Origin of the sequence: Paraburkholderia sp. CHISQ3, assembly GCF_030464945.1 — a bacterium.
GTDB lineage: Bacteria > Pseudomonadota > Gammaproteobacteria > Burkholderiales > Burkholderiaceae > Paraburkholderia > Paraburkholderia megapolitana.
In genome coordinates this window covers 227445-458130 of the sequence record NZ_JALPRG010000001.1, presented here as the reverse complement: position 1 = coordinate 458130, position 230686 = coordinate 227445, and the positions used below count along the sequence as shown (strand labels likewise).

The 230686-nt window shown below is 62.6% G+C and carries 184 protein-coding genes, 2 pseudogenes and 1 riboswitch (2 of these 187 only partly in view); of the genes and pseudogenes, 101 read left to right on the top strand and 85 right to left on the bottom strand.

Translation table 11 applies throughout. The features are described from left to right. Positions 1-1617, bottom strand: partial view of an AI-2E family transporter gene (locus M0D65_RS01985; RefSeq protein WP_266250766.1) — the 5' portion only. The gene continues 288 nt to the left of window position 1, outside the view; the window shows 1617 of its 1905 coding nt (coding positions 1-1617); the start codon lies at positions 1615-1617; its stop codon lies beyond the left edge, outside the window. Positions 1618-1909: 292 nt separating this feature from the next. On the opposite strand from M0D65_RS01985, the gene M0D65_RS01980 reads away from it, so the two are divergent. From M0D65_RS01980 to M0D65_RS01930, 11 genes are all read left to right on the top strand, one after another. Beyond that, positions 1910-2950: a methyl-accepting chemotaxis protein gene (locus M0D65_RS01980; RefSeq protein ID WP_170275784.1), complete on the top strand. Its 1041-nt coding sequence runs from the start codon at positions 1910-1912 to the stop codon at positions 2948-2950. A 258-nt stretch (positions 2951-3208) separates the two neighbouring features. After that, positions 3209-4606, top strand: a complete 1398-nt coding sequence (locus M0D65_RS01975) for a GH1 family beta-glucosidase (protein WP_266251177.1) — start codon at positions 3209-3211, stop codon at positions 4604-4606. Between the two features lie 62 nt (positions 4607-4668). Further along, on the top strand, positions 4669-5925 hold the full coding sequence (locus M0D65_RS01970) for an ABC transporter substrate-binding protein (RefSeq protein WP_266250765.1): 1257 nt from the start codon (positions 4669-4671) through the stop codon (positions 5923-5925). Between the two features lie 7 nt (positions 5926-5932). Continuing rightward, positions 5933-6847, top strand: coding sequence for a carbohydrate ABC transporter permease (locus tag M0D65_RS01965; RefSeq protein ID WP_091010217.1), 915 nt, complete (start codon positions 5933-5935; stop codon positions 6845-6847). Then, complete coding sequence (locus tag M0D65_RS01960) at positions 6847-7752, top strand: carbohydrate ABC transporter permease (RefSeq protein WP_266250764.1); 906 nt, start codon at positions 6847-6849, stop codon at positions 7750-7752. Before M0D65_RS01965 ends, M0D65_RS01960 begins: the two co-directional genes overlap by 1 nt. Before the next feature lie 3 nt (positions 7753-7755). Continuing rightward, complete coding sequence (locus M0D65_RS01955; protein ID WP_266250763.1) at positions 7756-8856, top strand: ABC transporter ATP-binding protein; 1101 nt, start codon at positions 7756-7758, stop codon at positions 8854-8856. A gap of 61 nt (positions 8857-8917) precedes the next feature. After that, positions 8918-9958 (top strand): substrate-binding domain-containing protein, encoded by a 1041-nt coding sequence (locus tag M0D65_RS01950; RefSeq protein WP_266250762.1) that lies wholly within the window; start codon positions 8918-8920, stop codon positions 9956-9958. A gap of 160 nt (positions 9959-10118) precedes the next feature. Beyond that, complete coding sequence (locus M0D65_RS01945) at positions 10119-11144, top strand: ABC transporter substrate-binding protein (protein WP_266250760.1); 1026 nt, start codon at positions 10119-10121, stop codon at positions 11142-11144. A 16-nt stretch (positions 11145-11160) separates the two neighbouring features. Continuing rightward, on the top strand, positions 11161-12237 hold the full coding sequence (locus M0D65_RS01940; RefSeq protein WP_266250758.1) for an ABC transporter permease: 1077 nt from the start codon (positions 11161-11163) through the stop codon (positions 12235-12237). After that, entirely contained in the window at positions 12231-13079 is an 849-nt protein-coding gene (locus tag M0D65_RS01935; protein WP_266250756.1) for an ABC transporter ATP-binding protein, read from the top strand. The genes M0D65_RS01940 and M0D65_RS01935 overlap by 7 nt, the downstream gene beginning before the upstream one ends. Before the next feature lie 52 nt (positions 13080-13131). Continuing rightward, on the top strand, positions 13132-14178 hold the full coding sequence (locus M0D65_RS01930; RefSeq protein WP_266250754.1) for an ABC transporter substrate-binding protein: 1047 nt from the start codon (positions 13132-13134) through the stop codon (positions 14176-14178). Positions 14179-14190: 12 nt separating this feature from the next. On the opposite strand, the gene M0D65_RS01925 is transcribed toward M0D65_RS01930, so the two are convergent. The 4 genes from M0D65_RS01925 to M0D65_RS01910 all read right to left on the bottom strand — a co-directional run bounded on the left by M0D65_RS01925 (position 14191) and on the right by M0D65_RS01910 (position 18752). Then, positions 14191-15267, bottom strand: coding sequence for a hybrid sensor histidine kinase/response regulator (locus M0D65_RS01925; RefSeq protein WP_266250752.1), 1077 nt, complete (start codon positions 15265-15267; stop codon positions 14191-14193). Between the two features lie 120 nt (positions 15268-15387). Next, positions 15388-16500, bottom strand: a complete 1113-nt coding sequence (locus tag M0D65_RS01920; RefSeq protein ID WP_266250750.1) for an LLM class flavin-dependent oxidoreductase — start codon at positions 16498-16500, stop codon at positions 15388-15390. Positions 16501-16543: 43 nt separating this feature from the next. After that, complete coding sequence (locus tag M0D65_RS01915; RefSeq protein ID WP_266250748.1) at positions 16544-17749, bottom strand: acyl-CoA dehydrogenase family protein; 1206 nt, start codon at positions 17747-17749, stop codon at positions 16544-16546. A 61-nt stretch (positions 17750-17810) separates the two neighbouring features. Then, the gene (locus M0D65_RS01910) at positions 17811-18752 is read right to left on the bottom strand and encodes an ABC transporter substrate-binding protein (protein ID WP_266250746.1); all 942 of its coding nucleotides are present in this window, start codon (positions 18750-18752) and stop codon (positions 17811-17813) included. A 212-nt stretch (positions 18753-18964) separates the two neighbouring features. On the opposite strand from M0D65_RS01910, the gene M0D65_RS01905 reads away from it, so the two are divergent. Further along, positions 18965-19876, top strand: coding sequence for a LysR family transcriptional regulator (locus M0D65_RS01905; RefSeq protein WP_266250744.1), 912 nt, complete (start codon positions 18965-18967; stop codon positions 19874-19876). A gap of 34 nt (positions 19877-19910) precedes the next feature. Here M0D65_RS01905 and M0D65_RS01900 read toward each other — a convergent pair whose 3' ends face one another. The 7 genes from M0D65_RS01900 to M0D65_RS01870 form a co-directional block, all read right to left on the bottom strand. Then, on the bottom strand, positions 19911-21518 hold the full coding sequence (locus M0D65_RS01900) for a rhodanese-related sulfurtransferase (RefSeq protein ID WP_266250742.1): 1608 nt from the start codon (positions 21516-21518) through the stop codon (positions 19911-19913). Beyond that, positions 21515-22114 (bottom strand): cysteine dioxygenase, encoded by a 600-nt coding sequence (locus tag M0D65_RS01895; RefSeq protein ID WP_266250740.1) that lies wholly within the window; start codon positions 22112-22114, stop codon positions 21515-21517. Before M0D65_RS01895 ends, M0D65_RS01900 begins: the two co-directional genes overlap by 4 nt. Beyond that, on the bottom strand, positions 22114-22938 hold the full coding sequence (locus M0D65_RS01890) for a class II aldolase/adducin family protein (RefSeq protein ID WP_266250738.1): 825 nt from the start codon (positions 22936-22938) through the stop codon (positions 22114-22116). Before M0D65_RS01890 ends, M0D65_RS01895 begins: the two co-directional genes overlap by 1 nt. Before the next feature lie 18 nt (positions 22939-22956). Next, the gene (locus M0D65_RS01885) at positions 22957-24033 is read right to left on the bottom strand and encodes an LLM class flavin-dependent oxidoreductase (protein WP_266250736.1); all 1077 of its coding nucleotides are present in this window, start codon (positions 24031-24033) and stop codon (positions 22957-22959) included. Between the two features lie 204 nt (positions 24034-24237). Next, complete coding sequence (locus M0D65_RS01880; protein WP_091010250.1) at positions 24238-25653, bottom strand: MFS transporter; 1416 nt, start codon at positions 25651-25653, stop codon at positions 24238-24240. 75 nt (positions 25654-25728) lie between these two features. Beyond that, positions 25729-27219 (bottom strand): FAD-dependent monooxygenase, encoded by a 1491-nt coding sequence (locus tag M0D65_RS01875; protein ID WP_266250734.1) that lies wholly within the window; start codon positions 27217-27219, stop codon positions 25729-25731. 135 nt (positions 27220-27354) lie between these two features. Continuing rightward, positions 27355-28305 (bottom strand): LysR family transcriptional regulator, encoded by a 951-nt coding sequence (locus M0D65_RS01870; RefSeq protein ID WP_266250732.1) that lies wholly within the window; start codon positions 28303-28305, stop codon positions 27355-27357. Between the two features lie 102 nt (positions 28306-28407). Between M0D65_RS01870 and M0D65_RS01865 the strand changes: the two genes are divergently transcribed. Then, positions 28408-29067 (top strand): NAD(P)-dependent oxidoreductase, encoded by a 660-nt coding sequence (locus tag M0D65_RS01865; protein ID WP_266250730.1) that lies wholly within the window; start codon positions 28408-28410, stop codon positions 29065-29067. A 496-nt stretch (positions 29068-29563) separates the two neighbouring features. On the opposite strand, the gene M0D65_RS01860 is transcribed toward M0D65_RS01865, so the two are convergent. Then, positions 29564-30727: a hypothetical protein gene (locus M0D65_RS01860; protein WP_266250728.1), complete on the bottom strand. Its 1164-nt coding sequence runs from the start codon at positions 30725-30727 to the stop codon at positions 29564-29566. Positions 30728-31102: 375 nt separating this feature from the next. Between M0D65_RS01860 and M0D65_RS01855 the strand changes: the two genes are divergently transcribed. Then, positions 31103-31831, top strand: coding sequence for a class II aldolase/adducin family protein (locus M0D65_RS01855; protein ID WP_266250726.1), 729 nt, complete (start codon positions 31103-31105; stop codon positions 31829-31831). A gap of 97 nt (positions 31832-31928) precedes the next feature. On the opposite strand, the gene M0D65_RS01850 is transcribed toward M0D65_RS01855, so the two are convergent. From M0D65_RS01850 to M0D65_RS01810, 9 genes are all read right to left on the bottom strand, one after another. Then, a complete protein-coding gene (locus tag M0D65_RS01850) occupies positions 31929-32387 on the bottom strand; it encodes a MarR family winged helix-turn-helix transcriptional regulator (RefSeq protein ID WP_266250724.1) in 459 nt (152 codons plus the stop codon). 128 nt (positions 32388-32515) lie between these two features. Further along, positions 32516-32962 carry an OsmC family protein gene (locus tag M0D65_RS01845; RefSeq protein ID WP_266250723.1) on the bottom strand — a complete coding sequence of 149 codons (447 nt, stop codon included), beginning with the start codon at positions 32960-32962 and terminating at the stop codon, positions 32516-32518. A gap of 119 nt (positions 32963-33081) precedes the next feature. Continuing rightward, on the bottom strand, positions 33082-33528 hold the full coding sequence (locus M0D65_RS01840; protein ID WP_266250721.1) for an Ohr family peroxiredoxin: 447 nt from the start codon (positions 33526-33528) through the stop codon (positions 33082-33084). 225 nt (positions 33529-33753) lie between these two features. Next, the gene (locus M0D65_RS01835; RefSeq protein ID WP_266250720.1) at positions 33754-35106 is read right to left on the bottom strand and encodes a cytosine permease; all 1353 of its coding nucleotides are present in this window, start codon (positions 35104-35106) and stop codon (positions 33754-33756) included. Between the two features lie 228 nt (positions 35107-35334). Beyond that, positions 35335-36330, bottom strand: coding sequence for a biotin-dependent carboxyltransferase family protein (locus tag M0D65_RS01830; protein ID WP_266250718.1), 996 nt, complete (start codon positions 36328-36330; stop codon positions 35335-35337). Continuing rightward, positions 36320-37198, bottom strand: coding sequence for an allophanate hydrolase subunit 1 (locus M0D65_RS01825; RefSeq protein ID WP_266250717.1), 879 nt, complete (start codon positions 37196-37198; stop codon positions 36320-36322). Before M0D65_RS01825 ends, M0D65_RS01830 begins: the two co-directional genes overlap by 11 nt. Continuing rightward, a complete protein-coding gene (locus tag M0D65_RS01820) occupies positions 37195-38634 on the bottom strand; it encodes an acetyl-CoA carboxylase biotin carboxylase subunit (protein ID WP_266250715.1) in 1440 nt (479 codons plus the stop codon). Before M0D65_RS01820 ends, M0D65_RS01825 begins: the two co-directional genes overlap by 4 nt. Positions 38635-38639: 5 nt before the next feature. Beyond that, a complete protein-coding gene (locus tag M0D65_RS01815; protein ID WP_091010274.1) occupies positions 38640-38882 on the bottom strand; it encodes an acetyl-CoA carboxylase in 243 nt (80 codons plus the stop codon). A 35-nt stretch (positions 38883-38917) separates the two neighbouring features. Continuing rightward, positions 38918-39697 carry a 5-oxoprolinase subunit PxpA gene (locus M0D65_RS01810; RefSeq protein ID WP_091010275.1) on the bottom strand — a complete coding sequence of 260 codons (780 nt, stop codon included), beginning with the start codon at positions 39695-39697 and terminating at the stop codon, positions 38918-38920. Positions 39698-39967: 270 nt separating this feature from the next. On the opposite strand from M0D65_RS01810, the gene M0D65_RS01805 reads away from it, so the two are divergent. Both M0D65_RS01805 and M0D65_RS01800 read left to right on the top strand, forming a co-directional pair. Then, positions 39968-40885 carry a LysR family transcriptional regulator gene (locus M0D65_RS01805; protein ID WP_266250713.1) on the top strand — a complete coding sequence of 306 codons (918 nt, stop codon included), beginning with the start codon at positions 39968-39970 and terminating at the stop codon, positions 40883-40885. A gap of 159 nt (positions 40886-41044) precedes the next feature. After that, on the top strand, positions 41045-41341 hold the full coding sequence (locus tag M0D65_RS01800) for a hypothetical protein (RefSeq protein ID WP_266250711.1): 297 nt from the start codon (positions 41045-41047) through the stop codon (positions 41339-41341). A gap of 40 nt (positions 41342-41381) precedes the next feature. Here the strand turns inward: M0D65_RS01800 and M0D65_RS01795 are convergent, their stop codons facing one another. After that, positions 41382-41987, bottom strand: a complete 606-nt coding sequence (locus tag M0D65_RS01795) for a TetR/AcrR family transcriptional regulator (RefSeq protein WP_266250710.1) — start codon at positions 41985-41987, stop codon at positions 41382-41384. 127 nt (positions 41988-42114) lie between these two features. Here M0D65_RS01795 and M0D65_RS01790 point away from each other — a divergent pair, with 127 nt between their 5' ends. Next, a complete protein-coding gene (locus tag M0D65_RS01790; RefSeq protein WP_266250708.1) occupies positions 42115-43038 on the top strand; it encodes an NAD-dependent epimerase/dehydratase family protein in 924 nt (307 codons plus the stop codon). 2 nt (positions 43039-43040) lie between these two features. Further along, positions 43041-43385, top strand: coding sequence for a DoxX family protein (locus tag M0D65_RS01785; RefSeq protein WP_266250706.1), 345 nt, complete (start codon positions 43041-43043; stop codon positions 43383-43385). A gap of 81 nt (positions 43386-43466) precedes the next feature. Here M0D65_RS01785 and M0D65_RS01780 read toward each other — a convergent pair whose 3' ends face one another. Further along, positions 43467-44162 carry a TetR/AcrR family transcriptional regulator gene (locus tag M0D65_RS01780; RefSeq protein ID WP_266250705.1) on the bottom strand — a complete coding sequence of 232 codons (696 nt, stop codon included), beginning with the start codon at positions 44160-44162 and terminating at the stop codon, positions 43467-43469. A gap of 116 nt (positions 44163-44278) precedes the next feature. On the opposite strand from M0D65_RS01780, the gene M0D65_RS01775 reads away from it, so the two are divergent. Beyond that, positions 44279-45277, top strand: a complete 999-nt coding sequence (locus tag M0D65_RS01775) for an NAD-dependent epimerase/dehydratase family protein (RefSeq protein WP_266250703.1) — start codon at positions 44279-44281, stop codon at positions 45275-45277. 43 nt (positions 45278-45320) lie between these two features. Here the strand turns inward: M0D65_RS01775 and M0D65_RS01770 are convergent, their stop codons facing one another. Continuing rightward, a complete protein-coding gene (locus M0D65_RS01770) occupies positions 45321-46433 on the bottom strand; it encodes a nucleoside hydrolase (protein ID WP_266250701.1) in 1113 nt (370 codons plus the stop codon). 174 nt (positions 46434-46607) lie between these two features. Between M0D65_RS01770 and M0D65_RS01765 the strand changes: the two genes are divergently transcribed. From M0D65_RS01765 to M0D65_RS01755, 3 genes are read left to right on the top strand one after another with little or no spacing between them, the layout of a single operon-like run. Then, the gene (locus M0D65_RS01765) at positions 46608-47174 is read left to right on the top strand and encodes a GNAT family N-acetyltransferase (protein WP_266250699.1); all 567 of its coding nucleotides are present in this window, start codon (positions 46608-46610) and stop codon (positions 47172-47174) included. A 20-nt stretch (positions 47175-47194) separates the two neighbouring features. Further along, a complete protein-coding gene (locus M0D65_RS01760; RefSeq protein WP_266250698.1) occupies positions 47195-48211 on the top strand; it encodes a D-alanine--D-alanine ligase in 1017 nt (338 codons plus the stop codon). Positions 48212-48266: 55 nt separating this feature from the next. Next, entirely contained in the window at positions 48267-48731 is a 465-nt protein-coding gene (locus tag M0D65_RS01755) for a hypothetical protein (RefSeq protein WP_266250696.1), read from the top strand. Between the two features lie 92 nt (positions 48732-48823). Here the strand turns inward: M0D65_RS01755 and M0D65_RS01750 are convergent, their stop codons facing one another. Next, entirely contained in the window at positions 48824-49627 is an 804-nt protein-coding gene (locus M0D65_RS01750; protein ID WP_266250694.1) for a hypothetical protein, read from the bottom strand. On the opposite strand from M0D65_RS01750, the gene M0D65_RS01745 reads away from it, so the two are divergent. After that, positions 49598-50362: an alpha/beta fold hydrolase gene (locus M0D65_RS01745; RefSeq protein WP_266250693.1), complete on the top strand. Its 765-nt coding sequence runs from the start codon at positions 49598-49600 to the stop codon at positions 50360-50362. The two genes, M0D65_RS01750 and M0D65_RS01745, sit on opposite strands and share 30 nt — an antisense overlap. 105 nt (positions 50363-50467) lie before the next feature. Here the strand turns inward: M0D65_RS01745 and M0D65_RS01740 are convergent, their stop codons facing one another. The 4 genes from M0D65_RS01740 to msrB all read right to left on the bottom strand — a co-directional run bounded on the left by M0D65_RS01740 (position 50468) and on the right by msrB (position 55009). Continuing rightward, positions 50468-51601, bottom strand: a complete 1134-nt coding sequence (locus tag M0D65_RS01740; RefSeq protein ID WP_266250691.1) for a porin — start codon at positions 51599-51601, stop codon at positions 50468-50470. Between the two features lie 193 nt (positions 51602-51794). After that, positions 51795-52430: a peptide-methionine (S)-S-oxide reductase MsrA gene (gene msrA, locus M0D65_RS01735; protein WP_266251175.1), complete on the bottom strand. Its 636-nt coding sequence runs from the start codon at positions 52428-52430 to the stop codon at positions 51795-51797. A gap of 144 nt (positions 52431-52574) precedes the next feature. Further along, positions 52575-54452, bottom strand: coding sequence for a cytochrome c biogenesis protein DipZ (locus M0D65_RS01730; protein WP_266250690.1), 1878 nt, complete (start codon positions 54450-54452; stop codon positions 52575-52577). 44 nt (positions 54453-54496) lie between these two features. Next, the gene (gene msrB / locus M0D65_RS01725; protein ID WP_266250688.1) at positions 54497-55009 is read right to left on the bottom strand and encodes a peptide-methionine (R)-S-oxide reductase MsrB; all 513 of its coding nucleotides are present in this window, start codon (positions 55007-55009) and stop codon (positions 54497-54499) included. A 176-nt stretch (positions 55010-55185) separates the two neighbouring features. Between msrB and M0D65_RS01720 the strand changes: the two genes are divergently transcribed. The 4 genes from M0D65_RS01720 to sfnG all read left to right on the top strand — a co-directional run bounded on the left by M0D65_RS01720 (position 55186) and on the right by sfnG (position 59356). Next, complete coding sequence (locus tag M0D65_RS01720) at positions 55186-55941, top strand: response regulator transcription factor (protein WP_266250686.1); 756 nt, start codon at positions 55186-55188, stop codon at positions 55939-55941. Continuing rightward, positions 55938-57440: a HAMP domain-containing sensor histidine kinase gene (locus M0D65_RS01715; protein ID WP_266250684.1), complete on the top strand. Its 1503-nt coding sequence runs from the start codon at positions 55938-55940 to the stop codon at positions 57438-57440. The genes M0D65_RS01720 and M0D65_RS01715 overlap by 4 nt, the downstream gene beginning before the upstream one ends. A 196-nt stretch (positions 57441-57636) precedes the next feature. Continuing rightward, the gene (locus M0D65_RS01710) at positions 57637-58131 is read left to right on the top strand and encodes a cupin domain-containing protein (RefSeq protein ID WP_266250682.1); all 495 of its coding nucleotides are present in this window, start codon (positions 57637-57639) and stop codon (positions 58129-58131) included. A 124-nt stretch (positions 58132-58255) separates the two neighbouring features. Next, the gene (gene sfnG / locus M0D65_RS01705; protein ID WP_266250680.1) at positions 58256-59356 is read left to right on the top strand and encodes a dimethylsulfone monooxygenase SfnG; all 1101 of its coding nucleotides are present in this window, start codon (positions 58256-58258) and stop codon (positions 59354-59356) included. A gap of 10 nt (positions 59357-59366) precedes the next feature. Here sfnG and M0D65_RS01700 read toward each other — a convergent pair whose 3' ends face one another. The 6 genes from M0D65_RS01700 to M0D65_RS01675 all read right to left on the bottom strand — a co-directional run bounded on the left by M0D65_RS01700 (position 59367) and on the right by M0D65_RS01675 (position 63761). Beyond that, positions 59367-60824: an ATP-binding protein gene (locus M0D65_RS01700; RefSeq protein WP_308076525.1), complete on the bottom strand. Its 1458-nt coding sequence runs from the start codon at positions 60822-60824 to the stop codon at positions 59367-59369. Then, entirely contained in the window at positions 60805-61488 is a 684-nt protein-coding gene (locus M0D65_RS01695) for a response regulator transcription factor (RefSeq protein WP_266250678.1), read from the bottom strand. The genes M0D65_RS01700 and M0D65_RS01695 overlap by 20 nt, the downstream gene beginning before the upstream one ends. 24 nt (positions 61489-61512) lie before the next feature. Continuing rightward, on the bottom strand, positions 61513-62343 hold the full coding sequence (locus M0D65_RS01690; protein ID WP_266250676.1) for a MipA/OmpV family protein: 831 nt from the start codon (positions 62341-62343) through the stop codon (positions 61513-61515). Positions 62344-62532: 189 nt separating this feature from the next. Beyond that, positions 62533-62727: a hypothetical protein gene (locus M0D65_RS01685; RefSeq protein ID WP_266250674.1), complete on the bottom strand. Its 195-nt coding sequence runs from the start codon at positions 62725-62727 to the stop codon at positions 62533-62535. Beyond that, complete coding sequence (locus M0D65_RS01680) at positions 62727-63002, bottom strand: hypothetical protein (RefSeq protein ID WP_266250672.1); 276 nt, start codon at positions 63000-63002, stop codon at positions 62727-62729. The genes M0D65_RS01685 and M0D65_RS01680 overlap by 1 nt, the downstream gene beginning before the upstream one ends. 102 nt (positions 63003-63104) lie before the next feature. After that, entirely contained in the window at positions 63105-63761 is a 657-nt protein-coding gene (locus M0D65_RS01675) for an HD domain-containing protein (RefSeq protein ID WP_266250670.1), read from the bottom strand. A 148-nt stretch (positions 63762-63909) separates the two neighbouring features. Here M0D65_RS01675 and M0D65_RS01670 point away from each other — a divergent pair, with 148 nt between their 5' ends. Beyond that, positions 63910-64428: a DUF3574 domain-containing protein gene (locus tag M0D65_RS01670; RefSeq protein WP_266250668.1), complete on the top strand. Its 519-nt coding sequence runs from the start codon at positions 63910-63912 to the stop codon at positions 64426-64428. Between the two features lie 33 nt (positions 64429-64461). Here M0D65_RS01670 and M0D65_RS01665 read toward each other — a convergent pair whose 3' ends face one another. The 5 genes from M0D65_RS01665 to M0D65_RS01645 form a co-directional block, all read right to left on the bottom strand. After that, positions 64462-64758, bottom strand: coding sequence for a 4Fe-4S dicluster domain-containing protein (locus tag M0D65_RS01665; protein ID WP_266250666.1), 297 nt, complete (start codon positions 64756-64758; stop codon positions 64462-64464). Then, the gene (locus M0D65_RS01660) at positions 64755-65069 is read right to left on the bottom strand and encodes a hypothetical protein (protein ID WP_266250664.1); all 315 of its coding nucleotides are present in this window, start codon (positions 65067-65069) and stop codon (positions 64755-64757) included. The genes M0D65_RS01665 and M0D65_RS01660 overlap by 4 nt, the downstream gene beginning before the upstream one ends. A gap of 12 nt (positions 65070-65081) precedes the next feature. Then, positions 65082-65669: an RNA polymerase sigma factor gene (locus M0D65_RS01655; protein WP_266250662.1), complete on the bottom strand. Its 588-nt coding sequence runs from the start codon at positions 65667-65669 to the stop codon at positions 65082-65084. A gap of 60 nt (positions 65670-65729) precedes the next feature. Then, positions 65730-66824 (bottom strand): adenosine deaminase, encoded by a 1095-nt coding sequence (add, locus tag M0D65_RS01650; RefSeq protein WP_266250660.1) that lies wholly within the window; start codon positions 66822-66824, stop codon positions 65730-65732. A gap of 74 nt (positions 66825-66898) precedes the next feature. After that, positions 66899-68248: an NCS2 family permease gene (locus M0D65_RS01645; protein ID WP_308076540.1), complete on the bottom strand. Its 1350-nt coding sequence runs from the start codon at positions 68246-68248 to the stop codon at positions 66899-66901. A gap of 94 nt (positions 68249-68342) precedes the next feature. Between M0D65_RS01645 and M0D65_RS01640 the strand changes: the two genes are divergently transcribed. Continuing rightward, on the top strand, positions 68343-69251 hold the full coding sequence (locus M0D65_RS01640; protein WP_266250656.1) for a LysR family transcriptional regulator: 909 nt from the start codon (positions 68343-68345) through the stop codon (positions 69249-69251). Between the two features lie 7 nt (positions 69252-69258). Here M0D65_RS01640 and M0D65_RS01635 read toward each other — a convergent pair whose 3' ends face one another. Both M0D65_RS01635 and M0D65_RS01630 read right to left on the bottom strand, forming a co-directional pair. After that, a complete protein-coding gene (locus tag M0D65_RS01635; RefSeq protein WP_266250654.1) occupies positions 69259-70314 on the bottom strand; it encodes a nucleoside hydrolase in 1056 nt (351 codons plus the stop codon). Positions 70315-70316: 2 nt separating this feature from the next. Continuing rightward, positions 70317-71438, bottom strand: coding sequence for a porin (locus tag M0D65_RS01630; RefSeq protein ID WP_266250652.1), 1122 nt, complete (start codon positions 71436-71438; stop codon positions 70317-70319). Positions 71439-71714: 276 nt separating this feature from the next. Between M0D65_RS01630 and M0D65_RS01625 the strand changes: the two genes are divergently transcribed. The 8 genes from M0D65_RS01625 (at position 71715) to M0D65_RS33075 (ending at position 80191) form a co-directional block, all read left to right on the top strand. Continuing rightward, on the top strand, positions 71715-73334 hold the full coding sequence (locus M0D65_RS01625; RefSeq protein WP_266250650.1) for an NAD(P)/FAD-dependent oxidoreductase: 1620 nt from the start codon (positions 71715-71717) through the stop codon (positions 73332-73334). 98 nt (positions 73335-73432) lie between these two features. Beyond that, entirely contained in the window at positions 73433-74140 is a 708-nt protein-coding gene (locus M0D65_RS01620; RefSeq protein ID WP_266250648.1) for a DJ-1/PfpI family protein, read from the top strand. A 464-nt stretch (positions 74141-74604) separates the two neighbouring features. Continuing rightward, positions 74605-75879: a NupC/NupG family nucleoside CNT transporter gene (locus M0D65_RS01615; RefSeq protein WP_266250646.1), complete on the top strand. Its 1275-nt coding sequence runs from the start codon at positions 74605-74607 to the stop codon at positions 75877-75879. 34 nt (positions 75880-75913) lie between these two features. Next, entirely contained in the window at positions 75914-77233 is a 1320-nt protein-coding gene (gene deoA, locus M0D65_RS01610) for a thymidine phosphorylase (protein ID WP_266250644.1), read from the top strand. 16 nt (positions 77234-77249) lie between these two features. After that, positions 77250-78500 (top strand): phosphopentomutase, encoded by a 1251-nt coding sequence (locus M0D65_RS01605; RefSeq protein WP_266250642.1) that lies wholly within the window; start codon positions 77250-77252, stop codon positions 78498-78500. Positions 78501-78519: 19 nt separating this feature from the next. Continuing rightward, a complete protein-coding gene (locus M0D65_RS01600; protein WP_266250640.1) occupies positions 78520-78915 on the top strand; it encodes a cytidine deaminase in 396 nt (131 codons plus the stop codon). A gap of 74 nt (positions 78916-78989) precedes the next feature. Beyond that, on the top strand, positions 78990-79688 hold the full coding sequence (locus tag M0D65_RS01595; protein WP_266250638.1) for an HAD family phosphatase: 699 nt from the start codon (positions 78990-78992) through the stop codon (positions 79686-79688). A 230-nt stretch (positions 79689-79918) separates the two neighbouring features. Continuing rightward, entirely contained in the window at positions 79919-80191 is a 273-nt protein-coding gene (locus M0D65_RS33075; RefSeq protein WP_091010342.1) for a YjhX family toxin, read from the top strand. On the opposite strand, the gene M0D65_RS01590 is transcribed toward M0D65_RS33075, so the two are convergent. Further along, complete coding sequence (locus tag M0D65_RS01590; RefSeq protein ID WP_266250636.1) at positions 80124-80270, bottom strand: hypothetical protein; 147 nt, start codon at positions 80268-80270, stop codon at positions 80124-80126. The two genes, M0D65_RS33075 and M0D65_RS01590, sit on opposite strands and share 68 nt — an antisense overlap. 93 nt (positions 80271-80363) lie before the next feature. Here M0D65_RS01590 and M0D65_RS01585 point away from each other — a divergent pair, with 93 nt between their 5' ends. The 3 genes from M0D65_RS01585 (at position 80364) to M0D65_RS01575 (ending at position 84518) form a co-directional block, all read left to right on the top strand. Then, the gene (locus M0D65_RS01585; protein WP_266250634.1) at positions 80364-81614 is read left to right on the top strand and encodes an amidohydrolase family protein; all 1251 of its coding nucleotides are present in this window, start codon (positions 80364-80366) and stop codon (positions 81612-81614) included. Positions 81615-81691: 77 nt separating this feature from the next. Further along, the gene (locus M0D65_RS01580; protein ID WP_266250632.1) at positions 81692-83068 is read left to right on the top strand and encodes an MFS transporter; all 1377 of its coding nucleotides are present in this window, start codon (positions 81692-81694) and stop codon (positions 83066-83068) included. Between the two features lie 181 nt (positions 83069-83249). After that, positions 83250-84518 (top strand): MFS transporter, encoded by a 1269-nt coding sequence (locus tag M0D65_RS01575; protein ID WP_266250630.1) that lies wholly within the window; start codon positions 83250-83252, stop codon positions 84516-84518. Positions 84519-84540: 22 nt separating this feature from the next. Here the strand turns inward: M0D65_RS01575 and M0D65_RS01570 are convergent, their stop codons facing one another. Next, complete coding sequence (locus M0D65_RS01570) at positions 84541-85065, bottom strand: Lrp/AsnC family transcriptional regulator (protein ID WP_091010349.1); 525 nt, start codon at positions 85063-85065, stop codon at positions 84541-84543. Positions 85066-85227: 162 nt separating this feature from the next. On the opposite strand from M0D65_RS01570, the gene mdeB reads away from it, so the two are divergent. Continuing rightward, a complete protein-coding gene (mdeB, locus tag M0D65_RS01565; RefSeq protein WP_266250627.1) occupies positions 85228-87933 on the top strand; it encodes an alpha-ketoglutarate dehydrogenase in 2706 nt (901 codons plus the stop codon). 20 nt (positions 87934-87953) lie between these two features. Here mdeB and valS read toward each other — a convergent pair whose 3' ends face one another. After that, positions 87954-90524 (bottom strand): valine--tRNA ligase, encoded by a 2571-nt coding sequence (valS, locus tag M0D65_RS01560; RefSeq protein ID WP_266250625.1) that lies wholly within the window; start codon positions 90522-90524, stop codon positions 87954-87956. A 327-nt stretch (positions 90525-90851) separates the two neighbouring features. On the opposite strand from valS, the gene M0D65_RS01555 reads away from it, so the two are divergent. Then, on the top strand, positions 90852-91364 hold the full coding sequence (locus M0D65_RS01555) for a tetratricopeptide repeat protein (protein WP_266250623.1): 513 nt from the start codon (positions 90852-90854) through the stop codon (positions 91362-91364). Here the strand turns inward: M0D65_RS01555 and M0D65_RS01550 are convergent, their stop codons facing one another. From M0D65_RS01550 to M0D65_RS01540, 3 genes are all read right to left on the bottom strand, one after another. Beyond that, on the bottom strand, positions 91365-91784 hold the full coding sequence (locus M0D65_RS01550) for a hypothetical protein (protein ID WP_266250622.1): 420 nt from the start codon (positions 91782-91784) through the stop codon (positions 91365-91367). Beyond that, positions 91781-92581 (bottom strand): aminoglycoside phosphotransferase family protein, encoded by an 801-nt coding sequence (locus M0D65_RS01545; RefSeq protein WP_266250621.1) that lies wholly within the window; start codon positions 92579-92581, stop codon positions 91781-91783. Before M0D65_RS01545 ends, M0D65_RS01550 begins: the two co-directional genes overlap by 4 nt. 70 nt (positions 92582-92651) lie before the next feature. Next, positions 92652-93536: a LysR substrate-binding domain-containing protein gene (locus M0D65_RS01540; RefSeq protein ID WP_266250619.1), complete on the bottom strand. Its 885-nt coding sequence runs from the start codon at positions 93534-93536 to the stop codon at positions 92652-92654. Positions 93537-93702: 166 nt separating this feature from the next. On the opposite strand from M0D65_RS01540, the gene M0D65_RS01535 reads away from it, so the two are divergent. From M0D65_RS01535 to M0D65_RS01525, 3 genes are read left to right on the top strand one after another with little or no spacing between them, the layout of a single operon-like run. Beyond that, positions 93703-94248, top strand: coding sequence for a sugar ABC transporter (locus M0D65_RS01535; RefSeq protein WP_266250617.1), 546 nt, complete (start codon positions 93703-93705; stop codon positions 94246-94248). A 7-nt stretch (positions 94249-94255) separates the two neighbouring features. Then, entirely contained in the window at positions 94256-94582 is a 327-nt protein-coding gene (locus tag M0D65_RS01530) for a hypothetical protein (protein ID WP_266250615.1), read from the top strand. A 21-nt stretch (positions 94583-94603) separates the two neighbouring features. Then, positions 94604-95449, top strand: coding sequence for an MBL fold metallo-hydrolase (locus tag M0D65_RS01525; RefSeq protein ID WP_266250613.1), 846 nt, complete (start codon positions 94604-94606; stop codon positions 95447-95449). Between the two features lie 45 nt (positions 95450-95494). Here the strand turns inward: M0D65_RS01525 and M0D65_RS01520 are convergent, their stop codons facing one another. From M0D65_RS01520 to M0D65_RS01485, 8 genes are all read right to left on the bottom strand, one after another. Then, complete coding sequence (locus M0D65_RS01520; RefSeq protein WP_266250611.1) at positions 95495-96922, bottom strand: methyl-accepting chemotaxis protein; 1428 nt, start codon at positions 96920-96922, stop codon at positions 95495-95497. Between the two features lie 139 nt (positions 96923-97061). After that, positions 97062-99008, bottom strand: coding sequence for an SMP-30/gluconolactonase/LRE family protein (locus tag M0D65_RS01515; protein WP_266250609.1), 1947 nt, complete (start codon positions 99006-99008; stop codon positions 97062-97064). A 165-nt stretch (positions 99009-99173) separates the two neighbouring features. Next, the gene (locus tag M0D65_RS01510; protein WP_266250607.1) at positions 99174-99809 is read right to left on the bottom strand and encodes a 2OG-Fe(II) oxygenase; all 636 of its coding nucleotides are present in this window, start codon (positions 99807-99809) and stop codon (positions 99174-99176) included. Between the two features lie 38 nt (positions 99810-99847). Continuing rightward, positions 99848-100615: an SDR family NAD(P)-dependent oxidoreductase gene (locus M0D65_RS01505; RefSeq protein ID WP_266250605.1), complete on the bottom strand. Its 768-nt coding sequence runs from the start codon at positions 100613-100615 to the stop codon at positions 99848-99850. A 20-nt stretch (positions 100616-100635) separates the two neighbouring features. Next, positions 100636-101379 carry an ATP-binding cassette domain-containing protein gene (locus M0D65_RS01500; protein WP_091010376.1) on the bottom strand — a complete coding sequence of 248 codons (744 nt, stop codon included), beginning with the start codon at positions 101377-101379 and terminating at the stop codon, positions 100636-100638. A 74-nt stretch (positions 101380-101453) separates the two neighbouring features. Continuing rightward, positions 101454-102476 carry an ABC transporter permease gene (locus M0D65_RS01495; protein ID WP_266250603.1) on the bottom strand — a complete coding sequence of 341 codons (1023 nt, stop codon included), beginning with the start codon at positions 102474-102476 and terminating at the stop codon, positions 101454-101456. A 1-nt stretch (position 102477) separates the two neighbouring features. After that, positions 102478-103488 carry a substrate-binding domain-containing protein gene (locus tag M0D65_RS01490; protein WP_266250601.1) on the bottom strand — a complete coding sequence of 337 codons (1011 nt, stop codon included), beginning with the start codon at positions 103486-103488 and terminating at the stop codon, positions 102478-102480. A 111-nt stretch (positions 103489-103599) separates the two neighbouring features. Continuing rightward, the gene (locus M0D65_RS01485; RefSeq protein ID WP_266250599.1) at positions 103600-105210 is read right to left on the bottom strand and encodes a ribulokinase; all 1611 of its coding nucleotides are present in this window, start codon (positions 105208-105210) and stop codon (positions 103600-103602) included. 196 nt (positions 105211-105406) lie between these two features. Between M0D65_RS01485 and M0D65_RS01480 the strand changes: the two genes are divergently transcribed. Continuing rightward, on the top strand, positions 105407-106624 hold the full coding sequence (locus tag M0D65_RS01480; RefSeq protein ID WP_266250598.1) for an ROK family protein: 1218 nt from the start codon (positions 105407-105409) through the stop codon (positions 106622-106624). Between the two features lie 69 nt (positions 106625-106693). On the opposite strand, the gene M0D65_RS01475 is transcribed toward M0D65_RS01480, so the two are convergent. From M0D65_RS01475 to M0D65_RS01460, 4 genes are all read right to left on the bottom strand, one after another. Then, positions 106694-107539 carry a LytTR family DNA-binding domain-containing protein gene (locus M0D65_RS01475; RefSeq protein WP_266250596.1) on the bottom strand — a complete coding sequence of 282 codons (846 nt, stop codon included), beginning with the start codon at positions 107537-107539 and terminating at the stop codon, positions 106694-106696. Positions 107540-107580: 41 nt separating this feature from the next. Beyond that, on the bottom strand, positions 107581-108708 hold the full coding sequence (locus M0D65_RS01470) for a sensor histidine kinase (RefSeq protein ID WP_266250595.1): 1128 nt from the start codon (positions 108706-108708) through the stop codon (positions 107581-107583). Continuing rightward, positions 108705-109082: a DUF2306 domain-containing protein gene (locus M0D65_RS01465; RefSeq protein ID WP_266250593.1), complete on the bottom strand. Its 378-nt coding sequence runs from the start codon at positions 109080-109082 to the stop codon at positions 108705-108707. Before M0D65_RS01465 ends, M0D65_RS01470 begins: the two co-directional genes overlap by 4 nt. 225 nt (positions 109083-109307) lie before the next feature. Beyond that, positions 109308-109688 carry a VOC family protein gene (locus M0D65_RS01460; protein ID WP_266250592.1) on the bottom strand — a complete coding sequence of 127 codons (381 nt, stop codon included), beginning with the start codon at positions 109686-109688 and terminating at the stop codon, positions 109308-109310. A gap of 289 nt (positions 109689-109977) precedes the next feature. On the opposite strand from M0D65_RS01460, the gene M0D65_RS01455 reads away from it, so the two are divergent. Next, positions 109978-110898: a LysR family transcriptional regulator gene (locus M0D65_RS01455; RefSeq protein ID WP_091010395.1), complete on the top strand. Its 921-nt coding sequence runs from the start codon at positions 109978-109980 to the stop codon at positions 110896-110898. A gap of 306 nt (positions 110899-111204) precedes the next feature. Here the strand turns inward: M0D65_RS01455 and M0D65_RS01450 are convergent, their stop codons facing one another. Further along, positions 111205-111423, bottom strand: a complete 219-nt coding sequence (locus M0D65_RS01450; RefSeq protein WP_266250590.1) for a zinc ribbon domain-containing protein — start codon at positions 111421-111423, stop codon at positions 111205-111207. A 110-nt stretch (positions 111424-111533) separates the two neighbouring features. Then, positions 111534-112484, bottom strand: a complete 951-nt coding sequence (locus tag M0D65_RS01445) for a GlxA family transcriptional regulator (RefSeq protein WP_266250589.1) — start codon at positions 112482-112484, stop codon at positions 111534-111536. 117 nt (positions 112485-112601) lie between these two features. Here M0D65_RS01445 and M0D65_RS01440 point away from each other — a divergent pair, with 117 nt between their 5' ends. The 4 genes from M0D65_RS01440 to M0D65_RS01425 all read left to right on the top strand — a co-directional run bounded on the left by M0D65_RS01440 (position 112602) and on the right by M0D65_RS01425 (position 117793). Continuing rightward, positions 112602-113414, top strand: coding sequence for an SDR family oxidoreductase (locus tag M0D65_RS01440; protein ID WP_091010400.1), 813 nt, complete (start codon positions 112602-112604; stop codon positions 113412-113414). A 103-nt stretch (positions 113415-113517) separates the two neighbouring features. Next, positions 113518-114435 carry a LysR family transcriptional regulator gene (locus M0D65_RS01435; RefSeq protein WP_266250587.1) on the top strand — a complete coding sequence of 306 codons (918 nt, stop codon included), beginning with the start codon at positions 113518-113520 and terminating at the stop codon, positions 114433-114435. A 291-nt stretch (positions 114436-114726) separates the two neighbouring features. Next, on the top strand, positions 114727-116166 hold the full coding sequence (locus M0D65_RS01430; protein ID WP_266250585.1) for a gamma-aminobutyraldehyde dehydrogenase: 1440 nt from the start codon (positions 114727-114729) through the stop codon (positions 116164-116166). A gap of 109 nt (positions 116167-116275) precedes the next feature. Then, positions 116276-117793 (top strand): amino acid permease, encoded by a 1518-nt coding sequence (locus M0D65_RS01425; protein WP_091010406.1) that lies wholly within the window; start codon positions 116276-116278, stop codon positions 117791-117793. 49 nt (positions 117794-117842) lie between these two features. Here M0D65_RS01425 and M0D65_RS01420 read toward each other — a convergent pair whose 3' ends face one another. The 3 genes from M0D65_RS01420 to M0D65_RS01410 all read right to left on the bottom strand — a co-directional run bounded on the left by M0D65_RS01420 (position 117843) and on the right by M0D65_RS01410 (position 119269). Further along, positions 117843-118076 (bottom strand): DUF6723 family protein, encoded by a 234-nt coding sequence (locus M0D65_RS01420; protein WP_091010408.1) that lies wholly within the window; start codon positions 118074-118076, stop codon positions 117843-117845. A gap of 51 nt (positions 118077-118127) precedes the next feature. After that, complete coding sequence (locus M0D65_RS01415; RefSeq protein WP_091010410.1) at positions 118128-118415, bottom strand: hypothetical protein; 288 nt, start codon at positions 118413-118415, stop codon at positions 118128-118130. Positions 118416-118744: 329 nt separating this feature from the next. Continuing rightward, positions 118745-119269 (bottom strand): NUDIX hydrolase, encoded by a 525-nt coding sequence (locus M0D65_RS01410; RefSeq protein ID WP_091010413.1) that lies wholly within the window; start codon positions 119267-119269, stop codon positions 118745-118747. 227 nt (positions 119270-119496) lie between these two features. Here M0D65_RS01410 and M0D65_RS01405 point away from each other — a divergent pair, with 227 nt between their 5' ends. Next, positions 119497-120087 carry a YSC84-related protein gene (locus tag M0D65_RS01405; RefSeq protein ID WP_091010414.1) on the top strand — a complete coding sequence of 197 codons (591 nt, stop codon included), beginning with the start codon at positions 119497-119499 and terminating at the stop codon, positions 120085-120087. Between the two features lie 139 nt (positions 120088-120226). On the opposite strand, the gene M0D65_RS01400 is transcribed toward M0D65_RS01405, so the two are convergent. Together M0D65_RS01400 and M0D65_RS01395 are read right to left on the bottom strand one after the other, a co-directional pair. Further along, positions 120227-120724 carry a lysozyme inhibitor LprI family protein gene (locus M0D65_RS01400; RefSeq protein ID WP_266250581.1) on the bottom strand — a complete coding sequence of 166 codons (498 nt, stop codon included), beginning with the start codon at positions 120722-120724 and terminating at the stop codon, positions 120227-120229. Positions 120725-121170: 446 nt separating this feature from the next. Further along, the gene (locus M0D65_RS01395) at positions 121171-122325 is read right to left on the bottom strand and encodes an acyltransferase (protein ID WP_266250580.1); all 1155 of its coding nucleotides are present in this window, start codon (positions 122323-122325) and stop codon (positions 121171-121173) included. Between the two features lie 400 nt (positions 122326-122725). Between M0D65_RS01395 and M0D65_RS01390 the strand changes: the two genes are divergently transcribed. From M0D65_RS01390 to fhuB, 14 genes and pseudogenes are all read left to right on the top strand, one after another. After that, the gene (locus tag M0D65_RS01390; RefSeq protein ID WP_266250578.1) at positions 122726-122971 is read left to right on the top strand and encodes an MbtH family NRPS accessory protein; all 246 of its coding nucleotides are present in this window, start codon (positions 122726-122728) and stop codon (positions 122969-122971) included. A gap of 3 nt (positions 122972-122974) precedes the next feature. After that, a complete protein-coding gene (locus M0D65_RS01385) occupies positions 122975-123787 on the top strand; it encodes a thioesterase II family protein (RefSeq protein ID WP_266250577.1) in 813 nt (270 codons plus the stop codon). Continuing rightward, positions 123775-124743, top strand: a complete 969-nt coding sequence (locus M0D65_RS01380) for a TauD/TfdA family dioxygenase (RefSeq protein ID WP_091010425.1) — start codon at positions 123775-123777, stop codon at positions 124741-124743. Before M0D65_RS01385 ends, M0D65_RS01380 begins: the two co-directional genes overlap by 13 nt. A gap of 78 nt (positions 124744-124821) precedes the next feature. After that, positions 124822-126258, top strand: coding sequence for a peptide synthetase (locus tag M0D65_RS01375; protein ID WP_266250574.1), 1437 nt, complete (start codon positions 124822-124824; stop codon positions 126256-126258). Positions 126259-126416: 158 nt separating this feature from the next. Beyond that, positions 126417-127196 (top strand): annotated as a pseudogene (locus tag M0D65_RS01370) (YqcI/YcgG family protein); the annotation flags it as partial. A gap of 512 nt (positions 127197-127708) precedes the next feature. Beyond that, a complete protein-coding gene (locus M0D65_RS01365; protein ID WP_266250572.1) occupies positions 127709-129406 on the top strand; it encodes a cyclic peptide export ABC transporter in 1698 nt (565 codons plus the stop codon). 24 nt (positions 129407-129430) lie between these two features. Next, entirely contained in the window at positions 129431-130270 is an 840-nt protein-coding gene (locus M0D65_RS01360) for an ATP-binding cassette domain-containing protein (RefSeq protein ID WP_266250571.1), read from the top strand. Between the two features lie 214 nt (positions 130271-130484). Continuing rightward, positions 130485-130610: a hypothetical protein gene (locus M0D65_RS01355; protein ID WP_266250569.1), complete on the top strand. Its 126-nt coding sequence runs from the start codon at positions 130485-130487 to the stop codon at positions 130608-130610. Next, a complete protein-coding gene (locus M0D65_RS01350) occupies positions 130607-135217 on the top strand; it encodes a non-ribosomal peptide synthetase (protein WP_266250568.1) in 4611 nt (1536 codons plus the stop codon). Before M0D65_RS01355 ends, M0D65_RS01350 begins: the two co-directional genes overlap by 4 nt. Positions 135218-135299: 82 nt before the next feature. Then, positions 135300-151400 (top strand): non-ribosomal peptide synthetase, encoded by a 16101-nt coding sequence (locus tag M0D65_RS01345; RefSeq protein WP_266250566.1) that lies wholly within the window; start codon positions 135300-135302, stop codon positions 151398-151400. Positions 151401-151579: 179 nt separating this feature from the next. Further along, entirely contained in the window at positions 151580-157024 is a 5445-nt protein-coding gene (locus M0D65_RS01340) for a non-ribosomal peptide synthetase (protein WP_266250564.1), read from the top strand. Positions 157025-157279: 255 nt separating this feature from the next. Further along, on the top strand, positions 157280-159496 hold the full coding sequence (locus M0D65_RS01335; RefSeq protein ID WP_266250562.1) for a TonB-dependent siderophore receptor: 2217 nt from the start codon (positions 157280-157282) through the stop codon (positions 159494-159496). Positions 159497-159544: 48 nt separating this feature from the next. After that, entirely contained in the window at positions 159545-160528 is a 984-nt protein-coding gene (locus tag M0D65_RS01330) for an ABC transporter substrate-binding protein (RefSeq protein ID WP_266250560.1), read from the top strand. Next, the gene (gene fhuB / locus M0D65_RS01325; RefSeq protein WP_266250558.1) at positions 160525-162531 is read left to right on the top strand and encodes a Fe(3+)-hydroxamate ABC transporter permease FhuB; all 2007 of its coding nucleotides are present in this window, start codon (positions 160525-160527) and stop codon (positions 162529-162531) included. The genes M0D65_RS01330 and fhuB overlap by 4 nt, the downstream gene beginning before the upstream one ends. A 98-nt stretch (positions 162532-162629) precedes the next feature. Here the strand turns inward: fhuB and M0D65_RS01320 are convergent, their stop codons facing one another. Then, positions 162630-163577: a choline ABC transporter substrate-binding protein gene (locus M0D65_RS01320; RefSeq protein WP_266250556.1), complete on the bottom strand. Its 948-nt coding sequence runs from the start codon at positions 163575-163577 to the stop codon at positions 162630-162632. 290 nt (positions 163578-163867) lie between these two features. Between M0D65_RS01320 and M0D65_RS01315 the strand changes: the two genes are divergently transcribed. Then, positions 163868-164212 (top strand): hypothetical protein, encoded by a 345-nt coding sequence (locus M0D65_RS01315; protein WP_091010442.1) that lies wholly within the window; start codon positions 163868-163870, stop codon positions 164210-164212. Between the two features lie 25 nt (positions 164213-164237). Next, positions 164238-164711, top strand: coding sequence for a hypothetical protein (locus tag M0D65_RS01310; protein ID WP_266250553.1), 474 nt, complete (start codon positions 164238-164240; stop codon positions 164709-164711). Positions 164712-164843: 132 nt separating this feature from the next. On the opposite strand, the gene M0D65_RS01305 is transcribed toward M0D65_RS01310, so the two are convergent. From M0D65_RS01305 to M0D65_RS01285, 5 genes are all read right to left on the bottom strand, one after another. Continuing rightward, positions 164844-165212 (bottom strand): RcnB family protein, encoded by a 369-nt coding sequence (locus M0D65_RS01305; protein WP_266250551.1) that lies wholly within the window; start codon positions 165210-165212, stop codon positions 164844-164846. A gap of 190 nt (positions 165213-165402) precedes the next feature. Next, a complete protein-coding gene (locus tag M0D65_RS01300) occupies positions 165403-167127 on the bottom strand; it encodes a dihydroxyacetone kinase family protein (RefSeq protein ID WP_266250549.1) in 1725 nt (574 codons plus the stop codon). A 116-nt stretch (positions 167128-167243) separates the two neighbouring features. After that, positions 167244-167567, bottom strand: a complete 324-nt coding sequence (locus M0D65_RS01295) for a low molecular weight protein tyrosine phosphatase family protein (RefSeq protein ID WP_266250547.1) — start codon at positions 167565-167567, stop codon at positions 167244-167246. Between the two features lie 37 nt (positions 167568-167604). Beyond that, positions 167605-169149, bottom strand: a complete 1545-nt coding sequence (locus M0D65_RS01290; RefSeq protein ID WP_266250545.1) for a rhomboid family intramembrane serine protease — start codon at positions 169147-169149, stop codon at positions 167605-167607. Next, positions 169146-170375 (bottom strand): FAD-dependent oxidoreductase, encoded by a 1230-nt coding sequence (locus M0D65_RS01285; protein ID WP_266250543.1) that lies wholly within the window; start codon positions 170373-170375, stop codon positions 169146-169148. The genes M0D65_RS01290 and M0D65_RS01285 overlap by 4 nt, the downstream gene beginning before the upstream one ends. A 268-nt stretch (positions 170376-170643) precedes the next feature. Here M0D65_RS01285 and M0D65_RS01280 point away from each other — a divergent pair, with 268 nt between their 5' ends. Continuing rightward, positions 170644-171402: a lipoprotein gene (locus tag M0D65_RS01280; protein ID WP_266250541.1), complete on the top strand. Its 759-nt coding sequence runs from the start codon at positions 170644-170646 to the stop codon at positions 171400-171402. A 59-nt stretch (positions 171403-171461) separates the two neighbouring features. Next, positions 171462-171665, top strand: a complete 204-nt coding sequence (locus tag M0D65_RS01275; RefSeq protein WP_266250539.1) for a hypothetical protein — start codon at positions 171462-171464, stop codon at positions 171663-171665. Here M0D65_RS01275 and M0D65_RS01270 read toward each other — a convergent pair. Beyond that, complete coding sequence (locus M0D65_RS01270) at positions 171662-172585, bottom strand: LysR family transcriptional regulator (protein WP_266250537.1); 924 nt, start codon at positions 172583-172585, stop codon at positions 171662-171664. The two genes, M0D65_RS01275 and M0D65_RS01270, sit on opposite strands and share 4 nt — an antisense overlap. A 98-nt stretch (positions 172586-172683) precedes the next feature. On the opposite strand from M0D65_RS01270, the gene M0D65_RS01265 reads away from it, so the two are divergent. Further along, positions 172684-173508: an SDR family oxidoreductase gene (locus M0D65_RS01265; protein WP_266250535.1), complete on the top strand. Its 825-nt coding sequence runs from the start codon at positions 172684-172686 to the stop codon at positions 173506-173508. 14 nt (positions 173509-173522) lie between these two features. Here the strand turns inward: M0D65_RS01265 and M0D65_RS01260 are convergent, their stop codons facing one another. Then, entirely contained in the window at positions 173523-175205 is a 1683-nt protein-coding gene (locus M0D65_RS01260) for a SulP family inorganic anion transporter (protein WP_091010470.1), read from the bottom strand. A gap of 432 nt (positions 175206-175637) precedes the next feature. Here M0D65_RS01260 and M0D65_RS01255 point away from each other — a divergent pair, with 432 nt between their 5' ends. From M0D65_RS01255 to M0D65_RS01245, 3 genes are all read left to right on the top strand, one after another. Beyond that, on the top strand, positions 175638-176648 hold the full coding sequence (locus M0D65_RS01255; RefSeq protein ID WP_266250532.1) for a YncE family protein: 1011 nt from the start codon (positions 175638-175640) through the stop codon (positions 176646-176648). Between the two features lie 72 nt (positions 176649-176720). Then, positions 176721-177728 carry a sterol desaturase family protein gene (locus M0D65_RS01250; RefSeq protein WP_266250530.1) on the top strand — a complete coding sequence of 336 codons (1008 nt, stop codon included), beginning with the start codon at positions 176721-176723 and terminating at the stop codon, positions 177726-177728. A 29-nt stretch (positions 177729-177757) separates the two neighbouring features. Continuing rightward, complete coding sequence (locus M0D65_RS01245; protein ID WP_091010478.1) at positions 177758-178216, top strand: GNAT family N-acetyltransferase; 459 nt, start codon at positions 177758-177760, stop codon at positions 178214-178216. A gap of 48 nt (positions 178217-178264) precedes the next feature. Here M0D65_RS01245 and M0D65_RS01240 read toward each other — a convergent pair whose 3' ends face one another. Then, a complete protein-coding gene (locus M0D65_RS01240; RefSeq protein ID WP_266250527.1) occupies positions 178265-178897 on the bottom strand; it encodes a uracil-DNA glycosylase family protein in 633 nt (210 codons plus the stop codon). Positions 178898-178999: 102 nt separating this feature from the next. Between M0D65_RS01240 and M0D65_RS01235 the strand changes: the two genes are divergently transcribed. The 4 genes and pseudogenes from M0D65_RS01235 to M0D65_RS01220 all read left to right on the top strand — a co-directional run bounded on the left by M0D65_RS01235 (position 179000) and on the right by M0D65_RS01220 (position 182769). After that, the gene (locus tag M0D65_RS01235) at positions 179000-179182 is read left to right on the top strand and encodes a type II toxin-antitoxin system HicA family toxin (RefSeq protein WP_266250525.1); all 183 of its coding nucleotides are present in this window, start codon (positions 179000-179002) and stop codon (positions 179180-179182) included. Positions 179183-179208: 26 nt separating this feature from the next. Beyond that, positions 179209-179598 (top strand): type II toxin-antitoxin system HicB family antitoxin, encoded by a 390-nt coding sequence (locus M0D65_RS01230; protein ID WP_266251170.1) that lies wholly within the window; start codon positions 179209-179211, stop codon positions 179596-179598. A 293-nt stretch (positions 179599-179891) separates the two neighbouring features. Then, positions 179892-179999: riboswitch (glycine riboswitch) on the top strand. A gap of 7 nt (positions 180000-180006) precedes the next feature. Next, a pseudogene (locus M0D65_RS01225) lies at positions 180007-181269 on the top strand (D-amino acid dehydrogenase); the annotation flags it as partial. Positions 181270-181314: 45 nt separating this feature from the next. After that, positions 181315-182769 (top strand): DEAD/DEAH box helicase, encoded by a 1455-nt coding sequence (locus M0D65_RS01220; protein ID WP_266250521.1) that lies wholly within the window; start codon positions 181315-181317, stop codon positions 182767-182769. A 54-nt stretch (positions 182770-182823) separates the two neighbouring features. Here M0D65_RS01220 and M0D65_RS01215 read toward each other — a convergent pair whose 3' ends face one another. The 4 genes from M0D65_RS01215 to M0D65_RS01200 all read right to left on the bottom strand — a co-directional run bounded on the left by M0D65_RS01215 (position 182824) and on the right by M0D65_RS01200 (position 187707). Beyond that, positions 182824-183315, bottom strand: coding sequence for a fasciclin domain-containing protein (locus tag M0D65_RS01215; protein ID WP_266251169.1), 492 nt, complete (start codon positions 183313-183315; stop codon positions 182824-182826). Positions 183316-183514: 199 nt separating this feature from the next. Then, entirely contained in the window at positions 183515-184246 is a 732-nt protein-coding gene (locus tag M0D65_RS01210; protein WP_266250519.1) for an anti-sigma factor, read from the bottom strand. Next, positions 184243-184836, bottom strand: coding sequence for a sigma-70 family RNA polymerase sigma factor (locus M0D65_RS01205; protein WP_266251167.1), 594 nt, complete (start codon positions 184834-184836; stop codon positions 184243-184245). The genes M0D65_RS01210 and M0D65_RS01205 overlap by 4 nt, the downstream gene beginning before the upstream one ends. A gap of 579 nt (positions 184837-185415) precedes the next feature. Next, entirely contained in the window at positions 185416-187707 is a 2292-nt protein-coding gene (locus M0D65_RS01200) for a PA14 domain-containing protein (protein ID WP_266250517.1), read from the bottom strand. A 462-nt stretch (positions 187708-188169) separates the two neighbouring features. Between M0D65_RS01200 and atzF the strand changes: the two genes are divergently transcribed. The 11 genes from atzF (at position 188170) to pstS (ending at position 200477) form a co-directional block, all read left to right on the top strand. Then, positions 188170-190017, top strand: a complete 1848-nt coding sequence (atzF, locus tag M0D65_RS01195) for an allophanate hydrolase (RefSeq protein WP_266250515.1) — start codon at positions 188170-188172, stop codon at positions 190015-190017. 35 nt (positions 190018-190052) lie between these two features. After that, complete coding sequence (locus M0D65_RS01190) at positions 190053-191150, top strand: BMP family ABC transporter substrate-binding protein (protein WP_266250513.1); 1098 nt, start codon at positions 190053-190055, stop codon at positions 191148-191150. 39 nt (positions 191151-191189) lie between these two features. Continuing rightward, on the top strand, positions 191190-192341 hold the full coding sequence (locus M0D65_RS01185; protein WP_266250511.1) for an ABC transporter permease: 1152 nt from the start codon (positions 191190-191192) through the stop codon (positions 192339-192341). Beyond that, entirely contained in the window at positions 192334-193260 is a 927-nt protein-coding gene (locus tag M0D65_RS01180) for an ABC transporter permease (RefSeq protein WP_266250509.1), read from the top strand. The genes M0D65_RS01185 and M0D65_RS01180 overlap by 8 nt, the downstream gene beginning before the upstream one ends. 24 nt (positions 193261-193284) lie before the next feature. Then, positions 193285-193977, top strand: a complete 693-nt coding sequence (locus tag M0D65_RS01175) for a cysteine hydrolase family protein (protein WP_266250507.1) — start codon at positions 193285-193287, stop codon at positions 193975-193977. Positions 193978-193979: 2 nt separating this feature from the next. Then, entirely contained in the window at positions 193980-195641 is a 1662-nt protein-coding gene (locus tag M0D65_RS01170; protein ID WP_266250505.1) for an ABC transporter ATP-binding protein, read from the top strand. After that, the gene (locus tag M0D65_RS01165; protein ID WP_266250503.1) at positions 195638-196300 is read left to right on the top strand and encodes a cysteine hydrolase family protein; all 663 of its coding nucleotides are present in this window, start codon (positions 195638-195640) and stop codon (positions 196298-196300) included. The genes M0D65_RS01170 and M0D65_RS01165 overlap by 4 nt, the downstream gene beginning before the upstream one ends. Before the next feature lie 2 nt (positions 196301-196302). Next, positions 196303-196704: an oxalurate catabolism protein HpxZ gene (gene hpxZ, locus M0D65_RS01160; RefSeq protein WP_266250501.1), complete on the top strand. Its 402-nt coding sequence runs from the start codon at positions 196303-196305 to the stop codon at positions 196702-196704. A 35-nt stretch (positions 196705-196739) separates the two neighbouring features. Then, positions 196740-197489 carry a GntR family transcriptional regulator gene (locus tag M0D65_RS01155; RefSeq protein WP_266250499.1) on the top strand — a complete coding sequence of 250 codons (750 nt, stop codon included), beginning with the start codon at positions 196740-196742 and terminating at the stop codon, positions 197487-197489. Between the two features lie 328 nt (positions 197490-197817). Beyond that, complete coding sequence (locus M0D65_RS01150) at positions 197818-199305, top strand: MFS transporter (protein WP_211367965.1); 1488 nt, start codon at positions 197818-197820, stop codon at positions 199303-199305. 68 nt (positions 199306-199373) lie between these two features. After that, positions 199374-200477 carry a phosphate ABC transporter substrate-binding protein PstS gene (gene pstS, locus M0D65_RS01145; protein WP_266250495.1) on the top strand — a complete coding sequence of 368 codons (1104 nt, stop codon included), beginning with the start codon at positions 199374-199376 and terminating at the stop codon, positions 200475-200477. Here the strand turns inward: pstS and M0D65_RS01140 are convergent. Next, a complete protein-coding gene (locus tag M0D65_RS01140) occupies positions 200470-200883 on the bottom strand; it encodes a DUF302 domain-containing protein (protein ID WP_266250493.1) in 414 nt (137 codons plus the stop codon). The genes pstS and M0D65_RS01140 overlap by 8 nt on opposite strands. A gap of 185 nt (positions 200884-201068) precedes the next feature. On the opposite strand from M0D65_RS01140, the gene M0D65_RS01135 reads away from it, so the two are divergent. The 3 genes from M0D65_RS01135 to M0D65_RS01125 all read left to right on the top strand — a co-directional run bounded on the left by M0D65_RS01135 (position 201069) and on the right by M0D65_RS01125 (position 204555). After that, entirely contained in the window at positions 201069-201761 is a 693-nt protein-coding gene (locus tag M0D65_RS01135; RefSeq protein WP_266250491.1) for a lytic transglycosylase domain-containing protein, read from the top strand. 86 nt (positions 201762-201847) lie between these two features. After that, complete coding sequence (locus M0D65_RS01130) at positions 201848-202723, top strand: extracellular solute-binding protein (protein WP_266250489.1); 876 nt, start codon at positions 201848-201850, stop codon at positions 202721-202723. After that, entirely contained in the window at positions 202720-204555 is a 1836-nt protein-coding gene (locus M0D65_RS01125; RefSeq protein WP_266250488.1) for an ATP-binding cassette domain-containing protein, read from the top strand. The genes M0D65_RS01130 and M0D65_RS01125 overlap by 4 nt, the downstream gene beginning before the upstream one ends. 5 nt (positions 204556-204560) lie before the next feature. On the opposite strand, the gene M0D65_RS01120 is transcribed toward M0D65_RS01125, so the two are convergent. Together M0D65_RS01120 and M0D65_RS01115 are read right to left on the bottom strand one after the other, a co-directional pair. After that, positions 204561-204998: a nuclear transport factor 2 family protein gene (locus M0D65_RS01120; RefSeq protein ID WP_266250486.1), complete on the bottom strand. Its 438-nt coding sequence runs from the start codon at positions 204996-204998 to the stop codon at positions 204561-204563. 56 nt (positions 204999-205054) lie between these two features. After that, entirely contained in the window at positions 205055-206101 is a 1047-nt protein-coding gene (locus M0D65_RS01115) for a cupin domain-containing protein (RefSeq protein WP_266250485.1), read from the bottom strand. A gap of 525 nt (positions 206102-206626) precedes the next feature. Here M0D65_RS01115 and M0D65_RS01110 point away from each other — a divergent pair. The 8 genes from M0D65_RS01110 (at position 206627) to M0D65_RS01075 (ending at position 226120) form a co-directional block, all read left to right on the top strand. Next, positions 206627-208771, top strand: a complete 2145-nt coding sequence (locus tag M0D65_RS01110) for a phosphocholine-specific phospholipase C (protein ID WP_266250483.1) — start codon at positions 206627-206629, stop codon at positions 208769-208771. A gap of 3 nt (positions 208772-208774) precedes the next feature. After that, positions 208775-209398, top strand: a complete 624-nt coding sequence (plcR, locus tag M0D65_RS01105) for a phospholipase C accessory protein PlcR (protein WP_266250481.1) — start codon at positions 208775-208777, stop codon at positions 209396-209398. A 368-nt stretch (positions 209399-209766) separates the two neighbouring features. Continuing rightward, complete coding sequence (plcR, locus tag M0D65_RS01100) at positions 209767-210441, top strand: phospholipase C accessory protein PlcR (RefSeq protein ID WP_266250480.1); 675 nt, start codon at positions 209767-209769, stop codon at positions 210439-210441. 74 nt (positions 210442-210515) lie between these two features. Beyond that, positions 210516-211871, top strand: a complete 1356-nt coding sequence (locus M0D65_RS01095; RefSeq protein ID WP_266250478.1) for a pectin acetylesterase-family hydrolase — start codon at positions 210516-210518, stop codon at positions 211869-211871. Positions 211872-211987: 116 nt separating this feature from the next. Then, positions 211988-213364: a pectin acetylesterase-family hydrolase gene (locus tag M0D65_RS01090; protein WP_266250477.1), complete on the top strand. Its 1377-nt coding sequence runs from the start codon at positions 211988-211990 to the stop codon at positions 213362-213364. Between the two features lie 737 nt (positions 213365-214101). Beyond that, on the top strand, positions 214102-215847 hold the full coding sequence (locus M0D65_RS01085) for a ShlB/FhaC/HecB family hemolysin secretion/activation protein (protein ID WP_266250475.1): 1746 nt from the start codon (positions 214102-214104) through the stop codon (positions 215845-215847). A gap of 80 nt (positions 215848-215927) precedes the next feature. After that, a complete protein-coding gene (locus M0D65_RS01080) occupies positions 215928-225230 on the top strand; it encodes an MBG domain-containing protein (RefSeq protein ID WP_266250474.1) in 9303 nt (3100 codons plus the stop codon). Positions 225231-225346: 116 nt separating this feature from the next. Then, positions 225347-226120, top strand: a complete 774-nt coding sequence (locus M0D65_RS01075) for a DeoR/GlpR family DNA-binding transcription regulator (protein WP_091010545.1) — start codon at positions 225347-225349, stop codon at positions 226118-226120. 26 nt (positions 226121-226146) lie between these two features. On the opposite strand, the gene M0D65_RS01070 is transcribed toward M0D65_RS01075, so the two are convergent. Next, on the bottom strand, positions 226147-228558 hold the full coding sequence (locus tag M0D65_RS01070) for a YadA-like family protein (RefSeq protein WP_266250472.1): 2412 nt from the start codon (positions 228556-228558) through the stop codon (positions 226147-226149). Between the two features lie 471 nt (positions 228559-229029). Between M0D65_RS01070 and M0D65_RS01065 the strand changes: the two genes are divergently transcribed. After that, positions 229030-230686 carry the 5' portion of an FAD-dependent oxidoreductase gene (locus tag M0D65_RS01065; protein ID WP_266250470.1) on the top strand. Its footprint extends 824 nt past the window's final position, so 1657 of the gene's 2481 nt are visible here — the first part of the coding sequence; it begins with the start codon at positions 229030-229032; its stop codon lies off the right edge, out of view.

Here is a 230686-nt window from a genome sequence, read left to right as displayed (position 1 = left end):
GGCGGCCGGTGCGAGTCCGAAGCGCGTGAGCAACTGCACGGCGATCGCCACAGCGGCATCGTCGAAGGCGCCGCGGCCCGCGATGCAGAGCACGTTCGCGCCACGCGCCGGTGCGATCAGTGCAGCGAGGTCGTGCTCGCGCTCTCGTGCACCGTCGGCATTGTCGTCTGCCGCTGGTCCAGCCGATTCGACCGCGCCCGCGATTTCGAGCTTCAAGCGTTCGTCCGGCGCCCCACCGATGTCCTCGAGGCTCTCGACGATGTCGAGCAGCGATTCGTTCATCCGCACGAGCTGCTCGGGCGAAAACACGCCACGCAGCGTGTCGGTGCGCGCGAGCCGCAGACCTTCGCGCGCGACGTTGTCGTAGTAGTCGATCAGCGGCAGGTCGCGTAGCAGCCGCATGGCCTGATCGATGGCTTCTTGAGGATCGTCGGCGAGCAACCGCTGATAGAACATCTGCGCAGGGGTGAGCGCCGGCTGGTCGCCAAGCAGCACCGCGATGAACTTGAGACGGTCCGCGTAGCGCCCGAGCGTGACGAGACAGAGCGTGAGCGGTGTCGACAGCACGAGGCCGATCGGCCCCCACAGCCAGCTCCAGAAAATTGCCGCGACGACCACCGCGAGCGGCGACAGCCCCGAGCTATGGCCGTACAGGAGCGGCTCGACGATCTGACCCGCGACGATGTCGACCACGACGAACAGCACGAGAGTCAGAACGCCCATGGTCCATTGCGGCTGGATCGCGGCCGCGAGAACGGTGGCAAGGATCGCCGCGATCCACGTGCCGATATACGGCACGAAGCGCAGCAGCGCGGTCAGCACGCCGAACAGCAATGCACCCGGCACGCCGATGATCGCGAGGCCGGTCGAGATTACCGCGCCGGTGCCGAGATTGACGCCGAGCTGCGCGACGAAGTAGCGGCTCAAGCGTTTGGCCGCGTCGTTGAGCGCGGTCGTCGTGCGGTGCAGGTCGCTCGAACCGAACAGGCGGATCAACCGGTCGCGCAGATCCTCGCGCTGAAACAGGATGAAGATGGTCACCACGATCACGATGAACATCGTCTCGAGCGGCCCGACCACCGGCGAGAACACGCGGCGCGTCAGTTCGAGCGGCGAGGGCATCGGTTCGTGCACTTCGACCGGCATCGGCGCGGCGGCGGTCGGGCGTTGCGCGCGGCCACCGTGTTGCGGACGGGCCTTCGGCATCACGCCTTGCAGCGCAGTGGACGCGCGGCTCAGCAGTGCGTCGGCGCGACCGATGGTCTTCTCCTGCACGGTTTCGATCTTGGCTTCGATGGCGACCTGGTACTGCGGCAGATCGGTCGCGAGTTGCGCGAACTGCGCGGCGATCAGTGTGCTGACGGCGAGCAGCGTGACGAGCGCGATGACCACGGCGACGACGATCGACGGAACCTGGCCGATGCGCAGCCGCCGCAACACACCGACGAGCGGCGCGAGCAGAAAGCTCAGCAGCACCGCGAGCGTGATCGGCACCAGCACCGCGCGGCCGAAGTACAGCCCGCACACGACCACGACGCTGATGATCACCGTCGTCAGGGTCTGGATGCCTGGGGCGCCGGTGGGAAAAACGCGGTTAGGCGGTCTGGGTTGCGACATGGGAACGACCTGAGCAATGGCAATGATTGACGAACGGTATCAAAAAACGGAGTGGTGGCGCAGATTCGGTCATCCAGGCGCGCCGCGCCACCGTCACCTTTATCGCGCAGACCTGCACATCGGTGGTGCTACAGCGTGCCGTCCATAGCGGCCCGGGCGGTTGAGCAAACCTGCGCAATGCACATACGAAACGTTTGCGCCGTAGCCGATGCCTGCCGCCATGCCAGCACGCGCTCGGCCTGATACTTGCTGCAACGTGGAAAACAACCAGTTATCCACTCGGGGCCGCGCCATGTCGAATCCGCAAGAAATCGTCGAACTCACTCATCAGGTCAAGAAGCTGGCCACCGGAAAAATCTCCGACATCAACGACATCAACCGCGAGACCACCTTCCTCGCACTGAACGCGCTGATCGAAGCGGCTCGCGCCGGCGATGCAGGCAAGGGCTTCGCGGTCGTCGCCAATCAGGTCAAGCATGTCTCGGCGCGCATCTCCGACATCACCACGGTGCTGAACAAGGAACTCGCCGGTTCGCTGTCGAAGCTGACCGACCTCGGCGACAGCATGATCGAGCGGCTGCGTTCGCACGAAGGGCAACGCTGTGCCGATCTCGCGCTGAACATGATCGACATCGTCGATCGCAACCTGTACGAGCGCTCGTGCGACGTGCGCTGGTGGGCCACCGATTCGGCCGTGGTCGACTGTCTCGCAACAGGCGGCGGGCAGGAGCGCGAGCATGCGTCGCGCCGGCTGTCGGTGATACTCGACAGCTACACCGTGTACCTGGACCTGTGGATCGTCGATGCATCGGGCACGGTCGTCGCCAACGGCCGGCCGCAGACTTACTCGGTGGCAGGCCGCAATATTGCCGATGCGCGCTGGTTCAAGGAGGCGATGAAAACGCCGTCGGGTGCGGACTTCGTCGCCGGTGACATCGAAGCGTTGCCGCTGCTGAAAAACGCCCATGTCGCCACCTACGCCACCGCGATCCGCGAACACGGTGCCGTCGACGGACAACCGCTCGGCGCGCTGGTGATCTTCTTCGACTGGGCCACGCAGGCATCCGCGGTCGTCAAGGGTGTGCGGCTTACCGACGAGGAGTGGCAGCGCACGCGCTGCATGATCGTCGATTCCGCGTTTCGCATCATCGCGAGTTCGGATCAGGCGGATGGACTCAACGAACAGTTCCGCCTCGTCACCGAGGGCCATCGCACCGGCTTCTATCGCGCGGCCGATGGGCGCACCACGGTCTCTTTCGCGGCGACGCCCGGTTACGAGAGCTATCGCGGGCTCGGCTGGTACGGCGTCGTCGTACAGAGGCCGCCCGCCTGAGCGGCGTTTCATGCGCCATCTGGCGGCGCTCCGACGCTCGTCTGACAGATCCTTTCAGTAAATGCAGCGCGTGCTTCCGCACGCGTCATCCCCTATCCAGACAAACCCCGATAGCAGCGGCGAATTCGCGACTGCTATCGTACGCTGTTCTTGTGGAAGCGCTTCCACAGCCATTTTTTTGTCATCCGTAACCGGTTCCGTGCGGTGACTCCCGTTCAACGATTTCGCGCAGGAGAGCCTGTGATACACGACGCAACCATCGCCCCCACCGATCCGCACGCAGGCAGCGCGGCAACGTCTCAACCCGACGCATTCACCCCGCCCGCCGATTCGTCGCTGTGGCGCAAGGACTTCCTGCTCGGCGCGGCAACGGCTTCGTATCAGATCGAAGGCGCGATTCACGAAGACGGCCGCTTGCCGTCGATCTGGGACACGTTCTCGGCGACACCGGGCAAGGTGGTCGGTGGCCAGACCGGCGAGTTCGCCTGCGATCACTATCATCGGTGGGAGAGCGATCTCGACCTGCTGACACAACTGAACTTCGAGGCGTACCGTCTCTCGACCGCGTGGCCGCGCGTGATGGACGAAGCAGGGCGGCCGAATGCGAAGGGAATCGACTTCTACAAGCGACTGCTCGGCCGGCTGAAGGAGAAGGGACTCAAGACCTTCGTCACGCTGTACCACTGGGATCTGCCGCAGCATCTCGAGGATCGTGGCGGCTGGCTCAATCGCGACACCGCGTACCGTCTCGCCGATTACGCCGACCTGATGAGCCGCGAACTGGCGGGCCAGGTCGATTCATGGGCCACGCTCAACGAGCCGTGGTGCTCCGCGTATCTCGGCTATGCCGAAGGGCGTCATGCGCCGGGCCGCACGAATGGCCGTTATGCGACGCAGGCGATGCATCATCTGTTGCTGGGTCACGGGCTGTCGGTGCAGGCACTGCGTGCAAACGATCCGCGCTCGCAGAAGGGTCTCGTCGCGAACTTCGGGCGAGGCACCGCGAACTCGGAGCACCCCGCCGATCAGCGTGCCGCGCATCTGTTCGAAGTGCAGCACAACGCGTGGGTTCTCGATCCGCTGCTCAAGGGCAGCTACCCCGAAGACCTGTTCGAGCTGTGGCCCGGCACCGAGCCTCTCGTGCTGGAAGGCGATATGGAGACGATCTCCGTGCCGATGGATTTTCTCGGCGCAAACTATTACTTCCGCTCGAACGTCAAGAGCGATGGTGCACACGGTTTCACGGAAGTGCCGCTCGAAGGCGTGGAGCGCACGCAGCTCGGTTGGGAAGTGAATCCGGACGGCTTGCGCGATCTGCTCATCGGCTTCAATCGTACGTATGCCAATCTGCCGCCGGTCTATATTACGGAGAACGGCATGGCGTCGGACGATGCGGTGGTCGGCGGGCGCGTCGACGACTCGCAGCGCATCGCGTTCCTGAAGCGCCACATGGCCGCGGTGGACGAAGCGATCAAGGCGGGCGTCGATATTCGCGGTTACTTCGTGTGGTCGCTGCTGGACAATTTCGAGTGGGCGTACGGTTACGCGCCGCGCTTCGGTGTCGTCCATGTCGACTACGATACGCAGCAACGCACAATCAAACATAGCGGCGAGCTGATCGCGAAGTTTCTTGCCGAGCGCCGTGCGCGCGGCTGAGTCTGTTGGAGCTGGTTGGCATCTCGACTGAACATTCGGGCACGAAGCCTGGAGGAGACGGAATGAACAGCAGAAGAAAATTCGCGGGCGCGGTGACGGCTGTCGTCGCTGCTCTGATGATGCACAGCGTCGTCGCACAGGCCGATGCACCGCTGAAGGCCAACGTGATTCACTGGTGGACCTCGGGTGGAGAGTCGGCGGCGATCCGTCAGTTCGCCGATGCCTACAACAAGGCCGGTGGCCAGTGGGTCGACAACGCGGTGGCCGGCGCCGATCAGGCACGTGCGACGGCGATCAACCGCATCGTCGGTGGCGATGCGCCGACCGCCGCCCAGTTCAACACATCGAAGCAGTTTCACGACCTGATCGACCAGGGTCTGCTGAACAACCTCGATTCGGTTGCAGCAAAGGAAAACTGGAACGCGATTTTCCCGCAATCGATACTCGACAGCATCAAGGCGAACGGCCATTTCTACGCGGCGCCGGTCGACATCCACATGCAGAGCTGGTTCTTCTACTCGAAGGCAGCGGTCCAGAAGGCCGGCATCGCGCGCGAACCGCAAACCTACGACGAGTTTCTCGCCGATCTCGACAAGCTAAAGGCGGCCGGTCTGATTCCGCTCGCGCTCGGCGGTCAGGCATGGCAGGAAAAAATCACGTTCGATGCGGTGTTTGCCGATGTCGGCGGTACCGATCTGTATCTGAAGGTCTATCGCGACCGCGATGTGAACGCGGTGAAGTCGGCGGCGTTCAAGAACGTGCTGACCGCCTTCAAGCGACTGCACGCGTACGTCGATCCGGGCTCACCTGGGCGCAACTGGAACGACGCAACCGCGCTCGTCATCTCGGGCAAGGCCGGCGTGCAGATCATGGGCGACTGGGCGAAGGGCGAGTTCTCGGCGGCGCACCAGGTGGCGGGCAAGGACTTCGGCTGCTTCCCGGGCTTCGGTCCGCATTCGCCGTACATGGTGGCGGGCGACGTGTTCGTGTTCCCGAAGTCCGACAACCCGAACACGATCAAGGCGCAGCAACTGCTCGCCACGGTGATGACGTCGCCGACCGCACAGGTCGCCTTTAGCGCGAAGAAAGGCTCGATCCCGATCCGCCCGGACGTCGACGCAAGCAGCCTCGATATCTGCGCGAAGGAAGGCATCGCGATCATGAAGGACAAGTCGCGTCAGTTGCCGAACCCGGAAATGCTGATTCCACCCGACCTGCAAGGCGCGTTGACGGACGTGATCACGAACTTCTGGAACAAGGACGAATCCGTCGACGACGCGCAGAAGGCATTCGCCAGCGCACTGAAGAGCGGAGGTTGAGCGCGCCATGAGCAGCGTGACGATCCAGCGGGGCCCAAAGCCGCTCGGCCGGCGCCTGCCGTGGGCCGCGTGGGTCGCACTGCTGCCGATGGCGTTGACCGTGCTGTTCGCGTATCTCGGCACGATGCTGTGGACGGCGCGCGTCTCGCTCAGTTTCTCGCGCACGTTTCCGTCGGGCGGTTTCGCGGGCGTGACGCAGTATGTGCGACTGTTCGAGAACGATCGATGGATCGTCTCGCTGCAGAACATCGTCGTGTATGGCGCGTGCTTTATCGTCGCGTGCATGGTGATCGGGTTGTTGCTCGCGATCTTCATCGACCAGCGTGTCGTCGCCGAAGGCGCGCTGCGTACTGTGTTCCTGTATCCGTACGCGATGTCGTTCGTCGCGACCGGGCTCGTCTGGCAATGGATCCTCAATCCCGAACTGGGCGTGCAGCAGGTGCTGCACCGGCTCGGCTTTGTGCACGCGAGCTTCGACTGGATCGTCGATCAGGACTTCGTGATCTATACGCTCGTCATCGCGACCGTATGGCAAGCGTCCGGTCTCGTGATGGCGCTGCTGCTCGCAGGGCTGCGCGGCATTGACGACGAGTTGTGGAAGGCCGCGCGCATCGACGGTATTCCGCGCTGGCGCGTCTATGCGAGCATCGTCATACCGATGCTCGGACCGTCGATGTCCACCGCCTTCGTGCTGCTGTTCGTGATGGTCGTCAAGCTGTACGACGCGGTCGTCGCGATGACGCAAGGCGGTCCCGGAACCGCGAGCGAAGTCCCCGCGAAATTCATCATGGACTATCTGTTCGGCCGCGCGAACATCGGGCTCGCGTCGGCGGCATCGATCGTGTTGCTCGCTACCGTGCTCGCGATACTCGCGCCGATCTTCTATGCGCGCAGCCGTGTCGCGCTGCGCAGGGACGTCTGATGAGCACCACGCTTTCCACTCGCAGCGTGCCGCGTACCGCGGCGCGGCGCCGTTCGCGTTTCACGCCGGCACGCGTCGGCGTGTACGCGTTTCTGCTTACCGCAGCGCTGTTCTTCCTGTTGCCGCTGTACGTGATGCTCGTGACGTCGGTAAAGCCGATGGAAGAAATCCGGCTCGGCAATCTGCTCGCGCTGCCGGCGCATTTCACGCTGCAGCCGTGGAGCGTCGCGTGGCAATCGGCCTGCACGGGGCTCGACTGCAACGGGATTCGCGTCGGCTTCTGGAACTCGGTGCGCATCGTCGTGCCGAGCACCATCGTGTCAATCTTCATCGGCGCGGTGAACGGTTATGCGCTGTCCTTCTGGCGACTGCGCGGCGCCGGTGTGCTGTTCGCGGTGCTGATGATGGGCGCGTTCATTCCCGTGCAGGTGATGATCTATCCGCTCGTGCGGGTTCTGGCGAGTGTGCATCTGTTCAGCTCGCTGCCGGGCATCATCGTGATCCATACGATCTTCGGCATGCCGGTGATGACGCTGCTGTTCCGCAACTACTACGCAGCGATTCCGCTTGAGCTGTTCAAGGCCGCGCGCATCGACGGTGGCGGTTTCTGGCGCATCTTCATCCAGCTCATGCTGCCGATGTCGACGCCGATCATCGTCGTCGCGCTGATCATGCAGGTGACGGGTATCTGGAACGACTTCATCCTCGGCCTCGTGTTTGCCGGTACGAAGAACCTGCCGATGACCGTGCAACTGAACAACATCATCAACACGACGACCGGCGAGCGCCTCTACAACGTCAACATGGCTGCGACGATACTGACGTCGATGGTGCCGCTCGCGATCTACTTTATTTCAGGCCGCTGGTTTGTCCGCGGCATTGCTTCAGGCGCAGTCAAGGGATAGGGCATGGCCAACGTAGCGAATGTGTCGATCCGCAACCTGAAAATCCAGCTCGGCGCGAACGCCGTGATCGATGCGCTCGATCTCGACGTGCGGGCCGGTGAGTTCGTCGTGCTGCTCGGGCCGTCGGGCTGCGGGAAGTCGACGTTGCTGCACAGTATTGCCGGGTTGATCGATGTGGCGGGCGGCAGCATCGAGATCGGCGGCGAGGATATGACGTGGGCCGATCCGAAGGACCGGCGCATCGCGCTCGTGTTCCAGTCGTACGCGCTTTATCCGACGATGAGCGTCGAGCGCAATCTCTCGTTTGCGTTGCGGATCAACGGTACGCCGAAGGCGGAGATCGCGCGACGCGTTAATCGTGCGTCCGAGATGCTGCAACTGGGACCGCTGCTGCGTCGCAAGCCTGCTCAGTTGTCGGGCGGCCAGCGGCAGCGCGTGGCGATTGGCCGCGCGATCGTGCGCGAAGCCGATGTGTTCCTGTTCGACGAACCGCTGTCGAATCTCGATGCGAAACTGCGTACCGAGTTGCGGCGCGAGCTGAAGCAGCTGCACCAACGGCTCGGTGCGACGATGATTTACGTCACGCACGACCAGGTGGAAGCGATGACGCTCGCCACGCGGATGGCCGTGATGCGCGGCGGCGTGATCCAGCAGATCGGCACGCCCGCTGAAGTCTATGCGCGGCCCGATAACCTGTTTGTCGCGACCTTTCTGGGCTCGCCGGCGATGAACCTGCTGAACGGCCGGTTGCAGCGGAATGGCGACAGCGTGTGCTTTCGTACGGCGCAGCTCGATCTCGACGTATCTGCGTATCGCTTCGAGCGTCCGCCTGCGGAAGATCTGCCTTGCGTGCTCGGTGTGCGTGCGGAAGACGTGCGGATCAACGCTGCGAACGGGCACGACACCAACGACACACAACGCGGCGCCGTGACCCTGGTCGAACCGATGGGCAACCATCGGGTTATCTGGCTCGACTATCATGGCGTACAGATCGCGTCGATCGATCAGGACAAGACACCCGTCGCTTCCGGCGACGCGTTCGGATTCTCGTTCGACGGCGCGCATATTTCGCTGTTCGACGAAGCCAGTGGCGCGCGCCTGTAGCGTAATCACTGCGCATCGATAGACGGCGCTTTCCGTTGCGTTCAGATCCGATGGAGTGTGCGTGGCAACCTTGAAAGACGTGGCAGAGCGCGCGGGCGTCGGCCTCTCGACCGCATCGCGCGCGCTTTCCGGCAAAGGACCGGTATCGGCCGATGCCGTTGCGCGCGTGCAGGCCGCAATCGCGGAGCTGAACTTCCGGCCTTCGTCGATCGGTCGCGCGATGGCGACGCGCTCGCTCGGCGTGATCGGCATCTTCGTGCCGACTTTTTTCGGGCCGTACTACGGCACGATCTTAAAGCAGACCGATACCGAACTACGCAACGTGCATCGTCACGTGGTGGTCGCGACCGGGTGCGGCGAGGTGTCGGCCCGCGAGCAGGCAATCGAGGCGGTGCGTTTTCTGATTGCGCGCGACTGCGACGGCGTCGTCGTCATCAGCCACGATCTGCATGACGAAGATCTGATCATGCTGCACGCGTTGCATCCGCGGATGGCGTTCCTCAACCGTGGCTTCGCACAGTTGCCCGATGCGTCGTTTTGCCCGGACCACCGGCGCGGCGGCGAACTGGCGGCGCGCACGCTGCTCGATTACGGGCATCGCGAGATTGCGGTGATCGCGGGGCCGTCGAGCGCATCGGACAACCTGATCCGGCTCGACGGCTTTTTTGCGGAACTGGCGCGCGCGGGTATCGGGCGCGAGGATGTCGTACTGATCGAATCGGACTTCTCGGCTGAAGGCGGTTATGCGGCCGCACAGACGCTGCTCGACACCGGGCGGTCGTTTACCGGGTTGTTCTGCGCGAACGACTCGATGGCGGTGAGCGCGCTGGCCCGTCTGCAGCAGGCGGGGCTGTCGATACCCGGTGACGTTTCGGTGATCGGTTACGACGATGATTATTCGGCGCCGTACTCGTCGCCGGCGCTGACTTCGGTGCACATGCCCACGGCGGAGCTCACGCAGAACGCGGTGCGCTGGCTGCTGAATCAATGCTACGGAACCACCAACGAGATCCTGCGCGAATTTCCGATTACGGTGACGATGCGCGCCTCGGTTGGGGCGGTGTCGGCACAGTCGAAGAAGGGGCGCGGGAAGAAACGGTGACGTGCTGCCGGCTGTGTCAACGACGATCCCGACGCTGATACAGCATTTCAAAATATGCAAAGCATAAATATTAAAGCGATATAAACATATCGGAATTGGATAATTCTCAACGGCGCGATGGCTCGCTACTCTGTGCGATGACATTGCCCCGCGAGGATTTATGGCCGCTTCCGCTCCAGCTTTTACGCCCGCTTCCGACCACGACTTTCTGTTGACCCGCCGACGCGCGCTACGCCTGCTCGGCGCGGCACCAGCAGCGGTTGCTCTCGGTGCATTCTCCAGCGCCGACGCACGCGCGGCAACCACCGATCTTTCCTCCGTCACGCTCATACTCGGCGATCAGGCCGGCGGCACACGTGCGCTCGCCGAAGCGGCAAAAGTACTGGACGGCACGCCTTACGCATTTCGCTGGGCCAACTTCCAGGGCGCGGCGCCGTTGTTCGAAGCGCAGCGCTCGGGTGCTGTCGATCTCGCGCCGGCCGGTGATCTGCCGGTGCTTGCAGCGGCAGTCGGCGATCCGACGCTGAAGATCGTCGCGGCACGCGTCGGTTCGGGCTCGCAGCTCGGCATCCTCGTGCCGGAAAATTCGAAGCTGCGCAGCGTTGCCGATCTGAAGGGGCGCACGGTGTTCGTGTCGTCGGCACGCGGCAGCATTTCGCAGTATCAGTTGTACGGCGCGCTTGCCGAAGCGGGGCTGTCGCGCAACGACGTGTCTGTGCGCTTCGTGCTGCCCGTCGATGCCTTCGCCGCGTTTGCATCTGGTGCGATCGACGTGTGGGCTACCTTCGATCCGTACTACGGCATCGCCGTGCAGCGCGGCGCGCGCATCCTGCGCGACGGCATCGGCATCAATAGCGGGCTTGGCTTTATCACGGCGTCCGGTAGCGCGGCCGCGGACCCGCACAAACGCGCCGCCATCACGGATGTTCTGCTGCGTTTTCAGCGTGCCGGCGACTGGGCGCTTGCGAACCCCGATGCGTATGCGCAGATCTACGCGTCGCTCACCCGCGCACCGCTGGCGGCCGCGAAGCAGATCACTGCGCGCGCATCGCTGAAGCAGCACTTCGTCAAAGACGCCGACATCGCGTCGCTGCAAAAGGTCGCCGACAGCGCATATCGCGACGCAATCCTGCCGCGCCGCATCGACGTGCGATCGATCTCCGATACTCAACTCGCCGCGGCGTAAAGCCGCTCCGACCGTCATGTCCACTCAATCCGAGTTTCTCGATTCTCCGGTTGCATCGCGCCGCTCGATCGTCTTGCCGCGCGAAACGACACGTCGTGTGCGGATCGCTGCGCTGGCCGCGTTTGCGTGGGCCGGTAGCGCTGCGCTCACGCGATGGTGGCCGAATCTCGACGACTGGCCGTATACGCAGGAACTGCTTGTTCTGAAGCTTGTGCTGGCGGTGCTTGCTGCATCGATTGGCATTGCGGGCTGGCGCGCGGCGGTGACAGCGGCAGAACGCGCTGTCGAAGTGGACAGCAAACACGATGCACAACGCAAACGCACGTACGTCGAAACCTGGCTCGTCGCGGCACCCTGGTTGCTCGCGCTTGCGCTCGGCATCGGTGCGTGGGAAGTGGCGACCGCGAAGCTCGAATGGTTGCCGCGCCCGTTCTTCGCACCGCCGCAAGCGTTGATCGCAGTGTTCTTCGACGACTTTCCGCGCCTTGCATCGAGTGTCGCGCATTCGCTCGGGCTGCTCGCGTATGGCTATGCGATCGGCGCGGCGACCGGGTTCGTGACCGGCGTGAGCATCGGCTGGTCGCGCGCAGTTGGCTACTGGCTGCATCCGGTGCTGCGGCTGATCGGGCCGTTGCCCGCCACCGCCTGGTTGCCACTCGCCTTCTTTTTCTTTCCATCGAGCTTTAGCGCAAGCGTGTTCCTGATCGCGCTGGCCACTGCGTTTCCGGTTGCCGTGCTGACGTGGTCGGGTGTGGCCGGCGTCAACCCGGCGTATTACGACGTTGCGCGCACGCTCGGTGCACGCCCAGGTTTTCTGATCCTGAAGGTGGCGATTCCGGCGGCGTTGCCGTCGGTGTTCGTCGGGTTGTTCATGGGACTGGGTGCATCGTTTTCGGTGCTGATCGTCGCTGAAATGATGGGCGTGAAAGCGGGGCTCGGCTGGTATCTGCAATGGGCACAAGGTTGGGCCGCTTACTCGAACATGTACGCCGCGCTGCTGGTGATGGCGCTGATGTGCTCGGGTCTGATCACACTGCTGTTCCGGTTGCGCGACCGCTTGCTCGCGTGGCAAAAGGGTTTGCTCAAATGGTGACTTCCTCTTCGGCTTCCGCTTCCGTTGTGGCCAACGAAGCTGTTGCGACACGACGCGCCGGCGCGCGCATCGACGTGCGCCACGTCAGCCACCGGTTTGCGTTGCGCGGTGCGGCGCTAGACGTGCTCGACGACATCGACCTGTCCGTCGAACCGGGTGAATTCGTTGCGCTACTCGGCGCGAGCGGCTGCGGCAAATCGACCTTGCTGCGACTGGTCGCAGGGCTCGACAAGCCGACGCGCGGCAGCTTGTTCGCCGACGGCGCGCCCATCGACGGGCCCGATCCTTCGCGTGTCGTGGTGTTTCAGGACCCGACGTTGTACCCGTGGCGCACGGTGCGCGGCAACGTCGGTATCGGCCCGGAGGCGCAACGGCGCGCGCGGCGTGGCGGCAAGCGCAGTGATAACAATGATTCACGCAACGTCGACGAACGGATCGACGCCGCGCTTGAACTGGTTGGCTTGTCTGAGTTTGCCGACGCGTTTCCGCATCAGTTGTCGGGTGGCATGGCGCAGCGTGCGGCGCTCGCCCGTGCGCTCGTCAACGACCCGGCGCTACTGGTACTCGACGAGCCATTCGGCAAGCTCGATTCGTTGACGCGCATCCGCATGCAGGGAGAACTCGTGCGCTTGTGGCAGGCCGCGCGCTTCTCGGTGCTGTTCGTCACGCACGACGTCGAAGAAGCGCTCGTCGTGGCCAACCGCGTGATCGTGCTCAGCGAGCGACCGGCACGCATCCTCACCGAAGTGCGCAACGACGCGCCGTATCCGCGGCATCGCGACGATCCGAAGCTGGTGGCGTTGCGCCGGCAGGTGCTGGCGCAGCTTGGGCTGGATGCATGAGCGGCCCAAGCGTCGACAACATAGAACGCTAGACAAAGGGGAATGCAGCACCATGAATACTTTCGACGATACGACACCGATCAACTCCGAGCGCCGCGCCTGGTTGCGTAAAACTGCGTGGGCCGCGGGCGCAACCGCACTGGGCGGTGTGTCGCTGGGTCTGTCGGGACCACTCGCGTACGCGGACAACACGGCCGACAACACACTCAAGCCGCTCAAGCTGTCATGGAACGCCGGCGCGATCTGTACCGCCCCGGTACCGGTCGCGGTGAAGCAGGGTTTCTTCAAACGCCACGGCTTGCAGGTCGAGCTGATCAACTTCGCCGGTTCCACCGATCAGCTGCTCGAAGCGATCGCCACCGGCAAATCGGATGCGGGCGTCGGCATGGCGCTGCGCTGGATCAAGCCGCTCGAACAGGGTTTCGACGTCAAGCTGACCGCGGGCATTCATGGCGGCTGCATGCGGTTGCTCGCTACGCGCACGTCGGGCATCGTCGATCTGGCCGGGCTTAAGGGACGCACGGTCGGCGTCAGCGACATGGCGAGTCCCGCAAAGAATTTCTTTGCGATCACGCTGAAGAAGATCGGCATCGATCCCGACAACGACGTGCAATGGCGCCAGTATCCGGCCAATCTGTTGGGCGTTGCGTTGAAGAAGGGCGAGGTGCACGCGATCGCCGATGGCGATCCGACCATCTGGACGCTGCGCGAATCCGATCACTTGTACGAGGTGTCGAACAACCTGTGCGGCGAATATCAGAACCGCGTGTGCTGCGTGCTCGGTGTGCGTGGCACGCTGGTGCGCAAGGACCGCGCGACCGCGCAGGCGCTGACTCAAGCGTTACTTGAGGCGACTGAGTGGACAGCAAACAACCCGGCGGATGCGGCGGCGATATTCTCCGCGTATGCGCCGTCGGCGGACGTCGGGCAGCTCACGGCGATGCTGAAGAGTCATACCGACAAACATCATCCGGTCGGCGATGCGTTCAGGAAAGAGATCGCGCTCTATGCGGACGATCTGAAGACGGTCGGCGTGCTGAACAGCGGGACGGATTCAAACCGGTTTTCGGCACGGGTGTTTTCGGACGTGCTCGCTTAGCAGCAGTATCGGCTATGCAGCAGCAGTTCGCGGCAGCAACAGCGTCACCGCAAACCCCGTGTCCGCCCGCCGCATTGCCACCGACCCATGATGTTTCATCGCCGCGACGTTGACGAAGGCGAGGCCGAGCCCATAACCGTCGACGTTGCTCGCCACATGCGAAGGCAATCTGCCGAAGCGCTGCAACGCTTTCTCGTGTGCGCTTTCCGGAATGCCGGGTCCTTCGTCTTCGACGCTGATCGACCAGGTACCCTCAGATCCAGCAAGCGTGCAACGTACCTCCGATCCGGCCGGCCCGTACTTGAGCGCATTGTCGATGAGATTCGATACGGCGCGCGTCAACATCAACCGGTCGCCGACAAAAGGATGCGCCTGCGCAGGTATGTTCACAGAGATCCGCGAGTGCCTCGCCTGCGCCTTCTCCCACAACTGATCGGCGGCTACTTCAACGAGATCGCCGAGATCGAATTCTTCGACGTGCAACCATTCGGACTGCGCTCTCGCCAGATGAGCGAAGCCATCCGCGAGCGCCAGCGCCGTGCTGGCATGCGATGCGATGCGTTCGAGCAGCGCCTGCTGCGGTTCCGGTTTGCCGCGATGCGTTTCGATCAATGCGAGGATCGAAGCAAGCGGCGAGCGCGTGTCGTGCGATAGAAAGTCGAGCGCTTCATTGCGTTGAAGCGCCGCGATATACGAATTCGAGTGGTAGCGGATCCGCGCGATCAGTTCGATCGCATCGGGAAGCTTGACGAGATAGTCGCTTGCGCCGGCAACGAAGGCCGCGCTTTTGATGATCGGTTGTTCGCGCGACGACAGCACGATGACCGGAATGTGCGCCGTAGCGGGATCGGCGCGATAGCTGCGCACGACATCGAGCCCTTCGACGCCAGGCATGACCAAATCCTGCAGGATCACCGTAGGCTTGAGTTCGCGCGCGACCGAGACGGCTTCGCGGCCGTCGTAGCAGAGATGAAGCTCGATATCGCTTTCGTTTGCCAGTGCTCGCGCGACCATCTCGCCGACGATCGGTTGATCGTCGACAAGCAGCACCGACGCGGATGACGACATCAAGGTTGCGGATGGATCCATCGGCTATATACGAAAACAGTGAACGGGGCGATGTAATTTCTGTAAGCACAAACCGTTCGCTATGTTAGCGCTATTGCCAATAGCGTGTCTTTTTACGACCCTGCCGCAGATTACTCCGGCTTACGCCGTTGCCACTTCACGCGATGAGACCTGCGCATCGGCTTGCGCCACGGCCGCACGCACGAGCGGCAGTAGATCGCGCCCATATGCAAGCGCATCTTCGAGCGGATCGAAACCGCGAATCAAAAACGTCGACACACCGAGCTTGCGATATTCGAGCAGCGCATCCGTGACTTGCTGCGGCGTGCCGACAAGCGCTGTCGAATTGCCCGCGGCACGCGTCAGTGCGGCGATGCCGGTCCATAGACGCGTATCGACGATCGTACCTTTCGCGGCCTCGGCGAGTAGCCGCTGCGAGCCGATGTTCTGCGGATCTTTCGGCCGCCGCGTGAAATTCGGCGAGCGTGTGACGACTTCCTTCGCGCGTTCGAGAATCGAATCTGCACGCGCCCATGCGTCCTCTTCGTTGGCCGCGATGATCGGACGCAGCGACAGGCTGAAGCGTATATGTTTGTCGCGCCCATAAACGGCGGCCGCCGCGCGCACGCGCGCGATCGTCTCGGCCACCTGCGCAAGCGATTCGCCCCACAACGCATACACGTCGGCGTGCTTGCCCGCGATCGCTATCGCTGCATCGGACGAACCGCCGAAGTACACCGGCAGATGCGGTTGTTGTAGAGGCCGTACCTGCGACCGATGACCGACTACATGGTAGTACGTGCCGGTGTGATCGAACGGTGTGTCGCTGGTCCATGCGCGCTTGACGACGTCGAGATACTCGTCGGTGCACTGATAGCGTTCGTCGTGCGTCAGAAAATCGCCGTCGCGTTGCTGCTCGACGTCGTCGCCGCCCGAGATGATGTGCACGGCCGCGCGGCCCGCGCTGAAGTGATCGAGCGTCGCGAGCTGGCGCGCGGCGAGCGTCGGTGCAACGAAACCGGGCCGATGCGCGAGCAGGATGCCGAGACGCTTCGTTTGCTGTGCGACAAACGATGCGATCTGAAAGCCGTCCGGCGATGCGCTCGAATGCGCGATCAGCACGCGATCGAAGCCACCGTATTCATGCGCCTGCGCAACGGCCGCGATATACGGCGGATTCACTGCCGGCCCGTGCGGCAAACGGATCTCGCTCGACTCCTGGTGGCTCACGTAGCCTATGAATTCGACGCTCATCGTCTCGACTCCTGTTTCGAATGCGCCGGATTCCGGCAGCGTGTTAGCGTGCCGCGAAACCCGCGCGGCCCAGATTGCCGAGCACGGTGTCGTTCTGCGGTGTGTGAATGCGTGCGCACAGCACGTCGCGATAGTGGCGCTCGAGCGGGTTGTTGCGACTGAGGCCAGGATTGCTGCTGGCTTCCAGCGCGAGTTCGACGGCCTCGATCGCCTGGCGGCTGACCAGATACTTGATAACCGGTGCATCCGCAGAGGCGATGTCGCCGCGCGCGCCCGCATCGAGCAGCACGCGGTTGTTGAAGAGCAACGCATCGATGCGTCCGAGCGTCTGCTGGAAACTGTCGAGGCTCGACAACGGTGCGGCGAGTCCGGACGGCACGCGTGTAGCGGCCCATTGTGCGAACCAGTCACGCCCGGCGCGTGCTGCGCCATCGTAGACAGCAGGCAGCAACACGTTCATCCACACCGCGGTGAGCGGATCGAGACTGCCGATGCCGGGTCCCGGTAACTGTAGATCGACGGCTTGATCGAATGGGACGCGTACGTTTTCAAAGATCACTTCGTGGCTGCCTGTGGCGCGCATGCCGAGGTGATTCCACGGTTCGCCGAAACGGATGCCCGGTGAATCGCGATGTACAAGCCACGTGCCGACGCGCGGTGTGGCTTCGTCAGTGCGCCCCCACACGGCAAACCAGGTGAGGCCGGGACTGCCGGTCGAATAAATCTTGCGGCCGTTGAATACCCAGTGATCCTCATTCAGCGCGCCAACAGTAGCAGGCAGACCGCCACGCGATGGCGAGCCCAGTTCCGGCTCGACGCGCAACGAGTTGATCAGTGAGCCGTGTTCGACGGCGTCGCGCGCCACGCGCTCTTTCAGCGTTACGGGCCAGTTCGGATTGGCTTGCAGACGCAGGTGATACAGGTACTGCATGACGAGTATCAACGCGGTAGACGGCTCGCCGCGTGCCACCGCACGGATCACCTTGAGCGTCTGCGCGAGCGTCGCCCCACGACCGCCGAGCGCACTCGGCACCGTCAACGCAAGAAGACCGGCGCCATGCAGACGCGCGAGATTGTCGTGCGGAAACAGGGCGCCGCGGTCGAGTTCTGCGGCGCCAGCGGCGAACGTGTCGCTGAGCGTGGAGAGCCATGCATCGGCGGCTGCGCTGTCGAGGTCCGCGAGTGCGGCGTGCGCGTCGGCGTCGGGTCGCACATCGGATAGCGCGGTATCGGGGTGGCGGATGGTCATCGGTGGTTCCAGGGGCGTGCGACCGGAAGCGTCAGCACGCATCAGGGCGCATTAGTGCTTGCTAGTGATCACTAAAACCGAACTGCCGGTCGAAGCTCGGCGTCACGTTCAACGGCGCCTTGATGACGTCAGCGCGGTGGTACAGGTCGGCAGTTTTTTGCTGTTCGGCGATCAGGCTGTCGTCGATGGCAACCGGATGCAACTGTGCGCGTTGATAGACGGTCTTCAGCACGTCGGTGGGCAGGCCCGTGACCTGCGACTGCATCGCCGCAACCTCATCGGGATGCGCGAGCGCCCAGCGCTGTCCGATCGCGACGCGGTGCAGGAAGTCTTCGATCTGCGCGTGCTTGGCCTTGATCGATTCGTCAGTCGCTGCCTGGAAGCTCAAGCCCGACGACACGCCCACGCCGTTCGCAATGCTGCGGTCGTGGTCGCGCAGTTCGGCGAGGGCCACGTACGGGTCCCACGTCGACCATGCATCGACGTTACCGGTGGCGAGCGCGGCCTTCGCGTCTGCGGGCTGCATGAAGCGCAGCGAGACATCGGAGAGCTTGATGCCCGCGCGTTCGAGCGTCGCGATGGCGAGGTAGTGGCCGATCGAGCCGCGCGTCGTGGCGATGCGCTTGCCCTTTAGATCGGTGGCGCTTTTGATGGGTGAATTCTCGGGCACGACGATTGCTAAATCGACCGGCTGCGAACGCGTCGCGGCCACCGCACGCACGCGCGCGCCTGCGGCATACGCGAAGATCAGCGGCGCGTCGCCAAGACCGCCGACGTCGATCGCGCCCGCGTTCAGTGCTTCGCCAAGCGGCTGCGCAGCGGGGAAGTTGTACCACTCGATCTTGTACGGCACGTCCTTCAACTGGCCGGACGCTTCGAGCACACCGCGAGTCTGCAGTTGCTGATCGCCGACTTTGAGCACGGTTTCGGTAGCGGCATGGCTTGCCACGGGAAGCACGGAAGGCAGCACGGCGAGCAACAGGGAGGCGAGCAGAACGCGCATAGAGAACCGGTGAAGAGACAGGAGCGGACAAACAGGCAGTCCACGATACGTACGCGCCCGTTATAAGGCAAACGCATTGTTCTGCTTTCTAAATATGCAAAGACGAAATGCCGCGGATGCGTGCGCTTCTCTGGACGAACGCGCCGCGCGTACGGTACGCTCATCCGCATTGCCGCGATCCGGCCGGCTTTTTTCAACAGAGAATCGATTCAATGAAGCTCGATGACATCGAGGCGTTTGTCGCCGTCGTGCGTTGCCAGTCGCTCAACCAGGCAGCCAGTTCGCTTGAATTGACACAGCCTGCCGTGACGCGGCGTTTGCAGAACTTCGAGGAAGCGCTCGGCGTCGAGCTGCTCGATCGCAATACCAAGCCGTTGAAGCCGACGCCGATGGGGCTCGTCGTCTACGAACAGTGTCGCGCGATCGTGCGCGAGATGGACGTGCTGCGCGAACTCGTCGCAGTCGATGCACCGCTTGCCGGTGTATTGCGGCTCGGCGTTGCGCAGACGGTTGCCGACGTCGCGTTGCTTGACGCATTGCGTGAACTGAAGCTCGCGCATCCGGAATTGCAGGCGCGCATATCCACAGGGTGGGGCGCGCAGTTGCTGCAAAAACTCGATGAAGGCACGCTCGATGCGGCCGTGATGTTACTGCCGGCAAACCGGAGTTTCCCGGACACGTTGCAGGCCGACGCGCTCGGTGCGTTGAAGCTTGCCGTGGTGGCGAAGAAGGGCAGCTTGAAGCGGCGCGTGTATTCGCTGGCGGAATGTCACGCCTTCGGGTGGGTGTTGAACCCGGACGGTTGCGGGTTTCGCGCGGGGCTGCAGCATGCGCTCGCGAGTCAGGGGTTGACGGTGAAATTGAACCTCGAAACGTTCGGCACCGAGTTGCAACTGGGGCTGGTGGCCGAAGGTGTGGGGCTCGGTCTCGTGCCGCTGCCGTTGCTGCACGCAAGCCCGCACGCGGCGCAACTCGACGTGATCCAGCTGAGCGACTTCAAGCCGGAAATTGCCGTGTGGATGGTGCGCTCGCGTGCGCTCGGCAAACTGCAGGCGGCGCTTGCGGTGCTGTCGGCGAGTATCGAGCAGCGCTTCAAGGCGGCGCGGGTAGCGCGCGCCGCCTGAGTGTGTCTGCGCGGCCCGCAATCAAGGCCCGCTGTCAGATCACGAAGAACCCATGCGTGCCGTCGCGTTCGAGTTGCGCGACGAGACCGTACTCCCACTCCAGATAGGCATTCATCGCTTCGTGCGCGCTGTCGGTGCCTTCATACGGCCGCCGATAGCGATCGATGCGCGGCGACGCGAGCCGCGCGTCACCTGCCTCGAGCGGCAGGCCGGCCTGAATCCACGCTGCCGTACCGCCTGCCAGCAGATGCACCGGCTTGCCCGTGAGTGCGGCGATCTCCGGCGCCGCGAACGGCGCGAGTGCGCTGGTCGCACAGGTCACCACATAGCGTTTCGCATCGGGCAGCGCGCGCAGGTCCGCAGCGTCGCCGGCGAGTCGTGAACGTAGCATCCACCATGCGCCTGGAATATGCGCTTTCACATGGTTCGCGCTCGACGTGAAGTCGAGTACGACGGTGCCGCTCGATGGATCAGCGAGCCACGTCGCCAGCACTTCAGGCGTGACGGTCTGCGTCGCGACTGGTTGCGGCTTAGGGCCTCGCCAGGGGCCATGTTCGGTCAACGCTTCACGGCTCGCCTCGTCGACGACGTACACATCGATGTTCATCTGCGCGAGCCACGACGCCGTCATGTTCGCGCGCACGCCATCGTCGTCGAACAGCACGACGCGTGCGCCGCGTACCGGCGCGAACATCTCCGTTTCCTGCACGAGCTGGCCACCCGGTGCGCCCTGAAAACCGGGTGCGTATGCGGTTTCATATTCGGTGGGCGTGCGGACGTCGAAGCGGTACGTGGTGCGCGACGTGTCAGTGCTCCATGCCGCCGCTTCGGCGAGTGTCGTCCGGCTTACGCCTGCGCGATCGGCGAGTGCGCGTGAGGCGCGCCGGGACTGCGCGAGATCGTCGGTGGCATGGCCGGCTTGTGGTTCGAACTGGCGCGCGCTGCCATGTTCGAGCGTCTGGCCCGCGAGCGTCCAGCCGATCGTGCCGTTACGCAGCGCCGCAACCGGATTCGGCAACCCGGCATTCACCAGCGACTGCGTACCGATGATGCTGCGCGTACGCCCCGCGCAATTGACGATCACGCGCGTTGCCGGGTTCGGCGCCAGCGCGCGGGCACGCAGCACGAGTTCGGCACCCGGCACGCTGATACTGCCGGGGATGTTCATCGTTTGATATTCGTCGTAGCGCCGCGCATCGAGCACGACGACGTCTTCGCCGCTTTTCAGCAGCGCGTCGACCGCCTGTGCGGATAGCGACGGCGTATGCCGCTGCGCTTCGACGAATTCGCCGAACGCCTTGCTCGGCACATTGACGTCGCGAAACGTTTCACCGCCCGCGCGAATCCAGCCGTCGAGACCTCCGTCGAGCAACGCGACGTCGGTATAGCCGAGTTCGCTCAGACGCTGTGCGGCGCGTTCTGCATGGCCTTCGCCCGCGTCGAGCAGCACGATCGGTACGGTCCTGCGCGGCAGACGCGTCCACGCTTCGAGTTCGAGCTTCGACAGCGACAGGTTGGCAGCGAACAACGGATGACTCTGCGCATGCGGATCTTCTTCACGCACGTCGAGCAGGGCGATCTCGCGTCGGGCGAGCAGGGCTTCGCGCACGTCATGAACGGTGCGCAGCGGAAATGAACTCATGTGGCGAGGGCTTCCTTGCTGAGATTCCAGAGATTGGGCAGGGTGTCGTTCGAATAGCCGGAGACGAAGGGCTTCGGCGGCGCTCCGCCGGGCGGATACACCGAACGTCGCACGGCGCCGATATTCGCGCCGTACACGTGAATGCTGATCGACACGCGGTCGTCGTAGGCGTTGCTGACGCGGTGGATGTCGCCGAGATCGGGCGAGACTGCGTCGACGGTACCGCGTTCGAGCAGTACGTCGTCGCCGGTGGTGTGCAATACACCATGCGCGTCGCGTCGATACGACGTTGCGCGCTCGGCGCCGCGCAACACGCCGATCAAGCCCCACACCGTGTGATCGTGAACCGGTGTGTGCTGGCCCGGCCCCCAGACAAAACTGACCACCGAAAAGCGCTGCCGCGCATCGGCGTAGAGCAGGAACTGCTGATAGCGATCCGGCGATGGTTGTGCGTACGCATCGGGCAGCCAGTCGTCGACGGCGACGAGCTGGCGCAGCGCGGCCGAACCTCGTTCGATCAGCTCGGCTTCGGCGCGTGCTGTGTCGACGATTGCCGCGATTTCACCGACGAAGTGCCGCAGTTTGCCGATCGTCATCAGTCGAGCAGGTCCGGTTCGGCCTCGACGAGTCCTTCGTACAGGCTCTCGAATGAAAAGTACGCGCCGCCTGGACGGCCGACGCGTTCATGCGTAAGTGCGGCGACGTCGTGCGGGATGAGCTGCGGTTTGCCGGCCGCTTCGGCAAGAAGCTGCGTATGGCACGCGTTGTCGAGCGCGATGTACCACCAGGCCGCGGCACCGACGCTCGGGCCCGCGGTGAGGATGCCGTGGTTCTTCAGGATCACGGCTTTATTCGAGCCCAGCGCTTCGGCGATGCGAGCGCCTTCGCTGGTGTCGAGCACGACGCCCTGGAAGTCGTCGAACAGCGCATGGTCTTCGTAGAACGAGCACGAGTCCTGCGTGAGCGGATCGATCGTGCGGCCGAGCGTCGACCATGCTTTGCCGTACAGCGAATGCGTGTGCGCGGCGGCGACGATGTCGGGGCGCGCTTCGTGAATTGCCGAGTGGATCGCGAAAGCCGCCTGATTGAGCGGCCCTTCGCCGACCACGATCTCACCGTGACTGTTCACGAGCAACAGATCGGATACGCGGATTCGCGCGAAGTGCCGGCCGAGCGGATTGACCCAGAAGTGATCGGGCCATTCCGGATCGCGCGCGGTGATATGACCGGCGAGCCCCTGATCGAAACCGTAACGCGCGAACAACCGGAACGCGCCGGCGAGTCGCTCCTGGCGGTGGCGGCGTTCTGCGGCGAGTGTCGGTGCGGTGGGCACTTCGTCGAACCAGAATTTGCGGATGGGTGTGTCGCGCAGTGCGACTGCCGGAGCGAAAGCGGGCGCAGCGGAAAGCGTGGTGCTCATCGTGGGATGTCCTTGAGTTCAGGCGGCGTGGCGCACGCGCGACGTGAGTTCGCGGGTCGCGGGAATCAGCTCGCGGCCATAGTCGACAGCGTCTTCGAGCGGATCGAAACCGCGGATCAGAAACGTCGTCACGCCGAGTTCGTGATACTCGGCGAGCGTTTGCGCGACCTGGGCCGGTGTACCGACCAGTGCCGTCGAATTCGAGCGTCCGCCGATTTCTTTCGCGACCGCAGTCCACAGCCGCTCATCCGCACGCACACCCGAGCCCGATGCGGCTAGCAACCGGCGCGCGCCTTCGCTTTCGAGCGGTGCCCCCGTACCGAGCCCCTGGACTTCGCGCAGGCGCCGCGTTTCGGCGAGGATGTGTTCGGCGCGTTCCCACGCGGCGGCCTCGGTGGCAGCGAGGATCGGCCGGAACGACACCGAGAAACGCACGCTGCGGCCATGCTTCGCGGCTTCGGCACGTACGCGCGTGACCTGCTCCAGCACCTGCTGCTTCGATTCGCCCCACAGCGCGTAGACGTCCGCGTGCTTGCCCGCTACTTCGAGCGCGGGCGCGGATGCACCGCCGAAATAGATCGGCACGTAAGGTGTCTGCTTCGGCTTGATCTCGGAGAACGCTTTCTCGAAGCGATAAAAACGGCCTTCGTGATCGAACGGTGCTGTTTCGGTCCACACGCGCCGCAGGATCTGCAGATACTCGTCGGTGCGCGCATAGCGCTCATCGTGCGCGAGGAAGTCGCCGTCGCGCCGCTGCTCGGTGTCGCTGCCACCGGAGATGAAGTGCACCGCGAGCCGGCCGCCAGATAGCTGGTCGAGCGTCGCGAGTTGCCGCGCGGCCAGCGTCGGCGCGACGAAGCCGGGCCGGTGCGCGAGCATGAAATGCACCCGCGAGGTGACGCTCGCCGCATACGCGACCGTGAGCATCGCGTCCGGGCTCGTCGAATGGTAGGGCACGAGAATGCGGTCGAATCCGGCCGCTTCGTGGGCCTGGGCGAACTCGCGCAGGTAATCGATGTCGAGGGCGGGGCCTTGCGCCAGATGGGTTTCCGAGACTTTTTGCGGCTGGATCATGCCGATGAATTCGACGCTCACGCTGGCTCCTTGTCTGCGCGCCGACGCCGTGTGGCGCCGTACGGATAGCAACAGGCAGCGTGCTGCGAGCGAAGCGCCGAGCACCTGCCGACTGCCTCGCAGGTTAACACCGGGCCATGCAAAGCTTAAATATTAAATGCCGATAAACATATCGGTTGCGCATGTTTGTGACAGGGCGTCGGGTGAGCCTGCACGCAGGTTCGGCTAGGTCTTTGCCGGGGCCGGGCCCCGGCTGCCGCGCGCAATTTCATCGCCCGCATCGTGCGCGAGCCGGCGCGTGACCGGGATCGAGGCGAACGAGCACAGCCCGACGACGAGGAACGCCGGCCAGAAGTCCGACCACGTGATGGCCGGATGCCCGTGCAGCGAGCGTGTGATCTGCAGCACGATCCCGCCGATCGTCACGCCGAGGCCGAGCGAAATCTGCTGCACGACGCTGCCGAGGCTGGTGGCGCGACCGACGTCGCGGCTCTCGATCTGCGCATAGGTCATCGAGTTCAGGCTGGTGAACTGCAACGCCGGGAAGAAACCACCCAGCAGCACGACGACCCAGATGATCCAGGTGGGCGTGCCCGGTACGAACGCGCCGCATGCGGCAATCGCGATACCGGAGAACGCCGCGTTGTACATCAGCACGGTGCGAAAGCCGAAGCGGCGCAGCGTGGTGGTGGCGAGCGTACGCATGAACATGCCGCCGAACGCCGATGCGCAGGTAATCAGCCCCGACTTGAACGCGCTCATGCCAAGCCCTTCCTGCAAGATGAGCGGCAGCAGGAACGGCACCGCACCGAGGCCGATACGAAACAGCGATCCGCCTAACACGCTTGCCTGAAAGGTCGGCACGCGGAAAAAACGCAGGTCGAGCAGCGGTAACGTCGCGCGGCGGGCGTGCAGAACGTACAGGCCGAGCATCACGGCGCCGAGCACCGTCATCTCCGTGGCGGTCGCGCCGGACGCGAGTTCGCTGCCCACCAGCGAAAGCCCCAGCAGGAACAGCGATGCGCCACCGGCCGACAAAACGAAGCCGGTCCAGTCGAGCGGCCCGGGGTGCGGCTCGCGCGTGTTCTTGATGTGCTTGTTGGTCAGGTAGATGCCGAGAATACCGATCGGGATGTTGATGAAGAAGATCAGGCGCCAGTGCAGGTAAGTCGTAATGAAACCGCCCAGCAGCGGACCGGCCGCGGGCCCGAGCATGGCGGGCAGGCTCAGGTAGTTCATCGCGCGGACGAACTCCGATCGATCGACGACGCGAAAGATGATGATCCGCCCGACCGGCACCATCATGGCGCCGCCCACGCCTTGTACGAAGCGCGCAAGCGTGAAGGTGAAGAGCGAAGTGGAGGCTGCGCACAGCAGCGAACCGGCAACGAAGATACCGATCGCCGTGCGGAACACCGTGCGGGCACCGAAGCGGTCCGCGAGCCAGCCGCACACGGGAATGAACACGCCGAGCCCCAGCACGTAACTGGTCACGGCGATTTTCAGCGTGACGGGATCGCGTCCGAATGCGCGCGCCATTTCGGGCAACGCGGTGACGATCACGTTGGCGTCCACGCTCTCCATGAACATTGCACACGCAACGATCATGGGGGCAATGAAAGCCTTCGGAACAAGCGACATGGACAGCGTGGGGTGGTGAGACAGGGGTGAGCGCGAGTCGTGATTATTGCATCGATGCGCGGGTTTGCGCAGATGTTATTCGCGCGGTTCGCCGAATAATCGCAATGCGATCTGTGCAGCTTCGTCATGATCGGGAGACACATCCCCATCGCACGCCCAGGCGACGAAGCCATCGGGTCGCACGAGCACCGCGCTCAAGCCGAGCCGATTCTTGACGTCACTTCCAACGTACGTGATCCGGTCGCGCCAGCGGTTTGCCAGTGCCTCAAGCGCTGGGCGAGCGTCGAAGTCGAGAAGCAGGCCTCTTCCATTTGCGAGCAGCTCGCCGAGCTTTGCTCCATCGAGCAACTCGAAATCGGGAGCGCTGCGGCCCACCAGCGCGTGGTTGCCGCCCAGATCGTAGCGAAGCGAAACGCCCCACACGCGCTCGGCGAAGTAGGTGGCGCCATCGCGTGTGTCGATGAGATCGCGGACGATCGCTTCGAGTGCGCGCGAACTCCGGCTGGGCCGCATGAGCGCAACCTGGGCGCGCGACCAGTCGAGTACCTGCGCGCCTACCGGATGCCGCTCGCTTGCATAGCTGTCGAGCAGGTCGTCCGGCGCGTCGCCACGAACGGTAGCGGCAAGTTTCCAGCCAAGGTTCATCGCGTCGCCGAGCCCGAGATTGAGTCCCTGGCCGCCTAACGGGGAATGGATGTGGGCGGCGTCGCCGGCGAGCAGCACGCGCCCATTGCGGTACGCCGTTGCCTGATAGGTGCGATCGGTCCAGGTCGTGGCAAGGTGCAGGGCCGTCAACGTGACGTCGGTGCCGGAGATATGACGCAACACCGTCTGTACATGATCGAGCGTGATCGGCTCGGTTCGATGAAACGCGCCGCCATCGAATGCGACCATCGCGATGATGCCGGGCTGCGACTGAAAATACATGCCCGTCGGCGTGTAGTGGCGGCCCAGGCTCAGCTTGTCCGGATCGGCCAGCTCGACTTGAACGGAATAGCCGGTGAACTCTGGGTCCGTGCCCACGAACTCGAAGCCACCCACCTTGCGCACGACGCTGCGGCCGCCATCGCAACCGACCAGCCAGCGCGCGCGAAAAGTCTCGCCGCCCGCGCGAACAGTCACTTGTTCGTCTGTCTGATCGAAGCCTTCGACGCCGAAACCACGTCTGATCTCGACGCCTGTCGACGCTGCGCGAGCAGCGAGCGCGGATTCGATGCGCTCCATATCGGCGGCCATGTTGGTGTCGGCGGGACTGGGCAGGCGATACGCCCACTTCGACGTATCGATGTTGTCGAAGTCGAACGGGATGCCGGCGAAGTGGCCAGCCTGGCGACGCGCCGGTTGCGCGCGTTGCGGCATCGCGATGTCGTTCAGCAGGCCGCGACGGTAGAAGGCTTCGATGGTCGGCACCGACAGGCCGCGCATGCCGAACGGCAGGCGCTTCAATGGGGAGTCGGGGTTCGCGGCCTGCTCCAGCACCAGCACCGAGAGGCCCGCGAGGCGCAGCTCGCACGCGAGAAACAGGCCGACCGGGCCGGCGCCGGCGATTACAACGTCATGGATCAAGTTGATTTCCTTGTTCGCTCTGGTGACCGTCTATCGGAATCGGAGTCAGTGGTTCGTCAAATCGGGGTTACGCTTTCTGCCCACCGCCACCACCGCAGCAGTGGATTATCCGCTCGTGCATTTGCCTGCGCGAGATCAACCCGAGGATGGGCGCACCGTAGGGAGGTCGCGGAAGTACGATCGCAACGCCTCGACGGCGGCCCGTACCTTTGCCGGCTGGCCATCCTTGCGCGGTGTCACCAGTGTTACGGGGCGAGTCGGCAGTGCCCACTTCGGCAAGATGTGAACCAGATGGTGGTGCTTGAGCGAGCTCAGCACCTCGATATACGAAAGACATGCTATCCCCAGCCCCTCTTCGCACATCTGTTGAACCGCGGGTTGAGTCGTACTGATCACGCGCACGCTAACCTGCACCGTCTGTTTCGTCCGCCTCTCACCGACGAGCGTCATGGGTATGACTGGCGCCGCGCCATCGGAAGAACTGACGGAGCGGGCAGCCTCAACCTGCATCTCGAGGGTTATCCATTGATGGTCGCTTAACTCCTGCGGATTCTTCGGCGTGCCGTTGCGCGCCAGATAAGCAGGAGATGCGCACAAGATCGTTTCGAGTTCACAGAGCTTCTGGGCAGTCCAGTCGGAGTCGGCCATGTTGCCGATCCGGATCGCGAGGTCGACGCGTGCGTCGATCAGATCGACCATATCGTCACTCGCCAATAGGCGCAGGCGAAGCTGCGGCCAGGTGGAAAGGACCGACGCTAGCGCCGGCGCGATGTACGGTCCAAGGCCCAATGGCGCGGCAATGCGCAACTCCCCGGTTGGTGCGTCGCGAGCCTCGCTCAGTGAATCGCTTGCCGCTTTCCACGACGCCATCAGTTGCAGGCAGTGCGCATAACACTGCTTGCCGTCTTCGGTGAGCGTCAGCTTGCGCGTGGAACGATGCAGCAGCGTGACGCCTGCCTGCTGTTCCAGTGCCTTGATGGTCTGGCTGACCGCCGAAGGCGTCATCCCCAGCCGTATCGCCGCCGCGCTCATCGAACCGTGCGAGACCGTCTCCGCGAAGACCACCAGTTGGCGTAGATCGTTCATTTTGAAGTCAGGCTTAAAAGAGATCGTAGTTTGCAGTGTATTTTAAAGTCGAAGATCGATCGGTAGCATGGTCTTTTTTCATCTCTACTTGTGAGGAAGACCATGAAAGTTGTATTGATTGGCTCGTCGGGCTTTGTCGGCAAACACGTGCAGAAGGAGTTGCTGCAGCGTGGGCATGAGGTCACGGTGATGGTTCGAAAGAGCGCGGGGATTGCGCCGCAGCAGGGCCTCGATGTCGTGACCGGCGACGCTTACTCATCGGAGTCGGTGGCGAACGCCGTGCGCGGCCACGATGCCGTCGTGTCGGCGTTCAACCCTGGCTGGAACGATACGGAACTGTTCGATAACTTCCTGCGTGGGCACGACGCGATTGTTCGTGGCGTGGAAGCGAGCGGGGTACGGCGTCTTGTGATTGTCGGTGGCGCTGGTAGTCTTTTTGTCGCGCCCGGTGTCCAGCTCGTCGACACCGAGGACTTCATCGCACATGTCCCGCCGAACATCCAGCCTGGCGCGAGAGCGGCACGCGACGCGCTAAATACGATGCGCAGTAACACCACGCTCGACTGGACGTTCGTGAGCCCGCCGGCATTTCTCGAAGAAGGCGAGCGCACGGGTGCCTATCGTCTTGGCGCAGAGAACCTGCTAATGGACGGCGACAAGCCGGCCGGTATTTCGGTAGCCGACCTCGCCGTGGCGATCGTCGATGAGCTTGAGACGCCTCGCTATATCAAGGCGCGATTTACGGCTGCGCGCGAGGCGTGAGTTGAGTGACGCGTTCACTGGGGACTGGAAATCTGCAAAGCACGGTGAGGGTATACAACACGTCTGGTGTGCTGGATATCCCACCCGCCTGCGTACATATGTTCCGCACCTGGGACCACATTGCGAGGGCGGGGTGGCTCGCAACGGTTGAGTCGCCCTCGAGACGCCAGAACCACTGCGACGGGGATTTCTGGCAATAGCCAGCGACGCCCCCCAGTAGACTGCCGGGGGGGAATATCAGCGATGCCACCTTGGCGGACGAGGTCGTACACGCAGCGGGTCCCTTGGGACTCCCCTGTGCCCATGCTGGGTGTCCCGCCGTCAATCCCAGCACCAGTGCCAAGGTGAGGACTGGAATGCCAGACAGGGATAGCGCGCGTCTGAACGCGTCGGGCTGGCTGATGTGCGTGTTCATGTTTTAACTCCTCGCTTTGTGCTCATGGAGTAATCGTGGCGTTTTAACGGGCAACGGGCAGGCGGATGGGCAGACGCCAGTTCAGTACTGGGTAATCGCCATAGGGGCCCGGCATGGCGCGAGGCGGGCGACGGCGCATCTGCTGTAAATCGTGCGCTGCCCGCCTGGTGTCACCAGAAATATTTGCGCCTGGCTCGGAAGCTGGTCACCGAAATCATCTGTCACAAGGACGTTTCCGCTACCGTCGGTGGTCGGCGCAATTCCGCTTGGCGTGATTCCCTCGGGCCCCTGCGACCTAACGCCGAAATCGCTGATCAGCGTGCGGACACCGCTGCTGGAGATACGCCACAACGCGCCCTGACTATTGGTGCCACCGAGATTGTCCGTCACCAGGATCGAGGTGCCCAGCACGGTGGGGACTACGGCGATGGCCTGCGCTCCAGGGATCGGTAGTCCCTGCGTGCTGTCACTAAAGTCGCTGAGATAGGTGCGATTGCCGAGGAAGTCCACGGTAAAGATCGCCCCCACACGCCCAAGGCCCGCATCGTTATCCAGCACGACGAGTCCCCCACTCGCGCCGAACACGCTCAACACCCCGGGTGGTACGGCAGCGATGGCAATGGGATTCACGCCTAACGCGCCTTGCGAGCCGTTGCCGAAATCGCTCACATAGATTCGATTCCCGCTAACGGGATCGACCGCGAAGATGGCACCGTTGTGGCCCGTGCCGGAGTTCCTGTCGGCGACATAGAGTGTGCCGCCCTGCCCGGATGGTCCACTGACGTATGCGACGCCTACCGGGTTTTCTCCGAGACCCTGCCAGCCGTTACCGAAGTCGCTCAGGAGCGTGCGCTGCCCGTTGCTGGGGTTGACCAGAAACAGGGCTCCCGCTCCGTTGCTGCCCGCAAATGCATCCGTGACTGCCACGCTGCCGCCACCTTCACCCGGCGGCCCGGACGGCACCCAGGCCGTGCCGCCGAGATTGCCACTGCCAATCGGGCCCTGGGCGGGGTTGCCGAAATCGCTGAACGCGGTGAGTGTTCCACTGGGATTGATCATCAGGAGCTCGCCCCCAAGGATGGGCACGTTCACGTTATCCGGCTGACCTGGATCGGTCTGAAGGCTGGAGACCTGGGTTCCCAGCCCATTGTCAACCACCACGGTGGTCTGGGCCTGCACAGCGGCGGCACCTGATAGTCCGAGTGCGACGAGAACCATCCACAGTAATGTGCGTTGCGGTTGCATACGATGTCTCCTGTGCGAATGAAAGGAGCCGTTGAGGAAAGATCCTGGTCGTCGGGCCAGGCGGCCTCGTCGAGGTGCAGACTGATGCGAGTGAGCTGAGACTTGTGAGCGCCGCATATCGGTTCGCGCGGTGCGTTCTTTCGTGTATCGCTACGCAAAGCGGAGCCGTCCGCTTATCGCGCATGCACGCGAGCGGAAAAAGAAAAGGCGAACTGATTCGGGTTTTGAGGCAGGTGGCTAGAAACAAGTCTAGGATAGGTCTGATGATTTACAAGAGACAAAATCGGTAGAGCGGAACGCTTGCTTTCGCCTGGCGAAACGATCCACGCCATTAAATCCGCGCTAGAAATCGTCTGTCATTCAGGAGCATCGAACATGCAAACCGAAGCCGAATTGCGCGTTGATCTAGCCGCCTGTTTCCGCCTGATTCATCTGTACGGATGGGACGACATCGTCTTCACGCATATCTCGGTGCGCGTGCCGGGGCCGGGGCATCAATTCCTCATCAACCGGTTCGATCTCACCTTCGAGGAAATCACAGCATCGAATCTGGTGAAGGTCGATTTTTCCGGCGACGGGGCGGTTGCTCGGGAACAGCGTGTCAATCCTGCCGGACTGGTCATCCATAGTGCGATTCAGGAGAGTCGACCCGACGCGGAGTGCGTGGTGCATTGCCATACTCAGGCAGGCATCGCGGTATCGTCGCAGCGCGATGGGCTCTTGCCAGTTTCTCAACAGGCCATGCTCGTGCTCGGCTCGCTCGGTTACCACGATTACGAAGGGCTGGTTCTTCACGACGACGAGAAGCCGCGCCTTGTGAAGAGTCTCGGCCAGAATGAATATTTGATGCTGCGTCACCATGGTCTGCTCACTGTAGGTCGTACAGTGGCTGACGCGTTCAAGCGCATGTACACGCTACAGCGTGCGTGCGAGACGCAGATCATGGCGCAATCGGGCGGGGCCGCTCTCGCCGTGGTGGCCCCCGCGGCGCGCGAGCGCTTGCGGGACGACGTGCGTCGGGTGACTAAAGGTAACGACGGTGCGCTTATCTGGCCCGCGTTGCTGCGCCGGCTGGACCGACTGGATCCGGGCTATAAGGATTGAAGCACGTCGCGTGGCGGGGCAACTGCGTCACGGCCACAGCGCTTTCAATTAGGCATCGCGCAGACAAGATTGCGTCATCCGGACCACTCAATGCTCATCAACCTTCTTGCACGGACCTGACGAGGTTGTCGCGCAATGTGACGATCGCTTTCTGCACTTTCGCAAACTCGTCAGGTGTCAGGCCCGTCGCTTTGGCGAGATCCATGGTGAGGGCTTTCTCGCGCAACTTTCGACCGCTTTTCGTGAGGCTGACGCGCACCTGACGCTCGTCTTCGGGGTCGCGCTGCCTTTCGACATAACCCGACGCCTCGAGCTTCTTCAGGATCGGCGTGAGCGTGTTGGATTCGAGAAACAGCTTTTCGCCTAGACCACTGACGGTCTGGTGCTCTTCCTCCCACAGCGCAATGATCGTGATGTATTGGGTATACGTAATCCCGAGTTCATCGAGGATCGGTTTGTAGGCCTTGCCGAATGCGAGGTTCGCGGAATAGACGGCGAAGCACAGGTAATCTGAAAGCGGTCTGGCGGTAGCCGGTGCCTGGTTTGCAGTTTTCATTTGTATCCTTTCTGGCTAGAGCACCGCGTTCTGTGGAAATCGCACAATACATCGCGTGCGATTTTATCGCAACAGAGTGTTCATTGAAAGGCATGTGCCTCAGTCGGCGAGGCACATGCCCTCGCGGATTACGCGGCGACGACGTTCGTTTCGATCTCAATGTTGCCGTGTACGGACTTCGAGTACGGGCAGATCTGATGGGCAAGGTGCGCGATTGCCTCGACGACCTCCTTTTCCACTCCTGGGACACGAACGGTGAACTGGGCACCGAGGAACCAGGCCGCACCGGTCTGACCGATGTTGACCTGGATGTCCACGGAGTAATCGGCTGGCAGCTTGACCTTCTTCATCGAGGCAGCAATTCCGAACACCGTGGTGTAGCAGGCTGACCAGGCGCCTGCAAACAACTGCTCGGCTTTCGGGTGCGGCTCGGCGGCGATGAACTCGACGTTTTCGAGGCCCGGCGCTGTCAGCTTGAGGTCGTACACGCCGAACTCGCCACGTTGGAGATTCGGGTCGTGATTGACCGTAGCGTGGGAGTTGCCTGCGGCGAGGACTTTCTGGATCTTTTCCATGATGGATTCCTTCGTGAGTTGACGTTAGATGAATTTAAATCTCTACCGATTAAATCGTATGCGATATTAAATGCGCAGAATGAACCTTGCGTTGAGCGGAAACCGCTCTACTTGCCCGATCATGCAGTGATGACGTTCAGGGTGACTTCGATGTTGCCGTGCACAGCCTTCGAGTACGGACAGATCTGATGGGCACGGTGCGCGAGTGCCTCGACTACTTCCGCCGCGAGACCCGGCGCGCGAATGGTGAACCCGGCGCCAAGGCACCATCCTGTCCCCGTCTCCCCAATGCTTACCTTGATGTCCACGGAGTAGTCGGCCGGCAGCGTAATCTTCTTCATCGACGCGGCGATTTCGAACGCGCTGATGTAACAGGCAGACCATGCGCCCGAAAACAGCTGCTCCGCTCTTGGGTGCAACCCGGTGGCGATGAACTCGCTGGCGTCGCCATCGGGCGCCGATAGCTTGAGGTCGAGAACCCCGAGTTCACCGTGCTCGACATCGGGGTCGTGGTTGACCGTGGCATGGCTGTTGCCTGAGACAATGATTTTTTCGATCCTGGTCATGATGGATTCCTTCGTGAGTGAGGGGTAAGAAGCTTTTAACGCGTATGCGATTCAATCGCATGCGTCGAATAATGGACAATGAAGTCATCGATGTCAAGCGCATAAGATTAAATCGCATACGATTTTTAATAGGTATGAGGAAACCCAACGTCCCATGCAAACCGCGGATCGAAGTCCGGGAAGGTGGCTCGCCACCTCCCGCTTCTATCTGCTTCTACCCGCGCTCTAGCCACGCACGAACCACGTTCGCTTGGCCGAATTGAGCATGCCCCGATACACGAGCCACGACACGACAAAACTCGCCGGCGCGGAAAACGATTGCACAGTGCCCGGCACATTCATCAACACCAGACCGGCGAGCGCACCCGCAAACCAGGCGGTCAGGCCACCGGGATTAAAAGCGGGCACATGCGAATCGCGGCATTCGACTTCACCACCGATCAGTTCGTCGTAACGCGTCGAAAGAATGTGTGCAAGTGCCACGCCGACCCATGCCACCACGAAAATTCCCTGATATGCGAGCGCCTGCAGGATCCTCGAAAACACGTCGGCCATCATCAAGACATAAACAACGACACCGACGACAAGTGCCCACACGAACTTCGGCGCACGAAGCCCCGCCAGTTTCTGAAAGAAAGCCTGCATGTTGATGGCCGCAAGATAGTAGTTCGCAGTGTTGATGCGCGATTGCGTTACCCATACGAACAGCAAACCCCAGATCCCCATCAGCTTGAGCAGCGCAAGCACGACGGATACCTCCGAGAGCGTGCCGAGACCAGGAATCGTACTGACCAGATAGATGCCGACCGCGCCATTCAGCAGGAACGTGACCAGATAGAACGGCATGCCAAAGTTGAAGCGACCGTGGTAGCCCGCGTCCTTCGTGCGACCAAAGCGGGCGTAGTCGAAGGTGAACATCATCAGTACCCAGACACCCATGTAATACACAAAACAACTCCACCAGCCATTGGCCGGCGTATTGCCTTTCGGGCCGAAGTCGAGCCACGCTGCGTTGTAGCCGTATTCATGGGTGGCCAGCGCGACAGCGGCGATCAGTCCGAGCAGATAGAACGGCAACAGAACGCCGTTGAACTTGTCGAGCCAGTGCTGCACGCTGCCGAACACGAGTGGCACGCTATAACAAACGACGAGCAGCGCAGCCCATCGGTAGTCGAGCACCGGAAACAGGCTGTGTGCCGCAACGGCAATCACCGAACCTTCAAATACCGCGTAATAGATCGCAGTCGCGAAGAAGATCAATGTGGCGAGCGCGGCCCCCGCACTGCCGAACAGCACGCGCGAAAACAACGCAACCGACAGGCCAGTGCGCACCGCATAGCGGCTAATAATCGAATTGACGAGACCGTACGACACGACCGACAACGCCATCCCGACTAATGCATTGCGCGCGCCGTAATTGAGCGCGAGCGTTGCGCCGACGACGATGTAAAACACCGCGCTGCATACTGCCCACCAGGCCATGGTGAGCGAGAACGCCGGCATACGGGCGTGCTCGGGTATGGCGATGGTCGATAGATCGAGCTCGCTTGTGGCGGGTTCCTGCGCGAGGTTAGCCATGATCGTATTCCTCAGTGCACTTGCGGGTTTTAGGAACGGCGTCGCGATAGCGACCGTGACCGGCGCTATGGCGACGTATGAAGGAGAGACCAACGGACCAGTACAAAACGACGAATGCATGCGTCCCGTGCGGCGCATGGCGCTGCGCGACCCGACTCACGGAATTGCATCTGAAGATCGTGGGGTCGACGCGTGATACCACCGCCCCACGAACGCGCAACGAATGCGCTAGCGCAGCAACACCTCGCGCAACCGTGCGAGTCTCAGTTGAGCATCGCGACGGGCAGCAAGCGCTTGCGTCATGGTGACCGGCAGGAAGCGCGCCTGGTGGTTCGGCTGCATTTGCCCGATCAGATCCATATCGGCGCTGATGACCGTGCCGATCGTGGCGTAGCCGCCACCGGACACCGCATCGAGATGCAGGATGATCGGTTCGAGCCCGGCTGGGACCTGAATCGAGCCAATCGGATAGCAGGCATCGACGATGTTCGAGGGATCGGAACCGGCGCCGAACGGCTGTTCACGCTCGCGGAACTTGAGCGGTCGGCCCTGCTTGTAGCGGTAACCGATGCGGTCCGCTTCGGGCGCAACGGTCCACGTGTCCTCGTAAAACGTAATCGACGATTCGTCCGTCAACCGATGAAAGTAGAGACCCGGCAGCACCCGCAGTTCGACTTCGCGAGCGAGCGGTGTACGCAGTTTCTCGGGCAGTTCGGTGCCTTCGCGAGCGGGGCCGCGCGTTTTTCCGATGCGCAACTGGTCGCCCTTTTGCAGGCGACGACCTTCGTGGCCGCCAAACGCACCCAGTGTGTAAGTGGAGCGGCTTCCGAGTACCACAGGTACGTCGATGCCACCGGCCACCGCGAGACAGGCTCGCGCGCCGCCCTTCACATAATCGAACGTCAGCGTGCTGCCTGCCTTGATGCGTAACGCGACGTTGCAGGCGTGGGCAACGCCGTCGATCTTGGGCTGCATCTCAGCGCCCGTTACAGCGATGAGCGTGTCCACATGAAACAGAAGTTGCGGGCCGAGCAGCGTGCATTCGAGCACGGCCGCGCCTTCGGGATTGCCCGCCAGAAGATTGGCGGCGCGTAATGCGTACTGATCCAGCGCGCCGGAAGGCGGGATGCCGACGTGGTAATACCCGTGCCGGCCCGTGTCCTGCACCGATGTGGCGAGGCCGGGTTTGACAACCTCGATGGCGTAGAGCGGGTTAGTCGGCATTGAGCACCTCGATCAACGAGCGGTTGTAGGCCTCCGGGTCGCGCATGAACGATGCGAGCGAAAAATTCACCTCGCGCACGCGCAATGAAAAGGTCCCTGCATCGACCGCGATCACGGTTTTGTCGTAAGTGTCGCGATCGATCGGCTTGAACTTGACGATGTCACCGGGGCGAAAGAACACCATGAAGTCGCGCAGGTAATCCAGACGTTGCGCCGGATCGAAGATCGGTGCGGGCGTCACGCCGAACATCTGATACCCGCCCGCGCCGCGCACCGAATAGATGCAACCGAAGCAGCCGCCATGGCCGACCGTCAGCCTCGGCGTATCGGTACGCGGTCGCAGATATTTCGGCACCTGCAACTGACGGGCGCGTTCGACCATCTGGAACATGAACGGCAAGCCGGCCACGAAGCCGACCATGGACACAAACCAGGGCGAGCCAGAGTGCGCCGCGATGAAGTCGTCGACATCCTTCTTCCCGTTGATCCGCGCCGCGTACTCCAGATCCGTCGAGGTCGGGTCCTGATGTCGTTCGCGAAAACGCATGAGTGTCTCGTGCGTCCACGGATCGTTGTAAAGCACGGGCACTTCGACGATACGCGTCGCCATGTCCAGATCCGTTGCGCCGGCAACCTCGGCCTCGATTTGCTGGAGTAATGCGAGCAGCGCATCCGGTTCGATGACATCGGGATCGTATCGAACCTGGTAAGACGCGTTGGCGGGACAGATTTCGGTGACGCCATCCACGTTGCGACGCTGCAGTTCACGCGTGATCGCGGTGCCCTTGAAGAACGCTTCGAGCGACATGTCTTCGCTGATTTCCACGAAGATGAACTCGTCGCCACCGAATGTGTAGCGGATCGTCATGCGGCCTCCTTGTCGCCGGCTGCTGTCGCTGTTCTGGCGCGCCAGTCCGTCATCCACGCTTCCAGGTAGTTGGTGTGGTAACGCCCGGCACGGATATCGTCGTCTTCGAGCAGCGCGCGGTGCAGCGTCGCAGTGGTCTTGATGCCCGCGATACGCAGTTCGTTCAATGCCCGCCCGAGCCGTGCGAGCGCGGCAGACCGGCTTTCGTCGAACACAATCAGCTTGGCGAGCAGCGAATCGTAGAACGGCGGGACGACGTAACCCTGGTAGAGCATCGAATCGATGCGCACGCCGGGGCCCGTCGGCCAGACCAGTTCCTCAATGCGACCGGGACAAGGACGAAAGTCATGCTCGGGGTCCTCCGCGTTGATCCGGCACTCGAGCGCGGCACCGCGCATCGCGATGTCGTCCTGCGCAAAACGCAATGGCTCGCCGTCGGCGATACGAAGCGTCTCGCGCACGAGATCGATTCCGGTGATGGCCTCCGTGACTGGATGCTCGACCTGGATGCGCGTGTTCGTTTCAATGAAGTAGAACTCATCGCGCGTTTCATCGAACAGGTATTCCAGCGTGCCCGCGCTGCGATAACCGACCTGCCTGGCAAGCCGCGTCGCGGACGTACATAGCGCGTGACGTACTGCCGGCGTGAGCGACGGCGACGGCGCTTCTTCGAGAATTTTCTGGCGCCGCCGCTGCAGCGAACACTCGCGTTCGAACAGATGGACGACATTGTCGCCGTCGCCGAGTACCTGCACTTCGATATGCCGGGCACGCGCGATGAATCGTTCGAGATACACCCCACCGTTGCCGAACGCTGCCTGTGCCTCGCGTTGCGCAAGCGGCAGCTCAGCGTCGAGTTGCGCGGCGTCGTGCGCCACGCGGATGCCGCGTCCACCGCCGCCGGCTGCGGCCTTGATCATTATCGGGTAACCGATTCTTGCTGCGATCTGGCGCGCTTCGTCGAGGGACAGGACGACGCCGTTGCTACCGGGCACCGTCGGTACGCCGGCGCGCTGCGCGGTTTCTCGCGCCTTCGCCTTGTCGCCCATGGTGGCGATGACGCTCGACGATGGGCCTACGAAGATGATCCCGGCGTTCTCGACCTGAGCTGCGAACGCCGCGTTTTCGGAGAGGAAGCCATAGCCCGGATGAATGGCATCCGCTCCGCACTGCTCGGCGGCGGCGAGAATCGCCGCGGGGTTCAGGTAGCTTTTTGCGGCATGCGCGGAGCCGATGTGAATGGCCTCGTCGGCCATGCGGGCGGCCAGGCTCTCGCGATCGGCATCGCTTACTACGGCGACGGCCCGCATACCGAGCTCATGCGCCGCGCGGATCACGCGCACCGCGATCTCGCCACGATTGGCAACCAGCACCGTGCGGATGCGCTTCGGTTGATAGAACGGGTTTGTGGATCGGTCCGTGTTCGACAGGGTCATCGTGTTCATCCTTCGAGTCGCATCAAGACTTGTCCTGCATCGACGGGCTCGCCATCGTCGACGAGAATCTCGACAACGCGCCCAGCCATGCTCGCCTCGACTTCGTTGAACTGCTTCATCACCTCGACGAGCCCGACCACCGCGCCGCTTTCGATCGACACACCCGCTTCGACGTAGGGCGCGGCTTCCGGCGAGGCGCGTCGATAGAAGGTGCCAGGCAGCGGGCTGACGATGTCGTGTAGTGGCATGGGTAGGCTCCTCTGTTTTTTTGGGGGGTATCGAACTAGCGGGCGATTGTGTATACCGGGGCTGCCACACGGATATCGTGACTTGTCAGCGCGGCGCGCGTAGCTTCGACGAGCTTGAATGCACCGGGCGTGTCGCTGTGAATGCAGACCGAGTCGAAATCGATATCGATGTCGTCGCCATCGACCGTGGTCACGCGTCCTTCCACGCAGGCGCGCAGCACTTTTGCCGCTACGTGCGCCGGATCGAGTCGCGCGACGTGCCGTGTGAAGACGATCGAACCGCTGCGATCGTAGTCGCGGTCCGCGTAAAACTCGCGGATCACCGGCTGGCCGAGTTCGCGTGCAATCCGGTAGGTCACCGACGCTTCCATGCAATACAGCAATAGCGTGGGGTCTAGCGCCTGGAGCGTTTCGATCAGCAGGCGCGAGAGTGCTTCGTCGCGCGCGGCGAGCATGTACAACGCTCCATGCGGTTTCACGTGCTGCACGCTGACGTGGTAAAGGCGCGCGAATTCGCGCAGTGCGCCAAGCTGAAAAACGATGTCGTTGACGAGCGCCTGCGGCGTCTCGGTGATGTTGCGGCGGCCGAAGCCCACCAGATCGCGAAACCCCGGATGCGCGCCGATGCCGACGCCTGCCTGTTTCGCAAGTTGCACCGTGCGCGCCATGATGTTGGGGTCCCCTGCATGAAACCCCGTCGCAATGTTGGCCGAGCTGATGAGCGGCATGATGTCCTCATCGACGCCATCGCCGATCTTCCATGGGCCGAAACCTTCCCCCATGTCGGAATTCAGGTCGACGCTGCGCTTCTTCATACGGAATTTCCTCCTGGTCAACAGTCTTGCCGGCTAGAAAGGACGCTTGCCCGATCTGCTCGGATGAACGTTAACCGCTCACCGGTCGCCAAAATAGTTCTATTTTTATATGGCTCGTTATCTGTTTTTTAGATGACACTCCGTGGTATCTGGTCTGAGGAAATCGGGCTTAGGGCAGGCGGGCTAAGGGCAGAGCGGCCAGGGGTGTCTTTGATCGCTTGCGAAGGTAAGATATTGAGCGATGCGATATCACTTTTTCAGGTGGACGTTATGGCGTTGACGCTTCGGCAACTGAAATACTTCGTCGCCACGGCCGAACTCGGTCAGATTTCACAGGCGGCCATTCAATTGACGATTTCGCAGTCGGCCGTGACCACTGCCATCAAGGACCTCGAAGACAGCCTCGGTACGCAGCTCTTTTTGCGTACCGCTTCCGGGATGACCTTGACCACGACGGGGCAGCGTTTTCTGAACCAGACGTACACGATCCTGTCGTCGGTGGACGAGGCCATGCGTACGCCAAACCTCGAAAGCACGCTCACGGGTACCCTCACGCTCGCCGCGAGCTATACCGTGCTGGGCTATTTTCTGCCGCATCATCTGCAGCGCCTGAACACGCTTTATCCGCGGCTCACCATCCAGTTGCACGAGTTGAACCGCGAGTCGATCGAAGAGGGGTTGATCGCGGAGCGCTACGACATGGCCGTGCTGCTGACCTCGAACGTAGCGAATCCGGAGCTCGTACTCGAGCCGGTGATTCATTCGGTGCGACGTCTGTGGTTGTGTGCGCAACATCCGTTGCTCAAGCGCGAAAACGTGACGCTTGCCGACGTCGCGCCCGAGCCCTACGTGATGTTGACCGTCGACGAGGCGGCGTTTACGGCTTTGCGCTACTGGAACGAGACGCCGTACCGACCGAACGTGAAGCTACGTACTTCATCTGTTGAGGCGGTGCGCAGCATGGTGGCGAATGGCAGCGGCGTGGCGATCCTGTCGGACATGGTGTATCGCCCGTGGTCGCTGGAGGGCAGGCGCATCGAGACCGTGCAGCTACGCGACCCGGTGCCGCCGATGAGCGTGGGTCTCGCATGGCGCAGAAGTACCGGGTTGAGCCCGGCGATGCATGCGGTGCGCGAGTACTTCAGGCATACGTTTATGGAGCCTCGGGGGTTTGCGGGCGGGGGGTGAAGTGCGGCAGTGGCGGGGAGCTGCGAGATGACCTTCAATCCAGCTATTCGCTAGCAGACAGGATGCAAATCTGCTGTCATGTACACTTCGGCGACGGAACACTCGCCTCAATAGAAACGTCGCTTCGTATAGTGTTTTTTAACATTCGGGGACGCAGGCATGGCTATCTACTGGACCCTCAAGAGCATTCCAGAACTTTCGCAACTCACGGCCAAAGAGCGACGCCTGGCATGGCGGCGGACATATCTATCGACATTCCGCCATTGGCAAACCTGGATGGGCATGGCTGGTTGCGCTGCGTGCGCCGCCTTGGGATGCTATCTGGGGATTCTCTGGGGGCATTCTTTGCTCGGTGCAGCCGTCGGCGGCGGTGTGGGCGGGTTCGTCTTTTCGCAAGCTTCCATCTATGTCGCTCGATTGCACTACAGCAATATTTTGCTCGGCAATAACCGATAATTTGTAGCTCTAATTCGAAGTGCTTCTTCTGCGGTCCTCGTTAGCGAAGTGCAGCCGCTATCGCCTCGTCAATCTGCAGCGCAAAGCGCGCTTCGACATCGGGCACCGTGTAGCCAATCGACAGTTCCAGATACGCGTCGCCTAGCACCAGTTGAACGAACGTCGCTGCGCGCAATGCAGCGGTCGATTCATCAAATCGCTTGCGCAGAATCTGTGCGGCGATGGCACGCACGACCTTCGCACCGTTTTCGTAAAACACCCGGCCGAGTTCCGGAAGACGCTCGGCCTCCGCAACGACGGCCCGGTAGAGCCTCAAAAGATCCGGCGTGATCAGGCTTCGTGCCAGCAACCATCCCAACTCGCGCAATTCGTCTTCCGGTGCGTCTTCGGATCGCTCGCCCACAGCGCCGGCAAGTAACGCACCCTCCTGAGTGCACATCGCGCTCACCAGCCCGACGAAGAGCGCTTCCTTCGACTTGAAGTGGCGGTAGACCGTTTGTTTGCCGACGCCGGCGGCTGCGGCGACATCGTCCATGGTTGCCAGACTGAAGCCTTCGCGTAAGAAAACGGCTTTCGCGCCGTCGAGGATTGCAGACCGCTTGCGGGATTGCAGCGGGCTCAGGTCGGAGAGGGAAGAAGTGTCCATGCGAGAGAAATAGCAGATCGTCGAGTAGTTGACAAGACTGGGTAGTCTCGTTTAAATTCGCCACAACGAGACTGATGAGTCTCGTTGTATGACGAAACGACTTCGCAGCTAATCATTGGAGAACGCTTTGAAACTGTTCATGACAGGTGGTACCGGCTTTATCGGGCAAGCGGTCGCGCGCAAGGCGATCAGCCTCGGTCATCAGGTAACGGCGCTGGTGCGCGAGGACAGCTCGGCGGTCGCCGGCGCGCTGGTCCGTCTTGGGGTGACCCTGCATTCCGGCGACCTGCGCGAGCCACAGTCTTTCGCTGCAACTGCCGGCGCCGCCGATGGCGTCGTGCACGCCGCGTCGACCAACGATGCCTCCGCCGCTGCTGTTGATGAGGCCGCCGCTCTAGCGATACTTGCGCACTTGCGTCCGGGCGCGGCGTTTGTCTATACGTCGGGCACCTGGGTCTACGGCAATACGGACGGAGAACCTGCGACGGAAGCGTCGGCGCTGAACCCGACACCGCTCATCGCGTGGCGGCCCGCAGTGGAGCAACAGGTGCTGGCGCTGGCCGCGCGCCGCTCGATTGCCGCAGTGATCCTCAGACCGGCGATGGTGTACGGCTACGGTGGCGGCGTCTTCGGCATGCTTGCCGGCATGGCGCGTCAGACTGGCAGTGTGAGGGTGATCGGCGATGGTCGAAATCACTGGCCTGCGGTGCACGTCGATGATCTCGCCGCCGCCTACGTGAGCGCGGTGGAGCGAGCCGCAAGCGGGGACGATCGGGTCGCGGGACAGACCTTCAACGTCGTTGCGGAAGATGCCGTTGCCGTTGCCGAAATCGGTGAAGCGATTCGGGCCTCGGTCGGCGCCGATCGTGTCGAACCGTGGCCGCTCGACGATGCTCGCCAATCGTTTGGACCGTTCGCTGATGCGCTCGCGCTCGATCAGACAGTAAGCGGCCAGCATGCCCGGCAGGTTCTTGCGTGGAAGCCCCATAGCCCCGGCCTGATTGCCGACCTCGCTGTGCAAAAGCACTTTCAGCAAATTGACGGAGCATGATCATGGCGTGGAACAGTGCATCTTTTGAATCGATTCTCGCGATGATCGTCGCGGCTCTGTTCGTGGTCGCTGGAGCGATCAATCTCGCTGGACGCGGCGCGGTGAGGTCCGACTTCGCACGCTGGGGTTACCCGGTATGGTTTCGATGGCTTTGCGGCGCGCTTGAGTTGCTTGGCGCGGCACTTCTGTTTGGGCAACAAACCAGGGTTCTGGGCCTCGTGCTGGCCAGTGCGATCATGATCGGCGCGCTTTTCACGTTGCTACGAAACCGCGAGCCGTTTGCGCATCTTGCGCCAGCGCTGGTTTTTTCGGCGCTTGTAGCGGCTACTGTGGCGCTTCGCGGTTGAGAACTACCCGGCACTTCGGCATTGGGTCCGCTATGCGCGGAAGTTCTTGCCCAACCCGGTCGAATGCATGCTTCGCTTGCGCTAACCCTTGGTCCCTTTGCGAGCCGCAGTCTTTCGCGCGCGCTTCGCTTTCCCGCCCTGCGAATCGGTTTCTGCAAACGAAACGCCAGCCGTGAACGCTCGAATGAGCGTTGCTATGACCCGAAGCGCCGCAGGTTCCATCGAGATTCCGGCCTTCGCGGCGGCTTCAACATGTGCCGGATGCACGAACACAGTGACGGCATCGCGAACGACTTCCGCTGCAGCCTGAACGTCGTCGATCTGAAACTCCTCCTGGCGCACACCGTCCGCGAGGATCTCGACCACCAGGCGAGTAATTGCTTCAGCGTAGTCACGAACGATGTCCGGGCGTTCATCCACAACCCGCCGATAAAGCTGGTACAGCTCAGGGTCGTCGGCGAATCGCTCGCGTTTGCGACGGTGGAGTGCGAGAAGTAATCCAGTCAGCCGTTCGGAGGCCGGCTGCGGCGTGCCTGTGAACGAGCGCGCCAGTTCTTCCTCATCGCGCATCGCCGCTGTGACGATTGCGTCGAAGACCTCCGCTTTGGAACGGAAGTGGCGGTAGATCGTGGTGTGCGATGTGCCAAGTACGCGCGCGATGTCTACTACGTTCGTCTTTGCCTCCCCGAAACGCCGCACATGTGTGCGGGCCGCATCGAGGATCCGCTCTGTCGTGAGCGCGTCGTCACCGGGTTCTGTCTTGTCTGTCGTGTCCATAGTGCCGTGAGGATATCGCATCCTCCAGTGAATTGGAACAACGAACAAAATACAGAATTTGTTCGTTGTTAATTGTTCGTGTACACTACGGCCAATGCACTCAACGGGAGGCAGCGATGAATGACGCCGACAGTACACACCGTACGGCTTTTGTTACCGGAGGATCCGGGTTTGTAGGGAAGCGACTGATCCAGTCACTGGTCGCGCAAGGCTGGGAGGTGCGCGCCCTGGCCAGAAGCGAAGCAGCGATGGCAGCAGTCAGGGCGGTCGGCGCGATTGCGGTTCCTGGTGGGCTCGGCGACGTAAAAGCGCTGTCGCAAGGAATGGCCGGCAGCGAGGTAGTTTTTCACGTTGCCGCGCACTTCAAGCTTTGGGGTGAGCGCAAAGCGTTCGACGAGGTCAACGTCGGCGGTATGCAAGCCATCGTTGAGGCCGCAACAACAGGTCGATCCGTCCGGAAGGTCATCGCGGTGAGCGCCGCAGCGGTCGTGATGGGCGACCCCGAGCCGATACTGGAAGCGGACGAAAGTCTTCCTCTTCAGACGCGGAGTTTCGCGCCGTACGGGTCATCCAAAGCGGAAGCGGAAAAGGTGTTGCTGGCTGCGAACGGCCGACGCGAGGGGCTTGAGACAATCGCGATCCGACCGCCGATGATCTGGGGCGCAGACATGCCGATGCTCGATCAGATGGTGGAAACCGTAAAGGCCGGGAACTGGCAATGGGTGGACGAAGGTGTACAGCCCACCTCGACCTGCCACGTCGACAATCTTGTCGAAGCCTTGATTCTCGCGGCCGATCACGGCCGCGGTGGCGAGGCGTATTTCGTCACCGACGCTGAGACAGGTACGTTGAAAAGTATCTTGAGCGACCTGCTTGCGACCCGCAATGTCACGGCCTCGAACAAGTCAGTGTCTTTTAGTATGGCGTGGACAATAGCGGGTCTCATGGCTGGAGTCTGGCGTCTGTTCCATCTTCGCGGCGAGCCGCCCATCACCCGGCAGATGCTCAGATTGATCGGCAAGCCGTTCACGATTCGCTACGACAAGGCGCGTCGCGATCTTGGCTACATCCCTAAAGTGAGCTGGAAACAGGGCATCGAACAGATGTCGCGCTGATGCCCTGCCTGAGCCCCACTGCTCCGCTTCGTCAACGCCGCCCTTACTGAAGAACCGTAACAACCGGCACCGGCCGCGTCAGCAAATCGACATAGAGATTGAAGAACCGGTTGTTGTCGAACTGCGTGACATACGTGATCTTCTGCGGCGAAGCCCCTGCAGCCGGTTGATCCGGATACACCGTCACGTGCCCCTGATCCTCGCCACTCGTCGTGTCGATATCGAGGTAGGCGCTTTTCGTCTGCACGGCGTAGGTCGGATCCATGAAGTAGGCGATGGTCAAGGTGTCGTAAATATTGGTGTTCTCGTCGACCGCCCCTGCGTTGATCGTGCCGTACACCTTCGTCACCGCCGTCTGCTTGCTCGGGTTGTTCACGATCTCGTTGTAGATGGTTTGCGTCAGCGGTACGGTGTTCGTCACGTCGAGTGGAATGACGCTCTGAGGGATCGTCGTTTGCAGAACCGTGCGCACCGCGAGCGGATCAAACCACCAGTTGAGTTCCCCTACCGCGTTCGCGTTGCCTGGTACCGCCATCGCACCACCCATGTAGACGATCTGCTTGATCAGCGGCACGATCTCCGGTGCCTTCGTGATTGCCGTGGCGAGATTCGTAGGCGGCCCGACCTCGAGAATGGTGACCTGGTTCGGATAGCGTTTGATAGTCTGGATCATGAAGTCCGCGGCGCTTTGCGCCTGCAGTTTGGTCGATACCGCAAAGCCATCCGGCGGCGCGACAAGCTGCGACTGCGTGGTCGGTTCCGGTCGGCTCCATGCACCGAAATAGCCCTGCGGATTAGCGGCCTGTTGTGCACGAATACTCGCGACGTTGTACTGCAACGGATAATCCGCGCCGCCGTAGACTCCAACGGTGCTCTGTACGCCCATCCGCTCTACCGCCTTTAGCGCGTCGGCTTCCTCCTGGAGCAACCAGTCATTCCCGGTTACGACCGTGAGACCCAGCAAGTTCACCTTTCCTTGTCCCATCAACTGGGTTGTCATCGCGAAGAGTTGACCGTCGTCGCCCATCGTATTGAAATCGGAATCGATGATGATCTTCGGTGCGTTGGTGTACGCGGGAGGTACGGTCTGAATGCCTCCGCCGCAAGCCGCAAGCATGAAGGGAACGGCAGGCAAGATTTGATATTTGAGGTTCATGATTGATCCGTTTTTATACTGACCAGACAGACGGGTACCCACGCAAAGACAGGATGGCACAGCTAACGGCAAAGCGCATCATCGATTCCGCTTTGTTTGCTTTCAACGGTCCGGTCGACAAGGCATACCGAATCGCCGACAATTCGATGCACCTGCATCTTTCCGGCGTTCTCGATGACATTGGCCATTCCAGATCTACCTGCGGTGCTTGAGACAGACCGTTTGATCATCCGATCCCCCCAACCTGGTGACGGTCCCGACCTGTTCGATGCAGTTGTCGATGCCTTAGCGGACCTAAGGCAGTTTCCCGCGTCCTTGCCTTGGGCGATGGAAACGCCATCCGTCGATGAGTCGGAGTCATTTTGCGTTGCCGGTTCCGAGAGTTTTCAGGCGAGAAAAGATTTCCCGTTTTTGTTTATCGATAAGACCTCGCGCATTGTCGTGGGCGCCGGAGGTCTTCACCGGCCAAGATGGACCGTACCCGCTTTTGAACTCGGTTTCTGGGGTAGGTCTTCGTTTGTGGGTCGCGGCTTGTTCAGCGAGGCCGCGGATGCTTTAGTGAACTTTGCCTTTGCCAGTTTCGACGCAAAGCGCGTCGAGGCAATCTGCGACGATCTGAACGTACGCAGCATTCGAGTTTGCGAACGCATCGGCATGCAACTAGAAGGCGTGTTGCGGCAGGAGCGACGGGCTCCGGACGGTAGTTTGCGAAACACACGAATCTATTCAAAATGTGAGTGAGCTGATACAACATGCCGGAAATGAAACTCAAGGTAGCGGTGCTCTTTGGAGGAACGAGCGAAGAGCGCGCAGTCTCGATTGCGAGCGGGGCGCAGGTCATCAATGCGCTACGCGGTGCGGGACACGAAGTACTTGCCATTGAAACATCGCGAGGTCTTTTGACGGCTGAAGAGGAAGACCATTTGTTGAGTTCGCGGGTCGACGAAGTGCCACCTGCATCCGATGCGCTCGCGGTACTTCGGTCAGCCGAAGCAGGTCTGATCCGCTCTGCCGCGCTTGCTGATGTCGACGTGGTTTTTCTGGCACTTCATGGCGGGACCGGCGAGGACGGAACAATCCAGGCCATGCTGGACATGGCTGGGATGGCTTATACAGGTAGTGGCCATCTGGGCAGCGCAATCGCCATGGACAAAGACATGTCGAAGCGTTTGTTCGTCGCAGCCGGAATCGCGACACCTCGCTGGTTGATGACGCCATCCGCGCCAGAAGAGATCTTGCGGGAGATTGGCTATCCACGGGTTGTTAAACCGAATCGGCAAGGCTCGACGGTCGGCTTGTCGGTGGTCAGGAATCCCGATGCGCTTGGTGCCGCTATCGAACACGCTTCCCAATTCGACAACGAGATCATGCTGGAGCAGTTCATTGCGGGAAGGGAGCTGACCGTAGGTGTGCTCGGTGATCGGGCATTGTCCGTTGGGGAGATCGTGATCGAACCGGACGCGATTTTCGATTACAAAGCGAAGTACCAACCCGGGGCAGTTCGCGAAATATTTCCAACCGATCTGCCCGACCACGTCGTCGCGGCCGCACAAGACGCGGCGCTGCGGGCGCACCGTGCGTTAAAGCTGGAAGGCTATAGCCGGGCGGATTTTCGTCTCGATGCGAACGGGCACCTGTGGTGTCTTGAGGTGAACACCTTGCCGGGGATGACGGCGACGAGCTTGCTTCCTCAATCGGCGGGAGCTAGTGGGATCTCGTTTGCCGAGTTGTGTGAGCGGATTTGTCGCGCGGGGATCGAGCGGCATAGAGGCAAGTAGGGTTTGGAGCGCCGACTATCGCTTGATAGCCGTGAACACCGGGAACAAGATTGCAATGACAAAGCACAAGCAATTCATCACGGTAGGGCGGTCAACCATCGCCTATCTGATCTCCATGGTTGCGGGCGCAATGGCACTGTTTCCTGCTCTGATGGCCGAAACCGCAGGCAGCGCCTCAAATCACAGGATTTTCGATAGCATCGCTGAGTTTGCGCTAGCTGAACTGGGCGCTGCCTGGTTTGGCCTGCTGTTTTTCGCGTTGCCGGTGCTTCCGCTCTACATTGTCGGAATGATCATCGCCAAAAAAATCGGCACGGCGCACTGGCTTTATTTCACAACGATGGGCATCGCGCTGCTCCTGTGCGTTTGGGCGAGTGTGACCCTTCTGTCTTCGATTCCCAGTGAGCGGGCAGCCTTTACATTTAATGCGTTTGTCCAGCTCGTCGTGCCCATTGGAGCGGTGAGCGGTCTCGCTTGCTGGCTCTTTCTTTACTTCACGTGGTCGCGTGAGCCCGCATAAATGGCCACCTGCGGAAGACGCAATTCCGGCGTTAAAGCTTGCGCCTCACACGCCGGTATAAAGCAGAATCGGTCAAACCAGTGAAGACAGACTCACTGATCGCCAGGCAACAGATGCTCCACTACTCGCTGGCTTTGATCCAGTTGCCCACTGTGATCGAAGTGCAGCACGATCAGCCAGTTATACACACTGCCGGGCCATTGTTTGTGGCCGAGCAGTTTTTTGGAGTCACCCCCGAAGTCGTCGATCATGTTGCCGAGTTCGCCGTGATGCCAGGCGATCAAGACGACCTTCGCACTGTTCTGTTGATGAAGCGATTGCACCAGATCGTCCGCCTCATCGTCGCTGTAGTTCTGCTGGATAGGCAATTGAAGGCGTTGCGAAAGCGGCGTCAAGGTCAGACGGGGGCGATCGCTGTGCTTGCTGTCTTCGGTTGCGATCAGAACTTGCGGCGTGAGCTGCTGGCCGTTTAGTTCGAGTGGATCGAAATAATCCGCGTAGGCCACTGCGCGTTGCTCGCCTTGCTGGCTCAATCCAGAACCGCTGTCAGGCTTTTCCGCATGACGCACGATCAGCACCGTCGTATCCGCGAGGCCATCTTGTTGTTTGTGATCGTCGGCCCATCCCAGCGCGGGAAGAAAACACAGCAAGAGCAACAGCAATCGATTGCGCATATCCTGTCTCCGGAAGAAAAAATAAGGATAGCGTGCCAATGATCCGTGAAACTCTTTTGACGATATCGTCGACTTATGCGTCGCATGTGAACTATGCGGCCTGAGCGCGGAGATTTCACTGAAGGCGCATAACCAATGCTTCACTAACGGGCTGTCACTACCACGGTTGCATATAAAAGTTGAACACCGAAAATGAAAACCTTCGCTATAGATAAAGCTCAAGGAACTCTCAGATACCACGACCTCCCCGGGCAAGGAACACCGACCCTGTTCATCCACGGACTAGGCTGCGCATCCTCCTGCGATTACCCAGGCGTGGTGACAGCCCCAGCTTTAGCAGGGCATCGAATGCTGCTGGTCGACTTGCTGGGCTATGGCTTTAGCGATCGTCCAACAGACTTTGCCTACACCGTCGAGGACCACGCACAAACGATCGTGGCACTCGCCGATCATCTTTCACTTTCAGCGCTGAACCTGTTCGGTCATAGCATGGGCGGCGCGGTTGCCATCGCTGCGGCTCGCGTGCTCGGTGAGCGTGTAGGGCGTCTGGTGCTTAGCGAACCCAATATGGAGCCAGGCGGTGGGTTCTACAGCAGAAAGATCGCCGCGCTATCAGAGGCCGACTATGTGCGCACAGGTCATGCAGAACTGGTAGCAGCATCCGCGAAAGATGGCGACGACATCTGGGCCGCTTCGATGCTGGTCAGCGCCCCTTATGCAGTGCATCGAAGCGCGATGTCGCTCGTGGAAGGAAGTGATCCCAGCTGGCGCGAGCAACTCTTTGCCATGACGATGCCGAGAACGGTTGTGTTTGGCGAACGCTCGTTGCCCGACGCGGACACCGAACGTCTCCCAGCCGGAGGCGTGAACGTTGCCATTGTCGAAAACGCGGGGCATTCGATGGCCTGGGACAATCCCGCGGGCCTCGCGCTGGCTATCCGGCACGGGCTCGGATAGCCAGAAAACGAACGCCAACAAGCATACCCGCGCATCGAAGTCGGGTGGCCGACGTGATGCGCCGATGCCGGGGCCAGTCTCTAACTCAAACAAGCACCGTGGATACTAAAAGCGCGTCCGAATGCCCACAGTCGCTGCAACTTGATTGCCGGTCGAGGCTTGTGACAAGCCATTGATATATGCGCCCTCGAACGCAGTGCCGGCGGCGCCGTACGCGTGTTGGTACACGCCCTCGAGATAGACATCCGTGCGCTTGCTGAAGGAGTAGTCCGCCATCATCGTTACTTGATGCCACTTCGGATCCGCCGAACCTGTGCCAGTGTTAAACGCACCTTGAGTGAACGTGTAAGCGCCGGCAAGCGAAATCGCAGGCGTCAGCGAGTAGTGCACGTTGACTTCATAGTTGTCGAAGTGCAGCGTGTTGAACGATTGCGCGATCGTGGAATTTGCGCCGGGCTGGGTATTGCCAAACAGGGTATGCGTCCATAGCAGACCGAGCGTGGCCGGACCAAATGTGTAGTTTCCACCTACCCCCATTACGCGCTGGCGCGCGGCAGGGAAGCTCACAAAGTCGTTGTCCGTCAGCGCGCCACCTGCGGTCAAACCACCGCTATTGAGCTGGAGGTATGCGGCGGCCAGGTTGATCGGGCCGTTTCCATAAGTCACGCCAAAGCTATAGGCGCGATTGTTCGAGAAACCGCCCGCCGCGTTGCTGAAGCCGTACTGCGCCTCTGCTTGAAGCCCGTTGTACGTCGGGCTCGCGTACTTGACTGAGTTGTTGATATAGAACGAATCGTCGATATTGTCGTTGTCGAACGGATGCGCGGCCAGGTTGTTGCCATCGCCGTTATTCGCTAATGCAATCGCCCCGAGATTATCGACCACAGCGTCGTACTGACGACCAAGCGTCAACGTTCCGTATTGGTCGCTTTGCAGGCCAACGTAGGCCTGGCGGCCGAACATCGTGCCCGAGTAGGTTTGCCGGCCATTCTGGATGTTAAAACCGTTTTCGAGCCGGAAGATTGCATGCAGATTGCCGCCGAGATCTTCACTGCCCTTGAGGCCCCATACCTCGTTCGACAGCATGCTGCTTTGTTCCTGCCACGCGTTGTGGCCACCTTGATTGTTCGTATAGACGATACCTGTGTCGATCAAACCATAGAGGGTGACGCTGCTCTGCGCATGAGCCGCCACTGCAAAGACCGACAAGGTTGCTGCGCCAACAAGCTTGCTTCTCACTTTCTTATACTCCACGAATTTCCTTGATTGTTTGCCGAAGGCTCGGAGAGTTTATGGAGAATGGCGCCTCAATTCATCGAAAAAGTTTCGGTCTTCTTGCAAAATTCGCGTAAAAGCGCGACACCCATTTCTGGGTATCGCAAGCTTGCTCAAGAGAACAAACGGGAAGCCGGGAGCACAGTGGCCGCCGCGCTTAGGACCCTGACGTCTTGACCAGCACCGGCTGAGTACGATAAACCGCCGGGAACATCTGCTTCAGATAACCCACCTTCGGCAGATCGTTGATCGCGATATACGGTTGGTCAGGATGCAGTGTGAGGTAGTTCTGGTGATAGCTCTCTGCCGGATAGAAACCCTTGAAGGCCTCGACGCGCGTGACAACCGGTTGCGCATACGCGTGCGCGGCATTCAGTTGCGCGATGTACGCCTCCGCAACATGACGCTGGTCCGCATCGACCGCAAACACCGCCGAACGATATTGCGTGCCGTGATCCGGGCCCTGGTAATCGAGTTCGGTAGGGTTGTGCGCGACCGAGAAGAATATCTGCAGCAGACGGCCGTATGTGATCTGCGTCGGGTCGTACGTGATCCGTACCGACTCCGCATGCCCGGTATCGCCTCCGCTCACTGTCTCGTACTGCGCGGTGTCGGCCGCGCCGCCGGAGTAGCCCGAGGTCACTTGCGTCACGCCGCGCACATGCTGAAACACGCCCTGTACGCCCCAGAAACAGCCGCCCGCGAACACAGCCGTTTCGCTGTGCGTCGCGGCGACGTGTTCGTCGACGGTGGGCGCGGGAATCTTCGTCGCTTCTTCGACGGAGTTCGCCATGCCGTGCCAGGCCAGTGCGCCGATAGCGACAGCAAGTGCGCTGGCGATGCGGGCGCCCGGTGAACGGACCCAGCGACGCGCACGGTTAAGAGAAGTTGAGGTCACGATTGCTGCTCCTTGAGTGATCAATGTGCTGCGCAATGCCTAGCCGAACGTGAACGCATACGCTTCGACGCCGGGGTCCAGAAACTCGATGGTGAACGTGTGGTCGGCGACATCGCCGGTTTGCCGCACCAGTTGATACAGACGCTGTTCCGTCACCGTGCCGGTGCCGTCGGCGGTCGTGTCGGTGCCGTGTGCAGCACCGGGCGCCGCGCCGTCGACGCTCACGCGGAAGCGCACCGGCTTGCCGTCCTTGCCCGGGCCGAGCACCAGATGCAGATCGCGTGCGTGGAAGCGGTACACGATGCTGCCGTTCGCGTGATCGAGCGTCGCGTGTTCGCCACCGACGTTCCATGTACCGGCCAGCCCCCAGTCGTTCACCGCGGGCTGCACAGGCGCGGCATACGTATGCGCACGATCCTTCGTCTCACCGCCTGCCGACGCGAAGTTTTCCGCACGGTTGTACCCGATGTAGGTTTCCGGCGACTGCATGTCGGCATCGTCGGCTGCGGCTTGCACACCTTGCGCGTTACCGGTCAGGCCTGTTGCAACGTGTTCGGCGCCGGCGTGTCCGGCTTCCGCGAGCAGTTGCTGAATCACTTTTTCCGAATGCGCGTAGTCGCCTTCGCCGAAGTGGTGATAGCGGATCTGTCCTTGCGCATCGATGAAATAGTGAGCCGGCCAGTACTGGTTGCCGAACGCGCGCCAGATCGCGTAGTTGTTATCGATGGCGACCGGGTAGTCGACGCCGAGATCGTGGGTGGCCTGTTTCACATTGCCGATATTGCGTTCGAATGCGAACTCCGGTGCGTGCACGCCGATCACGACGAGCCCCTGATCGCGGTACTTCTGCGCCCACGCTTTCACATACGGCAGCGAGCGCAGGCAGTTGATGCACGAGTAGGTCCAGAAGTCGACCAACACGACCTTGCCGCGCAGCGCCTGGGTGGTGAGCGGCGGCGAGTTTAGCCATTGCACGGCGCCCGTGAGGCTCGGCAGCGCGCCTTCGACAGGCAGCGTAGGCAACGGTGCGTCAGAGGCCGCGACCGGATCGGCGGCACGCATCATCGCGCCCGACGATCCATTCGCCGCGTTGTTGCCGTCGGCATCGGCGGTACGCTGCATCGCAGGGTTCGTCGCAGTCATTGCGCCACCGTCCACCGCATTACCCGACACGCCCACACCCGCAGCATTCGCATTCGGTGACAACCGGTCCACCAGACGTTGTTCGAGACCGCCGGTAGCGATCGTCGACAGCCGCGTCAGCACGCCGGTATCGAGTCCGAGCGCGATCGCCGCGACGCCGGCCAGCATTGCAACACCAATGCCACGCCGGATCCATTCGCCGGCACCCAGCGAGCGCTTCATCGCAGCAAACACCTTTCCGCCGATCAGCAACGCCACCGCCAGCGAGGTCGCCGCGCCCGCGGCATACGCAGCCAGCAGAATCGTCGTACCGACACTCGCGCCGCGCAATGCAGCACCCGTCAGCAGCAGGCCGAGAATCGGGCCGGCGCACGGCGCCCACAGCAGGCCCGTCGCGATGCCGAGCAGGAACGACGACCCCGCGCTCGCCTTGCCGTCGGCCTGGGCGAACTCGGTGAGCCGGCTGCCGGCGTTCACGAGCGGGCGCATCAGACGCTCGGCGAACTTCGGCAGCAGCAGCGTCAGGCCGAACACGGCGAGCAGCACGATGGCGAGCCACCGTCCGTACTGGTTGGCCTGCGTCACCCAGCCGCCGCCGACAGCCGCCAGCGTCGCAACGAGCGCGAACGTGAGCGCCATGCCCGCGAGCAATGGCAGGCTGCTGCGCACGAACGGCTGGTCGGCCCGCGAAAATACAAACGGCAGCACCGGCAGGATGCACGGACTCAGGATGGTGAGGACGCCTCCCAGGTAGGCCAGGACGATGAGGAGCATGGTGGTTCCGTTCGGGGTTCGGGTTTGGGGTTTGCGTCAGGGCTTCAGGTAGCGGCCGGCGTGAAGGTCAGTGCGACGCCGTTCATGCAGTAGCGCAGGCCGGTCGGCCGCGGACCGTCGTCGAACACATGGCCGAGATGCCCACCACAGCGCACGCAATGCACTTCGCTGCGGGTCATGCCGAACGAGCGGTCTTCACGCGTGGTAACCGCATGATCGAGCGGCGCCCAGAAGCTCGGCCAGCCCGTATGGCTGTCAAATTTCGTGCGCGAGGCGAACGCGTCGAGCCGGCAGCCCGCGCAAGCGAACGTGCCCGCGCGATGTTCATCATTGAGCGGGCTGGTGTACGGCCGTTCGGTCCCTTCCTGGCGCAGCACCATGTACTGGGCGGGCGTCAGCACCCGGCGCCATTCGGCGTCGGTGTGGACGACGGTGAAGGTTTCCGTTGCCGGCGCGGCGGCGGTGGGTGCGGCCGCGAGACCACGCCAGCGGGTGAGGGCGAACAGCGCTGCGGCGGCGCTACCGCCTGACACCAGAAATCGTCTCCTGCCTTGCATGATGCGCTCCTTGCTGGACCCGACGGGTCGATGTCGGCATCGTATGCCCGGCGCGATACCGAAGTCCTCACAGAAAGTTAAATTAAATGTGATACTTCGGCGCGCCGAATTTCTGCACAATGACAGCCTGTCCCCGTTGTTCCCGCGCGGTTCGCGCCGCGCCCGAAGGCCCCCATATGGATCAACCGAAGCGCGTACTGATCGTCGAAGACGACGTCGACATTGCCGACGTGCTGAGCCTGCACCTGCGCGACGAACGCTATGAGGTCGTCCACAGCGCGGACGGCAACGAGGGCCTGCGCCTGCTCGAACAGGGCGGCTGGGATGCGCTGATCCTCGATCTGATGCTGCCTGGCGTCGACGGTCTCGAGATTTGCCGGCGCGCCCGCGCGATGGCGCGCTATACGCCGATCATCATCACGAGCGCGCGTTCCAGCGAGGTGCATCGCATCCTCGGTCTCGAACTCGGCGCCGACGACTACCTCGCCAAACCGTTCTCGGTGCTCGAACTGGTTGCGCGCGTGAAGGCGTTGCTGCGGCGCGTCGATGCGCTGGCAAAGGATTCGCGCATCGACGCAGGGACGCTCGAACTCGGCAGTCTGACCATCGATCCGCTCGCGCGCGAAGCGGCCGTCGACGGTCGGCGCATCGAGCTGACGCCGCGCGAATTCGACCTGCTGTATTACTTCGCGCGCCATCCGGGGAAGGTGTTCTCGCGCATGGATCTGTTGAACGCGGTGTGGGGCTATCAACACGAGGGCTACGAGCATACCGTCAACACGCATATCAACCGGCTGCGCGCGAAGATCGAAGCGGACCCGGCGCAGCCGGTCTGCATCCTGACCGTATGGGGGCACGGTTACAAGCTCGCTGCTGGATCGAAGGAAGCAGCGAAAGACGCGCCCGATGCCGCACCCAAGGATGCGCCGTGAACCTGACGCTTACCCAACGGCTGTCGATTGTCTTCGCGGCGCTGCTGCTCGCGTGTTGCGGTGCGTCGGCATGGCTGCAGATCCGTTCCAGCGATCTACACGAGAAAGAGGTCGTCCAGGGCCTGTCGCGTGGGCTCGCGCAGCACATCGCGCAGAGTGCGCCGCTGATGGACGACAACGGCCTGCGGCCCGACGCAGTGCGGCGTCTGTTCAGCCAGTTGATGGTGGTGAATCCGAGCGTCGAGGTGTATCTGCTCGACAGCGAAGGTCATGTGCAGGGCGATGACGCGCCGCCTGGTCATCTGAAGCGCGAACAGGTCAATCTCGAGCCGCTGCGGCGTTTCATCGCTGGCGATACGCTGCCGATTCTCGGCGACGATCCGCGCAGCATCGATGGTCGCAAGGTGTTTAGCGCCGCCCCGTTGCGGATGAACGGGCAGGCGCCGGCGGGCTATATCTATGTCGTGCTGCTCGGTGAGGCACACGACGAACTCGCGGCGCGCGTCGCGGCCAGTTCGGTGTTGCGTACGACGTTGTGGTCGATGGCGCTTGTAGCACTGCTCGGGCTCGTCGCGGGGCTGGTGGCGTTTCGTTTGATCACGCGGCCGTTGCGCCGGCTTACCGAAGCGATGCGGCATTTCGATGCGGATGGCGAGCCACGTGTGCCACCCGTTGCTGTTACATCGGCGGCGACGCCGCGCGTATCGACGCTCGGGCGCGGTGACGAAATCGCGGTGCTCGAAACGGCGTTTGCGCAAATGGCTGAGCGCATCGGCGAACAGTGGCGCGCGCTGACGCGCCAGGACCAGCAGCGGCGCGAACTGGTCGCCAACATTTCGCACGATCTGCGTACGCCGCTCACGTCGTTGCATGGCTATCTGGAGACGCTGTCGCTGAAGTCCGACACGCTCGGCGAAACCGAACGCAAGCGTTATCTAGCCATCGCGCTCGCGCAGAGCGTGAAGGTCGGTGCGCTCGCGCAGGCGCTGTTCGAACTCGCGCGGCTTGAATATGGTTTCGTGCAACCTGCGCTCGAAGAATTCTCGCTCGTCGATCTCGTGCAGGACGTGCTGCAAAAGTTCGAACTACCTGCCGAGGCACGCCATGTCCGTCTACGCGCTGATGTACCGCAGCGCGTGCCGAACGTCAGCGCGGATCTCGGCATGATCGAACGTGTGCTGACCAATCTGCTCGATAACGCGATCCGCCACACGCCCGCTGACGGCACGATCGATATCGCACTCACGAGCCGCGAAGGCAGGGTGACGGTGACGGTCAGCGATACCGGGCCGGGCATTCCCGAGGCGCTGCGCGAGGGTCTCTTTCAGCGGCCGTTCAGCTCGGGCGGCGCGCATCGTGGCGGCGGACTTGGATTGCTGATCGTGCAGCGCATGCTGCAGTTGCACCGCAGCGAGATTCGCCTGATCGAACGCGCGGGTCCGGGCACGACGTTCTCCTTTGAACTGGCCGCAGCGGGTGTTGCAGCCAACGGCGCATAGGTTGCGTTCAAGCATTTGCTGCGCCCTCGTAGTAGCGATGTAGACCCTCTACGTCATCCAGACGCGACGCACTACGAATCGCGCGGACCAAACATCGTATCTGCCCGATAGGGCCCGCAGTAGAATTGCTGCACACCGGCGCGCCGAATCGAGTGCGCCTGGGAACCCCACACGATACAAATGTCACGGAGACTTCATGGAACGACCCAGTTTCATTCGTCATTGGACCGAGCTGGAGGGCGCGGACGACTCGCACTACACGGGCGATACCGAACTCATGGCGATCGGCGCACCGCTTGCCAATGCGCTCGGACTTACGCGCATCGGGATTCACCACAACCGGCTGCTGCCTGGACGTCGCACCTCGTACCCGCATGCGGAAAGCGCGGAAGAGGAGTTCGTCTACGTGCTCGAAGGCACACCGGATGTCTGGATCGACGGTCATCTGCATGCACTGAAGCCTGGCGATTCGGTTGCGTTTCCAGCCGGCACCGGGATTTGCCATACCTTCATCAACAACACGGAGCATGAGGTCCGTTTGCTGGTGATCGGCGAAACGCCTAAGGATGAAAACCGCATCCGCTATCCGAAGAACGAAGCGCATGAGGCCAAACGTCCTGATCGGTGGATCGACTGGCCGGTACGCGAGATAGGGCCGCATGACGGCAAGCCGACCCGCAATAAAACGTAAAACCGATCGAGCGTCTATTCATAGCAGTTTTTATTGTTTCCCCGCACCTGTTGGCGCCGATACGGTATACGGCAGCCGTTTTCATTCAACAGGAGGTCCGTTCGCGGGCCAGCAGGGAAACCCGATGACAACCGATCATGAACGCGCAGTGAAATTCGCCTACTGGGTGCCGAATGTCAGCGGTGGCCTCGTGGTCAGCAAGATCGAGCAGCGCACGAGCTGGGATATCGACTACAACCGCCGGCTCGCGCAAACCGCCGAGCGCAGCGGCTTCGAGTACGCGCTATCGCAGATCCGCTTTACCGCGGGATATGGCGCCGAGTATCAGCATGAGTCGGTTGCATTCAGCCACGCGCTGCTCGCCGCCACCGAAAAGCTCAAAGTCATCGCTGCCATCCTGCCTGGCCCCTGGCATCCGGCCGTGGTCGCGAAGCAACTTGCCACCATCGATCAACTCACCGGCGGCCGTGTCGCAATCAACGTGGTGAGCGGCTGGTTTAAGGGTGAGTTCACCGCGATCGGCGAACCCTGGCTCGAACACGACGAACGCTACCGGCGCTCCGAGGAATTCATTCGCGCAGTGAAGGGCGTCTGGACCGAAGACGACTTCACGTTCAAGGGCGACTTCTATCGCTTCAACAACTACACGCTTAAGCCAAAGCCATTACAGCAACCGCATCCGGAAGTGTTCCAGGGCGGTAATTCGGCAGCCGCGCGGCGCATGGCTGCAGCGGTGTCGGACTGGTACTTCATGAACGGCAATTCGCTCGAGAATCATCGCGCGCAGATCGACGAAATCCGCGCGGCCGCCGCCGCGCAGGGACGCACGGTACGCTTCGGTGTCAACGCGTTCATCATTGCGCGCGATAGCGAGGACGAAGCGCAGCAGGTGCTGCACGATATCGTTCGACATGCGGATACCGAAGCGGTGCACGCGTTTGGGCACGCGGTCAAACAGGCGGGCAGCGCTTCGCCGGAAGCTCAGGGCATGTGGTCGAACTCGAAGTTCGAAGACCTGGTGCAGTACAACGATGGTTTCAAGACTGGCTTGATTGGCACGCCAGAACAGATCGCGCGCAAGATCGTTGCGCTAAAGGCGATTGGTGTCGATCTCGTGCTCGGTGGCTTTCTACACTTCATCGAAGAGGTCGAGTATTTCGGCAAGCGCGTGTTGCCGTTGGTGCGTGAGCTGGAAGAGGCGAGGGCTACTGCGGAGACTGCGTAGGCGGAACCGCTTATGCGTCGTCCGAAAACTTCACAACGATACCGGTGCCCGTCCCCAACCGGTTGACCGCAATCCGCCAGCCGTGTGCGATTGCAATCTCACGACAGATCGCGAGTCCGAGCCCTGCGCCGTCATGCCGGGCGCTTGGCGCGCGCCAGAATCGTTTGAACAGAAACGGCAGATGCGCGTCGTCGATGCCGGGCCCCTCGTCGCGAATCTGGATCGAACGACCGTCGATAATCATGCGCACTGTGCTCCCAGCCGGCGATACGTTGATCGCGTTCTCGACCACGTTTTTTAGCAGGATGAAAAGCGCGCTGCGATCTGCCCAGATCGACAGCGTGGCGGCCGCACCTTCCAGTTGCAGCCCGACATGCAGCGCTTCTGCCTTGCGCGACAGATACGTGAGCACGTCCTGTGCAACTTCGGCGGGATCGATCGCGCCGAAGCTGAAGTTCTGCGCTTCGCTGACTTCCGCGAGATGCAGCAACTGACGCACTTGCCGCGCCATCAGATCGATTTCCTTGAGCAGTGGTTCTCTACCTTGAATGTCACCCTGCAGCTCGATCTGCCCGCGGATCAACGTGAGCGGCGTCTGCAATTCGTGTGCAGCCGACGCGAGAAACTGCTGTTGCACGGTAAAGCCGTTTTCGAGCCGGTCGAGCGCTGCGTTGAACGCGTCGATCAGTGGCCGGATCTCGTGGGGAATGTCGCGTGTCGACAGGCGTGTCGTCAGATTGCGCGGCGTGATGAGCGCCGCAGCATCCGATACTTTGCGCAGCGGCCGGAGTATGCGGCGCAGTGTGATCGTCAGCGACAGCCCGAAGATGATCGTCGCTGCGAGGAACGTCACATTCACGATGCGCGGGAACGGTTTGATCTTTACCTGCACGCTGATGGCGTTCAGACGCGTGCTCATTGCGGTCTGCACGCGAAATACGGTGCCTGCGTGCACGATCTGCAGGGTGGCGACGTAGAACGGGCGACCGTCGATAGTCGCTTCGTCGACCGTCGGCGGATGTCCGCTGCGCGGCACGTTGAGCCAAGGCGGGCCGCCCGCGTCCGGCGACGCGAGCAGCACGGTACCGTGCGTATCTGTCACGCGGTACTTCACTTCGGTCGGCAACGACTCGAACATCCACGCGGGCGGATCGGTGAGCTGCACGGACACGGGGCGGCCTGCCGCATCGAAGACGAGTCCGTCCGCAAGGTGCCGCACGGCTTCGAGCTGCCCGTGCTGGCCGATCACCTGCTGCGGAAAGTTATTGACCGCGTACAGAACGAGCGCGGCGAGCAGGCTCAGGCACACGGCTAGTGCAACGACGCTCGTGATCCACAGTCGCGCCGACAGGCTGTGCACCCAGCGGTGCAGCATCACGACGACGCGCGAACCGGCATGCGGCCGCGCGGACCCGTTGTCCGTGCGATATGCCGACGCATCCGCGGCCTCAGGCTTGCGCGCTGTCATGCAGTGCGAACCCCGTGCCGCGCACGTTGACTATCCGGGTCAGCGCGCCGAGTGTCGTCAGTTTCTTGCGCAAGCGATGCAGCGTGACCTCAAGTGCGTTCGGCGTGACCGCTTCGCCGAGACCCCACGCTGCGTGTTCGAGCACACCGTGTCGGACCGTGCGCCCCGCGGCATGGATCAGACAGAGCATGATCTGCAGTTCGGCCGGCGCGAGCAGGACTGAATCGGCGCCGCAACGAAGCGCACGCTGTGCGGGGTCAATCGTCAGGTCGGCAAACGACACCACCAGCTCGGCCAGTGCCGGCGGCCGGCGCATCAGCGTGCGTACACGTGCGACCAGCTCGCTCATCGCGAACGGTTTGGTCAGGTAGTCGTCGGCGCCGCTCTCCAGCCCGTCGATGCGGTCGTGCAGCGCGTCGCGCGCCGTCAGCATCAGGGCGGGCGTCATGTCGCCGGCGGCGCGCCGCGAGCGTAGCAACGCGAGCCCGTCGCCGTCGGGCAGACCGCGATCGACGATCAGCACCGCGTAGTGCGCGAGACTCACGCCATACTCGGCTTCGGAGAGACTGTGAAACAGATCGGCCTCGATGCCCGCTCCCGATAGCGCCTCGCGCACCATCGCGGCGAGGCGTTCGTGGTCTTCGATCAGGGCGACTCGCGACATGGCGCTTTGCTCAATTGAACCGGCTCAGTTGAATCGATAGAGATAGCCGACGGTCGCCTGTGGAATGAACTTCCTGTCGACGAGCGGGCTGTCGGTGATGCCGCCGCCCAGACGCGCGACGCCGATATCGACGGTGGCTGACTGGTGTGTGGTGAAACTGTAGTTGAAGCGGGCGCCGAGCGAGACGTCGATGGTCGACGTGCCGGTGTAGGCGGGCCGGCCGGGCTGCGCTTCCGATGCGCGAACCCCGTAATAGTAATCGACGTAGGTGTGGCTCAACCATTCGGCACCGACGTGCGGTTCGATTCCGAGCTTGCCATACTGGAACGACTTGCCGAACTCGATATGCGCCTGCTGCCCCTTGTTCGCGCTTGTCAGGAAGTCGCCGGTTAGCGTGCCGTAGGTGCTTTGCCACGAGAACGCGGGGCCGTACCAGAACGCACCCTTGCGATCCTGCATGCCGTTCAGGATCGGCGCATCCGATCCGTCGTAGCCATCGCCGAGCGCGTATTTGCCGCGCAGGCTGAAGGCGACGCCGGCCCACTTGCCGATTTTCAGGTCGAGTGTCGTGCCGAGCGCATGGACCCATTTGTCGTCGAAGTAGAAGAGCGGAATCGGCGTGAATTTCGCGCCGTCGCCGGTGTAGGGCTGCTGGCGGTAGCCGGTGCCCGCGCCGAGTCCCCAGTGCGTGACGTTGGTGGCGTTGTTGAGGATGGTGAAGCCGGAGTCGTCGTCGGTGGCGACCGGGAGCGACGTTGAGGCGTCGGGTCCGTCGGCCTGGGCCGGTGCGGCGTATAGCCAGAGAAAAGCGGCGGCGAGTAGCAGCGGTTGCGCGTGGCGCATGAATCTGTTCACAGTGAAGTTCCGGAGTCGTCGACGCGAGAGACTGTAGGGTCGGTCGACTTACTCGCTACTTACTGGCCGGGGGTGGCGCTGTGATGGATTGCTTACAGGGGGTTACTGCGGAGGGGATGCTGCTGATTCGTGGAACTGCTGCAATTTGAGGCGGATATCGAGTGGGCGAAGAAAATCAGGAGATCCCCGTTAGCGTGGGAGCTTCTTCGTGTCGCTACTCGAACGCATCATGAGTTCCAGTGTCGTTTCGAGCCGGATGATGCGTTCGGTCAAACCTTCGATTTTCAACTGCTGTTCCTTCACTGTGCCGGCGAGCGACACCACTTTGTCATTCATCTTGATGACTGTCGTGAGCGCGTCCCACACTTTGTCCGTGACACCCATTAGTGTTTCCCTTTGGTCATCGCGGCAATCCGCTTGTTCGATTCGGCAATGAAAGACAGTGCATCATCGAGTGCGTCGTTTGCCTCTTTGGTGGAGGCATTCACGCGGTCGATCAATACATTGATTTCCTGTTCGTCGTCGGACGGGGTGAAACCTTGTGCGGCTTGACGCATCAATTCGCTCACGTTCAGACCAAGGCGTTTGGCGGTACTCGCGATAGCGCGTTTCTGAACCGTCGTTACCTGTACGACAATTCGCTCCGTGGCAGTGGCCATTTCTTTGCTCCTGTGTACATGTACATAGCATGTACATTCTAGACTGTTTTACGATCCAGTCAAGTTGCCCCTGAAAGCCGGCAGTCATTCGGATCACACACCTCAAATCTCCTCCGCAAATTCCTCAAGAAACCGCTTAAGCCGTTCCTGCCTGACCGCGGCAAGCCGCGCCCCAGTAGCCGTCTGAAACCCCGCCGAGAGTTTAAACAGCTTCGTATGAAAATGATCGATCGCGTAGCGCGCATCGTCGTAGGGCCGTGCCTGTGCGTGTGGATCGTTAGAGTCATACAGCGCACTACCCATGCGCCCAGCCACATAGAAGCAACGCGCAGCACCGAGCATGCCGATTGCATCAAGTCGATCCGCGTCCTGCACGATCTTCGCTTCGAGCGAGACCGGTGCAATACCCGCCGAATAGCTGTGTGCCTCGACCGCATGCGCGACCGCAAGCACCTTCTGCTCGGGCCAGCCCAGAGCCGTCAACACACGCGCAGCCTTTTCCGCGGAGAGCCGCGAGGCCTGCGCGCGCAACGGCGAATTTTTCTCGACGGCAACGCAGTCGTGCAGTACTGTCGACGCCAGCAGGATTTCCGCATCGCCGCCTTCTCCGGCCTGTATCGTGGCTGCGTTCTTCCAGACGCGCTGCAGATGCGAAACATCGTGCGAGCCGTCGCCGTCGTTGTCCTTCACGTATTGGAGCAAGGTTTGCGCGAGCGAAGCGAGCGGCGCGAACGGCACAAAAGCGGCAGTAGTCGTCATGGCGGATAAGAGCGGAAACGTCGAAGGCGTGATTATCGTCGGGGTGCGCGCAGATCGCCACCCGTACAGCCCGCCAATCGGCGTTTCAAATTTATCCGGGTGGCGCTCGTCTGGTTTATCTATCACCTATATGAAAACAGGGGGCAACATGCAGACTCTCCAGATCAAGATGCTTGTCGCATCGCTCTCGCTCGTCGCGCTCTCCGCTTGCCAGCTGGGCGGCACCCAGGCCGGCGCAGCCGGCGCCGCGGGCGCGGACACGCAAACTACGAATGCGGCCGCCGCGCCGGTCGGCGCGTCCGACCCGGTGTCGACCGCGCAACTGTGCCCGAGGGTCAACGGCGTGCAGGAAATTTCCGCCGAACTGCTGTTCGGCCGCAATGTGAAGGGACGCCGGCCGGTCAGCGACAAGGAAATTCGCCAGTTCCTCGCCGATGTCGTGACGCCGCGCTTTCCGGATGGCTTCACCACCTGGAGAACCCAGGGGCAATGGCTCGACAAGGACAAGAACCACGTGACGAAGGAAGAAAGCTTCGTGATCCAGATCGTGGCGAGCGGCACACAGGACACGCTCGACCACATATCGGAAGTGCGCAGCGCCTATATCAACCAGTTCCATCAGGAGTCAGTCGGGCTGGTGCTCACCGATGCGTGCGCATCGTTCTGAGGCCCGGTAGTTCCGACCGCGCGCCCGATCAGATCACTTCATCCGCGCCAGCGTGATGGCGTGCTCGGGACACGCGGTCACGCACAGGCCGCACGAGCGGCATGCATCGGCGTTCGGCGTGTACGCGACTTTCATGCCGTGTACGCGCAACTTGAATCGGTTCATCGCGCCGAGGTTCTCGTAGTCGGCCGTGTCGATGCGGCGGATGACGAAGACATTTTCCGGGCAGACCTCGGCACAATCGCCCTTGCCTTCGCAGCGCTTCAGGTTCACGACCGGGACGATGACGCCCGCGGGTTGCTTGCAGACAGCAGCCGATGCGGTGCTCATGTCGGATCTCGCGGCGTATCGTTGCGACCGGACAGCATCCCCTGACGGAATTTCTCGCGTTCTTCGGGCGTCATCTTCTCCCAGCGACGCCAGGCCCGCCGACCGCCCCAGCCACCGTGCCCGCGGAATCCGCCGAACAGGATACGGCTCAGCACCAGCAGCCCCAACGCATGTGGGAAGTCGATGATCCGGCCGCTCACGAACAGCGCGGGGACCACCCAGTTCCATAGCAGCATCGTCATCCATCCCAGCACCGCGATGCCGACCAGCACCAGCAGTGCCTTGGCAAAACATCTCATTCTGAATTTCATCGACCTGCTCCTTCAAATATCCAGTTCGTCATACACGGACTGCAAACGCGCACGCAGATGCAATACCGCGTAGCGCTTGCGAGCCAGTAACGTATTCACGCCGACACCGCTTGCGGCTGCCAGCTCCTTGAAACTGTGTCCATCGAGTTCGTGCGCAACGAAGACTTCGCGTTGTTCGGGCGGCAGTTCGTCGAGCGCGTTCTGTAGCGCTTTCAGCAGCACCGAGCGTGCATAGACGGCTTCGGGGCCGGCCTCCTGGGACGGCAGCGCGAGATCGAGGCGATATTCGCTGTCGTCGTCATCGCTGCCGGAACTCCCCGCCAGATCGGCGATCGGCAGCTCCTTCTTCTTGCGAAAGCGATCGATGATGCGATTGCGTGCGACGTGAAACAGCCACGCGCTGGCCTGCTCGATCGGCGCGGGCAGCCGGTACGCTTCGACGAATTCGTAGAAAACGTCTTGCAGGATGTCTTCGGCGTCGCCCGGATCGCGCACGCGCTGACGGATGAAATTGCCGAGCCGCGCCCGCTCGCGCACCACGGTGGCGGTGATCTCGCTATCTCGTTCGACCATCGGGTCCGGGGTGCGCGGCGGTTCCATGGGGCTGAAGACGTTTCGCGAGCGGGAATATTGTGGTCGGCGGGGAAAATTTTTACGGATTCACGGTAACGCGGCAGCCAGCGCGTCGAACTCCGCCGCCCACGCGGTCCGCCACTGCGCGCGTTGCGACTCGTCCACCCACGCGCCATCGATACCGTTGAACATAAACTGCCGCAGATCCGCGATACCGAAGCCGAAATGATCGAACATCAGTTGCCAGGCACCGGCCGGGTCGACTTTGTGCAAGGTCGGGTCGTCGGTATTCGGATGGATTTTCAGGCCGAGGGCGGCCATGCGGCGCAGCGGATGCAGCTCGGCCCATTGTTCGGGTGGCAGCGTGCGCAGGTAATAGGAGTTGGTCGGCACCACGGTGAACACGATGCCGCGTTCGGCGCAGCGCGCGGCGAGCGCCAGATCGTCGACGATCGTGTAGCCGTGATCGATACGGTCGCACTGCAGCAGGTCGACCGCGGTTTCCACATTGCGTGCAGGCATGCCGAACTCGCCGGCGTGTGCGGTGGTCCTGAATCCCGCCGCACGCGCGTCGCGATACGCTTTCCAGAACAGTTCCGGCGGACGATCGTTCTCGCGGTAATCGATGCCGAGTCCCGCGACTTCGTCGGCCCGATGCGCCTTCATCCACGCGACAACCTGGACGGCCTCGTCGGGATCGGCTTCGCGATCGATACTCGGAATCAGTCGTGCGCTGATGCCGAAATCGCGCGCGGCGTCGCGGATAGCCGTGACGATCGCGGCCTGCGCGTCGGCGTAGGCGATCTTCGAGACGCGCACCGTGCCGGTCGGATTCCAGAAGAACTCGCTATGCCGTACGTTCTGCGCGGCTGCGTCCTGCAGATATTGGTAGGCGATCCGGTGCAGGTCGTCGGCACGCGTAAGCAGGTATTCGTCGAGGGCGCGCAACACACGCAATACGCCGACCGGCTTTTCGCCGCGTGTATAGAACGCGTCGATTTCGCTGCGTGCGATCGGCGCGCCGGTCCGTTCGGCCAGCGCGACGAAGGTGTCGTGCCGCACGGCGCCCAGCAGATGGCAGTGCAGTTCGGCCTTCGGCAGCGCGCGAAAGAAGTGCCGGTGTGCGGGCGTGATAGCGACGCCGCTGCGCGATGTGGGCACGTTACCCAGGGTCTCGTTCATGTCGATGTGGTGCTCGGTAGTGCGGGTCATGCCAAAGGGGAAAACCGTTACGGCGCGTTCAGTCAATGCAGGCGTCAATGCGGTTTGACAACGGTCCAGAAGTAATAGCCGAGCGGCACGGCGAGTACGACGAGCCCCCACGGTACCTCGCGAAAGCGTCCGGCCAGCAGCTTCACGAGTACGTAGCAGAGCAGTCCGCCGGCGATGCCGGTGCCGAAGCTGTTCGACATCAGCGTGAGCAGCACCATCGAAAGTACGGGCAGCGCATCGGTGAAGTCGTCGAAATGCGTGTGGCGGATCGTGCCGAACATCGACAGGCCGATCAGGATCAGCGCGGGCGCGGTCGCTTCCTTGGGAATCGCGAGTGCGACGGGGACGAACAGCAGCATCAGTGCGAACATCGCGGCCGCCGCCAGCGACGACAACCCGCTGCGCCCGCCGGCCTCGACGCCCGCCGCCGATTCCACCAGCGCAGTCAACGCCGGAATGCCGAGCACCGGGCCGAGCGTCGCGGCAATCGAATCGACGAGAAACGGCCGGTTGATGTTGGGCAGGTTCGCGTGTTCATCGAGCAGTTGCGCCTTGGCGCCAACCGCGAGCGTCGTGCCGAGCGTGGAAAAGAACTCCGACGCAAAGAATACGAACAGATACGGAATCGCGGACACGGTGAGCGCACTGGCGATGTCGAGTTTGAACGCGACCGGCACGATGCTATGCGGCCGCGCCATCGGCGACGCGGGCAGATGCGTGACGCCGAGTGGGATGCCCGCAGCGGCCGCGATCAGGATGGCCCACAGAATCGCCCCGGGCACGCGGCGCCCCTGCAGCACGACCGCGGCGGCGAGCCCCGCAAGCGCGACGAGCGTGCCGGGCCGCGTGAAGTCGCCGAGCGCGAGCGCGTTGGTCTTCGCGTTGGCGATCACCATGCCCGCGTTGCGAAAACCGAGCAACGCAATGAAGAGACCGATCGATGCGCCGAGCCCAAGCTTGATTTGCGCGGGGATCAGCCGGACCACCAGGCTGCGCGCGCCGGCCAGCGTCAGGACCAGAAACAGCACACCCGAAATGAACGCGATGCCAAGGCCGGTCTGCCATGCGACGTGTTCGGTGGCGGCGAGCGTCACCCCGAGCACGACCGATCCGCCGATCCCCGGCCCCACGATAAACGGCAGGTTCGTGTAGAGCCCCATCAGCACCGTGCCCAGCACGAACACGATGATCGTCGCCGTCGTCGTCGCACCGCGTTCCATGCCACCCGTTGCCAGCAGCGAAGGGATCACGACGAGCAGATACGCCGCTGCGAGAAACGACGTAATGCCCGCGAGCACTTCGGTGCGTACGGTCGTGTTGCGCGCGGCAAGTGCGAAGCGCCGGTCGAGCCATGAGCTACCGCTCCGGTGAGACATCGCGTCGGACGATGACATCGACGAGTCCTTGTTCAGCATTTAATTTGTCCTGTATCCCGTACTTTGACGCGTTCTATACTCCAACGCATTCTGTCCCGACTGCGCAGGCCTCATGTCCGACCGTTCGTCTCTGTTGCCGGCCCTGACGTTGCGGCAAGTGCAGTACTTCGTCGTGCTTGCGCATGCGCGCAGTTTTACCGAGGCGGCGCAGTCGCTTTCGCTGACGCAACCCGCGCTGACTGCCGCGATCCGGCAGATCGAATTCCTGCTCGGCGGTCCGCTGTTCGCGCGGTCCGCACACCGTCTGACGCTGACTGCTGCTGGTGCCAGCGTGCTGCCGCTGGCCGAACGTCTGCTCAACCAGGCACGCGGTACCTTCGACGACATGGCACGCACCTTCGCCGACCGCGTGCAAACGGTCCGCATCGGGCTGATCCCTTCAGTGGCCGGTCGCCTGCTGCCGGCGCTGACCGCATTCGGCGCGCGTGCGCGAACCCTGCGCTTCACACTGACCGACCTGCCGAACACCGCGCTGATCGACGCGGTGCGCGAGGGCGTCGTCGACCTCGGCATCGGTGTGCATGAGCCGGGTGCGGACGACCCCGTGCTGCGGTACGACGATCTGTTCGAAGACCAGATCGTCGTGGTCGTACGGCGCGACGATCCGCTTGCGAAGCACAAGGCCATCGCGTGGGCGAAACTCGTCGGGCGCGATCTCGCGGTGTTTGTGCGCGGCAGTGTTAGCGAGGCACTGCAACGCACCGGCGGTGCAGAAAACCTGCGGCTCACCGTGAGCTACCGGATGGAATACACCGAGCCGCTCTACGCGCTCGTGCGCAACGGTCTTGCGATCGCGGTACTGCCGAGCCTTTACACGACGCATCTGCACGACCCCGAGCTGGTAGCGGTGCGACTCAACCGGCCACATGTCGCGCGCGCGATTGCGCTGATTTCGCTGGCGGGAGAGGATCGCGGCCCGCATGTGCGCGGCTGCCGCGAGTGGATCGCCGCGCATATCTGAAACGCGCTTAGGGCAGGTTAGCGATGTTGGCGCGCAGCGTCGCATAGAAGCCGTCCGCATCGACTTCGTTGATCCACAGCGCGTTCGGCGCGCGGCCGCTGTGCCCACTCCAGTCGACGACGGTTTCGCCGAGCGTCCATTCGCCGGTCGTCTCGATCTCCACGTTGACCTGCCTGCCCTTGAAGAGCGTCGGATCGATCAGATAGCCGGTGGCGGTCGGGTCGTACATCGGCGCTTCTTCGACGCCGTGGCGTCCCTTCTGATACGCCACTTCCGCGGTCATGATGTCCGCTACGACCGTGCCGCAACGCGTGCCGAGCGTGCGGAACGGGGCAATCCGCGCGGGCGTGATCGGCGCCTTGACCGCCACGTCGCGCGGCAACACGACAATCGGCACGCCGCTCGAAAAGACGATCTGCGCCGCCTGCGGATCGACATAGATATTGAATTCCGCGGCCGGCGTGATGTTGCCGCGCTCGAAGAAAGCGCCGCCCATCAGCACGATTTCGCTTAGATGGTCGCGAATATCCGGTGCTTCGGTGAGCGCGGTGGCGAGGTTGGTCAGCGGACCGAGCGAGCAGATCGTGACGCTATGCGGCGCGGCCGCGCGCAAGGTTTCGATCAGATAGTTCACCGCATGTCCGGGCGCGAGCGGCGCCAGTGGCTCATGCAGCGTGACGCCTTCGAGGCCAGTCTTGCCGTGCACGTTGGCGGCGGTGACGAGCTCGCGCACCAACGGCCGCGGACAACCCGCATAGACGGGCAGTGTCGTCGTGCGGCCGGCCCAGTCGCGGATGATGCGCGCATTGCGTTCGGTCAGGTCGAGCGGCACGTTGCCGGCAACGGCCGTGAGCGCACGCACATCGAGCCGGTCGCTTGCGCCGAGCGCGAAGAGAATCGCAATCGCGTCGTCCTGACCAGGATCGGTGTCGATGATGACCGTGCGGCGTGGAGTCGGGTTCATGGTGGAGGCCCATGCAGTAGTGGGGAGCAGGGCGCCGGCGGCAAGCGCAAGCGAGCCTTTGAGAAACGCACGGCGCGGGAAGTCGTCAGTATCGCTCATAGTCAGAACAGGTGGCGGATGCCGACCGTCGCGATGACCTGGCGCGTACTGGTCGAGCGGGCATAGGCGAAGATCTGCGCGTACTTCGCGTCGCCGGCGGCGAGCTGTCCGATCACCGTCAACGCGACATCGGTGCGCTTCGACAGGAAATAGTCTGCCTGCAGATTGACCTGATGCCACTTCGGATGCGTGTCGATCACGTCGTACTTGCCGGCCGTATAGCCATACGCGGCGCCGAGAAAGAGCGCCGGTGTCAGCGTGTACACGACGTTCACACCGTAGTTCTGCAGATGCAGGTGCGAGTTGTCGAGGTAGTCGTAATGGACATCGGTAAACAGCGCCGCGAACTGCGCGCGGCCGATCGTGTAGAAACCGCCGGTGCCGAGGATGCGCTGTTTGCTCGCGAATACCGACGGGTTCGTCGCGCTCTTGTCGAAGATCAGCAGTGACGAGGCATAGTCGTTGGCGATTGCGCCGTCCTGATTCGTGCTGCTGTACGGATGGTTGTACTGCGCGTAGACAGCGCTCCAGCGCAGCGGACCGTTCTCGTAGCCGACGCCGAAGCTGTACGCGTTGTTGTTGCTGAAGCCCACCGTATTGCTGAAGCCGTATTGCGCCGTCGCCTTCAGGCCGCGATAGGCGGCGCTCACGTACTTCACCGAGTTCTGCACGCGGATGTCGTTATAGCCGTTGTCGTTGTCGCCGATGTTCACACCGTTGCTGGCGATGATCACCGGTCCGATGTAGTCGTGGATCGTGTCGTACTGACGACCGAAAGTCAGCGTGCCGTAGTGTTTGTCCGACAGCCCGACGAACGCCTGGCGGCCGAATTCGCGGCCGTTCTGCGAGGCAGTGCCGCTCATGACGTTGAAGCCGTTTTCGAGCTGGAAGATCGCGCTCAGTCCGCCACCGAGGTCTTCCTTGCCTTTTAACCCCCAGCGCGGGTTCTGGTTGGTGCCGCTCAGCGCCTGCCAGGCATTCTTGCCACCCTGGTTGGACGCGAAGCCCACGCCCGCGGAGATCAGGCCATAGAGCGTCACGCTGCTTTGCGCGCAGGCCGGCGCAGCAGCGGTGGCGGCGAGCGTGCTGAACATTGCCAGCGGAGTGAGCTTGCGGAGTTTCATCGTGATCCGGGCAGTGGAAGTGGAGTAACGCGCTGTGAGAATGTGGCGACAAGGCGGCGAGGCGCCGCAATCGACTGACCGGACTATACGAAGCTCGCGCGTATAAAAATAATTTTGTTTTCTTATGAATCGATAGATTGAATTTATTCTCGCTGCAACTCAGGGTGCCGCTGAAGCCTGTGCACCGCGTCGTACGGCAGCTTTCCCTTCGAAAACCCGCCGAACCTATAAAATACGGTTTCGCCGCGATTCCCGCGGTGGCCGCCCCCAATACACATGCTACGTTTAAGCGAAGTCAAACTCCCTCTGGACCATGTCGAAGCCGATCTCGAAGCCGCGGTTCGCGCGCGCCTCGCGGAGCTCGGCGTGGCGGCAGACGGCCTCGTCCGCTACACGGTGTTTCGCCGTGCGCACGATGCGCGCAAGCGCTCCGATATCCGGCTGACCTATATCGTCGACGTCGAAGTCAAGGACGAAGCGGCTGCGCTCAAGCGGATCGCTGGCAAACCGCATTGCGCGGTAACGCCCGACATGACGTACCGCTTCGTCGCGCAGGCCCCCGAACACACGGATCGCCTGCGCCCAGTGGTGATCGGTATGGGACCGTGCGGTCTGTTCGCCGGGCTGATCCTCGCGCAGATGGGGTTTCGTCCGATCATCCTCGAACGCGGCAAGGCCGTACGCGAGCGCACCAAGGACACCTTCGGCCTGTGGCGCAAGGGCGTACTCAACCCTGAATCGAACGTGCAGTTCGGTGAGGGCGGCGCTGGAACGTTTTCCGATGGCAAGCTGTACAGCCAGATCAAGGACCCGAACCACTATGGCCGCAAGGTGCTCGAAGAATTCGTCAAGGCAGGCGCGCCGGAAGACATCCTGTATCTGAGCCGGCCGCACATCGGCACGTTCCGCCTTGTCAGCATGGTGGAAAAGATGCGCGCCACGATCCACGAACTGGGCGGCGAAGTGCGCTTCGAAACCCGGGTCGACGACATCGAAATCGATCAGGGCAAGGTGCGCTCGCTCAAGCTCTCGAACGGCGACACGCTGCGCTGCGACCACGTCGTGCTGGCCGTGGGCCACAGCGCGCGCGACACCTTCCAGATGCTGCACGATCGTGGCGTGTATATCGAAGCCAAGCCGTTTTCGCTCGGCTTTCGCATCGAACATCCGCAGGGTGTGATCGATCGTAGCCGTTTCGGTACGTTTGCGGGCCACAAGCTGCTCGGCGCGGCCGACTACAAAGTGGTCCATCACTGCAGTAACGGACGTTCCGCCTACAGCTTTTGTATGTGCCCAGGCGGCACGGTGGTCGCGGCGACGTCCGAACCGGGCCGCGTGGTCACCAATGGCATGAGCCAGTATTCGCGGGCCGAGCGCAACGCGAATGCGGGCATCGTCGTCGGCATCACGCCAGAAGATTATCCGGGCGGCCCGATGGCAGGCATCGCGTTCCAGCGCAAATGGGAAGAGCGCGCATTCGAACTCGGCGGCAGCAACTACAACGCGCCTGGTCAACTGGTCGGCGACTTTATCGCGGGCCGGCCGTCGACGTCGCTGGGCTCCGTCGTGCCGTCGTACAAGCCGGGCGTCCATCCCACCGATCTCAGCACGGCGCTGCCCGACTACGTGATCGAAGCGATCCGCGAAGCATTGCCGCAGATCGATAGAAAGATCGCCGGCTTTGCGATGCACGACGCCGTACTCACCGGCGTCGAGACGCGCACTTCGTCGCCGATCCGGGTGCGCCGCAAGGACGATTGCCAGAGCATGAACGTCGAAGGTCTGTATCCGGCCGGCGAAGGCGCAGGATATGCCGGGGGGATCTATTCGGCGGCCATCGACGGCATCGAGGTAGCGCAGGCGCTCGCGCTCAATCTGACGGCGGCGCGAGCTTAACGGGTGCTTGGCAGAAACTGAAGGTTGGTTGTCTTTCTTGCCATCGGCGGGAATGCTCCAATGGGTTCTTTGGACCACCAACCTCAAGGATGAACGCGATGTCGCAAACCAGTCCCGTCCGCACCGCCGGCTTTCTGCTGTTTCCCAACGTGACGCAGCTCGACCTGACCGGGCCGCAAGAGGTGTTGACGCGCATGCCGGGCTGGAAAGCCGAACTCGTTGCGGCGTCGCGTGCGCTGGTGCGCAGCGATAGCGGCCTCGTGATCCAGCCCGACGTCACCTTCGCCGAAGCGGCGCATTACGACCTGCTGGTGGTACCCGGCGGTCCGGGCGTGGATGTGGCGATGCTTGATCGCGAAACCGTCGCGTTTGTTCGCGACAAGGCCCAGCGCGCCGAGTACGTGTTCGGCATCTGCACCGGTTCGTTGTTGCTGGGCGCGACCGGATTCTTGCGCGGGCGGCGCGCGGGCACCCACTGGCAGTCGCGCGAGCAACTTGCGAAGTTCGGCGCGACAGTGAGTACCGAACGTCTTACGGTCGACGGCAATCTGTTCACGTCGGGCGGCGTAACGGCCGGCATCGACATGGCGCTGCGCGTCGTGGCGGAGCTGGCCGGCGACGACGTCGCGCAGCAGATCCAGTTGCAGATCGAGTACGATCCGGCGCCGCCGTTCAATGCTGGTTCGCCTGATGTTGCGCCGCCGGAAGTCGTCGAGCGGTTGCTGGCTGCGTCGGCGCAGCGTCGTGCAACGCGCTCGGCAGCGGTGGATCAGGCCGTTGCGCAGCTCGCTGCCTTCGACCGCTGAGCGCGGCGCATTCGTGCGCGCTTGTGCGCTTTCCAGCTCGCGATGAAGTTAACATCGAAAGCCTCCATTCCATCCGGACCCGCCTGGGTCCGTTAGCTTCGTAACACGTCGGCTGTCCCCCAGCCGACGCGCACCGCCCCTTCGAATTCCGCTCGTCCGCTCCGAACCCCACCGATATTCCTGCCAGTCCGTCCCGCACTCACCATGCAATATGCATCGATTTGCGTGTCGCCGCACTTTCCTCCACGATCGCGCCACTCCCGGTTCGCCCAGCGTTCGCTTGGTGAAAACCCGCATTGTGACCGCGTCGAATCGTAATGAGAATTTCGAAACATTTTTTGTTATGTAACTATCATAAAACCCGGAATCGACCGGCTCGCCCGGCGGCACACAGTACAACGGCACTTCCCCTGCACCGGTCGCGTCGTCCGGCCAGTCAACCTAACTATCCCTGTGAGCCCAACGTGAATATCGTCCGCAGCCTGTCTGGCATGGCGTTTCTGTTGCTGATCGCGTATGCGCTGTCGGCCAACCGGCGCGCAATTCGTCCGCGCACCCTGATTGCGGCCTTCGCGGTGCAGGTGGCGATCGGCGCATTCGTGCTATTCGTGCCGCTCGGTAGCGAGGCGCTCGCGGGTGCCGCGCACGGCGTGAACCGTGTGCTCGAGATGGGCGATCGCGGCGTAACGTTTATGTTCGGCGGTCTGGTCGGTGACCAGATGTTCAAGGTGTTCGGCGACAACGGCTTCGTGTTCGCCCTGCGCGTGCTGCCGATGATCATCTACGTCACCGCGCTGATCGCCGTGCTGTATCACATCGGCGTGATGAAACTGATCATCAACGGCTTCGGCGGGCTGTTCGAAAAACTGCTCGGTGTGAGCCGCATCGAAGCGTGTTCCGCGGTGGCGACGATCTTTCTCGGGCAGAGCGAAATGCCTGCTTTCGTCAAACCGTTCGCGAAGCAGATGACCGGCGCCGAACTGTTCACGGTGATGACGAGCGGGATGGCATCGGTGGCCGGCTCGGTGCTGGCGGGCTACGTCGGGCTCGGTGTGCGGCTCGACTATCTGCTCGCCGCCTCGTTCATGGCGGTGCCGGGCGGCTTGTTGTTCGCGAAGATCATCTTTCCGACGACCGAAGCACCGCAACCGATCCCCGAGAAACTGAGCTTCGACGAACGACGCTCGGCGAACGTCATCGAAGCCGTTGCATCCGGCACGGCTGTCGGCCTGCGCATTGCGCTAAATGTGGGCGGGATGCTGATTGCGTTCATCGGTCTGATTGCGCTGCTCAACATGATTGTCGGCGCAATCGCGGGGCTCTTCGGCCACCCCGATCTCACGATGCAGCTTATTCTCGGCTACGTGTTTTCACCGCTCGCGTGGATACTCGGTGTGCCGTGGCACGATGCGCCGCTCGCGGGTAACTTCATCGGCGAAAAGCTGATCCTCAACGAGTTTGTCGCGTATGTCGATCTGTCGCCGTACCTGAAGAGCGCGCACGACGTGGCCGCAGCGGGCCTCAAGGTGCTCGACCCGAAGACGGTCGCGATCGTCACGTTTGCGCTGTGCGGGTTCTCCAATTTTTCGTCGATTGCGATTCTTGCCGGCGGTTTCAGCGCGGTCGCGCCCGAGCGCCGCTCGGAAGTCGCGCGCTACGGCCTGCGCGTCGTCGCGGCGAGTACGCTGTCGAACCTGATGAGCGCGGCCATCGCCGGCACGTTCCTGTCCTTACACTGAGCAGCGTCCAATCCATTCGAGCAAGTGAATCAACATGTTTCTAACCCAGGAAATTATTCGCAAGAAGCGCGACCGCCAGCCGTTGAATGAAGCCGAGATCGCAGCATTCGTGCGCGGCGTGACGGACGGCAGTGTCAGCGAAGGACAGGTCGCGGCGTTTGCGATGGCGGTCTTTTTCAACGACATGAGCATTGCCGAGCGCGTGGCGATGACGCTCGCGCAGCGCGACTCGGGCCAGGTGCTCGGCTGGCGCGATCTCGAGCTGCCGGGGCCGGTACTCGATAAACATTCCACCGGCGGTGTCGGCGATCTGACGTCGTTGCTGCTCGGACCGATGGTGGCCGCGTGCGGCGGTTACGTGCCGATGATCTCGGGGCGCGGGCTCGGTCACACCGGCGGCACGCTCGACAAGCTCTCGTCGATTCCCGGCTACAACGTGACGCCCGACACCGACGCGTTTCGTCGCGTGGTGCGCGACGTGGGTGTGGCGATCATCGGCCAGACTGCGCAGCTTGCTCCCGCCGACAAACGCATTTATTCGATCCGCGACGTGACCGCGACGGTGGAATCGGTCGCGATGATCACCGCGTCGATTCTCTCGAAGAAGCTCGCGGCCGGACTCGACGCTCTCGTGATGGACGTCAAGGTCGGCTCGGGGGCGTTCATGCCGAGCTATGAGAAATCGGTGGAACTCGCGCGCAGTATCGTCGCGGTCGGCAATGGCGCGGGCATGAAGACGACGGCCGTGCTGACCGACATGAACCAGCCGCTCGCACCGTGTGCGGGCAACGCGCTCGAAGTGCGTTTTTCTATCGACTACCTGACCGGTCGCACGCGGCCCACGCGCGTGCATGAGGTGACGTTGGCGCTGGCTGCGCAGATGCTCGTGCTGGGCGGTCTCGCCAGCGATGTCGCGCAGGGCCGCGACAAGCTCATCGCTGCACTCGATTCAGGCGCGGCCGCCGAGCGTTTCGCGCAGATGGTGACCGCGCTTGGCGGTCCTGCCGATCTGCTCGAGACGTACGATCGTCAGCTCGGTCATGCGCCGGTTGTGTTGCCGGTGGCTGCGCCGCGTGCGGGTGTTGTTGCGCAGATCGATTGTCGTGCAATGGGTCTCGCGGTGGTGGGTCTTGGTGGCGGCAGACGTCGTCCCGAAGACACAATCGACTACCAGGTGGGGCTCACGGATATCGTCGAACTGGGCGAGCGTGTCGAAGCAGGGCAAGCGCTCGCGCTTGTCCACGCTCGCGACACCGCGGCGGCACAGCGCGCGGCCAGCGAGATTCTCGCCGCCTGCACGATCGCCGACGCTGATGCGAACGTTCCGCCGTCGCTGTACGATGTGATCGACTAGTTCAACGGACGTCGTCATGCGTGCAATCATTTTGATCCTTGATTCGCTGGGCGTCGGTGCCGCGCCGGACGCCGTGCGTTTCGGCGATGTCGGTGCAGATACGCTCGGCCACATCGCTGCGAGTTGCGCGCGCGGTGAGGCAGAGGTGGGGCGTAGCGGACCGTTGCGGATTCCGCATCTCGAACAGCTCGGCATCGGCCTCGCCAATCAGCTGGCGACCGGCGCGCTGGCACCGGGTTTTACCGCGACGCCGACGTTGATCGGTGCATACGGTGCGGCGCGCGAACTGTCGTCGGGCAAGGACACGCCATCGGGGCACTGGGAACTGGCGGGTGTGCCCGTGCGTTTCGACTGGGGTTACTTCGAGCAACCCACTCATACTTTTCCGCCCGAACTGCTCGATGCGCTCGTGCGGCGTGCGGGATTGCCAGGCTACCTCGGCAACTGCCACGCGTCGGGCACGACGATACTCGACGCGCTCGGTGAAGAACACCGCGCGAGCGGCAAGCCGATCTTCTACACATCCGCCGATTCCGTGTTCCAGATTGCGTGCCACGAAGAGACGTTCGGCCTGCAGCGTCTATACGACCTGTGCGAGATTGCACGCGAGGAAGTGGACCGCTACAACATTTGCCGCGTGATCGCGCGGCCGTTTACCGGTGACGCGCAACACGGCTTCACGCGCACGCCGAATCGCCGCGACCTGGCGGTGCCGCCGCCTGCTGCGACCGTGCTGGAGAAACTCGCTGCGGCAGGCGGCGAGGTGGTGTCGATCGGCAAGATAGCCGACATCTACGCGCACGTCGGCATCACGCGCAAGATCAAGGCGCATGGACTCGACGGGCTGTGGCAGGCGACTTTCGATGCGGTGCGCGAGACGCCCGACTTCAGCATCGTGATGACGAACTTCGTCGACTTCGATCAGAACTTCGGACATCGCCGCAATACGCCCGGCTATGCGGCCGCGCTCGAATACTTCGACACGCGGCTGCCGGAACTCTACGACTTGCTCGCGGACGACGACGTGGTGATTCTGAGCGCGGACCACGGCTGCGATCCGACGTGGCCGGGCACCGACCACACGCGCGAACACGTGCCGGTACTCGTGTACGGCAAGCGCGTGACGCCGGGTAGTCTCGGCGTGCGCGAGAGTTTTGCGGATGTCGGGCAGAGTCTGGCCGACTGGTTCGGACTCACGCCGTTCGCGGACGGTGTGTCGTTTCTCAGCGCACGTCCTGCACCTCATGCTCCTTCCGCGCCGCAATGAACCGAACTCAGGAGTCGCTATGACTACCCACGAACAACTGATCGAAGAAGCCCGCAAGGCACGCACGCACGCCTATGCGCCGTATTCGAATTTCCACGTCGGCGCTGCGCTGCGTGCGAAAGACGGCAGGATCTTTCACGGCTGCAACGTCGAAAATGCGTCGTACGGGTTGTGCAACTGCGCGGAACGCACAGCGTTTTTCGCAGCGGTGGCCGAGGGATACAAACCCGGACAGTTCGATGCAATCGCCGTGATCGGCGCCACGGACGATCCCATCGCGCCGTGTGGCGCATGTCGTCAGGTGATGATCGAACTCGGTACGCCGGCGCTTACTGTCGTGCTGAGCAATCTGACCGGCGCCGTCGAGGTGACTAGCGCTGACGCGCTGCTGCCGGGGGCGTTCTATCTGAAGTGAACGGCAGCGTGAACGATGTAATGAGCGGCGCTGCGGTATGCTTGTGCGCTCCGCTCACTCTTCGCTACCGTTCGATGTCCGATTTCCCTTTTGATGCCGTCATCTTCGACTGCGACGGCGTGCTCGTCGATTCGGAGCCGATCACCAACCGCGTGATCACCGAAATGCTCAACGAACTGGGCTGGTCGATCGGCATCGAAGAGACGATGCGCATTTTCGTCGGCAAGACGGTGCGAGACGAAGCGGCACAAATCGAAGCACACACCGGTTTTGCCGTCACGTCCGAGTGGCTCGCGCAGTTTCGTGCGCGGCGCAACGAAGCGCTCGAGCGCGACCTGGTCGAGATTCGCGGCGCACCCGATGCGGTGCGCGCGTTGCATCGTACGCTGGGCGGACGGATCGCCGTGGCGTCGGGCGCCGACAAGCCCAAGGTCGAAATGCAACTGGCGAAGGTCGGCATTCTCGAGTGCTTCGATGGCCACGTGTTTAGCGGTCACGACATGGCGCGCAGCAAGCCTTACCCCGATGTTTATCTTGCAGCCGCGGCTGCGCTCGGTGTCGATCCGGCCCGTTGCGCCGTGGTCGAAGACACGGCGACCGGCATAACCGCAGGCGTCGCGGCCGGCGCGACGGTGTTCGGTTACAGCCCCAAGGTCGTCGGGCAGCAAAGCCCCGATGCGCTGCGCGCGGCAGGCGCCGTCGCGGTGTTCGAGGATATGAATCAACTGCATGCGCTGCTTGCGGGCTGGACCGACACGTCGCGCGCTGCGTGAACTGCGCGCCACAGCGCACGTTTGACCACACGACAAACCGAAGGTAGCATTCCGCCTTCATCTCACCCTTCCGCGCTTCAAGCGCGGATTGTCCGAGGAACTATGTTGGAGCTTGTAGCCGCCTGCTAACCGCTTCGTTTCAATGAAGCTGCGTTAGCCGAACCCTGGCAGCGTGCCCGCACACAGCGGGCAGCGCTATTTGCGTTCGCGGTTACAACCTATGCTCCAACATGAATATTTCCAGGCAGGAACAACGTGTTCTGCACGTACTCGCGCAGGGTGGCGAAATTCGCCTTCAGCGTATCGATAACCAGATCATCGACGTAGATTGCTTCAACCGTTACGGGCTGAGGCTCAGCGATTGCACGCCTTCTGTTTTCCGGAAACTGAAGCGCCGAGGCCTGATTTCAAGCATCGATGGTCGGCCGTATCAGATCACGCGGCTTGGGCGGGAAGCGGTGCGTCCGCAGCTGGATAACCGGGCGCCGGCGCGTAGCCGGTAATCGATGGATCGCGGCGCGTGGCCTGTTCGTAAGCGAATGGGTCCGCGCGCTGCGCTGTAAAACAAAGCACGTCGGACATCCGCATCTCAACCCGCAGTCTGTGTACGATGCGAGATAGCGGCGCGCACCACGCGCCCTCATATGTCGTGCTGTTTTTCTCCGGAGGCTCACGATGGATCCCGTGTTGTTCCGCAACGGCGCCTTGCTCGATCCCACCCAACCCGAACTGTTACCCGGCCACGACGTGCTGGTCGAAGATGGGCTTATCCGCGAAGTATCGGACCGGCCTATTACGAGCAGTCGTGCCCGTGTCGTCGATCTGAAAGGAAAGACGATCATGCCGGGCCTAATCGATCTGCACGTGCATGTCGTCGCCGTCGAATTCAATCTGCCGCGCGTCGCGACCTTACCCAACGTGCTCGTCACGCTGCGCGCCGTGCCGCTGATGCGCGCGATGCTGCGCCGCGGCTTCACGACGGTGCGCGATGCGGGCGGCGCCGGTTATCCGTTCAAGCAGGCCGTCGAAACCGGGCTCGCGGAAGGACCGCGCATGTTCGTCTCCGGCCGCGCGCTGAGTCAGACCGGCGGTCACGGCGATCCACGCGCGCGCAGCGACTACATCGCGCCCGATGCGCCGTGCGGTTGCTGCGTGCGAGTCGGCGCACTTGGACGCGTAGCAGACGGCGTCGACGAAGTGCGCCGCGCCGTGCGCGAAGAGCTGCAGATGGGCGCCGACCAGATCAAGATCATGGCGTCCGGCGGCGTCGCATCGCCGACCGATCCGGTGGGCGCATGGGGCTATTCGGAAGACGAGATTCGCGCGATAGTCGGCGAAGCGCAGGCGCGTCACACCTATGTGCTCGCGCATGCGTACACGGCCGATGCGATTGCCCGCGCGGTGCGCTGCGGCGTGCGCACCATCGAGCACGGTAATCTGATCGACGACGCGACCGCACGCGTCGTCGCTGCGCACGATGCGTTCGTCGTGCCGACGCTCGTCACCTACGATGCGCTTGCAAGCGAAGGCGCGAAGTACGGCCTGCCGGAGGCGAGCATTGCGAAGGTCGCGGACGTGCACGAAGCGGGCTTGCGCTCGCTCGAAATACTCAAGCGAGCCGGCGTGAAAATGGGCTTCGGCACCGATCTGCTCGGCGAATCGCAACGCCTGCAGAGCGATGAATTCCGCTTGCGCGCCCAGGTGCTGACGCCCGGCGAGGTGATCGCAAGCGCGACGCTGGTCGGCGCCGAAGTGCTTGGCATGACCGGCAAGCTCGGGCAACTCGTGCCGGGCGCGTTCGCCGACGTGCTGGTCGTGGACGGCAACCCGCTCAAGTCGATCGACTGTCTGCTTGGGCAAGGCGAACACATCCCGTTCGTGATGAAAGGCGGCCACATTCATTTTGACGAGTTGCAGCACGGCTAGACACGGGGGCACACTGCGCGGGCACGTGTGAACGCAGTGTGCCTGTCACGATCCGTCGATAGCCGGGAGCGGCCGCCATGACTTCGATTTCTGCCCGTATCGAGCGCATGCCGTTCGCGCGCTTTCATCGTCGGTTGCTGTTGATGGGTGGCCTTGGCTACACCTTCGACGCGATGGATGCCGCGGTGCTCGCGTTCCTGCTGCCCGTATTACGTCAGCAATGGCATCTGACCAGCGTGCAGACCGGTGTACTCGGCAGCGGCACGTTCATCGGTTACTTCGTCGGTGCGATGCTGGCGGGGATGCTCGGCGATCTGATCGGGCGGCGTCGCGTGATGATGTGGGCGCTTGTCATCTACTGTGTCGCGTCGCTTGCCAGCGCGACCGCGCACGACTGGCCGTTCTTCCTCGCGACGCGCATCGTCGCGGGGCTCGGCACCGGCGCGGAAAGCGCGATCGTCGCGCCGTTCCTGTCGGAGTTCGTGGCGCGGCGTTATCGCGGTGCGTTCACTGGCAGCCTCGCGGGGTTCTTCTCATTTGGCTTCGTCGCTGCTGCGCTGCTTGGCTATTTCGTGATTCCGCTTGGTTCCGAAGCGTGGCGCGTCGTGATGGTGATCACCGCATTGCCGATCGTGATGCTGCTGTGGTGGCGCCGCGCGTTGCCCGAATCGCCGCGCTGGCTCGAAGCGCGCGGACGGCACGTCGAAGCCGAAGCAATCATCGCCGCCGCGGAAGCCGAGATGCTCGCCGATGGCATCCATCTCGACCCATTGCCACCCGACGCCACAACCGAGGGCGCCGTGCCGATCGCCGCCGAACGCGCATCGGTTGTCGCGAATGTGAAGGCGCTGTGGTCGCGCTCGCTTGCGCGCATCACCGCAATGACCTGGCTGATGTGGCTCTCGATCACGTTCAGCTATTACGCGTTCTTCACATGGATTCCCGGCTTGCTCGTGCAAAGCGGCATGACGATCACACGCAGCTTTTCGTATTCGCTCGTGATGTATCTCGCGCAGATTCCCGGCTATTTTTCGGGTGCGTGGCTTAACGAGAAGATCGGCCGCCAGGCGACCATCGCAAGCTATATGGTGCTGGGCGGCGTATCGGCGCTCGGTCTCGCGCTTACGCGCAGCGATGCGGGCATCATGGCCTCAGGTGTGCTGTTGTCGTTCTTCATGAACGGCACCTATGCCGGCGTCTATGCGTACACGCCGGAAGTGTTTCCGACCGATGTGCGCGCAACCGGTTCGGGACTCGCTTCGTCGATCGGTCGGCTCGGTGCGATTGCGGCGCCGATTCTCGTCGGCTATCTGTATCCGGTGTTCGGTTTCGCGGGCGTGTTCGGTGCGACGACGACGGTGCTGCTCGTCGGCGCGCTGGCCGTCGTGCTGATGGGCGTGCCGACGCGCGGCCGCTCGCTTGAGGATATTGCCGCGCAGCAACTGCATCGCTGAGCCGGGCGTTCACCTCACGAGGTCGCAACGTACCCCGACGCGGGGCAGCCATAGGGCCGTAGCGCCTTTGCCGGGTAGTCCCGATACCGGAATCGCGCGTGAACTGGCGGCACCTGCGCAACGCCTATACGATCGGGGACCGGGCCTGCGCCGCGTGCCCGCATCATGCAAGGGCCCCACGATGACTCCCTCTCCCCGCAGCGTTGCGCAGGCCACCGACGACAACGACGGCGGCGCGCCGCACTGGCAGCGCAACCTGATCGTCTGCGTATTCGGCTCGTTCACGACGATCGTCGCGATGACCTTGCTGCTGCCGTTTCTGCCGCTGTACGTCGAGCATCTCGGCGTGACCGATCATGCGGCGATCGTCCAGTGGTCCGGTATCGCGTTCGGCGCGACGTTCTTCAGCGCGGCGCTGGTTGCGCCGCTGTGGGGCCGGCTTGCCGATCTCTACGGCCGCAAGCTGATGCTGATCCGCTCCAGCCTCGGCATGGCCGTCGCGATGTCGCTGATCGGCATGGCGCACAACGTCTGGCAACTGGCCGCGCTGCGACTGCTCGCGGGGTTGCTGGGCGGCTATGCATCGGGCTCGACGGTGCTGGTCGCCACACAGACACCGAAAGGGCGCACCGGCTGGGCGCTCGGTGTGCTCGCGTCGGGCATCATGGCCGGCAACCTGGTTGGCCCGCTGATCGGTGGAATACTGCCGCCGCTGATCGGCATCCGGCAAACGTTCTTCGCAGCAGGCGCCGCGATCTTTGTCGCGTTTCTCGCAACGGCGTTCCTGATCCGCGAGGCGCCGCGTCCGCCGCGTTCAGCCGGTTCGTCGAAGCAACGTCAGCAGGGCGCATGGGCTTCCGTCGACGATCGCCGCCCCGCCGTCGCGATGCTCGTCACCGGGTTGCTGCTGATGGTCGCGAACATGTCGATCGAACCGATCATCACGGTCTACGTTGCGCAACTCGTCGACGTACAGCACGTCACGATGGTGGCCGGGTTCGTGATGTCGGGCGCGGCGCTCGGCAGCATTCTGTCCGCGTCGCGGCTCGGCAAGCTCGCTGACCGGGTGGGGCACTGGAACGTGATCGTCGGTTGCCTCGCGGTAGCCGCGGTGCTGCTGATTCCGCAGGCGTATGTCACTGCCGCGTGGCAACTGATCGTGCTGCGTTTTCTGATGGGACTCGCGCTGGGTGGGTTGCTGCCGTGCATCGCGAGCGTGATCCGGCACAACGTGCCCGATCGCGTAGCCGGCACGTTGCTCGGTTATTCGACTTCTTCGCAGTACGCGGGGCAGGTGGTGGGGCCGTTGCTCGGCGGGTTCGTGGGCGGTCATCTCGGCATGCGTGCGGTGTTTCTCGGCACCTGCGTGTTGATGGCCGGCGGCGCGCTTTACAACCGGACGGTGCAGCGTGGCCGGGCGCTGGCGCGAGCGGCCACCGACAACCGCTAACCACTAAAGGCGCGGCGCGCGTTCAACGCCAGTCGGTTGCGACGTCGTCCGGATCGATCAGCGTGAGCCCCGACGCCGGCAGCGGCAGCGCCGTCTTGTAGCGCACCTGCTTGAGCGCAAAGCTCGAGCGGATATTCGACACGCCAGGAATCTTCGTCAACTGATCGAGGATGAAGCGCTCGAGCGTCGGCATGTCGGGCACGACGACACGCAGCAGGTAATCGGCATCGCCCGTCATCAGATAACACTCCATCACTTCCGGGCGCTCGCCGATCGCCTGTTCGAAGCGCCGCAGCGCATCCTCCACCTGCTTCTCCAGACTGACCTGAATGAACACGTTGATGCGCAGCCCGAGCGGCTCGGGGTTCAACAGCGTGACCTGCTGTTTGAAGAGCCCGAGTTTTTCGAGCGCCCGCACGCGGTTGAAGCACGGCGTGGGCGACAGATTCACCGCGCGCGCCAGCTCGGCATTGGTGATGCGGGCGTTCTGCTGCAACTGGCTCAGGATGCCAATATCGATGCGATCCAGCCGACGAGGGGAGTTCATAGTCTAAATATTCTGTTGATTGGCGGATAACCGGAATAAATACACTATAGAAAGCCATTCTGACAAGCAGATGAGACGCATATTCTGCGAGCGGGCGGGTAGCATATTTCGAATGTTCGATGGCTTGAGATAGCTCGAAACCGCCCTTTGCGGAGTACGACGATGACGGATTTATCCAGCGGCAGCGACCCGATCCGGCGTGTTGCCGGCGCCGAAGACGATAGCGATCCCGCGGAAACCGCCGAATGGCTCGGCGCGCTCGACGGTGTGATCGCGCATGTCGGCCGGGAGCGCGCGCAGTATCTGTTCGAGCGTCTGGCCGCCCATGCGCAGTCGCTCGGCGTGCGCCCGGTGCGCTCGCGTGCGACGCCGTACGCGAACACGATTCCTGTCGCGCAGCAACCGCGCTATCCGGGCGACCTCGAACTCGAAGCGCGGCTCGCGGCAGCGCTGCGCTGGAACGCACTCGCGATGGTGGTGCGCGCGAACCGCGCGTACGGCGAACTCGGCGGTCATATCGCGAGCTACGCGTCGGCGGCCGATCTGTTCGAGGTGGGTTTCAACCATTTCTTCCGCGCGTCAGCCGACGATGGCGCGGACGGCGATCTCGTCTACTTTCAGCCGCATTCGTCGCCAGGTGTGTATGCGCGTGCGTACCTCGAAGGATTTCTGAGCGAAGAGCATTTACGACATTACCGGCGTGAGATCGCAGGTCCTGGGCTGTGTTCATATCCGCATCCGTGGTTGATGCCCGACTTCTGGCAATTCCCGACCGGCTCGATGGGCATCGGTCCGATCAACTCGATCTACCAGGCGCGCTTCATGCGCTACCTGCAGAACCGCGGGCTTGCGCACACCGAAGGCCGCAAAGTGTGGGGCTTTTTCGGCGACGGCGAGATGGATGAGCCGGAGTCGCTGGGTGCGTTGTCGCTGGCGGCGCGCGAGCAGCTCGACAACCTCGTGTTCGTGATCAACTGCAATTTGCAGCGGCTCGACGGTCCGGTGCGCAGCAACGGCCGCATCATCGACGAGCTCGAAGCGCAGTTCGCCGGTGCGGGCTGGAACGTGATCAAGGTGGTGTGGGGTTCGGACTGGGACGATCTGTTCGAGCGCGATCGCAGCGGCGCGTTGTTGCGCGCGTTCGCGCATACCGTCGACGGGCAGTTCCAGACGTTCTCGGCCAACGACGGCGCGTACAACCGCGAGCGCTTCTTCGGCCAGAACCCCGAACTCGCGGCACTTGCCGCATCGCTTGGCGACGACGACATCGACCGCCTGCGCCGCGGCGGTCACGACGTGCGCAAGCTGCACGCAGCGTATGCGCAGGCGCTCGCGCATCGCGGCCAACCGACGGTGGTGCTCGCGAAGACGATGAAAGGCTTCGGCATGGGCGCGTCGGGGCAGGGCCGCATGACAACCCATCAACAGAAGAAACTCGACTTCGACGATCTGAAGGCGTTTCGCGACCGCTTCCGGTTGCCGCTCTCGGACGACGACGTCGAGCAAGTGAAGTTTTACAAGCCAGCGGAAGACAGCCCGGAGATGCAATACCTGCACGCGCGCCGGGCTGCCCTGGGAGGCTATCTGCCCAGAAGGCGGAGAGTGGCGTCGAAGGGATTGACCGTTCCTTCGCTGCCGTCCTGGGGGCAATTTTCGCTGGAGGCAAACGGCCGCGAGATGTCCACGACGATGGCGCTCGTGCGCATGCTGACCGCACTGTTGAAAGACGGTGAACTAGGCCCGCGTGTCGTGCCGATCGTCGCCGACGAGGCGCGTACCTTCGGCATGGCGAACATGTTCCGCCAGGTCGGTATCTACTCGCCGCTCGGCCAGTTGTACGAGCCCGAAGATCTTGGCTCGATGTTGTACTACCGCGAAGATACACGCGGGCAGATTCTCGAAGAGGGCATTTCGGAAGCGGGCGCGATGTCGTCGTGGATCGCCGCGGCGACCGCGTACAGCGTGCACGATCTGCCGATGCTGCCGTTCTACGTCTACTACTCGATGTTCGGCTTCCAGCGGATCGGCGACATCATCTGGGCGGCCGCGGACCAGCGGGCGCGCGGTTTTCTGATCGGTGCGACGTCGGGCAAGACGACGCTTGGCGGCGAGGGCTTGCAGCATCAGGACGGCACGAGCCATCTGAGCGCGTCGACGATTCCGAACTGCCGTGCGTACGATCCGGCGTTTGCATATGAGCTGGCGGCGATCGTCGACGAAGGGATGCACGAGATGGTCGAGCGTCAGCGCGATGTGTTCTATTACGTGACGGTCACCAACGAAAACTACGCGCAGCCGTCGGCGCCGGATGGCGATCTTTCCGTGCTGCGCGAAGGCATTCTGAAGGGCATTTATCCGCTTGCGTCGTCTGGACATGCGCAGGTGCAACTGCTTGGCGCGGGGGCGATCCTCGGCGAAACGATTGCCGCGCAGCGGATCCTCAAAGACGACTGGGCTATCGATGCCGCGGTGTGGAGCGTGACGAGTTTCACCGAATTGCAGCGTGACGGTATCGCCGTCGAGCGGCAGGTGCGTCTTGGCGAACGCGGAAATGTGCCGCACGTGACGGCTGCGCTGGCAGGTGCCGCAGGTCCGGTGATCGCTGCGACCGATTACGTGCGCGCGTTGCCCGAGTTGATTCGCGCGTATGTGCCGCATCGCTATGTGACGCTCGGCACCGATGGGTTCGGTCGTAGCGATACGCGCGAGGCGTTGCGTGCGTTCTTCGAGGTCGACCGGTACGCGATTGTGATCGCGGCGTTGCGGGCGCTGGCCGATGACGGTGCGATCGATACGCAGGTGGCTGACGATGCGTTGCGGCGGTATCGGGCGGCGGCGCCCGTTGAGGCGCCGCCTTGGGAGCGTTGATGACCTGTGCGTGTCGTCGTTCAGGCTAGCGTGACGCTGACCTGAAACGTCTCAGATGCGATCATTTCGATCTGTGCGACTTGTCCCGCGTCGCGCAGATCGTTCTCCGCTTGTTGCAACAACGCTAGCCGTTGCGCGGAATCGCTGACGGCGAGATGAGCCACGCCCGCCTTCATCGACACCTTTGCCTCCGACTTGGCGCGGCGAATCTCGCGCAAGACATCGGAAAGCACATCGATCGTAGCGCTGCTTGCGTCCTGTCCGGCGAGTGTTTCAAGCGCAGCGGCATCGGGCCACGCAGCACGGTGAATCGTGGTCTCTTGCCACCACGACCAGCTTTCCTCGGCCGCGAAAGGCAGAAACGGCGCGAATAGCCTCTGGATGACCGACAGCGATTCCGTTAGCGCCCGGTGAGCGGATGCCGCGCCGATGTCCGTGCCGCGCGCCCGGTTCTTCACCAGTTCCACGTAATCGTCGCAATACCACCAGAAGAAGGTCTCCGTATGCTCGATCGCCTTGCTGTAGTCGAATGCGGCAAGCGCAGCGGTAGCGAGCGCGACAACCTTCGCGAGACGCGCAATCATCGCGCGATCGGTTGCTTCGGTAAGCGTGCCGTCGGCGGTGTAGGCAGTGTCTGCGGCATCGGCAAAACCGAGCGCGAACTTCGACACGTTCAGTAGCTTCAACGCGAGTCGCCGGCCGTTCTTCATCTGCGTCTTGTCGAAGGCGACGTCCATGCCGGGGCGGCCGAGCGCGGCCCAGTAGCGCACACCGTCCGATCCGTATTCGTCGAGCAGCGCGACCGGTGTCACCACGTTGCCCTTCGACTTCGACATCTTCTTGCGATCGGGATCGAGAATCCAGCCGGACAGCATCGCGTGCTTCCACGGCAACTGCTGCGTTTCCAGATGCGATCTGACGAGCGTAGAAAAGAGCCACGTCCGGATGATGTCGTGCGCCTGTGGCCTGAGGTCCATTGGAAACACCTGCTCGAAGCAACTGTCGGGCTCTTCCCAACCTGCTGCGATCTGCGGCGTCAGGGAACTGGTCGCCCACGTATCCATGATGTCGGTGTCGCCGATGAACCCTCCGGGTTGGCCCCGTTGGTGCGCGACGAACCCAGGTGGCACATGCGACTGCGGATCGATCGGCAACGCAGATTCGTCCGGACAGATCGGCGCGCTGAAGTCCGCTTGTCCTTGTGCATCGAGCGGATACCACAACGGAATCGGCACGCCAAAAACGCGCTGACGACTGATCAGCCAGTCGCCATTCAGACCGCCGACCCAGTTCGCGTAGCGGCTCCCCATGAAGCCGGGATACCAGCACAGCGCTCCGCCGCTCGCGAGAAGTTCGTCTCGTAGCGCGGAGTCACGGCCGCCGTTGCGTAGATACCATTGCCGCGTCGCGACGATCTCCAGCGGGCGTTCACCCTTCTCGAAGAACTTGACGGCATGCGTGAGCGGTCGTGGCAACCCGAGCAGGTCACCGCTCGACGTCAGCAGCTCGACAATCCGCTGACGTGCCTCTGCAACGGTACTGCCCGCGATGTTCGAGTACGCGTTGCGACCTTCTTCCGATGCGATCCAGTCAGGCACATCGCGCTGCAAGCGACCGTCCTTGCCGATGATCGCGCGCGTCGGCAAGTGAAGTTCGCGCCACCAGATCACGTCGGTCAGATCGCCGAACGTGCAGACCATCGCAAGGCCGGTTCCTTTCGCCGGATCGGCGAGCCGATGTGTCAGCACGGGCACGTCCATGCCGAACAGCGGACAGTGAACGAGACTGCCGATCAGCGAGCGAAATCGTTCGTCCTCGGGATGCGCGACCAGTGCCACACAGGCCGGCAGCAATTCGGGCCTCGTGGTGGACACCGTCACTGCATGGCCGCTAGCGCCGATGAAACGCAGATCGTGATAAGCCCCAACGGTGTCGCGATCTTCGAGTTCGGCCTGGGCGATTGCGGTCTGAAACGTCACGTCCCATAGACACGGTGCCTGCTGGCTATAAAGTTCGCCGCGTTTCAGATTTCGCAGCAACGCGCGCTGACTGGCACGCTGGGCGCGTTCGTCGATGGTCGCGTAGGTGAGGCTCCAGTCGACCGAGATGCCGAGGCGCGTGAACAGATCGCGGAACGCCACTTCATCGAGCTTGATCAGGCGATGACAAAGCTCAAGGAAGTTGCGCCGGCTGATGCGGGCGAACGACGATCTCCGCGTCGGCACGGTGCCGGGTTCGGGGGCGCGATAGTCCGGATCGTAGGCGGTCTCGAGATCGCACATGACGCCGTAGAAGTTTTCCACGCGCCGCTCGGTCGGCAGTCCGTTGTCGTCCCAACCCATGGGATAGAACACGGTCTTGCCCGTCATGCGCTGGAAGCGGGCGATGATGTCGGCGTGCGTGTAGCTGAACACGTGACCGACGTGCAGGGAACCCGACACGGTTGGCGGCGGTGTATCGATCGAGAAGACTGCTTCACGATCGGCGTTACGATCGAACGCATACGTGTGCTGCGCTTCCCATTGCGCAGACCATCGCGCTTCGATGCCTTCGAGTTGCGGCTTGTCCGGAACGCGAATAGGGCTCGCCATCACGCCAGCGGTGGCAAAAAGTTCTGATGAACCAGCAAGGGGAACAGGGTAACGCTGCGCGCAATGACGCTTGCGTTCGAGGTGGGAATGATCGGTAGACGGTGAGGTTGTTGCGGCGATTAGAGCGTCGTTACGTTTAACGGTGACATAGCATCCTCCGAAGGTAGGCGTAGGAAAGAGAGTGTCCGGGTTCGTGGCCCGGACGCTTTTTTATAACCGATTCCGGTATTTGCTGCAATGCCTTATCAGGCAATGAGTGAAAGTGTGCGATGCTTTTGCACGATCTGCAGTTGCAGTTACTTCTCCCCTAAGAGGTCGAATCAAAACATGACGAACGACGAGAAAACTGGCCAACCCGATTGGGAGCAACGTATTGCTGGTCTGTGGGCCAACATCGATAGCTACACGCCCGATGACTTCGTCGAGAAAATGCGCCTGCTCACTGACGAACTGCCTGCAGGCAATGCAATTGCCTTATTCGAACTCGCTTCGGCAAACGACTCGACCGGTCACGAGCAGCAAGCTGCCCCGCTTTATCGGCAGGCGCTTGCTGCCGGGCTCGCTGGAATACGGCGTCGCCGTGCCGTCATCCAGTTGTCGAGCACGCTGCGTAACCTCGGTGAGGCCGAAGAGAGCGTCGCCCTTCTTACTGCGGAGCGCAATGCGGGTTCGGACGAACTGGATGATGCGGTTGCGGCATTTCTCGCTCTGGCGCTGGTAGACACTGGACGCGAGCGAGAAGCGGTTGCACTCGCTCTCGACAGGTTGTCTCGCCATCTGCCAAGGTACAACCGCTCGCTTGCCGCATATGCCAGGGAGTTGATCGACGACCGCGAGTGATCATCCGTGGTCGAAGTGGCGAAAGAACAAATACATGCAGACTGCCACAGCGAACCAGACCGCGGCTCGCGCAGCGCCCGAGGCCTTGCTTGTCCCGAAGCGCCGTGTCCACAACACATTCAGTCCTTCAAAGGCCATCGTCGTAGCCAGGAACGCGATGACGTACGCCACGATTCCCAAAGCACTCACCTTGCCGGTTTCACGGTACTGAATGACGAAGGTGATCAATGCAGCGGGAACCAGAATCCATAAGATGCGCTTGATTGCTTCGGTGAACATTGCTTTCTCCGGGGTGCTGCGATTTTTGCCAGATTGTACGGCTAAGAGCATGGTCGAAAAAATGATGAGTTCGTTGCGCGTTGCGACCCGTCGATCCATCTGCAGTTGCAGTTGCCAAAAATGCCCCAGCCCGATGCTCAATCGACGATGCCAAGCGCAGATGCTGCGAGTTTCGCTATTTCCAGCCTACTGCCTGCGTCTTCCCCATCGTCGAGCATCCATACTGCCGATAACCCACTCCATGCGAGTACCCATTGCAGAAGTCGACGATGCTCGATACTGGAGGCTTCAGCGATTAACGCGAGGCGACGCGCGAAGGTACCTGGCGCCAGGGCAGCCTTGCTGTCAGGGTTACAAAGGAGGTTGGCATAGTCGAAACCGCGCTCGCCAAGCAAACCTTTTGGGTCGATAGCAAGCCAGCCAGACTGTCCGAAGTCGAGCACATTCTCGTGATGAACGTCGCCGTGTAGCACCGTAACGTCGCGCGGCGCGCCCAGCAAATCGGATGCCGTACGCGCACAGTGCCCGAAAATGCGACCGCGCCCGGTGGTCCCGGACAACAGCGCGTTGAACCATTGTGTCAACGGAACCAGCGCGGGAAGTGGTTTGGCACGCGGTCCATGCAGGCGCGAGATGGCTGTACACAAGATGCGCGTCGCGTCGTCGTCGCGACCGAGCTTGACCATCTGTGTGAGCGAGCCAGGGCCTTGCGCGCGCACCATGAGTAACGCTTTGTCGTCGTGAGCGAGTACAGGCGCCGCACCGTCACCGTTCCACCACACCATTAGACGGCTTCCCGCCTGCTCCTCAGTTGCTTGCGAAATCTTGAGCATGGCAGGTACGCAGCCTTGACGTACCGGGAGAAGGTTACCGCTGCGTGTAGCAAACGGATCGCCATCTATCGTCAGATCCCACTGCTGTAAATACTTGTCGAACATCGATTGATCTTCTCAGGTGAACAGGAGCGTTTCGTGTTTTGCGACGGACATCAGGCGTTACTTTAGGGTGCTAACTCCGGGCTTCCTCAAGAATCCATCTAGCAAACGCCTGCACTGGCGCTTCACTCAACTCAATCGGCTCAGGAAGCACGAGGCAGAAGTTTTTGGTAATCGCCTTGCCGTCCGGCCATGGCGCAACCAGACGACCTTCTTCAAGTTCTGCCTCGACGTAAAGGCGCGGCACCAATGCCACACCCAGACCGGATAACGCCGCTTCGATCAGCATGGAATGAAGATCGTAACGCGCGCCAACTGCCGAATTGGTCAACTCGATACCGACCTCCTGTGCATAAAGCTGCCACGCGTCGGGATTTTGTCGCCGGTGAAGTCGTGGCAAATCATCTAGCGATACGTTCGCATTGGTGCCTGCGAGGAGCGCCGGACTACAGACCGGCACCAGCACTTCCTCGAGCAGATGATGCAGATGCATACCCGCCCACGCAGGATGTTCAAAGTGAATGGCCGCGTCGAAACCGCTACCAGCGAGAAGGAAGGGCTCCATCCGTTCGGCGATATGCACGGTAATGTTCGGATGCTTGTCCTGGAAGCGCTTTAGCCGGGGGATAAACCAGCGCGTAGCAAAGGTAGGAATGGCGGCGATATCAATGCTCGCCCCCTCGATGGGCTGACCCATCAGATACAGGCTGTCCCGTTCCAGCCGGTCCAGCGTCTCGCGAACCTGCACCGCGTATCGCGTGCCATTGGGCGCTAGCCGAACCCGATTTCCAACGCGCTCGAATAGCGTGACATTCAAAAACGCCTCCAGTCGACCAATCTGACGACTGATGGCGCCCTCGGTCAGCGCGAGTTCCTCGGCGGCGCGAGCGAAGCTGCCGTGTCGAGCCGCGGCCTCGAAAGCCATGAGCGCGGAATTGCTTGGAATCTTACGTCGCATTGGAGTCTCTGCGGTGGGTATGCATTCGACGTCAGCTTGATAAAACGTCACTGAAAGCTGACTTTATATCGATATATACGCGGGAAATGTCAGATTAGCATTACCTCAATGCAATGAGCGTGAGTCATTTGCTGCAATACGCTCACCCGTCACGAAGGACAATCCGATGATCTACACCGTGGAATGCAGCTTTGCCGATCCCAATAGCGAAGCCGAATGGAACGACTTCTACAGCCTCGAAAAACTGCCCGCGCTCATCTCGGTTAGCGGCTTTCGCACGTCGCAGCGCTTCAAGTCGCTAAGCGATGGTTGCCCGCTCTACCTGGCGATTCACACGATCGACGGTCTTGAAGTTCTGACGGGAGATGAGTATCGCCAGAAAGGCGGCGGTAATTTCGCAAGATGGCAGCAACACATCACCGACTGGCATCGAAATCTCTATAGCGATATCGGCGTTGCGCCGGCAATAAATGCAGATGAACTCCTCGTGCTTTGTGCGAGCGGTCCCGATCCTTTGATTCAGATGGGCCTCACCCCGTTGGCGATGCAAGCCGTTGCGCTGGAGAAATTTCCGGAGCGCCGCTGGCTCGCACGATTGCCTCGGCGCAACGCTCCGTTTATCGAGAGCGTGCCTGAAGGCATTCACCTCTATGCGCCGATGACGGAACAGCTGACACGCTCTCGCGTTGTTTCGACAGAACAGCAGCAATAGGTCCGCGATGCCCAACGTCACTATCTATATTCCTATGGAGCAGATGCCGTGTGACCAGAGGCTTGCGGAGCTTTCAAGCGACTGCACCAAACTCTGTACGAGAGTCCTTGCAGCGGCGCTCGACAACGTTCACGTCATCTTCGTCGACGTTCGACATGGACGTGGGCATCCCGTCTTCGCGGAAGTCCAATATCGTCTTGAGACGTTTCGCACGCCCGAGGTAATGAACAGGTTCATGGAAGCCCTGGAGAACACCATCGCGCGCTGCACGGGTCTGACGGCGCGCATCCGCTGTTTTGGTTATGGCGCGTCGAACATTCACGCTCGAAATTAGAAAGTTTTAGGGAGAAGCATAGTGTCCAACGTTGTCTTTCCAGATCAGCGAACCGGGGATTTCACAGTCACGGCAATCAGCGACGGCTACCTCACCGCTAGCCTCGACTTTCTTTCGAACATCGATCCGCAAGAGGCCGCGAGAATACAAAGCGATGCAGGACAGAATGAGCCTTCCGCCGTGCATATCAACTGCTACGTCGTACGCGGAGCGGGGCACACAGTGCTCATCGACAGTGGAGCGGGTGGCATCAAGCAATGGGGCGGCCGGATGAGAAGCAATTTATCGCTGGCGGGTGTCGAACCGTCCGGAATCGATACGATCCTGCTCACACACGCGCATCCTGATCATGTTGGAGGACTCGTCGACACAGCCGGGCACATCGCCTTTCCGAATGCGGAGCTGGTTGTTCATCAGCGCGAGCTAGCGTTCTGGCAGGACGACGGAAATCTGGCGCGTGCCAGCGAGCGGGCCCGCGGTAACTTCCTGATCGCGCGTCGGGTGTTCGACGGCTACCGCGACAGGCTTCGCACTTTCGATGAAGGTGAAGTGCTGCCCGGCATCCGGGCGCTGCCGCTACCGGGCCATACCGATGGACACACCGGATATCTTCTCGAATCCCGCGATCAGAGCCTGCTTGTCTGGGGAGATATCGTTCACTTTCCTCACATCCAGATCGAGCGGCCAGACGTATCGATTGCGTTCGATCAGGATGCTTCGCTGGCAGCCGCCACGCGATCGCGGCTTCTGGATCTGGTCAGTGCGGAGCGGTTGCTAGTAGCCGGTATGCATCTGGGCGAACCGGGCTTCGCGCGAATCAGGCGAACGAACGGGGGCTACGGTCTGCACTACGAGACCGAAGCATGAAGCCTAAGCATGAGACCGCGCAGCGCGCGTAGACCACCCACAGGTCTAGCTCACTTCCTGCTCGACGAGGAAAATCGACATCGCCCTACGCAACGTTCGCGCTTCCTCGCGCAAACCCGCCGACGCCGACGCAACTCCCTTCACGTGCTCGACATCGCGCCCGAGCATCGTGTCCATCGTTCCCATGCCCTTGCTGAGCCGGTCGACATCGTGACTCTGGGCATCGCTCGACGTGCTGATCTGGTCGATCAACCTCGCGACGTCTTCCACATCGCCCACCACGTCGCGCATCGCCGTGCCGGCGCGTATCGCGAGCGTCGAGCCGTGCTCGACCCGTTGCAGCGAATCGACGATCAAACTCTTGATCTCGCGCGCGGCGCTCGCGCTCCGATGGGCGAGCGTACGAACCTCTTCGGCCACCACCGAAAAACCGCGTCCCTGGTTACCCGCGCGGGCCGCCTCGACCGACGCGTTAAGCGCGAGCAGGTTCGTCTGAAACGCAATGCTCTCGATCATCGTGGTCATATCCCCCATCCGGTGCACGGCCTGATCGATCTCGCCCATCTTGTCGACGACCTCGCTGACCACCTGTTCGCTTTGCTTCGCCGCGCTCGACGTTTGCCGCGCGAGGCTGTTTGCCGATGCGGCATGTTCCGCGCTTTCCCGAACCCGTTGCGCGATCTGCTCCATCGCGGTGTTGGTCGCGTTGAGCGTTTCGGCCTGGGTGGTGAATTCCTGCGACAGGATGTGGTTTTCGGCAGCGATGTTGTCCGACGATGCCGCCATCTGATCGATCGTCCGGGTGATTTCCCGCATCGCATCGTGGATCGCGTGGAGCGTGTTCTTGAACGTGCGGCTGCTGTTTCCGGCGAGCTCCATGGGCGGAAGACGCAGGTCGAACTGGCCAGCTTGCCGTGAAAGGTTTTCGCCGAGTACGGCCAGTTCCCGGCCCGTTTGCGCATCGGCTTTCATATGCAACGCGATGAAGATCAGCAAGCCGGCCTGGACCACGACGTACGCTGCATGCAACAGCACGATCGACCAGGCGGGTTCGGTGAAGCAATAGACGTCCAGTCCCGCCAGCTGCAGATAATTGAACGTGAAGTGATGCACCGCGATCACAGCGGCGGCGCAGAGGATTGGCCGCCAGTCCCGATAGGCCAGCAGGAACGACATCAGCACGAAAACGCCAAAATGCAATTCGGTCAGACCGTGCGCCTGATGTATCTGCAGCGCGGCGAACGTCATCAGGCTCGCAGCGAGAAAGAGGCGTGTGACGAGTGTGCCTGGCCGCCAGTAAACCAGCCCCGACGCAATAGCGGCGACAGGTAATCCGATCGACAGGACGGCGCGCAGGTTGTAGTCGCGTATCGCCAGCAGGCAGGAAATCGCGAACAGGCTCCAGACGACAATAATCATGAGCCTGTCGGCCTTCACATAAACCGTATGCAACAACTCTTCCGGCTGTTTCATGGAGGTCTCTCAGATAGTCGTTTTTATAGGGTTGGTGCGGATGTGCCTTCTCCGCATCCGTGGGGCAATACCTCGCCGACGTGGGGCCCTTGTCCACGAAGTACGCCTGCATAACGGCAGGCGGCACGGATTTCTTGAGTTAGGGCGTCCAGCGATAAACCGTGACGCTGTCGCCCTTGACGTTGTTCTTCGTGACCACGTATTCCCCGGTCGTTCGCAGATACGCCCTGACGCCGTACATCGAATCGATGGCGCTGCTGGCGTCGACGGTACTGGGACTGGGGTTGACCAGCGTCGTGTCGAGCTTGCCGGTCGAGAGATTGATGGCGTCGATGTTCGACAGGGTGTCGTCACTGCTGAACCAGTAGCCGACGAAGAGATAGTTGCCGGCTGCGTCAATCGCCTTGGCGTTGGCATGGGGAAGGGTGATCACCGGGTTGGGCGTCGTGGTGTTGCCCGCGCTCCAGCCGTGATACACCTCGATCCGCGTGCCGATCGCGGTCCAGTCCGTACTTCCCGTTACGCCCTGGCCGAGAATCATCGTGTCGCTGTCCGCGAGGTAGACGATGCGCGTCAACTGCGGGATGGTCTTCGGAATGGCGTAGCGGATTGCGGGTCCCCATGTCGGCTTGCCGCTGGCGTCGAAGCCGGTCAGCGGGTAGTGGTCGATGTAACCGGTCTTGTCCAGACCGACCCATATACCGCCCTTGCTATCCAGACAGAATCCATGTCTGACCCATGTGGTCGCGTTGAACGCCGGACTGGGAAGCACGGCGTCCGGAATGGCGATGTCGCCATTCGCCGCGTTGAAGTGGAAGAAGTAGAACGTCTCGGGATTCTGGCCGGACACCACGAGGATCCGGTTGCCGCCGACAGCGGCAAGTTGACTGAAGTGCTCATCCCGGTCGCCATTGGTGGCGATGCGCGGGTCCGTCGGGTAGGTGAACGGATCGACGGTGTTGGCGACGAAGGTGCCCCCGGCGCTACCGTTGCCGTTGTAGATGTTGGTGCCGCCATAGAACAGCGTGCTGTCCGTGGCCGGGTCTGGGGTCGCGATGCCCTCGAAGTTCAGCGCCTGAAGCGTCCAGCGCAGGTTGCCGGCGCTGTTATACGCATGAATGTCGGTGCCGCCGTCGCGGGCGAGATCCCAGCCGCCGCCCCACGGGTTGTTGAGCACATAGAGGTTGCCCGCGGTGTCCTTGCCGATGCCAGCAACACGTGTGAAGCGCTTCGCACCGACCTGGCCTTTGATCCCGGTGGTGGTGTCGAGATAGCCGCCCTGAACACCGAAGGTACCGGCCAGCGTCGGCGTGCCCGCGAGCGTGTAGCGCTTGATGTTCATGTCGGGGCCTTCGTCTCCGACCATGAGCTGTTTCGATGACGCATCGAAATAGAGCGCCGACGGCCGCGATCTGGTCGACATCCGGATGGTGTTCAGCAGGGCGCCGGTAGGACTGAACCCGACGATCGCACCCTCGCTCTTCTGTGCGACCCAGAGGTTGCCTGTGCCATCCACGGCGAGTGCGCCCGGGCCCGAGATGTTGATGTCGCGCTGCCAGACACCGTCGGTGGTGTAGACGCGGACACGATTGCCGTAGAAGTCGCTCGCATACAGTAGCGAGCCTGCCGTGGCGAGTCCGGTGATGGTGTCGACCTTCTGCTGATTGGTCGCCGCGCTGACGTGTATCAGAACATCGCGCGCTTTTGTCGTGCGGTTGTAGCGCCCTACAGCGCCGCTTCCGTACACCGTGCTGAACTGGAGCGCCGCGAAAATCGACGTGGCATTGCCGGTAATCGCGCTGCCCTGGAACTCGCCGTGAATACCGATCGAGCCGGCGCTGCGGCCGTTCTGATAGATGGCGACACCGCCCTCGTACTCGTCCCACATCGATGCCGTATAGATAACGCCTTCGGGCGCGACCCACATCGAGCGCGCGGTGTTACCTACCTGGGCGGCGAGGGTGCCGTAGGTGTTGGCGAGCCAACCGATGGTGTTCCCGGCCTGAGCGGCCGGCGCAATCGTGGCGAATGCCGCGGCGAGAAACGTGGCGAGAAGCACAGCATGAATGCGTTTTCTTGCGACCATGACTCATCCTCTCCTGAATGTGTTGATCATTCACGTGAATAGTCGGCCAGCCAGGTTTCCTGAAATCCGTGATCGGTGAAATCGCCCTCGAAACCGTCCGGCACATTCTGTATCGCGTCTAGCGTACCGTCGACACGTTACAGGACGAGGATGATTTCCTGAACATTAAGTGCGGCGTTTAAACCATCCGGTGAGCGACAGGCGATCGCGTGTCGCGGGCAATACCTCATGCAGCATATCGGCGGACAGAAATACCGCGATCCGGCTACCGACCGGCAAGATATCCCGCATGCTCGAGCCTTCCGGATGCAGTCGCAATTCGCCGCCGTGGTGAGGCAGCCAGTCTGCATTCAGATAGACGACAACCGACACGACGCGGCTGTCGTCGTGACGAAACTGATCGCGATGCTGTCGATAGGAATCGCCCGGTGCGTAGAACGCGAAATGGCTTTCGTATTCTTCGAGTCCGAGGAAGAACCTGCGATTCAACGCCGTACGCAGCGTTTCCATGATCGCAAGATATTGATCGCAGGCTGCGGATTGTCCCGCGTCCAGCCAGCGGATCCGGTCGCCGCGTATGTCGGGCTGAAGCGCACGCGCCGCGCCCTGGCTGACCCGCGCCAATGCGAGCGCACCGGACGCCGCAAGCCCGGCACATTCCTGCGCGAGCGCGAGCGTCAAATCATGGGGGAGAAAATTGTCCTGTTCCGACCAGCCATGTTCTTGAAGGGCATCCAGGATTTGTTGATGCTCTTCGTCGCGAGGCGCATCGGAATGCGCCGACGAGTGTGTGCGGTTCACTACCTGTTCCTTCGAACGTCCGTTAGTGAGCCATTGTATTACCAGAGCGTATAACCCCCATCGACCACAAGAACCGAGCCCGTCATGAACGACGATGCGTCGCTCGCGAGCATCAGCGCAACCGGTGCGATTTCCTCCGGAGTCGCATAGCGTTGCATCGGCACTTCGTCGCGCCAGTAGTGCCGGTAGTCCTCGTACTCGGTGCTGGCAATCTCGGTCTTCACATAGCCCGGCGCGATGGCATTGACGCGCACACCCGATTGCGCCCACTCGGCCGCGAGCGAACGCGTCAGATGGTGGACCGCGGCCTTGGCGATGCCATAGGGCGAGTGCCATTGCGGCCGATTGACGATGAGCCCCGAGATCGAGCCGATGTTGATGATCGAGCCGCGACCGTTCTTGACCATCTGTCGTCCGACGATCTGGCTGGTTTTCCAGACACCGTCCAGATTGATGGAGAAAAGCCGTTGCCATTCGTCGTCTTCTAACGTCAATGCGTTAGCGTGGAAGCCGATGCCCGCGTTGTTGACGAGGACGTCGATGGGTCCGAGGGTACGGGTCACCGTATCGACCATCGCTTCGAGTTCTTCGCGATTCGATACATCCGCCTTGACGCTGATCGCTTCCACGCCCAGCTTCTGCAGCTCGCCGATGGCGATCGCGCTCTGTTCCTCGTCTCTGGCCGCGATCGCAATCGCAGAGCCGGCCTCGGCCAGCCCCTGTGCGATCGCACGGCCAATGCCCCGATTGCCGCCGGTAACGATGGAGACTTTCCCGCGCATCGAGAAACGATCCAGTATGGACATACGATGTTTTCCTTCTCCGATTAAAGCGTTGCAAGCGATGGTGTGGAATAAACGGCCGGCTTGACGGCAGTGGGATCGAGTGCGCCCGTCATGACCGCAACGACTTCGCTCATCGACGTCGACTTCGGCTCCACGATGGTGGCGCGCCGGCCCAACCGGTGGATGTGAATGCGATCGGCGATCTCGAACACGTTTGGCATGCTGTGGCTGATCAGAACGATCGACAGCCCATGGCTGCGCACCTTCAGGATCAGGTCGAGTACCTGTCGCGTTTCCTTGACGCCGAGCGCGGCTGTCGGCTCGTCGAGAATGACAACTTTTCTTCCCCACGCTGCGGCCCGCGCAACCGCGATGGCCTGGCGTTGTCCGCCTGAGAGCGTTTCGACTTTCTGCCGGATCGACTGCACGCGGATACCGAGGTTCTTCATGTGCTCGGCGGCCTGTTTGCGCATGCCTGCCTTGTCGAGTTGGCGAAAGAGAGTCCCGAGTACACCGGGCTTGCGCAACTCGCGGCCTAGAAACAGGTTTTGCGTAATGTCGAGTTCGGTCGCGACCGCGAGTTCCTGGTAGACAGTTTCGATCCCTGCCAGCCGCGCGTCGAGCGGGCTGCGAAACCGGACCGCTTCGCCGTCGATGAATACCTCGCCGCTGTCGGGACTCACCGCTCCGGTGAGCGCACGGATGAGGCTTGATTTGCCCGCGCCGTTGTCGCCCACGACCGCGAGGATTTCGCCCTGGGCGAGTTCGAAGTCGGCGCTGTCCATGGCGACGACGTGGCCGTATCGTTTGGTCAATTCTTTCGCCTGGAGGACCAGCTGAACCGTTGAGCTTTGCGGATTCACGATTGTTTCCTCCTGCTCAGGTAGTGATCGACGCCGACCGCGAGGATCACAAGAATGCCTGTGGCGATCTGCTGATACAGCGAGTCGATGCCGGCCTGGGTGAGGCCGTTCTTCAGCACCGTCACGATCAGCGCGCCGACGAACGTTCCTGCTACGCCGCCACGCCCGCCGAACAGACTCGTGCCGCCGATCACAACCGCGGTAATGGCATCCAGATTGGCCGTCTGATAAGCGCTTGGATCGGCTATGGGCGTGCGGCCCAACGCTTGCCAGGCAGCAAAGAAATAGAACAGCCCCGCAAGTGCATACACGCTGAACGTAATACGCCCGACGTGGATACCGTTCAGTCTCGCAGCGCTCGACGAATTGCCGATCGCATACACGCGCACGCCCCAGGCCGTCTGGTTCAACACATAGCTGAGCACCAGCGTCAGAACGATCCAGAGCAGGCTGCCGTAAGTGAAGGTCACGACGCCGCTCGTGAATCCGCTACCCAGAATGGTCAAAACATCCGACGAGACCGGATAGCTTTGCGAGTGCGTATAGAGACGTGAGGCGGCCGCCAGAATGGTCAGCGTTCCAAGCGTGACGATAAACGGCGGCAACTTGAAACGCGTGATGACAAGCCCGTTGAGCGACGCTGCCGCGAGGCATACGAGCAGACCGGCCGCAATCGCCGCCATGTCGCCGTGCCCAGCGAGGCTCCCGATGAGGACGGTGCCGAGCACCAGAATTGCTCCGCACGCGAGGTCGATGCCGGCCACCAGCACGATCAGCGTCTGGCCCAGCGCAATCGTGCCGACCACCACCGATTGCTGAAACAGCAGCGAGATGTTGCCGACGTTGAGAAAAGTCGAGGTCGTCACCGAGAACACGAATGTGATGACGACCAGCGCGAACAGCGGCCCCGACATCGGTTGCGCGAGCAGGGTACGCATGACGTCGCGCATCCCGTTACGGCGATCGCTGGGCTCGTTGATCACTGGAAGGTCGCCACTCGAATGACGGTTCGAGTTCATCTCATCCTCCCCAGCAATTGGCGAGACCCCATTTCGAATCTTTTGAATCGAGACCCGGCACGGGGTGGTCGGTGATCAGCACGGTACCCGTATTGTTGAAGCCAGTCGGTTTCTTTCCTCCGCCGGCCGCCTGGATAATCGATTCGACGGCCAGTTGACCCATCTTCGACGGGAATTGCATCACGGTGGCGCCGATCTGACCGCTTGCCACGCTGCGTACACCCGAACAGCTTCCATCGATCGACGTCACGATGATGTCGCGCTTCGCTTTCTTGATGGCGAGATAAGCGCCCTGCGCGGTGGGCTCATTGATCGTGTAGAGAATATTGATGTCAGGATGCGCGGAGAGAAGATTTTCCATCGCCACCTGACCGGTCTCGACATTGCCCAGTGTCAGCGCGGTGCCGGCGATCTGCGGCGAACCGTCGGCAATGCCGAAGCCCTGCAGGAAACCGACGTGGCGTGCATTCGCGGTTCGGTCCGCGAGATCGTAGTCGAGCATGGCAACGTGAGGCGCGGTCGTGCCGATCCGGACCTTGGCCCACTGGCCGATCAGTTTGCCGGCGGTGACGTTGTCCGTTTCGAACGACGCGTCGGCAGCGGTCATCGGATTCAGCGAGCTGTTCACGGTGACGACCACGATGCCGGCGGCGCGTGCTTTCCTGACGATCGGAACCAGCGCGTAGGCATTGGCGTTATCGAGCGTAATGCCTTTCACGCCGCGATTGATCATGTTTTCGATCGCCGCGATTTGTGTGGACGAGTCGCCCGCCACCGTTGCCTCGGCGGTCATGACTTTCCAGCCGTGTTTCGTCGCGGTTTCGACCGCCGATTTTTCCAGCTTGTCGAAGAACGGATTGGACAACTGCAACTCGACGATCCCGATCGTGGGCTGGGCGTCGGCTGCGTGAGCGACGTGCCACGAAGCGGGTAGCAGCAGGCTCAGCAGTGTGAGCGCCACTCGGGTAGAAAAATGATGCGGCCTGCGTGTGGTTTTACGATGCAACTCCATGTTTGCCTCCTGTTCGACCTTGTACGGTTCGGGTCTGTCTCGTTAGGTTGTTGCTTCAATGCTCTTGAGTGACGATCGGTGCTTCGCTTGCTTTCGGTATGCGTGTCGACATCAGTGCTCCTGGTCGCTCAACGCCAGGTGTTCGCAGGCTGGATCGCTCAACGAGTCTTTCAGGCCGTTCAAGACCCGCATCGAATGAAGGATCGTCTCGTCGGCGCTCAGTTCGCGGTATTGGCCGTACTGTTCGGCATGGATCACCGCGAAATTCGGGTTGGGCTGGAAGCGCTCGAAGCGTTGTGCGCCGAACTTCGCACTGCCCGCCACGAAACCGGCGACGAGTCCGGCTGCAACGGCTCCATGGATAGCTGCGCCGACGGCCGTTGCATGCGCAATGTCCGGCACTTCCACTTCGCGCCCCAGCACGTCGGCCATGGTCTGGACCAGAAACGGATTGTTCTGCGCGAGCCCGCTCGTGAGGACGACGCGATTGATCGCGAGTCCGCCGCTTTCGAAGAGATCCACGATCGCGCGCGCGCCAAAACACAATGACTCGATCAGTGCGCGATAGATATCGACGGCGGTCGTGTTTGTCGTGAGGCCGACCAGCAGGCCGCTCAAACTCGAATCTGCCAACGGCACGCGATTGCCGTTCCACCAGTCGAGCGCCACGAGATGATTCGCGCCCGGTTCGAGCTGCGCGGCCTCGCGGTTGTAGTGACGAAAGCTCTCCGCCGAATCGGCGCCGCGCGGAAACGCATTGACGAACCAGCCGAGCGTATCGCCGAAACCCGCTTGGCCCGCTTCGTAACACCAGAGATCGCGAATCGAACCGTCTTTGGCGACACCTTCGATACCGGGTGGCAACGGCTGGAACCGCTCGTTCAGCAGGAGATAGGCGGCTGAAGTGCCGAGTGCGCCGACGAGGCAACCATTCGAGACCGCGCCGGCCGCCGGCAGGACCACATGAGAATCGATGACTGCGACCGCAACGACGGCGTTGCCACTGATCCCGGTGCGCTGGCGCCAGTCTTCGGACAGGCTGCCGGCCGCGCTGCCGATACGATGCGGCTCCGCCAGTTTGTCCGTCAGGCCAGGCACGATCCCGTGCGGATAGCCATCCATGGCGGAGTATTGAGCCTTGTAGGCAGCAAAGCCGAGGCTGCGCGCTTCCGTGCCGGTCAACTGCCAGACGAGCCAGTCGCCCGACTCGATGAACCGATCTGTGGCATCCCAGATGTGCGGTGCTTCGTCGGCGATCTGGGCGGCCTTCGGCAGCAGCCATTCACCGGAGAGCTTGCCGCCGAAATTGCGCAGAAAAGACCCGCCGCGACGATTGATCTCGTCGGCGTACGGTTGTGCGGCGTGGTGTTTCCATAGCTTCACGTAGGCGTGAGGCTCGCCGGGATACAGCTCGGAAAGGGCGGTGCCATCTTCTCTGGCGGGCATGGGCGAACTGGCGGAGAAGCCGAGCCCGATCGACGCGATGTTGCGACCGCGCCCGAGTTTGCTGAGGATTTCCTGCGCCGCTTCGAGATAATCCGCGGCGTTCTGCAGGGCCCAGGCTCTGGGCAACGGCGTACCGTCGGGCAAGCTCCGCGTCATGACATCGTGCCGGTAGGCGTGCATATGGCTGCCGATCTGCTCGCCGGTCGCCGCGTCGAGCAATACGCCGCGGGCTGAGCTCGTGCCGTAGTCGAGTCCGACGATATAAGTCTCGGTCATGCTCTTTGTCTCCGTGCCGCAAGATTTGCGATGATGGCGGCGCGCCGCATCGTGTTGTTGACGGCAAGTTAAGCAATAAATTAGGCGTAAGTCAAATATGTTTTGTATATTACTGTCCAAAACATACCAAGGCGTATCCCGGTCGCGTGGAGGCGGCCCTGGCCGGGCAGGTGACCCAATTCGGAGCGTGGAAGAAATGTCGAAGGTGAATAGCGTGGCGGAGCGTCCTGCGCTCGAGAACAGCGGCGAAATTCTCTCGTTGATCGCAACCGGGGCGGCAACGTCGCGTCCCGCGCTGCTCGATGCATCGGGCTTGTCGCGGGTGACCGTCACGCTCCGGTTGAATGCCCTGATCGACTCGGGCGTGGTGCGAGAAGCCGCGCAAACCATCCCGAGCGGCGGGCGGCCGACGCGCGTGTTACGCATCAACGAACGCGCGGGTTTCCTGCTGGTCGCCAATATCGGCGAGACCTATATTCATCTCGCCGCGATGGATCTCGAACCCGCGGTGATCGCGCAGAGCACGGTACCGTTTCGTGCTTCGGATGGGCCGGCCAGCACGCTCGAGCAGATCGCCCGCGAGTTCGACAAACTGGCGAAGAAGGTTCGTGCGAGTCACGGGATGCTGTTCGGTATCAGCCTTAGCCTGCCCACGCCGGTCGATTTCAAACGCGGTCGTATCGTCGGCCCGTCGGTGCTGCATCTGTGGGACGAATTCGACATCATCGGCTGGCTGCGCGAGCGCTTCGACGCGCCGATCTACGTCGAGAACGACGTGAACCTGATGACGATCTACGAACATCGCCAGAACTTCCCGCACGTGGAAGACATGTTCTTCATCAAGGCCGGCACGGGGATAGGCAGCGGCATCGTGACGGGTGGCAAGATTTTTCGCGGCGCTCAGGGTGCGGCCGGCGATATCGGCCACATACAGTTCAATTCCGACGATGCGCCTTTGTGCCGCTGCGGCAAGCTCGGTTGTGTCGAAGCGCGCGCGGGTGGCTGGGCGATTGCGCGGCATCTGTCGAGTCAAGGGTTCAAGGCGGAGAACGCGCGCGATGTCATCTCGCTGGTCGAAACGCAGCAGCCTGAAGCGCTGATGTTGCTTCGCGGTGCAGGTCGCGTAATCGGCGAGGTTGCTGCCGACGTGGTCAGTATTCTGAATCCGAGCTTGATCGTGGTGGGCGGCACGCTCGCCCGGGGCGGGGAAGTGCTGCTGTCAGGTATTCGCGAACTTGTCTACCAGCGATGCCTGCCGCTTGCCACGCGCGAACTGCAGATCGTTCTGGCTGATCCGCCTAAGGACAGCGTGCTTTTCGGCGCGGCGTTTCTCGCGCTAGAAGATGTGTTCAGCCATATGAACGTGGGCGGGCTGATCGAGCGGCTTGGCGCTTATCACGCGCAGGGACGCTGATTGCCGGGTAGTTTGTTGCAAAGTCTCGATGCCGCTGCTGGTGTGTCAATCCGATGCGCGTTCACCGCGTCACATTTGCCGGAACAGGTGTGCGTATTGCCTGCTCACCGCGATTGCTTCGCCACGACCACGCAGTTTCAACGATGTCTTCCCCAGCGCGCTGACGGACGCACTCTCCACCTGATCGACATTCACCACGGTGCCGCGGTGTACCTGCCAGAAGCGCTCGGGATCTAGCTGCGTACACAGTTCCTTGAGACTCGAACGGATCAGCAACTCGCCGCTGCGCGTCGTGACGACGACGTACTTGTCCGCCGCTTCGAAAAACAATACATCCTCTACCGGGACCATCCGGACGTCGTTGCCGCTGGATGCGCGCAGGTAGCGTAGCGGTGCACCGTGGCCGTCGTCCGGTGTGCGTTTCTTCCCGTCGAGGTTTAGCGTAATCCGCTCAAGTTGCCCGAGCAGGCGCTGCAGGTCCGCCTGAACGTTGACGCCGGATGTTTCTCCCGATGCCGGGTGCCGAAGCTGCGCCCGTAACCGTTCGATAGTGCGCGTCAGCCGCGCGGTATCGACGGGCTTCAGAAGATAGTCGATGGCCGCAGCGTCGAATGCGGCGAGCGCATATTTGTCGTAGGCGGTCACGAATACGATCTGTGGCGGCGCCGCGAGCGCTGCGCACGCACGCGCGACGTCGAGACCCGTTGCTCCAGGCATCGAGATGTCAAGAAACGCGACGTCTGGCCGCAATGCGACGATTCGCTCGATTGCATCCTCGCCGTTGCCGACTGTCGCAACGATCTCTAACTCGGGCCACAGCGCTCCCAGCTCGCGCTGAAGCGCGGCTGCTACCAGCGGTTCGTCTTCGGCGATCAGCGCGCTCGGGGCGCTGGATGCAGCAGCCGGGCGCGTCATGTCGCTATCGTTCGAAACCGGAGCCCGCGCTCGACCAGCCCTCATGAATTCATCTCCTCTTTACGTGGATCGTCGTCCACGGGAAGCAAGACCCTGGCAACGACGCCGTGCGGCAGATTCTCGCTGAGAACCAGCGACGCGCGCTCGCCGTGTAGCGCTGCAAGCCGGTCGCGCACATTCGCGAGTCCGACGCCGGAGCCCTGCGTAGCCGGAGTCGCACCGAAGCCGCGGCCTGTGTCGCTCACGGTGAGTTCGACTTGTTGTTCACTGCGCATCGCGCGCACTTCGATCCGGCCGCCGGCTACCGCGACCTGAATACCATGCTTCAGCGCATTCTCGACGAGCGGTTGCAGGAGCATCGGCGGAACCTGCAGGTTCGCACAATCGGCAGGAAGATGGAGCGCATAGGAGAGCCTCGAGCCGAGCCGTATTGCCTGCACGCCGAGCATCGATTCGAGTACCGCGAACTGGTCCGCAAGCGTTTCGCGCTCGGCTCTCGACGCTTCAAGCGTCGCCCGCAGCAGCCGGTTGAGGCTACCCAGCAGCTCTCTTGCCTTGGGCGGATCGGAGGCGATCAGGCTGTCCAGGGTCGCGAGTGTGTTGAAAAGAAAGTGCGGTTCGATCTGCGCCTGCAATGCCTGCAAACGGGCGCTCAGCGCATTCTTGTCGGCGATTTCTTTCAACAATGCAGTGCGAACCACTTGCTCACTCAGACCGGCGATCCTGGCCCGCGACCATCCGTACCAGGTAGCCAGCAGGGTTGCCACAAGCGCGATCCAGCCAGTCGCAGCCAGCCCTGTGGTGGCGAACGTTTTGCTGATCTCGAGGCCGAGCAGGCCGCTAGCCAGCGCCAGCCCGATCGCAGTGCCGCCCACGACCGCCGCGATCATCAGAACGGCGAGTCGCGGCGCGGTCAGTGCGTATCGGCGCTGGAGGAGAAAACGGCCGAGTTGGATCAGCAGCATGATCGATAGACCGATCGCTTCGCTGAAGACAAGGTTTTCGCCGAAACCCAGGCCGCCGCCGACCGCAGTGAGACCCGCCGCGATCAACGCATTACCGCCTGCGACCGGCAGGGACTCGCGCGCGTACCTGGCCAGGAGTTGTCGTCCTGGAATGGGCAGATCGACGGATATACCCGGCGGCTTGCTGTTGCTGCGGGAAGTCATGCAATCCATCCCATGACGATGACGTTCAGCACGCGGTGCGGCACGGCCACGGCCGCGATACCGGCCACCGCCAGACCGACAAACAAGCCTCGTATGGCGGTTTTGTGGCTGCGCACGTTACCGTGCCGAATGGTCCAGATAGCACGCGCGAGGCCAACGAGCGTCAGCAGCGACAGTCCATGCACCCAGGAAAAATGGCCGGGATTCATTGCATGGATGCCAAACGAACTGAGCGCCGTAACGAACATGGCCATTGCCCAGATGCGGCCCAGCAACCTGTGGCGCGCAGTACCTTTTTCGAGCACGAGCACAGCTACGCCGAGTATGACAGAAAGGGTCGCAGCGGCGAGATGCACGGCGATAGGGGAAGGCATGCTGGACTCCTTGGCGGGACGAGATAACTCGATGGCCGGAGTCTGTGCGGTAGCCGGATTCCTTGCGAGCGTCTTGCGACGAAGCGTGCGAATTCCGGCGCCAGTGGCGGGTAGAGCGCCGCGAGAGCGCGCTACGATATTCGACGATTTGCATGCGCCCGTCCAGGGGCCGTCTCTGGCCGGCGACTGCGCAAAGCAGCCGGCCGAATTTGCTCGATGGAGCGGCTAGGCGCCGGGTTTGTGGCAAACCAGTTCGACGTTATGCCCGTCCGGATCAAACACGAAGGCCGCATAGTAGTTCGCGTGGTATTGCGGACGAAGACCCGGCGCACCGTTGTCTTTCCCACCTGCCTCCAGTGCCGCGCGATAGAAAGCATCGACTTGCTCGCGATTCTCGGCGACGAACGCCAGATGAAGATGCGCCGGTTTTTCCGTAGTCTGGTACAGACACAACGATGACTCACCCGGTGCGCTCATCTCGACACCGTATTCCGGCGGCGCATGCCGTTCGCCGATCACTGCTACGCCGATCGGCGCGAGGGCCTTGAGGTAGAACGCTTTGCTCACGGGATAATCGCGGACGCCGAATTTGATGTGGTCGAACATGAGTTTTCCTGAGATATATGGGCTTGTGCGAGGCCCGACGTGATTTAAAGAGCATCGCGATGTTGCCATACGTCGCTACGGGTAGCCATGGGTGGAAATCGTAGTGTGACAAACGCGCGGTGTGCGCCATGTCCGGATACCCCGACGAGCCAGACGCCATCTGTTCTATCCACCCCCTCCCGTCGTGTAAGCTTGACGTCTCTGTCACCCCCGTCGACCGGCAACGGCTATCCGCCTGCGCGCATCGTCCGGAGACGCTCGTGATTAACCGGAATTTCAGGGCATAAATATGGACCGCTTCGAAGCAATGGAGATTTTTACTCGCGTCGTCGAGGCGAATAGTTTTTCCAAGGTTTCCGAACTGCTCGACCTGCCGCGCGCGAAAGTGAGCCGGACGATCCAGGCACTCGAGGAACACGTCGGCGTACGGCTGCTGAACCGTTCGACACGCCAGGTCAGCGTCACCGAAGACGGCGCACTGTTCTATGAACGCTGCGTGAGGATTCTCGCGGAAGTGGTCGATGCGGAGTCGTCGCTTTCGAGCAAGCGCGACAATCCAACCGGCATGATTCGCGTCGACACATCGGGCACGCTTGCGCGGGTGCTGCTGCTTCCCGCGCTCGGCGATTTCTATCAGAAGTATCCGGGCATCGAAGTGCGGCTCGGTCTCGCGGACCGCAACATCGATCTGATCCAGGACGGCGTGGACTGCGTGATCCGCATGGGTGCGCTCGAAGAATCGAGTCTCGTTGCACGGCGTATCGGCGATTCGCGCATCGTCACGTGTGCTTCGCCGGCTTACCTCGAACGCTACGGCGTACCGGAGACGCTCGACGATCTCGACCAGCATCGCGCAGTGAACTACGTGTCCGCGCGCAGTGGCAGAACCTTTCCGTTCGAGTACGAGGTGGACGGCGAGAGCGTCAAGGTGCAGATGAAGAGCGTGCTCGCGGTGAACGACGGCAACGTGTACATCGGTGCCGGTGTGCAGGGCTACGGGATTATCCAGCCGTCGCGCTTCATGGTGGCTGAGTTAATCCAGCAAGGTGCGTTGCGGGAAATCCTGACGTCGTATCGCTGTCCTTCCACGCCGCTATCTATTCTCTACGCGCATCGGCGCAATCTCAGCTCACGGCTGCGGGCTTTTGCGGACTGGTTTAGCGAACTCGTGCAGCGCAATCCGGATCTACGGCTACCGACGCACGGTTGAGTGTAGAGAGGGGTGCCGGCAAACCTCGGCGGTCGGCCGGGACAAGCGATTTATCGGCGGCGAAAATGGCCGCTGGAAGGATCGATGAACGTTGCGAATGCAACGAGCGCCAGGATACCAATTGGCGAAGCAATCAGAAAAGCGATCAGCATTTTTTACCCCGTCATTCATGCTTGATTTATGGCATGAATCATCCGCTGAGTTGGCATAACTGAACATAGGGACCCTACATTAAGTAGATTCCCTGCAGCGCGGCCCTGGTGTTTGCGAGAACGGTAATTTCTGCCACGCGCGGTGCTCGCGTAGTCAGCAGCACGAGCATCCTGCGCGGTGTCGCATGCCGTACGACCCCTCGCTGTCGCCGTCGCTGTTGCCGTCGCTTGAGGCGAGCATCGGTGCACCGGTGTGGATACGTTCGACCGCACCACTGCACTGCGGACAATCGACAGGATCATCGCGCTCCGCGATGCGACGCATCACCTCGAAGGCACCGCAATCCGCGCACTCATAGTCGTAAATCGGCATCACGCTCTCACTGGTTCGACGGCCCTTCCAACGCGCAACGCGCATGGCTGCCGACATTCTATCGGCAAGCCGCGAGAATTTCCCTGAACAGCGCACGTGATGCGCACCGTTCACGCGGGTTGCTCATCCTCGGTACGCGACGCGCGCCGGATAGCCTGCGGAGGCTGACCGAACGCCCGCAAAAACGCACGCCGCATCCGCTCGCGATCGCCGAAGCCGGTGTCGCGCGCAATCACGTCGATCGGATGCCGGCCCGATTCGAGCATCAGCCGCGCGGCTTCGATGCGCAGATGCTCGACCGCTTTCCCCGGCGATTGTCCGGTCTCCGAGCGAAACGCCCGGCTGAACTGCCGCGGGCTCAGATGCGCGGCCTGCGCGAGCTGCTCGACCGATAGCTCGGTATGCAGATGCTGCTTCGCATAGGCCAGCGCGGTCTGGATGCGATCGGAACGCGGTTCGAGATCGAGCAGCGCGGAGTACTGCGACTGGCCGCCCGCGCGCCGGTGATACACCACGAGCTTCTTCGCGACGAGCCGCGCGAGCTCGGCGCCCATGTCTTTTTCGACGAGCGCGAGCGCGAGATCGACGCACGCGGTCATGCCCGCCGAAGTCCACACCGGCCCGTCGATGATGAAGATGCGGTCTTCCTCCAGTTTCACCGCCGGATAGGTGCGCCGGAACTGCGCGGCGAACGCCCAGTGCGTCGTCGCGCGTCGCCCGTCGAGCAGACCGGCTTGCGCCAGGTTGAACGCGCCGGTGCAGGTCGAACCGATGCGCCGCACGGTTTGCGCGGCCCGTTGCAGGAAGGCGGTCAGCCCGGGCGGCGGCTCGGATACGTCGTTGTCGCCGACCACCAGCACGGTGTCGAAGCGGCTGTCGTCGAACGCCTGCGTCGCCACCGCAAAGCCCGCCGAACTCAGCACCGGGCCGCCCTGTGGCGACAACAGCACGACGTCGTAGTGCGTTTCGCCCGCGGTAATGTTCGCGAACTCGAACACCGTCGTGACGGAGAGATTCAGCACCTGAAAGCCGGGATACAGCACGAGTCCGATACGCAGCATGGGTTTGCTCCAGCGATGTCCTAAAAAGAGGCATCTATGACATTTGTGCCGCTCGATTATGCCTCTATTCTCGGTTTCATGCAGACCGATACCGGTCGGCCTTACTGGAGAACAGACATGAGCACGACAACTGATAACACGACGCAACACCCCGGCACCGCGCTAATCACCGGCGCTTCATCGGGCATCGGCGCGGTCTATGCGGACCGTCTCGCGCGTCGCGGCTACGACCTGATCCTGGTCGCACGTAACCGCGAACGGCTCGACACGCTGGCCAGCCGCCTGACGGACGCGACCGGCCGCTCGATCGAAGTTGTCGCGGCGGATCTCGGCAAGCGCGAGGACGTCCGTCGCATCGAGGAAATCCTGCGCACGGATTCGAGCATCACATTGCTGGTGAACAACGCCGGCATAGGCGGCGCCGCGCCGCTGCTCCAGTCCGATGCAGACCAGATGGAAGCGATGATCGATCTGAACGTGACCGCGCTCACGCGGCTCACCTACGCGGTCGCACCGAAGTTCGTCGCGCGGGGCGCTGGCGCGATCGTCAACATCGCATCGATCGTAGCGGTGGCGCCGGAGGTACTCAACGGCGTCTACGGCGGCACCAAGGCATTCGTGCTCGCGTTCAGCCAGTCGCTGCATCACGAACTCGGCGCGAAGGGCGTGCGCGTGCAGGCGGTATTGCCGGGCGCGACACGCACGGAGTTCTGGGACGTGGCGGGCCACCCGGTCGACAACCTGCCGCAGGAAATCGTGATGAGCGCCGGCGATCTCGTCGATGCGGCGCTCGCGGGTTTCGATCAGGGCGAACTCGCGACGGTGCCGTCGCTGCCGGAGCTTGCCGACTGGACCGCGTTCGAATCGGCGCGTGCGGCGCTTGGGCCTAATCTGTCGCGTAGCAAGCCGGCCGCGCGTTACGGTGTGTAAGTGACGGCGTGACCGTACGAGCACACGAAGGCACGACGGAGCCACCGGAGTTCAGTCCGGTGGCTCCGATATACTTTGCGCTTCGTTGCCCCGGTCGACGCCCATGTCCCTGTCACTCCGAAGCGTGCGCTATTTCATCGCGGTCGCCGAAGCCGAATCGATCACGGGCGCGACGCAGTCGCTGAACATTTCGCAATCGGTCATCACGGACGCGATCAAAAGTCTGGAGACCGAAGTGGGCACGCAGCTGTTCGTGCGTCACGCGCGCGGGATGGTGCTCACGCATGCGGGCCACCAGTTCCTGCGCCACGCCCAGCAGATCCTCGTCGCCGTGCGCAACGCCGAACAGGCGATGTCGTCGCGGCCCGATACGGTGGTAGGGCGCCTGAACATCGGCGTCACGACGATGATGACCGGCTACTTTCTGCCGTATCTGCTCGATCACTACCGGCGCGTGTTCCCGCAGGTACAGATCAACGTCACCGAAGACCAGCGCAGCTATATCGAGCACCTGCTCGTGAACGGCGAACTTGATGTCGCCGTGCTGATCGCATCGAACATCGAAAACGTTCAGGCAATCGAAAGCGAATCGCTGCTTCGTGCCGCGTGGCGACTGTGGATGCCGGCCAACCACGCATTGCGCAGGCTCGAGAGCGTGTCGCTGCGCGACATCGCCAGCGAGGCGCTGATCATGCTGAAGGTCGACGAACTCGAAGACAACACCACGGCCTACTGGCGTGCAGCCGGGCTCAAGCCGAACGTCGCGATGCGCACGGCTTCAGTCGAGGCGGTACGCAGTCTGGTCGCGACCGGCGCGGGTCTCGCGATCCTGCCGGACATCCTGTACCGGCCATGGTCGCTCGATGGCGACCGCCTGGAAGTGCGCGACATCGCCGAGGACATGCCGAAGATCGACATCGGCATTGCATGGCGGCGCGGGCTCACCCAGTCCGAGACGGCACAGAATTTTCTCGTCGTCGCCCGCGAATACACGCGCAGTCACGCGAAATCCCCCATATAGTTTTCCGATAGTACTCACGTTGCATTCTGTTTGACGGAAGACAGCGCGACGTGTTGCGGCGCTTTCGAGGGTAATCCCGCAAGCCGTGCGTTGCTGCAACTGCAGCATGTCGCTGGATGCCTTCGCGAATTCGGTTTTCCAGATGACTCGTATCTGCGTTTCGGGCTGGCGTTCAAAAAAATCGCGATCCTAGAATCGCTCCATTCGCGGTCGTCTTTGCAATGGCAGTCACGTTTTTTGCCAGCCGGCCGGCCGCAGCTCCTTCCTTTCTTCGACATGAGAGACAGGCACATGGAACAACTCGAACAGACCGGACTATTGATCGGCGGCGCGCTGATCGCAGGCGAAGGCGAACTGGAAGACATCCTGAATCCCGCCACCGGCGAGACCATTGCGCGGGTGGCCGAAGCGTCGATCGACCAGGTGCAGGCAGCGGTTGCCGCGGCGCGCCAGGCGTTCCCCGCATGGGCGAAGACCGTGCCGAAGGATCGCGCGACGTTGCTGCTCAAGCTCGCTGACGCAATCGAAGCGCGCGCCACCGAATTCGCAAGGCTCGAATCGCTGAACTGCGGTAAGCCCTATCTGGGCGCACTCAACGATGAAATCCCCGCGGTCGCCGATGTGTTCCGCTTCTTCGCGGGAGCCTGCCGCACGCAGCACGGTCAGCTTGCCGGTGAATATTTGCCGGGTTATACCAGCATGGTGCGACGCGATCCGCTCGGTGTGGTGGCCTCGATCGCGCCGTGGAACTACCCGCTGATGATGGCCGCCTGGAAGATCGCCCCAGCCATCGCAGCGGGCAACACTGTTGTGCTGAAGCCGTCCGAGCAAACCCCGCTCACCACACTCAAGCTCGCCGAACTTATCACCGCGATCTTTCCGCCGGGCGTGGTCAACGTCGTGACCGGGCGCGGCGACACGGTCGGCGCGCCGCTGATCTCGCAGCCGGACGTGCGGATGATCTCGATCACGGGCGATGTATCGACGGGGCAGAAGGTGCTCGAGGCCGCGTCGCGCACCGTGAAGCGCACGCATCTCGAGCTGGGTGGCAAGGCACCGGTCATCGTGTTCGACGATGCCGATCTGCAACAGGTGGTCGAGGGGTTGCGCACGTTCGGCTACTACAACGCAGGGCAGGACTGCACGGCGGCGTGTCGCGTGTATGCCGGGCCGAAGATCTACGAGAAGCTCGTCGCGGACCTGTCGAGCGCGGTGAGCACGATCCGCTTCGGCGAGCAGCACAGCGAAGGCGTGGAGATGGGACCGCTGATCTCGGAGCGCCAGCGCAGCCGCGTCGCGAGTTTCGTCGAGCGCGCGGCGAGCCAGAGTCATATCGAAGTGACGGCGGGCGGCAAGGCCGCCGGGTCGCGCGGATTCTTCTACGAGCCCACGGTGATCGCCGGAGCGTTACAGGCCGACGAGATCGTGCGGCGCGAAGTGTTTGGACCGGTCGTGTCGGTGACGCGCTTCGACGATCCCGCGCAGGCAATCGACTGGGCCAACGATTCCGACTTCGGTCTCGCCAGTTCGGTCTGGACCCGCGACGTGAGCCGCGCGTTCAAGGTTGCCGCCGAACTGCAATACGGTTGCACCTGGATCAACTCGCATTTCATGCTGGTGAGCGAGATGCCGCACGGCGGCATGAAACGCTCCGGCTACGGCAAGGACATGTCGGTGTATGCGCTCGAAGACTATACGTGCGCGCGTCATGTGATGGCGAAGTTCGAGTAGTGCCGTAGTGCCGGGTCACGTAGTGGTAGCGGTAGCGGTAGTGGTAGTGGTAGTGGTAGTGGCCTTCGGTTCATCCATCTTGGTAGTCCAACCGATCACGAGGTAAATCATGGAACCTCTGCAGCAGGGCGACGCGCCAGGCGCGCTCGACCACGACGCCAGGCAACTGCAAAGAATGGGCTACAAGCAGGAACTGTCGCGCAGGATGGGCGGCTTTTCCAATTTCGCGATTTCGTTTTCGATCATCTGCATACTCGCGGGCGGCATTACCGCGTTTCCGCAGGCACTGAGCGCGGCGGGCGGCGCGTCGGTCGGGATCGGCTGGCCGCTCGGCGCGTTGTTCGCGGGCGTCGTGGCGGCCGCGATGGCGCAGATCGCGTCGTCGTACCCGACCGCGGGCGGGCTGTATCACTGGAGCTCGATTCTCGGTAACAAGGGCTGGGGTTGGGCGACTGCGTGGTTCAACCTGCTCGGCTTGATCTTCGTCGTCGCGTCGGTGAATTTCGGCGTCTACGATCCGTTCTTCAAGACGCTCGTGGCGCCGCTCTTCGGCATCAATCCCGACTCGCTGACGTTCTGGCATCAGACCGCGTTCATTGCCGTGATCACGTTTAGCCAGGCGTGGCTCAATCACAGCGGTATCAAGATCACGACGCTGCTCACCGACATTTCCGGCTATCTGATCTTTGCGATCGCGGTGATCCTCACGCTGGCGCTGCTCGGTTTCTCAAAGACACCGTTCGATTTCGGGCGGCTCGTCGACTTCACGAACTACACCGGCTTCGACGGCGGTGCGTGGCCGAAAGAAGGCATGGTCTCGGCGTTCCTGTCCGGTCTGCTGCTGACCGTCTATACGATCACCGGGTTCGATGCGTCCGCGCACACCTCGGAGGAAACCCACGACGCCGCGCGCAACGTACCGAAAGGGATGTTGCGCTCGGTCGGCTGGTCTGCGCTCTTTGGCTACATCATGGTCTGCGCATTCTTGCTGGTGATGCCCGACATCAAGGAAGGCGTGAAAGCCGGCGGCGGCTTTTTCAACGCGCTACTCGGTACGCTGCCGACGTGGCTGCGCGTGCCGCTCGGCATCGGCATCTTTCTGTCGAACTACCTGTGCGGTCTCGCGTGTCTGACCTCGTGTTCGCGCATGATGTATGCGTTCGCACGCGACGGCGGCTTGCCCGCATCGCGTGCTTTGCGCCGCGTCAACGATACGCATCGCACGCCGGGCACGGCGATCTGGGTGTCGGCGGTGCTCGCCATTGCGGTGACGTTATATGGCGATGCGTTCGCGGTGCTGTCGACGGGCAGCGCGGTGTTTCTCTATGTGTCGTATGTGATGCCGGTGGCCGCCGGGCTCAGCGCGGAAGGCCGCACGTGGGTGCACAAGGGGCCGTTCAACCTCGGTGTCTGGTCGAAGCCGGTGGCGCTGCTGGCGGTGCTCGGCGGGGCCGTGCTGGTGTACGTCGGCATCCAGCCGCCTAACGAGAAGGTGCTGTATATCAGCTTCGCGCTGGTGGTGGCGATGGCGGTGTGCTGGTATGGGCTTGGCGTGCGCTCGCGCTTTACGGGGCCGCCTGAAGTGAAGGAGGAACTGCCCGCCGATGTCGAGGCAGCGGGGTCCTGAAGTGAGGCTATGAGGACTGTCGACACGCGCTGCCATTGGCAGCGCGGTTTCATTCCGGCACTGCGATGTCGCCGTCGACCAGTTGCCGCCCGTAGGTCTCGGCAAAACTGATTGCGCTTTCCGCATCCGCGCACAACGGCATGTCCGCACAGCCGCGAAACGGATAGATCACGCGCTTGTCGGACAGGCGGATTACTTTTAGTGTCGGAATGGAACCGCTCGACGTGCGTCTGTACGACGCAGCCACCGCGTAATCGTCGCGGCTGCGTTCACGGTGCTGCATGGGCGGCTCCTGTTCTGACGTCGCGGCGAGTTTCGCTGGGCAGCGCGAACCTCAACATATGTCGTGGACCGATTGCCCGTCCACTTCGCCGTCGATCAGCCGCTCGGCGTACGCGGTCGACGCCTTGCGCGCCTCGCCCGCCGACAAGAACGGTGTCTGCTGCGGAATCGGGTACACACGGCTCGCGGTCTGCGAATCGTCGTCGCCGCGGCGGCATATCTTCACGGCGGCGTCGAAGCCCGCAGCGTAGTCATACGATCCGGTCGCGCCGCGCGGCGTGTGAGGGTAGACGAGTGGATGGATCTCGAGACCTCGGTAGGTTCTGACAGTGTCGTTCATGATGAAGTCCAGGGTTAGCGCTGTCGCTCGCAATGAACGGGCGGCGTGACAGGGCGGCGCGAGCGGACGGCGCACGGATCGGTCAGGCGGCACATGCCGCGGGTTTCGCAATGAACCCGCCATCGCGCAGCGCAGGGATTGAATCGGCGGCCAGGAGACCGGGCTGTCGGACTGTCGCTTCCTCTGGAAACGAACCGGGATGAACGGGGTAGGGGAAGAGGATTTCGGCGTGCCGCGCGCAATCGCGACAGGGCGGGAATCGACACTCATACGACGTAAAAGTCGAAGCGATGCACGGAGTGTACCACCCGGCCAGGAGCGGGTTTTGCTTATCGGAGCGACTGCTTGCCGCGTTTTACGGCATGGCCGCGCTTCCTTGTCGGCGCATGCTCGTGTGCCCCGAGCGTGCCGGCGTTCTGTTTGCGCAGTCGGCGTCGGGCGGCCCGCATTCCTTCATGCGGCCGTTTGAGCGACGCGTGCGCGTGTCCCATTGCGTGCCCCATCAACTGGACGATGCCGCGGGTCGAGACGCTCGCGGGCAGCGACGCGATGCGGCTGACCGGAAACCAGCCGCAGCGTTCGATCTCGTTGGCGGGCTTCGGGATGGCGTCGCCCGGCAGCGTCGCAACAAACACGTAGTGCCGGGTGCGGATGCCGCCGAACTGGAACAGATAGGTCACGTTCGTCGCATGCAGCGACGTTTCCTCGCGCAGTTCGCGCAGCGCGGCATCGCGCAGCGTTTCACCGGGCTTGACCCTGCCGCCCGGCAACGCCCAGCGGCTCAATGTCCGCGCGACCAGCAGCACATGGCCGGCCTCGTGACAGATCACCGTCGCTCTATGCTTGATTGCCATTTTGTCCGGCGTGTTGGGTGTCTTTGCACTTCCTGTGCCTGCATCGGGTAGTTGAACGTCGCGAACCTCATGCTCATGGCGCGGTCCATAACGGGGTCGACGGAGTCACGCACAGTCCGCATACTCCGCTATCGATGATATCGGGGAAACCGAGTGTACCCAACCGGTTGCGGACGAATCGAAAACAGACTTCAATGCGATAACTCTTTATTAAAGGAAACCAGACCATGCGTCGACGTCAATTCATCGCGGGCAGCAGTGCAATTCTTGCAACGGGCGGTCTTGCGCTGACGGGTTGTACGACTACGTCGCTGAGCGCGCGCGACGGCACGAGCGAAGACACCGCGAAACGCGCGACGATCAACACGGGGATCGACTCCACGCTTGCACGTCTCTACAACTCGGTCAACGGCTCGCGCGAACTGATCGGCAAGGCGCGCGGCGTGCTCGTGTTCCCCTCGGTGATTGCGGCCGGCTTCTGGATCGGCGGGCAATACGGCGAGGGCGCACTGCGTGTGGACGGGCGCACGACGAGCTACTACACCACGGTGGGTGGGTCGTTTGGTTTGCAGATCGGCGCGCAGTCGAAAGCGATCATCTTCGCGTTCATGAACCAGGAAGCGCTCGATCGTTTCCTGCAAAGTCAGGGCTGGGCAGCAGGTGCCGATGCGACGGTCGCCGTCGTGAAGGTCGGTGCGAACGGCAACATCGATACGTCGACGGCGGCCAGTCCGGTCGAGGCGTTCGTGCTGACCAACGCGGGGCTGATGGCCGGCATCTCGCTCGAAGGGACCAAGATCTCGCGGCTCGTCATCTAAAAACACGTGCGATGGGACCGCGAGGGAAGATCCTCGCGGCTGGCGGTTCATGGCTTCCGATGACGAGGACACCGGCTCACCGACACCTGTCGCACCACCGCTGAGGGGGCGGGCGACGCCCCCACCGCACGCTGAAAACCTACTGCTGTGCGTGTAGCGTGGCGCGGTCGGCGGCCTTGAGCTTGAGGATCGCGTCCCGCGCGGACGGGTCGAGGTCCTGCTCGGCAACGCTCGTCTTTAGCGCCACGACCTGGGCCTGCTGACCTTCATTGAGGTCGGCTTCGAGTTCGCCGATGCGACGGTTGTACCAGTTGACCACACAGGTCTTGTCCTTGCAGTTGTGCTGACGCCATTGCCACTGGTTCACGCGGTCCGCCTCGAGCGCATCGCGGTCGGGTGTCGCATCCTTTGCGCGTTGATAGACGGTGGCGAGTTTGTCGTCGAGTGACGACAGCGTCGGGTCGCCGCACACGAGCCGTTCGGAACTCGACGCATTCTTCGGGCACTGAAAGCTCGCTGCCTGTGCGAGCGTGGCGTAGCTGCCCGCCGACAGCGCCGCCAGCAGCACCGCCGCGCCGAGGGAATGTCGGGCGAGGCGTGCTTGCCCGATGGTGTCGATAAGGGTTTTCGTCCTCATGCTGATCGCTCCGTTTAGGGGTTTAAAGGCCGCTTCAAGTAATTCGATCCGGCTGGCCGGGTGAGGCTTCTGCATGGCATCGACGTGTGGCTCCAGCGTTGTCAGTGGCAGGTGATGGTGCAGGCGATACTGCTCACGGCCGCTACCGCTCCGACCGCGCTGCCCGCGAGGAACGTCTGCCAGGACGTGGCGCAGCCCTGCATGTTCAGCAGGGAAACGATGAATAAGACAACGATGGATCGCCGCATGTCCTGAAGCCCGCAGAGAGTGCCTTCGATACGTCGAGCGCTGCGCGATGCAGCGTCGCTCGATCACGTTCGGATCGAATTATCGTTATGCCGCTGCGATGGAATGGGGGGAACAGCGTGGGATGTCTGGCGGGGCTTACGGGGTGTTGCGGGGTGGAAGGAATCGGGCGCGGGTAAGGGTGTGAAAGATGTCGACTGTTATCCCGCGCGCGCAGCGCTACCGACAGGCCGCCCGGCCAGTCGACGCCTGAAATAGCGGTTCAACGGCTCCGCATAGAACCGCGCGATCGCCGCGGCCAGCACAGCCGCGAGCGCGAAAAACAGCGCCATCAGAACCAGCTTGTCGTTACCTGCCGTCTGGTGCGGTGGATAGACGGTGCGCAGCGCCCCGAGCGCGATCAGATGGAACAGGTACAGCTCGTAGCTGTGGCGCCCAAACCAGGCAGGCAGTGCGGCGGCCCACACACGCGGGTCCAGGCGGTTGCGCACAGCAGCCGGCTCGTCGAGCGAACCGAGCATCAGCACGGCGGTGCCGAGCGCCATCGCGGTCACACCGAACACATGGGTTTCGCCGATCGGCCCGGACAGGTACAGCGCCACCATGCCCACCAGCGCGACGAGGCGCAGCAAGTACGCATGACTGCGTTGCAGAACGATGCGCGCGTCGAGCAGCGCGGCACAGCAGCCAATCGCGATGCCGTCGAACGATGCAAAGTAGGCGTAGAGAAAACCCGCCTCATCGCCCCGATGCGCGAAGCGGTACAACGGCCCGACGATCACGATCAGCGTCCAGAACACGAACAGCGCCTTCTCGCGTCGTAACAGCAGGCACAGCAGCGGGAACGACAGGTAAAACACTTCCTCGACCGACAGCGACCACAACACGCCGAGCGCGTAGTTGAACCAGCCGTGATGTGCGATCAGCACATTCATCCAGAACGTCAGCGACGCGAAGTTCACGAGCCAGAACGACAGCATGTCGCCGTTCTCGGGCCGGTTCTGGAAGATCTCGATGCCCGCGAACGCGAGCAGGTTGACGGTGACGAGCAACAGTACGAGGCAGGGCAGGATGCGCGCCGCGCGCAGTGTGTAGAACGTGCGCGCGTCGACGTTGCGCAGCGACGACCAGCGACGCAACGCATTCGACGTGATCAGGAAGCCCGACACCACGAAGAACGCGGTGACGCCGTAGTTGCCGTTGCGCGCGACGGCACGAACCGCATCCCATCCGAAGGTGTTCGCAAGCCAGGTATCGCGCAACGGGTACGCGATGTTGAAGTGATGGAACAGCACGACGAGGATGGCGATGCCCCGGGTGATGTCGATCTGCTGACTGCGTCGGTTATTGCTCATGCGGCGGTTCGCCATCGAAGAAGAACGGACACGGCGTCGTCGGATCGACCACGCCAGCGCCGGAGTTTATCGGCTTTCCGCCCGCCGTTGGGCTCAATGCGCATAACCGTTCAAAGCCGCGCGGCATATCTCTCATCGCGCTAGAACGAACTCGCCGAGGTTCTTTTTCCTGTCACCATTTATCTTGAAACTCCTTGACAAAGGTCTGGCGCGGCACTAATTTACGCGTCTTAAACAACAATGATTCTCATTTGCGCCAAGCCGCATAGCGGCAGGTCATGAGAATGCATGAGTTTTCCGGGCTAACCGGCCCGCCTCGTTTCCGTCGCGCGGCATAGTCGATGAGAAGCTGAATGATACTTATTTCGCATAGCATTTCGCACATTTACGGAGCGTTCGAATGAGCTGGGGTGACGAGAACACCAATTTTCACGTCGTGATCAACGACGAAGAGCAGTACTCGATCTGGCCGGACTACAAGGCCATCCCGGCCGGCTGGCGCGAAGCGGGCAAGTCGGGCAAGAAGGACGAATGTCTCGCGTGGATCGACGAAGTGTGGACTGACATGCGTCCGCTCAGCCTGCGTAACGCGATGGCCGAGAGCGATGCGAACCCCGCCGCCCGTTCGGGATCGCCGGCGGCCTGACCGATGACTGTTACCGTTGGACCGTCCGCCGTGACGCCGTCCGTTACGTTGATCTGTCTCGCGCACGCCGGCGGCAGCATTGCGCTGTATCGCGAATGGCAGCGGCGTCTGCCGTCGTCGGTGCGCGTGCATACGCTCGAATTGCCGGGCCGCGGCGCCCGCCGCATGTTGCCCGCTCATACCGAATGGCCTGCATTGATCGATCAGCTCTGCGCGGATCTGCGCGGCCAGGTCGATACGGCGCGTCCGTTCGCGGTATTCGGTCACAGCATGGGCGCGCTCGTCGGACTCGAACTGATTCACGCGCTGCGGCAGCGTGACGGCTGTTCGCCGGTGTGGTTCGGTGCGTCCGCCACGGTCGCGCCGCGGCGGCGCAAGACCGAAACGCACTGGATCGATGCGCCGCACGACGTCATGGTCGACATGCTGCATAAGCGCGGCGGTACGCCCGCCGAGCTGCTCGCCGACCGCGATTTCCTCGACCTCGTGATGCCGGTAATGCGCGCCGACTTCCATCTGTGCGGGCTGCATCCGCGGCATGTGGCGCAGGCCGCGCGCGCGCCGCTCGACTGTCCGGTGTCGGTGCTGATCGGTCGCGACGATAGCGCGACCGCCAATGCCGACGACGTCGCGGTCTGGTCGCACGAAACGCGCGGCCCGTGCACGACGCACATGTTCGATGGCGGCCACTTCTATCTCGACGACACGCCGGACCGGGTCCTCGCGTGCGTCGCCACTTCTCTCGCGGGCGCGCTTGCGCCGCCGATTCACGTCACGCCTGCGCAACCGACCAAAGGCGAAGCATGGATGCATTGATCAGCAATGATGTGCTCGGCGAAAGTGTGCTCGAGCAAAACGGCACCCGCGTACTGGTGGTGAGCGCGAAGGAGCGCATCAGCCTCGACACCTGCCTGCCGCAGATCCACGCCATCGCCGCACGGGCGAAGCCGGTTTACGGCGGCGTGTTGCTGCGCGGCTTCGACGCACTCGGCGCGGGCGGCCTCGACCGCTTCGTCGCGAGTTTCGGCTCGCCGCTGCTTACGTACGAATTCGGCTCGACGCCGCGCAGCCGTGTCGAGAAGGGCGTGTATTCGTCGACCGAGTATCCAGCCGATCAATGGATCGACCAGCACAACGAGCAGTCGTACACGCGCAAGTGGCCCGCGACGATCTGGTTCTACTGCGAAATCGCGGCAGAGCAGGGCGGGGCCACGCCGATCGCCGATAGCCGCAAGGTGTACGAGCGGCTCGATCCCGCGCTGCGGCGTCTGTTCGCCGAACGCGGCGTGATGTACGTGCGCAATTACGGCAACGGACTCGATCTGCCGTGGGAGCAGGTGTTCGGCACCGACGATCGCGACGAGGTCGAAGCGTATTGCCGCGTGCACCGGATCGACCTCGAATGGCTCGACGACGGCGACGCGCTGCGCACGAAGCAGGTGTGCCAGTCGGAGCTGCGTCATCCGGTGACGGGCGAAACGGTCTGGTTCAACCAGGCGCATCTGTTCCACATTTCGAATCTGCCGCTGACTTTGCGCGAAACCCTGCTCGATGTGGTCGATGAAGACCGCCTGCCGCGTAACACGTATTTCGGCGACGGCACGCCGATCGACCTCGCATTGCTCGACGAAATCCGCGCGGTGTATCGCGACACGATGCTGTCGTTCGACTGGCAGCCCGCCGACGCGCTGCTGCTCGACAACATGTTGATGTCGCATGGCCGCGCGCCGTTCTCGGGCAAGCGGCGCGTGCTGGTCGCGATGACCGGCTGAGCGCCGTCGCGCGCCGCGCCCCCCATTCACTTCCGTATGCCTCCTACGCCAGGACCCCAGCAAAAGGATCGACCGATCATGACGCAATCACTGCCACCGCTCTTTGCCTTCTCGCCATTCGACGGGCAGAGCGAACACTACGTCTCGCTCATCAAGCAGTTCTCCGCCGCGCATGCGTTTCGCAGCGCGACTGTCGACGAACTGCTGCTCGACGACGACTACCATCGTCGCCCGCTGCGTCCCGAGGACTTCGAGTTCCTGAAGTTCATGAAGCCGGTGCGGCCGCATAACGTGAGCCGCCTGCCGGCGCTCGCGTCGAACCGCACGCTGCTGTCGATTTACGAGCTCGACGTGATGCGTCTGCCGCGCAGCGGCGAGCCCGCCGAATGGCAGCATTTCTCCGACTTCTACCGCGACGACACCAAAGTGCTCGGCGCGCAGATCGCGCCGTTCCTCGAAGCGTATGCGTTCGAATATCTGGCCGAAGGCGTCGATGGGACCGAAGACGTGTCGTCGGCAAGCGCACGCCTTGCGCAGATCGTCGACGACGAAACCGCGTTCTGGAGCGAAACCTTCGGCCGGCTGATGCGCAACGACTACCTCGAGGAAGGTTTGCGCTTCATCATGGTTCAGTGCTGGGCGCTCGCGCTGTCGAAGCGCCGCGCGGTCGCGCAGGCTGCGGCGAGCGGTTTCTTCGACATGCTGCCGCCGCAAGAGCGACCGTCGCTCACGGGCGATCTGCCCGACGACGCGCTGCTCGAACGGGTAGCCGCCGCCTGTGGTGTGACGCGCCAGCAGCACGCGTACTGGCAGTTCTATCTGCCGACCAGCATGGCGAAATGCAACCTGCTGTATGCGCTCGCGCGCCGGCCCGATCGCGCGTTCGGTTTCATCGGCGCGGTGTTTGCGGCCGAAGCCGAATGGGTCGCGTTCGGTCTCGCGCTCGAACGGGCGTGCGCGCATCTGCAGCCGGCCTCGCGCCAGCCTGCCGATGCCGCCGCACGCAAGGCCGAGCTGGTCGCGCGTTTCGCGAACGCGCAGCGGCGCATCGTCGAGCGCTTCGGCGCGGCCGCGTCGGGTCAATGTGTTCAGGGCGCAATTGCCGGGCAGCGACTGGCGGAACGCGGTCGCTGGGATCTCGGCGAACAGTTGCGCTGGCTCTCGTCGATTCGCCGCTACGTCGAATTCGCGCAGCGCATCAGCACGCGCATCGATGCCGAGTGTCCCGACATCGATCGCGAAACCTTCATCGAGCCGCACGAGATGTGTTCGACGACGCACGTGCACAACGATCACCGGCTCGTCACGATCCAGGAAGGCGAGATGCTGTTCTGGGGCAACGTCGGCATGCAGTTGAAGATGAACCAGGGCGACATGGTGCTGATTCCCGATGGCCGGCTGCACGGGTCGACGGTGGTGTCGGGCGAATGTACGTATCACCAGCCGATCATTCCGGACGACTGGGTTCAGGCGCTCGTCGCCGAACTCGAGCAGCCCGCGGAAGCGGCTGCCTGAAGCTTTGTGAACGAGGCGCTACGCCGCCTCTCTCCGATGCGCCTCGACAGAAGGCGCCGGTTCTCCCCACAGGTGCTGTATCGACTGCCCCAGCCGAGTGCGCGGGGCCCTATGCATGCGCGCGGCGCATGCGTAACCGTTGGCTGAGAACGAGAGAGATGACGATGGAATCAAGCAATGTCGGCGTGACGAATTTCGACGGCTTCGTGGCCGAAGACTGGAAAAGCCGCATCATCGACGGCCGCGCGACCGGTGCCGCGGTGACGCTGCCCGCGTGGCTCGACGCGTCGTACGAGACGCTGCGCGAACAGGTGATGCATCCGGAGTACCCGTGTTTCTTCGGCACGATGGCGGAAAAACGCGGCGAGATGTTCTACGCGTTCGTGAACGGCAAGGACATCGGCACGCTGCCCGCGACGATGCAGACGTTCGCCGAACTCGCGTCGCTGCCGCAGTACCGGAAGAACAACATCGCGGTGTTTTTCGAGCCGGATGCGCAGCCGCTCACGCATGACACGTATCACGATCTGTTCTGGAACATCCTGCAGACCCTGCATAACGTCGACCCGGACCCGAGCGCCGCGGACCAGCCCGAACCGTCGCATGAAGACTGGGAGTTTTCGTTCGCGGGCGTGCAGATGTTCGTCGTGTGCGCGTGCCCGTCGTTCAACGAGCGGCACAGCCGCAATCTTGGGCCAGGCATGGTGCTGCTGTTCCAGCCGCGTAGCGTGTTCGTCGATACGATCACGAACAAGGTGATTGGCCGCGAAGCACGCAACCAGGTGCGCAAGCGCCTCGAGACGTGGGATGACGTGTCCGCACATCCGGACCTCGGCTTCTACGGCGATCCGGGCAACCTCGAGTGGAAGCAGTACTTCCTCTCCGACGACAACACCGCTGCCGCCGATCGTTGTCCGTTTTTGCGCAGGCAGAAAGAGGCCGTTGTTCCTGCGACGGCGCAGGTATCGCAGGTTCCGCACGTGCCTCATGCGTCGCCGGTGCTACAGGTGCCGCAGCCTGTTCACACCTCGCACGCCGCACACGTCGCGCAACCGCTGCATGGCCATCGCGACACACCGCATCTGCCGCACGCTCATCCGCACCCGCATGCCCACACCCATGCGCAACAGTCCGCCGAAGCCGAGGCGAGCCACGCACCCGGCACGTCGTGGCGGCCGGTGGTGTCCGGCGAGCGCGCGGGTGTGTTCGAGCATGGCGATGCGCGGCGCGCTGCCGAGCGGCCTCATGCGGGTGCTCTCGACAGGCACGACGGCAACAACGACGAATAGGATGTAGCGGTCATTTCGTCACGTGAAAAACGCGTTCCTACGGCTCGACGGTCACTGTAAATAAGAATGATTGTCATTGTCGTGAACGCATCGTTTCGTTACCATTGGCGCTCTTGAGAAGCTTTTTAGCGTCACGTAGTCGCAGCACATAAAGGAATTTCATGTCCCTGCTCTGGTATCTGGTCCGCCATTCACGCTGGGTGCTGGTGGTCGCACTGCTGACCAGTCTTGTCAGCGGCTTCGGCAACGCGGCACTGCTGGCGCTGATCAACCAGGCGCTCAGCGCACCCGCCGACAGCATCACCAGACTCGGTTTGCAGTTTCTGGTGATCGGGATTGTCGTGCTCGTTACGCGCACGCTGTCGGCAACGCTCTTCATGTACCTCGGCCAGAAAGCGAAGGCGACACTGCGCATGCGCACGATCCACCGCCTCGGTGAAGCGTCGTTTCCGCATCTGGAGAAGCAGGGCGCGGCGAAGTCGCTCGCTATCCTTACGCAGGATCTCGACCAGATCGTCATTTTCTTCACGAGCATGCCGACGCTGGCGATGCAAAGCGCGGTGATCCTTGGCTGTCTCGTGTATCTCGGCTACCTGTCGTGGCCGATCCTCATTGCCGCTATCGTGACGATCTTCATCGGTGCGCTCGGTTTCCGCCTTGTGAATGCGCGCGGCATGTTCCATCTGCGTGCGTCGCGGCGTCGCGAAGACGACCTCGTCAAGTATTTCCGCGCGCTGTTCGACGGGGCAAAGGAACTGAAGCTGCATCGTGCGCGTAAGCAGGCCTTCATCGACGACACGCTCGCGACCAACGTCGAAGCCGTGCGCGTGCAGCGCACGCGCGGCTACGTGCTGTACGCGGCCGCGGCAAGCTGGGGCAGTTTCGTGCTGTTCGCGTTCATCGGCATTACGATCTTCGTGCTTGCGCGGCGTTTCGTGCCGGTCGATCTGCACGTGATGTCCGGCTACGCGATCGTCTTTGTCTACATGATTGCGCCGATCGACGGCGTGCTCTCGGCGATTCCGAACATCGGCTCCGCGCGCGTCGCACTCGAGCGCATCGAGCAGGTCAACGCGGAACTGCCGATCGAACAGACGCTCGACGCCGCACCGGCCACTTCGTTCGACAGCATTGCGCTCGAAGGCGCCACGCACAGCTACTTCCGCGAAAAGGAAAACGAGGTCTTCACGCTCGGCCCGATCAACCTGGCGTTCCGTCCCGGCGAACTCGTGTATCTGATCGGCGGCAACGGCAGCGGCAAGACCACGCTCGCGAAAATGCTGGTCGGCCTGTATGTGCCGGAAAGCGGCCAGGTGCTGCTGAACGGCAAGCCGGTCGACGAAGCGCATCGTGACATCTATCGCCAGCACTTCTCGGTCGTGTTCAACGACTTCTACCTGTTCGACAACCTGCTCGGCATGCGTGTGGACGGACTCGATCAGCACGCGCAGCAACTGCTGCGGGAGCTGCAGCTCGATCACAAGGTCACGGTGAAGGACGGCGCGTTTTCGACGATCGATCTCTCGCAGGGTCAGCGCAAGCGGCTCGCGTTGCTGGTCGCGTATCTCGAGAACCGGCCGTTCTATGTGTTCGACGAATGGGCCGCCGACCAGGACCCGCTGTTCAAGGAAGTGTTCTACAAGCGCCTGCTGCCCGAACTGCAGGCGAAGGGCAAGACGGTCCTCGTCATCACCCACGACGACCGCTACTTCCATCTCGCCGACCGCTATATCAAGCTCGATTTCGGTCAGGTGGTCGAACAGGGAAGCGGCAGCGAACTGCAGGCGGCAGGCCACCACGGTGCCACGCAATCGCATGCCGGGCACGGCGCGTTTGCTGCGCCTGAAGCTGCGACCTGAAGCCCCCACCCGAACGAATTCATCATGAACGCAAACCCATCGCTGCTCGAAGCCGACGCAGCCGTCACCGAAACAGGCGTCGCGACTGCCGTGCCGATGTACGAACTCGACGACGTGTCGTTCCGTGTGGGCGAGCGCACGCTGCTGCATCCGCTCACGCTCACGCTGCCGACGCAGCGTGTGTGCGGCCTGATCGGCCACAACGGCTCCGGTAAATCCACCTTGCTCAAGCTGCTTGCGCGCCAGCAGGAACCGGCGAGCGGTACCGTCCGCTTTGGCGGACGTTCGCTGCGCGAATGGGACAACCGCGCGTTCGCGCGCAAGGTTGCGTATCTGCCGCAGCAGCCGCCGGCCGCCGAAGGCATGACCGTGCGCGAACTGGTCGCGCTCGGGCGCTACCCGTGGCATGGCGCGCTCGGTCGCTTCACGGGCCGCGACAGCGAGAAGGTGCACGAAGCGATGCAGCTCACCGACCTCTTGCGCTTCGCGGATCGCACCGTCGACAGTCTGTCGGGTGGCGAGCGGCAGCGCGCATGGATCGCGATGCTGGTCGCGCAGGACAGCGAATGCCTGCTGCTCGACGAACCGATTTCGGCGCTCGACATCGCGCATCAGATCGAAGTGCTCGATCTCGTGCGCAATCTGAGCCAGCAGCGCGGCCTCGGTGTCGTGGTCGTGCTGCACGACATCAACATGGCCGGCCGCTTCTGCGACGATCTGATCGCGTTGAAAGGCGGCAGCCTGCTCGCGAGCGGCACGACCGCCCAGTTGATCGAAGGCGAGACGCTCGGTGCGATCTATGGTGTGCCGATGGGTACCGTGCCGCATCCGCGCGGCGGCCTGCCAATCAGTTTCGCGTACTGATACCTGCTTCACGCGGGCGCTGGTCTACCCGCTTCTGTTGTACCTGCTGCATCAGGCGTCTCAAAGAAGGCGCCGTTTTTCTCCCCACAACTTGAGCGATTGAGCGCCCGCTACCCTCTGCGGTGGCCGGGGCGCGCTATTTCCTGTCGCCTTCGCCGTTCTGCCGCAGATGCGAGGAACGGCCGCGACGGTCGACGAACACGAGGAGAGAACGATGTCACTGATCGACATGCAGCGCCGGCAGGCCAGTGGGGCCGGCACGCAGTGCGCGGTCCGCAAGGCTGTCTATGCGTCGGTGATCGATGCTGTGGCGCCTCGCAAGAAGGAGCGTGTGCTGTGAACCAGACAGTTCTGCTGGGCGACGTTCATCCGCTGACTGCCGTGCAACGCGAAATCTGGTTCGACCAGGCCGTGCATGGAGACGCGCCGATCTACAAGATCGGCGGCTATGTGCAGATCGACGGTCTCATCGACGCAGCGCGTTTCGAGCGCGCGGTGAATCTGCTCGTGCAGGCGCACGACACGCTGCGCCTCGTGCTCGTACCCGGTCGCGACGAAGACGGTGTGCCGCAGCAGGCGATTGCGAAGACGGTCACCGTCCGTGTGCCGTTGCACGATTTCTCGTCCGCTGCCGATCCGCACGCCGCCGCCCGCGCCTGGGCCGCGCAGCGACTGGCCACGCCGTTTCCGCTGAACGGCGAGCCGCTCTTCTGTTTCGAGCTGGCGAAGCTGGGCGACGCGTGTTTCTGTCTCGTGCTGAATTTCCATCACCTGATCGTCGACGGCTGGGCGATCGAACTGCTCACCGGTTCGCTCGCGGAGATCTACAGCGCGCTCGAAGCGAACGGAGCAAGCGAACTGCCAGCACCGGACACTCCGTCCTACGTCGAATTCATCGAACACGATCTCGCGCTGCGCGCTTCCCCGCAATTCGAACGGCACCGTGCGTACTGGCTCGACAAGTATCGTTCGGTACCCGATCCGCTTTTCGAGCCGCGCTACCGCGAACGCTTCAACGGGTTGACCGCGCCGGCCGGCTATCACACGCTGGCGCTGCCGCGTGCGTTCTACGAGCGCATCATTGCACTCGCTCGCGCCTGCGAATCGACACCGTTCCACGTCATGCTCGGCGTGCTGTACGTGTATTTTTCGCGCACGGCGCAGCGCGACGATTTTGCTGTCGGCGTGCCGGTCCTGAATCGCCCCACCGCCAGAATGAAACTGACGGCCGGCATGTTCACGGGTGTGAGCCCGGTGCGTTTGCAGTTCGACGGCGCGCTGCGCTTTGACGAACTGCTGCGCTCGATCGCCCAGGTGCTCAAGCAGGACTACCGGCATCAGCGGTTTCCCGTGAGCGAGCTGAACCGGTCGCTCGGCCTGCGACAGTCGCAGCGCGCCCAGGTGTTCGACCTGTCCGTCTCGTACGAACGCGATGACCACGATCTGCGCTTCGGCAGCAGCGGGGCGCATGGCTACCGGTGTTCGAACGGCCACGAGCAGTTGCCGCTCGCATTGAATATCCGCGAGAACCGCTTCGATGAGCAGGCGTGGATCCATTTCACGTATAACCGCGCGTACTTCGAGCGCGACGAAATCGAAGCGCTCGGCGCGCGGTTCGAACATCTGCTGCACCAGGTACTCGACGATCCGCGCGTGGCGCTTGCCTCGCTCGCGTTGCCGACACCGGCCGAATCCGGTCAGCTCAAGCAGTGGAACGCCGAGACAGCGGACTTGCCGCAGGACGAACTGTTGCACCGCCTGTTCGAGGCGCGTGTAGCGGAAGCACCGGATGCCATCGCGCTCGGGCACGAAGGTCGCTACCTGACATATGCCGATCTAAACGCGCAGGCCAACCGCATCGCGCACAAGCTGATCGCGCGCGGTGTGCAGCCCGACAGCCGCGTGGCGATCTGCGTGGAACGCAGACCGACGATGGTCGCGGCACTGCTCGGCATCCTGAAGGCGGGCGCCGCCTATGTGCCGCTGGACCCGGCGTACCCGGCCGAACGCCTTGCCTACACGCTGCGCGACAGCGCGCCGGTGGCCGTGCTCGTGCAACGCGATACACGTGACTTGCTCGGCGAACAGGCGGTACTGGCGATCGACCTCGATGCTGACATTGCCAGCGACGCACCCACGCATAACCCCGTCGTCCCTGGCCTGACCGCTGAGCACCTCGCCTACGTGATCTATACGTCGGGCTCGACGGGGCAGCCCAAGGGCGTGATGGTCGAGCATCGTAACGTGGCGAATCTGCTGCATTCGATGCGGCAGACGCTGCGCCCGGAGGTACCCGCGCGCATGGTCGCGTTGACGACGCTCGCGTTCGACATTGCCGGGCTCGAACTCTTCCTGCCGCTCGTCAGCGGCACGCAAATCGTTCTGCTCGATCGCGCCACCGCGCTGGACCCGTTTGCGCTCGACGCAGCAATCCGCGAGAGCGGCGCGACGATCATGCAGGCGACGCCTGCGACCTGGCGGACGCTGCTCGATTGCGGCTGGTCCGGTGCGCCGGACTTGAAGGCGCTGTGCGGTGGCGAAGCATTGCCCGGCGAACTGGCGCAGCGCCTGTCGCCGAAGGTGGCGGCCTTGTGGAACGTGTATGGCCCGACTGAAACGACGATCTGGTCGACTGCGGCGCTGGTGAATTCGGGACACGTCGACACGCACGCATCGGCGCCGATCGGGCGGCCGATAGCGAACACGCAGATCTATGTTCTCGACGGCGCGGGCCAGCCGGTGCCGGTGGGCGTGTCGGGTGAGCTGTACATCGGCGGAGCAGGGGTGGCGCGCGGTTATTTCAACCGCGACGATCTGACGGCGGAGCGGTTCCTCGTGGACCCGTTCAGCGACGCGCCCGGTGCACGAATGTACCGCACAGGCGATCTGGCGCGCTTCCTGCCGGACGGCAACATCGAGTACCTGGGGCGCAACGATCACCAGGTGAAGCTGCGCGGGTTCCGCATCGAGCTGGGCGAGATCGAGGCCCGGCTGTCGCGTTACGACGGTGTGCGCGAGGCCGTCGTGATCGCGCGCGAGGATACCGCGGGCGATAAGCGACTCGTGGCGTACTACACGGTGGCGGAACAACCGACGCACAACACAACGGCCGCAACGCCCGTCGATGCCGAACAACTGCGTACGCATGCAGGCGCCGTGTTGCCCGAATACATGGTGCCGTCGGCGTATGTGAAGCTCGCCGCATTCCCGCTGACACCGAACGGCAAGCTCGACCGCCGCGCGCTGCCGGCGCCGGAAGGCGACGCTTATGCGGCTCGTCGTTACGAGGCGCCGCACGGTGAAACCGAACAGGCACTCGCCGACGTCTGGTCGCAGTTGCTCGGCGTGGCGCAGGTGAGCCGGACCGACAGCTTCTTCCAGCTTGGCGGTCACTCGCTGCTCGCGTTGAAGGTCGTTTCGCGGCTGCGGCAGCGTCTGTCGCGCGACGTGCCGCCCGATCTGCTGTTCAGGCATCCGACGCTCAGCGCATTCGCCGCGGCGCTCGACGCTACTTCGACTACTACTTCGCAAGAGCGCGCGCTGTCGCCGCGCGGTCTGCGCGATGCGCCGTTGTCGTTGCCGCAGGAGCGTCTGTGGGTACTGTGGCGGCTCGATCCGGATAGCGCCGCGTACAACGTGTCGGGCGCGCTCGAACTCGACGGCACGTTCGATGCGCAGGCCGCGCAACGCGCGATCGATGCGCTCGTGCAGCGTCACGGCATGTTGCGTACGCGCTTCGGTGAAATCGACGACGTACCGCGTCAACTGATCCTCGCGCCGGAACGCAGCGCCGCCGCATGGCGCTGGGAAACGGTAAACCTGCAACAGGCCGATCACACATCGCTCGCCACGCAATTACGCGTGCGTGCTCGCGAACCGTTCGATCTCGAACACGGCCCGCTATTACGCGCCACACTGTTCGCTCTGGCGCCGCAGCGTCATGTGCTGCATTTCGTCATGCATCACATCGCGTCGGACGGCTGGTCCATCGACGTGCTGCTGCGCGAATTTGCCGCGGGCTATCGCGCGGCACGCCGCGGCGAAGCTGCCGATCTCCCGGTGCTGCCGGTCCAGTACGCCGACTACGCAGCCTGGCAGCGCGAGCGTTTTGACGGCGCGGGCAGCGCGTTGCTCGACGCGCAACTCGGCTACTGGCGCGACCGCCTCGCGGGTTTGTCGTCGGTGCTCGATCTGCCGACTGAGCACGACCGCAGTCGCTCGTACGATGCGCGCGGCGCCCGTGTTGCGATGCGGATTCCCGCGCCGCTCGCGGCGCGGGCCGAAGCGCTCGCGCGCGAAGCGGGGGCGACGCTCTTCATGGTGCTGCTCGCCGCACTCGACGTGCTGCTGTACCGCTACAGCGGCGCCACCGATGTGCCCGTGGCGGTACCGGTTGCCGGCCGCGACCGGCTCGAGACCGAAGGGCTGATCGGCTTCTTCGTCAACACGCTGGTGATGCGCACTGCGCTCTCCGGTGCGCAACCGTTCGCCACATTGCTGGATCAAGTACGTGCGGACAGCATCGCTGCGCAGGCGAATCGCGACGTACCGTTCGATCGCATCGTTGCCGAATTGCAGCTCGAACGGCGCGCGTCCGGCAATCCGCTCGCGCAAGTGAAGTTCATGCTGCACGACGGTTTCGATGCATCGGTCGATCTGGACGGCGTGCAATGCCGCCTGCTCGACGCCGATGCAAGCGACGTGCGCTTCGAGCTGGCGCTCGATGTGGCGCGCGGCCCGCACGGACTCGACTGCACGTTTACCTACGCAACCGGCGTCTACGACGAAGCGTTCATCGTGCAGTTCGCACAGCACTACGCCGACCTGCTCGCACAGGCGGTCGACACGCCGCAGCGCGCGCTCGGCGATTTCACGCTGCGCGATACGGAAGAAGGCGACGAAGTCGTCGCCGACGCGTTGCCGGTGCCGAGCTTCGGCATGTCCTGACGTAGCCCCCTTTTACTGTTGCCGCCGGGCGAACGGCCGACATGGCCTGCGCCGGCCCACCGGAATCCAGAGTAGAGACATCATGCAAGACTATCGATTCGACACCGACTTTCTGCCCGCGCGCGTGGCGCGGCTAGCGGCCCAGACGCCTGCTGCGACTGCACTCGTCGACACCGACGGCGCGCTCGACTGGGCGACGCTATGGGCATGGTCCGGCCGCCTCGCGGCTGCGCTCGCTGACGCGGGCACGCAGCCCGGCGAGCGCGTTGCGCTCGCGCTGCCGCGTAGTGCGGCACTCGTCGCGAGCATTCTCGCCGTGTGGCGCGTGCGTGCCTGCTACGTGCCGCTCGATCCGGCGCTGCCCACCGCGCGCTTGCGCTGGCAGGCGCAGGACTGCGGTGCGCGTACGGTGATCGCGAGCGACGCGTCGGTGGCAGGCTGGCTGCCCGATGGTGTCCGCACGCTCGATCCCGCGGCGACCCGCGCGTCGCAATCCGATGTCACTCACACCTTCGCCGCGGATGCCGCCGACGAGCGCGCCTTTGCGTGGCCCGCCTACGTGATCTACACGTCGGGTTCGAGCGGCCGGCCGAAGGGCGTCGTGCTGAGCCATCGTGCTCTGTCCGCGTATCTGCAAGGCGTGAGCGAGCGGCTGCCGGAAGGCATCCGCAGCGCGGCGTACCTGTCGACGCCCGCTGCCGATCTCGGCCACACCGCGCTGTTCGGCGCGCTGTGGCATGGCTGGACGCTGCATCTGATCGACGCGCAGGTCGCAGCCGATCCCGATGCGTTCGCCGCGTACATGCAGACGCAGGCCATCGACCTGCTGAAGATCGTGCCGAGCCATCTCGACGCGTTGATGCAGGCGCAGTCGCCGGAAGCGGTGTTGCCGGGGCGCTGTCTGCTGGTCGGCGGCGAGGCTGCGCCGACGCGCCTTGCGGAACGCATCGCACAACTGCGGCCCGAGTGCCGGTTGATCAACCACTATGGGCCGACTGAAACGGCGGTCGGTGTACTCACGCGCAGCGGTGTGGCAAGCCGCTCGGCGACCTTGCCGCTCGGCACGCCGCTCGCGCACGTGCATGCGCGGGTTGTCGATGCGGACGGCAACAGCGTGCCGAAGGGCGCGACCGGTGAGTTGTGCATCGGTGGTGCGAGTGTCGCCGACGGCTATCTGAACCGGCCGTCGCTGACCGCCGAGCGCTTCGTGCCCGATGCCGAAGGCAACGGCACGCGCGTCTATCGCACCGGTGACCGCAGCCGCCGGTTGCCGAGCGGCGAGTACGCGTTCCTCGGACGGATCGACGATCAGGTGAAGATTCGCGGCTACCGCGTGGAGCCCGAAGAGATCGCGGCGCGTTTGCGCCAGGCGGACGGCGTACGCGATGCGATCGTGATTGCGCGTGCGGACAGCGAGGATGCGCCGCTGCGGCTCGTCGGTTACGTGACGTCGTCGGTGCCGCTCGATGGCGACACGCTGCGCGCAACCCTCGCCGCCGATCTGCCCGACTACATGGTGCCGTCGTCGATCATGGTGTTGGCCGCGTTGCCGCTCACGGCGAACGGCAAGATCGATCGCGCGGCGTTGCCGGCCGAAGGGACGGTCACGTCCGCGGCGACGAACGATGTCGCCGCATCGACGCATGTCGAGCCGCGCAACGACGCGGAGCGCACGCTTGCCGACGTCTGGAAACAGGTATTGAAGCGCGACGACATCGGCGTCACCGATAACTTCTTCGAGATCGGCGGCGATTCGATCCTGAGTCTGCAGATCATCGCGAAGGCGCGCCGCGCCGGGCTCAAACTGACGCCGAAGCAGATGTTCGAGCATCCGACGATCGAAGCGGCGGCGCGGATTGCGCAACCGATGACGGCGACGCCTGCCGTTGCAGCACCCTCTGCACCGCAAGCCCGCCCCGACGACGCATGGTTCGTACAAGCCGGCGTGACGCGCGACACCGTCGAAGCCGTCTATCCCGCGACGCCGATGCAGCAGGGTCTGCTGTTCCACGGCATGCTCGACAGCGTGCCGGGTCTGTACATCGGACAACTGCGGCTCACCCTCGACGCGCTGCGTATCGACGATATGCGGCGCGCGTGGCAAACGGTCGTCGCGCGACATCCGGTGCTGCGCACGCGCTTCTTCTGGCCGGCCGGTGGCGAACCGCTGCAGGTGGTCGAACGCAATGCAACGATTGCATTCGACGTGCATGACACCATCGCACTCGCCGCTGATGAATACGACACACGCTTCGCCGCCACACGCGATGCGATAGCAGCGCGCGGCTTCGATCCAGTCCATGCACCGCTGATGCGCGTCGACGTGTTCACGCGTGCCGACGGCGCCTGCGATCTGTTGTGGACACACCATCACGCGCTGACCGACGGCTGGAGCACCGCACAGGTGATTGCGGATGTCGCACGCGCGTACGGTGCGATCGTCGCGGGCGAGACGCCCGATCAAACGCCAGGCGCACCGTATGCGAACTACGTGCAATGGCTGCGCAGTCAACCGGACACGGGCGCCTTCTGGCGCGCGCGTCTCGCCGCACTCGACGACCCCGCTCGGCTCGTCGACGCACTCGGTCCGGATTTCCATGCGGCGGTCTCGAAGGCCGGCGCGGCCGGGCACAAAGACAGCGACCATGCCCCCGGTCTGCTCACGCATGAACTCGGTGCGACGCGTCACGCGGCGCTGCTGCATGCTGCCCGCCGCGCGCGCGTGACGCTCAACACGCTTGTGCAGGGCGCATGGGCGCTCGTGCTGTCGCGTTTCGCGAGTCGCCCGCAGGTCGTGTTCGGCACGACCGTATCGGGCCGCCCGGCGGATCTGTCGGACGCGCAGGAGATCGTCGGTCTGTTTATCAACAGCTTGCCGCTGTGGGTCGACGTCGCACCCGATGCGCCGCTCGCCACGTGGCTCGCCGCGTTGCAGGACCGCAATGCGGAGCTGCGCGAAGTGGAGCACACACCGCTCGCAAACCTGCGTCAGTGGACGGGTTTGAGCGGCGATGCGCTGTTCGACAGCCTCGTCGTGTTCGAAAACTATCCACTCGACGAAGCGGTCAATGCCGCGAACGCGGCGCTCGGTGTACGCGCAGTCGAAGCGCTGGACCGCACACATCTACCGTTGACACTCGTCGTCGCTCCACGCGATGCGGCCGCCGGTGCGAACGGTCTCACGATGCAGTGGCGCTGGGACGCGACACGCATCGAGGCCGACGGCATTGCGCGGCTTGCGCGTCATGTCGATGCCGCACTCGACCGGATCGCGGCGGCGTTGGCTACGTCGCATGAAGCGCACGACGCGAACGCTACGCCGATCCGTCTGCGCGACATCGCGCTCGACGTAGAAGCTTCCACCGATGCACCGCCCGCGCAGTTCGCCTTCGAACCCGCGCTCGCACGCATCGCCGCGCAGGTCGGCGCGCAGCCCGATGCGGTGGCGTTGGTGTTCCCGCAGCCGGACGGCGCCGTATCGACGCTGACGTATAGCGAACTGCACGCGTGGTCCGCGCGCATCGCGCGCGCCTGCGCGGCGGTCGTTACGAAAACGCGCCGCGACGGCGAACGCCGTATCGGCATCGCCATGGGCCGCACGCCCGCGCTCGTCGCCGCGATTCTCGGCGTGTTGCGTGCCGATGCGGCCTACGTGCCGCTCGATCCCGCTTACCCGGACGACCGGTTGCGCGACATCGCGCTCGACGCCGGTCTCGATGCGATCGTCACCACCGATGCGGAACGTGCGCGCTTCGCAGCGCTCGTACCGGGCATCGACCTGATCGACGCGGTGTCCGCGGATCGGAACGGCGAGCATGCGCACGTCGCAATCGACCGCGTGCCACATCCGGAGCAGCTTGCGTATGTGATCTACACGTCCGGTTCGACCGGGCGGCCGAAGGGCGTCGGTATCACGCACGCTAACCTGACGCGCCTCTTCACCGCAGGCGACCGCTTCTATACGTTCGGGTCGTCCGATGTGTGGCCGCTGTTCCACTCGTATGCGTTCGACGTGTCGGTGTGGGAGCTGTTCGGCTCGCTGACGCACGGCGGCCGGCTCGTGGTTGTGCCGCACGATATCGCGCGCGATGCGCCTGCGCTGCAACGCCTGCTGCGCGAGCAGAGCGTGACTGTGCTGAACCAGACGCCGTCGGCGTTCATGCCGTTGTGCGAGATCGATGCGGAGATTGCGCGGCGCGATCCGTCTGCGACGATGGATACGCTGCGCTACGTCGTCTTTGCCGGCGAGAAACTCGATCCGCCCGCGCTTGCCAACTGGTTTGTGGCACGCGAAGAAAACGACATTCCAGTGCCGGCGTTGATCAACATGTACGGCATCACAGAAACGACCGTGCACGTAACGTTCCGCTCCCTCGGGCGCGGCGATATCGTACGTGCCGAGGCGCCGAGCGTGATTGGCGGTCCGCTGTCGGACCTGACGCTGACGGTGCTCGATCCGTTCGGCGAGCCGGTGCCGGTCGGTGCGGCCGGTGAACTGCATGTCGGCGGTGCGGGGCTCGCGCGCGGTTATCTCGGCCGGCCGGGGCTGACGGCCGCGCGCTTCGTGCCCGATCCTGCCGGCGCGCCGGGGGCACGCGTGTATCGCTCGGGCGACGTCGCGCGACGTCTGGCGAGCGGCGACATCGACTATCTCGGCCGCAACGACAGTCAAATGAAAGTGCGTGGCTTCCGGATCGAAGCGGGTGAAGTTGAAGCGGTGCTGCGTACGCATCCCGAGGTGCGCAACGTTGTAGTGCTCGTGCGCGATCAGCGTCTCGTTACGTGGATCGTGCCGGCCGCGGGTTCCGCGCTGACTGCCGATGCACTGCGTGCGTTCGCCGCACGTACGCTGCCTGCGCATATGGTGCCGTCGGCGTATGTGCTGCTCGACAGTCTGCCGGTGACGCAGAACGGCAAGCTCGACCGGCGTGCGTTGCCTGCGCCGGAAGATGGCGCGGCTGGCGCGCCGTACGTTGCGCCGCGCGATGCCACCGAAGCCGCGCTTGCATCGATCTGGCAGCAGGTGTTGGGCGTCGAGCGCGTCGGCGCACACGATGACTTCTTCCTGCTCGGCGGTCATTCGCTGCTCGCGGTACGGGTGATTTCAGCGATCCGTGCGACGTTCGGCCATGCGCCGACCCTGCGTGCGGTGTTCGAGCAACCGGTGCTGGCGGATCTTGCGGCGAGTGTGCGCGATGCGCAACGCACCGGCGATACGAACACAGCGGTTGTACCTGCTGCGGAAGCGACAAAAGACGTTGCCGATCTGCCGTTGTCTGCGGCGCAAACACGCCTGTGGTTCCTGTGGAAACTCGATCCGCACAGCGCCGCGTACAACGTGAACGGTGCGCTGCAATTCGACGGCGCGCTGGATGTGGCCGCGCTGCAAGGCGCGCTCGACGAACTGGTCGCGCGTCATCCGGCACTGCGGATGCGCTTCGGCGAAACGCAGGGTGTGCCGTATCAGACGATCGGTGCCGGGAGCCGTTGTGCGCTGCTGGTCGCCGATCTGCTCGATCAGCAAGATGTGGCGACCGCACTCGATGCACAGCTCGCCGAATTCGCACGCAAGCCGTTCGATCTCACCGTCGATGCGCCGATTCGCGCGACGCTGCTGCGTACCGCAGCGGATCGTCACGTGCTGCATCTGGTGCTGCATCACATCGTCAGCGACGACTGGTCGGTCGGTATCCTGTTCGCGGATTTCGCCGCGGCGTATCGCCGTCGGTTGAACGGCGCGGTGCAACCTGTCGCGGCGAATGCCACAGCGGATGCCGCGTACCGCGACGTGTTGCGCGCCCAGGCCGCCCGTCTTGCCGATGGGCGTGACGCCGCGCAGCTCGCCTACTGGCGCAATGCGCTCGCGGCCGAATCCGGCAGCGACGACGTGCTCGCACTGCCGTATGACCGTACCCGTAGCGGCGCGCGTCGCTACGTGTGCGGTGCAAGGACACGCGTCCGTGTGCCTGCAAACATCGCGAACGCGCTGCGTGCCCAGTCGCGCGAACGTCGCACGACGCTGTTCATCACCCTGCTGGCCGCGTTCAACGGGCTGCTGTATCGCTACTCGGGGCAGCGCGACATTCGCGTCGGCGTGCCGCTCGCGGGCCGCGATGCGCCGGGTGCCGCCGATGTAGTCGGCTTCTTCGTCAACACGGTGGTGATCCGCACGACCCCGGACGGCGAGATGCGCGCGGAGCGCCTCGTCGACGACGTGCGCGAGCGGCTGCTGGCCGCGCACGCGAACCAGGATGTCCCGTTTGCGAGCGTCGTGAATGCGGCGCAGCCGGAGCGCAATCTTGCGCAGACGCCGCTGTTCCAGGTGCTCGTCAATCATCAGCAGCGCCATGACTTCGGCGCATTGTTCGGCGACGCCCTGCGCGTCACACCGCGCGAGGTCGAGAGTGGCGAGGCGCAGTTCGATCTGATGCTGAACATCGCGGAAACCGCGGATGACGGTGCGCTCGACCTGACGCTGACGTACGCGCAGGACGTGTTCGATGCGACGACGGTCGATCGGCTTGCAAATAATTTCGTCGGCTTGCTGACGCAATGGAGTGCGGCGTCGCATACGCCGCTTGCATCGTTCAAGCTGGCAGAACAAGCGGATTCGCAGGCCGTAGTGCACGACCGGAAAGACCCGCTCGACATCGTGTCGCGCTTCATCGAGCAGGCGGCGCAGCATGGCGATGCGGTTGCACTCAGCGACGGCGCTACGCAGATTACGTACGCGCAACTCGATGCGTGGTCGCGCGCCATTGCTGTTGAACTGCAGCTGCATGGTGTGCACGCGGAAACGCGTGTCGGAGTCGCGATGCAGCGCTCGGCGGGTCTCGTCGCCGCGTTGCTCGGCATTCTGCGTGCGGGCGCGGCCTACGTGCCGCTCGATCCGTCGTATCCCGCCGAACGTCTCGCGCATATCGTCAGCGACGCACAGCTCGGTCCGATCGTCGCCGATGTGGCGAGCCTTGAGCAGCACGCGGCGTTGTTCGCCGCGCATGTGACGCTCGATGCAGACGCGCTGCGTGATAGGAAACTCACGGCATCCGCCGGCGTCGATTTCCGTGCGCCGCATCCTGAGCAGCTTGCGTACGTGATCTACACGTCCGGTTCGACCGGCTTGCCGAAGGGCGTCGGCATCACGCATCGCAACGTCGCGCGGCTTTTCGATGCAACCGCGACGCGCTTCGCATTCGATGCGCACGACGTATGGACGCTGTTCCACTCGTACGCATTCGACTTCTCGGTGTGGGAAATTTTCGGCGCGCTGGTGCACGGCGGTCGTCTTGTGATCGTGCCGCACTGGACTGCGCGCGAACCTGCCGCATTCCATCGCCTGATTCGCGATGAGCGCGTGACGGTGCTGAACCAGACGCCGTCCGCGTTCACGCAACTGATCCACGAGGACGAAAACAATACGCTCGATTCGCTGCGCGCCGTGATCTTCGGCGGCGAGCGGCTCGATCCGGCGGCGCTCGTGCGCTGGGCCGACGGGGCGCGCGCACGTGGCGTGCTGCCCGCACTCGTCAACATGTACGGCATTACCGAAACGACCGTGCACGTCACGCATCGCGACATCGATGCGGCCGCGCTACGCGATGCGCGCAGCGTGATCGGCGCAGCACTCGACGATCTGACGCTGCACGTACTCGACGCCGACCTGAACCGCGTGCCGCTCGGCGCGAGCGGCGAGATGCACGTCGGCGGCGCGGGGCTCGCGCGTGGCTATCTGGGCCGCGCGGCGCTCACGGCCGAACGCTTCGTGCCGGACCCGTTTGGTGTGCCCGGCGCGCGGCTGTATCGCTCGGGCGATCTTGCGCGGCGTCTCGCGGACGGCGACCTCGAATATCTTGGCCGCAACGATCATCAGGTGAAGATTCGCGGCTTCCGTATCGAGCTCGGTGAAATCCAGGCGGCGCTGCTGGTGCATCCGGATGTGCGTGAGGCAGCGGTACTTGCGCTCGATACGGCCGGTGGCGATCGTCGGCTGGTTGCGTATGTGGTCCCGATCAACCCGGATCTGGACGCACAGGGCAACGCCGAAGACTGGCAAACCTGGTTGTCCGCGCGACTGCCCGCTCACATGGTGCCGTCCGCGTTCGTCGCGCTCGCGCGCTTCCCGCTGACGCCGAACGGCAAGCTCGACCGGCGTGCGTTGCCGGCACCCGAAACGGTGGTCACGACGAGCGCCGCAGTCGCGCCGTCCACGCCCGCAGAAGAAACGCTGCTCGCAGTGTGGCGCAACGTGCTGCGCCGCGACGACATTGGCGTGACCGACAACTTCTTCGTGATCGGCGGCGATTCGATCCTGAGTCTGCAGATTGTCGCGAAGGCGCGCGAAGCAGGGCTGCATCTGACGCCGCGTCAGGTATTCGAAGAGCCCACCGTCGAGCGGCTCGCGAAAGCCGCGCAGATGTCGACGCAAGTCGCGACTGTGGCGCTGCCCGATAACGACCGTAGCGCGAACAGCGAATTGTGGCGTGCGCTCGGTCTGACACCGGAGCACATCGAGGACGTCTATCCAGCGACGCCGCTGCAAACCGGGCTGCTGTATCACGCGCTCGCGGAACCGGAGCAGCGCGCGTACCTGAACCAGTTGCGTCTGACGCTGACGGGACCGCTCGATCGCGCGGCAATGCAAGCCGCGTGGCAGGCAGCGCTCGAGCGTCATGCGGTGCTGCGTACGCGCTTCGAGTGGCGGCATGGTTTGACTCGCAGTTCGACTCGCAGTTCGTCTGTTTCGCAGATCGTGCATCGTCGGCTCGTGCTGCCGTTCGCGGTGCACGACTGGTCGGCGGCCACCGACTACGACGCGCGTCTGACAGAGTGGCGCGAGCGCGATCTCGCTGCCGGCATTGAGCTCGATGTGGCGCCGCTCATGCGCACTGCGCTGTTTATCCGCGATGCGCAGACGGTCGACCTTGTGTGGACACATCATCACTTGCTGCTCGACGGCTGGAGCGTCGCGCAACTGCTGGGCGAGATTCTGCGCGACTATCGTTCGCGGACCGCTGGCGCGAGTCCCGCGCCGGCGACCTTCGTCGCGCCTGCTCCGTATCGCCGCTACGTCGACTGGCTGCAACAGTCGGCCGACGATGCCGCTACCGAAGCATGGTGGCGCAAGCGCGCCGCACAGATCGAAGAACCGGCGACGCTCACCTCGAGCCTCGGCGCGCCCGCGGTCATCGAACCGGGCGCGCATGCGGTACGCCGTGCGCTCGATGCATCGCTTGGCGAACGTCTCACCGATGTCGCGCGCCGTCATGAGGTGACGCTGAACACGCTGATGCAAGGCGCCTGGGCTGTGGTGCTCGCGCGCTACGGACATCGCCGCGGCATTGCATACGGGACGACGCTCGCGGGACGTCCCGCGCATCTGCCTGGTGTCGAGCAGATGCTGGGTCTGTTCGTCAACACGCTGCCCGTGTGGATCGACGTCGATCCGAATGCGCAGGTCGGCGACTGGCTGCGCACCCTGCAACGCGATCTGACCGACCTGCGTCAGTATGAGCACACACCGCTTTCGCGCGTACAGCAGTGGACCGGCCGTAGCGGCGATGCGCTGTTCGACAGCCTCGTCGTGTTCGAGAACTATCCGGTCGATCCGGCTGCGCGCGGTGAAGACGACGCACTGCGCGTGAGCGCGACCGAATCGGTCGACCCGACGCATTACCCGCTCGCGCTATCGATCATTCCGCGCGAACGGATTTCGCTTGAATGGGCGTGGGATGGCGAGCGTATCGATCGATCGACGATCGAGCGGTTGTCGTTGCATTACGTTGAGGTGCTGGAGCAGTTGGGGGCGGGAGAGGGTTTGCGGGTGGGGGCGTTGACGCTGGGTTCTTCTGCTGGAGCGGAGGTCGCACAGCAGTACGCGTTTGCCTCGCTGGGCGAGCAGTTGAGCGCGCAGGCAGCGCGCTCACCGGATTCAATAGCAGTGCGCTGCGAGGACGCCTCGCTGAGCTACGCGCAGCTCGACGCGTGGTCGGGCGCAATCGCTGCCCGCCTGGTCGCGCGCGGCGTGCGTGCCGAAACGCGCGTGGGGCTGTGCGTGACGCGCGGCCCGGCGATGCTCGCGGCGCTGCTGGGCGTGATCCGCTCGGGCGGTGCGTTCGTGCCGCTCGATCCGGAGTATCCGGCCGCGCGTCTGGCGCAGATGATTGAGGATGCGGGGATCGTGCAGGTGCTCGCCGATGACGCGAGTGCAGAGCGGGTAGCCGACGTGCTGGCGGGCTGTGAAGTGGTGCCGGTGGCGTTTGACGGCGCTGTTGGAACGGTACCCGCTGTGACACTGCACCCGGACCAGCTGGCCTACGTGCTGTACACATCAGGCTCGACCGGTAAGCCCAAGGGCGTAGCAGTGAGCCACGGCTCGCTATGGACCCACCTGCAGGACTTCCTGCAGACGTATCGCATCACCTCCGCCGATACGGTGCTGCACTCGTCGACGATCAACTTCGACGTCGCACTGCACGAAACGCTGCCCGCACTGCTGACGGGCGCCACGGTAGAAATGCGTGGCGTCCAGCCGTGGGACCTGCAGGGCCTGAGCGACCGGCTGGTGCAGCGTCAGGTGACGTTTGCGCGTATCCCGACCGCGCTGTGGCAGCAGTGGCAGCGCTCGGCGCCGGCGCGCGAGTCGCTGGCGCTACGCCAGGTGACAGTCGGTGGCGAGGCACTACCGGGCGATGCGCTGGGCCGCTGGCAGTCGGGACCGCTCGGCGGGATCCGGCTGGACAACCTGTACGGGCCGACGGAAACGACGGTGGCCGCGCTGTACCGCGAGACGGTGGCAGAGGACGTACAGCAGGTGACGGTGCCGATCGGCAAACCGTACCCGGGTCGCACGGCGCGCGTGATCGATGCGTTCGGCGATGCGGCACCGGCGGGCGGGCTTGGCGAGCTGTGCATCGGTGGGCCGACAGTGGCCCGCGGTTATCTGGGCCGGGCAGCCCAGACAGCGGAGCGCTTCGTGCCGGATCCGTACGGCGAACCGGGCTCACGGCAGTACCGCAGTGGCGACCTGTGCAGGATGCGGGCAGATGGCACGGTGGAGTTCCTCGGACGTCTGGACCAGCAGGTGAAGCTGCGTGGGCAGCGTATCGAACTGGGTGAGATCGAGGCGGTGATGCGCCAGTGCGCGGGCGTGCGCGAGGCGGCGGTGATCGTCGTGGGAGCGGGCGAGCGGCAACGGCTCGCGGGTTATATCGCGGGTGATATAGACACGGACGTCGTACAGCGCGAACTGGAGCAGAAGCTGCCGGCGTACATGGTGCCGTCGACGCTGACGGTGCTGGAGAAACTGCCGGCGATGCCTAACGGCAAGCTCGACCGCGCGGCGCTGCCTGCGCCGCAGGCACGCGAGCGTGAGCAGGTGGGCGCACGCAATACAACAGAAGCGAACCTGCTGTCGATCTGGTCGGCGGTACTCGGTCGCGACGATCTGGGCGTGACGGATAACTTCTTCGAGGTGGGAGGCGATTCGATCCAGAGCCTGCAGATCATTGCGCGGGCGCGGGAGGCAGGATTGAAGCTCACCCCGCGTCAGGTGTTCGAGCATCCGACGGTGGAGCGGCTGGCGCTGCGGGCCGAAGCGGTCGAAGCAGGCGCACAGGACGACGCGGAGATCACCACGGAGCTCCCGCTCACACCGATCCAGCAGTGGTTCTTCGAGCGGTACCCGCAGGGCGAGTCGCACTGGAACCAGTCGGTGCTGCTGAAGGTGGAGGGGCAGCTTGATCCGCAGGCGCTGGAGCAGGCGGTCAGCGCACTGGGCGCAAGGCACGATGCGTTGCGGCTGCGCTTCGTGCAGACGGAAGCGGGCTGGCGCCAGCGGGTGATTCCCGCAGCGGCAGCAGCAGAGGACACGCTGATCCATCGTGAAACACTCACCACGCTGGAAGAACTCGACGCAGCAGGTCAACGTGTGCAGTCGAGCCTGAACCTGACGGAAGGTCCGCTGTGGCGCGTGGGCTACTTCGAGACAACGCAACAAGAAACAAGGCTGCTAGTAGCAATCCACCACCTCGCCGTAGACGGCGTGTCGTGGCGCGTACTGCTGGAGGAACTGCAGACGGCGTACGCACAGGCCGAACGTCGCGAGACAGTCACACTACCCGCACCGTCGACCTCATGGAGCGCATGGGTACGACGCGTGCACGACTACGCGCACACCCCCGCGGTACAAGCCGAAGCCGAAAAATGGCAGCAGGTATCGAAAGCACTCGACGCCGCACATCTACCCTTGCTCCCCGCGGCTAACACGCGCATCGCCGACAGCGAAACGATCGAATGGACGCTCGCCGCCGACCGCACGCGCGAACTGCTGCAAACCGTACCGCGCGCCTATCGCACGCGCACCGACGAACTGCTGCTCGCCGCACTCGCGCAGGCGCTCGGCGCGTGGAGCGGCCTCGATGAAATCGCCATCGAACTCGAAGGACATGGTCGCGAGGATCTGATCGACGGTGTCGATCTGAGCCGTACCGTCGGCTGGTTCACGACACGCTTCCCGGTGACGTTGCCGGCGAAACAGGCCATCGCGGGGACCGCGCTCGTCGCAGTGAAGGAGCGCCTGCGCGCGGTGCCGAACAAGGGCATGCATTGGGGCTGGCTCGATGCCGCACAAGGTCAGCGTCGCGCGCCGGTCAGCTTCAACTATCTGGGCCGTTTCGACCAGTCGCTCGATGAAGACTCGCGCTTCGCATTCAGCGCCGAACGGGCGGGCAGCAGCCTCGGCGACGCCGCGCGTCTCGACTACGCGCTCGATCTGAACGGCCTTGTCAGCGGTGACGAACTGGTGCTGCGCTGGCGTTTCGATCCGGCGCGAATCGATCGTGCGACAGTGGAACGACTCGTCGCCGCGTTCGATCGCGAAGTGCTGGCGATGATCGCGCATTGCGTCGTCGCAGCACCTGGCGCGAGCGCGTCGGATTTCCCGCTGTCCGGTCTCGACCAGGCGCAGTTGCAGTCGCTCGATCTCGCACTCGGCGGGGTTGCCGATATCTACCCTGCCACGCCGCTGCAGCAAGGACTGCTGTATCACAGCCAGTTGCAGCAGGGGCAAGGCGTCTACTTGAATCAACTGCAGTTGACGCTGCGCGGACCGCTCGATGCAGCCGCACTGCGCGACGCATGGCAGGCGGCAGTGGCGCGCCACGAAATGCTGCGGACGCGCTTCGAATGGCGGCATGGCGGCAACGCGCTGCAGATCGTCGAGCGTCAGGCGGTGCTGCCGTTCGCGATGCACGACTGGAGCGACGTGTCGGATCTTGCCGATTACGACGCACGTCTCGCTGCATGGCGCGCAGAAGATCTGTCAGCGGGCGTCGAACCTTCGCGCGCACCGTTGATGCGCATCAACGTATTCCGCCGTCCCGATGGCGGCCACGATCTGGTGCGTACGCATCATCACGTGCTGACCGACGGCTGGAGCGGCGCACGGCTCTTCGCCGAAGTGCTCGACGACTACGAACGCAGAACGCAGCGCACCGACGCGAGCCGTGCGAAGACCGCGCCCGCATCGCCACCGCCGTATCGACGCTACGTCGAATGGCTCGCGAAGCAGCCCGATCCGCGCGACTGGTGGCTCGAACGTCTCGCGGCCGCCGACGATGCCGCGACGCTCACCGGTAGTCTCGCCGCACCGCAGGCCGACACGACGGCGACGAACGTGCAGCAGAAATTCACGGTGACGCTCGACGCCGCACTCGATGCGCGCGTACGTCGTGCCGCGCAGCGTCATCAGGTGACGCTCAACACGCTGATGCAGGGCGCGTGGGCCGTGCTGCTCGCGCGGCTTGGCGGCAAGCGGTCGGTTGCGTTCGGCGTCACGGTGTCGGGGCGACCCACAGCGCTTGCGGGTTCGGACGAGATGTTCGGCTTGTTCATCAACAGTCTGCCGGTGTTTATCGGCGTGCCTGGAGACGCAAGCGTGCCCGCGTGGCTGCGTTCCTTGCAGGACTACAACACGCAGATGCGCGAGGTCGAGCACACGCCGTTGTCGTCGTTGCAGCAGTGGGCGGGCCGCAGCGGCGATGCGCTGTTCGACAGCCTCGTCGTGTTTGAGAACTACCCGGTCGCCGCGCGTTCGGGAACGCCTGCGCAGGACGCGTTGCGCATCGACGGTGTCGATGCCGTGGAGCGCACGCACTATCCGCTGACGCTGACCATCTTGCCGTCGAACGGGCTCGATCTGCATTGGGGCTGGGACAACCGACGGCTCGAGCGCGCCCAGGTCGAAGCATTGCAGCGGCAGTACGTTGCACTGCTCGCTCAACTGAGCGACGACACACCGCGCTGGCTTGGCGATCTCGCGGTGCCGCACGATGCGATGCAACCGGAGGCGTTGCCCGCCTACACGTTCAAGCCGATGCATGCGCGCTTCGAAGAACAGGCCGCCCGCGCGCCGCAACGTATCGCGGTGCGTCAGGGCGAGACGTCGGTCGATTACGCCGCGCTTGCGAACTGGGTGGTCTCGCTCGATGCACGACTGCGCGACAGCGGCGTTGCGCGTGAAGAACGCGTGGCCGTGTGCATGCGTCGCGCGCCGGCGATGCTCGCCAGCATGCTTGCGGTGTGGCGCAGCGGTGCGGTTTACGTGCCGCTCGATCCGGCGTTCCCGCTCGATCGTCTGCAGCACATGCTCGTCGATGCGGGCGTGACGCGCGTGCTGACCGATGCCGATGGGACGCAACGGCTCGGTGCGCTGCTCGACGGGCGCATCGCGATCGATGTTGGCGATGTGCACGACGTGCCGCCTGCTACGGTTGCACGCACTGCATTGCCATTCGTCGATCAGCAACTGGCGTACGTGATTTACACGTCCGGTTCGACCGGTCGGCCGAAGGGTGTTGGTGTGCCGCACGGTGCGCTCGACCGGTTGCTCACGAGTGTCGGTCACGTGCCTGGGCTCACACCTGACGACGTGCTGCTCTCGGTGACGACCGCATCGTTCGATATTTCGCTGAACGAGTTCTGTCTGCCGCTCGTGAGCGGTGCGTGCATCGAACTCGCGGATGCCGCGACAACTGGCGACGGTGCTGCGCTCGCGCGCCTGATCGACAGCAGCGGTGCAACGTTTCTGCAACCGACACCGAGCGGCTGGCGTCTGCTGCTCGAAGCAGGCTGGACAGGTCCGGCAAGCGGCAAGCTCGTCGGCCTCGCGAGCGGCGAGCCGTTGCCGCCCGATCTCGCGGAAGCGCTCAATGCGCGCGGCGTCGAAGTGTGGAACATGTACGGTCCAACCGAGACCACGGTCTGGTCGACCGGCGGCCGGGTGCCCGCGCACGTGCCGGTGACGATCGGCCGTGCGTTGCACGCGACCACGTTGCGCATCGTCGATGCGAGTGGCCAGGCGACGCCCTCGGGCGGCACCGGCGAGCTGTGTATCGGCGGCGAGAATCTCGCGCGCGGCTATCTCGGCCGGCCGGGTCTAACGGCGGAGCGCTTCGTGCCCGATCCGTGGGGCGCACCGGGTGCCCGCATGTATCGCACCGGTGATTTGAGCCGCGAGCGGCCCGATGCGACGTTCGACTGCCTCGGTCGCGTCGACCAGCAGGTGAAGCTGCGTGGTTACCGGATCGAACCGGGCGAGATCGAAGCGGTGTTGCGCAGCCACGAAGGCGTGCTCGACGCGGCGGTGACGCTCGTTGCGGCGAGTGGCGGAGCGGAGGCACGGCTCGTCGGTTACGTCGTGAGTGCGGGCGATGCGCTGCCCGACGACTGGCGCCGGATGCTCGCGGGACGACTGCCCACGTACATGATTCCGGCGGCGCTGCATCGGGTCGACGGGCTGCCGCGTACCGCGAACGGCAAGCTCGATCGCAACGCGCTGGCGCGGCTCGAAGTCGCGAGCGACGCATCGTGGGTCGAACCGGCCAGCGACAACGAACGGCTCGTCGCGCAACTGTTCGGCGACATGTTGGGCGTCGCGCGGGTCGGTGCGCACGACGATTTCTTCGCGCTTGGCGGGCATTCGCTGGCGGCCGTGCGTGTCGTGGCGCGCTTGTCGGAGCGCGCAGGACGCAAGGTCGAACTCAAGTCGCTGTTCGAACACCCGACGCCTGCTTCGCTCGGCGCGCTGCTCGATGCGCATAACGTGAACACTCAACAGAGTGCAAGCGAGGCCGACAGCGATGCCGACATGCAGGCGCTCGACGATCTGTTCGATGCACTGGACTGACATGACGCACATAGCGATGCCAGACGCGCTTCATCCATCCGACCCACTGACTTTGCACATGCGGTGTACCGCATGTGCTTCGAACCATGCCGAGTGACACAACCTTGACGCTTGACCGCCGCACGTCCGGCGACGCGGATTCTGCGAAACCCGCGGGTTCTGCGAATTCCGCGAGTTCCGTGACTTCGGACCAACCCGCCGACGCGTCCGCGCAGCAGCGCGCCTATGCAATCGCGCGGAAATACGCGGCGTTGCCGGAAGACCGGCGACGTCTCTTTCGCGAGAAGGCACAGCAGCAGGGAATCGATCCCGCGCGCTTGCCGGTGGTGCCGCTCGTTTCGAGTCACGCATCACGCTATCCGCTGTCGCATGCGCAGGAGCGCCTGTGGTTTTTGTGGAAGCTCGATCCGCAGAACCCCGCGTACAACCTCGCGCGCGCGGTGCGGCTGACAGGCGCGCTCGATGCGCCCGCGTTGCGTCGTGCGATGGCGGCGCTTGTCGCGCGGCATGGGGCGTTGCGTGCGCGGTTCGTCGAAGAGCAGGGCGTCGCGTCGCAGTGGATCGATGCGACGGCCGGCTACAGCTGGCGTGAAATTGCGCTCGACGATCCGGACGCGTTGCGCGACACGCTGCGTGAGCTGGCACGCGAGCCGTTCGATCTTTCCGCCGGGCCGTTGCTACGCGCGAGTCTCGTCGCACTCGGTGGCGAGCGTCACGCGTTGCTGATCGCCACTCATCACATCGTGTCGGACGGCTGGTCGCAGGGGCTGCTGGTGCGCGAGCTGGTCGCGTTGTATCGCGCGGCGCGCCAGGGCGAAGCCGCGGATATCGCTGCGGCTTTGCCGCCGCTGTCGATCCATTACGGCGATGTGGCCGCATGGCAGCGCGAATGGCTCGACAACACGATCGAGAGCGATCTCGCGTACTGGACGCAGCAGCTCGGCGGCGATCGGCCGGTGCTCGAACTGCCGCTCGACCGTCCGCGCAATGCGGTGCGCGGCATCGATGGTGGACGTTGCCGGATCGATGTCGATGCATCGCTGACGGGCCGGTTGCGCGAACGCGCGCGCGGTCGCCGTACGACGCTGTTCACGTTGCTGCTCGGCGCGTATGCGGTGCTGCTGCATCGCTATGGCGGACAGCGGCATGTGCGGATCGGCGTGCCTTCGGCAGGGCGCGATCGCAGCGAGACCGAAGGGCTGATCGGTTACTTCGTGAACACGCTGGTGATCGAAGCGGAAGTGGATGGCGCACTGCCGTTCGATGCGCTGCTGGATACGTTGCATACGCGCGTGCTGGAAGCGCAGGCGCATCAGACGGTGCCATTCGGCCGCATCCTCGACGAGCTGAAAATTGCGCGCGACCTTGGCCGCTCGCCGCTGTTTCAGGTGATGTTCAATCTTGAGCAGGCGGGCGGCAATGAAGCTGCGGCGACGATGCCGGGTGTGACCGTCGAAGCCGAGGAAGGCGGTACAGACACGGCGCGCTTCGATCTCGTGCTGAACGTGGTCGACGATCGCAGCGGGCTGAAGCTGATGTTCAACTATGCGACTGATGTGTTCGATCGATCGACGATCGAGCGGTTGTCGGTGCATTACGTTGAGGTGCTGGAGCAACTGGCGGCGGGAGAGGGGGGGCGGGTGGGGGCGTTGACGCTAGGCTCGGTGGGTGAAGGTCAGCCTGCACAGCAGTACGCGTTTGCCTCGCTCGGGGAGCAGTTAAGTGCCCAGGCTGCGCGCTCACCGGATGCCGTGGCGGTGCGCTGCGAAGACGCTTCGCTGAGCTACGCGCAACTCGACGCATGGTCGGGCGCAATCGCTGCCCGCCTGGTCGCGCGCGGCGTGCGTGCCGAAACGCGCGTGGGGCTGTGCGTGACGCGCGGCCCGGCGATGCTCGCGGCGCTGCTGGGCGTGATCCGCTCGGGCGGTGCGTTCGTGCCGCTCGATCCGGAGTATCCGGCCGCGCGTCTGGCGCAGATGATTGAGGATGCGGGGATCGTGCAGGTGCTCGCCGATGACGCGAGTGCAGAGCGGGTAGCCGACGTGCTGGCGGGCTGTGAAGTGGTGCCGGTGGCGTTTGACGGCGCTGTTGGAACGGTACCCGCTGTGACACTGCACCCGGACCAGCTGGCCTACGTGCTGTACACATCAGGCTCGACCGGTAAGCCCAAGGGCGTAGCAGTGAGCCACGGCTCGCTATGGACCCACCTGCAGGACTTCCTGCAGACGTATCGCATCACCTCCGCCGATACGGTGCTGCACTCGTCGACGATCAACTTCGACGTCGCACTGCACGAAACGCTGCCCGCACTGCTGACGGGCGCCACGGTAGAAATGCGTGGCGTCCAGCCGTGGGACCTGCAGGGCCTGAGCGACCGGCTGGTGCAGCGTCAGGTGACGTTTGCGCGTATCCCGACCGCGCTGTGGCAGCAGTGGCAGCGCTCGGCGCCGGCGCGCGAGTCGCTGGCGCTACGCCAGGTGACAGTCGGTGGCGAGGCACTACCGGGCGATGCGCTGGGCCGCTGGCAGTCGGGACCGCTCGGCGGGATCCGGCTGGACAACCTGTACGGGCCGACGGAAACGACGGTGGCCGCGCTGTACCGCGAGACGGTGGCAGAGGACGTACAGCAGGTGACGGTGCCGATCGGCAAACCGTACCCGGGTCGCACGGCGCGCGTGATCGATGCGTTCGGCGATGCGGCACCGGCGGGCGGGCTTGGCGAGCTGTGCATCGGTGGGCCGACAGTGGCCCGCGGTTATCTGGGCCGGGCAGCCCAGACAGCGGAGCGCTTCGTGCCGGATCCGTACGGCGAACCGGGCTCACGGCAGTACCGCAGTGGCGACCTGTGCAGGATGCGGGCAGATGGCACGGTGGAGTTCCTCGGACGTCTGGACCAGCAGGTGAAGCTGCGTGGGCAGCGTATCGAACTGGGTGAGATCGAGGCGGTGATGCGCCAGTGCGCGGGCGTGCGCGAGGCGGCGGTGATCGTCGTGGGAGCGGGCGAGCGGCAACGGCTCGCGGGTTATATCGCGGGTGATATAGACACGGACGTCGTACAGCGCGAACTGGAGCAGAAGCTGCCGGCGTACATGGTGCCGTCGACGCTGACGGTGCTGGAGAAACTGCCGGCGATGCCTAACGGCAAGCTCGACCGCGCGGCGCTGCCTGCGCCGCAGGCACGCGAGCGTGAGCAGGTGGGCGCACGCAATACAACAGAAGCGAACCTGCTGTCGATCTGGTCGGCGGTACTCGGTCGCGACGATCTGGGCGTGACGGATAACTTCTTCGAGGTGGGAGGCGATTCGATCCAGAGCCTGCAGATCATTGCGCGGGCGCGGGAGGCAGGATTGAAGCTCACCCCGCGTCAGGTGTTCGAGCATCCGACGGTGGAGCGGCTGGCGCTGCGGGCCGAAGCGGTCGAAGCAGGCGCACAGGACGACGCGGAGATCACCACGGAGCTCCCGCTCACACCGATCCAGCAGTGGTTCTTCGAGCGGTACCCGCAGGGCGAGTCGCACTGGAACCAGTCGGTGCTGCTGAAGGTGGAGGGGCAGCTTGATCCGCAGGCGCTGGAGCAGGCGGTCAGCGCACTGGGCGCAAGGCACGATGCGTTGCGGCTGCGCTTCGTGCAGACGGAAGCGGGCTGGCGCCAGCGGGTGATTCCCGCAGCGGCAGCAGCAGAGGACACGCTGATCCATCGTGAAACACTCACCACGCTGGAAGAACTCGACGCAGCAGGTCAACGTGTGCAGTCGAGCCTGAACCTGACGGAAGGTCCGCTGTGGCGCGTGGGCTACTTCGAGACAACGCAACAAGAAACAAGGCTGCTAGTAGCAATCCACCACCTCGCCGTAGACGGCGTGTCGTGGCGCGTACTGCTGGAGGAACTGCAGACGGCGTACGCACAGGCCGAACGTCGCGAGACAGTCACACTACCCGCACCGTCGACCTCATGGAGCGCATGGGTACGACGCGTGCACGACTACGCAGGCCAGGCCGATCGCGTCGCGGAACTCGCGTGGTGGCAAGCCACACTCGATACACCGTCGCTGCGCAGCGGTCCCGTGTTTGCGCCGCTTACACCGACGGCCACGCCGCAGAAAACACTATCGTGGAAGCTTTCGCCCGAACGCACCGCGACGCTACTGCGCGAGGCGCCGCGCGCGTACCGCATGCGCGTCGACGAAGTACTACTCGCAGTGCTGGCAAGCGTTGTCGGGAGCGAAACGGGCCGTAGTGAACTGCTGGTCGAACTCGAAGGGCACGGCCGCGAGGATGTGATCGACGGTGTCGATCTGAGCCGTACTGTCGGCTGGTTCACGACGCAGTACCCGGTTGCGTTGCCGTGTCACGGCGAGCCTGGCGAAGCGTTGCACCGCGTGCGCGAGCGACTCGCAAGCGTGCCGCGGCGCGGCCTGAACTGGGGGCTGTTGCTCAACGGCGCGGATGCCGCGAGCCACGCGGCGCTTGCCGCGCTGCCGGTGCCCGAGATCAGCTTCAACTACCTGGGCCGCTTCGACCAGACGTTCCAGTCGGCGAGCCGTTTCGACTTTGCGGGCGAATCGTCGGGCGAAGCGGTCGCGGCATCGGCGTTGCCGCCGGATCGCGCGCTCGACGTGAACGGCTGGATTGCCGGCGACTCGCTCGAGTTGACGTGGGGCTACGCGCCGCAACACGTGTCCGATACGCTCGCCGCGAAACTCGTGGCGGCGTTCGACGCAGCGCTTGCCGCGACGCTCGATCATCTGTGCGCAGCCGCTGCGAACGCGGACGAACCGGCGACACGCCCAGCTATCCCGCTGTCCATCGATCCACGCGGTGTCAACGATGGTGTGATGACAAGCTGGATCGAACGCGCGTCGCTCGAAGCGTCGTTTGCACCACCCGCGCCGGAAGCACTGGCGCAATGGTTGCGCAGCACCGCTTCGTCGCGGACCGCGTTGCGGCCGGTCGTGCCGCTCAACGCGCTCGGCGCACCGCATACGTTGTTCTGTCCGCATCCGGGGCACGGGATGATCGGCGAATACAGGACGCTCGCGCACGCGCTCAACGGCCGCGCCACGCTGCACGCGATCCAGGCACCTGGTTTGCGCGATGCGCCGTGGCACGGCAACACGTTCGAAGCACTTGCAGCGCATTACGTCGCAAGCGTCGAAGCTGTGCAGCCGGTGGGCCCGCTCGCGCTACTAGGCTGGTCGTTTGGCGGCCGGCTCGCGATCGCCATGGCCGCGCTGCTCGCACAACGCGGTCGCGACGTGTCGTTTGTCGGCATCGTCGATACGGCGACGCATTGGGAGCGCGACGCGGAGTCGGACACATCGCCCGACGACGATCCGGCGACCACCGACGCACGCACGGCACTCGACGCAACGTCGTCGTTACTCGGCGCCGCATTCGCCGCCGACGCACTGCACACGCAGTTGCTCGAGCAGCACGTGCTGCCGCACGTCGCTACCGATCTGCACGTGTGGCGTGCGCTGCGCAATACCGCCGATCCGCGTCGCCGGATGGACTGGGCGCAGCAGACCACGGGACGCACGGTCGACCACCCGGTCGACGCGACACACACGAGCATCGTCCATCACCCGGCGTTGCTCGACGCGCTGGTCGCACGGTTCTCCTGAACCGGAAAAGAAGACGGGAAGGGGCGGCGAACGCGGGTTCGCCGCCCCTTCCAGGCTAGCTTCGATTTGCCGCCACCCCTTTACTGGCGGGCGTTTGCTCGAATTGCTGCACTGCCCTCAGGGGTTTTATTGATTTTGAATGATATTGATTCTCGTTTGTATTAATATGCAGCGTTTATCGCAAAAACCCATCGGAAAACTCTCATCGGCGGCGCTGCCGGCTCGTTATCGGTTCAATCGGGGAAGTCAAAAAAAATGAGGAAGCAACAGGTCGGAAAGTCTTTAGGGCTGCGTTTGCGGCCGGGTCACGTCGCGCTGATGCTCGGCGTCATGGCGCTCGCCGCGCGGGCGCAGGAGGTCGCGCCTGCCGCTACCGCGCCGGCACCGGCGAAGGGTGCTTCGTCCGTGTCGGCGACTGCGACGGACTCGCACACGCTGCCGGCGATCAAGGTCAATAGTTCGGCGCAAAACCCGCAAGGCCCCGGTGTCGGCTACGTCGCAAAACGCTCGAAGACCGGCACGAAGACCGACTCCGCGTTGATCACGAATCCGCAGAGCATCTCGGTCGTCACGCGCCAGCAGATGGACGACCTCGGCGCGCAGACCATCGATCAGGCGCTGCGCTACAGCGCGGGTGTGTACACCCAGGACGGCACCGACGTGCGTTTCGACCAGTTGCGCGGCCGCGGCTTCGATCTCGATTCGTACCTCGACGGGCTGCATCTGTACCAGTCGCCGCGCTTCGCGACACCGCGTATCGATCCGTACTTCCTCGAACGCATGGAAGTGCTGCACGGACCGGCGTCGGTGCTGTACGGGCAAGGTAGCCCCGGCGGTCTCGTCAACTACGTAAGCAAGCTGCCGACCGAAGAGCCGTATCACGAAGTGATGATGCAGGCCGGCAATCACGACAACTACCAGCTTGGCTTCGACTTCAGCGGTCCGGTCGATGAGGCCGGCACGGTGCTGTATCGCGTGACGGGTATTGGCCGCACGGCGGAAACCCAGGTTAGCGCGATCAAGGACCAGCGCATCGCAATCGCGCCGTCCGTGACGTTGCGTCCGAACCGCGACACGACGTTCACGCTGCAAGGCAGCTTCCAGCGCGATCCGAACGGTGGTCTGTTCAATCCGGTCACCGCGAGCGGCACGATCATCTCGAACCCGAACGGCCACATCAGCCCGGGCCAGTACTTCGGCAATCCGAATACCGACGACATGCAGCGCACGCAGTACTGGTTCGGCTACCAGTTCGACCAGCGCCTGAACGACACCTTCAGCATTTCGCAGAACCTGCGCTATCTGCACATCGACGAGCGCTACTACCAGACCTCGATCACGAGCGCGCCCGCGGCCGACAATCGCACGGTGTACCTGTGGTCGAATACCGACGACGAACACTACTCGCAGTTCGAAGTCGATACGCACGGTCAGGCGAAATTCGCGACCGGTCCGGTTCAGCACACGGTGCTGCTCGGCCTCGACTATCAACGTACGTTGCTCGGCGACAGTTACGGCGGTGGCATTGCCGGTACGGTGAACATTTTCAATCCGAACGTCTCGGGTCTGAAGACGATCACCGCCAACCAGCGCGGCGACTGGTCGTCGAGCACGGTGGGTCTCTATCTGCAGGATGAAGCGCGCTATCGCAACTGGGTGCTCACAGTCGGCCTGCGCGAGGACTTCGTCGGCACGAACCAGCAGTTCACTTCGCCGGCCGGCTCGTTCCCTCCGACAGGTCTCAATCACGCGAACGATCACGCGTTCACGTACCGCGCCGGTCTTGCCTATGAGTTCGACAACGGCATCGTGCCGTTCGTCAGCTACGCGAAGTCGTTCCAGCCGATCCTCGGTTCGACGTACAGCGGCGCGGCGTTCACGCCGACCACCGGCAAGCAGGTCGAAGCCGGTGTGCGTTATCAGCCGAAGGGCTTCGACGGTTACTTCTCGCTGTCGGCGTACAACCTGACGCAGGACAACGTCTCGACGACTGACCCGCAGCATCAGCAGTTCTCGATCCAGACGGGCCAGGTGCGCTCGCGCGGTATCGAAATGGAAGCGCACGCGAACGTCACCGAAAACGTGAAGCTGATCGCGTCGTACTCGTACCTGAACCAGATCGTCACCGAGAGCACGACGGCCAATTACGGCAAGCGCCCGACCTATGCGCCGCGCCACACCGCCGCGCTGTGGGCCGACTATACGTTCCATCAAGGGCCGCTGCGCAACTTCGGCTTCGGCTCGGGTGTGCGCTATGTGAGCCAGAGCGAGGGCGACCAGTTCGATTCGTTCCAGGTGCCGTCGCGCGTGCTCGTCGATCTCGGCGCGCACTACACGCTGAAGGACTGGACGCTCGCGTTGAACGTCAACAACCTGTTCAACCGCGAGTACATCGCCTACTGTAACCTCTCGTCCGTATGTTTCTGGGGTTCGACGCGGACGGTTCTCGGCACCGCGCGTTATCAATGGTGATGGTCAGATGCTGTCGATTCACATGCAAGGCAGGCGGCCCATGTCGTCATGCTGAACGGAAAGTCGCTTAAACGCGTTAAACGCGTTAACCGCGGGCGCCGCCAGGCGCTCGCCGGTCTCGGCGCGGTGGCGTTTGCCGCGTCGGCTTCTGCCGCGGTCGCCGCGGCGGTTTCGTCTGTGGCGAGTGCTGCGTCTACGCCGGCAGCGCCGACGATGTCGCCCGTACTGCCGCGCAACGCGCGCATCGTCGTGCTCGACTGGGGCTTGATCGAAGTCGTGCTGTCGCTCGATGTCGTGCCGGTCGGTGTGTCGCGACCCGTGTGGTACACGCGGCTCGACGGCAATCCGCCGCTTCCCGCGACCGTCGTCGATACGGGCCTGCTGTTCCAGCCGAACTTCGAAGTGCTCGAAGCGCTCAAGCCCGATCTGATCGTCGTGACACCGTGGCATGCGCCGTTGCGCGGACTGCTCGAGCGCGTCGCGCCGACCTTCACGGTGACGATGTTCGGTCCGGGCCTCGATATCTATTCGACGGTGCGCACGGCCACGCGGCAACTGGCCGCGAAGCTCGGCCGCGACGCCGAAGCCGAAGCGCTGCTGCAGCGTACGGACCAGCAGATCGCTACAGCCGCGCAAGCTATCGCCACGACGCGCGACGTGCACCGGCCGCTGTATCTGCTGCGGCCGCTCGACGGCCGGCACGTGGCGGTGGCCGGTCCGCACAGTCTGTTCGGCGGTGTGATGGGCGAACTCGGGCTCGTCAACGCGTGGCAGGGCTCGACCGATCCGCTCGGGATGGGCGAGACCGATCTCGCCGCGCTCGCGCAACATGCCGACTCGCAGGTCGTACTGTCCGGCACGCCGCCTGGTGTCCTCGCGGAGTTGTCGCGCAGTCCGCTCTGGCGCTCGCTGCCGTTCGTCGCGCAGCATCGCGTGCGGCAGATCGGCATGTTTCCGACTGCCGGCGGCCTCGTGGCCGCGACGCGCTTCGCGACCGCGCTTGCGCAGGCGCTGCAAGGAGTGTCTTCATGAATCACGTGGCCGGCGTATCTGCTGCTCCAGCTGCCCATCGTCCGTGGCGCCTGCCGGCGCTGCTCGCCATTCTCGCGTTGCTGCTTGCTGCTCATACGCTGTCGGTGCGCCTGCCGTTCTCGCAATGGTCCGGCATGCTGTCCGCGTTCGCCGATCCGTCCGCTGCGACGCTGCCGCAACTCGTCGTGCAGTACAGCTGGCTGCCGCGTCTCGCGATCTCATTGCTCGCGGGTGCGGCGCTGTCGCTTGCGGGTGTCGTGTTCCAGCAGGTGTTGCGCAATCCGCTCGCCGAGCCGTTGACGCTAGGTGTATCTGCAGGGGCGTATCTCTCGCTGACGATCGCGGCCGTGTGGGCGCCGGCGCTCGTCGCCGATGCGCGCTTCACGATCGCGCTCGCGGGTGCCGCGCTTGCCATGCTCGCGACGATGGCGCTGACCTGGCGCAAGGGCTTCGCTGCTGTTTCGGTGGTGCTTGCCGGGATGATCGTGAACCTGTACTGCGGCGCGATCGTGGTGCTGCTCACGGTGATGTTCGAGCGTTCGCTTGCTGCGGTATTCATCTGGGGTGGCGGTTCGCTCAGTCAGACCGGCTGGCAGACCGTGCTGTGGATGCTGCCGCGCGTCGTTGTGTGCGCGGTCGGCGTCGTGCTGCTGGTGCGACCGCTCACGCTGTTTTCGCTCGACGATCGCAGTGCGTCGCAGCTCGGTCTGTCGCTTGCGTGGGCACGCCCGGCTGCGCTCGCGCTTGCGGTGGTACTCAGCGCTTTCGTGGCCAGCGCCGTCGGCGTGATCGGTTTTATCGGACTGGCGGGACCGGCGCTCGCGCGGCTCGCGGGCGCGCGACGTCTGCGCGATCAACTGCTGTGGGCGCCGCTTACCGGTGCGGCTTTGCTTGCGCTCGCGGACCAGGCGGTGCAGTGCCTGCCCGGCGCGTTCGGTGAACTGCTACCCACGGGCGCGGCGTTCGCTCTGTTCGGTGGGCCGTTGTTGTTGTGGCTGCTGCGGCGCTTTCGTATCGAAGGCCCGCGCCCTGTAGCCGCTGATGCAGCCGCGCCGCGTCGTGCACCGTTGCCGCTCGGCCTGTTGCTCGGGGCGCTGCTGGTGGTGGCGATCGTCGTGTCGCTGCGCTTTGCGAAGACGCTGCACGGCTGGCACTGGACCGGCGCCGCCGAATGGGCCGGCGTCGAATTCTGGCGCGTGCCGCGGCTCGTTGCCTCGGTGTCGGCGGGTGTGATGCTGGCGCTGGCCGGCACGCTGCTGCAACGCGTGACCGGCAATCCGATGGCGAGCCCCGAACTGCTCGGCGTGAGCGGCGGGGCGATGCTCGGCACGCTCGTGGGAGCCGTGCTGATGCCCGCGCCGTCGGCGCTCGGGCTGCTCAGCGCAGCGGGCGTCGGCGCATTGCTGTTTCTGCTCGCAATCGTCATGCTCGGACGACGCAATCAGTTCGCGCCGGGACATCTGCTGCTTGCGGGTGTCGCGCTCAGTGCGCTGTCGCAATCGGTGATCGTTCTCGCGACTGCGAGCGGCAGTGGCTACGCGACGTTGTTGCGCACGCTGATGTACGGCTCGACGTACCTCGTCAGTCCGGCGACTGCGCTCGTCGTGTGCGTGTGTGCGGTACTTGCCATTGCCGTTGCGTGGCTCTGCGGACGCTGGCTCGATATCCTGCCGCTCGGCGCGAACGTCGCCGATGCGCTCGGTGTCGGCACGCGGCGCGCGCGGCTCACGCTGCTGGTGATCGCGGCGATACTGACTGCGGGTGCGACTACGGTGTTGGGGCCGATGTCGTTCGTCGGGTTGATGGCGCCGCATCTTGCGCGACTGCTCGGCTTTCCGCGTGCGCGCTCACAGATGCTGATCGCGGCGATGCTCGGCGGGCTGTTGATGGTGGTTGCCGACTGGCTCGGACGCAATCTCGTGTTCCCGCAACAGATGCCGGCGGGTGTGCTGGCGACGTTGATCGGTGGTCCGTATTTGATGTGGCTGTTGCGTCGTCGTTGATGGTGCGATAGCGGTAGGTGTCTGCTTCGAAGGGCTCGCTTGCGAGCCCTTCGGTTTTTGGTGTGCGAGCGCGTGTCGATCGCGCGGGCGTTGTGTTGTTATTGCGCGCTGAGCGCGTGCTTTACCGCGGCGATCCCGTTACTGCCGTCGAACGCATTCACACCGGCCAGCCATCCATCGAGCGCCTGCGGATTGCCCTTAAGCCAGCTTTGCGCAACCACCGTCGGGTCCTGATGATCCATGATCGGCACCATCAGATGGTTTTCCATGTCGGTGGTGAACTGCAGGTTGGTCAGTAACCGGCCGACATTCGGGCAACGTTGCATATAGTCGGTCGGTACGACTGTGAAGACTTTTGCCGAGCCGTAGTTCGGACCGAACACACCGTCGCCGCCGCTCAGGTAGGCGATCTTGTAGTCGACGTTCATTGGATGCGGCTCCCACGCGAGGAACACGATCATCTTGTGATCGCGGATCTGTCTGCCGACCTGCACCAGCATCGCAGCCTCGCTCGATTCAACCAGCTTGAAACCGCTCAGCCCGAACTGGTTGGTGTCGATCATCTTTTGCACATGCGCGTTGCCGTTATTGCCCGCGCCGATTCCGTAGATCTTGCCGTCTAGCTGATCGCGGAACTTCGCGATGTCGGCGAAGCTCTTCAGACCCGCGTCGGCTGCATAGGCGGGCACCGCAAGCGTGTATTTCGCACCCACGAGGTTCGGTCGTTCCAGCACCTTCAGCGCACCGGCCTGCACGAAAGGCACGACCGTCGATGTCATGCTCGGATCCCAGTAACCAAGGAACGCGTCGATCTGCTTTTTCTTGATCCCGGCGAAGACGATGGGGGGCGACGCGATCGTTTTGGTCGGCTGGTAGCCGAGATCCTGCAACAGCGCGCTCGCGATGCCCGTGGTCGCGGCGATATCGCTCCAGCCGACATCGCCGAAGGTTACGCTGCGGCAGGCTTCGGGGTCCCGCGCATAGGCGCTGCCGAGCAGCGCAAGCGATGCGAGGCATGCGCCAGCCAGTTGTACGACGCGTTTCATCAAGTGGTCTCCTTCACGGGAATCATGGAAAAGGTCGGCGCAGACAGCGGACGCCCATCGTTTGCGGATCCGATAACCTGGGAACCTGGATACCTCGGTCTCGCCCGGTTGTGACGAGCATAAATTCAAATACACAAAATCACAAGTTTGCAAAAATAAGCACAGAATGGACGACCGCTGCGCGGCTCGGACCTTTGAAGCACCCAATGGATATGCTAGATTTGCTCCGCCAATCGCAGCCGCATTGAGATTCGCAAGAACATTCGATAAGACCGGGAATGGAGAGTGCTATGTGGATCGTGGTGATTGGCCTGCTCGCGAACCTGCTGATGTCGTACGCGGCTTACTCCGATTTTGCGGACATGGCGGCCATGGGTTTGCCCCCGTCGATAACGAGCGCCCTGGTTTATGTGCTGGTATTTTTCTGGGCGCTTTCTCTGGCCGGTTTGATCCTGATCCTTACCGGAAAGAAGAAGCCCGGCGCGATCATGGTGATCGTCGGTTCGATCATTGTGATTCCGGTGGGACTGATTGCGATCATCGGTGCTCGCAACGTGATCAAGAGTCTAGGCAACGATCTCGACGCGCGCCGCAAGCTGGCGCCTGGCGGCGACGCTGCGCCGCCGTCCGTATGACGCCGGCTCAAGCGCGGGTGCGACCATGAACGACAGTGGCCGGATGCCCGACATCCTGGAAGTACGCGCGACGCGTGGTGCATCGTCGACGATCGTGCTCGGCGGCGTTCTGCTGCTCGTCTCGATCTTTCTGGTGATCACGCTCGACGATCTGTATGGCCTCGCCGGCCTGGGCGGTCTCGGTACGTCGGCTGCCGTGATGATCGTGGTCGGTATCTGGAGATTGAAGAGCGCACGCGTGACCTTCCGTCACGATCACTTCGAAACGAAGGTCGCACCGGCTGTGGGCTGGCATTCGGTGCTCTATTCCGAAGTGACGCAAGTGGAGCAGAAAGGCAAACTGTTGACGCTCTACTACCGCAAGCACAACGTTGCCGGCACTGCCAGACCGACGCGCGTGAAAATCGGCCTCAACGAAATGCAGGATGACGAGCGTGACGGTTGTATTGCTGCGTTTCGTGCGCGTCTACCGGCGAGGGTTTTTCAGAGCGCACGCTAGACATGAAGTGCGTCGTGTGTGGCGGTGCTCACCGGACGATGCCGGCGCGACTGTACGCGCGGGAGAAAATGCGTACGGACTGCCCGTCGTGGGCAGTCCGTCGCTATCGGCTGAACTAGCTGGTCTCCAGCCTTACTGCCCGGAGACCAGGACGTCCGCAATGACGCCCGTCGCAATGGCGGCCAGCACGTAGTCGCCATTTACCCCGACCCAGTGATAGCCGCGCGGCGGCTGGCGTAGCCCATGGCCACGCCAGTCGTCGACTGCGTAATTGCGGTCCCGGTACTCGGTCGGGAGGCGGTCGCCGCGATGCCAGTCGCTATGCGGAATAGGGCCGCCTTCTCTATGAACATCGGCGTCGTGGTAGCCATGGCCGCCGCGGGGGCCGCCGTGCTCAGGGCCTTGCCGCGGACCATCCGGACGTTGCTGGGCAAGGGCGAGGGCTGAGGTTGTTCCCAGCAGCGAAACCAGGACTAGCTGTGCGATCGTTTTTGTCTTCATGTACGTGTCTCTCGATAAAGGAGTCGATGACGGTACAGGCAGTGTCGGTGCGCAAGCCCCAGGCCAGCGGGCTGGTGACACGGCCAGCGTTACGCTCGCGGCGCGGCCGTTCGAGGTCTGGGACCCGATGGCTACGATGCGATGACGTGCGCACATGATCGCATGGATCGTGTAAGCGTCGCATGAACGGTCAGTGACGGGCCAGTTCGTCGCGGACGGCGGCGAGCCACAGGGCTACCGCATGCGCACCGGGGTCGGCAAAACCCAATGCGCGATCGCCGACGTAGCTGGAGCGGCCAAGGCGCGGTTGCATCGAAGCAGTACTTGCTGCGCCTGTGCGGGCTGCATCGACGGCTGCCTGTAACGCAGCGCCGTTGTTGTGCGATTGCGCGAGCGCGGCCCGCAGCGCGTCGGCCGCCGGGTGCAGCGCGTCGACCATCGTGCGGTCGCCGGGATGGGCGCCGCCCAGTTCCATTACACCATCGACGGCCGCCGTGAATGCCGTCGACCAGTCGCCGACAGCGGGGGCGCCGGTCGCGGAGGATGCATCCAGTGCCGCGGCCGCGCGCATCAGCATCACCGCATAGAGCGGCCCCGAGGTGCCGCCCACGACGCGTCTGACCGTCGCGGCCAGGGCACGCAATACCGCACCCGGCGACGTGGCCGCCGGATAACCGTCGATCTCGTCCAGGATGCCGTGCGCCGCGCGCGCGAGGCTGATGCCGAGGTCACCGTCGCCGACGCGCTGATCCATCGTGGTCAGTTCCGGCTCGGCCTCGAGCAGGCACGCGCATACCGCTTCGATAGCCCGACGCAGGGTCGAGCTGGGCGCGAGCCCGGCGATCTGCGTGCCGGTTGGCATAGCCGGGGCGACCCGGGCAGCCTTCGTTGCAGCACGTGCCACACGCCCACCTGAGGTCGGCCACGCGCTCGTCAGCGCAGGGGCATCGAGCCATGCAAGCCGTTGATCGTCGACGCGCAGCAACGTGAGCGAGACGCCGGCCATCTCGAGCGCGCTCAGGAACGTACCGGCCCACGCACGTTCGACCTGGAGCTGACGCGCGCCGAGATAGCGCAACGCCGCACCGGCGACGATGTTCAGTTCGCTCGACGGCGTGCCGCCCAGGTTGTTCACGAGCAATGCGACGCGGTCACCGGCGCGTAGCGATCGATCGTCGGCGATCTGCCCGAGCAGGCGCTCGACGATCCGGTCGGCCGGTTCGAGCGTGCCGCGCTGCACACCGGGTTCGCCGTGAATGCCGAGACCCCATTCGATCTCGTCGCCGGCCAGTTCGAACCCTGGCTTGCCGGCGGCCGGCACCGTGCAGGACGTGAGTGCTACGCCCATCGTGCCGAGTTCCGCGGCGCCGGCGCGCGCGACCCGCGCGACCTCGTCGAGCGAACGGCCTTCGGCGGCGGCCGCGCCGGCGATCTTGTGCACGAGCACCGTCCCCGCGAGCCCGCGGCGCCCCGCGTGCGCACCGCCCGCCGAGAGCGCCACGTCGTCGGCCACGACCGCCATTTCGACAGCGATGCCTTCGGCGCGCGCGATTTCCGCGGCGAGACCGAAGTTCAGGCGGTCGCCGGTGTAGCTCTTGACGATGAGCAGCACGCCCGCAGGGCCGGCCACGGCCCGGATCGCGTCGAGCACCGCATCGACCGATGGCGACGTGAACACTTCGCCCGCGACCGCCGCGCTCAGCATGCCCGCGCCGACATAGCCGCCGTGCGCAGGTTCGTGGCCGGAGCCGCCCCCCGAAATCAGCGCGACTTCGCCGCGCGCGGCAGCCGCTGCGGCGTCCGCGCGCACGACGATCGTGGTGCCTTGTAGCAACGCCAGGTCCGGGTTCAGCGCGGCCAGTCCGTCGAGCATCTCGGGTACGACGGTGGCGACATCGTTGATGAGTTTTTTCATGGTCGGGTGGGTCCTCGGAAGACTGGGAAGCGTTGGGAGCGCTGAAAGTGGCCGGCGTTTTTCAGGTGCCTGTTGCGGCTGCTGGAGATGATAGATCGGCCGGCGGTGGGTTTGTGCTAACGCAGGAACTTCCCGACCTTTCGTTCCAGCAACGCGATCAGTTCAGGTTGCATGAAGGTATAGCGATCGGGGATGTCGAGACACACCAGTCTTTTGCCCTTCAGATGCGCGGCGTATGTCTTCGACAGTCTGGCTTTGTGCGCCGACTCCATCACGAAGACGATATCGGCCCACGCGAGCTGCTCGATCGACAGCACGGTCACCGCATCCGGCGCGAGGCCCGCCGAATCTGTCTCGATGCCGGGCCAGCTCGAGAACACTTCTTCCGCAGTCGGGCTGCGCAACCGGTTCCGGCTACAGATGAAGAGTGCGCGCGTCACGTCTTTCGTTCCTGCAAGGTCATTGTTTGGCGCACGCTCAGCGACGCGCAGCCAGCTTCACGACCAGCGCATGCTCGCGTTTCGCATCCTCCAGCACCGCCTTGATCTTCTGCGCATGGGGCGAATCGATACTTTCGTGCGTCGTGGAAGCGTCGGCGAGCCCGAGCATCGCGTGTCGCATGTCGTCGTAGTAGCGAAGCAACGCGGCTCGCAGTGGCTCGCGCGCCGAGCCCGGAGGCAACGGCGTGTTGTTGATCCGCTGATACAGCGCATCCCACTCCGGCCAGAGCGTAGTGCGTATCTTGGCTTCGAACTCGGTGCGCTGCGATGGCACGTGCGCCATTTTCGCCACGCTCTGCAGGTCCATGAGCGCCTTTTGTTCCGCAGTCGATTGCTGCTGCAGCGCGAGCGCGAAGGCCCGTTCCTCGCGCGCCTCCGGACTCGTATTCGAACGAACCGCGAGGAAAAGGAGCGCAGCTGAGACGAATGCGGCGAGCGATATCGCAAGGAATGCGGTATCGCGCGGATCGCTGCGCGCCTCGGCTGGATCGACGGGCTGCGCCAGCAGCCAGCCCATCAGCAGGCCCGCACAGAGACCGCCGACATGCGCGGCATTATCGGTGCCGCGATTCGTGAGGCCGTTGAACAGGCCAAACGCCACCACGAGAATGGCCGAGCGAAACCGCTGCGTGCGGATCGTCGCCGGCATGCTCGAACGATAGCGGATCACATAGGCCAGCAACGCGCCGAGCACGCCGAAGATCGCCCCCGATGCTCCCGCACTGTTGAGATTGGGATGCCAGTACAGGCTGACCAGACTCGCTGTGAGCCCCGCGAACAGATAGAGCGCGGCGAAGCGTACGTTGCCGAACAGGCGCTCGACGATCATGCCCACCTGGGCAAGCACGATCATGTTGAAGGCGACGTGCGTGAGACTGAAATGGACGAAGACCGCCGTGATCAGCCGCCACCATTCGCCGTCGAGCGTGTTGGGGCCGAAATTGGAACCGAAAGCGAGTGCCGCGCTGCTGCGGATGTTCGGGAAGCCGGCGCCATTGCTCACCATGACTGCGTACACGAGCACATTGAGCGCGACTATCGCCCACGTTACCCAGACGTAGGGGGTACGCGTTTCCACGCCGTCGAGGAAGCGTTCCAGCGTCGCGGCTGCGGCGGCGAAGCCAGGCGTCATCGTGCTGGGCAACTGCGCGGCGATCGCGCGTGCATCGGGTCGACTCTGCGCCTGGATCAGGATCACGCGGGCTTTGCCTGTTTCGGTGGCGGCTTCGAAGCGCACGAGCCTGCCGGTGACGACGACGTTGTGGATGTCTCGCAGCGGCAACTGCAGATCGATTTCGACATCGGCTCCGAACATGCGCCGGGCCAGTGCGAGGATGCGCACGTCGTTGCCTGTGAACAGGATCGCGCCACGCGCGCTGAACGAGCGCGCGCGATATTCGCCGCGCCGTTGATACAGCCCCGAACCGTAGGCGATGTCGTAGCGGTCGGCTTTGGGGGATTCGACGGCGGTGTCGGCGAAGCGTGTCGCCTCAAGTCCCCAGGTGGGTTCCTCGCGGCTCATGGATTCTTCACCGTGGCTCCATGCTGCATTTGCTCGAACAGTTCCGCGACCTGTCGAACCGCTGTTTCGGATGCCGCGCGATCCGGCGTGACGTCGCTGTTGTTGTAGTTACCGGTGTCGCCGAGTACCTGAACCAGCACACCGTCGCTGCGCGGCACCACGCTGAAGTGCCGTGTGCTCAAGCCGTATTTCACTTCCGGCTGCGGGATCAACCGCGCAGTCTGACCGCGCACCGGCACGATCGAATCGTCGGCGAACAATGCTTTCGCGCCGTAGCCCGTTGCGTTGATCAGCGTGCGTTCGGCGAGCTTCAGCAGTTCGTGCGGCTCGTTGAACTCGCGTACCTCGATCTTGCCGCCGGCCGCGAGAAAATCAGCCATCAGCATGCGTGCGTAGGTGCTGATGTTGAACATCAACGTCGTGTAGCGGCGTACATGAGGCTGCGGAAATGGATAACTTCCCGGCGCGAGAGTCACGGAGCGCGGCGTGAGATCGCGCACGCGGTCGTAGAGTTCGCCGTACGCCGGCTCGTCGGATACGGTTTCGCTGGGCTGGCTAAACGGCGTGTCGGATAGCGAATAACCGTCGATCCACTCGACCGGTAGGCCGGGCAGGCCCAACAGACTTTGATACATGCCGAACGACGCACGCGTCATCTCTTCCCAGGTCGCACCGAAGCTGTCTGCATGCTGCGCGTCGCAGATGCGCGAGTCGGGTGTCCACAGCCCGGAGGCGCGCATCGAATAGACATCGGGCGGCAGAGCCTTCGCATAGATGCGCACCGTGAGCCCGGCCCGCTGTGCGAGCAACGCGGAAGTCAGGCCCAGCGCGCCGCAACCGATCACGCCGAGATTGCGTACGCCGGTAGTTTGCGCAATGCGCAGCGCACGCGCACTCGACCCCCACGACAGCGACCAGCCGCTGCCGCCGTGCCCGTAGTTGTGCACGATCGCCGTGTGCCCGACACGTTCCATTTCGATGCGCGGTCCGGCGGCGCGGAACGGCCGCGTGCAGACATAGATGCCGGTGATCCGGTCGACCTGCGCCCTGATCGGTGCGAGTACGACGTCGTCCGGCTGCAGGCGGGTGGTGAGCGGCGGTGCGGTGGTGTCGCGAGTGCGCGTGGGCGGGGGCGCCACGGGCTGCCTCGCGCACGATGCGGTGACGGCGGTCGTTGCGACTGCCAGCGTTGCGCCGGCATGACGTAGAAATTGACGTCGTTGCACTAACGGACTCCGTACCAGGACAAGAGAGGGTGGCGTGAATCGAGTATGGCGAATATCTCACGAGCGCATCGGAAAGGATATTTCTCTTGTCGGGCTTTTGCGTGGTGGCGACGCGGACATAACAGATTGCTTACGGTAGACTGCGCGAGGTGGAAATAAGCGGCAAAATCGATGAAGCGGTATGGGTGAAATCGGCAGTTCGATAATATTCGCATGACCGGAAGATTTTGAAAAATCAGATTAACCATCATCCCAAAGCCATCTAAAAATGAAAATCCTTCAGCGCATTTTGATGCTTGCCCTGGTTTTCTGGCTTGCCGCCTGTAGCCAGACTGGTCTTCCGTCCGCCGCATCGCCGCTGGCGCCGACCGATGCCGCCGCCGATCGCCCCGGGCTCGGCACCGCCTGGGGCGAGACCGTGAGCTCGGTGACCCACAGCGTCAAGTTCGAGCGCGCCGACAACAACACCCCCGACGACGTCACGGCGATCTATTACAACGACACGATTAAGAGCAATGCCGGCGATTCGCGCGCCAGTCTCTCGATGGCAAGCGGGGCGATCAATCTCCGGTTTCGCGACGGCAACAACAACACGCTGAATCTGCTGCGCGGCGGCAATGGACGGTGGAATATCGTCGGGAAAGCCGGGGATCACTACGAGATGGTTTTATATAACAAGAGCCGGGCGCCTTATGAAGTGGTTTCCAGTGTGGACGGTCTCGACGTTATCTCGGGGCGGCCCGGCAGTTATCACACAGGCGGATATATCCTCTATCCGGGCAAGACATTGGTAATCGACGGCTTCCGGAAAAATGAAAGGGAAGTGGCGGCATTCCGCTTTTCGTCGGTTCCGCACAGTTATGTCGCGAACACGTCGAATGGCGATGTCGCCAATGTCGGTGTGATCGGCGTTGCGCTGTTTGCCGAGAAGGACTCGGAGGCGGCGATCCGGATGAAAGCCAATCCGTTCCCGCAAAACACGCAGAGCGACAGTCGCTTTGCGCCACCGCCCGACTCGATCCCGTGATTCAATAGCGCGAAGCCGCGCCGCAGGACCTTCGCGCGGCCGCAATGCTGGGAGCATCGATGGAACGCGTGTTCATGCTAAGGGGGCGAGCGGTCGCACGACTCCTCGAAATTCGCAACGGCCTGCCGGGCAGCAGTGCGGCTGCGTCGGGTGCCACGCTCGCTGCTGTCGAACAGCTGCTCTTCGATCTCAGGGCTGGGCGTATCGACAGCTTCGTGCTGCCGGTCGAAACGCCGGTGCAGGTGTTCGTTACCGACGACTAGATAAGGGTCGCGTCTGCGGGACCGCGGCTACTGGCCGATTCTCTTAACAAGTCGATGAGCGCACGCAATCCGGCTGGAATGTGACGATTGCCCGGGAAGTAGAGGAACAGGCCAGGGATGACCGGGCACCAGTCTTCAAGCACGGCAACGAGCCGTCGACGGGCGAGCGCGGCGCGCACGTAAGGCTCCGGCACGTAAGCGATTCCCAGGCTGTCGAGCGCTGCGTCGACCATCAACGCATTGCTATTGAGCGTCAGCACGCCGGGCGGATCGATGGTGAATTCCTGCCCATGACGCGCAAACTCCCAGCGATATCGTTTCCCACCCGGCAGACGCTGCCGGATGCACTGGTGCTGCAGAAGCTCTTCCGGCACGACCGGCCGCCCATGTTTGCGACAGTAGCCCGGTGACGCAACTGCCAGAAACCGCACATCGCCACCGACGCGGACCGCAATCATGTCCTTGTGCAAAGCTTCACCGAGCCGGACACCCGCATCGAATCCTTCTTCGACGATGTCGACCAGCCTGCCGTCTGCCACGAGGTCGAGTTCGATGTCCGGATAGAGTGCAAGAAAGCATGGCACGACGGTTTGCAGCAGTTGCCTGATGGCCCCTTCGTTGCCGTTGATTCTGAGCGTTCCGCTCACGTGCCCGTCGATCTGCGCGACATCCTCCAGCACTTCATCGAGATCTCTTAGCACCGGATTGAGCCGTTTCAACAAGCGCTCGCCCGCATCGGTCAGTGACACGCTGCGCGTCGTCCGGTGCAGCAGACGCACGCCCAGGTCGTTTTCCAGTCCACGCATGGCGTGGCTCAGCGCTGAACGGGATACACCGAGCTGGTCGGCGGCCTGGCGGAAGCTGCGCCTGGCGGCGACTTCCATGAATGCCTGGAGGTCGGACAGAGTAGGTTGATTCATTGGTGAAACTTCCTCACCAGTTCATGCCGATTGGCGATGATTCTCAACGCAATCATACTGCTCTAGCATCGACCATGTGAACTCAACAGGAGCTGAGCATGGCAAAGAACTGGTTGATTACCGGCGCATCGAGTGGGCTTGGGCGCGGACTCGCCGAGCGGCTGCTCGAGCGTGGCGATAGTGTCGTCGCGACGATACGCAAGAGCGGGGCGCTCGACGATCTGCTGACGCGCTATCGCGACCGGTTGCAGGTAACCGGGTGCGATGTCACTGACGTCGCAGCTATCAGGGAAACGGTTGCGCAGGCGTTCGAACGCATGGGACGAATCGACGTGGTGGTCAGCAATGCCGCGTACGGGCTATTCGGTGCCGCCGAGGAACTGACCGATACGCAGATCGAACGTCAGATTGCGACCAATCTGACCGGTTCGATTCAGGTGATACGCGCGGCCATTCCGTATCTGCGGAATCAGGGCGGCGGGCGCATCGTCCAGGTGTCGTCTGAAGGCGGGCAGGTCGCGTACCCGGCTTTCAATCTTTATCACGCGACCAAATGGGGTATCGAGGGCTTCGTCGAGTCCGTCGCCAAAGAGGTCGCTGCTTTCGGGATCGATTTCCTGATCGTGGAACCCGGCCCGACACGGACTAATTTTGGAGCCGGTCTCGATCACGCCACGCCGATGAGTTGTTACGACGACACGCCTGCTGGCGAAATCCGGCGCGCGATCGCAACCGGGTACTTCGCTCATTTTGGCGACGCGCGAAAGACTGTCGGCGCGATGATTGCGGCGATCGACAGTCCGAACCCACCGTTCCGGCTGCCGTTAGGCCGCTCCGCTTACGATTCGATTCGCGAGGCGCTGCTCGGCAGGCTCAAGGTATTGGAGTCGCAAAAGGACGTGGCGCTATCGGTGATGGAATAGCGCCCGAACCGATGCTACGCCTCGCGCGTCTTCACCATCGTGGGCTTGATGCCGACCGCATCCAGCGCTTCGTGCATGGTCCGGAAGATCTGCGTCTCACCGAGCACTTTGCTGATGCCATGCCGGTTCATGTCCGAGCGCAAGTACTGGTTCACGCGCGCGAAGATGACCTTGATGCCGCGCTCCTTGAGCGACTCGCACAGATCGCTGACTGAACGTGCCGCGGAGTAGTCGAGATCGGTAATCGCCCCGGCGTCGACGATGAACGTGTGCACCGGGTCCGGCGCGCGCTCGACAAGACTCTGCACTTCGTCGACGAAGAAATGATCGTTGGCGTAGAACAGATCGGCGCCGAAGCGATAGACGATCAGCCCCGGCGCCGTCTCGCAGCCCGGCGTGGCCGGCACCGGCACCCATAGCGAATCGGGGCCCGGTGTCAGCATCATCGTGTGTGGGCGGTAGCTGTGGCGCACGTGTATCAGCAGCGACAGCACGACGGCAAGCAGGATGCCCTGTTCCACACCGATCAACACGACGGCGGCCGCGGTGAAGACTGCCAGCGTGAATTCGCTGGGGGTCTCGTGGCGAATCGCGCTCAGGCTTTTCAGGTTGACGAGCCCGATTGCGATCGTAAAGACGATGCCGGCCAGAATGCAGTGCGGCAGGTACTGCAGCCATCCGCTCAGAAACAGCAGCACGAACACGACGACCGCGGCGAACACCACTTGCGCGAACTGGCTGCGGGCGCCCGCGCGCTCGGCCATCGCCGTCTGCGTCGGGCTACCGTTGACGACAAACGCACCCGTGAAGGCGGCCGCTGCGTTGGCGACGGCGATCCCCAGAATGTCGGCGTTTTCATCGACGGTTTCGTGATACTTCTCTGCGAAGACACGTCCTGCTGCGGCGCTTTGCGCGACGATCATCGCGAAGCACGACGCGGCGACAGGCAACAGGTCGAGCGTTTGTCGCAAGCTGACGAACGGCAGGTGCAGCGACGGCAAGCCGCCTGCCACCGGTCCGATCACCGAGATGCCGTGGCCGGCAAAGTCATAGAAGTAACTCGCGGCGATCCCGGCGATGACCGCGAAGAGCGACACCGGGAGCTTCGGCGCAAACCGCTTGCTGATCAGGACGCAGATCACGACGAGTAACGAAATGGCCAGCGTCGGCAGGTTGATCTGGTTCAGATGCAGCAGGATCAGCCCGAGCTGCGTGACCGTACGCGACGCGTGTCCTGGCACACCGAGCATATCGCCGAGCATTGCGATGCCGACCTGCACACCGACGCCCGACAGAAAGCCGACCAGAACCGTGCGCGACAGAAAGTCGGCAAGAAAGCCGAGCTTGAAGATACGCGCGAGCAGCAGCATCCCCGCGGTCAGCATTGCCACCGCGCCTGCCAGCGCGACGTATGCGCCGCTCGCGATCGGCGCCATGGTGGACAGCTGGCTTGCGAAAATGGTCGCAGTCGCGGAATCGGCGGCGACGACCAGATGGCGGGAGGCACCGAAAATCGCGAAGGCGACGATCGGCAGCAATACCGTATACAGCCCGGTCACTGCGGGCATCCCGGCTATGCGGGCATAGCCGAGTACCTGGGGAATATTCATCGACGCGAGCGTGATGCCCGCTAGCGCATCGCGCAGTGCCGCCGCGCGGCCAAGAGGAAGTACACCCTTTAACAGATGAAGTCGCATCGCCGTTTCCCAAAGAGATTGGGTATATAAGAGTTATCGAGCGGAACCGTGGAGCGTCGAGGTGCCGAAGCGTCGAAGCGTCAGTATCCGGGCAGCAATGAAACGATGAACCGGCGTAAGTCGTTTGGAGGCCAGACGGCCGTCCGTACATAGGCAGCAAAGTTACCACGGCTTGGGCGGGTTCGAGGCGAACTGCGGGCGCGGCGTAGTAGAGTGTTGGGCCAAACGAAGCCGCTATTTCGCGGGAATTCAGCATTTTGTTGCGGTCTTTGTGTCATCGGCGGCGCGGGTTCACGCGTTAGAGGAGCACTGGGATCCCTAGGGCACCGTCGCGCCGTCGCGTGATTTCGCCGACATCCAACGCTTTTCGCTCGCGTTAGTTAGCCCGCAGGTTTCCGATTCGCTTATCTCTTCCGCACGAGCCCGATCTTCATGCCATTTTCTATCGTTTCGATCAAGAGGGCCGCTGCGCTGGCCGCATCGCTTTGCGTCCTGTTTGTCACAGCGGATCGCGCGTATGCCGCCGACAATGTCATCGTGCTCGATTCCGGCGAAGCACAACTGAACCTGATCGACGAAACCACGCATAAGGTCATCGGCACGGAGCCGACCGGCAAGGAACCGCACCATCTGCAGATCACGCCCGACGGCCGGTCGCTGATCGTCGCCGATTCGGTGTCCAACGACCTGCTGTTTCTCGATCCGCACACGGGCAAGGTGCAGCGTCGCCTCGAAGATATCGAGGACCCGTATCAGCTTGGCTTCTCTCCCGATCACAAATGGTTCGTCACGGCCGGCCTCAGGCTCGACCGGGTCGACATCTACCATTACGACGGCCAGAACCTCGTGCTCGCGAAACGCGTGCCGCTCGCGAAGACGCCGAGCCACATGACGTTCGCCTCCGATAACCGCACCGTATTCGTCACGTTGCAGGACACCGGCGAAGTCGCCGCGATCGACCTGCCGACGCAGACCGTGCTGTGGAAGCTGCACATCGGCAACACGCCGGCCGGCCTGTGGATGACGCCCAACGATCGCTATCTGCTGATCGGCATGACCGGCGAGGACGACGTTGCGGTTATCGACTGGCACAAGCAGCAGGTCGTCAAGCGAATCCAGACCGGGCGCGGCGCGCATAACTTCCGCAATCTCGATGACGGCCAGCACATCGCGGTCACGAACCGCGTGGAGAGCACGATCAGCATTCTCGATTACAACGCGCTAACAAAAGTTGCGGACATCACGGGCCTGATGCCCGGTCCCGACGATATGGAGCTGTCCTCCGATCGCCGCTACCTGTGGGTCACGTTCCGTTTCGCCAAGCATGTGGGCATCATCGACCTGACGACGCATAAACTTATCGATACCATTGCGGTCGGACGTTCGCCGCATGGACTGTTTTTTGCGAACCGTGCGCCGATTTACGCGCCTAACCCGGACTGAGGCGGCTTCCGGTTTTTGCGCAGTAGTTTGGGCAGTAGCTTTGAGTAACACCCGCAATTCAAGAGGTTTTCGATGATTCACGAAATTCTCGGGCAACTCGACAACGGCATCTCGGCGCTGCAAACGCTGCTGTACGTCGATGTGGTGCAGCCGTTTTTCTACCGTTTCGGGCTGATGGGCTACGACGAGGATACGTATGACGCGCTCTACTGGGTGATCGTCGGCGTGCTCGAAATCGTCGTTACCTATCTCGCACTGCGGCCACTCGAAGCGCTGCGACCGATCGAGGCCTGGTCCGATCGCAAGGCACTGCGCTCGGATGTGATCTACACGTGGATCGCCAAGCTGGGCATCATCAACATCGCGTTCTTCTTCATGCTGCAGCCACTGTTTAACCATTGGCAAAGCCTGATGGCGATCTACAACGTACCGAACATCGATGTGGACAGCCTCTGGCCCGGCGTGACCGATCAACCGGTTGTGTCGTTCCTGATCTACCTGATCGTGCTCGACTTCTTCGGCTACTGGTATCACCGCTGGCAGCATCGCTTCGGCGTCTGGTGGGAGCTGCACGCCGTGCACCACAGCCAGCAGCAGATGTCGCTGTGGGCCGACGATCGCAATCACTTCCTCGACGACATCATTCAGGCCGCGTTCTTCGCGGCGATTTCGTTGTTCATCGGCGTGCAGCCGGCTCAGTTCGTCGTGCTCGTCGCCGTCGGCAACTTCATGCAGAGCGTGCAGCACGTGAACGCGCGGCTTCCCTATGGATGGCTGCTCGAGCGCGTGATCGTGAGCCCGATCTTTCATCGGCGGCATCATGCGATCGGTTATGGCCACGAGGGCGTGCGCTACGGGTGCAACTTCGGTGTGCTGTTTCCGTGGTGGGACATGATGTTCGGAACGGTGTCGTGGAACCGTACCGTCGAGCCGACCGGTATTCGCGATCAGCTGCCGGTGCCGCACGGTGCGGCCCGTTCGTATGGCGAGGGTCTGCTTGCGCAACAGTGGTATGCGTTTGGCCGGATCGTGAAGCGTTTGCGCGGACAGCGCAATTACGCGGGCGGCACGACGCGCTGAACCCTTCTTTTCAGTCACAAGGTGTTGTTGTGGAATCTATTGTTTTTCGTTCGGCGTTGCTCTCCGATGTTCCCGCTATCGTCGCGTTGCTTGCCGACGACGCAATCGGCAGTCACCGCGAAGTGTTGGGTGAACCGCTCGACAGCCGGTACGTCGAGGCTTTTCGCGCCATTGAAGCCGATACGAACCAGCGGTTGGTGGTCGTGGTCGACGGCAACGAGGTGATCGGCACGCTGCAACTTTCGTTTGTTCCGGGGCTCGCGCGCACGGGCATGTGGCGCGGGCAGATCGAAGCGGTGCGCATTGCGGCGCATCGCCGCGCTTCGGGTCTTGGCCAGCGCATGATCGAATGGGCCATCGAAGAATGCCGGGCGCGCCACTGCGGACTCGTTCAACTGACTACCGACAAGAGTCGGGCGGACGCGCAGCGGTTTTATGACCGGCTTGGTTTCACTGCGAGTCATGAGGGTTACAAGCTCGCGTTGTAAAGCGCGCGGTGCGGCAACTTTCGTACCGTCTGGCAGTGCGTTACGCGCTTACCGCGCGTTCAGCGCCAGCGCCCCGGTTGCGCCGTCGGCCAGCAGTTCGCCGACTCTTGCGCGCAGCATCGGCAGAATTTCACCATCGAACCACGGGTGTCGTACGAACCAGGCCACGTTGCGCGGCGACGGATGAGGCAACGCGATGACGGCTGGCGCATAGTCGCGCCATGCCGCGACCGTGTCGGCGAGCGATTCCTTGCGGCGCTCCGCGAGGAAATGCCGCTGTGCGTATTGGCCGATCAGCAAGGTCAGCTCGATATGCGGCATCAACGCAAGCACCCTGTCGAGCCATAGCGGCGCGCACTCGGGCCGCGGCGGCAAGTCGCCGCTCTTGCCTTTGCCGGGATAGCAGAAGCCCATCGGCACAATTGCGAACTGCGTCTCGTCGTAGAAGGTCGTGTCGTCGACGTCGAGCCATGTGCGCAGCCGTTTGCCACTCGCGTCGTTCCACGGGATACCGCTCGCGTGTACGCGGGCACCGGGTGCCTGTCCGACAATCAGAATGCGCGCATTCGTCGACGCCCGTACGACTGGGCGCGGGCCGTGTGGGAGATGAGCGGCGCAGACCGTGCACGCGCGGATTTCGCGCAGCAGCGTGTCGAGCGGGGTGGGGGGCGACGCGGGCATGGGTATCGGTGTGGGCGCGGATGCGTAGGTGGCAAGTGTATCGCGGGCCGCTGCTTGCTCTCGTGATTGTGTATTCGTGTGTATTTGTGTATGATTACACACATGAATAGCGCAATCCTTATCAAGCAGATCAAAGCCGACGGCTGGTTCCTTGTCCATACGGTCGGGTCCCACCAGCAGTTCAAGCATTTGTCAAAGCCAGGTAAGGTCACAGTCCCGCACCCGAAGAAGGATCTGCCGATTGGGACCGTGCGCAGCATACTGAAACAAGCAGGACTGACGTGATCAGATCCAACGCCAAGGAGAGCATCGTGCTTTATCCCACCTATATCCAGCCCGGCGACGCGAAACACGCGCACGGCATCGAGTTTCCCGACTTTCCCGGCTGCTATTCGGCCGCCGACGACTGGGCCGATATTCCGGCCAATGCACAGGAAGCTGCGGAAGCTCACTTTGCAGATGGTGAGCCGGTTCCGGCACCATCAGCGCTCGAGCAATGGCTGAGCCATCCAGATTACCAGGGTGGTGCGTGGATGCTTATCGACATCGACTTGTCGAAGATCAATGCCAAGGCCGTGCGACTCAACATCAGCCTGCCCGAGAATCTCGTGGTCAGGATCGATGAGGTTGCGCGTGCACGCAAGCTGAGCCGCTCAGCGTTTCTTGCACTTGCCGCCGAGCACGAAATGGAAAGCGCCTAGTGCAACGCGCCGCACGGATATGCAAGACGCGCGGACTGGCTTCCGGCGGATAGCGGAGTATCAATAGGTTTCATGGTTTATGAAACGTTGCGGATTTCTTGAAACACAGTGATACCCATTTCCGGCTCCGCCGAGGCGCCACCGCAACAGAAGCGTCCCCTCTTGCACAAACCCCGCGCTTTGTATAACGTTCCGGTGTTCACCAACGCAGCGCGGAAGAGATCGCCCGGTTTTCACGGACGACGCCGACGGAGCAACCGCCCCGGAAACTCTCAGGCACCCAGGACCGCGCAGCAAGAACATCTGGAGAGCGGCGCTGTTGTTCACGCGCCCACCGAAGGGGATTTCCGCGCCGCCACGGCAGGGAAGAAACTCTCAGGTCCACGGACAGATGGGGCATCGACGCCAACCGGCGATGCTCAACTCTTTCTGGACCATGTCATGCACCATATCGCCATCATCGGCGCCGGTATTACCGGCGTCACGACTGCCTACGCCCTGCGCAAACGCGGATTCGACGTCACCCTCATCGAGCGCCATCGCTATGCCGCGATGGAAACCTCGTTTGCGAACGGCGGCCAGCTGTCCGCCAGTAACGCAGAAGTGTGGAACAGCACATCGACCGTGCTTAAAGGGCTGCGCTGGATGTTCACCGCGGATGCACCGCTCCTGCTCAGCCTCAAACCGAGCTGGCACAAGTACTCGTGGATGGCCGAGTTTCTCGCGCAGATTCCGCGGTATCGCGCGAATACCGTCGAGACTGTCAGACTCGCGATCAAGGCGCGCGAGTTTCTTTTCTCGATCGCCGAACGCGAGCATATCGATTTCGATCTGGAGACGCGCGGCATCCTGCACGTGTATCCGGATCGTCGCGGGTTCGAAGCGGCATCGAAGGTGAACGTGCTGCTGCGTGAAGGCGGGCTCGATCGTCGTGCCGTCACCGACGGCGAAATTCACGCGATCGAACCGACGCTAACCAGCAACTTCTACGGCGGCTTTTTCACGCCATCGGATTCCACCGGCGACATTCACAAATTCACGCGCGGCCTCAGCGACGCGTGTGTGCGCGACGGTGTGCGTTTTCTGTACGACACGGAGATTGCCGACATCGCGCAGCACAGCGACGGTCGCTTCGAAATCGTTGCGACACAGCCGGACGCGCCGTCGAACGGCGATCGCTACGACAGCGTGATCGTGTGTGCCGGCGCGCATAGCCGTCAGTTCGCCGCGATGCTTGGCGATCACGTGAACGTGTACCCGGTGAAGGGTTACTCGATCACCGTCTGTCTCGACGATGAAACCAGTCGTCGCAGTGCGCCGTGGGTGAGTCTGCTCGACGATGGCGCGAAGATTGTCACCAGTCGTTTGGGCGCCGATCGCTTTCGCGTTGCGGGCACAGCGGAAATCAACGGTTTCAATCGCGACATTCGCGCGGAACGCATTGCGCCGCTGATCAACTGGACGCGTCGGCATTTTCCCGAAGTGTCGACGTCGCGCGTCGTGCCGTGGGCAGGGCTGCGGCCGATGATGCCGGGCATGTTGCCCAAAGTAGGACCGGGCAGGCGGCGCGGCGTGTTCTACAACACGGGACATGGGCACCTTGGCTGGACGCTTTCGGCGGCGACGGCGGAAGGCGTCGCGCTGGCAGTCGAGGCGTCGCTCGGGCATTGAGCGCGGTAACCGCTAGAATCGCGGTTTTAGCCCGGAAATACGCCCATGTCTTTTGCCTCGCTTGGCCTGATCGAGCCGTTGCTGCGTAATCTGCGGGATCTCGATTACCAGACCCCTACGCCGGTGCAGGCCAAGGCGATTCCTGTTGTGCTCGATGGCAAGGACGTCATGGCTGCGGCGCAGACCGGCACCGGTAAAACGGCCGGTTTTGCGCTGCCGCTGCTGCAACGGCTGGTGCAACACGGCCCGGCAGTGTCCAGCAACCGAGCGCGTGTTCTGGTGCTGGTGCCCACGCGCGAACTGGCGGAGCAAGTGCTGCAAAGCTTTGTCGATTACGGCAAAGGGCTCGACTTACGATTTCTTGCCGCCTACGGCGGTGTGAGCATCAACCCGCAGATGATGACGTTGCGCAAAGGCGTCGATGTGCTCGTTGCTACGCCAGGCCGTTTGCTGGATCTGAATCGCCAGAACGCAGTGCAGTTTGATCAGGTGCAAACGCTGGTGCTGGATGAAGCCGATCGCATGCTGGATCTGGGCTTTGCACGCGAACTCAACGCCGTCTTTGCCGCCTTGCCCGTTCAACGCCAGACCTTGCTGTTTTCGGCCACGTTTAGCGATGAGATTCGTGCCATGGCGGCGAGCATTCTGCGCGACCCGGTCCATATCAGCGTCAGCCCGCCCAATGCCACGGCCAGCAGGATCAAGCAGTGGGTGGTGACGGTGGATAAAAAGAACAAGCCTGATCTCTTCATGCACCTTGTGGCGGAGAACAACTGGCAGCACGCGCTGGTGTTCGTCAAAACGCGCAACGGCGTGGAATACCTGGCGGCCATGCTCGATGAAGCGGGCTATGCGGTCGACACCATCCACGGCGACAAACCGCAACCGGCACGTTTGCGTGCGCTGGAGCGCTTCAAGACCGGCGAAGTACATATGCTGGTCGCCACTGATGTGGCTGCGCGCGGGCTCGATATCGACGACCTGCCGCTCGTGATCAACGTCGATCTGCCGATCGTGGCGCAAGACTATGTGCATCGTATTGGCCGTACTGGTCGTGCGGGTGCTAGTGGCGTTGCGGTGTCGCTCGTGTGCGCGGATGAAGCGCCGCAGCTGGCCGCGATTGAAGCGCTGATCCGGCAGACGTTGCGGCGGGAAGAAGAGCCGGGTTTTGAAGCTGAGCATCGCGTGCCGCAAACCAGTGCGACGGGCGAGATTATCAAGAAGCCTAAAAAGCCGAAGAAACCTAAAGTGCTGCAAGTTGCGCCGGGCGCGGTGCAGGTGCCTGGCAAAAAACCGCGGGTGCAAAGTGGCGAAGACAAACGCAAGCCTGCGGCGCAGCGCGTTCTGGCTGCGGGTAAAAGCACAAGCGGCACAGGCTTCTCCGGCGGTAATCCATTCAGCGTGCAAAGGCCACGCAGCAAACCCGCCAGCAAACCCGTTGCGGGTTCACGTAAGCCGGCTGGCAAACCCGCCGGTGGTCGTGGCAAGCGCCAACCCTGATTCATGGGGCGAGTAACGTCAGCCATAGACCTCGCTGAGCTTTTCACACCGACGTCAAGGCATCAGTACCGTGTCGACGACATGAATCACGCCGTTCGATTGCATCACGTCGCCAATCGTCACATGCGCGACGTCGCCCTTGTCGTCGGTGATCGCCCACCCCTTGCCGTCCTTGCTGACGATCAGCGAATCGCCCTCGACCGTTTTCAGGCTCGCCTTGCCGCCACCCTGATCGACTGCCATCGCGAGGTCGTGCGCGGTGATGCGACCCGGTACGACGTGATACGTGAGCACTTTCACGAGCGTTGCCTTGTTCTCCGGTTTGAGCAGCGTCTGGACGGTTCCGGGCGGCAATGCGGCAAATGCCTCGTTGGTCGGTGCGAAGACCGTGAAGGGTCCGGTGCCCGACAGCGTATCCACGAGACCGCCTGCCTTGACGGCCGCGACCAGCGTCGTGTGGTCTTTCGAATTCACCGCGTTGGCAATGATATTTTTCGACGGGTACATCGCGGCGCCGCCGACTTCCACCGTATTGTCGGCGGACATCGATCCGGCCGTCGCGGCGGGCACGGCCGTTCCCAACGCCAGTGCGAGCGCGAGCATCGCACCGATGGTCTTCATCTGGTTACAGGATTGCATTTCGGTTCTCCCCGAAAGATCGACGCTTCCGGACTGGAAGCAATCGGAGATACGGATCGAACGAACCGACGGATGCACGTACTTCGATTAAATATGCAGAGATGGCTTATGCACCACCGATTCCCCCTTTCGCGAGCACGGGCCCGGTTGGCTGTCCGGTAGGCGACCCGCCGTACGGTTCCAGCGACACAGCGAGGATGGCCCGAGGGTCCAGCTGTGCGAGTCGGGCTGGCGGCAGCGTGACGATAGTCGGCCGGTCGGCGGCGATCACACCGAGCGAGACAGGTCGAGCGCCCGACGGGATGAGCCACAGCTCGGTGGAACGACCGGCGGCGACTGCCGTGCCGCTCGCCGGAACGATCACCATGCGGGCACGCTGAACGTCGACGGTAGCGGTCCATCCTGCTCCACCGTCTTCACGGCCGATATTCGCAACCAGGTAGCCGCTATTGCCCGGCACCTCCGGCACCGCGACGGGTCCACGCCAGACAGGCACCACGGCCACGATTGCCAGCACCACAGCCGCGACGCTCGAACCGATACCGACCCAGCGCCACAAGCGAACGTTGTCCCACAGCCTCGCGCGAGGCCGATACGGTGCAGGCGACGCGAAACCCAGTTCGGACTGGATGCGCGCCAGCACATAGGGCGCCGGCGCGATCTCGCCGACATCCTCGCTGAGCGGCATCAGGCGTTCCTGCCAGAGCGTTACGTTCGCGGCGAGCCGGGGGTCGTGCTGCATCGCCTCCTCGATCTGCCTGCGCTCGTCAGCGTCGAGCACGCCCAGTACATACTCGGCGCATCGCAGTTCGTCGGGATCGTGTGAGGGCGTATTCATTGATCGAGGCAGGTTTTGAGCTGAATCAGGCTACGCCGGATCCAGCTTTTCATGGTACCGAGCGGCACGCTCAGGCGCACAGCCAGTTCGGCATACGTCGCACCCGTAAAAAAGGCTTCTCGTACGAGGGTTCCCTGCTGGGCGGGCAGTGCGTCGAGGCACCGTTCCAGGCGCCGCTTCTCCTGACTGCGCTCTGCCATTGCGGCCGGCGAAGGATGCTCGTCGGCGAGTTCCTCTTCCATCGATGCGTCCAGCGGTTCCTCGCGGCGGCGCCGTAAGCGATCGATGGCCCGGTTGCGCGCGATGGTCGCGAGCCAGGTAACGGCGCTGGCGAGCCCTGGGTCGAAGTTTGCAGCCTGGCGCCATACCGTGACATAGACGTCTTGAAGCACTTCTTCGGCTTCACCGCGATCGCGCAGCATCCTCACGCACACGCCGAACAGTTTGGCGGAAGTGCGTTGATAGAGCGCGGCGAATGCTGCCTGGTCGCCTTCGCCCGCCTCATGCAACAGGCGGTTCAGCTCATTGCGGCGATGGGCCTCAACTCCGTTCAACAGACGGTCGTCATCGGTCGCTGCATTTCGTTGCATGTCCATCGCGCTCCCTGCGGGTTGGCTGCGCGTAATCGGGAATAACAGCAACGTCGCCGTGCGGTGGCCGCGCAAAGCGCGTGCTGTCTGCGCATATGGCCATCGCCTGCTCGACGAAAACCAGACGATCATCGCCATCGGTACCGGAAGCGCAATACTGAGTACCACCTGACTGACGATCAAGGCCCGGGTCGGATTCGCACCAAAACCGATTACAACAAATGCCGGCAACATTGTCACGGACCGTCATCGCAGGCGCGAAGACAAACCGTCTTTCAACGAAGAGCGAAATCACCTTCCGGAGAAACGACGAGTCCTCATTGACCTCTACGGAGCGGATGGATCGACGGATGCAGGCGAACAAAAATATAGTCGACGACGCCGCGCGATAGCGTCGATCGGCGGCGCAGGGTAGAGAGGCAGTTCGCGACGAACGTCGGCGAATGAGAGGAACCCGGTAGTGGCGGACGGCCGGGTTCCAGCAGGAAGTATCGGCCGCACGGATTTTTGCACGAACTGTGGCGATGGTTTTTCACCTACCCGCCACAGTTCTCACTTTCTGCAGTACCTGATGACACTTCAGTCCGAAGACACAAGCGAATCCGAAGGCACAATCCGCAACCCATCAGGCCTACGCGCAAACGGACTCCACCACGTCAGATGCATACTCGCCGCGCCGGTGTTATGCACATACTCGACCTTGATCGAAGCATGTCGCCGCGCTTTCAACCAGACCGTACCGCTCACCGTCGACAGTGACGCACTCTTCTTGTTGATCACCTCCACGCCATCGATCCACAGACGCGCCACGTTATCGCTATTGATCGAGAACCGGTACGGCCCGCTAACCGCGGCTTCGATCGCCCCCGTCCACCGCACGCCATAACCGGTAGCATTCACCCCCGCCGAAGCATCCGGCGAATCGGTACCGCGCTCAGTGTTCAGATCGAAGTCGATCAACGGCGTAATCGAAGTCTTCACCGGAGCACTATTGAAAGTCGGATCGTTGTAGTACCCGACATTCAGCACAGGCAGCTTCACATAGAACCCACCGGTCAACGCCTGCATCTCCGCCGTCGACCACGGGTGCCCGTCAGGATAGATCGTCCCCTGGAACGGCGTCGCCGGTTCGACGGTAGCAGGTGCGCTCGGTACTTGCCCCCAATGGAAGCGTGTATTCGTGCGGCCGATCATCAACTCCCAGATGATGAAGCCCGTCGTGCCGCCGTAGTTCGAAACGATACCCGCCATCGTCTGGCCGGTCGTACCCGGAAAACCGCGTTGCAGCGTTTCCGAGTTCAACGCATTGACGCTGCTGCCGTTGATCGGACCGGTGTACGGATTGTTGTACGGATGGAATGCGTAGAAGTCGGAGAAGTAGCTGCCTTCGTCTTCCTGCACCTGCGGCGAGTTGATCGGTTGCGTCGCGCCCGCATTCAGGATCGCGATGCGCGCGTCGTTCATCATCACCGCACGCGTTTCCTGCAGTGCGCCGTTGCCGCTACAACCCGGTTCGTTCATCGGCTCCCAGAACACGATGCGCGGGTCGTTCCGGTGCGGCGCGACGAAGTCGGTGATGTAGTTCGCGAGGCTCGCCTTGTACGTCACGTTCGGATTCGACGCACTCGGCTGGAAGTACGCCTGTTCGATCGGTGTACCTGGCGACTGTACCCACCGGCTGTTATGCACGCCCCAGACCGGCGCCGGCTGCGGACCATATTCCGGCGTCTGGTTCCAGCAGTCGTCGTAGAAGATCGGCGACACCTTGATACCGTGACGCGCGGCGATCTCGAGCAGGTTCTCGAACTTGCTCAGGAACGCGACACGATCGTTGGCCCAGACCAGGTAGTGCAGGTACACCGAGATCGTGTTGATGCCGTAGGTCTGCGCGTACGTCAGTTCACGATTCACGACAGCGGGATCGTAGTTCTGCCAGAAGTCGATCGCGTTCACTGCGGTCGATGACGAGTACACCATGCCGACGACCTTCGAGAAATCGTAGGTCGGAGAGGTGACTGTCGGGTACGTCTTGATCGTGATGTTGCTGAACGTCGCGCCGACACCGAAGCGGCGCAGGCCGAAGCTGCCCGATGCGAACGCCGCGGGCAGTGCGTTGGTCGCGTCGTTGAGGCTCAGCACGCGTTGCTGGTCGAGATCGACGGTGATCGCCGTGCCGCTCGTCGTGACCTTCAGATGGTGCGTGCTACCACCCACTATCGTGCTGATCGGATAGTCGATGAAGTTGGTCCAGTTGTTGTTCTCGCGGCCCACCACGAGCGTGTGCGCGGCGGTGTCGAGACCGATGAAGTAACCGGTCAGGCTGTCGAAGCCGCCGGCCGTCGGGTTGGTCGTGCGGACGATAAAGCCCGCGTTCGCCGGGCCGTTGCCGACCGGTGGCGTAACCGTCACGTCGGCTTCGTACGAGGCGGTCGTATACGTATTGGCGAGCGCGACGGCCTTGTCGCCGGCACCGGTGCCGTTGGTTGCGGGGGCGGGAATCGTTACGCTGCCGCTCGTCGTACCCGGCGCCCAGCCCTGGTTCGAACCAGGCGAGAGGTAACTCGTGAAGTCGCCGAAGCTGAGCGTCGTAGTCGACAGCACAGGGGGCGGCGGGGGCGGTGTGTACGGCGGCAGGTTCTGATCGGGATCGCGGATCACGACCGGCGGCGTGGTGGTCTTCATCCCGAGCGCCACGCCTCGCGTCGCCTTGAATTCGCTTTCTACATTCGACGCCGCCGCAGCCGATGCAGCCGCCGCGTTAGCGGCCACCGGCACCTGCTTGTTTGCTGTCGAGACGGCCGATGGCGAATCGCCATTGCCGCCGCAAGCGGCCAGCATCGCTGCTGCCGCCAGCACCAGATAATTGCGCACCTGTATCTCCTGAGATCCCGTCTAATAAGAGGTCTGGGTCATTATTATTAATTTATTCCGAACGTCCTTTGGACGGACGATACAGTGCTACGCCAGAACAGCAGGCGCTCGCAGGGAAGTTTTGGTAATGAATTTAGATGATGAATAATATTATTACTAAGAGATATCTCTATCAGGACTAACCCTGAAAGAACGCGGCGGCACGCTCAGGCCTAACGTAGCCGGTGCCCGCTCCGACGGAAGATCCATGGTGGCGCCCCATCGCACCGTTGTTGGGATCGATGCACATTCGTCGATCTTGCTGCGACCTCGTCAGGATGGGTCAGGCGCCCACTGAGCCCTCGAGACAAACACCGTAGAAGCCTTGCCGCATAAGACCGGACGCGCTCGATCGCCGCATGGATATGCGCAATGGCACGCTTTCTGCAATACGCATCCAATCTTGTATTCAAGATTGGACTCATGAACGATCAACTCAACACCCGAGCCGCTCTTTCGATCGAAACGCTAGGCGATCGCTACGCGCAGGGCACCCTCACGCCGACACAGTGTGTCGAGGCAGTGTTACAGCGAATCGAGTCGATCGACCGACCCGAGATATGGACGCAACGCATCGCCGCCGAAGCGCTATACGCGCGCGCCGCTGAACTCGAAGCGCTATACCGTGCTGGGGGCATCTCAGTGCTGGAACTCATGCCGCTGTTCGGCGTGCCGTTCGCGGTGAAGGACAACATCGACGTGGCGGGCATGCCGACTACGGCGGCCTGTCCCGCGTTTGCCTATACGCCGCATGAATCTGCGTTTGCCGTGCAGCTTCTGCTGGAGGCCGGTGCAATTCTGGTCGGCAAGACCAATCTCGATCAGTTTGCGACGGGTCTCGTCGGCGTGCGTTCGCCGTACGGCGCGGTACGGCAGGTGGAGTTTCCCGAACGCGTGTCGGGCGGCTCGAGTTCCGGTTCGGCGGTCGCGGTCGCGAGCGGTTGCGTCGCGTTCTCGCTGGGCACCGATACCGCAGGATCGGGGCGCGTGCCCGCAGGCTTCAACGAACTCGTCGGCCTGAAGCCGACGCTTGGGCTGGTCAGCAAGCGCGGCGTGGTGCCGGCGTGCAGAAGCCTCGACTGCGTATCGATTTTCGCCAACGATGTCGCCGACGCCTGGCACGTTCTCGCACAACTCGCGCGCTTCGACGCATCCGACAGCTTCGCGCGCGAGGTGAGCGTGCTGGCTCCGACTTCGGCGCCGCCGCGCATCGGCGTGCCTGCGCGTGCGGAGTTCTTCGGCGATGGCGAGGCTGCCCACGCATTTCAGGCGTCGCTCGACGCATTGTCCGAAGTGTTGCAGGCACAACCGCTGCCCATCGATCTCACACCGCTCACGCAAGTCTCCGCGTTGCTCTACGACGGCCCGTGGGTCGCGGAGCGGCGTGCGGCTATCGGCGAATTCTTCGACGCGCAACGCGATGCGATCGATCCGGTCGTCGCCGCCGTGATCGCGAAAGCGGACCGCTACAGCGCAGTCGATACGTTCAATGCGCAATACCGTCTCGCCGAATTAAAACGCCAGGCCGACAAGCTCTTCGATGACATCGACGTGCTGATCGTCCCAACCACACCAACGCATCCGACCATCGCCGCGGTGCAGGCCAACCCGATCGAGCTGAACAGCCAGCTCGGTTACTACACGAACTTCGTTAATCTGCTGGACCTGTGTGCGTTAGCGGTGCCGTGTGTGCGCCGCGGCGACGGTCTGCCTGCCGGCGTCACGCTGATCGCACCGGCTGGTGCGGATCATCGGTTGGCGGTATTGGGTGCGCGCATTCAGGCGCGTTTCTTCGAGTCCGAGTCGCACGAAGCCGCCTGCATCGAATCGCAACCGTTGCCCAGCAGCGAGCCGTCGGTCGTGCTTGCTGTAGTCGGCGCACATCTGCGCGGTCAGCCGTTGAACCGGCAATTGCACGAAGCAGGGGCACGGTTTATCGAAGCGACCCGCACGACACCGGACTATCAGCTCTTCGCACTAGCCGGGACGACACCGCCAAAGCCCGCACTCGCGCGCATGCCGGCTGCAACCGCACACACAAATGCAATCGCGATCGAACTATGGCAAGTGCCGCTGCGCCACTTCGGCTCGTTTGTCGCGCAGATTCCGGCGCCGCTCGGGATCGGTACCGTACAGGTTGCCGACGGCCGCAGCGTGAAGGGTTTCATCTGCGAGCCGGCCGCGCTTGCCGATGAAGCCGGCGCGCTCGACATCACCGCGCACGGCGGATGGCTCGCCTATCTGGACAGCGTCGCGGCGCTAACTCGCTAACCAACTTTCTCCAACACTCTGAAACGGATCACGCCATGACCCATCGTCGCGATTTCCTCAAGCACGCAGGCCTGCTGACGCTCGGCACGATGCTGCCTTTCGAATCGATCTTCGCGGCGAGTCCGCTCACGGTCGGCGCGATCTACGTCGGCGCGCGCGGCGACTACGGTTACAACCAGGCGGAAGCCGCGGCGGCGAACGTCGTGAAGAAGCTGCCCAATGTGAAGGTCGTCGAAGAAGAGAACGTGCCGGAAACGATCGCGGTGCAGAAGTCGATGGAGGCGATGATCGAACAGGACGGCGCGACGCTGATCTTCGCGACTTCGTTTGGCTACTTCGATCCGCATGTGCTGAAGATCGCCGCGAAGTATCCGAAGGTTCGCTTCGCGCATTGCGGCGGCCTGTGGAAGCAGGGCAACCCGCCGAACATCGTGAGCTACTTCGGTTATATCGACGAATGCCAGTACCTGAATGGCGTCGTCGCGGGCCATATGAGCAAGAGCAAGAAGCTGGGCTTCGTTGCCGCGAAGCCGATCCCGCAGGTGCTGCGCAATATCAACGCGTTCACATTGGGCGCGCAATCGGTCGATCCGTCGATCACGACCCACGTGATCTTCACCGGCGACTGGTCGATGCCAGTCAAGGAAGCGGAAGCGACCAACAGTCTCGTCGATCAGGGCTGCGACGTTCTGACCTGTCACGTCGACAGTCCGAAGGTCGTGATCGAAACCGCCGAGAAGCGCGGCGCAATGAGCTGCGGTTATCACGCAAGCCAGGCAGCGCTCGCGCCGAAGGGCTACCTGACCGGCGCGGAATGGGACTGGGCGACACCGTTCCGGCTCATCGTCGCCAATGCACAGGCAGGCAAGCCGCAACCGAACATCCTGCGCGGCGGCCTGAAAGAAGGCTTCGTGAAGATGTCGCCATATGGCGCAAAGGTGGCGCCCGAAGCGAAGTCGAACGCCGACGCCGTCAAGGCAAAGATGATGGCCGGTCAGTTCGTGATCTTCAAGGGACCGGTCAAGGACAACAAGGGCGGTGTTGCAATCGCCGACGGCGTGAGTCACGTGCAGACGGACTACGTGCTCGAAAGCATGAACTATCTCGTGGCGGGTGTGGTGGGGCAGATCTGATGTGCTTCGTTGCGGCGTGTCATTTCTCAAGGAGCGTCGATGCTTACTAACGCAAATGCCAACGCAAGTACCAACGCAAGTACCAACGCAAATGCCGCGCGGCTGGTTCTCGGCGTGCTGCCCGCATTGCCGACCTTGCTCGCGCTGACCGGCACGCTGCTGCTGTTCATGCTGTTTCTGCTCGTGCAGGGTGCGCCTGCACTCGATGCGATCGGGTTGATTTTCGAAGGCGCGTTTGGTTCGTCGTTTGCGTGGCAGAGCACCTTGCTGCGCGCAGCACCGCTGATGCTGACCGCGTTATGCGTGGCGTTGCCGGCGCAGGTTGGATTGATTGTGATCGGCGGTGAAGGGGCGCTTGCGCTTGGCGGGCTCGCGGCTGCCGTGATGCCGCAGTGGTTGCCGGCTGCGACGCCGTGGTTCGTCGCGACACCGTTGATGGCGCTCGCAGGCATGCTGGCCGGCGGCGCATGGATCGGCGCAGTCGGCGCGCTGCGTCACCGGCGCGGCGTCAACGAGACGATCAGCAGCCTGCTGATGTCCTATATCGCGATCGCGCTATTCAAGTTTCTTGTCGAAGGACCGCTGCGCGATCCGGCGAGTCTGAACAAACCGTCGACGTTGCCGGTGCCGGATGCGCTGACCATCGGTTCGCTGCCGGGGCTCGATGTGCATTGGGGCTTGTTGTGGGGTGTGCTCGCATGCGTCGCGGCGTGGGTTTTCGTCAGGCACAGCACGCGCGGTTTCGCGATGCGCGTGGTCGGCGGCAACGTGCGCGCCGCGCGTCTCGTCGGTTTGCCGGTCGCGAGACTCGCGCTCGCTGCGTGCGTGCTCGGCGGCGCGGCGGCCGGTCTGGCCGGCATGTTCGAAGTCGCAGCCGTGCAAGGCAGTGCGAATGCGGCTCTGCTCGTCGGTTACGGCTATAGCGGCATTCTCGTTGCGTTTGCCGCGCGCCAGAATCCGCTGGCGATTGTCGTTTGCGCGGTGATCGTCGGCGGTATCGAGGCGAGCGGCAGCTTGTTGCAGCGGCGCCTCGGTCTACCCGATGCGACCACGCTGGTTCTACAAGGATTGCTGTTCGCGAATCTGCTCGCGTGGGAAGCGCTCGGCGGACGGCTCGCCGCGTGGCGCGTGAAGTTGCAGGCGCTGGCGGCGACAGCGGTGCAAGCCCAGATGGAGAAGACTCATGCCTGACATGCATTCGCCGCTTGTGGTGTTGCTCTTGTCGTTGATCGCAGGTGCGATTCGTGTGAGCACACCGTATCTGTTCGTGAGTCTCGGCGAGTGTCTGACCGAGAAAGGCGGTCGCGTGAATCTCGGGTTGGAGGGCATTCTCGTGTCCGGCGCGATGAGCGGCTATGCGGCGAGCTATCTGTCCGGTTCGGCGTGGCTCGGCGTGCTTGCGGCGGGACTGGTCGGATTGCTGTTCGGTTGCCTGCACGGTCTCGTGTGCTCGTTGCCGCGTGTGTCCGATATCGCGTTCGGGATTGCGTTGATGCTGCTCGGCACGGGTCTCGCATTCTTTCTCGGCAAGCCGTTTATCGAACCGCAGGCGCCGATGCTGGCGTCGCTCGATTTCGGTCGCTGGACCGCCTCGGCGCAACTGCACAACGCGCTGCACATCAACCCCTTGTTTGCGATCGGTGTGGTGCTTGCCTTCGCCTTGCAATGGGGACTGCGCAATACACGTTGGGGCATGACGCTCCGGCTCGTCGGCGATCACGCGGAGGCGGCGCGCGCGCTGGGCTATCCGCTCACACGCATCCGTATCGCGGCCACCGCCGTGGGCGGTTTCTGCGCGGGTGTCGGCGGCGCTTATCTGTCGCTCGTCTATCCGGGCAGCTGGAACGAAGGACTGTCGAGCGGGCAGGGCTTGATGGCAGTGGCCCTCGTGATCTTCGCGCGCTGGCAGCCGCTGCGCTGTCTGTACGCGGCGTTGCTGTTCGGCGCGGCCGGTGCGCTCGGTCCCGCGCTGCAGGCGATCGGCGTGACGAGTGGCTACTACCTGTACAACGCCGCGCCGTATGTGCTGACGCTGCTCATCATGATCGTCAACTGCCGCCCGGACCGCACGCTTGCCGGCGCGCCGGGCGAGCTGAGTCTGACGCGCTGAGATTCCCCGCAAGGATCGAGAAACATGAACCGATACATCGAAGCCAAACCGTACCCCTGGCCGTACAACGGCGATCTGCAAGCCGCGAACACCGCACTCGTCATCATCGATATGCAGACGGATTTCTGCGGCTACGGTGGCTACGTCGACAAGATGGGATATGACCTGTCGATGACGCGCGCACCGATCGAACCGATTCGCGGTGTGCTTGCGGTGATGCGCGCGCAGGGTTTCACGATCATTCATACGCGCGAGGGGCATCGTCCGGACCTCTCCGATCTCCCCGCCAATAAACGCTGGCGCAGCCGGCGTGCGGGGACCGACGGCGTCGGCATCGGCGATGCGGGCCCGTGCGGCAAGATCCTCGTGCGCGGCGAACCGGGCTGGCAGATCATCGACGAACTCGCACCGCTGCCGGGCGAGATCGTGATCGACAAGCCAGGCAAAGGCTCGTTTTGCGCCACCGATCTCGAACTGATCCTGCGCACGCGCGGCATCGAGAATCTCGTGCTGACGGGCATCACCACCGATGTCTGCGTCCACACCACGATGCGCGAAGCAAACGATCGCGGCTTCGAATGCACGGTGCTGGCGGACTGCTGCGGCGCGACCGACCAGAGCAATCACGCTGCCGCGCTGCATATGATCACGATGCAGGGCGGTGTGTTCGGCACGGTGTCCGATTCGCAGGCGCTGCTCGCAGCGCTCGGTAACTGATCATGGCCGCCATCGGTCAGTTGCCGGCGCGTTCCGGCGCCGCGGGCATCGAAGTGCTGGGCGCGTCGAAATCGTTCGGCGCGTTTCGCGCACTCGATAACGTCTCGATCAAGATCGCGCCCGGCACGATACACGCACTGCTCGGCGAAAACGGCGCGGGCAAGAGCACGCTGGTGAAGGGACTCGTCGGTTATGGGTTGCTCGACGAAGGGCAGATCGTCGTCGACGGTCGCGAGGTCGCCATTGCATCGCCGCGCGATGCGCAGGCACTTGGCATCGGCATGGTGTATCAGCACTTCACGCTTGCCGCGGGATTATCGGTAGAAGAGAACCTGCTGCTCACGCGCGGTAGCCTGCCGTGGAAGATCGACTGGAAAACCGAGCGTGCGGCACTGACGGCGTTCATGCAACGCATGCCGTTCAGGTTGCCGCTCGATGCGCCGGTCGCAGGGCTAGCTGCGGGAGAAAAGCAGAAGCTCGAGATCTTGAAGCAGTTGTACTTGCAACAACGCTTCCTGATTCTCGACGAGCCGACCTCGGTGCTGACGCCGCAAGAAGCGGACGAAGTGCTCGGCCTGATGCGCGCGCTGACAACGCGCTGCGAATTGACCGTGTTGATGATCACGCACAAGTTTCGCGAAGTGATGGCCTACGCCGACGATGTGACCGTGTTGCGCAAAGGGCGCTGCGTGGGCACCTCGGCGGTGGTGAACACCGGCCGCGAGCAACTCGCGAACTGGATGATGGGCACCGCCGATGCGTCGTCCGGGTCAGTACCGTTGCATGTGCCGGCCGCGCCAGGACGCGCCGCACGCCGACCGGTCGATCGCGAGGCACCGGTACGGCTCGCGATGCGCGATGTCTCGATCGACGACGATCGCGGCCACACAGCGGTACGACACGTCACGCTCGATGTGCGTGCCGGCGAAATTCTCGGTCTCGCAGGGGTATCGGGCAACGGACAGAAAGAGTTGGTCGAAGCACTGGTCGGCCAGCGACATCTTGCCGCGGGCGAAATGCGGATCGCCGACCGGCCGTATCGCGCGACTCGCGAAGAAATGACTGCGCTGCGCGTATTCGCGATCCCGGAAGAGCCGTTGAAAAATGCCTGCGTGGCCAGCATGAGCATTGCGGAGAATCTGGCCTTGCGCGATTTCGATCGCGCGCCGGTTCGCCGCGGCGGCTGGCGACTCGACCGCGCCGCATTGCGCGAACGCGCCGAACGCCGGATTCACGATTTCAATGTGCGGCCGCCGGTCCCCGAGCGTGCGATCGGTACGCTCTCGGGCGGCAACGTGCAGCGCGCGGTGCTGGCGCGCGAACTCGGTCAACCGGTAGACGTGTTGATCGTCGCGAATCCTGTGTTTGGTCTCGACTTCGCGTCGGTGGCCGACATTCATGCACGCTTGCTCGCAGCGCGCGATGCAGGCGCTGCGGTGTTGCTCGTCAGCGAAGATCTCGATGAGCTGCTCGAACTCGCGGACCGGATCGCGGTGATGGCGGAAGGCCGGCTGGTGTTCGAAACACCGGCAGAGCAGGCCGAGCGTGCGGTGTTGGGTCAACACATGGCGGGGCACAGCAGCGAGCCCACGCATATGTCGGAGCGATCCGCCGTGACGCCGCAATCGTCACGTGCGTCTGCTTACTCCGGAGCTAAACCATGACCGTCGAAATCGCCGCACAACCGGGACCGTTCGCATTCGACGCGTCACACACCGCGTTGATCGTGATCGACATGCAGCGCGATTTCATCGAACCCGGCGGCTTTGGCGAGTCGCTCGGCAACGATGTCTCGCTGCTTGCCGCGATCGTACCGGCCGTTGCCGAACTGCTCGCGCTCGCGCGGACCGACGGCTGGACGATCGTGCATACACGCGAGTCGCATGCGCCGGATCTGTCCGACTGTCCGCCCGCGAAGCGGCTGCGCGGCACACCGCGCATGCGTATCGGCGATCCGGGACCGATGGGGCGCATTCTGGTGCGCGGCGAACCGGGCAATGCGATCGTCGACGCGCTCGCGCCGGCCGCGGGTGAAATCGTGATCGATAAGCCCGGCAAAGGCGCGTTCTATGCGACCACGCTCGACGACGAACTGCGCGCACGCGAGATCACGCATCTGGTGTTTGCGGGCGTGACGACGGAAGTGTGCGTGCAGTCCTCGATGCGCGAAGCCAACGATCGCGGCTACACCTGCCTACTCGTCGAAGACGCAACGGCGAGTTATTTTCCTGCGTTCAAACAGGCGAGTCTCGAGATGATCCGTTCGCAGGGCGGCATTGTCGGCTGGACAGCGCCGCTTGCGGCGTTCACGATGGAGCGATGACCATGGATGTGAACCGCCCCGAAGTCGTCGCCGAAGTGGCGGCGGCATTTTTCGACTACGAGCGTGCACTCGTTGCACACGAAGTCGATACGATGAACGCGTTGTTCTGGCATACGCCGCAGACCGTGCGTTACGGTATTGCCGAAGTCCAGCATGGCGGTGAAGCGATCCGCGCGTGGCGCGCAGACTGCGAACCGGTGCCGGCCTCGCGACGGTTGCATCGCACGGTAGTGACGACGTTCGGTAGCGACTATGCGACAGTCAGCACCGAATTCACGAGCGATGCGACACCGCTGCTCGGCAGGCAGATGCAGACGTGGGCGAGACTCGGTGCCCCGCAGGAAACCGGCGCGGGCTGGAAGATCGTGGCTGCGCACGTCAGTCTGATTGCGGCTCCCGAATGATCAACCCTGAAAACCCGGCGAGGAGATCGCGCACCATGTCCGAACACGAGACCAGCGACACGACACCGGCAGACGCAGACTCCGAAGCGACGAGTGTGCCGAACGCACCGAACGCGTTGGCCGAGCAGGTCTATCAGCGGCTGAAGACCGACATCTTCAGTTTCCGGTTATTCCCGGGCGACCGGTTCTCCGAGAACGATATCGCGCAGTATTACGGCGTGTCGCGCACACCGATGCGCGACGGGCTGTTCCGGCTGCAACGCGAGGGTTATCTGGAAGTCGGTTTTCGGCGCGGCTGGAAGGTTGCGCAGATCGACTTCGATCAGCTCGATCAGCTTTACGATCTGCGTATCGTGCTGGAACTCGCTGCGCTCGAACGCCTCGGCGCCGGCGATGCGCCGCATGCCGCCATCGATACACTGAAGGCGATATGGTGCATCGAGCCCGAGCAGCGCGAAGCCGATTCGGTGGTGATGTTCGCGATGGATGAGGATTTTCATCGGCAACTCGTGGCGGCGACCGGTAACGGCGAAATGCTCCGGGTGCACAACGACGTGACCGAGCGGATTCGCATTGTGCGACGCCTCGATTTTCTGAAGCCGCATCGCACCAGCGCAACCTACGAAGAACACGGGAAGATGCTGCAACTGATCGAACGCGCGAGGGTGGCCGAGGCCAGCATCCTGTTGCGTGCGCATATTACGCAGAGCAAGCTTGAAGTGCGCAAGATCACACTGTCGATGCTCGCAGCGGCGCGCGATGTGAAGTTTCCGTTTGTTTCGTAGTGCGCGTAGCGTGTTGGTGAGCGCGAATTGAAAGCCTTGTAAGCGTAATCGCCCATCCAATCACTTCCGCGCGCGGGTACGCTCCCTTCGTACCCGCACCACAGCCTTCTCTTGCCCGATGTCACGCATTCGACATCCGCCATCGGCAGCATGTCCGCCTGACTGGCCAATCAATGCCAGAGCGACAAGCCGGTCGCAGGTACGCTGGCATCGCATCACTCCGATCCCCGATTCCAGATCCGTGTGCCGTTCAGGCGCGCCTCTCGCACTCCGTCGGCAGAAAAGCAAACGCGAAGACAGCAGCAACCCCACAAGCAAGGAGCGAGTTATGCATGACGCGGCAGATCCCCAAGGCTTGCGGCCCAGCAGTACGAAGTCGGTCCAGCAGTACATCGACGAACGCCCGATGTGGCCCGACGGAACGCATCTCCCGACGGTACCGATGACCGGCATGCAGTGGCGCATCTGGGCTCTCGCGGCCGCCGGCAAATTCTTCGAAGGCTTCGTGGTGTTCATGACGGGCGTCGCGCTTCCGTTGATCTCGCGCGAGTTCGGCATTGGTGCCGCGCAGAACGGCCTGATCAGCGCCGCGAGCTTGATGGGGATTCTGGTCGGTGCGGTTGGTCTGGGTGGCATGTCCGATTACTTCGGGCGCAAGCGGATGTTCATCGTCGAGATGATCATCTTCGTCGCGTTTCTCGTGCTGCTGGTGTTCTGCACGAATTTCGTCTCGCTGGTGATCTGTCTGTTTGGCCTCGGCGTTGCGCTCGGCTGTGACTATCCGACCGCGCACATGATCATCTCCGAAAGTATTCCCAGCAGCGCGCGTGGCAAGCTCGTGCTGGCTGCGTTCGGTTTCCAGGCGTTAGGCGCATTGGGCGGCACGGCGGTGGGCTTCCTCGTTCTGTCGACGATTCCGAATCTCGATGCGTGGCGCTGGATGTACGGCACGGCGATCATCCCGGCTCTCGCCGTGACGATCGGCCGCTTCTTCATCACAGAGAGCCCGAGCTGGTTGCATATTCGTGGCGCCGTCGACCGCGCCGAAGCCGCTACACGACGTTTGCTCGTGCGTGCGCCGCAGTATCCGACGAGCATCGCGCTATCGCGTGAAGTCGAACTGGCCGCTGCCGGCCACGGCGGCAAGGGGAGCTTTCTCGCGTTGTTCGCAAAGCGCAACCGGCGCGCGACGATCCTTGCTTCGGTGCCGTGGTTTTTGCAGGATCTCGGTACGTATGGCATCGGCATCTTTACACCGACCATTCTTGCCGCGGCATTCGGCAGCAAGCCCGACCATGTGCGCAGCATCACCGATCTGATTCTCAACGACATCCTCGCCGCAAAAGGGGCTGCGCTCATCACCATGCTGCTGATCGTCGGCATTGTGTTCGCGGTGATTCTCGCGGACAAGGTCGGGCGGATCTGGTTGCAGGTGGTCGGCTTTATCGGTTGCGCAGCGGGTTTGCTCGTTGCTTCGTTTTCCGATGGCTTTGAAGGATCGACCAAGACTGTGGTGATCTTCGCGGGCTTCATGTTGTTCAACTTCATGACCAACCTGGGCCCTAACGCGCAGACCTATCTGCTGGCCGGCGAAGTGTTTCCGACCGCGATTCGCGGTACGGGGGCGGGGTTTGCGGCGGCGGTCGGCAAGATCGGCGCGGTCGCGACTGCGTTCCTGTTTCCGATTCTGCTGACGGGCATCGGTACGGCGCCGCTGCTCTACATTCTCGTGGGCACGTCGATTCTCGGCGCGGTGGTCACGTGGCTATACCGCATCGAAACGAACGGGGTGAGTCTTGACGAGATCGGGCGCTAGGTGCGCTTGAGTCACATCGTCAGGCTTCTCGCAGAAGAGATGATTTTCGCGTATCGACGGAGACATAGATGATCGACCACCGTAAGAAACACGCGTTGCGCTTGTCCTGGCGACAACGCTGGCGACCACTCGTCGCGGCGCCGCTGTGCGTGGCCGCGCTTACCTTGTTGACAAGCTCGTTGACCCACGCGCAAGACCTCACGTTGCGCGAAACCGGCTCGACGCTGCTGTACCCGCTCTTTACGACGTGGGTCGACGCATACACGAAGACACATCCCGGCGTGCACATCACCGTGGGTGCGACCGGTTCGGGCAACGGTATCGAGCAGGTGCTGGCGGGCAAGGTGGAGATCGGCGCATCCGACGCGTATATGTCCGATGTCGAAATGCGGCAACACCCGCAAGTCATCAACGTGCCGCTCGCTATCGCGGCGCAGACGGTCAACTACAACGTGCCTGGGCTGAACGCAACGCATCTGAAGCTGGACGGCACGGTGCTCGCCGCGATCTATTCAGGTGCGATTCGCAACTGGGACGCACCGCAGATCGCGGCGCTCAATCCGGGCGTGAAATTGCCGCATCAGGCGATCGTGCCGATCCATCGTGCTGAGGGCTCGGGCGATACGTTCGTGTTCACGCAGTTCCTGTCGTTCGCGACGTCCGACTGGGAAAACGCTCACGGATACGGTACGACGATCGCGTGGCCGAGCGTGCCGGGTGGTGCGACGGCAGTGGGCAATGACGGCATGGTGAAGGCGTTGCAGGCGACGCCTGGGTCGATTGGGTACGTCGGTGTCAGCTTTACCGACAAACTGTCGGCGGCGCAACTCGGCACTGCGGCGCTCAAGAACGGTGCCGGAGAATTTGTCTTGCCGAGCAAGGAGACGATTACGGCGGGCGCTGCTTCGCTCGGTCCGCGTACACCGGCCGACGAACGTCTGAGCCTCGTGTTTGCGCCTGCACCGGGTACGTATCCGCTCGTCAACTATGAGTATGCGATTGTGTCGACGAAGCAACCCGACGCGACGACTGCCGCGGCGCTGCGCAGATTCCTGCTGTGGTCGATCGTGCCGTCCGAAACGAATGAAGCGTACCTCGATACGGTGCACTTCATTCCGCTGCCGCCGCATACGTGGGAGTTGAGCCAGGCGCAGATCCAGTCGATCAAATAGCGTCGCTGGAGACCGCGGCGCTCACCAACGCAGCCACACCGCTAAGCGGCTTCACCAGATCATCGGGCAACCCGTGCCGCTGCTGTAGATACTGCGCCGCGTTGTACGAGACCCAGACGTGTTTGTCCGCGTCCTCCCACACCAGCACCTTGAGCGGCAGATCGAGGGCCGCAGTGGGCACCGCTTGCATGAGCGGTGTACCGGCACGCGGATTGCCGAACACGAGCAGCTGCGACGGCTGCATCGCAAGACCCTCGCGTTGCGCGTCGCCGCTGAAGTCGATGTGCGCGAACAGCGTCAATTGCTTTGTCTTGATCAGCGATTCAAACCTCGCGACGGTTTCCTGCACCGAATGGCGGCTGGCAACCGTAACGACTCCGTGATCGGTAGTTTGATGGGCGGACATTGCTTCTCCACAGTAGGCGAGACTCGATGGATTCAGATTCTCCCATCGAATCATAGACCGGGCGACTACACCGCAGATTACAGCGCACTTTCGTTTACGTCCGCTTTACACCAAACTCGCACTTCTTTCGAAATTCGCTATGCCGCCTTGCGTAGAGTCGCTGAATCCGGAAGAAGGCGAACCCTATGCATGGAATCAACGCACTGAACGGAATGGCCGGCGCGCGCTTGCGCGTGGCATCGGTTCTCAAGGCTGCATTCGTGACGATCGTTTTTTTGCTGGCCGGTTTCTCGCCGGTTACCAACGCGCAGTCGATTACGGCTCCAATGGTTGCAAGCGATAGCGCGGCCGATACCGCAGCGACACCGATTGCGCCCGAACTGGACGATATCGTCAGCGCGCTTTGCGCACAGTTTCGCGTGACACGAGCCGATTCGATCAAGATCGCTCATGCCGTGCTCACCGAAGCGAACCGCTACGGCATGTCACCTGTTTTACTGCTGGCCGTGATGGCGGTCGAATCGGGTTTCAACCGTCACGCAGTGAGCGTGGCCGGCGCGCGCGGGCTCATGCAGATACTGCCGGCCGCGCATCCGCAACTGCTTGCGCGCGCCGGCGATCTGTCCGATCCCGCGACCAATGTGCACCTTGGGTCGGCGATACTGCGCGGCTATCTCGACGACGCCGACGGCGATCTCGGCGCCGCACTGCATCGATATAGCGGCGGCGGACGAGGATATGCGCGCCGTGTCGACCAGCGGATGCAGCAGTTCAACGCGCACTTTCAAAGCGTAGCCAATCCCAACGCCAGCTCCACCGCAGCGACCAAACCCTTCCTCTATACCGCCTGGCACCCGGAAGATTCCGCAGGCCAGTAACGCCACACTCCGTTTCCCCCGTCTTCAAGCAGAAAGCCCGCAGCTCGTCGTAATATATGGGCCGTTATAACGATACGGGGAATGACATGTTTCGCAAGCTGCTGCTGTCGTGTGCGATGTTGACAGGTGTGTTGAGCGCGAGCGCCCACGCTGCCGACGATACAACGGTCAACGTGCTGTACGCCGGTTCGCTGGTCAACCTGATGGAGCGCAGCGTAGGTCCGGCGTTCGAGAAGGAAACCGGCCTGCACTTCCAGGGCTATGCGGCCGGCTCGAACAAGATCGCCAACGAGATCAAGGGCAAGCTGCGCCGCGGCGACGTGTTCATCAGCGCGAGCCCGAAGGTGAATACGAGCCTCATGGGTGCGGCCAACGGCGATCATGTGAACTGGTATGTGAGCTTCGCCGAATCGCCGCTGATGATCGGCTACAACCCGCAAAGCCGTTTCGCCGCCGACTTCAAGAAGAAACGCTGGGACCAGGTGCTGCAGGAACCGGGCATCCGTATCGGCCGAACCGATCCGAAGCTCGATCCGAAGGGCGCGTTTACCGTCGAGATGATGAACAAGGCGGCTGGGCTTTATCATCAGCCGGACCTCGTCGAGAAGACGCTTGGAGCGCCCGACAATCCCGATCAGGTACTGCCCGAAGAGACGCTCGTTGGACGTCTGCAATCGGGCCAGCTCGATGCAGGGTTTTTCTATTCGACCGAAACATCGGACCTGAAAATTCCCGCGTTCCGTCCCGCGCCTGAATTGCAGGCCAAGGCCAGCTACACGCTGACCATCTTGAGCGATGCGGCGAATGCGGCCGGCGCGACGCGCTTCGTCGATTTTCTGTTGAGCGAGAAAGGGCGTGCGTTGCTGAAGGAACACGGCGTCGATGTGATCAAGCCGGTGGTGACCGGCGATGCGCGCGCCGTGCCGCCGTCGTTGCAGGCCGTGATCGACGCGGCGCAATGATGCGTTCCGCGCCACGGCCCTTGCTGTGGCTCGCCGCGCTGCTCGCGGTTTATCTGTGCGCGCCGTTTCTCGCGAGCATTCCGCAGATCGGTCACGCGGACTGGGCGGGCGTCGACTGGCGGGCGACGTGGTCGGCCGTTGGCGTGTCTGCCGCGAGTGCGAGCGTAGCGGCCCTGATCATCCTCGCGGGCGGCGTGCCGCTCGGTTACTGGCTCGCGCGATCGTCGTCGCGCTGGACGGCGTTGCTCGGTTTCGTGGTGCAACTGCCGCTCGCGTTGCCGCCGCTCACGAGCGGTGTGTTGCTGTTGTTTCTGCTTGGGCCGTATAGCTGGATCGGCCGTGTGTTCGGTGGCATGTTGACCGATTCGTTTGCCGGCATCGTCCTCGCCGAAACCTTTGTCGCCGCACCGTTCCTGATCGTGGCGGCGCGCTCGGCGTTCGCAGCGGTCGATCCTGTGTTCGACGATGTAGCGGCGACGCTTGGCCATCATGCAGGCAGCCGTTTTTTCCGCGTAATGCTCCCCGTTGCATGGCCTGCGATACGTGCCGGTCTCGCGCTTGCGTGGTTGCGTGCGTTCGGCGAATTCGGCGCGACAGTGATGGTTGCCTATCACCCGTATTCGTTGCCGGTCTACACCTACGTCGTGTTCGGCGGTCAGGGTCTGCCCGCGATGATGCCGTTGTTGTTGCCGACGTTAGCCATCGCTTTAGTGTGTGCCGCACTATCGATCTATAGTCGCGGCAATCGCGCAGGCACACTTGCAAAGATGGACAACGGCGACGAACCGTCAGTCATCGCAGCGACTTCGGCACCCGCAAGTGCTGCGCCCGATCTGCGGCTTGCTGTGCAGCTAGCCAGACACCTCGGCACGTTCAGTCTCGACATCGCGTGGGCACCATCGACACGACGACTCGCGATCATCGGTCCTTCAGGGTCGGGCAAATCGATGGCGCTGCGCCTGATCGCCGGACTGGAGCCGAACGAGGGTGGTGCGGTGACGCTCGGCGGAACCGATCTCGACGGGCAGCCACCCGAGCGGCGACAGATCGGTTATATGCCGCAGGACTACGGTCTGTTTCCCCACATGACGGTCGCGCAGCAACTCGCGTTTCCCGTCGATGCCGATGCAGCGAGTGCACAGTACTGGCTCGAACATCTTGGTCTCGCAGCGCTGGTGGATCGTTTGCCGCATCAGCTGTCATTCGGTCAGCGCCAGCGTGTTGCGCTGGCTCGCGCGCTGACGCGTCACAACCAGTTGCTGCTGTTCGACGAGCCGTTCGCGGCGCTCGATACACCGCGGCGGCGGCGCTTACAGCAATCGTTGCGCGATCTACAGCGGGAAATCTCCGCGGTCACGGTCATCGTCACGCACGATCCCGACGAGGCTGCGCTACTCGCCGACGAAGTACTGGTAATCGAACAGGGGCGCGTTCTACAAAGCGGTCCAGTCGAACAGGTCTTCGAGCGGCCGGCCACGATGCGCGTCGCCGAGTTGCTAGGCTTGCACAATGTCGGGCAGGGCGTGATCAAGGCGCCGGGGTTGATTGAAGCCCGCGGCGGATTCGTGCTGGAAACGGCCGACCGTTCAATCCCGTCGGGGTGTGAGGTGATGTGGAGAGTGTCGTCGCACGCAATCGTGCCATCGCCGAACGGAGTGCACGTAGGCACGATTGGCGCGGTCGGCTTACGTCACGGTGAGCGCTACGTCAGCGTGAACGTGGGCAGCGTCTGCCTGGAGTTTGCCAACGAAGAAGACGGCCGGCACGAAAGCGATCGCTGCCAGTTCGCTATCGATCCAGCCGGCGTCTCGGTATGGAGATATCGCGCGTAGCGACCTCAATGAAATGCCTGGCGCGCCAGCAGCTTCCATGCGCCATGCTGCTTCTGCCACACGAGCAGGACGTTGAGGTTGACGTCGCTCACCTTGCCGTCGGACTCGACCGTACCGGCGAAGTGATCGCGCATCACAGCGGTATCACCGGTGACGGCCGTCACGCTTTGCGTCAGATCGATCCGCCGATACTTTGTCTGTCCGCTCGCAATCGTCGTGACGAATTCCGTCTGGTTCTGCACGAGACCATTGGAGTGTCCGTACGATAGCGTGTCGGCGGTCGCGTCCTTCATCTGTTGTGCGTCGCCGGCGATCATCGCTGCGCTCAAGCGTTGCATCGCGTCGTTGACCGCGCTTTCGTCGGCGGGACTGGCAATTGCGCTGGTAATTGCGCTGGACGCAAGCAGCAGACTGGCTGCGACAGACAACACGAATTTTTTCATCGATGAGCTCCCTGTGATCGATAGCAAGGTGGGGCAGCTATCAACCGCCCCTGTACTCAAGCATTCATTGCTGCATCGCGTGGATTCAGACGGCCAACCATCAAGGGATCGGACGGCGTAAAGGGAAACTGCGGCAAGTTACGCTCGAGCACACCGAATGTCGCTCCGATCACCTCGCGTGAAAATGCAGTCACGCTGGTCCTGCAGCCGATATCCCCCGGCGTGGGCTGGTCGAAGAAAATCAAAAAGTGAAAGCCGTCGTCACCGAGCGTTTCGATGTGGTGAGGGTACGCACGAGGGACAAAATATACATCGCCTTGCTTGAGTTCGTACTCGTCGAGCGAACCATCGGGGTCCAGCACGCGCATTCTGGCGCTACCTTTCTCGACATAGCCCATTTCAGCGGTCTCGGGGTGCCAGTGCACATCTCTCATGCCGTTTTCCTTGATCCGCAGCGAGTACATGGAGATGTCTTCGAGTGCCGCCCAGTATTGTTTGCGCGCAAGATGCGCGGAGCCAAAGTTGTAGGAGAGCGGTGCATGCTGTCCTTCGACATCGAACAGACGCGCATTGGGTAATCCGGTGGTCGATGGCACGACGGCATTGCCTTGCCGACGCACAATCTGTTTAGCGGATGAGCGGTCGAACGCTGCAAATGCAGATGCAGGGAGATCGTAAGTGTTTCCTAACACCGCATTCGTCATCGCATTGAAGGTGGAATGCAACGAGAAGTGCTGCGGGCGTTCGCTACGCAACGCGATGATCAGTTCGGCAGGTTCCTGGCCAATGTTCTCGATGTGGTAAATCGCGCCGGATTCAACGTGATACATCTGACCGGGTTTCACCACGAACGACGAGAACGATGCGCTGTTTCCTAAGGTCGATACGAGCACGGTGCCCGATGCACAGTACGCAAGCTGGTTGGCGTTGACGTTCCACTGCGGTTCGCGGATTGCGCCCGGATTCAGAACGATACGCTTGATGGACAGGCACTTCAGAATAGGCAGGACACTTGCATCCACCGCACTGATGAAACCGTCCTCGCTTTCAAAGACGGGTTTAGCGGCGAGCAACGAAATGATGTGGGGAGATCTGGCTTGCATGATGTCGGATCCATTCAAATGAAATTGGCCGTTATTCATCTGCCCAGGTACGCTTTACATCCGTTGCCTAGCACAAGGCGTTAATTTGACCGCTAGTCTGCAGGCAGATTCTGGTGGTCGGATGAGCATCGAGGCGCTCAAGCCAACACTGAGAAGCATAGGACAAAAAATTAACAATTATGTCGTTGTGCCAAAGTCCGCTTTGTCACACTAGAGGATGACATCCAATGTCGCGTGTGGACCAGACCGCGTCGCTTCAGCGAAGGTCATGTGCCCGCCAAAAATTAGCATCCGCGATGTACTACGCATCTGCTAATGCATCCACTAAGGCATCCGTAACGGAGTTGTCTTAAAGAACGTATACCTGTCATATCGCGTCGCTAGATTAACGGAAGACATGCGGCCTATGCCTTCCAGAATTGCCCTGCACTGAAGAAGCTGCCGTTACGACGGGTACGCGAATACCTGTCTTGTCATCGTTGTGCAAACCCCTGGTGAAACAACCCTACAAAGGTGGTGCTTTACATGGCAAAGATAAGCAGACGTACATTCCTCGAGCGCGCGGCACAGACGGCCGGAGCGGCAGCGGTAGCGGGCGCGATACCGGATAGCATCCGGCGCGCCCTCGCGATCGAACCGGCCCGCGTGACGGGCACCGTCGAGGATGTCGCGCATATCGTCGTCCTGATGCAGGAAAATCGCAGTTTCGACCACTATTTCGGCTCGTTTCCCGGCGTTCGAGGCTTCAACGATCCGCGTACGGTGCTGCGCGCCGACGGCAAGCTGAACTGGTATCAGGCGTACAACGGACGCGATTACGTGCCATGGCACTTCGATACGTCGACTACTTCGGCGCAATGGCTGTCGTCCGACTATCACGACTGGACCTCGTATCACAACCTGTGGAACGAAGGCCGCTGCGACAAGTGGATGGCGGTGCAGTGGCCGACCGCGATCGGCTATTACGAGCGCACCGATCTGCCGTACTACTATCCGCTCGCCGAAGCATTCACGATTTGCGATGCCTACCATCAGTCGATGCTCGGGCCGACCAATACCAATCGCCTGTACCTGATGACGGGTACCGCATCGCCGAATAGCGACGGCACGAACGTCGCGACCAGCAACTTCATGAGCGATACGGGGACGACGGTGTCCTGGAACACGTTTCCCGAACGTTTGCAGCAGGCCGGTATCGACTGGCGCATCTATCAGGACGGCGGCGCCGGATCGTACAACGCAGTCGCGAACTTCCTGACCAGCCACAACTGGATCGACAACAAGAACAATTTCGACTGCAATGCGCTAGCGTGGTTTTCACAGTTTAGATCGGCGGCGACTACGTCGGACCTGTATCAACGCGGTATGAGCGTGCGCGGCATTTCGACGCTGCGCGACGATGTGCTTGCCAACCGTCTGCCGCAGGTGTCGTGGATCATTCCGCCGTTTTCGTCGTCGGAACACCCGTGGTGGGGACCGTCGTTCGGCGAACAGTACGTTTCGCGCATTCTCGAGGCGCTGACGTCGAACCCCGACGTATGGGCGAAGACCGTGTTCCTGATCTGCTACGACGAGGGCGACGGCGGCTACGATCACGTCACGGCACCGGTACCGCCTTGGAAAGCCGGCAAAGGCCTGTCGACGGTAAGCGTAGAAGGCGAGATTGAACAGACTTCGGGGTTGCCGATCGGCCTCGGTCCACGTGTACCGCTGCTCGCGATATCGCCGTGGTCGAAGGGTGGCTGGACCAGCTCGGAAGTGTTCGACCATACCTCGGTCATCCGCTTTATCGAAAAGCGCTTCCTCGGTCAGTATCCGAGCGTCTACGAAAGCAATATCACCCCATGGCGCAGGGCTGTTTGCGGCGATCTGACATCGGTATTCGATTTCGCCGGTACCGCCGATGCATCGGTGTCGCAGAACCTGCTGAACCTCAATGCCACCGAGGCGCAGCTCGACTACGCGTACTGGACACAGTTCTATTTCGCGTCGCCGGCGTACCCGTCTTCCTATCCGGCGCAGAACGCACCGTTGCCTGTCCAGGAGCCAGGACAGCGCAAAGCGCGGCCCGTACCGTACGAGCTGTTTGCGGAAGCCGCGGTGAACCTGACTGCCGGCACGATCCAGCTTGCGTTCACCAACAACGGCAAGGCCATTCCAGGCAACGCGCAAGGCGTTTCCGCCGCGGTGTTCCAGGTGAACGACGCAAAGAGTAGCGATGGTCCGCGGTTCTATACGATTCAGAGCGGCAACCAGCTGGCCGACCAATGGTCGCCTGTGCGCGATTCACAGGGGCTCTACGATCTGTCGGTGTATGGACCGAATGGTTTCTATCGCGCGTTCACGGGCAATGTCACGGGGCAGGCGACACTCGAAGTCACCGTTGCCTATCTGCCCAATGGCAATCTGATCGTCATGGCACGCAATACCGGCAAGACCGTGCGCACCGTGACGGTGGTGGACAACGCTTATGGCGGCGCTACACGTACCGGGCAGATCGCGCCGGGAAGCACCGGCAGAATGGAGTGGAATACGTCGGCAAGCGGCGGATGGTACGACCTGAGCGTTACGACGAACGTCGAGACGGGTTACCTGAGACGGCTTGCCGGCCACGTCGAGACGGGCAGCCCCAGTGTGACCGACCCGCTATTCAAGGCGAGGCAGGTGTAAGCGATGAACCGGCAGAACTTGCTATGGGCGGCCGCTGCGATTGTCGTGGCGGGTGCCGCGGTGTCTGGCGTGCTGCTCAGTAGCGGTCCTGGCAGCGGCCACAATAGTAGTGCGCAACAGCCCGCCAGTTCGCTGGCGGGCGATGCGTCTTCAGTACAGACCAGCAAGGTGAACACCATGTCGTCCTTAACGTCGGCAGATTTTCAGGCGCAACTCGAAGCATATGGGGTCAAGCGCGGCCAGTTGTCGGTCGATGCACGTCGCACAGAAGCGCAGCGGTTGATCGACGAGCTTAGAAAAGGCGCGCAGGCGGGCACGATCGATCCGCGCCACGCGTCGGATCTTGCCGACATGCTCTGGCCCGATGCGGAGCCGGATGCCACGAAGCGCGTCGCGCGCAGCGACGCATTGCACCAGACGTTGCGCGACATCGCGATGCCGCCTGTGACGCCGTCTCCGCAACGTGAGCAGCAAGATCAGTCGTATGCGGTAGCGAGCCGGCAGGTGATCGCCGATGTCACGTCGAGTGTGTCGGACCGAACCGAGCAGCGTGTGCAGATCGATGAACGCTTGCGCGATCTGCGCAAGCGTATTTATGGCGATGCGGATGCAGGGCGCTCGCGATAACAGCCGCAACATGACACGCTGTCCGGATCGGACCCATTGAACGGCCACCTGTGCACTTGTTCGCGTGTCGTGCTGTTTCTATCCTTCAGTGTCGGGCGTGGTTTGCGCGGCGATGGCTATCGTTGGTACGACAGCGCGATCCATCGTTATGCGAAATGACATTGCCGCTCAGACTCGCCCGACTTCACGGTGACGCATTGTCACCGAGCACACATCCGGGCAGCCGATAGTGCTCAACCTCTAAATTTCGGCGTGCCACGCAGAATATTTCCGTCTATTATTGCCGCATAATGCAACAAATTGCAACATAAAGAAGCAAAATAAAGCAGGGAGACGTGATGCAAAAATCGAGGCTTTCATGGAGTCTGTTGGCAGTACTACTGGTGAGCGGCACCATCGCCGCGGCATGGTGGTACAGCACGTCATCGAGTGCGGCGGCTACGCAGCCCGCCAGTGCTGCCGTGCCCACGCAGCAGGCAGCGCCGTCCGGGCAGACACAGACAGCATCGACAGCCGGCCCCGCAGAGCGACGCCTCGACATCGCCGCCTTGCGCAAGAGCCTGGCCGGCCGCCCCGACGCTGAAGCGGAAGTTCAACGTATCCTCGCGTTTGCGCGCTTCCAGGATCAGGTCGCCGACTACGGCGCAAATCGCAAGAACATGTCCGATCAGGACAAGCGCATCCTCGCGCAACAGATCCTTGGCGAACTGCCCGAGCACGTTGCGCGCAACGAGATCGTTCCGGTGCAGGCCGAAGCACTGAGCGCGGCGCTGCTGATGGATGCCGAGCCCGATCCGGCTACGCGTGATGCCGCGATCCAGAACATGCAGCAGCAGTGGAACAGCTACGCGCAACAGACGGTTGGCCCGTCGCCCGCGCAGGACCCGCGTTTTCAGACTTACTCGCAGCAGGCCAAACAGATCGTCGACCAGGTGCAGGCAACCGTGCGCGATCCCGACCAGCAGCAAACGATCATCGGCCAGCGCTTGCAGACGCTGCGCACGCAGATCTACGACGGCGGCGCTCCGTCCGGCACGAACTGAACGTCGCTTAGTCGCACCTATAGCGTCCCGTCAGAGGACGTTAGAACAGTCGCATCCATAAACAGGGAAGAGACATGCTTTCAATACGCCTCATCATGCGGCTGTGCGTCGCATTCTTGTTGAGCTTGACCGTGTTCAACGCTCATGCAGCAACCGCTCCGGCTACGCCCGATCCATCGATTCCGTACTACTCGTGGTACGAAGTGACGTTGCCGGAGGACACAGGTGCGAGTTGTGGCAACGGCACGCCGATGCGCTTCTATATCAATCGCGCGCAGTCGGACAACATGCTGGTCGGTTTCGAGGGTGGTGGTGCGTGCTGGGACTATGGTTCCTGCTCGGGCGACACGACCGGCATAGAGTCGAAGATCGGTGCATCCAATCCAAACGGTATCCCGCACAACTACATGAACGGTACGACAGTCGAGTCGCTTACGTCGACCTTCGAGTCGCCGATCATGACGCGTATCAACTTTCTGACCTGGCTGGTAGGTGAGCCTCAGGTAGAAACCCAGAACTGGACTCAGGTTTTTCTACCCTATTGCAGTGGGGATATCAGCACTGGCAACGCGATCCAGAATTACAACGGGCCAAATGGTAACTGGCGCCTGCAGCATTTCGCGGGTGTGAAAAACACTCAGGCGGTCATGCAATGGCTTGCGTCCCATGGTTTCGCGAAACCACAACGCCTGCTGGTATGGGGGCTTAGCGCGGGTGGTTATGGAGCACTGACCAACTACGCTCCGGTTCGGGACACGTTGCAGCCGCAGGCCAGTAGCTCGCTGCTCGACGACGCGGGAACGGTTTTCGTTACGCCGTTCAATGCCGATCCGTCCACACATCCTTCCGTTCGCATCTACAACGTCATCCGGCAGCAATGGAACTGGGCAGGCGGAGCAGGTTTCCTGAAGACTCTGCGCGGTATGCTGGGCAAGGCTTTCGATACCAACAATGTGGGCAGCATCTATCAGGCACTGAGCGAGAAGTATCCGCACGATCGTCTGGGTTACGCGAGCTTCCAGCAGGACAAGGTGATCTCCGCGTTCCACTACTTCCTGTTCGATCCGACGGTCGCTGCGTTGCCCGATATCGCATCGAAATCCGCGGCTTCGCTGGCGCTGTTCAATGAAGAGCTGCCGGGGATCAAGACAGAACTGAACGGGCTCACGAACTTCGGTTATTACATCCCGTGGGCGCGCGGCGACTTCATCGACAACCACACGGTTACGGCGGTGACGTTCTCTGGCACTGGCATCAACGAGAACGGTATTGATGCCCACGTCGGCGACTTCGTCAACAACCTGCTCAACCAGAAAGATCCGCTGGACACACCGGTGATGAAGGCATTCAGAACCGATCAGTCGTCCGACTTTGCGTGGACATCGGTTGCCGGGTTTCTTATGAGCCTCTTTAACGTCAATCTGATATGACGCCGGCGTACGCGTGGTAGCCGAGCTATCGCGCATCGATTCGACATAACCACGCAGTAGCCCGCTCGCCCGCTGCGAATCAAAGAACACCCTGTATCCATCGATAAGGAGGAGAGATGTCCGCATTCAAATGCATCAAGCAACTGGGCGTAGCGGGTTTGTTCGGCATGACAATGGCAAGCGGTCACGCGGCCGACACGACTGCACCTGACCCATCCATTCCGTACTATTCGTGGTTCGAAGTGACCTTGCCCGAAAGCACCGGCGCGAACTGCGGCAATGGCACGCCGCTGCGGTTCTATGTGAATCGCGCGCAGTCCGATAGCGTGCTGTTCATGATGCAGCCGGGCGGCGCGTGCTGGGACTATGGCACCTGCACGCAGACGTCGACGGGTGCCGAAGCAGGGTTAGGCGGCTTCAATCCGGACGGCATTCCACACAACTACGTGAACGGTACGGCCGACGAAAGCCTGATGACGTCATTCCTGTCGCCGCTGCTCACACGCATGGACCTCGAGCACATTCTGGTTGGCGAGCCGTCGGTTGAAACGCAAAACTGGACCCAGGTCTACGTTCCGTACTGCAGCGGCGACATCCACATGGGCAACTCGGTGCGTAACTACACGTCGCCGACCGGCGACTGGCGTATTCAGCACTTCAGCGGAACCAAGAACATTCAGGCGGTGAGCCAGTGGCTCGTCGATCACGGGTTGAGCAAGCCGAACCGCTTGCTCGTGTATGGGATGAGTGCAGGCGGCTACGGAACACTCGCCAACTACGCAACGATCCGCAATACGCTGCAGCCGCAGTTGCATAGCTCGCTGCTGGACGATGCCGGTACCGTATTCATCACGCCGTTCAATGCCGATCCGACGACGCATCCTTCGGTCGGGCTATACGACAAGGTTCGCACCGAATGGAACCTGACGGGACAGGGCAGCATGATTGCGGTGAACAGCAAGCTGCTCAAGAACTTCGATCCCAACAATATGGGTAGTGCGTACGCGGCACTCTCTGCCACGTTCCCACACGACCGTTTCGGCTTCTCGTCGTATCAGCAGGACAAGATCATCGCGGCGTATCACTACCGCGCGTTCGTACCGGCGGTCATCGCGGCGCCGGATGACACGACCAAAGACTCGCTCTCGCTCGCCATGTTCGACAACGAGCTGGATGGACTCAAGCAGGCGTTGAACCCGTTGCCGAACTTCGGCTATTACATGCCGTGGGCGCGTAACGACTTCATCGATAACCACCAGGTCACCGCAGTCAGCTTCACAGGCTCGGGGATTCACGAGAACGGTATCAACGCGGACGTCGGCAATTTCGTCAACGACCTGCTCAACCAGAAGGACCCGTCCGATACGCCGGTCATGAAGGCGTTCCGGACCGAGCAGTGGTCCGACTTCACGTTCTCGACTTTCCTCGCGTGGCTCGACAGTATTCTCAACCTGACGGGGGAAGCGGGGCCGATTTCAACCCATCACGCGTGATGACACGCTGGCTGCCGCGCACCGAACGGGCGGCGGCCAGTGATGACGACGTTCCACAACACGATGGGCGCGCGTCGCCACCTCGTGTCGCGGTCTCTCAGGTCCCGCTTGCACCCTCGACGGGACCTTTGCCAGGACCGCAAGGTCTTGGCCTTTTTATATCCCGGGAAATTACCGCGCATTCCGGATATCCGCTTGCACCGGTAGCATGACAGGCGTGAAAGGAGACGTCGTGATGACAGAGAATACGCGGACATCGAATACCAAATCGATTCCAGATGACATTGCACCGCCGCAATTGGGCGGATTGCACTTTTTCTGTTAAGCGAGGGTGGTTTTAGTCTTCTGCTGGCACGCATGCTTCACGTTACCTGATTTGCATAGTCATTATTTCTGCGAAATCTGCCGCTGGCTGGGAGTGACTATCCTGCGTCGCTTTCGGCGCAAACGTTTCACTGGTGCGGTGATTGTCTATTTCTCGATTTCTGATGTGGAAAATAACGTCAGAAATTAAAATTACATAGACGAAAGATGTGGGGCAGGTGCATTATCCTTCAGACGTTTCGTTGGTATTTGAATCACCTATAAAAATCAGTTGCCTCGTTGCACGTAAAACAGCTGCCCTGGATACACAGGCAATGAGGCGCGAATATTCCGAGGGTGAATTTATGCAACGCGAATTCGAATTTTCGGCAGATTCTGTGCGGCATCTTCTCAGTGCGCTGTAGAGGATCGCTATGACCAAGTGCTGGAACGGCATGCATGGTGCACCTTATGGCGAGACTGGCCGCCATGGCCGAAGCCATAAGAAGAACGGGTACGGTTGGGGGGCGGGGATCCTGATAGTCGTGCTGGCGTCGCCGGCCCAAGCTCAGGTAGCGCCGACACCACCCAACTCCGGGCAAATTCTGCGGCAGATCGAGCAGGCTCCACAGAGCTTGCCGCCGCAAGCACCGTTAAAGCTCGATGTCCAGAATGCCGCGCAATCCGTTTTGCAGGCACCGCCCACCGCGAAATTTCGCGTAACGGGCTTTCGCATTCAAGGCAACACCGTCTACCCCGAAGCGCGCTTGCAGCCATTGCTGCACGATGCGATCGGTCGCGATCTGGATCTGGCCGGTCTGGAAGAAGTCGCAGCACGCATCACCGGTTACTACCGGGATCATGGTTTCCTGCTCGCGCGTGCGTATCTGCCTGCACAGGACATCCACGATGGCGTCGTCGCTATCGCCATTCTGGAAGGCCGCTACGACAAGATCGTCGTGCACAACGAATCGCTGGTGAGAGACTGGGCCGCCGACATGCCGCTGCACGTCTTGCAACCCGGCGATGTCGTGCAGACCCAGCGTCTCGAGAGTGCCTTGTTGCTGACGGGAGATCTGGCCGGCGTCGGTGACGTGGCGTCGACGCTGCACCCAGGCAGCACGGTTGGCACGTCGCAACTGGATGTGGCGATCCCGGCGGATCGGCGGGTGTCGGGTTCGGTATCGCTCGATAACTACGGCAACCGCTATACCGGCGGCGATCGTCTTGGCGCTTCGCTTGCGGTGAGAAGCCCGTTAGGCATCGGCGATCTGTTCAATGTCGACGGCCTCGTCTCCGACGAGCATCAATACTATGGCCGCGCCAGCTATCAGGTGCCGGTGGGCAGTTATGGCACGCAGATTGGCGCCGCGTATTCGGCGCTCAGGTATTCGTTGGGCAAAGAGTTCGATCAACTCGATGCGCATGGCACGGCGCGGACTGTCGGTGGTTTCCTGACCCAGCCGTTGATTCGCCGGCGCGATTTCAATCTGTCCGCCCGCATCGGTGTCGACAAGGTTGAACTGATCGACAAGATCGATCTATATGGCACCCGCAATGCGCGCAATCTGCTGAACTGGACCTTGAGCCTGAACGGCAACCTGCGCGACGGTTTCGGTGGCGGTGGCGTGACCAGCTTTAGCGTCAGCTACCTGACCGGCCAGCTCGATTTTCATGATCCGCTATCGAAAGAACTGGATGCGATCAGCGCGCATACCGAAGGCCACTTCCAGGTATGGAATTTTTCGCTGCTAAGACTGCAACGCCTGACTGACCGCTTTAGCCTGTACGGCGCATTTCAGGCGCAGGTTGCAAGCAAGAATCTCGATTCCGCCGAGCAGTTCCAGTTGGGCGGCGCCTATGGCGTGCGCGGTTACCCGCAAGGCGAAGGCAACGGCGATCAAGGCTACCTCGCGACGCTCGAACTTCGCTATGCGCTCACGCCTGCATGGCAGCTTGCCGGTTTCTACGATGTCGGCCACGTCACGATCAGCAAGGACCCGTGGACCAGCGACGTGAACAGCCGCACGCTCGGCGATGTCGGTGTCGCGGTGCGCTGGAACTATGCGGCTCACTGGAGTGTGGATAGCGCGCTCGCCTGGCGGGTTGCCGGCGGTACGCCCGATAGCGGACCGGATCACAACCCGCGAGTCTGGATCCGCGGTAGCTATTACTTTTGAGTTTGCGGCCTGCTGACGAGAGTGGAAGCAGGGCATCAGGTCGGCTGCACCCTTCGGCTTTGCCAGGGACGATCGCTATCATGACTACGCGCAATCCTCGCTTCGTCTTGCATCCGGTGACGCATGCCGTGCTGTTGTTGCTGCTGCTAAGCGGTACGGCAGCGGCACAAAGCCTGCCTACTGGTGGAAGCATCAGCGTCGGCAACGGACGCATCTCGCAGAGCGGTCAAACGCTGACCGTCGATCAAGGCAGCCCGAAGCTGTCGATCAACTGGAACAGCTTCAATATCGGCGCCGGGCAGACGGTGAATTTCAATCAGCCCGGTACCAGCGCGATCGCGTTGAATCGCGTGCTAGGCACCGACGGCAGCAAGATCTTCGGTCAGCTCAATGCGAACGGCCAGGTGTTCCTGATCAATCCCAATGGCGTGTTGTTCGGCCGGGGAGCGCAGGTCAACGTCGGCGGTCTCGTTGCGTCGACGCTCGGTCTCAGCGATCAGGATTTTCTCGCGGGGCGCTACCGTTTCAGCGGTTCGGGTACACCGGGTGCAGTGCTCAACCAGGGCAACCTGCATGCGGCCGATGGCGGCTACATTGCGATGCTCGGCGCTCAGGTCGATAACGAAGGCTTGATTCAGGCGCGTCTTGGTAGCGTGGCGTTAGGAGCGGGGCAGGGCATCACGCTGAACTTTGCCGGCGACCGCCTGCTGAACCTGCAGATCGACCAGGGTGTGGCGGGCGCACTCGCACAGAACGGCCAATTGATTCAGGCCGACGGCGGCAGCGTGTGGCTCACCGCGAAGGCCACAGACGCACTGCTCGATACGGTGGTGAACAACCAGGGGATCATCGAAGCGCGAACCCTGGAAAATCACAACGGCACGATCACGCTGCTCGGCAATATGGATCAGGGGACGGTCAAGGTCGGTGGCACACTGGACGCTTCGGCACCCAACGGTGGAAACGGTGGATTTATCGAAACGTCGGGCCACATCGTGCAGGTTGGCGATACCGCGCGGATCACCACGAAAGCAGCATCCGGCAAGACCGGCCAGTGGCTGATCGATCCCACCGATTACTACATCGGCAACGATCCCGGCAACGGCAGCAGCTTCATGACCGGCGCGACGCTCAGCGCGAATCTGGCGAACACCAACATGACGATTGCGACGCTGCCCGGTGGCAGCGCGCCTGGCGATATCTACGTCAACCAGGCGGTCAACTGGAACAGCGGGTTTAGCCTCGATCTGGAGGCGTACCGCAATATCAACGTCAACGCGAATATCACCAATGCGGGTGCGGGGAACATCATCCTGCGTTCTGACAAGACCGGTACCGGTATAGGTACGGTCATCTTCAACACGGGTAATACCGTGGGTACGGCGGGTTCGATATCGCTTTACTACAACCCCAGCAGCTATACCGCGCCTACTGTCTACACCGGCAATATCAGCGCGGGTACGCTAAGCGCGTACATGCTCGTGAACAACGTCACGCAGTTGCAGGCCATCACGAACAACCTCGCCGGTATCTATGCGCTAAGCCAGAACATCGACGCGTCGGCGACATCGACCTGGAACAGTGGTGCGGGTTTTGTACCGATCGGCGGTGGAAGCTATTTCACTGGCACGCTGGATGGACAGGGGCATGTGATTTCGAACCTGTTTATCAATCTGCCCAGTACGAACTACGTCGGGCTGTTCGGCAAGATTGGCGGTTCTGCTAACACGGGGATCATCAGCAATCTTGGCATCGTCAATGCCAATATTACGGGTTATAGGTTTACCGGCATCCTGGCCGGTTATACCAGCTATGGATCGGTGACCAATACCTATGTCACAGGCGCATTGAATTCGGGAGATGACTACGTCGGTGGCCTGGTGGGGCAAAGCGAAAACGGTGTTTTCGCCAATGTGTACTCCACCGCGTCTGTGTCGGCTCCCGATACCTCCGGTAGCGGCAGCGACGAAATCGGCGGGTTGATCGGTGCGATCAGCAACGGTTCGATTACCAACTCCTACGCGACGGGTGCAGTGAACGGCGGTGATGATTACGTCGGCGGACTGGTTGGCGACGCACGCACTTCGACTATTACCCGGTCCTATGCCACCGGGAGCGTGCAAGGTGCAACTGGCTCGCAGGCCACCCAGTATATGGGCGGACTGGTTGGCTATTCGACGGCGAACATCAGCGATTCCTATGCGACCGGGTATGTGACCGGCGGCTATGATTCGGTCGGTGGGTTCATCGGCTGGAACGACGGCGGAACGGTGACCAACTCGTTTTCGACCGGACTGGTGCGCAGCCCTGCCACTAACGTTGCAGGATTCATCGGCTTTAACAAGGGCGGTGTCACCAATTCCTACTGGGATACAACGACCAGCGGCCAGAGCCTGGGCGCCAACAGTGTAGCGACCGGCATCACTGGGCAAACCACCGCGCAACTTCAGGGCGGTTTGCCCAGCGGTTTCAATCCCGCGGTGTGGGGGATCGAGCCGGGCATTTCCTACGGCTATCTGAACTGGCGCTTCCCTACCGGCCCGACCATCGTCTCTGGCATGGCCAATACCGGTGGCGACAACAGCGCGTTAGGCGTGAAACTCGCGGGCGGCGGCAACCTGCTTGAGAACGCCACCACCGGCGCTAACGGTTACTACTACTTTACGGTTGATCCGCGGCAAGGCCCGGTGCTGACCTGGCTGTCGGGGGGGGCCGCGGTCGGCAACGCGCTGACTAACATCGACGCCGTGGGCGGCAATGCTACCGGTCTCAACATCGTGGCCAACACCGTCACGGTGTATTCATCCGACGTTGCCACCCTGAGCGGAATCATGGCGCCGCCGCTCGGCGGGCTGACCGCCCCGGGCGTTCTCTATACGGTCGACGGTTCGAGCTTGACGCTTACGCCGAACATCAATCTGAACTTCACCGCTACCACCGATCTGACCATCGATCGCAACATCACCACCACCGGCACCGGGACGGTGCTGGTTAAAGGCAGTGGTGCTTTGACGCTTGGTGCCGGTACTACGGTGAGCAGCCAGGCTAGCGGCAATGCAGTCGTGCTGTCGGCGCAGACGGTTTTCAATAACCAGTCCGGTGCGGGGGCTGTCAGCACAGGCAACGGCCGCTGGCTGATCTATTCAGCCAATCCGGCTAACGATAATTTCAACAATCTCAACAGCGCCAACGTCGCTGTGTGGAGTTCGACGTATGCGTCTCAACCTCCGGGCGGTGTGACGCAGACGGGCAACCGCTATCTGTTTTCGGTCCAGCCGACGTTGACCTTCACGTCGAGCAATCTCGGCAAGGTCTACGGCAATACTGGCAACGTAGGTAGCACGTATACCGTGAGTGGTGGTTTCGCGGAGACGGGCGTCGCCGGTGCCTATCTTGGCGAGAATCCTCTTAACGCTTTTAGCGGTGCGCCTACGCTGGGTTCGGCCGGCACGCTGAGTAGCGCTAATGTGGGCGGTTATCAGATCAATATCGCGCAAGGCACCGTGTCGGCCTTGAATGGCTACGCGCTGGTTTTCCTGAGTTCGGGGCAGTTGACCGTTACGCCACGGCCGATCACGCTGACTGGCGATCAGTTGAGCAAGATCTACGGCAACACCGATCCGAATCTGACTTACCAGATCACTAGCGGCAACCTCGTAGGTACGGACACATTGAGCGGTGCTTCTGCGCGGCTGGCGGGCCAGAACGTTGGAAACTACGCGACTAACCAAGGGACACTCGCCAACAGCAACTATGCGATTACTTTCGTCAACGGAAATCTGCAGATCACACCGCGGCCGATTACGCTGACAGGTGATCGGCTCAGCAAGATCTATGGCAATACTGATCCTAATCTGACTTACCAGATCACCGGTGGCAATCTGGTGGGTACCGATACCTTGAGCGGTGCTGCCGTGCGTCAGGTGGGTGAGAACGTGGGTAACTACGCGATCAACCAGGGGACGCTTGCTAACAGCAACTATGCGATCACGTTCGTCAACGGACAGCTACAGATCACGCCAAGGCCGATCACGTTGACTGGTGATCAGTTGAGCAAAATCTATGGCAATACCGATCCGAATCTCACCTACCAGATCACGGGCGGTAACCTGGTGGGTACCGATACGCTGAGCGGGACGGTAACGCGTCAGACCGGCGAGAACGTGGGCAATTACGCGATCAACCAGGGGACCGTCGCTAACAGCAACTACGCGATCACCTTCGTCAACGGGCAACTACAGATCACGCCGCGACCGATCACGCTAACCGGCGATCAGTTGAGCAAGATCTATGGCAACACCGATCCAAATCTCACCTACCAGATTACTAGCGGCAATCTGGTCGGCACTGACACGTTAAGCGGAGCTGCCGGTCGTCAGGCCGGAGAAAACGTCGGCAACTATGCGACCGGTCAAGGGACGATTGCTAACAGCAACTACGCGATTACGTTCGTCAATGGCCAGTTGCAGATCACACCGCGACCGATCACGTTGACCGGCGATCAGCTCAGCAAGATCTACGGCAATACCGATCCGAACCTGACTTACCACGTCACCAGCGGTAACCTCGTAGGCACTGATACGTTGAGCGGCGTGGCTGTGCGTCAGGCAGGCGAGAACGTCGGCAATTACCTGGTCTCGCAAGGGACACTGGCTAACAGCAACTACGCCATTACCTTCGTCAACGGCGGGCTGCAGATCACCCCGCGGCCGATTACGTTGACCGGCGACCAGTTGAGTAAGGTCTACGGCAACACCGATCCGAACCTGACGTATCAGGTCACCACGGGCAACCTGGTGGGCGCCGATACGCTGAGCGGAACGGTGACACGCCAGGCCGGCGAGAACGTCGGCAATTACCTCGTCTCTCAAGGGACACTGGCCAACAGCAACTACGCGATCACCTTCGTCAACGGGCAACTACAGATCACACCGCGTCCGATCACGTTGACGGGCGATCAGTTGAGCAAGGTCTACGGGAATACCGATCCGAATCTGACGTATCAGATCACCGGCGGCAATCTGGTAGGTACAGACGCACTGAGCGGAGCGGTGACACGTCAGGCGGGCGAGAACGTTGGCAATTACCTGGTTACTCAGGGGACGCTGGCCAATAGCAACTACGCGATCACCTTCGTCAACGGCGGACTGCAGATCACACCGCGGCCGATCACGTTGACGGGCGACCAGTTGAGCAAGGTCTACGGGAATACCGATCCGAATCTGACTTATCAGGTCACTGGCGGTAACCTGGTAGGGAGCGATACCTTAAGCGGAGCCGCGACGCGTCAAGCTGGAGAGAACGTCGGCAACTATGCGATCGCTCAGGGAACGCTTGCCAATAGCAACTACACGATCACCTTCGTGAACGGTGAACTGCAGATTACGCCGCGACCGATTACGCTGACCGGCGATCAACTGAGCAAGGTCTATGGCAATACGGATCCGAATCTGACGTATCAGATTACGAGTGGGAACCTGGTCGGAACGGATGCGATAAGCGGTGCTGCGACACGTCAGACTGGTGAGAACGTAGGCAACTACGCGATCAACCAGGGAACGCTCGCCAACAGCAACTACGCGATCACTTTCGTCAACGGACAGCTACAGATCACGCCGCGACCGATCACGCTAACCGGCGATCAGCTGAGCAAGATCTATGGCAAAACGGACCCGAATCTGACGTATCAGATCGCCGCTGGGAACCTGGTCGGCACGGACACCTTAAGCGGGGCGGCGACACGCCAGGCCGGCGAAAACGTCGGTGGCTACGCGATCAACCAGGGGACGCTCGCCAACGGCAACTACGCGATCACCTTCGTCAACGGACAGCTACAGATCACACCGCGACCGATCACTCTGACCGGCGATCAGTTGAGCAAGATCTATGGCAACACGGACCCGAATCTGACATACCAGATCACAAGCGGCAACCTGGTGGGGAGCGATACCTTAAGCGGCGCTACGACGCGTCAGACCGGCGAGAACGTCGGCAACTACGCGATCAACCAGGGAACGCTCGCCAACAGCAACTACGCGATCACCTTCGTCAACGGTCAGTTGCAGATCACACCGCGACCGATCACGTTGACCGGTGACCAGCTGAGCAAGATCTACGGCAACACTGATCCGAACCTGACGTATCAGATCACCGGTGGCAACCTGGTAGGCGCGGACACGTTAAGTGGAGCGACGACACGTCAGGTCGGCGAGAACGTCGGCAGCTACCTTGTCACTCAAGGAACACTGGCCAACAGTAACTACGCTATCACCTTCGTCAACGGCGGGCTGCAGATCACCCCGCGCCCGATCACGTTGACGGGCGATCAGCTGAGCAAGATCTACGGCAACACCGATCCAAACCTCACTTATCAGATCACCACCGGCAACCTGGTAGGTACGGACACGTTAAGCGGCGCTACGACAAGACAGATTGGCGAGAACGTCGGCAACTACCTGATCACTCAAGGGACACTGGCCAACAGCAACTACGCCATCACCTTCGTCAACGGCGGACTGCAGATCACCCCGCGGCCGATCACGTTGACGGGTGACCAGCTGAGCAAGATCTACGGCAACACCGATTCAAACCTCACTTACCAGATCACCACCGGCAATCTGGTAGGTACAGATACGCTGAGCGGTACGACGACACGTCAGACCGGCGAGAACGTCGGCAACTACGCGATCGAACAGGGCACACTGGCCAACAGCAACTACGCGATCACCTTCGTCAACGGCCAACTGCAGATCACGCCGCGGGCGATTACGCTCACGGGTGATCAGCTAAGCAAGATCTATGGCAACACCGATCCGAACCTCGCTTACCAGGTCACCAGCGGCAATCTGGTGGGCACCGATACGTTGAGCGGAGCCGCAACCCGTCAGACCGGCGAGAACGTCGGTAGCTACGCAATCACTCAAGGGACGCTGGCTAACAGCAACTACACGATCACCTTTGTGAACGGCCAACTGCAGATCACGCCGCGACCGATCACGCTAACGGGCGACCAGCTAAGCAAGATCTACGGCAACACGGATCCGAACCTGACGTACCAGATCACCAGCGGCAACCTCGTAGGCACCGACACACTAAGTGGAGCGACGACACGTCAGGCCGGCGAGAACGTTGGCGGTTACGCGATCAGTCAGGGCACACTCGCCAACAGCAATTACACGATCACCTTCGTGAACGGCCAGTTGCAGATTACGCCGCGCCCGATCACGCTAACCGGCGATCAGTTGAGCAAGATCTATGGCAACACGGATCCGAACCTGACGTATCAGATCACCGGCGGCAACCTCGTAGGCACCGACAGTCTGAGTGGTGCGATTACGCGTCAGGCAGGAGAAAACGTTGGGAACTACGCAATCGGGCAGGGCACACTGGCCAACAGTAACTACGCGATCACCTTCGTGAACGGCCAGTTGCAGATCACACCGCGACCGATCACGCTGACCGGCGATCAGTTGAGCAAGATCTACGGCAACACCGATCCGAACCTGACGTATCAAATCACCGGTGGCAACCTGGTAGGCACTGACACGCTAAGCGGTGCTACGACAAGGCAGACCGGCGAGAATGTCGGCAACTACGCGATCGAGCAAGGGACGCTAGCCAATAGCAACTACGCGATCACCTTCGTCAACGGGCAACTGCAAATCACGCCACGAGCGATCACCTTAACCGGCGATCAGCTCAGCAAGATCTACGGCAACACCGATCCAAACCTGGCTTACCTGGTCACCAGTGGCAATCTGGTCGGCAACGATACCTTGAGCGGAGCGGCCACCCGGCAAGCCGGCGAGAACGTTGGCAATTACACAATTGGCCAAGGCACACTCGCCAACAGCAACTACACGATCACTTTCGTCAACGGCCAGCTACAGATCACACAAAGGCCGATCACCTTGACCGGTGACCAGTTGAGCAAGATCTACGGCAACACCGATCCGAACCTGGCGTATCAGGTCACCAGCGGCAATCTGGTCGGCAACGATACCTTGAGCGGAGCGGCCACAAGGCAAGCGGGCGAGAACGTCGGCAGTTACGCAATCAGTCAAGGCACGCTCGCCAACAGCAATTACACGATCACGTTCGTCAACGGCCAGCTACAGATCACCCCACGACCGATCACGCTAACCGGCGATCAACTGGGCAAGATCTACGGCAACACCGATCCGAACTTCACCTACCAGATCACGAACGGCAACCTGGTGGGCGGCGATACCTTAGGCGGAGCGGCGACACGGCAGGCCGGCGAGAACGTCGGTGGCTACGCAATCGACCAGGGCACGCTAGCCAACAGTAACTACGCGATCACCTTCGTCAATGGACAGCTACAGATCACCCCCAGGCCGATCACGCTCACCGGTGACCAGCTAGGCAAGATCTACGGCAATACCGATCCGAACTTCACGTACCAGATCACGAACGGCAACCTCATCGGCACCGATACGTTAAGCGGCACGGCGACGCGTCAAGCCGGCGAGAACGTCAGCGGCTACGCAATCGAACAGGGCACACTGGCCAACAGCAACTACGCGATCACTTTCGTCAACGGGCAACTGCAAATCACGCCTAGGCCGATCACCTTGACCGGCGATCAGCTAAGCAAGATCTACGGCAACACGGATCCGAACTTCGCTTATCAGATCACCGGCGGCAATCTGGTCGGCAACGACAGCCTGAGCGGAGCGGCGACACGTCAGACTGGCGAGAACGTCGGCAACTACGCGATCGGTCAAGGCACACTCGCCAATAGCAACTACGCGATCACCTTCGTCAACGGCCAGCTGCAGATCACGCCAGCCACACTGACCGTGCGTGCCGACAACGTCACGGGATACTGGGGTTTCCTCGCGCCCTACAGTGTGACGGTCAGCGGCTTACGCTATGACGATACGGCCACCGGAGTGCTGGGCGGCAAGTTGACTTTCAGCACCAACGTCGGCACGCCGTTACCCGGCGAGTATGTGATTACGCCGTCGGGTTACAGCGCGCTAAGTCCCAACTACGTGCTGAACTATGCAGCCGGCACGCTGCAGTTGCTGCCAGCCAACCCGCAGGTACCGGGACAACCTGACAACGGTTATCACGGCTCGATCGCGAGTCTGGGTGGACTGCTCGGTCACGGCGGTGGCAGTGGCTTCGGCGGCGGTGCATTGGGTCAGGGCAGCAGCAGCGGAGTGGGTGGTGGCGTGGTCGGTCAGGGCAACGCATTCGGCCCGAACAGCTTCAGCAACAATGCGGTCGCGCAAAGCACCGATCACGAAGGCAAAGCGCACGGAGAAAAGGAACCTCAGGATGCGAGCGGCGGCGATCGCTACATCCGCCTCATCAACGGCGGCGTGAGACTTCCTGCGGGGTTGATGCCGCTCTGATAACGGCACGCTATGGTCGTTGCGGATGTGGGTTTCTTTGGAAATGCGAGGGAACGGCTATCGTCCGATGGCCGCCTTTGCTAGACTGGCCGCCATCGCATCTTCTGCCGGCCCCCATGTTCTCGACCCAACGCAAAGCTGAAATCATGCGCATGCTGCGCGCGAAACAGACCTGCACGATCACCGAGCTTGCAGAAGTTTTCGCCGTATCGGACGAGACCATCCGGCGCAACATCAAGCCGTTGATCGCCGAGGGGCTGCTGGTCAAGGTCCATGGCGGCATCATGCTGCCCGACCGGCTCGACGAACCGCCGTTCCAGCGGCGGATGCAGGAAAACGACGCGGCGAAGCGGGTGATCGCCGCGCAGGTCGGCGAACTGGTACGCGACGGCGACTCACTGATTCTCGACGGCGGCACCACTTGCGTCCACGTCGCGCAGGCGTTATGCGCCCGTTCGCGGCTGACCGTCGTCACCAACTCCACCGAGATCGCGCATATGCTTGCCACGCGCAACGACAATCGCGTGTTCATCACCGGCGGCGAGTTGCGTGCCGACGACGCAGCGGCGTTCGGCGAAAGCGTGCTGGCTTTCATGCGTCAGTTCTATGTCCGCTATGCGATCGTCTCGGTAACGGCGATCGATGCGCAAGGCCGCTTTATGGACGCGCAACCCGCCGATGTCGCGTATTCGCTTGCCGCATTTGCGCAGGCGGAGCGTCGTGTTGTCGTCGCGGATCACGCGAAGTTCGGACACAGCGCACTGGTGCATGCGTTCGGCGCGGAGGCGGTGAATCTGCTGATCACCGACGAGGCGCCGTCGCCGGCACTGGCTCAGGTGCTGGCCGCGGCGGGTGTCGAAGTTTGCTACGGCGCACCGGAAGCGGCCTAAGCCGTAAGCCGGGTGATGGCCTGCGCTTACCACTGCATCGACCCACCGACACCAAACGCCGTACCACCCGCACTCAAACTCGCGCCAGCTCGCACCTTGATGTTTTCGGTGATCCGGGCGGTGCCGCCAATCGCCGTTGCCTGATAGCCGCGATACGATCCGACGCCGACGCCGAGCGACAGGGTCTTGCCCTTGTCGACTTCGGGAATCATCGTCAGTGCAGTGGCCGCCGCGACGCCCGAGTACGCGTTGCGTGCCGTGTCGTTGACGCTCTGCTGCAATTGTCCGAAGCGCTGGTCCGTGTAGCCATTCGCCTGCGAAAGCGCGGAGTTGAGCTGGTTCACGTTCACTGCGTCGGTGCCGCTTACGCCACTGCCGACATTGGTCATGCGTCGCTCGTTGCCCACCGAGCCGACCGATACGGTGTTGTCTTCGGATGCGACTGAGTTGTTGCCAAGCGCGACCGAGTTCGTGCCGCTTGCGTGTGCACCGTTACCCAGCGCTGTACTGCCCGTGCCCGACGCAACGCTTCCGCTTCCCGCCGCGGTCGCATTGGCTGCATTCGCGACCGGTGCCTGATAGGTAGACGGATTGCCGGCGATCACCGATCCGCCAGCGGACGAAGCATTGTTGCCTGCACCATTCGATGCAGCCGGAGCAACCGGCTTGATGCTGTTCGACAGCGAGCTCATTGCGGCTTGCAGCTGGCTCAGGTTCACTGCATCGGTTGCCTGCGTACCGGCGGCGACGTTGGTGATCTGGCGCAGCGAACCGGCGAGACCGACCGATACCGCACCCAGTGCCGTGGTGAAGTTGGCGCCGGAAATCGGATCGGTGAACGTTCCTGCTGCGCGATTCGCGATCGATCCCGAGCCCAGTGCAACGCCACCCGCTGTCGTCACGCTGGAATTCGCGCCGAGCGCGAGCGACGAGCCGCCCGTTGCGCTTGCGTTCGAACCGAGTGCGACATCATGAGTCATGGTCGTATTCGAACCGGCCACGCCAGCCACCGCACCGGTGCCTTGCGCAATGCTGTTATCGCCGTTGGCGATCGCATTCGAACCCGTCGCGATCGAACCGTTACCCGTCGCGCTTGCCGACGGGCCGATCGCTACGCTATCGGTGCCGGTCGCGCTGCTATCCGGTTGCGTCGAATTCGCGTGGAAGTACTTGATGCCCGCACCGCTATTGATGTTCTGCACGGAGTTCGTGACCGAATCGATGGCCTGGTTGGTCGCATTCAGCTGTGCACCGTTGACCGCATCGGTGCTGGTTGCATTGACTGCGCCGGCCGCGACGTTGGTGATCTTCTGCGGTGCGCTGCTACCGTGGCTCGCGTCATAGGCGCCGAGTGTGCTGTTCCATTGCAACGCGTTTTGTTGCAAGCCGTTGATGTTCGATGCATTCGTCGACACGTTGCCTTGCAGCGTCGTGACATTCGCTTCCGTCGTCGTCATGCGTTTGCCGAGACCCGTGACGGCTTGATTCGTCGCATTGAGTTGCGAGCCGTTGATGGCATCCGTGCTCGTTGCGTTGATCTGTCCTGCCGCGACGTTGGTAATCGTGCGCTCGTTGCCTGCCGCACCGATGCTTACCGTGCTCGACGGCGACGTGCCGGCAAACTTGTACTTCGTACCGTTGATCGTCGTGCTTGCCGTACCGACAGCGGCCGACGTCGTCGAGCCCGCGCCGAGTGCGACATCGTTCGCGTTGTTTGCCGCGCTACCCAGACCGATTGCAACGGCCGCCGACTGCGAAGCGCTCGCCTGACCACCAATAGCAATCGCATCCGCCGCGCTCGCCTGCGCCCCACGCGTTGCGTTACTACCGATGGCAATCGCGCCGTTACCCGAAGCGACCGTCGAATCCGCAGCCGACAGCGGTGTCGTGCCGTCACCGCCAGCCCCACCGATCGCGACAGAATTCGTCGCACTCGCCACACTGCCGAAGCCGACTGCCGTGCTTGCGGTACCGGACGCATTTGCCTCGGTGCCGGCCGCAGTGCCCCATTTTCCTGCGGAGGTCATGAAGCCAAAGGCCGAGCCGCCTTCGCCGGTGACCTGGGAATACGAGCCATAGACCGTGGCGGCGAGTTGATCGTTGCCGCTTGCGTTGCAGCCGGCTACGTTCGAATAGGTCCCGGACCCGTTGACGGGTTGTACGCTTTCACCGGGTACGCCGGAGCGCCCGACAGTGCCCGTGCCGGTTGAATCGCAGTCCTCGACGGACTTGTAGGTATTGGCGTGGGCGGGCACGGAGAGCCCGAGGAATAGTGTCGTGGCGACGATGGCGAGTACGCTTGCCTCGAACGGCACGCGCGCTGACACCGAGGTGCCATTCGATTTCCGGAGGATGAATCCGCGAGTCGTTGCCGCGTCTTGGTTGTTCGTGCCGGTGGCTGTTTCAACGGCGATCAGTCGGTTCAAAAAGGCTTTCATCTCGATCTCATTAACATTGGTTGATGTAACAGTTGCGAAAGATAAATGAGATAGAACTGAAAGATTGCAAAGAAACGCAAGATCGGCCCGGCGAATTGTTAGATCTTGCCAGGTGGCGCTTCACAATTGAGATGACGCGGGCCGAAAAGCCAGTAAACGCAAGGGTTTCCGGGCAGCACCCGATCCGTCTGACCAGGCGGACCGGCAGCGCTGGATCTCATGAATTTCCCGACAGGCATGCGTGCTGGAAGCGGGAGTTGTAAGGTTGGTTACCTATATCAACGCGAATCAACGTAAATCAACGATCTGAATGTGGATTTGATGGTGACCTTACTCCGAGGGCCGTAAGCCGAAATCCGGCCGCTTCCCTGTGGCATTTGTGGTTTTATCTTGCATTTTGCGTCATCTTAAGGCACACTAAATCCACATCGAGTAGCGAAATCACACGTAATACCGGACAGATATCAACATATGTCAACAAATATCCCTCAGCACGCCCGCGTAGTGATCGTCGGTGGCGGCATCATCGGTTGCTCCGTCGCCTATCACCTGACCAAACTGGGCTGGACCGACGTCGTGCTGCTCGAACAGGGCCAACTGTCCTGCGGCACCACCTGGCATGCGGCCGGTCTGGTCGGGCAATTGCGTGCGCAGGAAAGCATGACCAAGCTGATCCGCTATTCGACGGCGCTCTATGCCGAGCTGGAGGCCGACACCGGTCTCGCTACCGGCTGGAAGCAATGCGGTTCGCTATCGGTTGCGCGCACGGCCGAACGCATGACGCAACTCAAACGCACGGCCGCGGTAGCACGCGCCTACGGCGTAGCGTGCGACGTGATCGGCCCGAAGGAAGCCGGCGACTTGTGGCCGGTAATGCGCACCGACGACCTGCTCGGCGCGGTCTGGCTACCCGGCGACGGCAAGGCGAATCCCACCGATCTCACGCAAGCACTCGCACGCGGCGCACGCACGCGCGGCGCACGCATCGTCGAGAACACACGCGTGACTGCGATCCATACGCGGCAAGCCGAAACGGGCCGCGAAGTCAGCGGCCTCGCGTGGCGCAACAAGGACGGCGAAGAAGGCACCATCGCAGCGGACATCGTCGTGAACTGCGCGGGCCAATGGGCGAAGGCCATCGGCAGGATGTGCGACGTGACCGTGCCGCTGCATTCCGCCGAGCACTACTACATCGTGACCGAGCGCATCGCCGGCGTGCATCCCGATCTGCCGGTGATGCGCGATCCAGACGGCTACATCTATTTCAAGGAAGAAGTGGGCGGTCTCGTGATGGGCGGTTTCGAGCCCAACGCGAAGCCCTGGGGCATGAATGGCATTCCGGAAAACTTCGAATTCCAGTTGCTGCCCGACGACTGGGATCAATTCCAGATCCTGATGGAAAACGCATTGCAGCGCGTTCCCGCGCTCGAAACCGCGCAGGTCAAGCAGTTCTACAACGGTCCGGAATCGTTCACACCGGACAACAACTTCATCCTCGGCGAAGCGCCTGAATTGCGGCGCTTCTTCGTCGGCGCGGGCTTCAATTCGATGGGGATCGCGTCGGCGGGCGGGGCAGGGATGGCGCTTGCCGAGTGGATCGTCGCGGGCTCACCGACGATGGACCTGTGGCCCGTCGACATCCGCCGCTTTGCACGCTTCAACGGCAACGACACGTGGTTGCATGATCGCGTGAAGGAAACGCTCGGTCTGCACTACGCGATGCCCTGGCCGAATCGCGAACTCGATACCGCGCGCCCGTTCCGTCGTTCGCCGCTTTACACATTGCTGCGCGACGAGGGTGCGTACTTCGGCAGCAAGATGGGTTGGGAGCGCCCGAACTTCTTCGCGCCGAGTCCGGCCGAAGCGCACGTCGAGTACGGATTTGGCCAGCAGAACTGGCTGCCGTGGAGCGGTGCGGAACATCGCGCGTGCCGTGAGAGCGTCGCGTTGTTCGACATGACGTCGTTCTCGAAACTGCTCGTCAAGGGACGCGACGCCGAAGCGGTACTGCAAGGCATCGTCGCCAACGATGTCGCCGTGCCGACCGGCACGACCGTGTATACCGGCATGCTCAACGAGCGCGGCAACTACGAATCCGATTTCACGTTGACCCGTCTCGCCGACGATC

What these genes read in the sequence shown, in the direction of transcription:
- M0D65_RS01595 (WP_266250638.1), top strand. Translation starts at nt 78,990, where the DNA reads ATGTCCGATTTCCCTTTTGATGCCGTCATCTTCGACTGCGACGGCGTG.
- M0D65_RS01580 (WP_266250632.1), top strand. Translation starts at nt 81,692, where the DNA reads ATGACTTCGATTTCTGCCCGTATCGAGCGCATGCCGTTCGCGCGCTTT.
- M0D65_RS01515 (WP_266250609.1), bottom strand. Translation starts at nt 99,008, where the DNA reads ATGGTCGCAAGAAAACGCATTCATGCTGTGCTTCTCGCCACGTTTCTC.
- M0D65_RS01205 (WP_266251167.1), bottom strand. Translation starts at nt 184,836, where the DNA reads ATGCAACGAAATGCAGCGACCGATGACGACCGTCTGTTGAACGGAGTT.
- M0D65_RS01185 (WP_266250511.1), top strand. Translation starts at nt 191,190, where the DNA reads ATGCTTACTAACGCAAATGCCAACGCAAGTACCAACGCAAGTACCAAC.
- M0D65_RS01700 (WP_308076525.1), bottom strand. Translation starts at nt 60,824, where the DNA reads ATGACAGCGCGCAAGCCTGAGGCCGCGGATGCGTCGGCATATCGCACG.
- M0D65_RS01180 (WP_266250509.1), top strand. Translation starts at nt 192,334, where the DNA reads ATGCCTGACATGCATTCGCCGCTTGTGGTGTTGCTCTTGTCGTTGATC.
- M0D65_RS01835 (WP_266250720.1), bottom strand. Translation starts at nt 35,106, where the DNA reads ATGGCTAACCTCGCGCAGGAACCCGCCACAAGCGAGCTCGATCTATCG.
- M0D65_RS01335 (WP_266250562.1), top strand. Translation starts at nt 157,280, where the DNA reads ATGAGGAAGCAACAGGTCGGAAAGTCTTTAGGGCTGCGTTTGCGGCCG.
- M0D65_RS01760 (WP_266250698.1), top strand. Translation starts at nt 47,195, where the DNA reads ATGAAACTCAAGGTAGCGGTGCTCTTTGGAGGAACGAGCGAAGAGCGC.
- M0D65_RS01930 (WP_266250754.1), top strand. Translation starts at nt 13,132, where the DNA reads ATGAATACTTTCGACGATACGACACCGATCAACTCCGAGCGCCGCGCC.
- atzF (WP_266250515.1), top strand. Translation starts at nt 188,170, where the DNA reads ATGAACGATCAACTCAACACCCGAGCCGCTCTTTCGATCGAAACGCTA.
- M0D65_RS01850 (WP_266250724.1), bottom strand. Translation starts at nt 32,387, where the DNA reads ATGAAAACTGCAAACCAGGCACCGGCTACCGCCAGACCGCTTTCAGAT.
- M0D65_RS01575 (WP_266250630.1), top strand. Translation starts at nt 83,250, where the DNA reads ATGACTCCCTCTCCCCGCAGCGTTGCGCAGGCCACCGACGACAACGAC.
- M0D65_RS01495 (WP_266250603.1), bottom strand. Translation starts at nt 102,476, where the DNA reads ATGAACTCGAACCGTCATTCGAGTGGCGACCTTCCAGTGATCAACGAG.
- M0D65_RS01590 (WP_266250636.1), bottom strand. Translation starts at nt 80,270, where the DNA reads ATGTCCGACGTGCTTTGTTTTACAGCGCAGCGCGCGGACCCATTCGCT.
- pstS (WP_266250495.1), top strand. Translation starts at nt 199,374, where the DNA reads ATGATCGACCACCGTAAGAAACACGCGTTGCGCTTGTCCTGGCGACAA.
- M0D65_RS01210 (WP_266250519.1), bottom strand. Translation starts at nt 184,246, where the DNA reads ATGAATACGCCCTCACACGATCCCGACGAACTGCGATGCGCCGAGTAT.
- M0D65_RS01540 (WP_266250619.1), bottom strand. Translation starts at nt 93,536, where the DNA reads ATGCGACGTAAGATTCCAAGCAATTCCGCGCTCATGGCTTTCGAGGCC.
- M0D65_RS01830 (WP_266250718.1), bottom strand. Translation starts at nt 36,330, where the DNA reads ATGCCGACTAACCCGCTCTACGCCATCGAGGTTGTCAAACCCGGCCTC.
- M0D65_RS01075 (WP_091010545.1), top strand. Translation starts at nt 225,347, where the DNA reads ATGTTCTCGACCCAACGCAAAGCTGAAATCATGCGCATGCTGCGCGCG.
- M0D65_RS01190 (WP_266250513.1), top strand. Translation starts at nt 190,053, where the DNA reads ATGACCCATCGTCGCGATTTCCTCAAGCACGCAGGCCTGCTGACGCTC.
- M0D65_RS01920 (WP_266250750.1), bottom strand. Translation starts at nt 16,500, where the DNA reads ATGAGCGTCGAATTCATAGGCTACGTGAGCCACCAGGAGTCGAGCGAG.
- M0D65_RS33075 (WP_091010342.1), top strand. Translation starts at nt 79,919, where the DNA reads ATGAATATTTCCAGGCAGGAACAACGTGTTCTGCACGTACTCGCGCAG.
- M0D65_RS01935 (WP_266250756.1), top strand. Translation starts at nt 12,231, where the DNA reads ATGGTGACTTCCTCTTCGGCTTCCGCTTCCGTTGTGGCCAACGAAGCT.
- M0D65_RS01745 (WP_266250693.1), top strand. Translation starts at nt 49,598, where the DNA reads ATGAAAACCTTCGCTATAGATAAAGCTCAAGGAACTCTCAGATACCAC.
- M0D65_RS01480 (WP_266250598.1), top strand. Translation starts at nt 105,407, where the DNA reads ATGTCGAAGGTGAATAGCGTGGCGGAGCGTCCTGCGCTCGAGAACAGC.
- M0D65_RS01315 (WP_091010442.1), top strand. Translation starts at nt 163,868, where the DNA reads ATGTGGATCGTGGTGATTGGCCTGCTCGCGAACCTGCTGATGTCGTAC.
- M0D65_RS01300 (WP_266250549.1), bottom strand. Translation starts at nt 167,127, where the DNA reads ATGAAAAAACTCATCAACGATGTCGCCACCGTCGTACCCGAGATGCTC.
- M0D65_RS01175 (WP_266250507.1), top strand. Translation starts at nt 193,285, where the DNA reads ATGAACCGATACATCGAAGCCAAACCGTACCCCTGGCCGTACAACGGC.
- M0D65_RS01980 (WP_170275784.1), top strand. Translation starts at nt 1,910, where the DNA reads ATGTCGAATCCGCAAGAAATCGTCGAACTCACTCATCAGGTCAAGAAG.
- M0D65_RS01490 (WP_266250601.1), bottom strand. Translation starts at nt 103,488, where the DNA reads ATGGAGTTGCATCGTAAAACCACACGCAGGCCGCATCATTTTTCTACC.
- M0D65_RS01605 (WP_266250642.1), top strand. Translation starts at nt 77,250, where the DNA reads ATGCGTGCAATCATTTTGATCCTTGATTCGCTGGGCGTCGGTGCCGCG.
- M0D65_RS01390 (WP_266250578.1), top strand. Translation starts at nt 122,726, where the DNA reads ATGAGCTGGGGTGACGAGAACACCAATTTTCACGTCGTGATCAACGAC.
- M0D65_RS01825 (WP_266250717.1), bottom strand. Translation starts at nt 37,198, where the DNA reads ATGACGATCCGCTACACATTCGGTGGCGACGAGTTCATCTTCGTGGAA.
- M0D65_RS01260 (WP_091010470.1), bottom strand. Translation starts at nt 175,205, where the DNA reads ATGCGACTTCATCTGTTAAAGGGTGTACTTCCTCTTGGCCGCGCGGCG.
- M0D65_RS01630 (WP_266250652.1), bottom strand. Translation starts at nt 71,438, where the DNA reads ATGAAACTCCGCAAGCTCACTCCGCTGGCAATGTTCAGCACGCTCGCC.
- M0D65_RS01400 (WP_266250581.1), bottom strand. Translation starts at nt 120,724, where the DNA reads ATGAGGACGAAAACCCTTATCGACACCATCGGGCAAGCACGCCTCGCC.
- M0D65_RS01880 (WP_091010250.1), bottom strand. Translation starts at nt 25,653, where the DNA reads ATGTCGCTTGTTCCGAAGGCTTTCATTGCCCCCATGATCGTTGCGTGT.
- M0D65_RS01455 (WP_091010395.1), top strand. Translation starts at nt 109,978, where the DNA reads ATGGACCGCTTCGAAGCAATGGAGATTTTTACTCGCGTCGTCGAGGCG.
- M0D65_RS01085 (WP_266250475.1), top strand. Translation starts at nt 214,102, where the DNA reads ATGACCAAGTGCTGGAACGGCATGCATGGTGCACCTTATGGCGAGACT.
- M0D65_RS01430 (WP_266250585.1), top strand. Translation starts at nt 114,727, where the DNA reads ATGGAACAACTCGAACAGACCGGACTATTGATCGGCGGCGCGCTGATC.
- deoA (WP_266250644.1), top strand. Translation starts at nt 75,914, where the DNA reads ATGTTTCTAACCCAGGAAATTATTCGCAAGAAGCGCGACCGCCAGCCG.
- M0D65_RS01805 (WP_266250713.1), top strand. Translation starts at nt 39,968, where the DNA reads ATGGCGTTGACGCTTCGGCAACTGAAATACTTCGTCGCCACGGCCGAA.
- M0D65_RS01940 (WP_266250758.1), top strand. Translation starts at nt 11,161, where the DNA reads ATGTCCACTCAATCCGAGTTTCTCGATTCTCCGGTTGCATCGCGCCGC.
- M0D65_RS01270 (WP_266250537.1), bottom strand. Translation starts at nt 172,585, where the DNA reads ATGAATCAACCTACTCTGTCCGACCTCCAGGCATTCATGGAAGTCGCC.
- M0D65_RS01125 (WP_266250488.1), top strand. Translation starts at nt 202,720, where the DNA reads ATGATGCGTTCCGCGCCACGGCCCTTGCTGTGGCTCGCCGCGCTGCTC.
- M0D65_RS01130 (WP_266250489.1), top strand. Translation starts at nt 201,848, where the DNA reads ATGTTTCGCAAGCTGCTGCTGTCGTGTGCGATGTTGACAGGTGTGTTG.
- M0D65_RS01140 (WP_266250493.1), bottom strand. Translation starts at nt 200,883, where the DNA reads ATGTCCGCCCATCAAACTACCGATCACGGAGTCGTTACGGTTGCCAGC.
- M0D65_RS01395 (WP_266250580.1), bottom strand. Translation starts at nt 122,325, where the DNA reads ATGAGCAATAACCGACGCAGTCAGCAGATCGACATCACCCGGGGCATC.
- M0D65_RS01115 (WP_266250485.1), bottom strand. Translation starts at nt 206,101, where the DNA reads ATGCAAGCCAGATCTCCCCACATCATTTCGTTGCTCGCCGCTAAACCC.
- M0D65_RS01385 (WP_266250577.1), top strand. Translation starts at nt 122,975, where the DNA reads ATGACTGTTACCGTTGGACCGTCCGCCGTGACGCCGTCCGTTACGTTG.
- M0D65_RS01860 (WP_266250728.1), bottom strand. Translation starts at nt 30,727, where the DNA reads ATGCAACCGCAACGCACATTACTGTGGATGGTTCTCGTCGCACTCGGA.
- M0D65_RS01680 (WP_266250672.1), bottom strand. Translation starts at nt 63,002, where the DNA reads ATGGCCACTGCCACGGAGCGAATTGTCGTACAGGTAACGACGGTTCAG.
- M0D65_RS01870 (WP_266250732.1), bottom strand. Translation starts at nt 28,305, where the DNA reads ATGAACGATCTACGCCAACTGGTGGTCTTCGCGGAGACGGTCTCGCAC.
- M0D65_RS01150 (WP_211367965.1), top strand. Translation starts at nt 197,818, where the DNA reads ATGCATGACGCGGCAGATCCCCAAGGCTTGCGGCCCAGCAGTACGAAG.
- M0D65_RS01530 (WP_266250615.1), top strand. Translation starts at nt 94,256, where the DNA reads ATGCCCAACGTCACTATCTATATTCCTATGGAGCAGATGCCGTGTGAC.
- M0D65_RS01365 (WP_266250572.1), top strand. Translation starts at nt 127,709, where the DNA reads ATGTCCCTGCTCTGGTATCTGGTCCGCCATTCACGCTGGGTGCTGGTG.
- M0D65_RS01710 (WP_266250682.1), top strand. Translation starts at nt 57,637, where the DNA reads ATGGAACGACCCAGTTTCATTCGTCATTGGACCGAGCTGGAGGGCGCG.
- M0D65_RS01090 (WP_266250477.1), top strand. Translation starts at nt 211,988, where the DNA reads ATGTCCGCATTCAAATGCATCAAGCAACTGGGCGTAGCGGGTTTGTTC.
- hpxZ (WP_266250501.1), top strand. Translation starts at nt 196,303, where the DNA reads ATGGATGTGAACCGCCCCGAAGTCGTCGCCGAAGTGGCGGCGGCATTT.
- M0D65_RS01770 (WP_266250701.1), bottom strand. Translation starts at nt 46,433, where the DNA reads ATGAACCTCAAATATCAAATCTTGCCTGCCGTTCCCTTCATGCTTGCG.
- M0D65_RS01165 (WP_266250503.1), top strand. Translation starts at nt 195,638, where the DNA reads ATGACCGTCGAAATCGCCGCACAACCGGGACCGTTCGCATTCGACGCG.
- M0D65_RS01640 (WP_266250656.1), top strand. Translation starts at nt 68,343, where the DNA reads ATGTCCGACCGTTCGTCTCTGTTGCCGGCCCTGACGTTGCGGCAAGTG.
- M0D65_RS01240 (WP_266250527.1), bottom strand. Translation starts at nt 178,897, where the DNA reads ATGCCCGCGTCGCCCCCCACCCCGCTCGACACGCTGCTGCGCGAAATC.
- M0D65_RS01895 (WP_266250740.1), bottom strand. Translation starts at nt 22,114, where the DNA reads ATGACGATCGGCAAACTGCGGCACTTCGTCGGTGAAATCGCGGCAATC.
- M0D65_RS01485 (WP_266250599.1), bottom strand. Translation starts at nt 105,210, where the DNA reads ATGACCGAGACTTATATCGTCGGACTCGACTACGGCACGAGCTCAGCC.
- M0D65_RS01635 (WP_266250654.1), bottom strand. Translation starts at nt 70,314, where the DNA reads ATGAGCGATACTGACGACTTCCCGCGCCGTGCGTTTCTCAAAGGCTCG.
- M0D65_RS01535 (WP_266250617.1), top strand. Translation starts at nt 93,703, where the DNA reads ATGATCTACACCGTGGAATGCAGCTTTGCCGATCCCAATAGCGAAGCC.
- M0D65_RS01925 (WP_266250752.1), bottom strand. Translation starts at nt 15,267, where the DNA reads ATGGATCCATCCGCAACCTTGATGTCGTCATCCGCGTCGGTGCTGCTT.
- M0D65_RS01290 (WP_266250545.1), bottom strand. Translation starts at nt 169,149, where the DNA reads ATGAGCCGCGAGGAACCCACCTGGGGACTTGAGGCGACACGCTTCGCC.
- M0D65_RS01445 (WP_266250589.1), bottom strand. Translation starts at nt 112,484, where the DNA reads ATGCTGCGTATCGGACTCGTGCTGTATCCCGGCTTTCAGGTGCTGAAT.
- M0D65_RS01570 (WP_091010349.1), bottom strand. Translation starts at nt 85,065, where the DNA reads ATGAACTCCCCTCGTCGGCTGGATCGCATCGATATTGGCATCCTGAGC.
- M0D65_RS01120 (WP_266250486.1), bottom strand. Translation starts at nt 204,998, where the DNA reads ATGAAAAAATTCGTGTTGTCTGTCGCAGCCAGTCTGCTGCTTGCGTCC.
- M0D65_RS01375 (WP_266250574.1), top strand. Translation starts at nt 124,822, where the DNA reads ATGACGCAATCACTGCCACCGCTCTTTGCCTTCTCGCCATTCGACGGG.
- M0D65_RS01505 (WP_266250605.1), bottom strand. Translation starts at nt 100,615, where the DNA reads ATGTCCATACTGGATCGTTTCTCGATGCGCGGGAAAGTCTCCATCGTT.
- M0D65_RS01915 (WP_266250748.1), bottom strand. Translation starts at nt 17,749, where the DNA reads ATGACCATCCGCCACCCCGATACCGCGCTATCCGATGTGCGACCCGAC.
- add (WP_266250660.1), bottom strand. Translation starts at nt 66,824, where the DNA reads ATGAACGAGACCCTGGGTAACGTGCCCACATCGCGCAGCGGCGTCGCT.
- M0D65_RS01755 (WP_266250696.1), top strand. Translation starts at nt 48,267, where the DNA reads ATGACAAAGCACAAGCAATTCATCACGGTAGGGCGGTCAACCATCGCC.
- M0D65_RS01910 (WP_266250746.1), bottom strand. Translation starts at nt 18,752, where the DNA reads ATGCGCGTTCTGCTCGCCTCCCTGTTGCTCGCCGTGCTGCCTTCCGTG.
- M0D65_RS01900 (WP_266250742.1), bottom strand. Translation starts at nt 21,518, where the DNA reads ATGAGTTCATTTCCGCTGCGCACCGTTCATGACGTGCGCGAAGCCCTG.
- sfnG (WP_266250680.1), top strand. Translation starts at nt 58,256, where the DNA reads ATGACAACCGATCATGAACGCGCAGTGAAATTCGCCTACTGGGTGCCG.
- M0D65_RS01440 (WP_091010400.1), top strand. Translation starts at nt 112,602, where the DNA reads ATGAGCACGACAACTGATAACACGACGCAACACCCCGGCACCGCGCTA.
- M0D65_RS01235 (WP_266250525.1), top strand. Translation starts at nt 179,000, where the DNA reads ATGAATAGCGCAATCCTTATCAAGCAGATCAAAGCCGACGGCTGGTTC.
- M0D65_RS01965 (WP_091010217.1), top strand. Translation starts at nt 5,933, where the DNA reads ATGAGCAGCGTGACGATCCAGCGGGGCCCAAAGCCGCTCGGCCGGCGC.
- M0D65_RS01970 (WP_266250765.1), top strand. Translation starts at nt 4,669, where the DNA reads ATGAACAGCAGAAGAAAATTCGCGGGCGCGGTGACGGCTGTCGTCGCT.
- M0D65_RS01305 (WP_266250551.1), bottom strand. Translation starts at nt 165,212, where the DNA reads ATGAAGACAAAAACGATCGCACAGCTAGTCCTGGTTTCGCTGCTGGGA.
- M0D65_RS01470 (WP_266250595.1), bottom strand. Translation starts at nt 108,708, where the DNA reads ATGACTTCCCGCAGCAACAGCAAGCCGCCGGGTATATCCGTCGATCTG.
- M0D65_RS01665 (WP_266250666.1), bottom strand. Translation starts at nt 64,758, where the DNA reads ATGAGCACCGCATCGGCTGCTGTCTGCAAGCAACCCGCGGGCGTCATC.
- M0D65_RS01890 (WP_266250738.1), bottom strand. Translation starts at nt 22,938, where the DNA reads ATGAGCACCACGCTTTCCGCTGCGCCCGCTTTCGCTCCGGCAGTCGCA.
- M0D65_RS01695 (WP_266250678.1), bottom strand. Translation starts at nt 61,488, where the DNA reads ATGTCGCGAGTCGCCCTGATCGAAGACCACGAACGCCTCGCCGCGATG.
- M0D65_RS01730 (WP_266250690.1), bottom strand. Translation starts at nt 54,452, where the DNA reads ATGCTCCTCATCGTCCTGGCCTACCTGGGAGGCGTCCTCACCATCCTG.
- M0D65_RS01555 (WP_266250623.1), top strand. Translation starts at nt 90,852, where the DNA reads ATGACGAACGACGAGAAAACTGGCCAACCCGATTGGGAGCAACGTATT.
- M0D65_RS01330 (WP_266250560.1), top strand. Translation starts at nt 159,545, where the DNA reads ATGCTGAACGGAAAGTCGCTTAAACGCGTTAAACGCGTTAACCGCGGG.
- M0D65_RS01435 (WP_266250587.1), top strand. Translation starts at nt 113,518, where the DNA reads ATGTCCCTGTCACTCCGAAGCGTGCGCTATTTCATCGCGGTCGCCGAA.
- mdeB (WP_266250627.1), top strand. Translation starts at nt 85,228, where the DNA reads ATGACGGATTTATCCAGCGGCAGCGACCCGATCCGGCGTGTTGCCGGC.
- plcR (WP_266250481.1), top strand. Translation starts at nt 208,775, where the DNA reads ATGAACCGGCAGAACTTGCTATGGGCGGCCGCTGCGATTGTCGTGGCG.
- M0D65_RS01765 (WP_266250699.1), top strand. Translation starts at nt 46,608, where the DNA reads ATGACATTGGCCATTCCAGATCTACCTGCGGTGCTTGAGACAGACCGT.
- M0D65_RS01070 (WP_266250472.1), bottom strand. Translation starts at nt 228,558, where the DNA reads ATGAAAGCCTTTTTGAACCGACTGATCGCCGTTGAAACAGCCACCGGC.
- M0D65_RS01645 (WP_308076540.1), bottom strand. Translation starts at nt 68,248, where the DNA reads ATGTCATCGTCCGACGCGATGTCTCACCGGAGCGGTAGCTCATGGCTC.
- M0D65_RS01280 (WP_266250541.1), top strand. Translation starts at nt 170,644, where the DNA reads ATGAAAATCCTTCAGCGCATTTTGATGCTTGCCCTGGTTTTCTGGCTT.
- M0D65_RS01945 (WP_266250760.1), top strand. Translation starts at nt 10,119, where the DNA reads ATGGCCGCTTCCGCTCCAGCTTTTACGCCCGCTTCCGACCACGACTTT.
- M0D65_RS01460 (WP_266250592.1), bottom strand. Translation starts at nt 109,688, where the DNA reads ATGTTCGACCACATCAAATTCGGCGTCCGCGATTATCCCGTGAGCAAA.
- M0D65_RS01675 (WP_266250670.1), bottom strand. Translation starts at nt 63,761, where the DNA reads ATGACGACTACTGCCGCTTTTGTGCCGTTCGCGCCGCTCGCTTCGCTC.
- M0D65_RS01215 (WP_266251169.1), bottom strand. Translation starts at nt 183,315, where the DNA reads ATGTCCGCCGACAATACGGTGGAAGTCGGCGGCGCCGCGATGTACCCG.
- M0D65_RS01660 (WP_266250664.1), bottom strand. Translation starts at nt 65,069, where the DNA reads ATGAAATTCAGAATGAGATGTTTTGCCAAGGCACTGCTGGTGCTGGTC.
- M0D65_RS01960 (WP_266250764.1), top strand. Translation starts at nt 6,847, where the DNA reads ATGAGCACCACGCTTTCCACTCGCAGCGTGCCGCGTACCGCGGCGCGG.
- M0D65_RS01720 (WP_266250686.1), top strand. Translation starts at nt 55,186, where the DNA reads ATGGATCAACCGAAGCGCGTACTGATCGTCGAAGACGACGTCGACATT.
- M0D65_RS01520 (WP_266250611.1), bottom strand. Translation starts at nt 96,922, where the DNA reads ATGAAACAGCCGGAAGAGTTGTTGCATACGGTTTATGTGAAGGCCGAC.
- M0D65_RS01625 (WP_266250650.1), top strand. Translation starts at nt 71,715, where the DNA reads ATGCTACGTTTAAGCGAAGTCAAACTCCCTCTGGACCATGTCGAAGCC.
- M0D65_RS01810 (WP_091010275.1), bottom strand. Translation starts at nt 39,697, where the DNA reads ATGAAGAAGCGCAGCGTCGACCTGAATTCCGACATGGGGGAAGGTTTC.
- M0D65_RS01450 (WP_266250590.1), bottom strand. Translation starts at nt 111,423, where the DNA reads ATGCCGATTTACGACTATGAGTGCGCGGATTGCGGTGCCTTCGAGGTG.
- M0D65_RS01800 (WP_266250711.1), top strand. Translation starts at nt 41,045, where the DNA reads ATGGCTATCTACTGGACCCTCAAGAGCATTCCAGAACTTTCGCAACTC.
- M0D65_RS01780 (WP_266250705.1), bottom strand. Translation starts at nt 44,162, where the DNA reads ATGGACACGACAGACAAGACAGAACCCGGTGACGACGCGCTCACGACA.
- msrA (WP_266251175.1), bottom strand. Translation starts at nt 52,430, where the DNA reads ATGGCGAACTCCGTCGAAGAAGCGACGAAGATTCCCGCGCCCACCGTC.
- M0D65_RS01170 (WP_266250505.1), top strand. Translation starts at nt 193,980, where the DNA reads ATGGCCGCCATCGGTCAGTTGCCGGCGCGTTCCGGCGCCGCGGGCATC.
- M0D65_RS01425 (WP_091010406.1), top strand. Translation starts at nt 116,276, where the DNA reads ATGGAACCTCTGCAGCAGGGCGACGCGCCAGGCGCGCTCGACCACGAC.
- M0D65_RS01415 (WP_091010410.1), bottom strand. Translation starts at nt 118,415, where the DNA reads ATGAACGACACTGTCAGAACCTACCGAGGTCTCGAGATCCATCCACTC.
- M0D65_RS01620 (WP_266250648.1), top strand. Translation starts at nt 73,433, where the DNA reads ATGTCGCAAACCAGTCCCGTCCGCACCGCCGGCTTTCTGCTGTTTCCC.
- M0D65_RS01360 (WP_266250571.1), top strand. Translation starts at nt 129,431, where the DNA reads ATGAACGCAAACCCATCGCTGCTCGAAGCCGACGCAGCCGTCACCGAA.
- M0D65_RS01420 (WP_091010408.1), bottom strand. Translation starts at nt 118,076, where the DNA reads ATGCAGCACCGTGAACGCAGCCGCGACGATTACGCGGTGGCTGCGTCG.
- M0D65_RS01465 (WP_266250593.1), bottom strand. Translation starts at nt 109,082, where the DNA reads ATGCCTTCCCCTATCGCCGTGCATCTCGCCGCTGCGACCCTTTCTGTC.
- M0D65_RS01865 (WP_266250730.1), top strand. Translation starts at nt 28,408, where the DNA reads ATGAAAGTTGTATTGATTGGCTCGTCGGGCTTTGTCGGCAAACACGTG.
- M0D65_RS01275 (WP_266250539.1), top strand. Translation starts at nt 171,462, where the DNA reads ATGGAACGCGTGTTCATGCTAAGGGGGCGAGCGGTCGCACGACTCCTC.
- M0D65_RS01380 (WP_091010425.1), top strand. Translation starts at nt 123,775, where the DNA reads ATGGATGCATTGATCAGCAATGATGTGCTCGGCGAAAGTGTGCTCGAG.
- M0D65_RS01855 (WP_266250726.1), top strand. Translation starts at nt 31,103, where the DNA reads ATGCAAACCGAAGCCGAATTGCGCGTTGATCTAGCCGCCTGTTTCCGC.
- M0D65_RS01655 (WP_266250662.1), bottom strand. Translation starts at nt 65,669, where the DNA reads ATGGAACCGCCGCGCACCCCGGACCCGATGGTCGAACGAGATAGCGAG.
- M0D65_RS01500 (WP_091010376.1), bottom strand. Translation starts at nt 101,379, where the DNA reads ATGGACAGCGCCGACTTCGAACTCGCCCAGGGCGAAATCCTCGCGGTC.
- valS (WP_266250625.1), bottom strand. Translation starts at nt 90,524, where the DNA reads ATGGCGAGCCCTATTCGCGTTCCGGACAAGCCGCAACTCGAAGGCATC.
- M0D65_RS01110 (WP_266250483.1), top strand. Translation starts at nt 206,627, where the DNA reads ATGGCAAAGATAAGCAGACGTACATTCCTCGAGCGCGCGGCACAGACG.
- M0D65_RS01785 (WP_266250706.1), top strand. Translation starts at nt 43,041, where the DNA reads ATGGCGTGGAACAGTGCATCTTTTGAATCGATTCTCGCGATGATCGTC.
- M0D65_RS01345 (WP_266250566.1), top strand. Translation starts at nt 135,300, where the DNA reads ATGCAAGACTATCGATTCGACACCGACTTTCTGCCCGCGCGCGTGGCG.
- M0D65_RS01905 (WP_266250744.1), top strand. Translation starts at nt 18,965, where the DNA reads ATGAAGCTCGATGACATCGAGGCGTTTGTCGCCGTCGTGCGTTGCCAG.
- M0D65_RS01685 (WP_266250674.1), bottom strand. Translation starts at nt 62,727, where the DNA reads ATGGGTGTCACGGACAAAGTGTGGGACGCGCTCACGACAGTCATCAAG.
- M0D65_RS01585 (WP_266250634.1), top strand. Translation starts at nt 80,364, where the DNA reads ATGGATCCCGTGTTGTTCCGCAACGGCGCCTTGCTCGATCCCACCCAA.
- M0D65_RS01250 (WP_266250530.1), top strand. Translation starts at nt 176,721, where the DNA reads ATGATTCACGAAATTCTCGGGCAACTCGACAACGGCATCTCGGCGCTG.
- M0D65_RS01475 (WP_266250596.1), bottom strand. Translation starts at nt 107,539, where the DNA reads ATGACGCGCCCGGCTGCTGCATCCAGCGCCCCGAGCGCGCTGATCGCC.
- M0D65_RS01410 (WP_091010413.1), bottom strand. Translation starts at nt 119,269, where the DNA reads ATGGCAATCAAGCATAGAGCGACGGTGATCTGTCACGAGGCCGGCCAT.
- M0D65_RS01820 (WP_266250715.1), bottom strand. Translation starts at nt 38,634, where the DNA reads ATGACCCTGTCGAACACGGACCGATCCACAAACCCGTTCTATCAACCG.
- msrB (WP_266250688.1), bottom strand. Translation starts at nt 55,009, where the DNA reads ATGCAAGGCAGGAGACGATTTCTGGTGTCAGGCGGTAGCGCCGCCGCA.
- M0D65_RS01955 (WP_266250763.1), top strand. Translation starts at nt 7,756, where the DNA reads ATGGCCAACGTAGCGAATGTGTCGATCCGCAACCTGAAAATCCAGCTC.
- M0D65_RS01355 (WP_266250569.1), top strand. Translation starts at nt 130,485, where the DNA reads ATGTCACTGATCGACATGCAGCGCCGGCAGGCCAGTGGGGCCGGCACG.
- M0D65_RS01080 (WP_266250474.1), top strand. Translation starts at nt 215,928, where the DNA reads ATGACTACGCGCAATCCTCGCTTCGTCTTGCATCCGGTGACGCATGCC.
- fhuB (WP_266250558.1), top strand. Translation starts at nt 160,525, where the DNA reads ATGAATCACGTGGCCGGCGTATCTGCTGCTCCAGCTGCCCATCGTCCG.
- M0D65_RS01775 (WP_266250703.1), top strand. Translation starts at nt 44,279, where the DNA reads ATGAATGACGCCGACAGTACACACCGTACGGCTTTTGTTACCGGAGGA.
- M0D65_RS01310 (WP_266250553.1), top strand. Translation starts at nt 164,238, where the DNA reads ATGAACGACAGTGGCCGGATGCCCGACATCCTGGAAGTACGCGCGACG.
- M0D65_RS01255 (WP_266250532.1), top strand. Translation starts at nt 175,638, where the DNA reads ATGCCATTTTCTATCGTTTCGATCAAGAGGGCCGCTGCGCTGGCCGCA.
- M0D65_RS01320 (WP_266250556.1), bottom strand. Translation starts at nt 163,577, where the DNA reads ATGAAACGCGTCGTACAACTGGCTGGCGCATGCCTCGCATCGCTTGCG.
- M0D65_RS01545 (WP_266250621.1), bottom strand. Translation starts at nt 92,581, where the DNA reads ATGTTCGACAAGTATTTACAGCAGTGGGATCTGACGATAGATGGCGAT.
- M0D65_RS01795 (WP_266250710.1), bottom strand. Translation starts at nt 41,987, where the DNA reads ATGGACACTTCTTCCCTCTCCGACCTGAGCCCGCTGCAATCCCGCAAG.
- M0D65_RS01670 (WP_266250668.1), top strand. Translation starts at nt 63,910, where the DNA reads ATGCAGACTCTCCAGATCAAGATGCTTGTCGCATCGCTCTCGCTCGTC.
- M0D65_RS01220 (WP_266250521.1), top strand. Translation starts at nt 181,315, where the DNA reads ATGTCTTTTGCCTCGCTTGGCCTGATCGAGCCGTTGCTGCGTAATCTG.
- M0D65_RS01265 (WP_266250535.1), top strand. Translation starts at nt 172,684, where the DNA reads ATGGCAAAGAACTGGTTGATTACCGGCGCATCGAGTGGGCTTGGGCGC.
- M0D65_RS01405 (WP_091010414.1), top strand. Translation starts at nt 119,497, where the DNA reads ATGCGTCGACGTCAATTCATCGCGGGCAGCAGTGCAATTCTTGCAACG.
- M0D65_RS01845 (WP_266250723.1), bottom strand. Translation starts at nt 32,962, where the DNA reads ATGGAAAAGATCCAGAAAGTCCTCGCCGCAGGCAACTCCCACGCTACG.
- M0D65_RS01815 (WP_091010274.1), bottom strand. Translation starts at nt 38,882, where the DNA reads ATGCCACTACACGACATCGTCAGCCCGCTGCCTGGCACCTTCTATCGA.
- M0D65_RS01155 (WP_266250499.1), top strand. Translation starts at nt 196,740, where the DNA reads ATGTCCGAACACGAGACCAGCGACACGACACCGGCAGACGCAGACTCC.
- M0D65_RS01600 (WP_266250640.1), top strand. Translation starts at nt 78,520, where the DNA reads ATGACTACCCACGAACAACTGATCGAAGAAGCCCGCAAGGCACGCACG.
- M0D65_RS01135 (WP_266250491.1), top strand. Translation starts at nt 201,069, where the DNA reads ATGCATGGAATCAACGCACTGAACGGAATGGCCGGCGCGCGCTTGCGC.
- M0D65_RS01095 (WP_266250478.1), top strand. Translation starts at nt 210,516, where the DNA reads ATGCTTTCAATACGCCTCATCATGCGGCTGTGCGTCGCATTCTTGTTG.
- M0D65_RS01840 (WP_266250721.1), bottom strand. Translation starts at nt 33,528, where the DNA reads ATGACCAGGATCGAAAAAATCATTGTCTCAGGCAACAGCCATGCCACG.